Origin of the sequence: Qipengyuania aestuarii (assembly GCF_019711535.1) — a bacterium.
Taxonomy (GTDB): Bacteria; Pseudomonadota; Alphaproteobacteria; order Sphingomonadales; family Sphingomonadaceae; genus Qipengyuania; species Qipengyuania aestuarii.
Genome location: NZ_JAIGNP010000003.1, coordinates 1 through 226,508 on the forward strand (window position 1 = coordinate 1; position 226,508 = coordinate 226,508).

A 226,508-nucleotide genomic window follows, 5' to 3' on the forward strand; every position below is an offset into this window, starting at 1 on the left:
GCGTCCGGTAGAAACCGTCAGCGCCGCGTCGGTGAGGGCCATCTAGGCCCCACCCAAGATTCGGTCAATGGGTTTTTTGCAGGAATATTTCAAAAGCTGGAAATATCCCGGAATTCCGCCATTCCGGATCGGCCGCTGGATGCTCTCACCCGGGAGCCGGCCAGAGCGCTCCTCGTAAAAAGCCTCTTTCAGCTCTTGGCTCCTGTCGAAAAGAGGCGATTCCCATACTGGAATCGTCCCGCAGCGATTCCCTCAGAAGGAATCGATTCCCCTTGTCAGTGATTCTCGGACACCTTCTGCGCCTTGCGCATTATGGTTTCGAAGGAGGCGTCTTTGTCCGACACCATATCAATCAATGGAACTGCCCATCCGACCCCCGATGATCCGAGAACATCGCTGCTGGACTTCCTGCGGCAGGATCTCGGACTGAACGGCACCAAGAAGGGCTGCGACCATGGTCAGTGCGGCGCCTGCACCGTCATGGTCAACGGCGTCAGGATAAACAGCTGCCTCACGCTGGCCGCCATGCATGACGGTGACGAGGTCACCACGATCGAAGGACTGGGTACGCCCGAAGCTCCTTCCCCGCTGCAAAAGGCGTTTCTCGAACACGACGGCTATCAATGCGGCTATTGCACCCCCGGGCAGATCTGTTCCGCGACGGCCATGCTTAAGGAACTGGCAGCCGACTGGCCCAGCGATGCCAGCGAGAGCCTGGAAGGCAAGATCGCGCTGTCGGGCGAGGAAATTCGTGAACGTATGAGCGGCAATCTGTGCCGCTGCGGTGCCTATGCGAATATCGTCGCGGCTATTCGCGAAGTTGCGGAGCAAGGCGCGTGAAGCCCTTTCAATACGCCCGCGCCCGAACACTCGTTGATGCAGCGCAGATCACGGCAAAAGAGGACGCCATTCCGATCGCCGGCGGGACCAATCTGCTCGACCTCATGAAGCTGCAGGTCGAGACGCCCGATGAACTGGCCGATATCAACCGCATCGGCTTTGGCGAAATCGAAGACAGTGATGATGGCGGCCTTTCGATCGGTGCGCTGGCGACGAACACTGCAACCGCCGTCCATTCGCGCGTGCGGTCCGATTATCCCGTGCTGGCCCGCGCCATCCTTGCCGGTGCGACCCAGCAATTGCGCAACAAGGCCACCACGGGCGGCAATCTGTGCCAGCGCACGCGGTGCTATTACTTCACCAATATCGACCAGCCCTGCAACAAGCGCGAACCGGGCAGCGGATGCGGAGCCATCGACGGCATCGCGAAGCTGCACGCCGTGCTTGGAACGAGCAGCCAGTGTATCGCCACCTATCCCGGCGACATGGCAGTAGCGCTGAGCGCGCTCGATGCGCAGGTCAAGATAGCCACACCTCAAGGCGGCGAGCGCACGGTCCCGGTGCAGGACTTCCACTGCCTCCCTGGCGACACGCCCTGGCGCGAGAATGTATTGGAAGCCGGCGAGATCATCACGGCAGTCACCCTTCCCCCTCCTGTCAGCGGCACGCAGATCTATCGCAAGGTTCGCGAACGATCGTCCTATGCCTTTGCCCTGGTGTCGGTGGCGGCGATCATTGAATTGAAGGACGGCAAATTTTCACGCGCCGATCTGGCGTTCGGCGGGCTGGCCCACAAACCCTGGCATGATCCCCGGATTACGGAAGCGCTGGTTGGCCAGGTCCCTTCGTCCGAACTCTTCGACCGCGCTGCAGATATCCTGCTGGAAGACGCCCGCGGGTTCGGCGAGAACGATTTCAAGATTCCCCTGGCCCGGCGTACGCTTCACGCCGTCCTCGAACAAGCAACGGAGGACGCGGCATGACCGTCCATTTCAAACAGGACAAGCCGGACAAGGCCAACCGCCTCGACGATATGAAACAGGGCGTGCTGGGCAAAGCGCTGCCCCGTGTCGAGGGACTGGCCAAAGTGACCGGCACTGCGCCCTATGCGGCGGAATATCCGATCGCCGATTGCGCGGAAGGCGTGCTTGTTACCTCGACCATCACGCGCGGCGAAGTGAGATCGATCGACAAGGATGCCGCGTTCGCGATGCCCGGCGTCATTGCCGTCATCGACGATCCGCTTCTCACCACGCGCGCGGCGCAGGGTACGGCCGATGAAGCTCCGCAGCAGGAGCCGGCCACAGTGTGCTATTGGGGCCAGCCCATCGCTCTCGTGGTGGCCGAGACCTTCGAGCAGGCGCGCCATGCGGCCAAGCATCTCAAGATCGAGTACCGCGAGCAAGAAGGCGCCCCGCTCGACCCGCAGGCCGTAGAGCCCGAGGAACAGGAAGACGAGACGGTGCGCCAGGGCGATCTCGCGCATGCCATGGCGGAGGCCGCCCATGCCGTCGATGTAACCTATACGACAAAAGGCCACGCTTCGGCGGCGATGGAACCCCATGCCGCCATTGCCGAATGGGACGGCAAGACGCTTACGGTCCACGCATCGCTCCAGATGCTGAACTACAATATCAGCGAACTGGCCGATTCCCTGGATATGGATGAAGAGAACATCCGTTTGATCTCGCGCTTCGTTGGCGGCGGCTTCGGATCGAAGCTCGGCGTGAGCGAGGAAACTGTCGCGGCCTCGATCGCGGCCAAGCAACTAGAGCGGCCGGTGCGCGTCGTCATGTCGCGTCAGCAGGTGTTCCAGTGCATCATGCGCCGTTCGGAAACCACCCAGCGGCTTCGCCTGTGCGTGGATAGCGATGGCAAGCTTACCGGCTTCGGTCACCAGGCGCTCGTTTCCAACCTTCCGGGTGAAACCTTTGCGGAACCCGTGCTGCAATCATCCCACTTCCTCTATGGCGGCGAAAACCGCGAACTGCTGCTGGAGGTGGCCCGCATTCATCAGATGACGGCCGGATCGGTGCGCGCGCCGGGTGAAGCGGTAGGCATGCCAGCGCTCGAAGGGGCGATGGATGTGCTGGCGGAAAAAGCGGGCATCGACCCGGTCGAACTGCGCCTGAAGAATATTCCGGAAAAGGATCCCGAAGAAGGCCTGCCCTTCTCGTCGCACAAGCTGGCCGAATGTCTCAAGCAGGGGGCGGAAGCCTTTGGCTGGGACCATGGACCGCGCCAGCCGCGACACACGCAGGAAGGCGAATGGTGGGTCGGCACCGGCATGGCAAGCGCGGCGCGGGTGCACAACATCGCCGAGGCAAAGGCACGCGTCACGCTGAAAGCCGATGGCAGTGCGCTGGTCGAAACGGATATGACCGATATCGGGACCGGCACCTACACCGTCGTGGCGCAGCTGGCCGGCGAAATGCTCGGCCTTCCGCCCGAAAAGGTGCTCGTGGACCTCGGCGATACACGCCATCCCCGCGGCCCAGGCTCAGGCGGTAGCTGGGGTGCATCGTCAATCGGCTCTGCGGTTTACGTCGCCTGTCTCGCTCTACGCGAAGAGCTGGCGGACCGGATCGGCATCGAGGAAAGCGAGCTGGAGCTGTCGGACGGCAAGGCATCTGCGGGCGAAAGCCTGACCGACCTGCTCGATGGCAAGGATCTTGCCCGCGAAGGCCATTACGAACCCGGTGATATCGAGGATGATTTCACCGCATCGGGTTTCGGCGCCTTTTTCGCGCAAGTCCGGGTCAACCGCTTCACCGGCGAAACGCGGGTCGACCGGATGCTGGGCGCATTCGGCTTTGGCCGGGTGCTGAACCACAAGACTGCCCGCTCGCAATGTCTTGGCGGCATTACCTGGAGCATCGGCGTAGCGCTTACCGAAGCGCTCGAATTTGATCCTACCGACGGGCATCTGGTGAATTGCGACCTTGCGGAATATCACGTGCCTGTTCACCGCGACGTGCCCGATCTCGACGTGATCATGGTGGAAGAACGCGATCCCGCAGCAAGCCCGATCCAGGCCAAGGGTATCGGCGAACTGGGTATGTGCGGAGGAGCGGCGGCGATTGCCAATGCGATCTACAATGCCTGCGGCGCGCGCATCTTCGATTATCCGATGACGCCCGATCGCGTGCTGGCAGCCATGCCCGACTGATGCTGAAGGAGCGTACCAAGGCCCTATCCCTGAGCGATGATCACGCCGCGCTGGAGGCGGCGTGCAATCAGGGCGTGGGGCTGTGCACGATTGTCGGAATCGACGGCAGTTTCTCGCGCCGTCTCGGTGCCCAGCTTGCCGTCATGCCCGATGGAAGCACGCTGGGCAGTCTGGCAGACGGCTGCCTCGAAGCGCAACTGACCGCCGACATGCGCGCTCTGCAGCAGCCGGTGGTCACGCGCTATGGCCGCGGGTCTGATGTCATCGATTTCCGCCTGCCCTGCGGCAGCGGGCTCGATATCCTGCTCAACCCGGCACCGGATCGGGGCGCCTGCCAGCGGGCCATCGAACGTCTCGCCGGACGCCAGGCTGCCAGCCTAAAGCTTCCCGGCATTTCTCCGCTTAAGGACAGACGCTACATTCCCGCGCTGCGGATTGCGGCTTTCGGAGAGGGGCCGGAACTCGCCAAGCTGGGAGAACTGGCACAGGCGCTCGAAATCGATCTCGATTGCCGTGATAAAAGCCGGCTCTCGCTCGGACAGAAGGCTGCCGGCTGCGAATTTGATCGCTGGACAGCCGCGCTGCTGCTGTTTCACGATCACGAATGGGAACTTCCCTTGCTGGAGCAGGCGCTCGACAGCGACGCCTTCTATGTCGGCGCGCAAGGGGGCGAAAACGCTCGCATAGCCCGGACCATGGCGCTGACGAAGCGCGGGGTTGCGGAAGAACGGATCGCGCGCATCCACAGCCCGATCGGACTGATCCCCTCCTGCAAGACCCCTGCCTCGCTCGCCCTGTCCGCTCTGGCAGAGATCGTGGCGGAATATGAACGGCTCCATGCCGCCGCCTGACCGGGATACAGCGGTCATTCTCCTCGCCGCCGGCCGCAGCGATCGGTTCGGAGGCGATAAACTCTCGGCACATTTTCGCGGCAAGCCCTTGTGGGAATGGGCCGCATGCTGCGCCGAAGAGGCCGGGTTTGCGCATCTCTATCTGGTTGTCGGCGACCATTCCAAGATCCGTAGCCGCCAGAACTGGCGCACAATCGTCAATCCGGATGCTGCCCGCGGGATGGGGACTTCGATCGCGGCGGGGGTCGCAGCCGCGGCCGAGCATCGACGGATCGTTATCGCGCTGGCGGACATGCCGATGGTCGATCCCGATCATCTTCGTCTGCTTGCAGCCGGAGAAGGCACTGTCTTTACGCGCCAGACAGACGGTTCGGCGGGTTGCCCGGCCGCCTTCGACCGGGCCAGCTTCGGCGCCCTCCGCACTCTCGATGGCGATCGCGGAGCGCGGAGCCTGTCACTGCCGGATGCGCGCATCATCGATCCTGGCGAACATGCGCTGGTAATCGATATCGACACCCCGTCCGAACTAGCCCGCTACCAGGACTAGGTGCGCACAGCATAATCGAGGTTCCCGCGATGAACCGTTTGGTCACCGCTGGTTTCGGGCATGTTTCACTACGGGACATCCCCCACACGCGCCCCCTGCGACTCACTTAATCGCGTATTTTCTAATCAAGAGAAAATGAAATCACCCCCGAACTTCGAGTTTCGGGTCGCGCAGGATCAAACGATGCAAGAACAATCGATCACGACTACGCAAGGGTCGGATAACCACGCATATCGCTATGCGAACACCAAGCCGCTTACCGTCTTCGCTCTGGCCGCAGTAGCCGCGGTAGGCGCTCTGGGTATGGTCTGGGGCGCTCAGTCCGCGCTAGCCAATGCGACGGACGAAGCGGCCATCGCCAGCCCACCGGATCTCAAGGCGTTCATCGGTGCCATCGAAGATCGCGGCGAAGCGATCATCAATCTCACGGCTCTGGATACGTCAGAGACCGACGAAGGTAAGCGCCGCTTTTCCGGCGAAAATACCGATCACGATCAGCCCATCGACCAATCTGTCTAAAATACTGTCCTGCACCGCTACGCTCCTGCTTCGCGAAGCTGCAGGCGGTCGCAGAATATATTGAAGGCACCATTTCGTAACAGGGTTACCGGGGGGTTAACCTTTTGCGCGAACTGATGGCGGCAAACGGCTCATGCGCACTGCGATGACGCCGGCCGCGATTTACTAGCAATCAAGGTTCACCCCAATTGAATTACTTTGAGCCCATCGGGGGCGCACGGTCCCCCGAAAGTCAGGAATTCTGGAACAAGCACCGCAACAAGGTGCGCAGGCGGTATCTCGTCGCCCTTGCGTTCGCGCTGGGGTGGGTGCTGCTGAGCATCTGGATGTCGCTTCCCTGGCTGTCGGACCTCGGCAATCTCGCCACGCCTCTCGTCGCGCTCTTCGTGCTGACCTTCATCGCCTATGTCCCCGGCTTCATGAATGCCTTTCTCCTCGTCAGCCTGGTGCTGCGGCCCCAGTCACGGCGAGAAACCCCGGCCAGCTGGCCGGGCATCACCATTCTGGTCGCCGCCTATCAGGAAGAAGAGCTGATCGGTGCCACGCTGCAAAGCATCGCCCAGCTGGAATATCCGGGCGAGCTGGAAATCCTCGTCATGGACGATGGATCGACCGACCGCACGTCCGATCGCGTGATCGAAAACAAGGCGCTGTTCGACGGTCTCGCCAACATGGACCTGCGGCTGGTCCGCGAAGTGCAGAACCGCGGCAAGGCGCGCGTGCTCAATCACGGCCTCGAACTTGCCAGCCACGAACTCATCGTGACGATCGATGCCGACACGCTGCTGGAAAAAGGCTGCATCGTCAGCCTGATCGAACATCTGGTCGCCAGCCCGCCCGAAACCGCGGCTATCGCGGGGACCGTCTTCGTCGCCAATCACGACGACAGCTGGATCACCCGCGCGCAGCAGTGGGACTATTTCCACGGCATCGCCGCGGTGAAACGCATGCAGGGCATGTATTACGGAACGCTGGTCGCGCAGGGCGCCTTCTCGATCTATCGCAAGCAGGCGGTGCTGGATGTCGGCGGCTGGCCAGATACGGTCGGAGAAGACATCGTTTTGACGTGGTCGCTGCTGCGGCGGGGGCTGGTCGTGCGCCATGCCGAAGACGCGATCGCGTGGACCAATGCGCCCAAGACATTTGGCGAACTGGCCAAGCAGCGTAAACGCTGGGCGCGCGGCATGATCGAAGCCCTGTCGATCCACAAGGCGCTCCTGGCCAAGCGCAACCTGCGCACGATGCTGATCTGGTGGAACCTGCTGTTCGTCAGCATCGATCTCGTATTCACACTCGCTTTCCTGCCGGGACTGATCCTCGCAGTCTTGGGAATTTACTGGCTCGCCGGTCCGATCACCCTTCTGGTGCTTCCGCTGGCGGCGCTCTGGAACGTGGTGATCTTCCGCATTCAGACCCGGATGCTCAAGCGGATGGATGTGAAGATGGAAAAGAGCTTCATCGGCTTCATCCTCTACGCTTTCATCTACCCCCTACTGATGCAGCCCGTGTCCGTCTGGGGCTACTTTGCCGAGCTCTTCGGAGGCAAGAAACAATGGAACTGAAATTCGCCCTGCGCGCAGCAGCGGCGCTGTCCGCGCTGTGCCTGTCGCCCGCGCATCTGTCCGCCCAGGATCTGGAATCTGCCCCGGCGGCAGGCGCCGAGGTCTTTTACTCAAGTGATAGCGACGACACCGAAATCGTCCGCACGGCGATCGATCTCGATATCGCGAACCGCGGCGAGGATAGCCGTTATGGTATCAGGCTGGAAAAGGCCTGGTACGATCCGTCCGGCACAGGCACGCGCGAAAAGGAACGCGTGTTTCTGCGCGCGGCAGACGTATCGGGCGACTGGACCTGGTCGGCGCTGGTAGGCACCGATGGCGATACGGTCATCGGCTCCGTGTCTGTTCACGACGAAGCCCCATGGCGCAAGGAAGCCTTCATCGAGCGCGATATCGTGGCCACTCCGCGCGGGCTGGACGAAGGCATCTATTCGACCTTCGGCGGCGCCGCGATCGACATTCCGGTGGACGACAGGAACATTTTCACCGTTCTCGGCGGCGTCCAGGAATTTACCGGCGATAACGTCAGGCTGCATGCGCGGGCCAATTACGTCCATGTGCTCGATCCGGAACTGGGCCTGAGCGCTCAGCTGCGGACACGCTATTTCCATTCGAGCGAACCGAACGAATTCGATTACTATTCCCCGCGCTATTACGTTCAGGTCCTGCCGGTCGCCCAGCTCCGGCGCTTCGTTTCGCGCTGGGAACTGGTCGGCGCGGTCGGTGTGGGCGTGCAGAAAGATGCCGCGTCCGACTGGCGCAGATCGGACTTTCTCAACCTGCGGGTTCGCAGCCCCAGAAACGATCGCAACTGGCAGGTGCAGGCGGATCTTACCTATACCAGCCAGCCCGGCGACAACGCGGTATCGGGTGGAGACTATAGCTATCTGCAGACCCGAATCGGCGTGCTTCGCCGCTTCTGACAGGATGACAATCCGGCTTGATCGTGCGGTCTAGCTGTCAATTATCCGGCCAATTTGCAGCGGGCGGAACGGACTAAATCCGGACTGCAAGCTGCCGTCTCATAGGTGTTCCATTCTGGGGCATGAGAGACTCCGCCCTAGTCGAAGGTCCGCTTTTGACTACCTCTATTGGGTATCGGCCAACGAGTCGAACAGCCTTGTCAGCCACATGACTTCAAAAGTCAGTGCGCATCATGAATGCTATGCCTGCCAGGCCCATAACAAAAGGGACGCACTACTTAGCCAATTGGGGGGTTAATACCATGCGTACCGCATCTACACGTGTTTCACTTATCTGTTCCAGTTCCATCCTTAGCGAAGGGCTGAAGTCCATTCTCCTTGACGAGGATTTCACCATCGTCGGCCAGCACAAAAGCTGTGCGGCACTCATCAGCGCAGTCCAGCGGGACGCGGCAGAAGTGGGTATGGTCGTCGTGGATTCCGACGCCATGCGCAATGTCGCAAAGGAAATCGTCGCCATCCGGGAAACGCTGCCCCGGGCGCGCATCGTGATCCTGCACGAGGATCTGACCGTTGCTTCGCTGATCGAAGCGTTCGATTCCGGCGCAGACGGGTACATTCTGAAGGAAACCTGCTGCGAATCGCTGGTCAACTGCCTGCAACTCGCCGCGCGCGGGGAAAAGGTCGTACCCGGGGAACTGGTGCACCAACTCCCGCAGCTCGCCGGTGCCACTGCCGATCAGGCACGGGCCGAAGGCGAACTTTCGGATCTCCTCTCCGAACGCGAGATCGCGACCCTGCGGTGTCTGGTCATGGGCCACCCGAACAAGGTCATCGCCCGCCGGCTCGATATTGGCGAAGCCACGGTCAAGGTGCATGTGAAGGCCATCCTGCGGAAGCTGAACGTGCAGAACCGCACGCAGGCAGCGATCTGCGCGGTCAATCATGGTGTGCAGGCAACCTTGCCCGCACCCATCCAGCCTGTCGCTGCGAAAAATGCCGACACCGCCCGTGAACTCGAACAGGTCTGCGAGAGCAATCTCGCCAAGCCATTCATGCTCGCGGACAAGCGCAGCCAGCTCCACGCGCTGAGCGCATAGGCCCGGCCCCGCCGGATCGGCCGCGGATAGCTTTTAGGGGGCCGGCAAAGCCGCAGACTTTTTTCGACCCCGGTGGGGGACGAAGGGTCTGCGGCCTTACCAGTCCAGACAAGCTTCCTGACGCGAAGACCGCCGATCCACTCTTCCGATTAAATTTGGGTCAGCGACACACGGGCCAGCGCCCGGTGTCGGCGCCCATTCCAGCAAGTTGGAAATGCAATGAAGATCACGATGATCGGTGCCGGCTATGTCGGCCTGGTGTCAGGGGCATGCTTTGCCGATTTCGGGCACGAGGTCGTCTGCGTCGATCTCCATCAGGGCAAGGTCGAGGCGCTGCAGAACGGCCAGATCCCGATATTCGAACCGGGCCTCGAGCAATTGATCCGGCGCAACGCCGCGGCAGGGCGGATTTCCTTTACCACCGATCTTGCGCCAGCGGTGGCCCGCGCGGACCTGGTTTTTATCGCGGTCGGCACGCCTTCGCGGCGCGGAGACGGCCACGCGGACCTCAGCTTCGTGCATGCGGCCGCTGCGGATATCGCCCGCGCGATCGAAGGCTTCACCGTGGTGGTCACGAAGTCGACCGTGCCCGTCGGCACGGGCGACGAGGTTGAGCGCATCATCGCGGACACGCGCCCGGATGCGGATTTCGCCGTCGTGTCCAATCCCGAATTCCTGCGCGAAGGCGCCGCGATCGAGGATTTCAAACGCCCGGACCGGATCGTGGTGGGCTCCGAAGACCCGCGCGCACTGGAAGTCATGCGCGAAGCCTACCGCCCGCTGAGCCTGAACAAATCCCCGATCCTGGAGATGAACCGGCGCTCGGCCGAACTCACCAAATATGCCGGCAATGCCTTCCTCGCCACCAAGATCACTTTCATCAACGAGATCGCCGATCTCTGCGAAAAAACCGGGGCGGATGTCCAGCAGGTGGCGCGCGGCATCGGTCTCGACAACCGGATCGGGGGCAAGTTCCTTCACGCAGGCCCCGGTTATGGTGGCAGCTGCTTTCCCAAGGACACGCTCGCCCTGCTCAAGACCGCGCAGGATTTCGAAGCGCCGCAAGCCATCGTGGAAGCGGTGGTGCAGGTCAACGACAAGCGCAAGCGGGCAATGGGGCGCAAGGTTCTCAATGCAATCGGTGACGATGTGCGCGGCAAGGTCGTCACCGTGCTCGGCCTGACATTCAAACCCAACACCGACGATATGCGCGACAGCCCGGCCATCGCGATCGTCCAGACCCTGCAGGATGCTGGCGCAGTGGTGCACGCCTATGATCCCGAAGGCATGGCCAATGCCAGCGAAGTCCTGTCGGACATCCACTATTTCGACGATCCCTACGATGCGATGGAAGGCGCCGAAGCCCTCGCCATCGTGACCGAATGGGACGAATTCCGCGCTCTCGATCTCGCCCGGGTGCAGGCGAGGCTCAAGGGGCTGGTGCTGGTCGACCTGCGGAACATCTACGATCGCGGCGAAGTCGAAATGCTCGGTATAAAATATGTCGGCATAGGCCGTTGACCACGGCGGGCATGGATGGGGCCGCGGCCGTATCCTGCGGATTTCCCGGGATAGCCCGCGCCGGCGTGACCCATCCGGATAGCAGCCTGTTCAATCGTGGTATCTCGCATGCCTAGGCGCTGGGGCCGCCTCCCCTGGTGTACCCTTGGCTGAGCGATTCTTACGGGCGCCAGGCGCCGTGGACACGACAGGGTGCGCAATGCCGAAAGCCATGTTTGTCATTTCGGGCCTTGGCGCGGGCGGCGCGGAGAGGGTGGTCTCGCAGATCGCCTCGCACTGGCAGGCGCGCGGGGTGGAAGTCGCCATCGTCAGCTTCGACCGGGCAGAGGACGCCGAATTCCACCATTTCGATCCCGCCATTACCCGCCACCGGCTGGGGCGCTCCGGCGGGAACCAAGTCTCCGGCAAGCTGGCCAAGCTGCACAATCTGGTCGATCTGCGCCGCCTGCTACGGGAGGATACCCCGGATGTGATCATCCCCTTCCTCACCAAGAACAATCTCATCGCCCTGCTGGCCTCGCGCAGAATGGCGATCCCGGTCATCTGCTGCGAGCGCAACAATCCCGCGCAGCAGCAGAAGCACCCGGCCTGGAACGCCCTGCTCGCCCGGGCCTATCGCCACGCGCGGCTGATCATCTGCCAGACCGAGGCGGTGAAGCAGTGCTTCCCCAGAGAGGTGGGCGACCGCCTGCGGGTCATCCCCAACCCCATCAGCGCGTGGCCCACCGCGCGCCCGGTCGCTCTACCCCGGACCATCGTGGCGGTCGGACGGCTGACCGAGCAGAAGGGCTTTGACGTCCTGATCGATGCCTTCGCCAGCCTTGCCGCCGTTACCGACTGGCAGCTGCAGATCTTCGGCGAGGGGCCGCTGCGCGGTGCACTCGAGGCGCAGATCAAACGGCTGGGGCTGTCGGACAAGGCGGCGCTGATGGGCACCAGCGCGGCCCCCGGCGAATGGGTCGGCAACGCCGGGCTGTTCGTGCTGTCCTCGCGCTATGAAGGCTTTCCCAACGTGCTGGGCGAAGCGATGGCGGCGGGCCTGCCGGTGATCGCCGCCGACTGCGATTTCGGCCCGGCCGAACTGGTCGCGCATGGCCGCACCGGCCTGCTGGTGCCGCCCGGCGACACGGATGCCCTGGCGCGGGCCATGGCGGATTGCATCGCCAGCGAGGATCTGCGCCGCCAGCTGGGTCCCAATGCGGCCAAGGCCATCCGCAAATTCGCGCCCGAATGGGTGATGCAGCAATGGGACGCAGCCCTTGCCGAAGCGCTGTCGACGCACACCCCGCCTTCCCCGGCGGCCTACGCCAATTCAAGGGAGCCTGCCGAATGATCGAGCCGTTCCGGATGCTGCTGACCTCCGCCGGGCGGCGGGCGGGTCTGCTCGACTGCTTCCGTTCTTCCGCCGCCCGCATCGAGACCGCGCTGGAAATCCATGCCTGCGATCTCCATCCCGAGCTCAGCGCGGCCTGCGCGCTGGCGGATGCGCGCTTCGCCGCCCCGCCCTGCACCCATGCCGACTACATTCCCACGCTGCTGGATTATGCGCGCGATCACGGCATTTCGCTGATCGTGCCGACGATCGACACCGAATTGCAGCCGCTTGCCGATGCGCGCGAGGAATTTGCCGCCATCGGCAGCTATGTCCACGTCTCTTCCCCGGAGACGATCGCGATCGTGCGGGACAAGAAGCGGACGATGGACGTGCTGGCCGCGGCGGGCGTGCCAGTGCCGCGCACCGCGACGCTGCAGCAGTTCCGGCTGAACGGCGATGGGTGGGACTGGCCGGTATTCGTCAAACCCGTCTCGGGCAGCGCCAGCCGGGGCATCGCGTGCATCCAATCCAGATCCGAATTGCAGGATAGCTATCCCGAACCCATGCTGGTGCAGCAGGCGCTCAAGGGCGACGAATACACGGTCAATCTGTTCGTCTGCGATGGCGGCTTCATGCACCCTGCCGTGCCGCATCTGAGAATGTCCATCCGCGCCGGCGAGGTCGAGAAGGGCCGCACCGTGCGCCGGGCCGAATTCGAGACCATCGCGCGCAATCTGGCGCGGGCGCTGCCCGGCGCGCGGGGCGTGATGTGCTTCCAGCTGTTCGACGACCCCCGGCTCGGCCCCCGCGTGATCGAGATCAACGCCCGCTTCGGCGGCGGTTACCCGCTGGCCGACCGCGCCGGTGCGCGCTTTGCCGAAAACGTTCTGCGCAGCGCCATGAAGCTGCCGCTGACCACGCGCAATTGCTGGCAGGACGGGGTGACGATGCTGCGGTACGACCATGCCATCTTCGTCTGAGGCTGGGCAGCCGGGCGTCCTCGTCTTCGATCTCGACGACACGCTCTATTGCGAACGCGATTTCGCCTTCAGCGGGTTCGCCGCCGTCGAAGCGCATCTCGCCCGCCTGCACGGCAATGCCGTGGTCCCGGGCACCTGCCGCGCCCTGTTTGAAAGCGGCACGCGCCGCGCCATCTTCGATTCCGCGCTGGAGCGGTTCGGCATCGCGAGCGGCCCGGACAGGATCGCAAAGCTGGTCACGCTCTACCGCCATCACCGCCCGCAGATCGCGCCGTGTCCCGACACGTCTCGCTTTCTGGAAAGGGACCCGCGCCCCCGGGCGATCATCACCGACGGCCCCGCCGCGATGCAGCGGTCCAAAATCGCCGCGCTGGGCATCGGCCCCCTCTTCGGCCTGATCATCCCCACCGGCGACTTGCCGCCGGGCATGGGCAAGCCCCACCCCCGCGCTTTCGAACAGGTCATGGAATGGTCGGGCAAGCCGGGGCCGGACCATGTCTATATTGCGGACAATCCGGCCAAGGATTTCATCGCGCCGAAGAGGCTGGGCTGGCGCACCGTCCAGATCGACCGTGCGTGCAGAGTGCATGCCCCCGAACCGCCATCCCCCGATCACGCGGCAGAGATACGGATCGCCTCGCTCGACGAGCTCGCCGATCCGCTTCGCCTGAAAGACCCAGCCGGTTTCGCCTAGCGCCTGCCGAACCCGTGAACGGCAAAAGCGCGGCGTTCGCCCCCCACCATCACCAGCACGGTGCGCAGGATGATCTGGCTGTCGAGCCACAGGCTGCGATGGTCGATATACCACAGGTCGAGCGCGACCTTCTCGTCCAGCGTGAGCAGCGTGTTGCCGCTGACCTGCGAAAGGCCGGTCAGCCCGGGCCGCACCGCGCCGCGCCGCCTGCCTTCCTCGCCCATGGCGGCCAGCGTCTTGGGCAGCAGCGGGCGCGGCCCGATGAAGGCCAGATCGCCGGAGACCACATTGACCAGGCTGGGCAGTTCGTCGAGCCGCGTGCGCCGCAGGAAATTGCCCAGCCGCGTGGTGCGCAGGGGATCGGGCAACAGCGCGCCGTCCACACCGCGCAAATCCTTCATGGTGCGGAACTTGACCAGCGTGAACCCCGCCCCGCCCCGGCCCGAGCGCACTTGCCGGAAGAGCACTGGCGATCCGAGCGACAGCCACACCAGCACGCCCAGCAATGCGAGCACTGGCAGCGCCAGCACCAGCAGGCCGAGGGCAAGGATGCGCGCAACCACCGGCCCGTTCACCGCCTAATAGGAATAGCCATCGCGCGCCGCCTGCTTGCGGCGGAACAGCCGCATGAACCGCTCGCGCAGCGTGGGCGAAGCCTCGTAATTGTCCGAATAATAATCGGATGCCGCGACATAGAACTGGATCGCATCGCCATATTGGCGCCGTGCATGTTCGGCGTAATCGACATGGTCGAACACCACCCCGTCGGCCCGGCCTGACAGCGTTTCCAGCGTCGCGCTCATCTGTTCGATCGTGGTGCGGCCCCAGCGCGACACGACCAGCGTGTGGTCGGTGAAATCGCACATGGCGCGGGCATCGCGCACGGCCAGCGCGGCAGGCGCGTTGATGATCAGGAGGTCGAAATGCTGCTTGAGCGCGGCGAGCAGGTGCCGCAGCCTTTGCGCGGTCAGGATCGCGGCGGGATTTTCCACGGGCCGCTTGGCGCTCAGGATCACGATGCGGCCGGTATCCTGCGCAAAAGCATTGTCGATATCCTCCGGGCTGAGGCCGTCCGGCGTATCGAGCATGGGCTTGGCCTCCGGGTCCTGAAGCAGATCGTCGAGGCTGGCACGGCCCGACAGCACGTCCACGATATCCGGCGTGTCGAGATTGGCCTGCACATCCTTCAGCAGGCCCTTCATCCTGAGGTCGAGATCGACCAGCACCACGCTCTGCCCCATCACCTTGGCCGCGGCGGCCAGCGTCAGCGACACGGTGGACTTGCCGTCATTGGGCAGCGGGCTGGTGATCAGCACCGATTGCGATCCGGCATGCGTGCGCAGCCCGCGCATTTCCGAATAAATCGATCGCGCGGCCTCCGCGAACAGCGAATGCGGGTCCTGGATCACCGGGCTTTCGGCGATCTTTTCGGACAATCCCGCCTCGATGCGCGGCAGCATGCCCAGCGTAGGCAGGCCGAAATGGCGCGATACATGCGCCGAGGTCCGCAGCCTGCCATCGGCCAGTTCGATCCCCAGCGCCATCATGATCCCCAGCACCGCAGAACCGAGCATGGCCATCACCGTCATCTTCGCAGGCGCGGGGGAAATGCGGTCGTAATCGGCCACTGCAGGGGACACTACAGTGGTGTTCACCCCTTCGAGCTGCATCTGCGCGCGGATCTGTTCGATCCGCTCCACGATCGAGGAGAAGGCCGAATTGGCCAGCGCGTCATCACGCTCCAGCTCCGCCAGGCGGACCGAGTTGGAATTGTTTTCGAAGGCCTTGGACTGGACCGATGCCAGCGCGCCCTGCAGGCGGCCGGCGCGCGCGGCATCCTGCGCCGCCTGGCTGCGGGCCATTTCGCGCATCTGCGCCGCTTCGGCATTGGCCACGGCCTGCGCCGCCGCCCGGGCATCGGCCCGTTGGCTGGCCAGCGCCGATTCCACCGAAGACAATTCGCTGGTTACGCGCGCCATATCCGGATGGCCCGAACCGAAGGTCGCGCCCAGCCGGGCCTTTTCGGCCAGCAGCGTGGCCTGCTGCTTTTCAAGCTGCTGAACCGCGGCGGAGGTGGCCTGCGCGGTGCTGCGCAGCCCCGCGGCACCGGCGATGACCGCGCTGCGCGAAGAGGAACCCGCGCTATTGGCACTGGCCGATGCCGCCTCGGCGGCGATCTGGTTCATGTAGGACAGGTTTTCATTCGTCCCGAGGCCGAACGGCATGCCCGCATCGCGGCGAAATTCGGCCAGCGCGCTCGATGCGCTGCGCGCCGCTTCCTCGCGCTCGTCCCGTTCGGTCAGCAGCGATTGCAGCAATTGCTCGCGCTGCTCCGTCCCCCGGCGGGTGCGCACCTTGGACACCGACAACGGGTATTGGTTGGCGATGCGCGCGGACAGTTCGGGCGAACCCGATGTGATGGTGACCTGGATCAGGTCGGAGGCAGGTTCGCTGGTGACGCTCAGCATGCCCAGCAGCGTGTTGATCGCGCGGTGCATCTTCACGCTGCCATCGGCGGGCGCGCCCATCTCTTTCAGGAAATCCGGATCGTCGAGCAGGTCGAGATCGTTCACCACCGCTTCAGCCGAGGACCGCGACCGATGCAGGCGCACGGCATTGGACACGCGCACTTCGTTGCGGTTGCTGATGTCCGCCTGGTTGGTGCCGACCTCGTCGATCAGCTGGACCTGCACCTGCGAGGTTGAACTGTAGCGATTGGGCGACAGCAGCTGGTACGCCAGCACCGGCAGGGTAATCAGCGCGATGACGATCAGGATCATGCGCTTGTGCCGTTCGACAAGCCGCACGAAGTCACGCATCGACAGCGTGTGATGCGCCACCGTTTCGGGACGATAGTTCCACTCGAGCCGCCGTTCCGCTGACAGAGCGCCGGCCGTGTCGTTGACTTCCACCAGATTTGCCATGCGATTTTCCAGCCCCATTGCGCTTCTGCCGAAGCCTGCACGCGGTGATCTATCCTGCCGGTGACAATGCGCTGTTCGCGGGGTTTTTTCGCCCTATCATCGGTATCGGCGGCGGCTTTTACTGGGTAGCCATTTTGATATGTCGGCGGACTTGTCGGGCGGCCTTTGCAGGCGGGGCGGCGCCGACGGGTTGCGCCCGCGGTCCGGCGCCGGCGTCAGAACCGCAGCCTGACGCCCACCCCGGCCCTGAAGCGGCTGTATTCGTCGAGCGGATCGTCGCTGCTGCGCGATCCATAGGCCGCCTCGCCCACGATCGACATGCGGCGATTGGCAAGATATTCGATTTCTGCTGCGGCCTGCCAGCGCTCCTGGACGGGGGATTGGATGGGCGCCGGGCCGCCGCCGGAAAATTTGTAGCGTTCCCACTTCACCCGCGCCGAGCCGAGCAGATTGTGGCGGATCTCCTGATCCACGCCGAGGCCGATATTGGTTTCGATCCGGGTCGATGCCCCGGTGCGGAAGGAGGTGACATCGCCGTTGAAGAGATCGAGATTGATCGCGGTACGCTGGCGCGGGCGATAGGTCAGTCGCCCCTGCAGCGAAAAGCCGGTGCGGTTGTCGCGCGCCGGATCGTCGGCTTCGACATGGAAGACGCCCGCCCCCACCCTGCCCTCGATCAGGCCGCCATCGGCAAAGCGGATGCCCAGCAGCGCCCCGGTGGTCGCCACGTCGCGGTCGGCATTGGTGACGGGATCGAGCAGGCGGAAATCGCGCCGCGTGTAATAGCCGGTGCCGGTGAAGAACAGCGGGCCGCCGGGCCGATAGCCCAGCGTCACGCGGCCCGAATACAGATCGTGATCGCGGTCGGCATCGCGCAGCGCAAGCGCGTCGACATTCTGGGCATCGCCCACCACTTCCAGCAGGAAGCGCGAGCCGCTGCGGGTGTAGCCCACCGATCCTCCCGCGATGCGGTAAAGGCGCGGGCCGATGCCTTGGATGCGGCGGGATTCGGGATCGCCGCGCACTTCGATCACGCGGTCGACATGGCCGCTGGCATAGAGCGTTTCCCCGCCGCGCGGGCTCCACTCGCTGGCCAGGCGCACGCTGGCGGCATCGGCGTCCTCGCTCTCGAATTCGGCATGGCGGCGCAGGTCCAGCCGGGTGGACAGCACCGTCGTCAGCGCACCGGCCCGGTGCCGGATATTGGCATAGGGGCGGATGATGGCGATCGCATCGCTCGCACCGTCGTCCGGCTCGGCGAAAAGGTTGCTGTCATAGAGCAGCCGGGCCTCGCCGCCCACGTCCAGGGTGATCGGGCCGATCACCGTCCGATCAAGTGGGTGTTCGGTGCCTAATCCGGACACTCCCGGGGCGGTCGAACCGATCTCCTGCGCCGATCCGGAGCCCGGAAAACCGGCCAGGGCACAGCCCGCCGCCGTCGCCAGCAAGCCGCGCCGCAGCGTCATCAGAACCACCTCTCATAGACCCTGATCCGGTCCCCCGGCAGGATTGGTGTATCCTCCCCGGCCCGCATCCTGACCTGCCGATTGTCGACGGAACGGACGATCTCGACCTCGCCTTCCTTGGCGCGGTAGGTATAGCCTCCGGCGGCGGAAATAGCTGAAAGTACAGTCATTCCCTGGCGATAGGTAAACTCGCCCGCCCCCTTCACCTCACCGATGACATAAAAGGGACGAAGCGCTCCGGGCTGGACCGAAATGATCGGATCGGTGAGGACATTCCGCGCCCGGTACCCGTCGGCGATCTTCCGCTCGATCTCGCGCAGACCCAGCCCCGCCACGGCCACTTCCTGCAGCAGCGGGAGCGAGATCATTCCCCCACTATCAATGACATAGGAACGATCATTCTGCTCGACATCCTGAATGGTAACCAGCAGCTCGTCCCCCGGCTGCATCCGGTAATCACCTATCTCCGCGCTGGAGACGGGCGGCAGGTCGGAAAGGGAGCCGGTGCATGCAGCAAGGAATGTCAATCCGGCGAGGCAAAGCAAACCTCGCATCAGGGTCTTGATATTGTTCATGTCTTTGCCTTTCCTAATCTTTGCATCCGCACCCGTTCATCGAGCGCACTCCCACAAGGCATCCGCCATCACCGCCATGTCGCTTTCATCCAGAGTGTGATCGACGAGCAGCATAATTGTCCGCTCACCCAGCGCATGGGCATTGGGCAGACTGGCATCACGCCGGCAATCGAGGCTCTTGAGGGCAAGCTCGAGGCTCATGTCGGGACAGGAGCCGGTGCCGCACGGAATACCTCGCTCCACCAACCGTTCGATCAGGGCCGCGCGCCGTTCCGTCGGGTCTTTCACACAAGGGCGCAGAAGGAGGTAGAACTTGTACCACGCATGGGTGATGCCTTCCGGAGGCACGGGCACTGTCAGCAGAGGATGTTCCGCCAGTGCCTGAGCGAGATATTTCGCATTGGCCGTACGCGCGGCGAGCCAAGACGGCAGCTTGCGCAATTGCGCCCGGCCGATGGCCGCCTGCATCTCCGTCATCCGTGCGTTGCTGCCCAAGCTGTCGTGGATGTAACGGAATTGTCCGATCGCGGATTTGCCATCGGCAAGCTTGCGCGGATTCTTGCCATGATCCTTCAGGGACCACGCCCGCTCGTGTGCCGTCTCATCGCGCATCACCAGCAATCCGCCTTCACCGCCGGTCGACATGATCTTGTCGGTGCAGAAGGAGAAGGAGGCTGCATCGCCAAAAGTCCCGACCTTGCGCCCGCCAATCGCGGCACCGTGAGCCTGCGCGCAATCTTCGATCACAAGCACGCCGTGCCGGTCGCAAATCTCGCCTAGCGCAGCCATGTCACAGGGCCATCCTGCCAGATGCACGCAGATCACGGCCTTGGTCTTGGGAGTGATCAGCCGTTCCACCGACGCCGGATCGATATTCTGCGATGGGGAAAGCACATCGGCGAACACCGGCCTGGCCCCGACGGCGGCCACACAGCTGGCGGTAGCGAAGAAACTGCGCGCCGGTACGATTACTTCATCACCCGGACCAACGCCAAGTGCCCGCAAGGCAATCTCCAGGGTCACCGTGCCATTGGCCATACAGATCGCCTGGCGCGCACCGAGAAACTGGGCGAATTCGCTGGCGAAGCCCGCGCATTCTTCGCCGTGGACCAAGGCATTGACCTTACCGCAGGATAGGACGGCGTCCACCGCCGCGCGTTCATCGGCGTCGAACCTCGGCCAGGCGGAACACACCCCGCGGTGCGATGTTGTCAGAGTTGCTGCATCAACGGTCATTGATCGCCTCCGCCCGATAAGCCCGTTCGAACAATTGCGAGAGATCCGCTGCGGAAGAGTAAGACAGAAGGTCTTCCTCCTTCCCGCTCGCCGGATAGCGGGCAAGGCCGTGAACCAAGCGCACGATGCCTTCGTCATCACCCGATTGGGCGCGCTCGGCGATGAGATTGATGGCCATGGTGATGAAGGGGAGCGCTATGGGCCGGGAGCGCGCTTCGAAAATGCCTTCGATCCCCGATTCCACCTGCTCCTCGCAGATGTCGAACAGTTCCTCATAGAGCTTTTCGCCCGGCCTCAGGCCGACGAACTCGATCGGCACATCTTCCTCGGGCTCCAGCCCGTATAGGTTGATCATGCGCCGGGCGAGGTCGACGATGCGGACCGGCTTGCCCATATCCAGAACGAAGATGGAGCCTCTTTGCATCCTCGATTCCAGCGCGCTTGAACTGCTCAGGAGGATCAGCTGCACCGCCTCTCTGACCGTCATGAAGAACCGTTCGATATCGGGATGCGTGACCGTCAGCGGCCTTCCTTCGCGCAGCTGACGCTCGAACAGGGGAACGATCGATCCACTCGACCCCAGCACATTGCCGAAACGCACCGTCATGAAGCGCGGCGCGCCCTGGTCGTCGACCCCGCACATGTCCAGCGCCTGGCAATACAGTTCGCCGACCCGCTTGGTCGCTCCCATTACCCCGATCGGATTGACCGCCTTGTCGGTCGAAACCTGGACCATGGCTTTGGCGCCGTAGAGGCACACCGCGTTCGAGACGATCCGCGTACCGATGATGTTCGTCATCGCGCCGGCTGACGGATTGGCTTCGACGATTGGCACATGCTTCAGCGCGGCGGCATGAAAGACGATTAGCGGCTGGTTGCTTTCGAACGCGCGGTTGACCGCCGCGGGATCGCAAATGCTGCCGATCTCGGCGACCACCTCGAGATCGGGATGCAACTCCCGCAGGCTCATCTCGATATTATAGAGATTGAATTCGCTGGCATCGAACAGCACCAGCCTTGATGGCTTGATTTGGGCAATTTGTCGGCACAGTTCCGATCCGATCGTCCCTCCTGCGCCCGTTACGAGGATGCTGCGACCGGCAATCTGACGCACGACACTTTTGGCATCCAGTTTGTACTCGCTACGACCCAGCAATTCCTCGATCGGCAGACCTGCGTTGGTGGGATCGGATGAATGCTGGAGCAGCTGGGCCCAAGGGTCGCGCACCCTGCACACCTCCACCTGCCGCTCGCGACAGGTGTGGATGATCCGCGCGACATCGCGATTGCTGAGAAAAGTGCCGTCATCGCAGACAATGACATGATCTGGCAGATTGTCTTCGAATTCGAGCCGCCGAAGAACTGCGCCCAGTTCGTACTGCCCCCCAAGCACCGGGATATCGTCGACCCGTTTCAGGGAATCTTCCTGACGGGGAAGCAGAACACCTTGTATCTCGACCGACGAGCCCTGATCACCCTGCGCAAGGTCGATCGAAACCCGCGCCCATTGCCACGATCCGATCAGTATCGCTTTCTTACGCACCTTGGCCTTCGGCCTTGCGCGATGCGCCGTCCGACGCCTTTCCGTATACTGCCGCTCGACCCGGCGGATCATCCGCACACTCAACATCCCCAGGGTGGCAAAGGCCCACTGGGTCAGTCCTACCGGAAGAAGCGACAAGGCCTCGGCACGCGTTTCGCGGAATGAAAAAACGATGATCCAGGCTAGGAAAAAGCCACCCAGTATGACCAAGCCCAGGAAGCTCGAATGGGTAAAATCCATGAACCGCCAGCTGCGCTTGTAAAGACCGGCGATGGCAAAGGAGGCGGTCGCGATGGACGCAAACACGAGGCTGAAAATGCCGAAGCTCCCCCACGGACCGAATGGCTGGACCGGCAGGAGGTTGAGCGCTGCGTAAAGGGTCAGGAACAGGATCGTAAAATCGATGGAAATGACCACGAGATCCCGCATCAGTCGGCGCAGCTTGCGCCGCCGCATCGGCATCAGCCATCGGGCCTGTTCGGCCTCGAGATATGCATCCCTGCTCTGAATCCTGTTATCAGGCTTGTTCATAAGCTTTGGCTCGTTGCTCTGCTGCCCGCACCTGCCAATTGGTAAGGTGCGGCAGCTCTTCGATGCATCCGAGACTAGAGCAGCCGGCCCAAGTAGGAGCCTGTGCAAGCAGGCAATATCCGGATTAGTCGCAGTCCGTCATTGAGCACCCGGCCAGCGTGCGATGCGATCATTCGGTTAGGTCTTTCTCTCCTTTCAGGAGATCGAGGTCCCTAAAAATCCCGTTTCACATATCGAAAGGATGATAGCCTTCTGCCGCTGTTGTCGAAGCTCGTTTATTGCTCACATATCCGCACCATGATTTGCGGAAATATCCCAGCATCATGGGTCAGCGGCCCTCCGCGCCAGCTTTTTGTCGTGGCTCTTTTAGAAGCGCCGAGGTGGCGGGCGCGATGAAGGTGCTGGTGTTCTCCAGCCTTGCTTACTCGCTCGTCAATTTTCGCGGCGACCTGCTGAAAGCGATGATCGACAACGGTCACGACGTGATCGCCTGCGCGCCAGACCGCGATGTTGCGACCGAACGCAAATTGGCCGAAATGGGTGTCGAGTTTCACCTGACGCCCATGCAGCGCACCGGGACAAGCGTGCTATCCGATCTACGGCTGCTTTCCAGCTACGTTCTGGCGATCTGGCGACACAAGCCCGACATCGTCCTCGCATACACTCAGAAACCAATAATATATGGAGGCATAGCGGCAAGATTCGCCGCGGCGGGAAGCAGACCTCGCTTCTACGCGCTAATGTCAGGTCTGGGCCAGGTATTCAGCACGGACGCTGATTACCCAGGATGGCTGCGGGCTGCGGTAGTCAGGCTCTATCGGACAGCGCTTGCACATGCCCGGACGACCTTCGTTTTTAATGCCGATGATCGCAATGACATGATCGCTCTGGGGATCGTCAACCGCGAGCAGAGGGTAATCAAAGTGCCGGGTTCCGGCGTCTCGCTCGAGCGTTTCCCGCCCTCTCCTCCGGTGACCGATCCAATCCGCTTCCTGCTGATTGCAAGGCTGATGCGCAACAAAGGCATCATGGAATTTCTGGAAGCCTCACGCGTGGTTCGGCAAACCTATCCCGGCTGTCAGTTTCAGGTAGTCGGCCGCTGCGAGGATGAAAATCCTTCCGGTATCTCCCATGAAGAGAGCCAGCGGCTTGCGGCGCAATACGGAGTGGAGCTGGTGCCCGGAACCGACGACGTGAGGCCTTACCTTGCGGCATGCTCGGTCTTCGTGCTTCCATCTTATTACCGGGAGGGTCTGCCGCGCACCATACTCGAGGCGCTGGCCAGCGGTCGGCCGATAATCACGACAGATCTCCCTGGTTGCCGAGATGCCATTCGGCCGGGCCACAACGGCATGCTGGTTCTTCCGCGCAGCGCGGAAAGTCTGGCAGAGGCGATGAAGAAATTTGCGGCAGATCCATCTCTTGTCGAGCGAATGAGCTCGGCCTCTCTCGAAATCGCTCGTGAAATCTACGACGTGCGCAAGGTCAACCACCAGCTCCTCGGCGAAATGGATCTGCTACGATCCTCAAATACGCAAACGCCACAGGGTGTCACGCACTCGGACCGTCATTCGCAAAAGCAGCTCCGCGTGAGAGCGGAGGGCTGAGAGGAATGCCGAAGGCCGCACTCGTTGGATGCGTAGGCAGCACAGAACTTGCTGCTCGAATGTTGGCCCACGATCCTGACTGGTCGCTCGATCTGATCGTGACGCTTGAGCTGGCGGCGGCTTCGCGTCATTCGGACTTCGTCGACCTGGCGGATGCTGCGTCGCAATCTGGTGCGGAACTGCTTCGGACACTCAATTCGAACAACCCGGAAACGCTTCGGGCGATTGCCAGCGCGAATGTCGATTTCATCTTCGTAATCGGCTGGTCCCAGATCTGCCGTGAAGACTTCATGGCGCTCAAGCCCGACAGGATCATCGGCTATCACCCGGCCGCCCTGCCGCGTTTGCGTGGGCGAGCGGCCCTGCCCTGGACCATCTTGCTGCAAGAGCCCATCACGGCGGGGTCGCTGATGTGGCTGGGACAGGGGGTGGACGATGGCGACCTGCTCGACCAGCAGTTCTTCCATGTCGCGCCGGACGAAACGGCTGAAACGCTGTATGAAAAGCATCAGAGCGCATTGGCACAGATGCTTGAAAGATCGCTGGCCAAGATTGCCATAGGAGACATCGCTCGTCAGCCGCAGGATCCCCGCTACGCCACCTATGCCGCAAAGCGGACACGCGAAGATGGGTTGATCGACTGGAATGACAGCGCAAACGCCATCGACCGTCTGATACGTGCCGTGGGCAAACCGTATCCCGGCGCCTTCACGTTCAATAAGGATGACCGCTTCACGATCTGGCGCAGCAGCGTCCTTCCCAGCGATCGAGTCCACCATGCGATTGCAGGGCAGGTGGTAGAACGAAGCGAAGACCATTTCAGCGTGATGACCGGAGGCGGATTGTTGAGAGTTCACGATTGGGAAACGGCATCGGGCAAAGCGCCGAAACAGCACGCCGTACTCGGAGGAACCGGCTCTTGAAGCTGTCAGAGCAGTTCGGGCACGTGCTTGCCATCGCACCGCATCCTGACGACGAGATACTTGGGTGTGGAGGCACACTTGCACGGCTCGTTGCGGAAGGCGGCGAAGTCACGATCGCGATTGCCACCACCGGCAAGCAGCCGACCTTCCCACCCGATCAGGTGGAGCAGGTGCAGGAAGAGATGCGGCGCGCCCATGCCATAATCGGCGTCGGCGACACCCGCCTTCTCGATCTTCCGGCCGCTGCGCTCGACACGATACCAGCCAGCGACTGCAACGCGCCCTTCGCCAATCTCGTCGAAGAGATCAGGCCGGATACCTTGCTGCTACCATTCGTGGGCGATATTCATCTGGATCATCAATTGACTTTCCTCGCATCCATGGTCGCCGCCCGCCCGCGGCACGACCGGGCGCCCCGTCAGATCCTGTGCTACGAAACGGTCAGCGAAACGAACTGGTACGCCGCTCCAACGACCCCTGCTTTCGTACCCAATGTGTTCATCGACATCACCGACACGATTGAGCTCAAACTCGAGGCATTCTCGGCGTTCAAGAGCCAGGTCCGCCGCTTCCCCGACGAACGCAGTCCGGAAGCGCTTCGAGCGCTGGCGGCAGTCCGCGGCTCTACGGTCCATTTACGGGCGGCGGAGGCTTTCATGCATGTGCGCTCGATCCACAGGCTCTAAATTCAGGCACTATCTTGAATTCGCCATTCAGCGATTATCTTTCCGAAAGCTTTGCCCAAACTCGCACTTCGGGAATATAATTGCGCACTTCACCCTCTTTTCTGCACGTGTCGCCAAATTGGCCAATGAAAAGATTCAGCGGCATTTGGTGGATTGCGAAAAGCTACATATCGGCAGTCGGCGTCATTGGACTCCTCAAGGATGTCGTTCGTCACAGGCGGATCGAAGATGCAGCAGATTTCTCGGAAGGATGGGCCAGGTAAAATCAGACCGGAGCGATCCGCTCTTGCTCTATCCACGTTGTTACTTCTTGCAGCTTGTGGTTCGGGCGGGGATTCCCAGCCGCCTCCCACACCGAGCCCGTCTCCTACGCCCACTCCCGCTCCGCCCCCGTCTCCGCCAGATACCGGTGCCGGATCCGCGTTCTCCAACCCCGACGATGGCGAGATACCAGAGGCTGGCCGTCACCCTCTGGCGTTTCCCACCGCAATAGGGTTCGGAGCGCAGGCAAGCGCACGCTCGCCCAATGCCGTTGTCTATCGGATCAACAGTCTGGCGGACACAGCGGACCCGAATGATGGACTGATCACATTGCGTGAATGCGCGCTCGCGCTTCAGGTCACCTCTCCCTATGCAATTCCTTCCGGTCGACCCCGATATTGCGTCTTTGATGTGAGCGGCCAGATAGTCATCCAATCCGAAATGCGTATCACAGTCGGCGGGCTCTACATCGCCGGCCAGACATCGCCCCAGGGCATCGAGGTAGTGCGCGGCACCGGACTGGTCGATGCGCCGCTTTTCTATACCCGGCAGCAAAGCGACGCCATCGTGCGGCACATCCGATTTCGATATGGGAATCACCTTGATGCGCCTAGTAGCAACGGGGACTCCGTTCGCATCGGGGACAGCAGCCGCCAGATCCTCGATCACGTGACTGCCATGTTCGGAACCGACGAGAGCCTTGATGCTGTATGCACCGATTGCACCGTCCAATTCTCGATGATCGGCCCCAATCTTTGCCGCAACGCCGGGCATGATCCGGGCAACTATCACTGCAAGACCTTTTTCATGAAACCTGTCAATCGCGTGACAGTGGCCTACAATCTGTCACAGCACGGCGACGAACGCGGAGCCAATATCGCGGGGGGCGTCCAGAGACCCACTTCCAACAGCACTGGCCAGATCGATTACATCGGCAACACCGTATATAACTTCATCAGTGAGCCGGGGCTGATTTCCAATCAGTTCGGCAGCGTTTACCTCAACTGGGTCAACAACACCCATCTGGAGGGTGTGCTCTCGCAGGACCGGCCCGAGTCCTTCTTCCCCGCCCTGTTCGACCGGGCAACCAATGCTGCCTTCGGATTTTCAATCTACCGAGCAGGAAATGTCAGCCGCCGTGGCTTCGGCCCCTATCCCGGCTCTACCATCGGAGCAGGCGTATACCAGACCGACTGGACTTACGCTCCCGGCATAAGCGAAAATTACCTTCGCCCGTGGATGTTGGCAGACGCAGCCACCTCTCAAAGGACCGTGTTCGATCAGGCCGGCGCAATTCTCTGCCGGGAGGGCTCTTGCCGCGACAATGTCGACGCCCTCTACATCGAAGACGTTCGCACCTGCGACCGTCCGCCCTATCTATTCCAAGGCGGGTTCACGAGTGGAAATCCTGCAGACTACGGCGGGTTTGCCAGAATTACCGCTGGCTTTGACCCGCTGCCAGACAGCGACAATGACGGTATGCCCGACGTTTGGGAAAACCGCTTTGCCAATACCGATGCGGCGCGCTGGGATGCGAATGACGACGCAGACGGTGACGGTTATCCCAATATCGAGGAATATCTGAGCATGCTTGCCGCGGATGACAAACGCTATGGCGCCGGCCTCCTCAGTTCGTCGGGGCCATTGCCAGCAAGCAATTGCGGACGGTGAAAGCGATAACGTACAGCATTCGATCCTTCAGCCAGTTCCGCGGACATTCGCGCATGCCCATCTTTCCGGCCCCACCTATACCAAAGATAGGTTGAGCCTCCCACTCACCTGACCGATCTTCGCTCTTCGACGAGACCCGGTCCAACAGGATCGCAGGAATGATGGGCTATTAGAATGAGCGCAGAGCGAAAGATCACGATCTGCTTCGCTTTCGCGGGCGACAGGCTGGGCGGAAGCCACATTTCCCTGAAAGGTCTGCTCGATGAGCTTCCTCAGAGCCTTTACCGGATTTTGCTGGTCCTCGAGGTTCCGGATGGGAGGATTGCCGAATATTTCAGAGCTTATGAGCAGATTGAAGATCCTTGCGCGCTGCGAAAACCTTTCAAGGTCGGTCGCAGCTTCGGCATCGGCAACGCGCTAAGCACGCTTCCCCGAGCAATCGGTCGGGCAAAGCTGCTGAAAGACCTCGAAGTGGATATCGTTCACACCAATGACGGGCGCACCCATGCCAGTTGGGCGCTCGCCGCAAAGCTCGCGGGAGCACGCATGGTCTGGCATCATCGCGGCGATCCCGATGCCCGCGGCACAGGAATGGTCGCGCCTTTGCTTGCCGACCAGATTGTGTCCGTATCCGATTATGCCCTGCCTACGAACCGCTGGGGGAAATTGAGACAGGCAAAGGTAATTCATAGCCCGTTCGATGTTGAGATATCGGTGGACCGCGACGACATGCGCCAACGATTGGTGGCCGAACTCGGCTGCCCCGAAGATGCGATCATCTGCGGCTATTTCGGTCAGTACATTGTTCGCAAACGTCCTGTAGCATTCATCGATGCCGTAGATGAATTGCGCAAGATGTCGAAGCGCCCCGTCGTCGGTGTGATGTTTGGCGAGGCAAAAGACCGCTCACTGTCCGAGAGGATGCAAGACCGGCTTAGCTGCCAAACCTCCCCACCCCCGGTAACGCTCATGGGCTACCGCGATCCGGGCCACCAATGGATTGCGGCATGCGATGCCTTGTTGGTCACTGCCCTGAATGAACCACTCGGTCGCACGTTGGTCGAAGCTATGCTGGTGCGGACCCCAGTGATCGCCACTAGATCGGGTGGCAATGCAGAGGCGCTGGCACCGGATTGCGGAATTCTCGTCCCCCCCGATGATCCTTCAGCGATGGCCAAGGCGGCACTCCGATTGCTCGGCCATCCCGAATTCGTTCGGGAGGTTACTGACCGGGCGCGGAGGATGGCGGAGAGGCGATTTACGAAAGACCGCCACATCCGGCAGATGGAGCAGGTCTACGCCGATCTCGTCGACAGGCAGTTGCAAGCGGCCCCTGATGGCAAAGACTTGGCGATCGAGACCAGTCTGGCGCCTCCACAGCATCCCGTTCACCACCAATTCGAGGGAAAACGCTGATGATCGCCAGGATCGAGCAACTCGACGGCGCCCTGCGATGCCCGAAAACCTATCGACCTATCCGTTTCGACCGGAAAAGTGGCAGGCTTGCCATGGCCGATACCGGGAAGGACTGCGACTTTCCGCTCGCCGGAGACCTGCCGGTTCTCATCGATTTCGAGCGATCTGTGATCCAGCGCGAGGATGTGATCACGACTAGCGCGGCGAGTGTGATTTCACGGCCCCAACATTCCTCCTTGGCTAAATTGATCAAGGCGGTTCTCTCTCCGGAAAAGAAGGCCACAAAGCGGAACGTTGCGACTTTAATCGAAAAGATCAAATGTGCGTCAGCCGCCCCCCGCATACTGGTTATTGGAGGCGGAAGCGTCGGTCAGGGCATGGATGCAATCTATGACGATCCAGCCATCACGGTCAGCTCATTTGATATCTATGCGACCCCGCTGGTTCAGTTTGTAGCGGACGCGCACGACATCCCGATTATCGATGACTATTACGATGGAGTGGTCATCCAGGCAGTGCTCGAACACGTGCTCGAGCCGCAACGTGTCGTCGACGAGATCTGGCGAGTGCTGAAGCCCGGCGGCCTCGTCTATGCGGAGACCCCCTTCATGCAACAGGTTCATGAAGCTGCGTATGATTTCACGCGTTTCAGCGAAAGGGGCCATCGGTACCTGTTTCGCAAATTCGCTTTGATTGATTCAGGCGCTTCCGCAGGACCCGGGCGCACGTTGATGTGGGCCGTGGATTATTTCGCCCGCAGCGTCTTCCGCTCTCGCACAGCAGGGAAGCTTGCCAAGCTCGCATTCTTCTGGGCGCAGTACTTCGACAGTTTCATTCCGGAGAGCTTTGCTGTTGATGGAGCGAGCGGGGTATATTTTCTGGGCTCGAAATCGAATGAAGTCCTGAGCCCGGAAACTCTCATCGAAAATTACTCAGGCGCCCAGTAACCGGCCCGGTCCGCTTGCTCCGCTGCCAATCCTCAAGGCAGGCCGCATGCAGCGTGTTATAATGGGCCGCGACGTTCCCGATGGCGTAGTCGGAAACGATCCGTTTGCGACCTGCCCGCCCCATGGCGGCACGTTCGCATGCGGGCAGCGCGGCCATGGCAAGCAAGGCCTGAGTTAGGGCGTCAGTATCTTTCCGCGGAACCACCAAACCGTGATGACCGACGATACGGGCGCTGTCTCCGACATCTGTGGCTACCACTGGCACCCCGCAAGCCAGCGCTTCGCCGAGGACGTTGGGGAAACCCTCGCCCCAAGCAGAAGGAAGTACCAGCAGATCTATTCCCGGCAGCCAGTCCGCCACATCGGAGCGAGCTCCGCACATCAATACGCTGTCTGGTGACATATGATCGGCGATTGGAGTTGCAATCTCAGGCGGAGGATTTTCGAATCCGTGACCGACCAGCAGAAGCTGAATGTCGGCGCCTTTTGCTCGCGCGTCCGAAACCGCAGACACCAACCGCATCTGGTCCTTCATGGGGTGAAATCGTGCGACGCATGCTATGCGGAACGTTCCGTCCGAAAACCCGAAGAGAGCCTGAGCCAATTTGCGAGCGCCGGGATCTGGCGCAAAGCGCTCGGTATCGAAGCCATTGGGCAACACCAATCCGTCTCGGGGAGAGTAGCCAAGGGCTTCGTGCTGTACGCGCGAAGCATACGCGTTGTAGACAATGGCCTGGGGACCATTCGAGATCCACGCGCTGACCTTTAGCAATTGACGCGTCTGCCAGCTCTCCATCGCAAGATCCGGAATTGAGTGACGGATGTTCCAGACTAGAGGCAAGGAACGAGTGCAAAGCTTGCGGGCCAAGCTGGCCGCCAGATTTCCGTGATACATCCATCCATGGATCAAATCGGGCGCTATATCCTCGACAAGCTGGCGCAACCGTAAAATAGACCAAGGGCCCGCCATACCGCGTCGCATTCCAAGCGAATGAACCCTGATGCCGCAAGCAGCAATCCTTGAAGCGGCCGGACCGGGAGGCAGCAGCGAGAGGACCTCATGGTCATCGGCACCGCCCTGCTCCATCAGCTTGGCGAGCATGTTCTCGGCACCTCCGAAGTTGAGGGCTGTGATAATGTGAAGGATTTTCATGCCGATCCCATTGTCTACCCTTGCGCAGCGCTAGGCACCGGCCTGCGAGTTCGCAGCACGGGTTAGCTGGCGATGCCGCTCGTCAAGCCAGTCTTCGAGGTTTGCGATGCCATCGCCGTCTGCATCCTCCCAGGCATCGGGAAAGTCGGCATTTGAACCATTGTCCCTTTCCCACCCGTCCGGCATGCCGTCGCGATCGGTGTCGGCTGCCGCGCGGGCCGCTGAGAAAAATGGGATGGCGCCAGGCCTTTTCGCAATCGCACCAGCGCGCCTGCGCACATCGTCCACTACCCGGCGATCAAGCGGATCACGAGGGAAGGCACCCGCGTTATTCAGGACGCTTTCGTAAGCCTGCGCCGCCAAGCTGGGCGAAATCGTCAATGTGCATGCCGGCTGCGCCACTTCGATTTCACTGAGATCTTCGTCACGCTGGCGGAAATTGCCGATGAACTGATTGCCGGTGGCATAAACCTCTGCAGAGCCTTTGCTTGCGATGCGCTGGCGTTTGATACCAATCGCGTTATCGAGCGTGTCCGGACCGGCGACGAAAGAGTTTCCGATGATCGCCACCGGTGTTCCACCATAGCTTTCCCAAACCTCGGCGAACTCGGATCGTGCGTTGTAGAACACATTGTTCACCACCTCGACACAGGACCCGGGCGGAAAATTGATATCCGGGTTTCGATCACCGCTATGCGCGCATAGGTTCCCGACGAAACTGAAATGCTGGGGCATACGCGGATCAGAAGCGAGCAACGCGCACTTGTCATGATCGGGAATCCCCCACGAAAAGACGGAATTGCTGATGGTTATGAAGTTGTTGCGGTCGTAGCCGTTTACCAGCTCGTCGCGCGCCCAACTGGCGCTTACGTGGTCGATGATGACATGCGAGCTCTTCTCCACGGTAATGGAATCCTCGCTGCCCCTCCTATTACCGATACGGTCGTTACGCACACGGATGTGCCGCACAATAACGTCGTGCGTTTCCTTGATCACCAGAGGTGTGCGTCCAACTTCTCCACCCCCATGGGCCAAAGTAATACCCTCGCCGGGAGCCGATTGCCCCGCAATGGTGATGAAGGGGTGCCGGATACGCGGCGGCGGACCGGTAAACCGGATCAGTCCTGACACACGGAAAACGCAGACCCGCGGTCCCATAGCCTCGATACATTCGCGCAAGGTTCCGGGGCCGGAATCCGCAAGAGAAACGACCTGCATGATCCTGCCTCCCCGGCCGCCCTTGCTTCGCGATCCGTAGCCTTCAGCCCCGGGGAAGGCGGGAATGTGCGGAGCTTTCCAAGCCGCTGTCGCCTCGTCTGCCTGCGTGCCGCTCTCTGCAGGCCGGGAACAGGCGACCAGCGCCAACGCCACTGCTAGGCACAACGTGAAAGGCAAAGGGGTCCGTCTGTTTCTCATAGGCAGTATTATTTTCCGGAGACCTGTCGCATAGGACTGAGGCGGATTATGCCAGAAAACTGCATTTCCTGAGATATCTTGTATACGGCTCAGCCGGGTATTGCTGGTGACCCACTTTCGACGCGTGGAATAGGTATCCCTCCGAAAGGCGTAGTTTCGGCCTCATAATTGCCGCGCGCGGCCCGCCATCAGGGGCAGGCGATAGCCAAACCCGCCTTTGGTCGGGCAGCGCAGATACTTTACCAGTTCGGTGCGATGGGCACTCTGCAAAACCATTATGGATTTGATCCGCGCACGCCCCGGCATGACGCATGGAGCGAAATGCCATCCTCCAAAGCGACCGTGTCGCTCGACAAGGTGCTAACTGTATTTCTTCTGATCGGGGTCTTTTCGGTTTCCTGGCATATCGTCAGGCCCGGCAATCTCAACTTCACCATTTCGGATGCTGCGTTTCTCATGGTTGTGCTGGGATTAGTCGGCACGGCGAGACTGAACCTCGCACCCTTCGCGGGCCTGTCTGCAGCCTGGCTGTTCTCTCTTATCCTGATGCTGAGCAGCTTGTTTGTCAGCACGCTGGTGAACGGGGAGATCACCCGCTGGCTCATCGTCGCCCTGCAATACAGCTTTGCCTATTTGCTGCTGCCGATGATGTTCGCCAGCTTCGGTCACAGGACACTGCAGCGCTGCGTGGTATTCTACGTGCTTGGGGTCACATTTTCACAGGCTGTCGGGAATATCGCCAATATCTTTTTTGACTACGCAGACACTGCGCCATACCTGGGCAACAACTTCATCACCGGCATGGGCAGGCTCGGCGCGTTCTCTGGAAACGCCAACAACAACAGCGCCATGGCGGGCTTCGCTCTGGTCCTCCTCTTTTACGTCGTCGACCGCAGACTGATGAACCCACTGCTCAGCGTCATTTGCGCTTTGCTTCTTCTTTGGGGGCTTCTTTCGTCAGCCAGCTTCGGCGGCTTTGTCATTTGCCTGTCAGCGAGTGCCCTCGTGATGCTAGTCCGCTGGCCGCACCGGGCCGTCGTCGCCTTTCTCGCCATTCTGGCAATTGGCGCTGCCTACATGTCGAGCGGCCTCCCACTGCCGGCCCCCTTTGAACAGCGGGTTCTCGGCGCTCTTTCGGGCGGGGGACTCGAAGAAGCAGGGACGTTCACCGGGCGGATGGAACTGGCTGAAGAGGCGTGGCGGATGGCAGGGGACACCTTGGTGGTCGGTCTGGGCACGGATGGATTCCGGGTTGTCAGCATGCATCAGGCGCCGGTCCATGTTTTCCCCCTGCTCCTCCTTACTGAAGCAGGTCTGCTAGGCCTGATCGGTTTTATCGCTCTTCTAGGCCTCATGTGGTTCCGCGGCCTTTCAGGAATTTCCGATAATCCGCAGCGCGGTATCATCTGCATCGGGGTGCTGCTGATTTTCAGCCTCTTCACGCTTACGGTGCCACACATGTATGCGCGGCTCTGGCTTGCACCGATTTTCTTGGCGCTGCTTAGCTGCCTGCAAAAGGAGCCTATTCAGGCGAGATCGCGGTCATCACGCGAGATCGAGAAAAAGCGCGGAGCTGACGTACCCAAATCCGACCAGCTTGGCATCTTCCAATGAAAAGCACGGCGAAAACCCTGCTGCGCTCACGCATCGAAAGCGTGCTGCACCTGATGACCGGAAGTGTCGGCAATGCCATTGTCATGATCGGCAGCTTAGCACTCGCCACCAGAGCACTCGGTCCTGAGGCATTCGGTGTCATGGCCATGACCTTGGCGGTAGGCCGCGTTTGCGAACGCATCGTCCGCTTCGAGTCCTGGCAACCGCTGGTACGCTATGCTGCAACAGAGGAAGCCGCTGCCGACCCTCAGCGCATGTCGCGGCTCTACCTATTCGGTCTCGTCCTAGACGTCGTGGGCGCGATCGTCGCCGCGCTTCTTTCGATAATTGTAGGATTTGTACTTACCCGCTTTTTCGCTTTCCCGCCCGAGATGTTCTCACTTGTCGCGATCTATTCCGTCGCGATTGCCCTTAACCTTCGCGGCATGTCGTCGGCAGTAATGCGAATGGCAGGCATGTTCCGCACGATGGCCTATATCGTTTTTCTCGCGGGCTTCCTGCGCCTGTTCCTTGCCGCGATCTTCTACTGGGCGGGCAGCGGCCTCATGACTTTTGTTTGGGTGTGGACCATATCTCAGGTGATCGATGCCCTGTTTTACAACTTCATCGCTTTCCGACAGCTGAGCCGCCAGCGCACTCCCTCTCCGCTACGCGCTCGCATCGGCAATCTTTTAAAGGACTTTCCTGGTTTCCTGAGTTTCGCCTTTACGACCAACGCTTCCAGCGCACTGCGTACCATCACTCATGAAGCCGACACTTTGATTGTAGGCGCATTGACTGACAGCGCGGAAGCTGCCGGCTTTTATCATCTGGCAAAGCGGATGGCGAAGGTAGCCATGGCCTGCGGCGAGATGATCCAGATGGTGGTCTACCCCGATCTGGCAAGGATTTGGGCAAGTCGGGTAAGGAGCAAGTTCCGCCAGATCATCCTCGGCGTGCAAGGCCTGCTGGCGGTGATAATGGGCGGCATTATCCTCGCTGCTTTTCTGGTGGGGAAGACGCTGGTTCCGCTCGCTTTCGGAACAGGCTTTGCCCCTGCATATCCGATCCTGATGGCGCAATTGACCGCGGTCTTCCTGATCATGCATTCCGCCCCTTCACGCTCGGCGCTGCTTGCCATGAACCGCCCGCTGTATGTCCTCGCAACGGCGGCCTTTTCGACTGCTGTGTTTCTCGGTATCGCGCTCCAAACCATTCCAATCTACGGAGCGATAGGGGCAAGCTACGCGCATATCGGATTCGGGCTGGTCACGGCCGTTCTGCTCGACGTTTGGATGTGGAAGAATTTTCACCGTCGGACGGCGTCGCCCGACGCGATAGAGGCATCCTAGGGTTTACGCGGCGCGCACCTCGTCTGCCAACGGATCTTCCATCCAACGGCGATGCCACATGCTGAAGCAGATGCAGGTCCATAGATGAAAGCCCCAGTTCCTGCGGCCGGATAAATGTTCTTGCCAGCGACGAGCGACTGCCTCGCTGTCGAAGTGTCCCAGCTTTTTCATTCGAGCCGCGCTCAAGTGCTCTTCCGCCAGTTCGCGTAACGGACCGCGCAACCAATGATTAAGGGGCACACCAAACCCGCGCTTTGGGCGATCGATCATGTGGTCGGGCACCCGTCGTGCGAGCAACCTCCGAAGGGCGACCTTGCCAGCCGTACCCTCCGGCATACGCAAGCTGTCGGGCATGCGCCATGCCGTCTCAATCACCTTATGGTCGAGCAGCGGCGAACGTACTTCCAGACTTGCCGCCATTGATGTCCGATCAACCTTAACCAGGACGTCATCGGGCAGGTAGCTCACGGCATCGACGAACATCATCTGTTCGAGCTTGCTGAGCCCCTGTGGAATCTCTGCTGACACGATGGGACTCGGCCCCGGTCCATCAACATTAATCCATTGGGATAAGAAATGCTCGTACCGATGTCGAAAGTCGGGTTCGGCGATAATGCCGAGCAGTTTTTCCGCCCTGTCTCCTCCAAGTGTCCCGGCAACACTCCCCGGCCTCAAAAACGCATTCGCCTTGGTGGCGGCATCGAGAAGCCAGACCGGTGTCCCAGTGGCCAGGCGCCGCACACCGGCGGGTATCTGCTGCGCCAAATGCTCCATAGCGAGCATGCGCGGGTAACGCATGTATCCGCCAAAAAATTCGTCCCCCCCATCGCCGGAAATGGCAACTGTGACTTCCGACCGGATCAGGCGGGAAATAAGCAGCGAGGGCAGCTGAGAAGGATCGGCGAATGGCTCATCGAAGACCTCTTGCATCTCCTCCACGGCGGAAATTGCCGAACGGGGGTCCAGCATCAGCTCGGTGTGCTGTGATCCGATATGAAGTGCGAACTCAGCCGCGTCGGCGGTTTCATCAACTTCCGGTTCCGAGAAACCGACTGTGTAAGTTCTGGCTGCACCGGAAAGCCGCTCCTGCATCAGCGCACAAACAAGGCTTGAATCCACACCACCCGAGAGGAAGGCACCCACCGGCACATCTGCGATGAGCCGCTGTTCGACTGCCTGGCCGAGGCTATTTTCCAGCGCATCGAGCGCCTCGCCTTCGTCATCGAAGCGTGTCGCGCAACCATTGCCGGCCGCCGAATACATGCTCCAATAGTTGCGCGTAAGATTTAGCAGCGTGGCGAGGTCGGTGGGATCATCGTCGACTGCGATGGAAACATAGCTCGCAGGAGCGAGCTTGCCGATATTGCGATAGATCGACAATGGGGCGGGGATATACCCGAGCCGGGCGAAATGCCCCGCAGCGGCTCCATCAATTTCGGGACGGGCGAACGCGGGGTGTTTTCGGATCGCCTTCAGTTCGGATCCGAACGCCAGGGCTCCCTGAACCATGCCGATGTAGAGTGGCTTCTTTCCGAGCCTGTCTCGCGCGAAAGAAATCTCGTTTTTTTTGCGGTCGAATAGGGCGAGCGCGAACATTCCATCGGCCCGCTTAAGTGCACCGGCAAGGCCGAAGCGTTCGATGGCTTCAAGCAGAACCTCGGTGTCAGATGTCCCGCGAAAGCGGACACCCAGGGCGGCGAGTTCAGAACGCATCGCAGGGAAGTTATATATTTCGCCATTGAAGACGAAGACATAACGACCAGAGGCCGATGCCATCGGCTGCGCCCCGGTTTCGGACAGGTCGATGATTGCGAGGCGGCGATGACCGAAGCCGATCCGTCCTCCGGCCTCAAGGACGGATCCGCCCGCATCTGGCCCGCGATGATGCAGAGAATCCCGCATCTGATCGAGCACACGCCGCGGATCGGCCTGAAGCCTGCCGGAGAAGTCAATGAAGCCAGCAATTCCGCACATCGCATGAATGTAGATGGCCCCCGGTCCCATGCGAGGGGGATTTTGGGTATCGGAATAGAACTAAGGGTGAGTAAGCTCCGAGTGGCAGGCGGCGGAGGTAGTCGTTGCGATCACAGCCGCACAGCGGTGCTGGACTTCACGCTGCGGCCGCAGTTTGGCTTTCCCTTTCGAGAGCCGCCAGCGCATCTTCGATTACGGAAGTGGTCTGCATGTTCGCGAGGCATTCACGTATGCGCGTCGCCTCGATCGCATGATTGGCACCCATTTTTTCGATCTGCCTGATGATACGGTCGACACCAGGATCCCTGATATCGAAGACATAGTCCTGCTGCTGGAAGTGAGCCGCGAGATCGAGATATTTGCTAGCCCAGCCAAGAATGATTGCAGGTACGCCTGACCGGTAGGCAAACACTACCGAATGGTAGCGCGAGGCGACCACATATTTGAACTGACCGACGATATCTATGAGTTCAGGGCTCGAATATTCTCCGGAAATGACTCCGATGCGGTCCCTTGCGTCCACTTTGGCGAGAACTCTTTCCACCAACTGGAAATCGGCAGTCGACGTATTCAAAATGTACACCTTCTCCCCATCGTCCAGCAGTTTGCTCAGCAGCTTGGCATAGAGCTCGAGAACTGCGTCAGGATCGCCGATCCGGAAAACGTTCTCATTGATGATGAAGCCGACTGCGCCGGGCTCAGGTTGGTCTATTTTCGGCGGCTCGTAATCGGGATGAATATCACTCGCTTTAGGGAAGATCGCCTCACGTATAACCATATCCGCAGACAGTTCTACATTGCGCAGGCCCAGCGATTTCAGACACTCATATCCCTCGATCTCACGTGCATAGATCTTAGTGCAGTAGCTCAGCTCTTGCTTAACCTCCGCCAGAAATTCTGCATCGTCATCCTCCCCCCAATCGAAGGGACCGAAGCTTTGCGGCATGAGAATGATCTTCTTGCCATAGCGTCTGGCGATCCTGATCGTCTGCAGCAGCAGGCGCCCGCCTCCTTTGCCCCAACCAGAGCCAAGCGTGTACCCGCTGGCATCAAGGATGGCATCTGCGTCGCGCAGTGCCTGCTCCATCTGGCCGACACTCCCATTCCATTTGTCGGTCTTGCGCCAGAAACCGGCGAAGGATGCAATCAGCGGAGTCAGGACCGGCACGCTGCTCAATCGATACCTGTAGAGAAGCCTGGTGAAATAGTCATACGGAAGGAGCTGGAAATCATATTGCTCCGGTTCGTCGTATTTATTGGCGAATCCTATCACCTCGCAATCCGGATATCTCTCCTTCAACCCTGAGTAGAGTGAGAGAAACATCGCCTGAGAGCCCTTGTTTCTCATCTGGATACCGGTGATGATAAACTTCTTCATAGTGGGTCAGACTCTCTCGCTGGAGTGTGCAAGGCCCTTCCGAAGGCCCCCGATGTCGATCTCCTGAGGGGTGATCATGCCATGCATTACCAGCCCCAGTTTCGCGCCGCAGGTGAGCAAAGCGATTAGCTCTTTTGCGCCGCAGAGGAGCCGAGTTGATTAGGGGCCTTCCCGCATTAGTCTTTCTTCCACTCTTCCCTCACGAAAGGCGCTAATGCAGCCTTACATAGTGGCGCCGTTAAGATGCTGCTTCGGTTGGTTGGCATACCAGTGATGGAGCGACTGCCCGCTCAAGCGCTCCAATGCTTCTACCGATGGTTGATAATATTCACCCAAGCGATCCCGCAATTCCTTCGTGAGTTGCGGATATTCGGTCTTGCGCGCTACGAGCCCGCGGGCAGCTTCGAAAGGCGCGGAACCTCTAAGTGGGCGGACAATGGGCTTCAGCCATGCGAGCCTCCGCCGCATCGTGGGTGGCACGAGCGGTGCTGTCTTATCCTTCACCTTTTGGGATCCCACTTGCGCGATTGCGCGCGGCGGCAGCCCGAGGTGCGTGCGAACGCGCAGCATTTGCGCTTCAGGATCGCGGGTAACGCCATCAAAGAAGAGAATGAGAAGCCTGTCGCGACCATAAAGGTCGATGAATGGCTCAAGATGCGAATGGAAATTACCCGATCCCAAGATCTGCATATTCTCGCCGCGAGAGGGGTCGAGGTAGGATTCAATATTCGGCCCCACTTCGCCCCGCCTGAACAGCATGCAGTAGCTGGAGTAGGCGCGCTCAACTGGATTACGGAGCTGCGCAATCAGCCTGATCTGTGGCAAGTCGCGATGGAGGCGGGCAGCGGCCTCGGGCGAATACAGATAGGAATTCGATTTCTCACCGATGAGCCGGCCATTCGAAGCTCCCTTGAACTGCGAAAGATACCAGTCTTTGCCGCGATCGTATTCACGCGAGAAATAATGCAGCTCAGGATCCGGCATGTAGACCGCTGGGTCTGCCTGCAATTGGGTTTGCAGCCAGGTCGTTGCTGACTTCGCCGCGCCGATGATTACGAAATCGATGTCGCTCAATTGCATTGGCTAAGGCACCCCTGAATAATTCATTGCCGGACAAAGCGGATCGCGCCCTTTCACTCGGCGCGATCGAGCCTGACTTGTAGCGCAAGGGCGACCCAGCGCGGGCCGCGGCGGTCTGAGACTTTCCCGCGTGAACCCGACCGCGTCAATTATCCTGATGGGCACCGTAATCCCGACCGTTGCCCGATGCGCCGAACAAACTGCCTTGAAGCATCATTCAAAGCGCGAAAAAAATGTGGACTTTCTGCGGACCGATGGGTCCCACTCGGCGACGCGACTCCGTGATGCAATCGCCCAATGAAGGGACACTTTCCCCAATGGCCCGAAAGGTAGGACCGATCAGTCAGCCTGAAGCCAATGCCCGACAGCACTAACCCCAATGGGATCGGAGATCTCATTACGGCAGTCGGCTTATACCGATGCCCAATTTTTCAGCCCCACCAAATTTGGCACCTCAGGGACATTCGCACCGGCTCGCGCAGACGAGACCAAGACGAGTATCGGCAACCGTCAATCGAGGGGGTGACATGTGATATTTACTGACCCGCTCTTTCTATTCGTGTTTCTCCCCATTGCTCTGCTCGCGTTTTATACGGTCGCGAATTTTCTCGGCAGAAATGCCGCGCTCGCTGTACTATTCGTCGCCTCCATCGCGTTTTACATACCATACGGTCTGTTCTCCGCGATCCTGCTGGTCGCTGCGCTCGTCGTAAATTTCGTCGTGGCACTCGCGGTGACCTTCCTCGACGAAAGCAAAAAGAGCCGTCGGCGCATCTATCTCGCTGGCCAGGCCTACAACATCATCACGCTGTGCTATTTCAAATATAAGATCGCCAGCCTGCTATTCGGTCCGAGTGCCGGCATCATGGTGGATATCGCAGGCATTGCCATCCCAGCGGGCATTTCATTCTACACATTTCAGGGCGCGGCCTTCCTTGCGGATGCTTATTCGCGGGACAAGAACGTGGCTCAATTTCTTGGTCAATTGAGATCGCTGCGGTCGGTCGGTGCAGCCTTCTGCCGCTACGGCGCTTTTGTAAGCTTTTTTCCGCAACTGATCATCGGGCCTATCACCTACCTAAGCGAGTTTAATCCGCAGACCCGGTCCAAGCGATTTCTCCGCTTGGACCCGATCGACCTCGCCGTTGGGCTGACCTTTATCTCGATCGGCATGTTTAAAAAGGTCGTGATTGCAGACAATCTGGCTCCCACTGTCGATATCATTTTCGGAGCCGCTCAAGTTGGTGCGGAAATCCATCCGATGCAGGCATGGATCGGCGCACTGGCCTACATGGCACAGCTCTATTTCGATTTTTCGGGATATTCGGACATGGCTTTGGGCTTGGCTCGGATGTTCGGCCTGAAATTGCCGATCAATTTCTTCTCCCCCTTCAAGGCCAATGGCATCATCGATTACTATCGCCGCTGGCACATGACACTGACCCGGGTCATTGCGCGTTTTCTTTACACGCCCCTGTCAGTAGCCGGGACTCGCTACGCCATGTTCAACCGGCTTGCTCCGGTGCCAGCGCATCTTCTCAGCCTGTGGTTCCCGATGCTGATCAATTTCCAGATCATCGGCCTGTGGCACGGGGCATTATGGACGTTCTGCGTCTTCGGCCTGATGCATGGCCTCTGGTATGCTTTGGAAACCGAAGTCCGGGCATCCAAATGGTATAAGTCGGTAAAGGCGAAGGCCTCCCCGGTTATCCTGGGTTTCCTAGAGCGGGCGGTGTTCTTCTTGCCGCTATTGCTGAGCCTCGCCATGTTCCGCTCCGAAAGCGTTATCGGCGGCTTCCACCTGTTCTCGCAGATGTTCGGAACATCGTTCGACGCGCGTTCACTCTTCAATATGCGCGAACCAGTCATGATGCTGACGATCGCATTTTCGATAATCTATTTCTGTCCAAACAGCGTCGAGCTGATGCGGCGCTATCGTCCCGCCATCATGACTTACGAGAACAAGAGCTACGGCCTAGCAATTATGCGCGGACTGTGGCGGCCGGGCTGGGTACAGGCGAGCTATCTCTCGGTCCTAGTCCTCGCCTCGCTCTATTACGTCTCCCGCCAGCCGCCATTCCTCTATCAGGGGTTCTGACGAAATGACGAAGCCGATCCGTTCATCACATTTCGTCACCGCGCAATCGGCGGCTACCGGACAAAGATCAATTTCCGCCACGCGTTGGCGGGCAGCGCGCCCGATGCTGTTCGCCGCATCGCTGATAACTGCCGTCTACCTGTCTCTGGCGGCCCTCGTCATCGCGGTGGATCCTCACAATGTCTACAGCTGGGGCGCCGATCCGCGCATCGAGGCCGACGATACGCCAAGGGATCTTGTGATCGACTGGATCGACGTGGCCGCCAAGGATCAATCCTACAACACTTTCCTCGTCGGGAGTTCGGTCACTGCCATGTACTCCCCTGCTTATATGCGGAGCGTACTGGGGCAAGATGCGCGGGTCATGAATCTCAGCTACGGCGGCCCCCGCCCCCGCGACCGGGACCTTGTGCTCGGCCAGCTCGCCGACAACCCAAACCTGCGGCATCTCATCCTGACTTTCGACTGGACCTATATACAGAATCCGGAAATCACCAACCGCGGCTTCCCCGCCTTTCTTTACGACGACGATCTGACCAACGATCTCCGCATGGTTAATTTGCCAACTATCCGGAGGACGTTCGATGTCTTGGCGGGCAACCAGACCTACAGCAACACGGACGATACCACTTACAAGTCCTATATCGATACCATGTACGATGGCTTTCAGCAGCCGTCGCAAATGGCAGAAATCGCGCGCGTGGTAGAGCGCGGCCGCAGCCGGATCGGTGCTCTCAGCGGGCGGAATTGCGATAGCTTCCTTGCCATCAATGATCAGCTAATCCCGCGACTGCGATCCTTCGCCAAGCGCGGCGTGCGGGTCGACATACTCGTACCTATTGCATCCTATGCCTTCTACTATGTCCGCCAGAACGACATCAGCCCGACCCTGCTCGACGAACAGCTGGTGGCGCGCCGTTGCCTGGTCAATGCTGCGGCCGATCTTTCGAATGTCAGAATTTTCGCCTTCGACGACGATCCCGCCATTGCCGGCGACCTCGCAAATTTTCGTGAGGTCGGCCATGTCTATGATCCTGCCATCCTCCACCGCTTTGTGAGCGCTCTGTCGACCGACAGCAATCGATTGACCCGTCAAAATTTGGCGGAACACGAGCAGGCCGTTCGTTCGGCAGTCGAAAATTATCGCACCACCAACAGCCAACTCGGCCGAGTGAATGCAGACTCCACGTTCTAGACCAAGCGCTAGCGCGGTCTGAAAGCCGGAAGGATAAGCAATATGTCGGATTACCAAGCCATTCTCGACCAGGTTGCCGAGATAATCAGGGACATTTTCGATGAGTACGAAGGCCCTGTCACCATGGAAACAACCGCCAACGATGTTGCCCAATGGGACAGCCTCTCTCACGTTCGTCTGATGGTGATGATCGAGATGGAGCTCGGCGTCCATTTCAGCACTTCGGAGATGCAGAGCTTCAAGAATCTTGGCGACCTCGTCAGAGCGTCGGCGAAGCAGAAGGCATGATAAAAGAGCGTTTCCTCTGGCGGCCTCCGCTTGCCGAAAACTGGGCTGATCGATTGGCCGCCGTCGAAGCGCTTCTAAGCTCCGGGCAGGAACCGGACTATATTGCCCTGAAAACTCTCGCCAATCAGAGATTAGGCATGCGCGAACATTTGCGGATGGAGCGCCTTGCACAAAAAGTGAAAAAGCAGGCCCTCATGCCTCAAGGGTTCGCTCCGATCACGCTTGGCCTCTTGGGCAGCCGTACCTTGAGCTTCCTTCGAGGCCCGCTGGCCGCCGCTGGCCTGGCGCGCGGTCTGGATATTTCCGCTCTCGAAGCTCCGTATGACAGTGTCGCCAGCTATGCATATTCCCCGGTCGACTGCTTCGGTCAGCCACTCGACGCTCTGCTGGTCATAATCGACGAAACCGCAATTTCCGGGCAGCGTGTCATCCTCGATCACGAAGCCGAGAAAGCCGCGCTGGCCGAAGCGGCGGAGCTCGTGATGGCACTAGCAGCCGCTGCGAGAGAAAAATCTGGGTGCCGGGCCATCTTCGCTACTCTTCCGGGTTCCGACCAGATCTCGTCGTCCGATCTTGCAACACCTGGCTCGATGGCTCGCTTCAGGCAGCGCTTCAATCTCCTGCTGGCGGATGGGGCGCAAGAGGGAAAGTGGCTGCTGTGGGATCAGGCGGCCCTCGCCGACCGAGTGGGTCTTGATGCATGGCTCGATCCGGTCCGCTATCACGCGGCGAAAACACCTTTCAGCGTTGATGCATGCCCACTGGCGGCAGACAATATCGCGGCACTGCTGGCAGCGATGAAGGGCAAGGCTGCGCGCGGCCTCGTGCTCGATCTCGATAACACGCTGTGGGGCGGCGTCATCGGCGACGATGGGCTTGCTGGAATAAGGCTCGGTCAGAATTCTCCTGAAGGGGAAGCCTTTGTGGCGTTTCAGAACTTCGTCCTAAGCCTGCGCAACCGGGGCGTCGTGTTGGCGGTCTGTTCCAAGAACGCCGACGATATAGCGCGCGAACCCTTTCGCGCCCATTCCGAGATGGTCATCAAAGAAAACCATATTGCCGTGTTCCAGGCGAATTGGAGCGACAAGGCGACGAACATCAAGACCATCGCCGAAACGCTGAGCCTCGGCCTCGAATCGCTCGCATTCGTGGACGACAATTCCGCCGAACGTGAAAGGGTGCGGCAAGAACTTCCGCTAGTCTCGACAATCGAGGTGGGCGACGATCCCTCTTTCTTCATCCAGCGAATCTCACATTCAGGATTGTTCGATCACCTCCCGCTCAATCAGGAAGATATCGCACGGGCGGAAAGCTATGGCGGCCGTGCGGCCGCCGCCGAAATCCGTGCGCGGATTGGTAATTACGAAAATTACCTGACCTCGCTCTCCATGCGCATGTCCATTGCCCCCTTCAACGGCGCCGGTCGTAGCCGGATTACGCAGCTGATCAACAAATCCAACCAATTCAACCTCACCACCCGCCGCTATGAAGAAGAGGAAGTGCGTGAATTTGAGGAAAACCCTGAAGTGATAGGCTGGCAGGTTGGGTTGGAGGACAAGTTTGCCCGGCACGGCATGATCGGCGTAGTTATCGTGCGCAAGGAAGATACCGCCTGGACAATCGACAGTTGGCTGCAATCCTGCCGCGTGCTCGAACGCGGAGTGGAGCAATGCGTCATGAACGCGCTGTTCGAATCCGCTGCTGCGGCAGGCATTGAGCAAATTCGCTCAACCTATATACCCACTGACCGCAACGCCATGGTGGCTGATTTTTACCCACGGCTCGGCTTTCCCGCAGGCGACGATCAGACAGATGGCTCAGTGCATTATTCATGCGCAGTGGCGGATTATGTGCCGCACCGTACATTCATCGAAATATACCAAGCAGGATAACGGATGGCAGCGCAGCCTAGCGGGGGTGCCAGAAGAAACCGAAGTGGCGGAGCAGGAGGGATTCGAACCCTCGATACGGGGTTACCGTATACACACTTTCCAGGCGTGCGCCTTCGACCACTCGGCCACTGCTCCGCATCCCGGAACGCGCGCCTCTAGCGGGCAATGACGAGCGGCGCAACTGCTTCCATAGCCACATTTGCATCAGCCAAGAATGCGACGAGCCGTGGGAACCCAGGTAAGCAGGCAATCGTTGCTGCCATACCCCCGAGTCACGGTGTTGCGCGGAATGACATTTCCTTCGAACGCCGTAAAATGCCCCTTCCCGCCCATTTAAACGCGCGGGAAGGGGCTTTTCTTTTGCGCACTTGTTGGCAAGCTGACCTGCGATGAACAAGCACCTGATCTCGCTCGCTGCAACGCTCGTCCTCACCACACCGGTTTTTGCCCAGAATCAAACCGCGCCAAGCCCCGGCGAAATCGTGGATCGAGCCTCTCAAAATGAATGGGTGAAAATCGCGGCAGAAGATCTGGTGATAATGACGCTGGCACCAGATTCCCACGGCCAGCCGCGCGAGGTGATGATCCAACTCATTCCCGAACCTTTCAGCCAAGGCTGGGTCAAGAACATCCGCACCTTGGCCCGCGCGGGCTGGTACGACGACATCACCATCAACCGCGTACAAGACAATTACGTCGTCCAGTGGGGCGACCCTAATTACGACAACCCGGAAGCGGAAGGGGAGGCAAAGCCGCTGCCAGAGGGGCTACGGACGATTGACGAGGAAGATTATACGTCCCCAGTCACGAGCATTCGGATAGGGGAAATGCCGCCCGAAGGTTATGGTTGGACAAGGGGCGATGCCTATGCCGCATGGACCGATTTGTACAAAGGCTGGCCAATTGCGTCAGACGGAAAGCAGGATTGGCCTGTCCACTGCTATGGCATGGTCGGCGTCGGTCGCGGGATGTCTCCCGATACCGGCACCGGGGCTGAGCTTTATACAGTGATCGGTCATGCGCCGCGCCATCTAGACCGTAATATTGCGCTTGTCGGACGGATCGTCGAGGGGATGGAGCACCTCTCCTCCCTGCCACGCGGGTCGGGCGCATTGGGGTTTTATACGGCGGAAGAGAGCAGCAAGAGAACGCCCATCGTGTCGGTCCGTATCGCAAGTGACCTGCCCGCAGATGAGCGCCCATCGTTCGAGTATCTTTCGACAGAAGGCGAAACCTTCGCCGAGTATGCTGATGCCCGCGCCAATCGCCGGGATCCATTCTTTATCACTGCCGCGGGCGGCGCGGATATCTGCAACATCCCGGTACCTGTGCGGCGCACCGATCGCTAAGTTCGTGCCAGACCCATTGGCCACCAATGCCACACTGCGGAAATGGCAGGGAAGTCGCGGAACCTACCATCTCGTTACGCTGGCCGGCTCGGCGGCTGAGGCCATTGAGATGCACGAACGGCTCCACCGACTGGAGTTTGGCGCAAGGCGCGGTTTCGGATCGGTAAAGGTTGTGGCGCAGATTGGCGAAACCGCATGGAAGACCTCCGTCTTTCCCCAGAAGGGCAAGACCGAATGGGTACTTCTCGTCTCGAAAAAAGTCATGCGAGCAGAGGACCTGGCCGAGGGCGACAGGATCGCACTGGAGCTGGAATTGCTGTGAAGCGCCGCGGCCAGCATCATCGCGGGCTAGCCTGGTTGGTGGCCGGCGGGCTCGGGGTAGGAGCAGCAACCGTCCTATCGAGCCTTTTCCTGCCTCATGAAAGCCTATGGCACGCCCTCGCAGCCCCGCAAGAAGATGGCACCTGGCAATTCACCACGATCGACGACCGCGATGTCCGTGCCGATGGATACAGTGTCCGCATTCATTGGGGCGAGGTGATCGCCGGATATGACGGCTGCAACAATTGGGGGACAAGCGACGGCAATATGCTCGACAATGGCGAGCGCATCATCACCATCGATTTGCAGGAGTGCGCGTCACAGCCAACGGATGAAGCGTATTGGCAGCTGACCCGGGCGACCGCCACCATGACCTTGAAAGGCTCCCGCCTGTTGCTGCACGACGAGCTTCATCGCGGCGAATTGCGACGAGTCGAGGCGCGATGATTAGGAAGCCAACCCGTGGCCAGCATCACAAGGGCCTGGCTCGGGTGACACTGGCAGGTCTCGCCGTGGCACTGGTGCTGGCTGTCGGCGGAATGTTCATACCTCATGGCGAAACCGTTTGGCACCTCATCGCGGCACCGGAAAAAGACGGTTCCTGGCATTTCGTCAGCATCGACGGAATCGATGTGCGAGAGGCGAACTATGCCGTGAGCCTGCGCTGGGGCCGGATCCGCGGCTGGAACGACGGCTGCAATGCCTGCGGTTGGAGCGATGAGGGTCAGCGCATCTGCACGCTGGCCCTGTGCATCAAGCAGCCAAATGAACGGCTGTTCCGCCTATGGCCGCAAAGCACTCCTACCATCCAGGTTAAAGGCGACCGGCTCTTTCTGACGATTCCCGGACACACCGCCGAACTGGTCCGCAAGCCCATCCACTGATGCTGCAATACCATGCGACGCGTGAGATGGCACTCAGGTAAGCTTACATGTGCCAGCGCTGGAGTAGGCTGCAGCCGCTTTTGGCCCCAGATAAAGTTCAGAACTTTTCCATCAATTCGATGCGATTGCCAAACGGATCGACAATGTCGCCCCGGCGATAGCCTTCCAGCGGTTTACCCGGTTTGAAAGCTACGCCTGCAGCTTGGAGCTTGGCGACCAGTGCGCCGAGGTTCTCGACCAGTAAGGCGGGATGCGCACGGCGTGCGGGCAGGAAAGCGTCTTCCACGCCGCAGTGAATGGCTACGCCTTCCCCTTCAAACCAGCAGCCGCCATTTATCGCCAGATGTGACGGCTTGGGCACCTCGCTCAAGCCCATCGGGCCGGTCCAGAATTCGCGCGCATGCCGTTCTCCGCCATGTGGCATGGCCAGCTGGACGTGGTCGATGCCGGTAATCAGGCTCATTGATCTTTCCTCACGCCCGCTCCGCCTGCGCGACGGCATCGCTTGCCCTCAGCGCGCTGAGGATACGGCTGAGATGCGCCAGATCCTGCACCTCCAGGTCAACCTCGTAAGTCGTGAACGGGTGATCGAGCTGCGTCTGGTCCAGGCTGGTCACGTTGACCACGTTCTTGGCGAAGATGCCCGCCATCTCGGCCAGCGTGCCAGGCCGGTCGTAAAGCGTCACGCGCAAACGCCCGACGGCCCCCCGCGAACGCCGCCCCCAGCTGAGATCGAGCCAGTCGTTATCGATTCCGGTGGCAAGTTGGTGACAGTCTATCGCATGGACCTCGACCGCCTCGCCTTCCTTGCGCAGTCCCACGATCCGGTCACCCGGAACCGGATGGCAGCAATCCGCCAAGGTATAGCCGACACCCGGGGTCAGGCCGCGTATGGAAAGCGACTTGCCATTGCGCAGCCATTCATCATCTTCCTCGGCCATTCCATCGGTCGAACCAGGGATCAGCGCTTCCATCACCTCGCGATCTTTGATCTTGGCCGAACCGATGGCGTAATAGAGGTCTTCAGCATCGTCCATTTCCAGCCGCTTCAACGCCTCGCGTAGCGCTTTCTTGCCTACTTTGCCGGGCAAGCGGGTGGTGATCTCGTCGTAAAGCTTCTGACCGATATCGGCGACTTCATCGCGTTCCTTCTGACGGACGGCACGCCGGATGGCGGCGCGCGCCTTGCCGGTGACCACGAAGCCCAGCCAGCTCATCTGCGGCTCGGCATTCTTGCCCTTCAGAATCTCGACCACATCGCCATTGTTGAGCTGCGTGCGCAGCGGCATGTGGCGCCCGTTGATCTTCGCCCCCACAGTTTGCGCGCCGAGATCAGTGTGGACGGCGAAAGCGAAATCGACCGCCGTCGATCCCTTGGGCAGCTGGAAGAGTGCCCCCTTGGGAGTGAAGGCGAAAATGCGATCCTGGTAAATCGCCATGCGTGTGTGCTCGAGAAGTTCTTCGGCATCCTGACTGGTGTCGATAATCTCGATAAGGTCGCGCAGCCAGCCAACCGCACCATCCGGCCGATCCCCCTGCTTGTAGGCCCAATGAGCCGCGAGCCCGAATTCGTTGGTCCGGTGCATTTCACGCGTGCGAATCTGCACCTCGACGCGCATCGATTTCCCATAGATCAGCGAAGTATGAAGGCTACGATAGCCATTCGTCTTCGGCGTCGAGATATAGTCCTTGAACTTGCCAGGTAGAAATTGCCACGTCGTGTGCAGAACGCCTAGCGCTCGGTAGCAATCCGCCACGTCATCGCAGATGACGCGGAAAGCCATGATGTCGGTGACCTGGTCGAAAGACACGTGGCGTTCCGCCATCTTTCGCCAGATCGAATAGGGATGCTTTTCCCGCCCCGACACTTCGACTTGCATACCGGCTTCTGCCAGCGCGTGCTTCATGTCGAGAGCGATGGCATCGACCTGTCCGCCATCCTCCTCGCGAATCTGCTTCAGGCGGTTGGTAATAGTGGCATAGGCTTCGGGCTCGATCTGCTCGAACGCGAGCAACTGCATCTCCCGCATGTATTCGTACATGCCCACTCGCTCTGCCAGAGGCGCGTAGATATCCATCGTCTCACGTGCGATGCGGCGGCGCTTTTCCGGTTTCTTGATGAAATGGAGCGTGCGCATATTATGCAGCCGATCGCCCAGCTTCACCAGCAGGACGCGGATATCCTCGCTCATGGCGAGTAGGAACTTGCGCAGGTTCTCCGCTGCCCGTTCGTTCTCGGGCATCTGCTCGATCTTCGAAAGCTTTGTCACCCCGTCGACCAAACGCGCGACCTCGCCCCCGAAATTGGTCTCGATATCGTCGATTGTGGCGAGTGTGTCCTCCACCGTATCGTGCAACAGCGCGGTGACGATGGTTTCCTGATCGAGTTTGAGATCCGTCATCAACCCGGCCACTTCGACCGGGTGGCTGAAATAGGGATCGCCCGATGCGCGTGTCTGTGTGCCGTGTTTCTGAACGGTATAGACATAGGCGCGATTGAGCATCGCCTCGTCGGCATCGGGGTCGTAATCGAGGACCCGCTCTACGAGTTCGTACTGGCGCAGCATGGTCGGATCACGATGTGGGCAAACAGAGTTGCAATGCAACGAAAAAGCGCGGGCGTCGCTTTCAAATATGCTTTTCCAGCTGGAGCAAGAGGCTGGCTGGATTGTCGAGCCTGAAAGCCACTCTTTCGACCATTCGCGCCTTGCCGAAGAGCGGGCGATATTCCAGCGGCCGTGAAAGGCGCAGAACGACGTTGGGGTGAGAGAGGATGGCCGCGTTCAGGACAGTCGCCTGCCGCGTTTCCGCATCGCTGATTGATGGCTCGACAGCAGCAATGGCGTTCAGAGGCACGGTAAAGTCCACGAAGCTCCCGCCGCGCACACGCAGGCCTTCGGCCTCGAGCAGCACTGGATAGAGCCGAAAGGCTTTCATCATCGCGATAATGAAGAGCGCACCCCAGACGCCCAGGCCGAGCAGCAATAGCGCGGCGGTTTCGCTCCAATGGCTGACGAGAAGGTCCACCACCACGATCTCGATCAATTGCAGCACCAGAAAAGTGGCGACCAGCGGGTTGATGACTTTGTGATAAGCGAATGCCTGCGCGCCGGGAGGCACATGAGGTTGCGCCTTCCAGCTGAACAGCGCCAGTCGCATCATTGCGCTTTCATACACGGCGAAGCGCACCAGTTTTTCCGGCAGGACAACGCATGCCGCGGCTTGCATTGAACGTGTGCGGCGAAAGGCTTGGACGGCGAGATGCAGGCTCCAACTCACATAGGCGATGATCGTGAGCCCCATGGTGACAAGCAAAGACTTCATATCGAGCAAGGCTGATCTGACAGGTATAGCTGCCGAAACGGTGGCGATGACGCAGCCAAGCGCAATCGCTCCAAGTAACGCGCGCAGATCGGGGCTTTTGGTCGGTGCCTTGGCTAACAGCGTAAGCGCCAGAGCGTCGGCGGCAATCCAGACAAACAAGAGCGCCGCAGTGCGCGGATAGCGCGCGGCAAGGTCGCTATGGGTCGCAAATCGAGCGGATAGTATGGCGAAAAAGGGGGCGAGAAGCACCAACAGTGGCACCGCCTTGGAGAGAGAACGAGAGGTCACCAATCCGACCCGCGGGGATCGGCAGTAATGGCGGGCCGTTGCCCTTCCGGTGCATGCTGCCACGGCATGCCTTGAGAATAGATCGCTTCAACCGATCTGAAAAGAGCGAACCTCCGAACGCCCCGAGACAGGTGGCAAGGCCTCGCTCTAGTCACTAGCTTGAAGGTCAACCGACAGCATCTAAGCGAGGCCGACCATGAGCGACATGAGAACCGAAACCGATTCCCTCGGGCCCATCAAAGTGCCTGCGGATGCCTTTTGGGGTGCGCAGACGCAGCGCAGCCTGGAGAACTTCCCCTTCCCTCCGCACCAGCGCATGCCGCTTCAGATCGTGCATGCCCAGGCGACCGTCAAACAGGCCGCCGCCCGCGTCAATCGCAGCCACGGGCTGGACACCAAACTGGCACATGCGATCGAGGCAGCGGCTGAAGCAATCCGCCGAGGTGAGCATGACGACCAGTTTCCGCTGACCATTTTCCAGACTGGAAGTGGCACGCAGACGAACATGAACGTCAACGAAGTGATTGCCGGTATTGCCAACGAAGCTCTAAGCCAGACGCGGGGCGGTAAGGAGCCGGTCCATCCCAACGATCACGTCAACAAGTCGCAAAGCTCGAACGACAGTTTTCCGACCGCGCTGCACATCGCCGCCCTCTTGGATGCACGGGAAACTCTGCTGCCCTCGCTGGAAAGGCTCCATCGAGCGCTTGCAGCCAAATCACAAAGCTTTGAGAAGCTTGTAAAGATCGGCCGCACCCATACGCAAGATGCAACGCCGCTGACACTCGGCCAGGAATTTTCAGGCTATGCCGCTCAGATCGACAGCTGCCGCAAGCGGATCGAGGACTCTCTTAGTCGCGATCTCGCGGCACTGGCTATCGGGGGCACCGCTGTCGGAACCGGGCTGAATGCACCCGAGCGCTGGAGCGCGGACATGGTGGAGCAAATCAACGCCATCACGGGCGAAGCCTTCCGACCCGCCGACAACACTTTCGAACAGCTGGCCGCGAAAGACGGGCTCGTGTCGTTTTCCGGCACTCTCAACACGCTAGCCGTCGCACTCAACAAGATTGCTAATGATATCCGGCTTTTGGCATCCGGGCCGAGATCGGGCCTGGGCGAACTGTCGCTGCCGGCGAATGAGCCGGGAAGCTCGATCATGCCGGGCAAGGTCAACCCAACACAGGTGGAAATGCTGACCATGGTGGCCGCGCAAGTCATCGGAAACCATCAGGCGGTGACCGTCGGCGGCATGCAGGGTCAGTTCGAACTCAACACTTTCATGCCGCTGATCGGATCCAATGTCCTGCGTTCGATCGAGCTGCTGGCCATCGGCATGGACAGCTTTTCCAGCCGCTGCGTCGAAGGGATCGCGGCGAACGAGGATCGCATCGCCGAGCTGGTCGACCGCTCGCTCATGCTTGTCACCGCGTTGGCGCCCGAAATCGGATATGACAACGCGGCGAAGATCGCCAAGCATGCGCTAGCCAATGGGCAAACCTTGAAGGAAGCCGGTCTCGAGCTCGACCTTGTCGATGCCGAAACCTTTGACCGGCTCGTCCGCCCTCAGGATATGGTCTGATCTAGCTAGTCATTCCCAGCACACGGTCCACTGCGCCGCGCGTCACGGCGTGGTAGCTCGGGCGAGTCTTGGCATAGATCCGTTTCGCGATCGGGCGCCCCCATTCGCCTTCGCTCCACAGAACCTGGAAGAGCGGGCGCACGAACTTTGCTCGCCCGACGCGGGCGAGGAACTGCTCCGCCTGAGGCACGGCCGGTTCATAGCGATTGGCCAGCGCCAATTCGAGCCACAGGAACAGGATCTCGTTGTTCTGGGTAGTCGAGAGGCCCAACTGCCGATCCAGTTCAGACAACTGCGCCGCGCTGCGCTCCTTCGGGATATTATCGAGGAAACGCATGCGCTCGGCGCTGGTCCATCCGTTGTAAACTACCGGAATCGAGCTGGATGCGGCATAAGCCTGCACTGCGCTGTCGACCTCGGCGAAGGCCGCAGGGTCCGGACGGGCCACATTGGAGGGTAAGCCCGGCTGGAAAATCCATTCCCGCAAAGCCAGCTGCTCGGCTTCGGCATCGTTGCGCACGAGGTTCGCCATCATGTCGTCATAAAAGAGCTGGCTCGTGGCGGGCTGGAAGGCGTGATTGTCGAACCACTGGCGTAGCCACGCATCGAACCGCTCACGTCCGGCGATGCTTTCGACCGTCCGCAGGAAGAAATGTCCTTTGTCGTAAGTGATGGCGCTGCCGATCTCGGCCCCGTCGGTGCTGTGGTGCAGCGCGGTGCCCGGCGCATTCATCCCGACCTCTGCCAGCGTTTCCTCGATATTGGCGAAAGACAGCGCGGCTTCCTGTTCGGCGCGCTTCTTGCCGTATACGGCTTCCACGATCCGGTTCTCGAAATAGGAGGTCACACCTTCGTTCAGCCAGCTGTCTTCCCAGACTGCATTGGTGACCAGATTGCCCGACCAGCTATGCGCCAGCTCGTGCGCCACAAGCCCGTTGTTCGACCGATCGCCCGCGATGAAGGTCGGCGTGAGGAAAGTCATCACCGGGTTTTCCATCCCGCCATAAGGGAAGGACGGTGGCAGCACGATCATGTCATAGCGGCCCCAGCGATAATCGCCGTAGAGTTCTTCCGCTGCCTCGACCATTTCTTCCGTATCGCCCACCTCGGCGCGCGCGCGCGCCAGTGTGGACGGCTCGGCCCAGACACCGGTGCGCGGACCGATCGCGGCGAAGTCGATATCGCCTGCGGCAATCGCTATGAGATACGGCGGGACTGGCTTGTCCATGACGAAGCGGAAAGCGCGGCGGCCGTTGCCCAGATCTTCGGGCTCGCCCTGACGGACGCCGCTCATCACCACATCGAGCGGCTTGGGTGCGGTGATGCGCGCTGCCCATGTCTGACGGATGCCGGGGCTGTCCTGCGTAGGGATCCATGTCCGGTTGAGTATCGCCTGCCCCTGACTGAAGAGATAGGGATATTCACCGCCCGCCGTCTGTTCGGGAGTCAGCCATTGCAGCGCCTCGGCATCGGGGGCGGAGGCGTACTGAATCTGCACTTCGCGGGCGTTGCCCATGGTAATCGTGAGCGGCGCGCCCTTGCCTCCTTCGCTGACGGTATCGCCCAGCTTCCAAGCCAGCGGATTGCCCGCGCCGTCGCGCACCCCCACAATCTCGAGTCCATTGGAATCGAGCACGATCGCACCTGCATCGGGCCGCGCCAGAATATCGAGATTGGCGACGCCGGTCACTCGCTTGCGATCGAAATCGAGTGCCAGGTCAAGATCGACATGTGTCACCCGAGCCACCTGTGGCTGCGCATAGGTCATGCTGTCCACCGCATCGGCACCGGTCAGGATCGGCGAGACCATCGGTTCGCCCGCCCTCATCGATCCGCCTTCCGACGGAACGGTAGTGCAAGCGGTGCTGGCAAGCAGCAGCGAAAGGGCAGTGGCGATGCGACGCATGGAATTCTCCTGAAAAACCTCGGAGCCGGCATTGGCCGGCCTTGTCCAAATGCTGCAAAGCCTATTGCCGATCCCGGCGCGCTTATCCAGCCCGAGCCGTGCAATCGTACCCGAAGGCTGGCATTCCCCCCAAGGATCGGCCATGAGAACGTTCACATAAATCCTGGGAGAGGTTCATGATCCGCACTATCTTCACTGCCCTGCCCTCAGCACTTGCGCTTGCAACCGCAGGGCCGCTTTCCGCGCAATCGACGCAAATGCCGACCTCGCAGCACGGCGAACCTTCGGCGGAGCGAGAGTTGCTCTTCGCAGACGAATTCAACACCGGCACGCTCGACCGGGACAAATGGATTGTCATCGGCACCGACTTCTGGGTCAACAACGAACAGCAGGCCTATGTCGACGACCCAGCGACTATCAATTTTATCGACGGGATCGAAGGAGCCGATGGCGGCGTGCTGATGCTGCGCCCGGTATTCAAGCCGGGCATTGATCCGAACCGGGACCGCAAGGCACCTTTCCTGTCAGGCCGGATCGAGACGCAGGGAAAGTTCGACTTCGAACATGGTCGCGCCGAAGCGCGGATAAAGATGCCTGCCAATGTCGGGGTCTGGCCCGCCTTCTGGCTACTCGGCAACGACAAATGGCCGGGCACGGGCGAGATCGACATCATGGAATATGTCGGCGAAAAGGACTGGGTGGGCGTGGCCTTGCACGGCCCCGGCTACTCGGGCGAGACGCCGCTGGTAAACAAGTTCTTCTTTCCTGAAGGCGTCGATGTCACGAGCTGGCATACCTACGCCGTGGAATGGACCGACCGGCAGATCGACTTCCTGATCGACGGTCATGTCCACTACCGCGTTACCCGCCCGATGGTGGAGAATTATGGCGACTGGCGCTTCGACAATGAGAAATACTTGATTCTCAATTTCGCGATGGGCGGTGCCTATCCGTTCAAGACCAACCGGATCGAAGAGCCTTACAACGGCGTACCGCAGGAGACAGTTGATGCGGTGAAGTCGGGCGAGGTCGCGATGCTGGTCGACTGGGTGAGGGTCTACGCCCCCACAGGCTGAGGTTCCGCAGTAGAGGGCTGCAGCGCGGCGAAGGCCTCAAGGTTTTCCACCTTACCGGATACCACCAGCAGGTCGCCCGGCATGATTAGCGTGTCGGGTACGGCGTGGATGAAATCCTCGCCGCGGCGCTTCACGCCGATCACGGTGACATCGAATTTCTTGCGGCATTCGCTGGTCACCAGCGGCAGGCCAACGATGGTTCCGGGCGCGGCCACGCGAGCAATGGCGAAGTCGTCACCGAAGCTGATGAAATCGAGCAGGCGCTCATTCAGCATCCGCGCCACGCGCTCACCCATGCGCTGTTCGGGAAAAACGACATGATGCGCACCGGTCCGTTCGAGGATGCGGCCGTGGTTCTCGTTGGTCGCCTTGGCCCAGATGTTCTGCACACCGAGATCCGAAAGCGCCAGCACAGCCAGCACGCTCGCCTCGATATCGCTGCCAATGCCGACCACGACGGAGTCGAAACTGTTCGCCCCGAGCTTGTCGAGGCAGCGCGTATCGGTGCAGTCAGCCTCGACGACCTGTGTCAAATGCGGCGCATATTCCTGGACCCGCGTTCCGTCATGATCGACGCCCAGCACTTCGTGCCCCATCCGCTCCAGCGTGCGGGCGACCGAACCGCCGAAACGGCCAAGGCCGATGACTAGTACGGGATTGCGCTTCTTAGCCGACAATGGGATCCTCCTCGGGATAACGGAACGGTCGAGGTTCGCCGCCTAGTGCCAAGGCAGTCGCAACGGTAATGGTTCCCACGCGGCCGACGAACATCAGGAAGGCAAGCACACCCAGCGCCGTGGGCGGCAGCTTGGCAGTGATGCCGGTGGACAGGCCGACGGTCGAGAAGGCGGAGATGGTCTCGAACAGGACGTCCTCCATCGGCAAGCGGGTGATGGCGAGGATATACATCGATGCCAACATAATTAGCACCGATGCAGCGACGGTCACCGTCAAGGCCTGCCGCTCAACACCGTAGCCGAGCCGCCGACCGAATATCTCCGCATCGCGACGCCCGCCGATTTCGGACGCCACAACCGCCAGCAGGACAACGAAGGTGGTGATCTTGATCCCGCCCGCGGTGCCCGCGCTCCCCCCGCCGATGAACATTAGCACATAGTTCATCAGCAAAGTCTCGCCGCGGAAAGCGCCAACATCCAGGCTATTGAAGCCTGCCGTGCGCGGCATGACCGAGTGGAAGGCGGCGTTGAGCAGCTTGGCGCTGGTACCCATGGGGCCAAGAGTAGCGGGGTTCGTCCATTCCTTCGCCGCAATCGCCACGAAGCCGACGAGCAGCAGGGCAACCGTCGTTGTCAGCGTGATCTTAGAATGCAGCGTCCATGCCCGCCACGAGAAGCCGTGGTGGCGCACATCCTGCATGACCGGGAAACCGAGCGCGGTGATGATGACCGAAAGCATGATCGGCACCAGGATCACACTGTCTTTCTGATAGCTCATCACACTGTCGGAAAAGCTCGAAAAGCCCGCATTGTTGAACGCGCTGACTGAATGGAACACCCCGTGCCACAGGGCTTGCTCGAAGGGGAAGTCGTAAGCCAGCATGAAGCGTAGCGTCAGGATCAGTGCGACCACGCCTTCCACTGTAAGGGTGACCTTGAAGACCAGAGCCAAAACGGAACGGGCATCGCCCACCTCCAGCCGGCTGCGCTCCACGCTGGTTGCGATCCTTTCCCGCAGGCCGAAGCCGCGTCCCGCCATCAGGCCGAATAGCGTCGCTGCCGTCATGATGCCGAAGCCGCCAACCTGGAACAGCAGCAGGATCACTCCCTTGCCGAAAGCTGTCCAATAGGTTGCCGTGTCTACCACTATCAGGCCAGTGACAGAAACGGCCGAGGTCGAGGTGAAGAAGGCCGTGACACCCGAAGCGCCCCGCCCGTCGACCGTGGCGAAAGGCAGCATGAGGAGCCCCGCTCCCACGAGTATTGCCGCAGCGAAGAGAAGAGGAATCAGGCGAACCGGGTCGCTAAACGCGCGCATCGGAAGCTCCTACGCCGATGTTGCGGCGCCGAAAAGCGCAATCAGCTCCAGGTCGCCTCAGGCGGCAGGCTCATCAGGATCGCATCGATATTGCCGCCGGTCTTCAGGCCGAACAGCGTTCCCCGATCGTAGACGAGATTGAATTCGGCATAGCGTCCGCGCCATTCGAGTTGCTGGGCCTTGTCGGCAGGCGCGAATTCTTGGTCCATTCGCCGACGGACGAGCTTGGGAAAGATATCCAGGAATGCCTCGCCGACATCCTTCGTGAACGCGAGATTGCGGCCGAAGCCCACTTCATCCTCGCACTCCAGGTGATCGTAGAAGATGCCTCCCACTCCGCGATGAACGCCGCGGTGGGGAATATAAAAATAGTCGTCCGCCCATTTCTTGAAGCGATCATAATAGGTCGGGTTATGGGCCGCGCAGGCCGCCCGGAAGCGGGCGTGGAATTCCTCGGTATCTTCCTCATAGGGCAGCGGCGGATTGAGATCCGCCCCGCCGCCGAACCAGGCCGCCTGGGTGGTGAGGAAGCGGGTGTTCATATGCACGGCTGGCACATGCGGGTTTGCCATATGCGCAACCAGGCTGATGCCGGTCGCCGTGAAACCGGGGTTCTCTTCGCTTGCACCGTTGATCGACGCAGCGAACTCAGGCGCGAAATTTCCGCGCACGGTGGACACGTTAACACCCACCTTCTCGAAAACCTTACCCTTCATGAGGCCACGCGTGCCTCCGCCTGGATCTTCATTGCCCTCTTCCACGCGGTTCCAGCTGTCGTACTGAAACACAGCCGCGCTGCCCGCCTCGCGCTCGATCGCCTCGAACTCGGCGCAGATACGATCGCGCAGGGATTCGAACCATGTGCGCGCGGTTTGGGTTTGCTTGGTCCAGTCGGTCATGCACAAGCCCTTGCCATTGCGGCGCCCACGCGGCAATAGCGGTACATGGTTCCCCTTTCGTTCGCAGGCCAGGAATGGCTCCTGACAGAAGGTCGCGCGCTCTACTGGCCGCGTGAGCGTGCTCTGCTGGTCGCCGACCTGCATCTCGAAAAGGGTAGCTTCTTTGCCGGCCACGGGCAGATGATCCCGCCCTACGACAGCCGCGAGACGCTGGAACGCGTTGCGCTGGCCATTCGCGAAACCGGAGCGCGGCGTGTCATCACGCTGGGTGACAATTTCCACGATTCGAAAGGTTCCGCCCGGCTCGAACCTCACGCCTGCGGTATGCTCGAAGCGCTGACCAAGGCAGTCGACTGGGTGTGGATCACCGGCAATCACGATCCCGACATGGAGGCTCGCTGCGGCGGAACGCTGGTGGAAGAGCTGGAAATCGGCGGCACGATCCTTCGTCACCGCGCGCAAAAGGGTGAAACGCGGCCCGAGCTATCAGGGCATTACCACCCGCGCCTGCAGCTGACCGTCCACCGCCGCCACATCCGCCGTCCCTGCGCCGTCGTAAGCGCGAATGAAGGCGCCGATGGCAAGCCTTCCGGCCGCATGATCCTGCCCGCATTCGGAGCGTACACCGGCGGCATGAACGCTGCCGATCCGGCCATCCTGAGGGCGCTGCAGCCGGCGGACACGATCGACGCAATCGTTCCAGCCAAGGGTCGGCTGGCCCGCTTCAATCTATGGTCGAACGCTGCGTGATAGCCACGCCGCCGCGCAAAACCGGGCCTTAGAATCCGAACCCCTTTGCGAATCTGCGGAACAGTGCCTACATCGGGGCATTCTGAACGAAGATGAACATCCAGAAGTAACCAAGGAGATTACCCCATAGCCCGTCCACCCCGGCGCAGCATGCAAATGCCCGTGAAAAGCGGCCCGCGCTACGACAACATGATCAATGTCCCCAAGGTCCGCGTGATCGATCACGAAGGCGAAAACCTTGGGGTGATGTACACCCGCGAAGCGACCGAGCAGGCCAACGAACTGGGCCTCAACCTCGTCGAAGTGTCTCCCAATGCGGACCCGCCGGTGTGCAAGTTCCTCGATGTCGGTAAATATCGCTTCGAGGCGCAGAAGAAGGCCAACCTGCAGCGTAAAACGCAGAAGACGCAGGAAATCAAAGAGATCAAGATGCGTCCCAACATCGATGATCACGATTACGACGTGAAAATGCGTAATGTGAACAAGTTCATCGAGAACGGCGACAAGGTGAAGTGCACCCTGCGCTTCCGCGGCCGTGAAATGGCTCACCAGCAGTTGGGCATGGATCTATTGAACCGCGTGCGCGACGATATGGAGGAGACTGCAAAGGTCGAAAGCTTCCCACGTCTCGAAGGCCGTCAGATGGTGATGGTGCTCGCGCCGAAATAGGCAAGTAAAGCCTTTCATTGCAGACAATAGTGATCGGGGAACGATTGATATCGTTTCCCGATTGTCTTTTCATGAAAGCAAAAGCACCTATCGTCATCGCACTTGGCTGTTTGAGTCTCGCCGCCTGTGATTCCAGCAGTGTCGATGGGCAGCGGCCAGATCCCCAATCCGATCAGCAATCCAAGCCGGACGAAATACCTGCTGCACCGCCGCCCGCTCCGGTTTCGGACGGTCAGCAGAACAGTCGTGTTAACGACGGCTCCCCCGATCTCACGCCGTCCCCACTTTCTCCCGAAGCCGAAAAAACTGAAAAAGGTGCGCGCAATATCGCGACTTCCTTTGCCCGTGCAATCGAACTGAAGGAATTCGACCAAGCTTGGGCTATGCTGGACGATGCGAGCAAGCAGAAGTGGCCCAAGACGCAATGGGCCGGCCACTTCGCTGACCTTGCGGACATTTCCGTTGCCGTTGACACCGGCCGCATGGAAGGCGCAGCCGGCTCGAGCTATTACACAGCGCCGCTGAACATCACTTCGGCGGATACATCGGGACGGCCGGTCAACTATGACGGCGAGCTAATCCTGAAGAGGGTCAATGATGTTCCAGGGGCCACTGCTGAGCAATTGCGCTGGCACGTCGACAGCCTGTCACTAGACTGGACCCACTAAGGTCCAGCCAATGAGTGGCTGCTTGTTCGCTTTATCCGAGTATCTTCGCCTCACGACCTACGGCAGCTTCCATTTTCTAGCCGGTTTCATCTCAGTTGAAACCAGCGAGGAACCGACATAGAGGCTGGCGCATACCGGCTATGCGGCGGAGATGCGTTCCTGCGGAGGTTAGGAACGGGTGCCCCGCACCGACCATCAGCTCCCGCCTTCCTGGGAGCGAGACATCAGGAAGGATGCTCCAAGCGTATGAGCGACAACGATATCGATCCCACCAGCCCCCGCATGGCTCCAAAGCCCGAAGTCACCAAGATTGCGGGACGCGAACTCAAGCCCAGCACGCTGATGATGGGCCACGGCTTCGACCCCACGCTATCCGAAGGCAGCCTTAAGCCGCCGATCTTTCTGACTTCAACATTCGCATTTCCCAGCGCCGCCGATGGCAAGCGCCATTTCGAAGGGATCACCGGCAAGCGTCCGGGCGGTGCGGACGGCCTCGTCTATTCGCGCTTCAACGCGCCCAACCAGGAAATCCTCGAAGACCGCCTGTCGGTCTGGGACGGGGCGGAAGACGCTCTTTCTTTCTCCAGCGGAATGACCGCGATCTGCGTGCTGATGCTTGCCTATGCCAGCAAGGGCGACGTAATCGTGCATTCTGGACCGCTCTACGCTGCTACCGAAGGCTTCGTGGCGAAGTGGATGTCGCGCTGGGGCATCGACTATGTCGACTTCCCCGCCGGTGCCACGCGCGAGGAAATTGACGGGGTTCTGGCTAAGGCCAAGGACATGGCAGATGAGAACGGCGGCAAGGTCGCGATGGTCTATCTCGAAAGTCCCGGCAATCCGACCAATGCCCTAGTGGATATCGAAGCGGTGCGCGCCTCCGTAGACGCTGCCGGGCTCGAATGCCCGATCTCCATCGACAATACCTTCCTCGGCCCACTGTGGCAGCGCCCGCTTGAACATGGCGCGGACATCGTCTGCTATTCGCTGACCAAATATGTCGGCGGCCATTCGGACCTCGTCGCCGGCTCCATCGCAGGCGCGAAAAAGTGGATGGACCCGGTGCGCATGCTGCGGAACACGATGGGCGGGATCTGCGATCCGAACACCGCCTGGATGCTCTGCCGCAGCCTTGAAACGGTCGAACTGCGCATGAGCCGCGCTGGCGAGAACGCCGCGAAGGTGTGCGATTTCCTGTCGAAGCACGATAAGGTCGAAGGTCTCGGCTATCTCGGCATGATAAAGGACAAGCGCCAGCAGGACATTTATGACCGCCACTGCCTGGGCGCAGGGTCTACCTTCTCACTGCTGCTGAAGGGCGGCGAGGCCGAATGCTTCCGCTTCCTCGACAGCCTCAAGATCGCCAAGCTCGCGGTCAGCCTCGGCGGGACTGAAACGCTGGCAAGCCATCCGGCATCGATGACCCACCTGTCGGTCGCAGAAGGGCGCCGCGCTGAACTGGGCATATCGGACAATCTCGTGCGCATATCGATCGGCATCGAAGATGCGGACGACCTCATCGCCGACTTCGAACAGGCGCTGGAGGCAGTCTGATCCGCATCGGTTTTCTGGCCTGCGCGGATACGCTGCCCGGCGGCGGGCCGCGCAGGGGCGATGCCTTTGAACACGATCTCGAGGTCGGCGCATTGCGTCCGGCCTTCGAGGCGGCAGGGCTGAAGCTGGTCGAAATCGACTGGCGGGCCCCGCTGGAGGACTTTGCCGATATTGCGCTCGTGCTGCTCGGGACGGCTTGGGATTATCAGGATCACTTCGACGACTTCGTTGCGAAACTGGAAGCGCTGGAAGCGCGCGGCATCAGAGTATGCAATCCGTCGCGAGTCGTGCGCTGGAACGGCGACAAGCGGTACCTGAAGCAACTCGGTGATGCCGGGGTGACCACTATCCCGACCTTGTGGTTCGACGAGGTCAAAAGCAGCGATGTCGCTATCGCGCTCGACGCCTTCGAAGCGACCCGCGTGGTCGTGAAGCGCCAGATCGGCGCGGGCGGACTTGGCCAGCACAGCTTCGGCCACGACGCCCTACCCCAGCCCGGATGGCGCATGGGTCAACCGGCGATGATCCAGCCATTCCTGCCCAGCGTGGTCGAGGAAGGGGAATATACCTTCGTTTTCATCGATGGCGAATACAGCCACGGCGTCCTGAAACGCGCTGCCGAGGGTGAGTATCGCATCCAGTCACTATATGGTGGCATCGAACATGCGTTCGAGCCGCAGCCCGAGGATCTGGCCCAGGCCAGCGCCGTATTCGCCGCATTGCCCTTTGAGGATATGCTCTACTGCCGCGTGGACATGGCCCGGCTTCCTTCGGGTGAACTGGCGGTGATGGAAGCGGAAGCTATCGAACCTTACCTTTATCCCGAACAGGCAAGTGACTTGGGAGAAAGGATGGCAGCTTCTGTTACCCGGCGTCTGCAAAGTCTTTGACGAGCGCTAATCTGACTGGCTGTCTTCGGATTGATCCAGCAAGCCCCTTTCGTCGGGAAGAACGTAAGATACCAGCGTCGTACAATTAGTCGCGCCCTTCCCGTCGGCTTCATATTTGGCTCGTTTGATCATCATCTCCGCAGCCGTACCGAAAGCGCTGGCCGGCTGAGCATCGACCACTTCGACGTTTCCGGTTTCTCCCCACGAAGCGACATCGTAACGGACAAGCGCCCAGCCTTCTATCAGCCGCCGTTCGAACGCTTCCGGATAACGCAGGACCGGAGGGAAGTCCCAGTCGGGCAAGCCTTCGCAGGACCCGTCGGACTGGGGTTTCTCTGGCGCAGGCAACCGCACAGGATTGCGCCAATAGGGATAAAGGCAGCCGGATTTGGGCGTGCCACTTGCGAAGCGCGATTCGCTGATCGCTGTGAGACCCGCATCATCCAGCGTCTCATTGCCAGTACTTGCCACCACCTTTACCGCCCGTGTTTCACCATCCTCACCAATGTCGAACCCGATCAGCGTCCAAGCGCGCGCGCCGGGCTTGCCTGGAAGCTTCGCGAACTCCGGCATCACCGTGACCAATTGCTGGGGGCGAGGTGCCTTGGCGCACTCGGTCGAACCATATACGCGGTCCCACACCTCTCTCGGCGGCCTTGGGCCATCTGGCGAGATACTGAGCGAAATCAACTCGGCAAAGGGCGCTTGCTCGACCGTGGCGGTGCTTGCGCGGTAACTTATGCGGCAATCCTCGGCTGGCATGCCAGCCTCAAATCGGCTCCCGGCCAAAGCAGCGGGCGCATCTGCGAAGGTCCGCTCGGATCCGCTGGCCCAGTCGATCGAATGTGGACGCCCCTCTTCGTCGATTGCGAAAGCAAGCGTCAGGAGGTCATCGCCATTCCGCAGATTGCCGACGACCGTATTGAACGGTCGCAAAATATCCCCACCCCGTGGGGCAGCGCCATTCGCACATTCCACTTCGCCAGGAAACCACATGGCGATCTCCGTCGGATTTTTTTGAGAAATTGTAACTACAGGCGGAGGGACCGTTGCAGCAGCGAGCGCGGACTAAAGCGAAGAGATATAAGCTGTAAAAGCCATGCCGATCCCCGATTAGCAGGCTTGAAGCGTAGAATAGTCAGTATTGCCGTCAACTCGATTTTTCGAGCGTCGTAAAACGGATCGGCAAGGCTCAGATTTCCAGCACCTTTCGCGCTGCAGGACTGAGTTTGTGCATGAAACGCACCCCGGCTTCGCCGCCCTGAACCCAAACGATTTGTCCGGCTAGATCGGTTTGTTCGTCGAGCTCGAAGAAGATCGTGGTGCCCTTGTTCACATAGCCGTCGAACAGTTGGATGCGGCAGCCGGTGTCCGAAATGTCGCAAAGAATTGCCTGGGCCCGCTCCACGGGAATTCGGCAATGCAAAACGATATCGGTCCCGCGGCGAACATTTGTGCGTGCCTTCATCAAACCCTCCCAGCTTCGGGTGGCTGATATCGCCGAACCCCCGAAAGAAGGGTTAATGTCGCGTTGATACAAGCTGGGCGCCGGAGGGGCTCAACCCTTCCATTCGCGCCGCTCTTCGGCCGATTTCAGAATTTCGTACGCGAGTTGGTATTTCTGGAAAGCCTCCGCGGCGTCCTTGTCGCCCGGCTTTACATCCGGATGCACGGCTTTTGCCTTGACCCGCCACGCCTTTTTGACTGCCGCGAAATCCGCATCGGATTCCAGTTCGAGCACCTCCAGCGCGCGCATTTCATCGGCCGAACGGCTGCCATCGCCCGCGCCGCCCCAGCCATAATGCTGCGCTTCGGCATAGCCAGCGTTCTCCGCCTGCTCGCTCTTGGTGCGCGCTTCCTTCTCCGCCTTGTCCAGCCCTTCGAAATAATCCCACTTGGAATTGTATTCCGCCGCATGCTTCTGGCAGAAATACCAGCGCTTGGGGCTGTTGGGCGATTTGGGGGCCGGGCAATCGCCGCGCTCTTCGCAGCCGTAGCGATCGCACAGCCGCACCGTGGCGGCTTCGCGGCTTTCTTCGTAACCACGCCAGCGGGGGAAGCCCCAGTCGTTCGAACGCCGTGCTTTCGCCATCAGCGGAGGGGCGCATTTTTATGGGATAAGGCGGGCATGGGCGCCAATTTAGGGATACTGGCGGTATTGGCAAGGAAAGGCGGCCCTTTTCGCGGGAGACGCTCAAACAAAAAGCCCCGGCGCTGGGGCCGGGGCTCGATGTAGGTTAACCGATAAAGATCAGTTGATCGTCACCGTAGCTGCGCGGCGGTTCTGCGCCCATGCAGATTCGTTCGAGCCAAGCGCGACCGGACGCTCCTTGCCGTAGCTGATCGTACGGATGCGGGAGGCCGGGATACCGAGCGATACGAGGTAGTTCTTAGCCGAATTGGCGCGACGTTCGCCAAGGGCGAGGTTGTATTCACGCGTACCGCGCTCGTCGGCATGACCTTCGATGGTGAAGGTGACGCTGGGGTACTGGTTGAAATACTGCGCCTGACGCTGGAGCTTGGCGCTGTCTTCTGCGTCGATGTTGTACTGATCGGTGTCGAAATAGACGATCGAGTTCGCCTGACCGACAGCCTGCAGGAAATGCTCCATGCTGCCCACGCCGGGCGCTGTCGTCGTTGGCGTCGGGGTCGGCGTAGTGTTGTCGACCGGCGGCGGCGGAATTTCTTCCGGAGCTTTCTTCTGGCAGGCTGCCAGCGCAAGCGCCGACGTCATGATCATTGCAGTAGCAAAACGGGTATTCATAAAGCTGTCCCCTTTTAAACAGCGGTGGAACTCTTTTTAGGCCCCGGACTTAACCGTCCCCATGAATAGACCAATGATCTTAAGGCAGGATCGGTCCCCAGGCCGGATCCGAGGCATCGACCGGGGTCGGCAGGCTGCGTTCGTTTTCACCGGTCAGGTCGACCTGCCACAGCGAAGTCTTGCCTGTGTTGCGTTCGGTGCGGAAGAACTGGATGATGCGGCCGTTGGGCGCCCAGGTCGGCGCTTCATCCTGCCAGCCACGCGTCAACGTGCGGACATTGCCGCCTGACGGGGTCATCACCGACACATTGAAGCTGCTGGAATTGGTGAAGGCGATCTGGTCACCGCGGGGACTCCATTCGGGCGTCGCGCAGCGCGAGCCGCCAAAGCTGATCCGGCGCTGGTTCGAGCCGTCGGAATTCATCACGTAGCATTGCTGCGCGCCCGAACGGTCGCTTTCGAAAACGATGCTTCTGCCGTCAGGCGAATAGGACCCGCCGATGTCGATGCCGGGCGCGTCGGTCAGCCGTTCGCTGCGGCCGCCCTGCGCGGAAACACGATAGATATCCGTATTGCCGCCAACGGCCATGGAATAGAGGATCCAGCGACCGTCCGGGCTCCAGCGCGGCGCGAAGGTCGGATTTTCGCTCTGGGTGACCAGCGTCTGTTTTCCGGTGCCGATGTCGTAGACATAAATGCGCGGATTGCCGTCGACATAGCTCAGATAGACCAGCTTCTTGTAATCGGGCGAATAGCGCGGCGTCAGCGCAGTGGAGCGGCCGGTGGTGATGAAGCGGTGGTTCGCACCATCGCTGTCCATGATGGCGAGGCGCTTCGTGCGGTTATCCTTAGGGCCGGTTTCCGCAATATAGGCGATACGGCTGTCGAAGAACGGGCTTTCCCCGGTCAGGCGCGAATAGACGAGATCGGCGCACTTATGCGCAGCGCGGCGCCAGTCAGCGGGAGCAACAACCCAACCTTCGGCGACAAGGCGCTGCTGCAGCGCCATATCGTAGAGATAGCAGCCGACGGTCAGCCGGTCATCGCTCCGCGCGCGGACATAGCCGTGGACCAGCATTTCCGCCCCGCGCACTCCCCAGGTCGACCAGACCGGCGCCGTGATGTTGGCGAAACTCGGCTTAGGCAGGGAATCTGGCCCGGTCGGCTTGAACAGCCCGTTGTTGCGCAGATCGGAGGTGATCACGCGGGCAAGTTCGAGTCCCAGCGCTTCGGTGCCGTTGGCATTGGCAGGCGTGGGCGCATTGCGATCGGTGGCGAAGGCGGGGATGGCGATGCCGAGATCGTCAAGATTGCCTTCGAAGCTGACTGAGCCGGTAAGCCCCTCCTCTTCCTCGATCGTCTCGACCTCCTGGCCTTCGCCGATCGGCTCTCCAAGATCCTGGTTCTGCGCCGCAAGTGGGCTGGCCGCGAACGCGAGGGTGGCGATGATGAGTTTCTTCATTGGGCTAGTCTCCAATCGAAGCTGAAGGGGCCGACGACCTTCCAGGCTTCGTAATATTCTTCGGGAAGATTGAAGGGGGCAGCAAGCTGGACCGCGCGGATCGCCTGCTCGGCATGGCGGCTGGCCTGCGCCCTGTTGGTATCGTTGATCCCGGTCTGCCGCACGACTGTCGGCCTGCCGGAAAGGCTACCGTCGCTGTTCAGGCGAAACCGTAAAAAGGTCGTGATTTGCTCGACTTCCGGCCCGCTGGGCGGTTGCCAATGCGGCTTTATGTCGCGGGCAATCGACTGCACCAGCGAAGCCTTTGTGCTCGCCCCGATTTTGGACGCCGGCGTGCGCGTGTCAGTGGTCGTGGTGCTATCACCCGCTCCGGCGAGGAAATCACTGCCGATCGCAGAGCCGCCGCCCTTCTCCGCGGCCTTGGGCTTGGGCTGCGGCTTCGCCGTTTCGCGCGGTTTTTCACGGCGGGGCTGAGGCTTTTGCGCAGGGGCCGGCACCGGCGACTGGACCTTGGGCCTGGGCCGCTCGACAACCGGCTCGCTCGGCGCTTGGAGTATTTCCGGAGTGGGTGCAGGCACATCGGACAAGGTCGGGGCGATGGCTGCAGCACTTTCGGGTACAGGATCGGGCGCTGTCGATTCCAGCCCGACATCTTCTGCCAGGCTCACCACCATGCGTTCGGGCTTGGTAATCGGGGGCGTCTCCTGCAGCGCCTGAATCACCAGTCCGGCCAGGACCAGCAGATGCAGCGCAACGGCCACGATCAGCCCGGTGCGCTCTTCTCCCCTGATGCCGATTGCTGCCATGGTCGCTGGCTATTCCCCGGTTCCTGAACCGCTGTTGACCGGCGCGCGTTCCTGCCCGCCATTGGTCACCAGCGATATGCGATTGAGCCCGGCACGGTTGAGCTCTCCCATCACAGCCATCACGCGCCCGTAATCGAGCGCACGGTCGGCGCGCAGTGTCACATCCGGTCCGTCGCCGGTCTGCGGAATCGATTCAAGCGCCTGGGGCAATTCGCCGACCGGAACCTGATTGTCGTCGATATAGACATAGCCATCGCTGTCGATGCTGATGGCGACCTGCTGCTGTTCCTGCGGCAGCGCGTCGGCGCGGCTGTCGGGCAGCTGGATGGGAACGCCTGCCGTCAACAACGGCGCCGTCACCATGAAGATGATCAGCAGCACCAGCATGACGTCGACGAACGGCGTGACGTTGATTTCGGCCATGGGCCGCCGCCCGCCGCGTCCGCGCCGGCGACGGGTGCCTTTGCCGGAGGCTAGGCTCATCGCCATGTCAGCGCTGCTCCAGCTGGCGGCTGAAGCTGGCGTGCAGCTTGTCGGAGAAGCGGGTCAGGCGGATTTCAAACCGCTCGACCGAATGGCTGAAGCGGTTGTAGGCAATCACCGCCGGGATGGCGGCGAACAGGCCGATGGCCGTGGCAAAGAGCGCTTCGGAAATACCGGGGGCGACGACTGCCAGTGACGAGCTTTCCTGTGCGCCGATCTGAAAAAAGCTGTTCATGATCCCCCACACCGTGCCGAACAGGCCGACGAAGGGAGCCACCGAACCGACGGTGGCGAGGAAGTTAAGCCGTTCCGCTACCTCGTCAGCTTCCTGTGCGACCTGGCTTTCCATGGCTGCGGCGATCCGGTTGCGCAGCGCCTCGCGATCCCGGATTTCGCCCTTCGTCGAACGGCGCCATTCGGCCACGCCCGCTTGCGCGACGCGGGCGGAAGGAATGTCCTTATTGCCCCGCTCGCTCATGAAGCGGTCGAACTGGTCGGCCTGCCAGAATTCGGTTTCGTAGCGCGTCTGGGCGGATTTCATCCGGCTCATGCGCAGAGTGAAGGAGATGATGATGGTCCAGACCCAGATGCTGGCAAGGATCAGACCCGCCATCACGGCCTGCACCACGATATCGGCATCGAGGAAAAGCTGGACCGGATCGAGCCGGGTCGGCGCGGCAATCGCGATTAGGGATAAAGTCGTCATCAATCCTCAGTCGTATCGACAAAACGCGCGAAAGCTTCGCGCCATGGGGCAGGCTGGCGGATTGGCCGCCCGCCCGGTGAAACGAAGCCGACGCGCAAATGTGCCTCGGCCAGCAATTCGTCGCCGCGCGAAGCTGTCTGGTGCATTCGGCAGGATGCGGCCTTCAATTCCGTGCAGCAGGTCTCGATGACAATGTCGTCGTCGAGCTTTGCAGGACGCAAATATTTGAGGTTAATCTCGGAAACGGCATAAGCGCCGCCGCCTTCCTCGATCGCGGCCCGCTGGTCTATCTCCAGCCGGCGTAGCAGATCGGACCGGGCGCGTTCGAACCAGCGCAGATAGTTGGCGTGATAGACGATGCCGGAAAGGTCGGTGTCCTCATAATAGGCGCGCACCGCATACAAATGCCGGTCGCCGTCGATTACGCCGTCGGGGGTGTTGGGCCTCACGTCCATAGGCGCCCGCATCTAGCGCACCGCCCGAACAGCGTGCAATCGCAAACGACGAAGCGACTCTTGGGCGCGACTAACGACGCGCAATCATCGGGCCGAGTGGTTCACCCCCGAAGAGATGGACATGCAGATGCGGAACTTCCTGTCCGCCATGCGCGCCGACATTGGCCATCATCCGGTATCCCGGCTCGACCAGCCCCTTGTCCCGCGCCACCTTTCCAACGGCGCGCACGAAACCGGCAATTTCCTCCGCCCCGGCCTTGGCACTGAAATCGTCCCAGCTGACATAGCGCCCCTTGGGGATCACCAGCGTGTGCACTTCGGCCTGCGGATTGATGTCCTCGAAGGCGTAGGCCCAATCGTCCTCGTAAACTTTGGTCGAAGGAATTTCGCCGCGCAGGATCTTGGCGAAGATATTCTCGTCGTCATACGGCTTCGTCGCGTCGATCGGCATCAGGCACTCCTGCTCGCTTTTTCGTCAAGGCCCGACACGCCCTCGCGCCGGTCCAGTTCGGCCATGACTTCATCCAGCGCCACGCCCTTTTTCTGCAGCAGCACCAACAGATGCATCAGCAGATCGGCGCTTTCGGATATCAGTTCCTCGCGCGGCCCGCTCATCGCGGCGATCACGGTTTCGACGGCTTCTTCGCCCACTTTCTGGGCGATCTCGGCCAGCCCCTTACTGTTGAGCCTCGCGACATAGCTTTCATCGGGCGAGGCGGTGAGGCGCTTGGCGATAGTGGCTTCGAGGCGGGTCAGCGTGTCCATGTTCGGTATCCTACGGTCTTCAGCCGCGTGCAGGCAAGCCTGCGGCACGCAGAGCGCGATGTGCCTCGCCGATCGAGTGCTGTCCGAAATGGAAGATCGAGGCGGCCAGGACGGCGCTCGCATGCCCCTGAGTGACGCCCTCCACCAGATGATCGAGCGTACCCACACCGCCGCTGGCGATCACTGGAACGGACACACTGTCGGCAATCGCGCGGGTGAGTTCGAGATCATAGCCCTGCTTCGTCCCGTCACCGTCCATGGAGGTAACAAGCAGTTCGCCCGCGCCGAGCTCGGCCAGGCGCTGCGCATGCTCGACCGCATCGATGCCGGTCGGCTTACGGCCCCCATGCGTGTAGATTTCCCAGCCGCGAAAGCCCTCGCCTTCGGTCCGGGCGCGCGCATCGACCGAGGCGACAACACACTGGCTGCCGAATTTCTCGGCGATTTCGCGCACCAGTTCGGGCCGCGAGACGGCGGCGGAATTCACCGCCACCTTGTCCGCCCCTGCCAGCAGCAGCGCGCGCGCATCCTCGACACTGCGCACCCCGCCGCCGACGGTCAGCGGCATGAAGCACACCGCCGCGGTACGCTGCACCATGTCGAGCAGCGTGCCGCGCCCTTCATGGCTCGCGGAAATGTCGAGGAAGCACAGTTCGTCCGCCCCGGCGCGGTCATAGGCCTGCGCCTGCTCCACCGGATCGCCGGCATCCTTGAGATCGACGAAATTGACGCCCTTTACCACGCGCCCATCGCGCACGTCGAGGCAGGGAATGACTCGGATGCGGACGGTCATGCCAACCTCCTCATGATCTGGCCGCCATTGCCAGCGCCGCCGCGAGATCCAGCCGCCCGTCATATAGCGCGCGGCCCGTAATCACGCCCTCGATGCCGTCTTTCGCATGCAGCGAGAGCACGTGGATATCGTCCAGCCCCTTTACCCCGCCACTGGCGATCACGGGAATGTCGACCTGACGCGCCAGTTCGACGGTCGCCTCGAGGTTTACCCCCTTGAGCAATCCATCGCGCCCGATGTCGGTGAACAGCAGCGCGGCAACTCCTGCGTCTTCGAACCGGCGGGCAAGATCGACCACGGGGACATCGGACACCTCTGCCCAGCCCTCGGTCGCGACCATGCCGTCCTTCGCATCCACCGCGACGACGATGCCGTTTTCGAATTCGCGCGCCATGTCCTTAACGAATTCCGGGTCCTTCAAGGCCGCCGAACCCATCACGATGCGCGATACGCCGGCATCGAACCAGCCTTCCACATCCTCGCGCTTGCGAATGCCGCCGCCGAGCTGGACATGGCCCGGGAAGGCGGCGACGATGCTTTCGACAGCCTCGCGGTTCTGGGCCGATCCCGCGAAGGACCCATCCAGATCGACGACATGAAGATGCTCCGCACCGGCATCGGCAAACAGCGTCGCCTGCGCAGCGGGATTATCGCCATAAACGGTGGCGCGGTCCATATCGCCTTCGGCAAGGCGCACGACCTGGCCGCCCTTGAGGTCGATGGCAGGAAAGACGATCATTGTGCTGGTCCGTTGATATGCGTCGGAAAGTGGATGGTCATGGCCGCCATTCGAGGAACCTCTCGACCAGATGCAGCCCGAAGCTCTGGCTCTTTTCCGGATGGAACTGGACACCGAGCATATTGTCCCTGCCCACGGCAGCCACCAGCCCGCCGCCATGGTCGGTCATCGCGAGCACATCGCGTGGCTGGTCGGCGTGGAAGTGATAGGAATGGAGGAAATAGGCTTCGCCTTCCTCCAGCAATTCATGGTCGCGGGCATGCGGCGTCAGCGCCACGTCGTTCCAGCCCATATGGGGCACCTTGACCGTCGGATCGGTCGGCTCGATCAGCCGCACCTCGCCGGAAATCCAGTCAAGCCCCGGCGTTTCGCCATGCTCCAGCCCGCGCGTGGCGAGCAGTTGCATGCCCACGCAGATGCCGAGAAACGGCGCGCCGCCCACCAGAACCCGCTCGCTCATGGCCTCGATCACGCCTTTTTCGGCTCTCAGGCCCGCCGCGCAGGCACTGAAACTGCCGACGCCCGGGAGCACGATGCGGTCGGCAGCGCGCAGGACGTCGGGATCGGCCGTGACGGTGACATCGGCGCCGACGCGCCGCAGGGCGTTTTCTACCGAATGCAGATTGCCCGCACCGTAATCGACCAGTGCAACCACTTCGCCCATCAGCCCTGCAATCCTTCAAGCCCCGGCGCCACGAAGCTCGGGCTGAATTCGATGACTTCCACTTCCGCCGCGCCGCCCTTCACGAAAGGGTCGGACGCCGCCAGTTCCTCGGCCATCTCGCGCGTGGGGGCATGCGCCATGATCAAACCGCCCTCACGCGGGACCTTGCGGCCCCACGCGATGAAGTGGCCCGCCTCGTGCTGGGCTTTGAGCCAGGCGACATGATCGGGCAGCAGCGCGTCCACCTCTTCGAGCGGCGCGACATATTTCAGGGAGAACACGAACATTTCGATCAGCCCCCCAGCTGGCCCTTGGTGCTGGGCACGGCACCGCCCTTGCGCGGATCGATCTCGACAGCGGCGCGCAGGGCGCGGGCGAAGCCCTTGTAGACGGCTTCGCAAATGTGGTGATTGTTCGTGCCGTAGAGCAATTCGATATGCAGCGTCAGCCCGCAGGTCTGCGCCACCGAATGGAACCAGTGTTCGATCAGCTCGGTATCCCATTCGCCCAGCTTTTCCTGGCTGAACCCGGCCCGCCAGACAAAATAGGGGCGTCCGGAAATATCCAGGGCCACGCGCGCCAGGGTTTCGTCCATCGGGGAATAGGCACTGCCGTAACGCGCGATCCCGCCCTTGTCGCCCAGCGCCTGCGCCAGGGCATGCCCCAGAGCCAGCGCGCTGTCTTCGGTGGTATGATGCTGGTCGACATGCAGATCGCCATCGACCTTCATCTTGATGTCGATCAGCGAATGTTTCGCCACTTGTTCGACCATGTGATCGAGAAAGCCGATCCCGGTGGATACCTCGTATGTGCCGGTCCCGTCGAGATTGACCTCGACCAGGATCTTCGTTTCGGCGGTGTTTCGTTCGATACGGCCAGTTCGCATGGGTCTGCCTATAAGCGCGGGCGCGGGCGGCGCAAGGAATAGCGGCTATCGACAGGGTAAAGGTGGGCTTAAACCGCTTGACCCGCGCCCCCGCCCGCTCCACCTAGGCGCACATGAGCGAAGATACGCCCGACAGCCTGATCCCCTACGACTCCATCGTGCAGGAGGCCCTGCGCGCGGTCGTCGGCCGGGTGCTGAACGAAATCGAACAGGGCGGCAGCGAACTGCCCGGCGCGCATCACTTCTATATCACTTTCAAGACGCATGCCCCCGGCGTGTCGATCCCCGTCCATCTGCGCGAGCGTTTCCCCGATGAAATGACCATCGTGCTCCAGAACAAGTTCTGGGATCTCAACGTGCGGGAAGACGGGTTCTCGGTCGGGCTTTCGTTCAACCAGATCCCCGCCGCGCTCGACATTCCCTATGCGGCGATCACCCAGTTCGTCGATCCAGCGGTAGATTTCGGCCTCCAGTTCCAGGCAACCGTCGCCGACATGGCCCCAACTCCGACGGACGAGGCGGGCAATGACGAGGAACAGTCCGAGGCTGCGCCCGTTGAAGGGGCGGAAGACGGCTCGAATGTCGTCACGGTCGATTTCGGCCGAAAGAACTAGTCACGGCGCCTATGGCCCCGTGCAAACGACAGGGGCTCACATGGGATTGTCAAGCAAGGAAAAGCCGAACCACCTCACCGATCGGGTGAGCGATGAGATTGCCGGCACGAAAAGCGATGTGTCGGGCAAGAATACCATTCCCGGCCCCAGCCCGAACCCGTCGACCAATGTCATCATCCATGACATCCTGCTGCGCAGCGCAGGCCGACTGACGCGCCAAACGCTGGAAAAGGCCCTGCTTGGCCGCCAATATGGCAGTAAGTTCGCCAAGGACGTGGTCGAGAATCGCTCGCTTGTCCAGACGCTCGCCGCTTATGGCGTGACCAAGGTAGCGACGAAATCGGTCCCCGGCGCCCTGCTGGTGGGTGCGGGCCTGTTCGCCAAGACGCTTTTCGATCGCAGCCAGTCTCGGCGGGAATCCCGCCGGAGCGGTGAAAAGGCGCTGCGGAAACAGTCCAAGGGCGAAACGGCAGTCTGAAACTGAATTATCCGGGGTTGATTCCGCATAGGGCCATGCGCCACTAGCGGGCATGGCCGATTCCGAAGAGAACCACGACGACGCGCTTGCACGGCGCGGGCTGATGTTCATCCTTTCCTCCCCCAGCGGGGCCGGGAAGACGACCATCAGCCGCATGCTGCTGGAAGCCGATCCGGCCATCAAGCTGTCGGTCAGTGTCACCACGCGTCCGCCGCGCCCCGGCGAGATCGACGGCGTCCATTATTACTTCGTTGGCGACGCCGAATTCGACCGGTTGGTGGAAGAAGACGACTTCTACGAATGGGCCCCCGTCTTCGGCTATCGCTACGGGACCCCCAAGGGGCGGATCCGCAATGCGCTGAAGGAAGGGCAGGATTTCCTGTTCGACATCGACTGGCAGGGCACGCAGCAGCTTTACCAGAAGGACCAGCAGGACGTCGTGCGCGTGTTCATCCTGCCGCCAAGCATCGCCGAACTGGAGCAGCGCCTACGTGGCCGGGGCACCGACACCGACGAGGTGATCGCCGCCCGCATGGAACGCGCCCGCAGCGAGATCAGCCACTGGGACGCCTATGACTATGTGGTGATCAACGAAGACGCCGGCGAATGCTTCGCCAAGGTGCGCGAAATCCTCGATGCCGAAAGGATGAAGCGCCAGCGGCAGACCGGCCTCATTCCCTTCGTCCGCGAATTGATGAGCTGATCCATGGCGGCGGGGGTGGATCAGCTGACCGATCGCGAGCGCGACGTGCTCCGCCTGCTCCTTGCCGGACATACCGCCAAATCGGCCGCTGCAGAGCTCGATCTCTCGGTTCACACCATCAACGACTATCTGCGCGAGGCCCGCAAGAAACTTGGGGTCTCCAGCAGCAGGGAAGCCGCCAGAATCTTGGGGGAGCATGAAACCAGCCCCCCGCAGAATCGCCCGCAGGCAGCCCCCGAAAACCTTGCACCCCAGCAAATGGGGATGGGCGCAGCGTCTATCGCCGCCAATACTCCGATGCCATCAGCAACCCCAGCGGGACGACGCGCTCTCCCCTGGATCATAGGAGGTATCGTCATGCTAACAGCAGCCATCGCCGCAGCCCTTTTCTTCGCCAGTGCCGGAGGGTCCGATACGGGCCAGATGCAGGCGGAACAGCAGCAGCTTGAAAACACCGTGGGCGAGAATGCCGTGGCCGAGGAAGCCGCGCGCGAGTGGCTCGCGCTTATCGATGCGGGCAAATACAGCCAGAGCTGGGCCGAAGCCGGGCCGATGTTCAAATCTGTCGTCACCGCAGACTCTTGGACCGCGCAGGCCGAACCGGTGCGCGCGCCGCTGGGCAAAGTGGTCGACCGCCAGCTAAGCTCCGTAAAATCATCCACCACTCTTCCGGGCATGCCCGAAGGTAACTACCGGATGATCGTCTTCAACACTGACTTCGCTACTGCAGGGAAGGCAAGCGAAACCGTGGTGATGAACAAAGAGCGCGGCCAGTGGGGCGTGATCGGCTACTTCATCCGCTGATCGGCACCACCGAACCATAAGATTCTTGGAAGGGTCGCTGGCGGAGGTCAGCGGCCCTTTTGCGCATACCAGCCGGGGATCCTGAAGGGTTAGAAGAAAGGCGCGGGACAGGAAGGCGCCTTTGGGAGCCAGCCTCTCCCGGTCGCAATTGCGGTGACCAATAAAAAGGCCCCGCCTTGCAGCGGAGCCTTTCACTGTTCGGTCGCTCGCGCGGCGCTGGCGGCCTGCTATTCCCCCGAAGGATCGACGAAGCTGGTCGACATATTCGCATTCACCACGCCGCCGTCGATGGCGAGCGTTGTGCCCACGACATAATCCCCTGCGCGGCTGAGCAGGTAGATGGCCCCGCCTGCCATATCCTCGGTATCCCCGACGCGCTGGCTGGGGATGCCCTTCTTCACCGCTTCCTCGTGATCGCGTGCCGCCCGGTTCATCGCGCTGGGGAAAGCGCCCGGACCGATGCCGTTGACGACGATATTGTCGCGGATCAGCTCGGCCGCCATGCGGCGCGTCAGATGGATCAGCCCGGCCTTCGACGCCTGGTAGGGGTAAGTCGGCCAGGGATTGGTCTTCATCCCGTCGATGCTGGCGATCATCAGGACCTTGGCAGGGCGATCCTTCGTGCCGGCCTTCTTCAGCAGCGGGAACAGCTTCTGCGTTAGGAAGAACGGCGTCTTGACGTTGAGATCCATGGTCCGGTGCCAGCCGGCTTCGCTGAATTCCTCGAACGGCTCGCCCCAGGCAGCACCGGCATTGTTCACCAGGATGTCGAGTTTGTCCTCGCGGGCAGCGATTTCGTCAGCCAGCTGCTTGATACCGTCCATCTGGCTGAGATCGCCCACCAGCCCGACGACCTTGTCGCCCAGCTCATTGGCGGTTTCGTCCACCTGTTCCTGCTTGCGCGCGACGATATATACGCGTTCCGCCCCTGCGGCGAGGAGGCCTTCCACAATCATGCGCCCGATGCCACGGCTGCCGCCGGTGACAAGGGCGACGCGGCCCTGGAGACCGAAGAGATCGTTCAAATTCATCGTGTCTCTCCTGCTCAGTAGCCGCTCATTTCGGCGACCCTGCCCGCGTGATAATACTGGTCGCCGAGGAATTCCTGCAGCGCCCGGTCGCGTTTCATATAGAGGCCGATGTCATATTCGTCGGTCATGCCGATGCCGCCATGCATCTGCACGCCTTCCTTGACCGCGAGCCCTGCCGCCTTGGCGACCTTGGCCTTGGCGACCGATGCCATCAGGTCGGCCTTTTCGCTGCCGCCATCGAGCAGCTGCGCCGCCTTGATCGTGACCGCGCGGGCGATCTCGACTTCGGAGTAGAGATGCGCAGCGCGGTGCTGGAGCGCCTGGAATTCGCCGATCAATTTGCCGAACTGCTTGCGCTGCTTGAGGTAATCGACGGTCATGTCCATCGCCCCCTGCGCCACGCCCACACCTTCGGCAGCAGCGCCCACGCGGCCCGCCATGAGCATGGCATTCAGGACTTCGCGCCCGCCATCGACTTCTCCGATCACGGCATCGCCATCCAGTTCCACCCCTTCGAACGTGACGTGGCTGGCCATCGAACTGTCGACGAGGCGCACGCTGTCATGGCTCATTCCGCTCGCATCCTGCGGCACGGCGAACAGCGTGATGCCATCGGCATCGCTGTCGCTGCCCGACGTGCGCGCGGCCACGACGATCATCTCGCTCGACGCGCCATAGACCACGAAGTCCTTCTTGCCAGAAAGCTTGAACCCATTGCCCGATTTCTCCGCCTTGCAGGCGATGGTCTCGGGGCGATGCTTCGCGCCTTCGTCGATGGCGACGGTATAGACCTTTTCGCCCTCGATCAGGCCCGGAAGCCAGCGGCCGCGCAAATCATCGCTACCGTGCTTCAGCGCAGTCGCGGCCAGCACGGAGGAGGACAGGAAGGGGGACGGGGTCAGGTTGCGCCCGATATTTTCGAGCACGATACCGGCCTCGACATGGCCCATGCCAAGCCCGCCATCGTCTTCGCCCACCAGCATGCCGGTGAAGCCCATTTCGGCAAACTGCTTCCACAGGCCGTGGCCGAAGCCGTCCTTGCAATCGCGGTCACGCCAGTGACGCAGCTGTTTCGCAATCGCGCCTTCTTCGGCCATGAACTGCTGGGCTGTTTCGGCGAGCATCGCCTGGTCGTCGTCGTAATAAAGAGGCATCGATCAGGCTCCCGGCAGGTCGAGGATACGTTTGGAAATGACGTTGAGCATGACTTCGCTCGTGCCGCCTTCGATCGAATTGGCCTTGGTGCGCAGCCAGCTGCGTGCGCCCTTCCCGCCATTCGTTTCCTCGCTCTCCCATTCCAGGGCGCGGCTGCCGCCGGCAGCCATCATCAGCTCGTGACGCCGCTTGTTCAGCTCGGTCCCGACATATTTCATCATGTTGGGCTGGGCGGGATGGCCCTTGCCGACCTTGAGTTCGTCGAGAAACTTCTCGCCCATCGCGGCATAGGACAATGCATCCACGTCGAACTGGGCCAGTTCCGCGCGCAGCACGGGATCGAGTTCGCCTGCATTGCGCTTCATCGCCGCACCGATGGCCGCCGTGCGGTCGCCGCCGCCCGCGCCCGAAATCATCTCGCGTTCGTGGCCGAGCAGGTACTTCGCCACGTCCCAGCCGCGGTTGATCTCGCCGACATAGGCCGGGCAGTCATCGCCATAGGACTTGGGCACCTTCACATCGTCCATGAAGGTTTCGCAGAACGGGCTGTTGCCCGAAATCAGCTTGATCGGCTTGGTGGAGACGCCGTCGCCCGCCATGTCGAACAGCATGAAGGTAATGCCCTGGTACTTGTTCTGCTTGTCGGTGCGGACAAGGCAGAAGATCCAGTCGGCTTCGTCGGCATAGGAGGTCCAGATCTTCTGACCGTTGACGATCCAGTGATCGCCCTTGTCCTCGCCATAGGTCTGCATGGACACGAGGTCAGATCCCGAACCCGGTTCCGAATAACCCTGGCACCAGCGGATCTTGCCGTCGGCGATTTCATTGAGGAAACGCTGCTTCTGGCCTTCGGTACCGAAGTGCAGCAGCGCCGGGCCAAGCATCCAGATGCCGAAGCTGGAAAGCGGCGGGCGCGCATTGATGCGGGCCATTTCCTGCCGCAGCACCTTGCCTTCCGCGGGCGACAGGCCCGCGCCGCCATATTCCTTGGGCCATTCGGGCACGGTGTAACCCTTTTCGCGGCAGGCTTCGAACCATGCCTTCTGGGCATCGTTCTTGAAGCTGGCATTGCGCCCGCCCCAATAGACATCGCCTTCGTCACGGACGGGTTCGCGCATTTCAGGTGGGCAGTTCGCTTCGAGCCATTCGCGCGTTTCGACGCGGAAGCTTTCCAGATCGGACATAACCGACTCCTCTCTCCATTATCCTCAGTTGACGTTTACGTTAGGGTGATTCGCGGCCGTCCTGCAAGGGCATTGACGGTGAAGCGCCATTCCGTAGCGTCAGCCCGAAGCCGGGCCGAGGTAGCGCTTGATGCGGGCGCAAATCGGGGCCAAGGCTGTGAGCCATGGCGTTCGTTCAAGGGCCTCTTTCCCAGCGATTGAAGATCATCCACGGCTTTGGCGCTGTGGCCTTCGGGGTGAAGGACCTCGGCTTCAGCTTTTTCCTGCTGATCTTCTACAACCAGGTGCTGGGCATGGATGCGCGGCTGGTCAGCCTGGCGCTGCTCATCGCGCTGTTCGTCGATGCGGTCATCGATCCCATCATCGGCAACCTGTCCGACCGGACATATACCAAATGGGGGCGGCGCCTGCCCTGGCTCTATATCGCCCCCATACCGCTGGCGGTCTTGTGGGCCCTGCTGTGGCATCCGCCGGGCGGTGAAGCGCCGAGCTTTGCGGGACTGGTGGCGATCGCCATCGGCGTGCGCGTGCTGCTGTCGGCCTGCGAAGTACCCTCCATTAGCCTCGTGCCCGAAATCACGCAGGACTATGACGAGCGCACCACGCTGTTCCGCTATCGCTTCCTGTCGGGCTGGCTGGGCGGCATCGTGATGATGGTGCTGGCCTATACGGTGTTCATGTCCGGCCCCGACGGACTGCTGGAGAAAGAAGGCTATCTCGGCTTCGGTATCTTCGGCGCCGTGCTGATGCTGCTGTCGGTCGGCGGATCGGCGCTCGGCCAGCATCGGCTCGTCGCCCACTGGCCCGATCGGCGCCCGCCGCCGTTTTCATTGAAGGCCGCGTTCTCCGAAATCTTCGACGCCTTCTCGGAGCGCAGCTTCCTGTTCTTCTTCGCCGGGGCGCTGGCTGCCTATGTCAATCAGGGCATGACTTTCTCGATTGCCAATTACCTCAACGTCTTCGTGTGGCGGCTGGACCAGCCGATCCTCGCGGGCGGGCCGGAATGGCTGACCGGCCTTCTGGCCTATGCCGTGACCCTGTTCCTGTCGGTGCTGCTGATGTTCTTCATCGTCGGCAGCATGCACCGCGCCTTCGGCAAGGCGAAGAGTGCCGCGATCGGCGCCTATTGCAGTGTTCTGCTGGGCCTCACCCCCTATCTGCTGTTTGCCCTTGGCATCTGGCCCGAGGCGGGCAGCACGGCCTCGACCCTGGCATTTCTCGGCACCTTGCTGTTCGCCAACATGTTCGGCGTCGTCATGATGATCTCCGCCACGTCCATGCTGGCAGAGATCGTGGAGGCGTTCGAGGAGAGGACCGGGCGCCGCGCGGAAGGCGCATTCTATTCGGGCAACTGGCTGATCCAGAAATGCGCCACCGGCCTCGGCATCTTCCTCACCGGCCAGATCATCGCCGCGGCGCAGCTCCCCGAGGGCGCGCGCGCCGCGCAGATCGAATTCGGCGTGCTGACCGACATGATCGGCTATTACGCCGCCGCGTCGATCCTGCTCGCCATCGTCGCCGCCTTCTGGCTGGGCCGATTCCCGATCAGCCGGGCGGAACATGAAGCACGGCTGGAACGGCTGGCGAAAAAAAGGCTGGATGCGATTGACGCTGCGGCACGGGGGGATGTCGACGCCGGAGCGCTGGCTCCCTGACCGCCGGCTTGGAAAAATGGCTTGGCGCAAGGCGCGCTCCTATGCCAGCCTTGCGGGAAACAGGAACTGAGAGAGAGGATAAACGAGATGGATTTCGAACCCACCGAACGGCAAACCTACTGGCGCGACCGGGTGAAGAACTTCATCGAGGACCATGTCCGCCCCGCCGTCCCCACCTACCGCGAACAGGATGCGCAGGGCGAACGCTGGAAGGTCATCCAGGTGGTCGAGGATCTCAAGGCCAAGGCCAAGGACCAGGGCATCTGGAACCTGTTCATGCCGCCGCGCAACGACAGCCATCACCACGTGGATGAGAGTTTCGAATTCGAAGGCCCGGGCCTCACCAATCTCGAATATGCGCTGTGCGCCGAGGAAATGGGCCGCATCGGCTTTGCATCGGAAGTCTTCAACTGCTCCGCGCCCGACACCGGCAATATGGAAGTCTTCCATCGCTACGGCACGCGCGAACAGAAGGACGAATGGCTCGAACCGCTGATGAATGGCAAGGTGCGGTCGGCCTTCCTCATGACCGAACCCTTCACCGCCAGTTCGGATGCGACCAATATCGAAACCCGCATCGAACGCGATGGCGACGAATATGTGATCAACGGCCGCAAATGGTGGTCCTCGGGCGTGGGCGATCCGCGCTGCAAGGTCGCCATCGTCATGGGCAAGACCGATTTCGAAGCGCAGCGCCATGCGCAGCAATCGATGATCCTGATGCCGATGGACGCGCCGGGCGTGAAGGTTCTGCGCCACCTGCCGGTCTTCGGTTATGACGATGCGCCGCACGGCCACATGGAAGTCGAGCTGACGGACGTGCGCGTGCCGGTCACCAACATGCTGCTGGGCGAAGGCCGCGGCTTCGAGATCGCGCAGGGCCGCCTCGGCCCGGGCCGCATCCACCACTGCATGCGCACCATCGGCGTGGCGGAAGAAGCGCTGGCCAAGATGTGCCGCCGCCTGCAGGAGCGCGAGGCTTTCGGCAAGCCGATCTACAAGCATTCGGTCTGGGAAGAGCGCGTGGCGCGGGCCCGCATCGACATCGACATGACCCGCCTGCTCTGCCTCAAGGCGGCCGACATGATGGACAAGGTCGGCAACAAGAGCGCCAAGCAGGAAATCGCCATGATCAAGGTGCAGGCGCCGAACATGGCGCTCAAAATCATCGACGATGCCATCCAGGCGCATGGCGGCGGCGGCGTGTCGGACGATTACGGCCTCGCCAATGCCTATGCCCACCAGCGTACGCTGCGCCTCGCCGACGGTCCGGACGAAGTGCACGCCCGCTCGATCGCGCGGATGGAATTCGCCAAGCATACGCCGCAGGAAAGCCAGACGGCCAATGCCCTGCGCGGCGGCAATGCGCATTCGGCCAGCGCGGGCAGCGCCTCGGCCGGCATGAGCAGCGGCGACGTGGGGGCGACGCGCTAAGCCCCCGCGCCAGGCGCAACATCACAGGCCGTTCGTGCTGAGCTTGTCGAAGCACTGCCCTTTTCCTCGGGCGCGGCACGGGAAATAAAGGACAGCCCTCGGACAGGCTCGGGGCGAACGGAGATTGGCATATGGCAAAGGCCGCAATTCTGGAGCAGGTGGGAAGCCTCACCATCGGCGAGGTCGAACTGGCCGAACCCGGCCCGCACGAAGTCCTGATCGACACCAAGGCGTGCGGCCTGTGCCATTCCGATCTCCATTTCATCGACGGCGCCTATCCCCACCCCTTGCCCGCCATACCGGGGCACGAGGCGGCGGGCGTGGTCAAGGCCGTCGGCAGCGAGGTGAAGACGGTGAAGCCGGGCGATCACGTGGTCACCTGCCTGTCCGCCTTCTGCGGCCACTGCGAATTCTGCGTCACCGGCCAGATGGCGCTCTGCGTCAGCAAGGAAGTACGCCGCGACCAGACGCAGGCTCCGCGCATCACGCGCAAAGGCAGCGACGAGACGGTGGCGCAGATGCTCAATCTGTCGTCCTTCTGCGAACAGATGCTGATCCACGAACATGCCTGTGTCGCGATCGACAAGGAAATGCCCCTCGACCGCGCCGCTATCATCGGCTGCGCGGTGACGACGGGCGCCGGCGCAGTATTCAACGCCTGCTCGGTCGTGCCGGGCGAAGCGGTCGCCGTGATCGGCTGCGGCGGCGTCGGCCTGGCTGCGATCAACGCCGCCAGGATCACCGGAGCGGGCAAGGTCATCGCCATCGACCCGCTGCCTGAGAAGCGCGAACTGGCAACAGCGCTCGGCGCCACGCACACGGTGGATGCCATGGCGGAAGACGCGGTCGAACAGGTGATGAAGGTCACCGGCGGCGGCGTGCATCACGCGATCGAGGCGGTCGGGCGGCAGGCCAGTGCCGATCTGGCGGTGAAGATCCTGCGCCGCGGCGGCACGGCCACGATCCTCGGCATGATGCCGCTGGATTGCAAGGTCGGCCTCGGCGCGATGGACCTGCTCGCCAGCAAGAAATTGCAGGGCGCGATCATGGGCAACAACCGTTTCCCGGTCGACTTGCCGCGCCTCGTGGATTTCTACATGCGCGGCCTGCTCGATCTCGACACCATCATCGCCGAGCGTATTCCGCTGGAGAAGATCAACGAAGGCTTCGAAAAGATGAAGCAGGGCACTTCGGCCCGCAGCGTCATCGTCTTCGATTGAGGGCGCGAAAACGGGCCTGTCCTACACGGCACGGGCGCGTTAGACCTCCTTCCTCGATGGGTTTTCGAGGGCACAATCGGCGGATTGCGGAAGTTGACAATCGGCCCCGGCATTTGGCCAGATAACCGGCGCAGAACCGGGGCGGGCCGCACCGGGCGGAGTTTTTGAAAAGGGGTGGGTCGGTGTGACACGACTCGCCATAAGAACACGGGACAGGACGGCATGAGCGATATCGATTTCGACAAGGAAATGGTCGGCACGATCGAAGTGCCCGAAAAGGACCAGATGGACCTGGACGCGCTGACCGCGTGGTTCACCGACCATGTGGACGGGTTCGAAGGCCCGATTTCCTACAGCAAGTTCAAGGGCGGCCAGTCTAACCCGACCTACCGGATCGATACGCCGGGCGGCAGCTATGTCCTGCGCCGTCAGCCGTTCGGCAAGCTCTTGCCCAGCGCCCATGCGGTGGACCGCGAATACACCGCCATGCATGCGCTCGGCCCTACTGGCTTCCCCGTGCCCAAGACCTATGGCCTGTGCGAGGATACCGACGTGATCGGGTCCAAATTCTTCGTCATGGGGCTCGCTGACGGGCGCTCCTTATGGAACGGCGCCCTGCCCGGCAGCACGCCGGAAGAACGCCGCGAAATCTACAATGCCATGATCGATACCATGGCCGATCTCCACTTGCGCAATCCCGAGGAAATCGGCCTCGGCGACTATGGCAAATCGACCGACTATTGCGCCCGCCAGATCGCGCGCTGGTCGAAACAGTACAAGCTTTCCGAAACCGAGCATATGGAGAAGATGGAACGGCTGATCGAATGGCTGCCGCAGACCATCCCGCCGCAGCATGAAAGCAGCGTGGTCCACGGCGATTACCGGCTCGACAATCTGATCTTCCACAAGGACGAGAACAAGGTTCTCGCCGTGCTCGACTGGGAATTGTCGACGCTGGGCGATCCCATCGCAGACTTCAGCTATCTCATGCTCAACTGGCACAATCCCGCCGATGGCCGCGCCGGCATCATGGACCTCGATCTCGAGGAACTCGGCATTCCGTCGCAGGACGAAGCCGTGGATCGCTATGTCGCGCGCACCGGCTATCCGGTCCCGCCGATGGACTGGTACTTCTCCTACAACCTCTTCCGGCTGGCCGGCATCATCCAGGGCATCAAGAAACGCGTGATCGACGGCACGGCTTCCAGCGCCCACGCCAAGGCGATGAGCGAACGCGTCGGCCCGCTGGTCGACCGCGCCTACGAATTCGCGGTGGCGGCGGGGATGGACTAGCGCGCGCACGCTGCTAACGCGCTGGACAATTCAAACGGAGATTATGAATGAGCGCCGACCTTGCAAGCCGCATCGAAGCCGCGTGGGAAGACCGCGCCAATGTCACCCCGCAATCGGGCGATGTGCGCGAAGCGGTCGAAGCGGCGCTGGGCATGCTCGACAGCGGTGAAGGCCGCGTGGCCGAACCCGATGGTAAGGGTGGCTGGACGGTCAACCAGTGGCTGAAGAAAGCCGTGCTGCTGTCCTTCCGCCTCAACGATAACCGCGTGATGGAAGGCGGCAGCGCCGGCCATCCCGCCTTCGACAAGGTGCCCAGCAAGTTCTCCGGGTGGGACGATGCGAAATTCCGCGAAGCCGGTTTCCGCGTCGTGCCCGGAGCCGTGGCCCGCGAAGGCGCCTATATCGCGCCGGGCTGCGTGCTGATGCCCAGCTTCGTCAACATCGGCGCCTATGTCGGCAAGGGCACGATGGTGGACACTTTCGCCAGCATCGGCTCCTGCGCCCAGATCGGCGAGAACTGTCATATCTCCGCCGGTGCAGGCATCGGCGGCGTACTCGAACCGATGCAGGCCAATCCGACCATCATCGGCGACAATTGCTTCATCGGTGCGCGCAGCGAAATCGTGGAAGGCGTGATCGTGGGCGAAGGCTGCGTCGTGTCGATGGGTGTCTTCATCACCCAGTCGACCAAGATCGTCTATCGCGACACCGGCGAAGTCATCCGCGGTCACCTGCCCCCGTTCTCGGTGGTGGTGCCCGGCACGCTGCCCGGCAAGGATGGCGGCCCCGGCCTCGCCTGCGCGGTGATCGTCAAGACGGTGGATGCGCAGACCCGCGAAAAGACCGGTATCAACGATCTCCTGCGCGACTGATCCGGTGACCTGAAGGGGGAACATTCCCCGCCAAGGCGCGTAAACCCTGCGATAGACACACGTAGGGAGGTTTCCTTGGATAATAATAACGGTCACGTACACATCGATGAAGAAGACGTCAGCGGCGGCTCGAAGGAAGGCGTGGTCCGCTGGGTCCTGCTCGGCGGCCTCGTGCTTGCAGTGCTCCTGCTGTCGATCGTGTGGATCATCCCGGCGATGATGCAAGGCGACGTCGAGGAAGAAGCCACCGTAAGCGGTGAAATCCGTTCGATGCAGGATGACGGTGAAGGCACCGACAGCATCGTGGGCGTGCCCAGCGAAACCGACAATGATTACGACACGGTCGGCACCACCGAAGACAAGGAAACCACCGAAGACGGTATTCAGGTCATCGAGAACTAAGCTGCGCGATAAGGAGAGTTCGCATGAGCAATTCCAACAGTTTCCAGACCGGCCAATATGTCGAATGGGATTGGGGAAACGGCAAGGGCAAGGGCCAGATCAAGGACCGCTTCGAGCGCGAGGTCACGCGGACTCTCCAGGGCAGCGAAGTCACCAAGGACGGTGACGAGGACAATCCCGCCTATCTGATCAAGCAGGAAGACGGCGACGAAGTTCTCAAGCGCGGTTCCGAACTGTCGGCGCAGAACTGATGGCCAAGGCGAAGAGCAAGGCGCAGCAGCAGGCCGCCGGAGCCGCCCTTTCCGCCAAGCGCGGAGAGACCAAGGTCGGCGATTTGCAGGGTGCATCGAAGCAGATGTATGAAAGCATGAGCGAGGAAGAGCTCGACGAGATGGCCTCGACCGATCGTTCGGACCTTCCCGAAACTGCGGACGACGACTGATGGACGCGGATAAGAAGGACGATATCTATTCCGACTTCTACGACTGCGTGAACATGCAGCCGAAGGAACTCGAGGAATGGCTCGATACCGAGGAATCGAAATCCGTCGGTGACAGCGATTCAGGCGAAAGCACCGGGCACAAGTCGGGCCGCCGGATCGTCGAGATCAAGAACACCAAGAAGGCCGACCTGACAGACAGCCAGTACGAGCATATGCAAAAGGTGGTGGGCTATGTGCACCGCCATCTGGCGCAGGAGCCGTCGGGCGATATTGAGGACAGCGATTGGCGCTACAGCCTCATGAACTGGGGCCATGACCCCTTGAAATAATGGCTGGCTCCGATCCTCTGGCCCACTTCGTCAAGGCGCAGGATGGTGGCACTTACGAGCAGGCGCTCGAGGAGATCGGCGATGGCGAGAAGAAGAGCCATTGGATGTGGTTCATCTTCCCCCAGATCGAAGGCCTGGGCAAAAGCGCCAAGGCACAGAAATACGCCCTCGCCGATCTCGATGAAGCGCGCAGCTATTGCGAACACGAGGAACTCGGCCCGCGCCTGTTCGAAGCCACCGAAGCCATGCTCGAATGGGCCGGCACGATGAGCGCGGAAGACATTCTTGGCGAGGTCGATGCGCTGAAATTCCGCAGTTCCATGACCCTCTTCGAAGCCGCCTGCGACGACGAGGATGCCCAGGTCTTCAGCGACGCGCTGGAGGCCTTCTACGACGGCGAACGCTGCCCCCGCACCATCGACCGGATGTAAGTCGGCGGTAGGCTGCTAGCCAAGAAGCGGCTTAGCCGAAGCCCTAGCCAGTGGTGCCAGCTTATATCCTGAAACTGGCACCGTAATCCCTCATGCCCCCTCGTCGCGCGGCTTTCCGGCCGGATATTCGATCGCTGCCGTGCCTGCCTGGCTCGCCGCATAAGCTTCCGCTTCCCTGAGAACCCGCAGCATATTGCGCATCGAAATCTTCTCCAGATCCGCCTGCGAATACCCCCGCCGTGCCAGTTCCACGAAGAGTTCGGGATAGCCGCTGACGTCTTCCATCCCGACCGGCCCCGTCGGCATCCCATCGTAATCGCCGCCGATGCCGATGTGATCGATGCCCGCGACATCGCGAATGTGATCGATGTGATCGGCCATGTCCGACACGGTCGAAACCGGCGCCCGGTTTTCGGCGTCCCACTTCGCCAGCAGCGCCTCGACCTGATCGGGCTGACCGGGATACAGCGCTTTGAGCCGGGCTTCCTCGCCTGCGCGATTGGCGGAATACTGCCGCAGGTCTTCGGTCACGTAAGATGGCAGGGCAACAACCATGACGATCCCGCCGTTGAGCGGCAGGCGCGCCAGCACATCGTCCGGGACATTGCGCGCGTGTCCGTTGACAGCCTGCGCGCCCGAGTGACTGAAAATCACCGGCGCGCGCGCCACGTCGAGCGCATCGCGCATGGCCGGAGCGCTGACATGGCTCAGATCGACCAGCATCCCGATGCGGTTCATTTCGCGCACCACATCCATGCCGAACGCGTTGAGCCCGTCATGGCGCGGCGCATCGGTGGCGCTGTCCGCCCAGTCCAGCGTCTTGCCATGCGTCAGCGTCATGTAGCGCGCGCCCAGATCGTACATCTGCCGCAGCACGGCCAGGCTGTTGCCGATGGAATGCCCGCCCTCCATGCCGAGCAGCGAGGCGATCCGACCCTCGGCGACCGCGGCCTCGACATCGTCGGCAGTCAGCGCCAGTTCCAGGCCGCGCGGATTGCGATCGATCAGGCGCTTGGTGACGTCGATCTGTTCAAGCGTCATCTGCACCGCCTCTGCTTCGGGCAGGCTCGCGCTGACATAGACCGACCAGAACTGCGCCCCCACCTTGCCGCGGGCAAGCCGGACCAAATCGCTGTGCATCGCTTTGCGATCGCCCTCGGCCGTGTCCAGCGTATCGGCGAAGTCGAAATCGTTGATCAGATTGTCGAAACGGGCGCGCAGCTGGATGGGGACGTCATTATGCCCGTCCCATACCGGCGCCGCATCGAGCGCCGCCGCCGCAGTTTCCTCAGGCGTGTCCTGCGCGATCGCCGGCGCCGCCAGCAAGGACAGCACGGCAATGGCCGCGCTCGTATGGATGGACTTCAAGAATATCTCCTCTGCGGAACTCTATGGCATCTCATGGGCTGTTGTAGCGAACAGATCGCTCTTGGAAAGGATTGCCTGATGACCATGATCGCCCGCTGGAACGGAGAAGAGATCGCTCGCAGCGACGATACCTTGGTTGTCGAGGGCAATCATTACTTCCCGCCTTCCGCTGTCGCCCGCAGCGCGCTCGTCCCAAGCGAGCGGACAAGCGAGTGCCCATGGAAGGGAACCGCTCAATATCATTCGATCAATGCCGGCGGTGCCATCAACAAAGATGCTGCCTGGTACTATCCCCATCCCAAACCCGATGCCGCCGAAATCAAGGACCGGATCGCGTTCTGGAACGGGGTGGAAGTCACGGAGGAATGATCCGCCGCGCACTGCGCTGGCTGCTGGCCGTCTTCTATGCCTTCGCCGGCATCATGCACCTTGTGAAGCCTGGTCCGTTTCTCGGTATCATGCCGGATTTCGTGCCTATGCCCGAAGCGGTGGTGTTCTGGACCGGCGTTGCAGAGCTGCTCGGCGCAGTCGCGCTTGCGCAACCGTGGTCCCAGACAATCAGAAAAGCGGGGGCGATCGGTCTCGCCTTGTACGCGGTCTGCGTCTTTCCCGCCAACATCCAGCACTTCGTGCTCGACATGGCGCGCGAGGATAAGGGCCTTAGCCTCGCTTATCACCTTCCGCGCATGGTGGCACAGCCGGTTCTTGTCTGGCTGGCCCTATGGGTCGGCGGCGTCACGGACTGGCCGCGGCGCCGCCACACCATATAATCAGGACATGTGCTTGGAAACGGCACCGGTCATCTTGAACATGGAGATCTGCTCCTTGCCGATGACTGCACCCAGCTTGTCGTCAGGGTTGATCATGCGCTTGTCCTGCGGATCCTGCAGGTTGTTCGCCTTGATATGGTCCCAGACCTTCGAAGTGACCTGAGCGCGGGTCATCGGACCTTTGCCAACCACATTCTCGAGTTGCGGCGAGAGATTCACCGGCTTCTGGAGTGCGTTATTCTTTCCTGCCATTTCAGCTTCCTTTCACTTAGCTTTTATTATTGATCAATCTTCCAGGTCGAAGTCCTCAGCGTCCAGCTCTTCGATTTCATGTCCTTCGAAGCGCGCGGTAAGGACCGCTGCAGCCATGACATGATTTTTGATGTTCTTGCGAAAATCCTCATATCCAGCCCCCGGCATCAGCGTCAGCGGCAGGTCGAGCGCATAGAGCTGGAATACATAACGGTGCTGCACACCCAGCGGCGGATTGGGAAGCAGCCATTCCGAGTTGCCAGCGGCATTTTTCCCGATCCGTGGCGGCGCCTCGCCTTCGAACAAAGCGCCCTTCTGGGCCTTGAGCCCCCAGACGAGCCAGTGGATCTTGCCGTCCTCCGCATCCTCTACGATGAGCGCGAGCTCCTGCGTGCCCGGAGGCGGCGCAGTCCATTCCAGCGGCGGGGCAACAGCATCCTCTTCAGCCGCCGTGAAGCTTGGATCAAGTTCGCCGCCATGCTTGAACGCCGGGCTGGTAAGAGTGAAGCCCGACTTGCCCAGCAGCTTCTCGTCAGCAACCTCGCTGATGGTAAGAGCGCCCTTGGCGTCTGCGCCGATTGCCTGCTGAACCCATGCTGGGGTACCGGTACTCAAGATAAAAACTCCGTCACTCGCTTGGCGCCAAAGGCGCGTTCGATTGGGAAGACTAGGCGCTTACCCTAGGGAAAGGCCATGCCTGCCCGCAGAAATTATGGCTGTTTTGCCCCGGCCCACCCCGGTTTTCCACCGGAATGAGCAATTCACGAGATTTTCTCGGCCTCTTTCAAGTCGAGCTTGCTGAGTAACGATTAATTAGGCAAGTCTCATGCGAGTGGGAGTTAACGGGTAAGCCACGAGATAATTGGGGAGATTTGCAATGAAAACAGGTCGCACGCCTTGGGGGACTGCTCTGTTAAGCTCCTGCGCGCTCGCTCTTGCCGCGTGTGGGGGAGGCGGAGATTCGAGTTCCTCGGGAGGAGGGTCCGGCCCGATCGCGGGTGGAGGCGGCGGCGGAGGTGGCACCGATGGCTGCTCGCTGTCGTCGCGGCAGGATTGGGCTCTCTCCGTCCTGCAGGAATGGTATCTCTTCCCCGACCTGCTCGACACGTCAGTGAACAAGGCGAATTACAGCGACCTGCAATCCTATCTTGACGCTCTTGTTGCCCCCGCACGGGCGCAGAACAAGGACCGCTTCTTCACCTACATCACCTCGATCGAAGAAGAAAACGAACTGATCAACAGCGGCTCGAATGCAGGGTTCGGCTTCCGATTGATCTACGATGTCTCGAACAATCGCGTTTATCTCGCGGAGGTCTTCGAAAGCGGCCCGGCATTTCCTGCAGGCTTCGATCGCGGCACGGAAATCCTGCAAATCGGATCGAGCAGCGTAGCCTCCCTCATGTCAGCCGGAGGACCGCAAGCGGTGTCCGAGGCCTTGGGGCCGAGCGATCCGGGAGTTGCCCGAAGTTTCCGCATCAGGAATGTCGATGGAACTGAACGCAACGTATCCGTGACCAAGCAGGAATTCGGGCTGGACCCGATTTCCGATCGGTATGGAGTCAAAATCCTTGACGATGGCGCTGGCGGCAAGGCGGGTTATATCAATCTGCGCACCTTCATCGTCCAGAACGCCGGGCCGCAGCTGCGCGATGCCTTTGCGCAATTCCGCCAGCAAGGGGTCACGAATGTCATTCTCGACCTGCGCTATAATGGCGGCGGCCTCGTATCCGTCGCGGAACTGCTGGGCGATCTCATGGCCGATGGGCTGGAAGGGCAGGTGTTTTCCAAGACGCTGCTGCGACCATCTAAGGCATCCGAAAATTCGACCGATGTGTTCAATGACCAGCCCGAACAAATCCGCGCGATGAAGCTGGCCGTCATTGGTCGTGGAGGCACTGCATCGGCGAGCGAGCTCGTCACGAATTCCATGATACCCTATCTGGGAGACAACATCGCGCTTGTGGGGATGAACACCTTCGGCAAACCCGTCGGGCAATTCGCATTCGACCAATCGTCCTGTGACGATCGCTTGCGCGCCGTGACCTTCAAGACCGTTAATGCAAACGACCAGGGCGAATATTTCAGCGGCTTGGCCAGCGTGATGCCGAACACTTGCCGCGCGGGTGACGATATCTTCACCCAGCTTGGCGACCCGGCCGAGGCATCGGTCAAAGTCGCACTGGACTTCTTGGCGGGCCGCACCTGCACACCGATCATGGGCGGGAATGAAGTGACCCGTGCTTCGGTCAGTCAGGGCCAATCCAAGCTGATCCAGCCAGCTCGGCCAAACGCGCTGCAACGCGACAATCCAGGGGTGTTCTAAAAGGGAGGGGCCGCGTCACAGACAGCGGCCCCAAACCAATTGCAAACATGGCGGCATAGCTAGGCGCGGCAAGCGCCACTCACGCAAATGCTATCGCAAGGGTGAGGCCGCCCAAGCCGATCGATAGCGGCGCCCGAAGGTGGAGCCACCAGCGCGGAGTGAGCGCTGCAAGCCGGGCATCCACGCCGAGCGCCATGAGTAAACTTGCGCCGAGCATGACCAGCAGCGCTTCGATCGGGAGCCAGTCGAATGCATGGGCAACCAGTCCCCCGGCGGCGATGAGGCTTGGCACAATCGCGGCGATCCACGCCCAAGCCAGCCCGCCTCTTCGTTCGGCAGCGGGCGCTGCAGCCGCGATCCCCCACCAAGTGCCTCCAAGAAAAGTAAAGATAAGCGCTGCATAGATTACGGCACAGTCTTGCGCCGGTGTCCGCCAGGCTGCAGGCGCGAGAAACGCGATTAGGGTACAGGCGATTTGCGGTACCAGCCCCAGCAACCCAAGCCATCGCGGCCAGCGAGGTACGGATTGCATCACCAGCGTCGCCTCGTGGGAACGGATGGGGACTCAGACATCTTCGGACATCGCGGAGGGTTGCTCGTCGGTCCAGGCACAGCCGTTTCGCTGTTCATCCCCGATCCGGAGCGTCGCCGTGTAGGGATATTGGCGATCGCTCATGCCGTCAGAACAGCGTCCAGGCGTCACCATCAGGTCGAAGGTCCGATCGCTCAAGGTTCCGGTAAACGAAACCCCGTTATTCCCCGCAAACCGCTGAACGCTAAACCGGACCCCGTCCTGATTCTCGGGAGTAAAATAACGGGCCATCCCCGCCGCTACCGCGCCATTCCAGAAAGGTTCGGTTCCCGTGAAATAGACCGTCTCATCCGGGGCGATCGCGTCGAAAGCATGCGTGGGGCCGCTTCCCGGAGTGCCGTCACCCGACTGGCAGGCCGACAATAGCAAGATGGCGATGACAGGTGCGATGGATTTCAATCGAAGTCTCTTAGCTCAGCGGATCTGTGAGCGAATGCGAAAATCAAGGGCAGACGCGGTCATCTGGCCAAAGCCAGATGGTTCGGGCTGCTTAACGCGAAACACGATTGATAAGCAATCGCCTGCCTCAGAAACGAGCGACATGGGCTGTGCGAGTTACCCGCGACCGCATTTGCCAACACGATATTGATGTTCAGTTGCGACCGAACAATCTTGCTACCAAGCCTTTCTTTTCGGGCTCGGGCTCCGGCTCATTCTGCGCGAGCCGCTTACGCAAGTCGGCACCGGACGGCGGCTCTTTCATCTCTTCGACTTCGCGCCGCGTGATCATACTGGCCGGCAGCAATTCGGCCGTTTGCGGTTCTTCTTCAACGACTTGAGGCGCGGGCCGCTGCCCCTCGACGAGACCGTGCACCGATACTGCATCGGGCTTCATATCGACCATGCCGGCCAGCACTGGGACTTGGTTCGGCAGCGGTTTTTCTCGGCATATCTTCTCCACTGCACGATGGAAAAGAAGCGCACGCCACCAGCACGCGAGAACATATTCAACATAGCGGGCGGGTGCTTCCTGCGGAGCATTATCCCGAAAGAAGTGGCGTTCCTTATGGTGCACCAGCGCCGTATTGATGGCGGACAATCCGTCGCATTCGAGAAAAACCTCGATGTCCTCATCAAAGCCCGCCCAGGCAGGCCCGTCTTCGGCGAGGGCCTCTTCGACGAGCTTCGCCTCGTCAGCCTGGCTGAAGGCGAAGGGATCGTCGCTATAAAGTCCCAGCATCATGTAGGGGTGGTGAACCTGCCCCTTTTCGAAGGCCCGATCCGCCTCATTGGCAATCGCCAGGGTGACGCCTGTAATCGCGTCGCCCTCCGCAAGTTCGATCGCTTCCTGTAATTCTTCCCAGCCGCTGATCGAAACGCGGTCGGGATCATCTATCAGACAGCGGGTTGCAAGTTCGGTACCCAGACTCTGCAGTTGCATTTCGAGATACTGCTGTGCGTTTAGCAGTTCACCCCGGTGGAAATACTCGTGCATCACGGCCATCCACTCTTCTTCACCTTCCTGCGTGGCGAATTGCGTCTGTAGTTCATGCATTACATTAGGATCCGTTGGCTCGGGTTCGCCGAAGGGATGCCATCAAATTCTGACCATCCCATTAACTGCCATGCGTAGGCGGAAGCCGCGCGGGAACACCGCACATAGCGTGAGCGTTTGACCAGCAAGACAGAATTCTCGGAGTGTGCAAATGAGGTTTACCCCCCAAATGCTGGGTGCAGTGGCAGTGATCGCAATGGCAGGAGCTGTCAGCGGCGCGACCATCGGCGAAAGTCCGATCCTTACCAGAACCCACGCAGACAGCTTGCCTCAATCGGCCGTAGTTTCAACATCAAACGCGGCCCTCGCCCGAAAAGACAGCCCGCCCAATCATTATCCGCTCGAAACCGAAAATGGCACCATCGAGGTGGCAGAACTCGCCCTCCACGGCAGATTGCGCGATCGCGGGGGCAAGATGTGGTGGCAAGACCGGGATGACCGTGAGCTGGTAGCTACTGACGATGAGTATGACTTCTATCGCACGGCCAGCCCCGAGCGCATTGCTCACGAAGAAAGGTTGCTCGCTTTCACCGGTGCACGGGCCGAACGCAGCGAGTTTGGAGATGAGCATCAAGAAACCGCCCGGATTATGACGCGCGCCGAAGCTCCCATGGCACTTGCCGAACCTGCAGAACTCGATACGCGCAAAGGGTCGAGCACAGCTGGAAACGCGAAAACGATCAATGTGGCTGGAGTACTCGCACTGCGCGATTGATTACCGTAGAGGACTTTTCTGCCCTGTCCGGCACCGTAGGAAAATCCTCCCCTTTTGCTGCCATTCGACCCTTAAAAAGGGGTAGATCCGGAATGCCTCGTTACGCAGTCAACAGGGTCAGCAATTTGGGCACCAGCATGCTGCTGTAGCCGCCACTCAGATTGGCGCGAAAGAAGATCATTTCCCTGAAAACCAGATAAGGCGATCATGTGATAAATGGGCCGCCAGCTAGACCAAGATTGGAAGCTGGCGGCATTCTTCGAAAATTGCGGCGAATGCTTGGAAGCATCCCGCCGGAAGTTGCTTACATCACCTTTTCTGGGCGCGGATCATGACCGTGCCGTTCGCTCTTGCCGAAATGACGCTCGAGGCGTTGAGCTAAAGTCCCCGCTGCACGCCGCGCGGCGTCATCCACACTGGAAGCATGTTCTGTCACTCCGATCGGCTTGCCACCGCTGGGGCGTGCCTCAATCGTGCATGCCTTGTCGTCAGCACCGCCCTTGGGACCGTTTTCATCACGAACGTGAACCTCGAGCCGCGTAAGACGATTTTCGAAGCGCGAAAGTTTTTGCCGCACCGCCGCTTCGATCCGCTCGGCTACATTCTCCGTCCCCATCACCGAACTGTCGGAATTGAACTGGATCTGCATGGCAAATTCTCCTTTATTTTGCTCGTGTATATCCAACGCGCCGGCGTCTGGGCAGTTTCCCTCTCTCCGGCTGATACCAGAGGCGCTTGATCAGCCTGAGCCACCGCGCTTGCCACCGCCCGGATCCTAGGAAAGGGGATATTGGCTTTCAATCGAACGAAGGGGCGACAAAAAGAAAGGGCGCCCCCGCGGGGTCGCCCTTGTCTCAAGAATTTATTGTTAAATTACGAGGGCATAAGCACCGTGTCGATCACATGGATTACGCCATTTGAAGCATCGACATCTGTTGATGTAACCGTCGCGCGATTACCCGCCGCGTCCATCAGTACGACATTGCCGCCGTCCATCATTGCGGTGAGTTCGGCACCGTTGACAGTGGTCAGCTTGTATCCTTCCTCGCCCGCAGCTTCGATAGCCTGCGTGAGAGCCTGCGCGTTCGTTTCACCTTCAATCACGTGATAGGTGAGAATGTTGGTCAGATCTTCTTGGCCGGCTTCGCTCATGAGTTCGTCACGAGTAGCCTGAGGCACCTTGTCGAAGGCGGCATTGGTCGGTGCGAAAACGGTATACGGTCCTTCACCCGAAAGAGTTTCGCCGAGGTTCGCAGAAGTCACCGCGCTTACCAGGGTCGAAAAGTCGGGATTGCCTTGCGCAACCTCGACGATTGTGCCGGTATCTGTAGTATCGTTGGCCATCTGATCGTTCATGGCAACGGTATCATCCGCAGTAGGCTCGGCCGTATCTTCCGCGCAGGCAGCGATTGCGAGCGAAGCGGCGGATGCAAGAGCGATAGTGATCTTGTTCATGAGTGAAATCCCCTTTGATTCGTAAAGCCAGAATAGGCGTTCGGCACGGGTGCGAGCGTTAAGAGTTATCATCCTCGTGCCCCACCCAACCAACCATTAGATTTGGCGCATGTTCCGAAAAAGGCGGGAATATGGCAATCGCAATGACGGCGCTCTCGCGAGCGATGCCCTCTGACAAGGAAGGCGCACTTGCTTGTAGACAGGGCTTCTCTTTTTTCGGTTGCCAGCGAACCGCGTTAACCGTCATGTTGGGCAAGAAACCAACCTCAACGAAGTATAATGGTCCGATATGGAGGATAATGCCTCACAAAATCTGGCACCGCCTGATTTCACTTTAACGCGCCGCCAGATGGACTGCATGAAGCTGGTCAGAAACGGCCTGACTTCGAAGCAGATCGCTCGCGAGCTGGGGATATCGCCCAGAACAGTCGATCAGCATATCGCAGCCGTCATCGACATCCTGCAGGTCAACAATCGAATGGCAGCGGTGACGCGGCTACAGGAGCTAGGACTCGACCATCGGGGTGAAAAACAAGGGGGTGGCTTGGCGCGACCGTCGGCTGAGGCTGACAAAAAGCATGGCAACCTCGCAAATGCGATTGGTGTTGGGATCGTCTCTCAATCGGTCATCCCAATCTCGGCCGCTATTTTCCCTGTGCTTGGCGGTAGAGCCAATTCAGCGTCCGCGCGCCAGCGTTTACGATGGATGATCCGCATCGCGATTATTTCCATCATGGCGAGCTGCATGGTGGTTCTGACCATTTTGGGTGTTTCCGAGCTGGCATCGGGCGGAGTGCCGTGACCTTTTCAGGGCGGCGCGCCCAACAGGGCGCTGTCAGAAAGGAACACTCCATGCACAATATCGAACAATCCGCTGGGCAGGTCGTCGCCGACGACACGCAGAAGTCGCTCGAGGCGGTAGATCGGGCCGTAACGTCTCTTGCCCAGCTTTGCGCCAGCATCGTCGAAGTCAGCCGGGCGGCCAATCTTCCTGCGACGACGGCTCAGGGCGCCCTGACCAATGCAGGCGAGGGGCTGGCCAAGATCATCGCCACGCGGCATGACCTCGGCGGCGCAACGAGGGAGCTGCTCAAGATCCGCAAGGCGTCCAGCCTGCAGACGGTTGGCTTTGGCTGTCCGCCGGAATACAAGCCATCGGCGCAGCATATTGCCGAGCCGAACGGACTGGAAGCCTAAGCCACGATGCCCAGTATCTACCTGCTTGCCTTCTGGCTCCTCCTCATCGGTGCATGGGCTGTCGGATGGCAGGCAGGGGATCGGCACGATCGGCGCGCGATTGCCGCGATTGTCGTGGCAGCGGTGCTTTCGGCAGTCTCCTATAGCTTCCTAGGCACGACAGCTGCGCTTCTGGCGGTGTCGGTGATCGACGTGGCGCTTCTTATCGCCATCGGCCGCTATGCGCTGGTATCGGATCGCTACTGGCCGCTGTGGTTCGCCGGCTTTCACGCGGTGAGCCTGTTCTTCACGCTGTGCGCGCTCGCGATCCAGAACGAGTGGCAGATGATCCCCTGGCGGCTGAGCGGGTTCTGGTCCCTTCCCGCATTGTTCGCGATGACGATCGGCCTGCTGATCGACCGGCGTGCCGGCGTGGTCAACCGGATCGGGGCGAAGAGCTAAGCCCTCCCCACCATCCGGCTCTCAGCGAGAGAGGCGACGGCGGTTGGCCTGGACCGGGCCGCTGTAATGGCGCAGCGTTCTGCTCGAGAGTTCCTGCGCCGACTGGCACGGCCCGCCCTGCAGCAGGAACGGCCATAGCAGCAGGTTGGCCATAACCTTCTCCGTCACCATACGCTCCGCCTCGCGCTCGGCCAGCTTTCCGCCCGCCATCATGCGCAGGCTGCGCAGCCATACGACGGAAGCGGCATCGACCGACAGCGCCCAGCTATCGAAGGCAAGCCGCGTCCATGCGGCGGTATCGTGTCGGGTCATTGGGGAAGCTCCTGAGATATGCAGCGGCACTATGCTGCACTGCACAAACGATCGCAACCGCCTTTCGGCCCCAGCCCGGTCGCAGCACTCGGGGCTTCGCTGCGACCGGACCGGGACAGGTCCCTTATCCTGCCGATTGGGCGAGGACCAAGGTACCCAGATCGATTTCGTCCTGCCCCGCCACCGGGACCACGGCGTGGTTGCTGTCCGTAGTCCACAGCAGGCGGCCATTGCCATCGGCGATGGTGACGCGGGCGTTGGTGCGCGCGGCATCTTCCAGCTTCGCGCGGTAGACATTGACCGTGAACGGCAGCGGTACCTGGCGCCCGCTGGTGGCATAGGTCTGTTCGCCCAGCACCGTGGCGGCGGCATCGGCGCGCGACACATCCTCGATCCGCACTGTGACGACGGCATCTTCAGGCAGCGCGATCCGCTGGCGATAGGTCGCCTCTCCGGTCACACTTACCATTCCGTCCGCGCCGGGGGCGGGAGTGGTGGCGGGGGTGGTGGCGCAGGCGGCCAGGGCGAATGCCGTCATTGCGGCGATAGGTGCGATTTTCTTCATGGCCGGCCCAACGGTGCCTGGGCGGGGCCGTTCCCGATAAACACGAAACGGGCGTGTATTCGTGACGAATAGAGCGCCGCTAAGGGCGAAGCGTTTGGCTGACGATGCACTATAGCCGGGTCCTTTTACGCGCCCGGCACTGTACCGGGCGGCGCCTCTTAGACAGTTCGACTTTGAACGCCAGGTGAAGCGCGGCAGTTTTGGACAGGATGGAGCAGGTGGAGCACACTCCAGGGCGAAAACCGCCATTGTGTCACCCTGCCCCGGCAAAAGCGTAACCTTGCGCGGCCCGGTGTCACCCTTTCACGCCAAAGTGTCATCCTTTCACCCGCACCGTCACCTTTTCCGCCGCAAAACGTCACCTTTGCAACTGCCCGGCTGTCACCTTTTGCGCGCACCACTGTCACTCTCCCGGCGCCGGAATGTCAGCCAGATCCATCTCGGACAGGGGCACGCGAGAGAGCAGCGGGTGGACGCGCGGCTTGCCCTTGCGCGAAGATGCGCGCCGCCGCTTCGCCTCGCCCATGGCGATATCCCAGTAATGCGCGAAATTGGGCGAACGGGCGCGCAGGCGATAGGCGGACTGGCGGCTCATTCCCACCGCCAGCGCGCAGGAGGTCACCTTGCCGCTGCGCGCGAGCATCTTGATGAAAGTGGAGGCTTTGGCCCCGGTCCAGCGAGCATTGTTGGGCCGCGGACGCGGAGAGGGCGTACTGCCCGGTTGCGAGGCTTCGGGAACGGGGCGGTGTGTGTGCGAAGGCGGTCTCTGTGTCATCCGGCAGGATAAGCCACGTCTCGCACCGTGTAGGAAAGCATCTTTTTACGCGGAACCGCTTTCACTGCGGAACGCTGGTCATCTGAACCGAACGCAGGAGTTTATTCGATGGCCGACAAGTCCCCCAAAGAACATCTCGCCCATATCGCCGAAAAGATGAAGGACATCGATTTCGTGATGCTGGCCACGCACACGAAAGACGGCCAGATCGGCCACCGCCCGATGAGCAACAACCGCCAGGTCGATTACGATGGCGACAGCTATTACTTCACTTGGGACGATTGCCTGATGGTGAAGGATATCGAGAAAGACCCCAAGGTCGGCCTGTCGCTGCAGGGCAACCCCGGCCCCAAGGGCGCGCCGGGCATCTTCATCGCGCTGGAAGGCAAGGCGGAGATCGTGAAGGACAAGAGCAAGTTCGAAGAACACTGGACCAAGGATCTCGACCGCTGGTTCAAGGACGGCGCCGACACCGACGGCGTGGCGATGATCCACGTCCACGCCACCCGCTGCGCCTATTGGGACGGCGAGGACGAGGCCGATTTCGATATCAAGTGAGGTTATGGGGGGCGGCGGAGGCTGCCCCCGTTTTTTGGTTTTACCCCCCTCCCTCGTCATGCCCGCCCCCCTCGTCATCCCCGCGCAGGCGGGGATCCAGATCGAGCAAGCGCCAAGGCCAGTTGGATCCCCGCCTTCGCGGGGATGACGGACTTTGGCTGTTGATGCTGAATACTCACGACCTCCACGGGATGGCGGCAGTAGAGGCGAATCCCCCCTCCCCACCGAATTGATGCAGGGTCTTGGCCGAAAGGGTCTAGGCTGCCCGGCGGGGCATTCCGCCCCGATTGGAAAAGACCATGGCCAAAGGCCAGCAGAAGAAGAGCCGCGAAGCCCGCAAGCCGAAGAAGGAAAAGGTAAAAACCAACGCTTCGCAGCCCTCGCAGAAGCCCGGGGCCATCAAGGGCCTGGAGAACATGAAGAACAGCTAGGCCGGAAACCCGGTTACACGTGCGGGGGATCAGGTGCTAAGGCGCTGTCGATGCCCCCGCCCCCATCCGACACCCCGCCCGCAGACAGTGCCCCGACCATCCTGGTGGATGCCGATGCCTGTCCGGTGAAGGAAGAAATCTACCGCGTCGCCGAACGCTACCGGGCGCAGGTCCGCGTGGTCAGCAACAGCGCTTTCCGCGTGCCCGTCAACGCGCGGATAAAGCGCGTGGTGGTGGGCGACGGCTTCGACGCGGCGGACGACTGGATCGCCGAGAACGCAGGGCCACACGCGGTGGTCATCACCGCCGACATATTGCTGGCCGAACGCTGCCTCAAGGCTGGCGCGACGGTGCTGCGCCATGACGGTAAGCCGTTCGACGCCGCCAGCATCGGCAGCGCCATCGCCACCCGCGCGATCATGGAAGATTTGCGCGCGGGGATGGACGGCCCCCTGGGCGCAGCCGGCGGCGGCCCCCCGCCCTTCAGCAAGGCGGACCGGTCGAACTTCCTGCAGGCGCTCGACCGGGTGCTGGTGAAGATGCGGTAGCGCACCGCACGGCCTCTCCAACACAATTCGCCAAATCCGATTAATGTCAGCGCTTTTAATCGCAGGATACGATTGGGTGTCTGATGTATTACCCTGTCATGCACCGCGATTATCTCAAGACCCTCACCTTCCTTGCGCTCCACCTGATCGTGGGCTTCTCGGTCGCTTACGCCTTCACCGGCTCGCTGGCGCTGGCGGGCGGTATCGCTCTGGTAGAGCCGCTGGTGAACGCGGTGGTGTTCTTCTTTCACGAACGCGCCTGGCAGAAGAAGGAACGCCCCGCGCTTCTCGATGTCGTGCTGCACCGGCACGGAGCGGAAGGCCGCTCGCAGCCGGTGTGACGGCGGCGTTCAGCCGGGTTTGGCCGACTTGGCCTTATGCGCGGCGATCGCCTCGTCGATATCGGCGATGCGGCGGCGTTCCGGGGTATCCTTTTTCAGCCCCTTGAGGCGGCAGGTCGCCCACAGCTGGCGGCGTTCGGATTCCAGATTTTTGAGATAGAGATCGGCCATGCGCGCCCTATGGGCGCATCGCGCGCCGCTGGCCAGTAGCGATGCTTGCATCGGCGGCGCGACAGGCGCAGCATGGCGGGCATGACCCAGCCTGCCCGTTATTCCACCTTCGCCGAGTTCTGGCCCTTCTATCTGCGCGAACATTCCAAGCCGCGCACGCGCGCGCTGCATTATGTCGGCACGACGCTGGTGGTGCTGATCGCGGTCTATGCCGTGCTGGCGGGCCATTGGTGGTGGCTGCTGGCGATGCCGGTGGCGGGCTATTTCTTCGCCTGGCTGGCGCATTTCACGGTCGAGAAGAACCGCCCGGCGACCTTCACCTATCCGCTGTGGAGCCTGGGCGCCGATTTCAAGATGTGGTGGCTGTGGCTGACCGGCAGGCTGGGCGAGGAATTGCGCAAGGCCGGGGTGCGCTAGGCTTTTCCCTGCGCTGCGCCCCGCCAGCCTGAGCGAAGGACTTAGTCCTCCTCGCCGTCAACCTCGCTACGCCGCCCGTCGCGCTCCTTGGCGACGCCCTTGAACGGCTCGCCATCCGCTTTGACATCCATGAACTGCCCGGCCTCGGCCGAACCTTCCTCGCGGTTGCGCTTGGTCCATTTGCCCGTCGCCGTGTTCTTCACCTGACTGCGATCCTCGACCGAGCCGATGCGGTGGTCGTCACCTGTATTGCGTGCCATTGTCGGCCTCCTTCGGGAGACTAACGGGCGGGGATTCCGGGGTGTTCCCAGTCTCGCTGCGCGGTGGCCGTGTTCGCCTCTAATCTTGAATGACTTATGACGATTACGGCGCACGCTAAACCAATATCATCCTATTTAGTTTATGGGAAAACTACAATAATCGTCCATGCCATTAAAAACTTCTTTAATTGTTGAGCCATGCTTCAAGTTAATATCGTAAACACTCTTAGCGTTCCAAAAATTAACCGTTGAGTATAGCTCTGTTCGATACCTTTTTGAGCTATTTGTTCCACTATATTCGACATACCCCCAGAGATGAAGAATTTTATCGCCTTCCAATACCTTCTGCATCTGATCTAAATCAATAAGTGCGGTGCTAGAGGTGACCGATTTTGACTTACCAATACTTCCCGCACTGTTATTTTTTTCTCGACCCGGAAAATGGAAGTCTTCTGGTAATTCACCTTCAATTATAGTGAAGTTAACAGTTGCCAGCACATTTATGGCCGGAGTTTCGCCAACATTTTCCCAAACTATTTGCAAGTATCGCGCTTGGACTTCACCACAATCATTTGGGGACCAAACTAGGTTTATGTCATGACCCACGACGTAAGGCCGCAACTGTATTGTTACAATTTCCCGTGAAATTTCAATTGAGCGTTCAGCGCTATCTGCAGCCCTTACTGCGGCTTCCGTCGCTCGCGAAGTGAAGTAAATCGTGACTATAAGGGCAATTGCCGAAACCGAAGATACGGAGATTCCAAACACAGCTGCGAAGAGAGCACCTTGATCTAGTTTATAAGATGCAATCTCATTGCATGTCTCCACCGACACCCCGCTTGCAAGGCTTTGACAATTGCTGAAGAAAAACTCCGAAAGAGCCCACGAGAGGCCCACAATGAGAAGGCCTGCGCTAATTGTAAATATTGCGGCAGAAAGGAGAAGGATTTTTCCTATCTTCATCTATTTCCAAAAACCTCAAACTCGGGAAAATGGCTAATAAATTAATTTGGAATGACTAGCCATATATCGATTCGCCCCTTTCTGGCGCAAGCGAACTGACCAGTACGTAGAAGTAGCCCATCCCAAGAGCGGCGTGACAGCTCACATGCGGTCTTACGCTTGATGTCAGGCCCGGCGATCCAAGGGACGCAACCCTCACTCCCCCTGCTTGCCGCCCGCGATCCGCCGGCGTTCGTCCACGCTGCGGCGCATCTCGCGTGCCTGCAGGTGGAGCGCCTTGTTGCTCAGGCGGATCTCGCGGCTCTGCTGGAAGAAGCCGAGGACCAGCCACAGAAAGGCGAGCGGGCTGGAGACACCGCCCAGGAAGTCGCCCAGCTCGTTCAGCCGCAGGTCCGCCGGGTTCTGGCCCTGCACCGCGAGGTAGATCACCAGTCCGACGACATAGAGCGCGCTGAGCCACAGGCCGATCACCGGCAGGCGGCGGCGCTCGCGGCGGTCCTCTGCCAGCGGATCGTCCAGGATGTCCTCTGTATCCGCGCCCTGCGTCATGTCATCCCCCGTCGGGCGCCGCCGCGACCTGCCCTTGCTCAGTCATGCTCGCGGTCGCCCTGCCCGATGTACAGTTCGCGCCCGGTGGCTTCGTAGACGCGGCTCATTTCCTCCATGCCCTCGCGCGCTTCCTCGGCCTCTTCGGCGGAGGTTTCGCGCTTGATGTTCTCGGTGGCGAGATAGCTGTCCGAGTTTTGCTTGGCGGCGAAGTCGCGCACTTCCTGCGTGATCTTCATCGAGCAGAACTTGGGGCCGCACATGGAGCAGAAATGCGCGGTCTTGGCGCCTTCCGCGGGCAGCGTCTGGTCGTGATACTGCTCGGCCGTGTCGGGGTCGAGGCTGAGGTTGAACTGGTCGCGCCAGCGGAATTCGAAGCGGGCTTTCGACAGCGCATCGTCGCGGACCTTGGCGGCGGGGTGGCCCTTGGCGAGATCGGCGGCGTGGGCGGCGAGCTTGTAGGTCACCACGCCCACTTTCACATCGTCGCGGTCGGGCAGGCCGAGGTGCTCCTTGGGCGTGACGTAGCAGAGCATGGCGGTGCCGTACCAGCCGATCTGCGCCGCGCCGATGCCGCTGGTGATGTGGTCGTAACCCGGCGCGATATCGGTGACGAGCGGGCCGAGCGTGTAAAAGGGCGCTTCGCCGCAGGCTTCCAGCTGCTTGTCCATGTTCTCCTTGATCTTGTGCATCGGCACGTGGCCGGGGCCCTCGATCATCACCTGCACGTCCTGCTCCCAGGCGCGCTTGGTCAGTTCGCCCAGCGTGTAGAGCTCGGCGAACTGGGCTTCGTCATTGGCGTCGGCGATGGAGCCGGGGCGCAGGCCGTCGCCCAGCGAGTAGGCGATGTCATAGGCCTTCATGATCTCGGTGATCTCGTCGAAGCGCTCGTAGAGGAAGCTCTCCTTGTGATGCGCGAGGCACCATTTCGCCATGATCGAGCCGCCGCGGCTGACGATGCCGGTGACGCGCTTGGCGGTCATCGGCACGTAGGGGAGCCGCACGCCGGCGTGGATGGTGAAATAGTCCACGCCCTGCTCGGCCTGTTCGATCAGCGTGTCGCGGAAGATTTCCCACGTCAGGTCCTCGGCAATGCCGCCGACCTTTTCCAGCGCCTGGTAGATCGGCACGGTGCCGATGGGGACGGGCGAATTGCGGATGATCCATTCGCGCGTGTCGTGGATGTTGCGGCCCGTCGATAGGTCCATGACAGTGTCCGCGCCCCAGCGGATCGACCAGACCATCTTGTCGACCTCGTTGGCGACATCGGACGCCACCGCGCTGTTGCCGATATTGGCGTTGATCTTGACGAGGAAATTGCGCCCGATCGCCATGGGCTCGGTTTCGGGGTGGTTGATGTTGTTGGGGATGATTGCCCGGCCGCGGGCCACCTCGTCGCGAACGAATTCCGGGGTTACGTAATCGGGCAAGCTGGCGCCCCAGGGCTGGCCGTCATTGCGAGCCTCCAGCCGCGCGGCTTCCTCGCGCAGCATTTCACGGCCGAGATTTTCCCGCTCGGCGACATATTCCATCTCGGGCGTGATGATGCCCTGGCGCGCATAATGCATCTGGCTGACGTTCTTGCCGGCCTTGGCGCGCAGCGGACGCTGGACGACATTGGGATAGGCCGGGACGCCGCCGCTGCGATCGGGGCCGAGCTGGCCGTTATCCTCGGGCTTCACCTCACGCGCGTCATATTCCTCGACATCGCCGCGCGCCATGATCCATTCGCGGCGCAGCTGGGGCAGGCCCTTGTTGATGTCGATCGTGGCGGCGGGATCGGTATAGGGGCCGCTGGTGTCGTAGACCCGCACTGGCAATTCGCCGCCCTCGAGGTCGATCTCCCGCATGGCGACGCGCACACCGCTGCCCGACTTGGCGCCCACATGGACCTTGCGGCTGCCGCGGATCGGACCGGTGGTGACGCCGATGTCGAATTTGCTGTTGATGTCGGCCATGCGTGCTCTCTCCAAAAGGCGGAGGAAGAGCGGAATTATCGCGCCGCTCCACTCCCTCCGCCGATGCTAATCGGTTCAGGTTCGACGGGTCGGGCGGTGCTACGCGCCCCTCTCAGCGCAAGCGCGCTCCCCGGGGATGCACGATGTGTAGGGCAAGCGCCGGAGCGCGTAAAGCGGAACGAGGGCTAGTCGAGCATATCCTTCGCCTTCTTGCCCGCAAAAATGCCGAGCAAAAGGAAGACGACGAACAGCACCGCCGCAATCACGGCCAAGACAATGGCGACATCGACCATCGTCCCCGCAAGACCGCCAAACCCGAGAATGGCAGCGACGGCAGCAATGACGAGGCACAGAAGAGCAAGCTTGATCATCCGCGCACGGTAAGCGGGCGAAAGCACTGCGTCCAGCAATTGCGGAGAATGGATGCCCGTGAGGATTCGAACCTCAATGAGCACCGCGTCGATTGCTCTTGAAACCTCTGCATCGCTGCCTGCATCGAGACGCCCTAGGAAGGGCTTGTCATATATACAGCACACCGGCGGGACCACACCTCTGGTCCTGCCGGTGGCTCGCTTCTCGACACGCTGCGACAGCGGCTCGATCACCGATGGAAATCAGCCATCGCTCGCATCCCATCCACAGGGTGTCTCCGGGTGCGGTCATGGAGCGAGGCTTACGCTGCCATGGCCGTTACGATTGCAATGCGTCGACTTCGTAATTTTTTGCCCAGGCGTTCAGCTCCCCGGGGAAGATGTCCTGCACCAGAAAGAAGCGATCCCAGAAGGGTGTCTCCCGCAGTTTTTCGCAGAAAAGCTGGTAGCTGTGATGGTCCTTCGATTCGATCATCCAGATGTCGCTGATCTTGGCCGTGTAAAACTCGACATCATACCAGTTCAGCCGCACGCGCCCCCGGAATTCGTCGAGGATCGGCTGAAACGTCTCGCGCGCATGGGACAGGCGCGTCTCGAAAGAGAAACCCAGCCATTCCGGCGAGGTCTTGACCATGAAGAACGTGGTGAGTGCGGGTTCGAACTGGGTGTGCTGAGTATCCATGATGCATCCTTGCGCTGTTGATTGACGTCGCTAAGATGCGAGCATCTGCTCATATATTCTACTCGCATTGGTTTCGATGACAGGACAGACCGCCGATCAGCGTGCGAGCCCCCGCAAACAGCCGAAACAGGCGCGCGCACGGCATACAGTGGACGCGATCGTGGAAGCGTCTGCTCGCATTCTGGAGGAGCAGGGACATGGCGGATTCACCACCAACGCCGTCGCCGACGTGGCCGGGGTGAGTATCGGCACCTTGTACCAGTATTTTCCTGACAAGGATGCGCTGCTCGGCGCTCTGATCGCCCGTGAAACAGGCCGCCTTGTCGAAGACGCCGAAGCCGCCTGTCTCATGGCCGCAGGGCACGAAGCGCTCGATGCCGTGATCCACGCCGCCGTGCGGCACCAGCTCCGACGCCCTCGACTGGGGCGGCTACTCGATTTCGAGGAAGCTCGCCTGCCCTTGGATGCCGGGACCCAACTGGTACGATCAAGGTTCACGACCATCGTTGCTGAAATTCTTGCTCGCCCGGACTTCCCCCAGCAGCCCGACATGGCGACTGCCACGGGCGATGTCGCATCGATCATGCGGGGAATGATCGATGCCGCCGGTGAGCGAGGTGAAAGCAATCAGGAAGCGCTTGCGGCGCGGGTTCGCCGAGCTGTGCTCGGTTACCTCTCGATGTCTGCTTGAAGCTGCTTATGGCTTCCGTCCGGAATCAGCGGGCATACGGAATATCTCCGTTTCCGTCCTTCCTGCTTGAAGCCTGACAGTAATGGATGCCCCGTGAGGATTCGAACCTCAATTGACGGAGTCAGAGTCCGTAGTCTTACCATTAGACGACGGGGCATCAGCCATGCGGTACGACGCTGAGAATCGCGCTGTCTCCGCAAGAGAGGCCGCGCATCTAGTTTCGTGCGCGCACAAGGTCAACCCCATCGCTGAGGACGGTGCTTGCCCCTTGGCGAGGGACCCGCTAGCATCGCTCTCAGGTCCCCGCGCTTAATTCTTCGCGCGGGAGGAATAATGAAAGATACCCCCATGGCGGACACTAATCCGCCGGACATCAAACGGGGCCAAGGAAAGACAAGGGGCGGCACGTCCGGCAAGGTAGCCGATTTCCGCTACAAACGCCCCTCCCGGCCCAACAAGCGCCCGCGCAAGAACGGGCAGGCACCGCGCGAGCCCAAGGCGCGCGGGGAACCTTCCGGCAAGCAGGCTCATGCTCAGGCCCGTAATCAGGGCCCTGCCCAGGCTCAGGCACAATCCGCGCCCATGCCGCGCGGCCGCAACCAGGCCTATGCTGCGCTGGATCTGGGCACCAACAACTGCCGCCTGCTGATCGCCCGCCCCTCGGGCGAGAACTTCACCGTCATCGACGCTTTCAGCCGGGTGGTCCGGCTTGGCGAAGGGCTGGCCGCCAGCGGCCGCTTGTCGGACGAGGCGATGGAACGCACCTTGGCCGCACTGCATGTGTGCGCCGAAAAGCTGCGCCGGCGCCATGTCCATCTTGCCCGCTCGGTCGCCACCGAAGCCTGCCGCCGCGCGTCCAACGGCGCCGAATTTATCGAGCGCGTGCGCGAGGAAACCGGCATCGCGCTCGACATTATCTCCGCCCAGGAAGAAGCGCGCCTCGCGGTGCTGGGCTGCCATATCCTGCTGGAGGACGGCGCCGGGCCCGCCGTGATTTTCGACATCGGCGGCGGCTCCACCGAGCTGGTGCTGGTGGAACCGAGCGGCGCGGTGCCGCGCATTCTCGACTGGATGAGCGTGCCCTGGGGCGTCGTCTCGCTGACCGATACGGTGGACGGATCGGACGACACCACGGACCTCAGGCTCGATCGCTATCGCCGCATGCGGAAGACCGTGCTCGACAGTTTCCGCCCCTTCGCGGAACGGGTCCGTGAATTTGCCAAGGGACAGCATCCGATCCGGCTGCTCGGGACCAGCGGCACGGTCACCACGCTCGCGAGCCTGCACCTGGAATTGCCGCAGTATGACCGGCAGGCGGTGGATGGCCTGATTCTCCCCTCGGTCGCGATGCGGGATATTTCGGTGCGCCTGTCGCATATGAGCGGCGCGGACCGGCGGCAATTGCCCTGCATCGGGGACGACCGGGCGAATCTGGTGGTGGCAGGCTGCGCGATTCTCGAGAGCATTCTCGACATCTGGCCGTCCGAGACGCTGGGCGTGGCCGATCGCGGAATCCGCGAAGGCATCCTGCGCAGCCTTATGGCCGCCGATGCCACGGGCGAAAGCAGCCGCGCGGCACTTCAAAGAATGAGAGAACAGGATGTCTAGATCGGGCAAGGACAAGGATACGCGCGTCCGCACTGCGAAGAAGCGCTCGGAATCCTCGACCCGCTGGCTGCAGCGGCAGCTGAACGATCCCTACGTCAAGCAGGCCAAGGCCGACGGCTATCGCAGCCGCGCGGCTTACAAGCTGATTGAGATGGACGAGAAATTCGGCATCCTGAAGGGCTCGAAGCGGATCGTCGATCTCGGCATTGCGCCGGGCGGCTGGGCGCAGGTGGCGCGCAAGGTCGTGCCCAAGGCGCAAGTGGTGGGCATCGACCTGCTCGAAGTGGAGCCGATCGAGGGCGTCGAGATCTTCCAGATGGACTTCATGGACGAGGACGCGCCGCGTGTTCTGGAAGAAGCGCTGGGCGGAAAGGCCGATCTTGTGATGAGCGACATGGCCGCGAATACGGTCGGCCACAAGCAGACCGATCATTTGCGCACCATGGGGCTCGTCGAGGCGGGCGCCTGGTTCGCCGTGGAGAATCTGGAAAAGGGCGGGACATTCCTGGCCAAGGTGCTGGCGGGCGGGACCGACAAGGACTTGCTCGACCTGCTCAAGAAGCACTTCAAGACAGTGAAGCATGCCAAGCCGCCCGCCAGCCGCAAGGGCTCTAGCGAATGGTATGTCATCGCCCAGGGCTTCAAGGGCGACTGAAAACGCGCGGCCAGCAGGCACAAAAAACCCCGCGCTAGGCGGGGCTTTTCGTTAGAATATCGGCAAGGATCAGTCGACCTTGGTCGCCCCTGCATTGTCGCCGCCGGCATTTTCCGAAGCGACCGGCTGATCGCCCCCCATTGCGCCGGCAGCCTGTGCCGGATCGGCCGGAGTTCCTTCGACCGCACCCGGACCTGCGCCGGGCGCATCTGCCGCTTCGCCTTCTTCAGGCTCGGGAGCAGCAGGTTCCGGCTTGGCCGGAGCGCCGCCCATCGAGGCGAGATATTCCATTACATTGGCGCGGTCTTCCGGCTTGGACAGGCCGGCGAAGCTCATCTTGGTGCCGCTGGCGAAAGCGCGCGGGCTGGTGAGCCATTCGTTCATGTTTTCCCAGGTCCATTCGCCGCCATGTTCGGACAGCGCGCTGGAATAGGCGAAGCCTGCCGCGTGCTTGCCGACCGGCTTGCCCATCACGCCATAGAGGTTGGGACCGATACCGTCGGCGCCGCCCTGGTTGATGGTGTGGCATGCGCTGCACTTGGCGAAGACCTTTTCACCGGCAGCCGTATCGGCGCTGGCAAGCAGCGTACCGAGATCGGGACCGGCATCGGCGCCGCCCTCTTCTTCCGCACCTTCGACGAAGAAGCCCCATTCGCCGTCTTCGAATTCTTCATGCCCGTCGGCGTGGAAATACATGCCCGAAGCGATGGAAGCGCCGAGCGCGACGATGCCTGAGAAGAGAACCCAGCCGGAAGCGGTGTTGAAACGATCGTCCATTGCGTGAAAGCCTGCGAGAATCCGTGTGGTCTGATGGTTGCGCGCCGCTCTAGTGCGACGGGCGCGCTCGCGCAAGTGCCGCGACTGTCTTAGTGGTTGCGCAAGGCGAAATGGGCGCTAACACGCCCCGCCATGCGTACCTTCGCCAAACCCGCCGTCGACATGGTCGACACCATGCGACAGGCCGCCGCCGCCGATCCGCAACGCGCGGTCGCCTTCGGCGGCGCGCCGGGTTCCAACTCGCATCAGGCGACGATGCAGTTCGATCCCGAATGCCTGCCGCTGCCCTATCTGGGGTTCGAGGATGCGCTGGACGCGGTGAAACAGGGCCGCGCGGGCTGCGCGATGATCCCCATCGAAAACAGCCAGCATGGCCGGGTGTCGGATATCCACTTTCTGCTGCCAGAAAGCGGGCTGTCGATCGTGGCCGAACATTTCATGCGCATCACCCACACGCTGATGGCCACGGGGCCGGGCCCGTTCGAAGCCGCTTACAGCCACCCGCAAGCGCTGGGCCAGTCGCGCGAATATCTGCAACGCCACGGTATTGTCGCGCTGGCGCATGCCGATACCGCGGGTGCCGCGGCCTATGTCGCCGAAATGCAGGATCCCCGGTTCTGCGCGCTGGCACCGCCCATGGCGGCCGAGCTTTATGGCCTGCGGATCATCGAGGACGCGGTGGAAGATGCCGCCGACAACACCACGCGCTTCGTGGTGCTGGCGAAGGAGCCGCGCGACCCCGCCGCAATCGAGGCGCAGCAGGCGATGACGACCTTCATCTTCGAAGTGAAGAACGTGCCCGCCGCGCTTTACAAGGCGCTGGGCTGCTTTGCTACCAATGGCGTCAACATGACCAAGCTGGAAAGTTACCAGAAAGGCGCCAGCTTCGCCGCCACGCGCTTCTATGCCGATATCGAGGGTGCCCCCGGAGATCCGCGCGTGGACGCCGCGCTGGAGGAGCTGGAATTCCAGACCAACGGCGTGCGCCTGCTGGGCAGCTATGCGCAGGCAAGGAAGCGCGGCTGACCCCCAGCCCGCGTCAGTTTTGTGACAGTTTTCGGCCCGGCTGACACGAAGTGTCATGCTGCGCTGCCATGTGCTGTCGGTCAAAACAGCAAAAATGGGGAAAACCATGCGCAAACTGGCACTGGGTCTGGCACTGTGCTCGACCGCTCTTTCGTCGGCGGCCCTCGCCCGCGACAACACCGCCTATGTCGAACTGGGCTTCGGGCCGTCGCTCGCCCAGGACTTCTATTTCGAGGACTTCTCCGACGGATCGGCCGATGTCACGCTGGAAGAAGATACCGGCTTCGACGGCGGGATCGTCCTTGGTTACGATTACGGCGCCTTCCGCATCGAGATCGAAGGCAGCTACCGCGAATATGGTCACGACCAGCTGACGGCGCTCGCCAGCGACGTTGCGGTCGAGAACCCGCTCGGCAAATCCTCGGCGGCCAGCGTCATGGGCAATGCACTGCTCGACCTCGGCAGTGACGACGGTATCCAGGCGTTCATCGGCGGCGGTGCAGGGTCGGTCTATGTCGACCAGGCGATTTCGCTGGTCGGCACCGGCAATGACGACAATCTCGTCAATGGCGACGACTGGAAGTTCGCCTGGCAGGCGCTGGCCGGACTGCGCGCGCCGCTGACGGACAGCATCGACGTCGGCCTGCGTTATCGCTTCTTCAACGTGCCGGAATACCGGATCGGCGGATCCTTCGCCACGCAGAGCGCGCAGACCGACTGGTCATCGCACTCGATCCTCGGCACGCTCGCGTTCAACTTCGGGCGGCCTGCAGCGCCGGTCGCCCCGCCGCCCCCGCCAACCCCGGTACCGCCGCCACCGCCACCGCCGGCCACCCCGCCGCCGCCCGCACCGGTATGCCAGCAGGGCCCCTACATCGTGTTCTTCAACTGGGACAAATCGGACATCACGCCCGAAGCGGCGACGATCCTCGACAATGCCGTCTCCGCCTATGCCAATTGCGGCATGGCCTCGGTCATGCTGGCAGGGCATACCGACACGTCCGGCTCGGCGCAGTACAACATCGGCCTGGCCGAACGGCGCAACGCCTCGGTCCGCGAATACCTTACGGGGCGCGGCATTCCCGGTACCCGCATTTCTAGCGAGGCCTTCGGCGAGACGCAGTTGCGCGTCCCCACCGCCGACGGCGTGCGCGAACTGCAGAACCGCCGCGTCGAAGTCACCTACGGCCCGGGTTCGGGCATGTAACCCTCTCTGCGCAAGCGGAGCACCGAGAAGGGGCCGGAGCGATCCGGTCCCTTTTTTGTTGCCCTCCCGCTGCGCTGCTTGAGCGTATCCTGATGCCCTACCGCTGCGCTGCTTGAGGGCGGTTTTGTATGGCGCTTCCCAAGTCTGCCCCGCAAAACGACGCTATTCGTCGCCGTAGATTGCGACTTCGCTCGTTCCGCCGCTGGTCGCGCGGCCGCGGTACATGCCTGCGGTGTTGAAGCTGAAAATGGCATCGCCCGCCGGTGAGACGACGATCACGCCGCCATCGCCGCCCAATGCTTTAACATCGTCCATCACTGCATCGCTGGCCACTTGCGCGCTTTCGCCGCCCATTTGCATGCGCGCACAGATCGTCCGCGCCACGCCGACGCGGATGAAATATTCGCCCCAGCCGGTGGCCGAAACAGCGCAGGCGCGGTTGTCGGCATAGGTGCCCGCGCCAATGACCGGGGCATCGCCGATGCGGCTCCAGCGTTTGCCGGTCATCCCGCCGGTCGAGGTGCCGGCGGCAAGATTGCCCTGCGTATCCAGCGCCACGGCGCCCACGGTCCCGAACTTCACATCGACATCGATGGCAGAGAGTTGTTCCGCCTTCATCCGCTCCAGCGACTGGCGGCGAGCATCGGTGTCGAAGAATTCGGGCGGGACGAATTCGATGCCCTGTTCGGCGGCAAATTCTTCCGCCCCTTCTCCCGCCAGCATCACATGCGGGCTGTCGGTCATCACCTTGCGCGCGAGGAGGATCGGATGACGAATGGTGGTAACTCCCGCCACCGCGCCCGCATCGCGATCGCGCCCGTCCATGATCGAGGCATCGAGCTCATGCCCGCCCTCCCAGGTGTAGACTGCTCCGCGCCCGGCATTGAAGCGCGGGTCTTCCTCCAGCAGCAGGATCACCGCCTCGACGGCGTCCAGCGCCTCGCCCCCTTCGGCAAGCACCCTGGCCCCCGCGTCGAGCGCGGCCTGAAGCGAGGCACGATAGGCAGCGTCTTCTTCAGCCGTCATGTTCTCACGCGCAATGGTGCCCGCCCCGCCGTGGATAGCGAGCGACCAGCGCGGCGCCTCGTCCTGCGCAAAAGAAGGGGCGGCAAATCCGGTAATGGCAAGCGCCATACCGGGGGCGAGCGTGGTCAAAAATCCTCTCATCCCGACGCGATAGCACGCAAGCCTTCCCGCTCAATACGATAAAGGCCTTTGGATAATCGCCGTGCACGTGTTAGCCCTGCGTAATACAGAAACCCAAAGGGGAGAGAGGTTTCATGCGTATCGGAAATTATCGGTTCGACGAACAGATCGCGTTGGAGGTGCTCGAAAAGATCGGGTTGGCCCTGATCGTTCTTGCCATCACCTGGCTGGCCGCCAAGGCCGCGAAATGGGCCTTCGCCAAGCTGGTCGACAATATCTCGTTCTTCCAGCGGGGCACGGGCAATGGCTCGTCGCTGGGGGAATCGCTAGGCAAGATTGTGGGCCTGCTAATCTGGCTCTTCGGCCTTCTGGTCATCCTGCAGGTCCTCGGCCTCGGCGCGGTTGCCGGACCGGTCGACAGCCTGCTGGAGAACTTCGTCGCCTTTATTCCAAACCTTGTCGGTGCGGGCCTTATCTTCTTTATCGGCATGATGGTGGCGCGCATCGTGCGCGATCTGATCATCACCACGCTGCAGACGGTCGACTTCGACAAATGGGCCAATCGCGGCGGGGTCGACAGTGTGACCGGCAATTCCGCCATCAGCAGGACAATCGCCACCATCGTTTACGCGATCATCGTGATTTTCGTGTCGATCATGGCTCTGGAAGCGCTCAATATCGAAAGCATTTCCGGCCCGGCCAGCGGCATGCTGACGCTGATCTTCAATGCCATTCCGAACATTATCGCCGCTGCGATCCTGCTCGGCATCGGCTACCTCATCAGCAAGTTCGTGGTTCAGGTGCTCAAGGAAGTGCTGCCGGGCCTCGGCGTCGACCGGGCGCTGGCGGAAAGCGGGATGATGGCGGAAGGCACACGCGCCTCCAGCATCATCGCCCGCGTGGTGCAGGTGGCGATCATCCTGTTCTTCGCCATCGCTGCAACGCGCTTGCTCGGCTTCCCCGAACTGACACGTATCCTCGACCAGGTACTGGAACTGGGTGGCCGCGTGATCTTCGGCGCGGTGGTTATCGCCTTCGGCTTCTTCATCGCCAACCTTCTCGCCCGGCTCATCTCGGGTGAAGGCGAGGCCGGAACAGCCGCCACCATCGTGCGCTGGGCCACGATCATCCTGTTCGTCTTCATGGGCCTGCAGTTCACCGGCATCGGCGGGATGATCCCCGGCAATGTGCTTACCATCATCATTGCGGGCATTTCGGTGGCCGGCGCGCTGGCCTTCGGCCTGGGCGGCCGTGACTGGGCGGCGCGCAAGCTCGACCAGATGGACAGCGATCTGGGCGGCAGCACACCGAAGCCTGCACCCAAGCCCAAGCGCCGCAAGGCCGCCGCTCCGACGAGCGACGATCCCTTGCCACCGGGCGCGTAACCGAGGCTGACAAGACACCAAGGAGAGAGGGTGTCCCGGGGGCGCGGGAGGAAAACTCTCGCGCCCCCTTTCTCATGTGGTACCGCCCTCCGGGAAAGAGGAGCATACGCAATGAGCAATTTCGGTTTTTCGAGCACGGCAGATGAAGTTCTTGCCGATATCGATCTCAAGGGGCGCACGGCATTCGTCACCGGAGGGTATTCTGGCCTCGGCCGCGAAACCGCCCGCGCCATGGCTGCACGCGGCGCGCACGTGATCCTGTCCGGCCGCGATGCAACCAAGCTGGCCGCTGCCGCCGATGCCATTGCCGAGGAAACAGGCGCCAAGGTGGAGACCCTCGTGTGCGATCTCGCCTCGCTCGACAGCATTCGAAAGGCTGCGGGAGAGGCGAACGATCGCTTTGCGAAGATCGACCTGCTGATCAACAATGCCGGGGTCATGGCCTGCGACGAGGCGGAAACGACCGACGGTTTCGAAATGCAGTTCGGCACCAATCACATCGGCCATTTCCTGCTGACCAATCTGCTGATGCCGCTGGTCGAGGCTGGAGAGCGCCAGCGGATCGTCAACCTTTCCAGCCGCGGCCACCATATCGCGCCGGTCGATTTCGACGATCCCAATTTCGAGAATCGCGAATATGACAAATGGGTAAGCTACGGGCAGTCGAAGACCGCCAATGTGCTGTTTGCCGTGGGGCTCGAGCGGCGGCTCGTAGCCAAGGGCATCCATGCCTATGCGCTTCACCCCGGCGGCATAAACACCAATCTTGGGCGCCATATGAGCGAGGAGGAGATGGCCGACCTGATGGAAAGAATCCGCAAGTCGGCAGAAGCGCGCGGAGAAAAACCCGAACCCTTCAAGTCCATCCCCCAGGGCGCGGCGACGACATGCTGGGTCGCCACTACTCCCGAACTGGAGGGGCGCGGCGGCCTCTATTGCGAAGACTGCCATGTGGCCGAGCAGGACGATCACGACACCGGCGGCGGTGTGCGCAGCTATGCGGTGGACGAGGACAAGGCCGAACGATTGTGGCAGCTGAGCGAAAAGATGGTCGGCCAGACGTTTGACTATTGAGTCCCGCCGCGGCGCCAGCACTCGTCCGGCCTGATCGACCGTTGATCGGGTGGCTGCTTGCCAGCGGCCCCCGGCGGGCGCAAACAGACCACAAAAGACAATAAGACATTTGCATCATTTCCGGGAAACCAGGGGAACCATGCCCATGAAGACCTTCGCCGCTGCCATCGCGCTCGCTACAGCGACCATCCTTCCTGCCGGCGCCGCCATGGCGCAGAACGCCTCCACCGATGCCGCCAGTGCTGACTGGATCGAGACGAGCAACGCCTACACCGAAAAGCTGATCGAATTCCAAGCTGGGTTCTATCCCGAGAGCGCGAGTTCGTCGGGCTATGAACAATATGACGGCATGACCTTCGACTATTCGCCCGACAGCACCGAGCGGTACATTGCGGGTGCCAAGGCGCTGCGCGCGGAATTCGCCGCCGCCATGGCGAGCGAGAGCAACACCTTCGTCAAGCAGGACCTTGCCATCCTGATCGACAGCCTCGACCGGTCGATCCTTTCGTCTGAGCTGAACGAGCGCATGATGCTCGAATGGAACGAGCTGCCGCAAAGCATCTTCTATTCGATCGGCACCATGCTATCGGACCAGACCGCCGAGAACCGCCGGGCGTCGGCCGTGCAATTGCTCAATCGCTATACCGGTGTAGCCGATGGCTACGAGCCCTATACCGAGCTTGCCAAGGCGCGCTTCGAGGCGAGCCGCGGTGACGGCAAGATCGGCCCCTACCGGGTGGAGGTCGAGGAATCGATCGGCAAGATCCCGACCTTTGCCGCCGGCATCCGCGAACTGTTCGAGAAATACGACATCGACGGCGCCGAGGAAGCCCTTGATGCGATGGACCGTCAGTTTGCCGATTATGGCGAATGGACCCGCGACGTGGTGCTGCCCGCCGCGCGTGACGAAGCCCGTTTGCCGGAGGAGCTTTATGCCCTCAACCTGCGCAACGTCGGCATCGACATGGACCCGCGCGAGGCGATGAGCCAGGCCCGCCGGGGCTTCTATGAGGTCCGCGCCCAGATGGAAGCGCTCGCCCCGCAGATCGCGGAAAAGAACGGCTGGCCGGAAACCGACATGGCTTCGGTCATGACGCGGCTGAAGCAGCAGACGATCCCCAACGACGAGATCGAGGAATTCTATCGCGGGGTGAACCGCGAACTGGAGGCCAAGGTGCGCGAGAACGATATCGTCTCGCTGCCCGATAGCGAATTGCAGATGCGCGTCGCCTCGGTCGCCGAAAGCGCTGCCCAGCCGGCCCCGCATATGCGCCCGCCGCGCCTGATCGGGAATACCGGCGAACAGGGCACCTTCGTGCTCACGGTCGGCAATCCGACTGCGAGTGCCGAGGATGCCTATGACGATTTCAACTTCCCTGCCGCCAGCTGGACGCTGAGCGCACATGAGGCGCGTCCCGGCCATGAGATGCAGTTCGCCGCACTGGTCGAAAACGGGGTTTCGCTTGCCCGCATGCTCTACGCCTTCAACAGCGTGAACGTGGAAGGCTGGGCGCTTTATGCGGAAGCGGAAATGATGCCGCACGAACCGATCGAAGGACAGTTCATCGCCCAGCAGTTCCGCCTGCTGCGCGCTGCCCGCGCCTTCCTCGATCCGGCACTGAACCTCGGCCTGATGACGCGTGAGGAAGCCGAACGCGTGCTGCGTGAAGAAGCCCTGTTCTCACCCGGGATGACCAAGCAAGAACTCGACCGTTACCAGTTCCGCATGCCGGGGCAGGCCGGATCCTATTATTACGGCTATCGCAAGCTGATCGACCTGCGGGTAGAAACCGAGCTGGCGCTGGGCGAGGACTTCGACGAGAAGGCGTTCAACGATTTCCTGCTGAGCCAGGGAATCATTCCGCTCGAACTGATTGCCAAGGCGGTGCGCGAAGAGTTCATTCCAGCGCAGCGCAGCGGCAGCTGACGATTACAGCCATCTGAGGCGTCGGAACACCACAATCAGCGCGATGAAGAGAAATCCGCACAGTGCGACGACGCCCCAGAAGGCATCGGGATCGTCCATCCCCGGCATGCCGCCGACATTTATGCCGAGAAGCCCGGTCAGGAAACTGAGCGGCAGGAATATCCCCGCCACAATGGTGAGCATGTAGGTCGCATGCTCGCTGCTGGCGAGGCTGCGGGCGCGCAATTCGTCCTGCAGCACGACGGCGCTTTCCTTGCTGATATCGATGTCGTCGAGGTAGCGGCGCAGCCGCGCAATGCTCTCGGCGATTTCGCGGCGATCGTGGTCCTCGAACCAGTAAGGGGCATCGCGGCTGATCTGCTCCAGCGCCTCGTGCTGGGGGGCCATGTGGCGCTTGAGCCCCAGGCAGTTGCGCCGGATCGTGGAAATGCGTTTCAGCATTTCCTCGGCATGTTCGTCCGGATCGTCATCCTCCAGATCGTCGAGCACTTGGTTCATATCTACGATTGCCTGGCTCATCCGCGTGATCAGCAATTCGGCAAGCAGGGTGATCGTCGCACCGGCATCCGGGGGCCCAATGCCGCGGTCGAGCATGGCGACGATTTCGCGCGGGGTCTGCAGCGGATGGCGGCGCAGCGTCACCAGGCGGTTCCCATCGCACCACAGCTGCATGGAGATCATGTCCTCCGGCTCTGCCCCCGGATTGAAATTGATCCCGCGCAAGGTCCCGACCAGGGTCTCGCCTTCTACAAAAGCACGCGGCCGCGTCTGATCGCTGGTGAGTAGTTCCGCAGTCGGTTCGGGCACATGGAGTTCGTTCTCCAGCCACTGCTGCACCCCCGGGCGATTGCGGCACAGATGCACCCACAGCACCTCTCCCGGTGCGGCAGGCTGCCAGTTCTGTGCTTCTTCCCAGCCGATAGGCCGCGCACCGCCCTGCCCATCGAGCACGCGCCCGAAGAGGAGAGGCGTATGGGTTTCAGTGTCGTCGGTCGGCTCTCTCATGCGCCGGTTGATGCAACAAGGCGCCCGGCTTTGCCAGCGGCTTCGTCCATGCAACTCGACGAAACGCGCTTGCCCTGCCCTTGACCTTGCCCTAACGCGCCGCCCCCCGCGTCGAACGGTTCAAGTATCCGGGCCGACGCTTCCGAAGTCATGTTGGATAATTCGATGAATAACTCGATCAAATTCGCCACGTCCGCTCTCGCCCTCGGCGTCGGACTTGCCCTTTCCGCACCGGCATATGCTGGCGGTTTCTACATTCAGGAACAGTCGACCAAGGAAGCCGGCCGCGCCTATTCGGGCGATGCTGCCGCTGCCGACAGCGCAGCCACCGTATTCTTCAATCCCGCCGGGATGACGGAACTCGAAGGCATCACCGTCGAAGCGAATGCTCAGGCGCTGTTCGTCGATGCGCGCCAGTCCAACACGGGTACCACCCGCACCGTTCCCGGCGTGCCTGTTGCCATTCCTGTCACCGGCAGCGACGGCGGCAATCCTTTTGCACAGCCGCTGGTCATCCCCTCCTTCTACGCCACCGCGCAGGTCACCGACCGCCTCTGGCTCGGCCTTGGCGTGAACAGCCCGTTCGGCGTTGTGGTCGATTACGATGAAGATTTCTTCGGTCGTTACGATTCGCTCAAGTCCGACGTATTCACTGTGAACGTGCAGCCCAGCGCAGCGTTTAAGCTGTCGGACAACATCTCGATCGGCGCCGGTGTCGACGTGCAATATGTCGATGTCGAGCTCGCCAATGCAGTGCCGAACCTTAATCCGGCGGACGCCGATGCTGCGCTCAATATTCAGGGCGATGACATTTCGGTAGGCTGGAACGCCGGCATCACCGCAACTTTCGACCCGGTTCGTCTCGGCGCACACTATCGTTCGTCAGTCGACCACACGCTTGAAGGCGAATTCGACCTGTCCGGTCTCACCGGCCCGCTGGCTGGCAATAACGTCCTGACCGATGCCACGGCGCCGCTTTCGACTCCGGATATCGCCACCGTCAGCGTCATGTTCGGTACCGATACTCCGTATCGCGTTTACGGCACCTGGCGCTGGTACAACTGGAGCAATTTCGACGAGATCCGCGTGGTCCCCGAAGGTGCCCCCACCCAGGTGAGCGAACAGAACTATCGCGACACTTATTCGATGGCCATTGGCGCTGAATATGACTTCACCGAGCGCTTCACCCTGCGCGCCGGCACGATGTTCGACGAATCGCCGATCACCGACCAATTCCGTACCACGCGCGTTCCCGATGGCGACCGCACCTGGCTTTCGGTCGGCGGTACCTACGATCTCAACGAAACGATCTCCGCCAGCCTGGCCTATGCGCACGTCTTCGTGAAGAGCGAGCCGCTCGATCGCACCGACGGCTTCTTCCAGGGCACGCCCGCAGCCGTGGATGCCACGATCCGGTCCGACAGCCGCGGCAATGCCGATGTGCTGGCATTCTCGCTGGCCGCCAACTTCTGATAGCCAACTCTCGTGAAGGGGCGTCATTGCCCCTTCACATTCCCCGCTCTATATCGGGGTCCATGTCTTCCATTCGACCTTGGCGCACGATCGAGCGCCGCCAGTCCCGCCAGATCATGGTCGGCAGCGTGCCTGTCGGCGGCGATGCGCCCATCAGCGTCCAGACCATGACCAATACGCCGACCGAAGATGTCGGCGCGACGATCGACCAGATCCGTCGCTGCGAAGATGTCGGTGCCGACATCATCCGCGTTTCCTGCCCGACCGAGGAATCGACCGCGCATTTCGACCAGATCACGCGGGCGGCCAATGTGCCCATCGTGGCCGACATCCATTTCCATTACAAACGCGCGCTTGAAGCTGCCGACAAGGGCGCGGCATGTCTGCGCATCAACCCGGGCAACATCGGTGATAGCAAACGCGTTGCCGAAGTGGTCCGTGCGGCCAAGGCCAACGGCTGCGCCATCCGCATCGGGGTGAACGCCGGCAGCCTGGAGAAGGATCTGCTTGAGAAATATGGCGAGCCTTGCCCCGAAGCGCTGATCGAAAGCGCGCTCGATCATATAAAACTGCTGCAGGACCACGATTTTCACGAATACAAGGTGGCGGTAAAAGCCAGCGACGTATTCCTCGCCGTTGCCGCCTATCATGGCTTGGCCGAAGCGGTGGATTGTCCCTTGCATCTCGGCATCACCGAAGCAGGCGGCCTGATCGGCGGCACGGTCAAATCCAGCATCGGCATCGGGAGCCTGCTCTGGGCCGGTATCGGCGACACCATTCGGGTCTCGCTTTCCGCCGAGCCGGAGCAGGAAGTGAAGGTCGGCTTCGAAATGCTGAAGGCGCTGGGCCTGAGGACGCGCGGCGTACGCGTCGTGTCCTGCCCCAGCTGTTCGCGTCAGGGCTTCGACGTAATCCGGACTGTGGAAACGCTGGAAAAGCGCCTGGAGCACATCAAGACACCGATGAGCCTTTCGGTCCTGGGCTGCGTGGTCAATGGCCCGGGCGAAGCGCGCGAGACTGATATCGGTCTGACCGGCGGTGGTTCGGGCAAGCACATGGTGTACCTCTCGGGCGTGAAGAACCACCATATCGAGAGCGACGACATGCTCGATCACATCGTGAAGCTGGTCGAAGAAAAAGCCGCCGCGATCGAAGCCGGGGAAGCGGTCGCCTTTGATCCGCATGCCCCCAAAGAGGCCGAGGCAGCCGAATAGGCGGAACGCCTCGGCAGGTGCTCCGTAAGTTGGTTACAGCCATGCGGAGCAGCCTTTCATGATCGATGCCGAACACCTTGCCCGTTTGCCGGCCCGCGCTGAAAACGGTCTGCTCCACGCCTTCATCGAATGTCCCAAGGGCAATACGCATAAGATCGATCTGGACAAGAAACTCGGTATCTTCCGCTGGGCCATCGAATTGCCCCAGGGACTGACCTTTCCGGCCAATTTCGGCTTCATACCTGCAACCATGGCCCCGGACGGTGATGCGCTGGACGTCATGGTGCTTACGGGCGGGCCGCTCCCATCGGGCACGCTCGTCGACATCCGCCCGGTCGCGGTCCTGCGGATGGAGCAGGAGGAAAATGGCGAGATGGTCCGTAACGACCGGTTGGTCGGGGTGCCTCCGCTATCGCAAACATTCGGCGAAATCGAACGGCTCGACCAGCTGCGCCCAACCATGCTGTGGGAACTCGGCGTGTTCTTCGAAGTCTATAACCGCCTGATCAATCGCAAGGTCGAAATACTCGAGCCCGGCAATGAAGAAGACGCTGCCGAGTTGGCCGAAAAGGCTATAGCGTCGAAGCAGGATAAGAACGGCTAGGTTCATCTTGCTCCACGTCGTACACCACGTTGATTACATGGCTCCCGCGCCGACACGGGGGACGTTCCGCTTCGACAAATACATGGCAGTCATGGTCGCCCTGCGCGAGAGCGGTTATCCGATCACCGAACACGCCCCGCCGGCCATGCCGCGCCGCTGGCTCGAGGCTGTGCACTGCCCCGACTATGTGGAGCAGGTGTTCGCTTCTACCGTCCCACGCGAGAAGGAGCGCCGCATCGGCTTTCCCGTCACTCCGCATATTGCGCAGCGCGTCGCCCACACCAATGGCGGGACGTGGCTGGCAGCACAGCTCGCCCGCCGTCACGGCTATGCCGGCAACAGCGCCGCGGGAAGTCATCATGCCCTTTACGATACCGGCGCGGGTTATTGCGTGTTCAACGATCTTGCCGTCGCGTCCAACCGCCTGATCGCGGAAGGGGACGCCAGCCGCATCCTGATCATCGATCTCGACGTCCACCAGGGCGATGGTACCGCCAGCCTTACGGCAGGGCGTGACGACATCTTCACCCTCTCGCTCCATGCTGAGAAGAATTTCCCGGTCCGCAAGGCACGATCCAGCCTCGACGTGCCCTTGCCGGACGGGACCGATGACGATGGTTATCTCGAGGCGCTCGATCGGCACCTTCCCCACACGATCGAGCAATTCGAACCTGACTTCGTGCTCTACCAAGCCGGCGTAGACGTCCATGGCGATGACAAGCTGGGGCGCCTCGCGCTGACCAGCGAAGGGCTGGTTCGCCGCGACAGCTACGTGATCCGTGCCGTACGCTCGCGCGGCGTGCCTGTCGCGAGTTCGCTCGGCGGGGGATATGGCCCCGACCCGCGCGAAGTCGGTGAACGACACGCCAGGTCGATGATCGCCTGCGCCAGGGCGAATGCCGAGTTCGTTCAGCTTCCGATAGTCTGCGCGATGTTATAGGATGACACCATGAACCGCCGCGAACTTCTCAAGGGCTCGCTTGCCGCCAGTGCAGCGCTCACGCTGCCGGGCCGGGTAAGCGCTCAGATCAATCCGACCGCCAGCCGCGATGCGCAGCTTTTCGCCATCGCGCGCGACCAGCTGGCGCGGGTGGGTGATGTGCTCTGGAAGAAGGATATTGTCGGAATTGCCGATTTTGGCCTTCATTCCTCGGAGCGACGCTTCCATTTCGTCGATCTGGAGAACGAGCGGGTACAGAGCTTCCATGTCAGCCATGGCACAGGCTCGGACAGCCAGCATGATGGCTGGCTCAAGCGCTATTCGAACATCGAGGGCAGCGAGGCGACCAGCCGCGGCGCCTATATGACGCGCAGCTGGTACACAGGGCGGTATGGCACCTCGATCAGGCTCGACGGGCTCGATCCGACCAATGACAAGGCGCTGCCACGCGCCATCGTGATGCATCAGGCGGAATATGCCCGTCCGGAGCATGTCGATAGGTGGGGCAGGCTGGGCAGGTCAAATGGGTGCTTTGCGCTGGGACCCGACCAGTTCGATTATGTGCTTCTGAAGCTTAGCGGCGGACGCCTGCTCTATGCCGAAAGCCTGGGCCTGACCGATGACGGTCGCCGCGTACCGCCGCCCGTCACGCAGACCGAATTGCTACGCAGCGACAGCGGCGGTACTTTCGAACGGACGAACCCCGGCGTTTACTAAGGCCGGGGTCGCCGTCTTTCTCAGGTGATCTGCATGTCGTCGACGATCTCGACGGCTTCCTCACTCGTCTCGCGCGCACGATCGGACACGCGAGGCGCGTCGAGCGCTTCGAGCACCGGAACATCGCGGTCGTAAATATCTTTGAACGTCTTCATTTCGCCGTTCACGTCCGTCGCCATGGTGAAGTAGGTGAGATAGACCGGCCACTGCTTTTTCATTTCGTAGCGGGTATATTCACCGCTCGTCGTGATTTCCGAGACTTCCTGCTGAATGGCCGGGATATCTTCACGACTGTTGGCATTGCCGAGCATGGACATGGTCATGGCAAGTTCGCGTGCGCCCTGCACGCGGATACAGCCATGGCTCAGCGCACGGTTCTCATTCGCGAACAGATGGCGGCTCGGAGTGTCATGAAGAAAGATGGCATGCTCGTTCGGCATGTCGAGCTTCATCAGACCAAGCGCATTCTGCGGCCCAGGCTGCTGGACCACGGTGACCCAGCCGTTCTCTCCCTTGGTCGCCTTGTAGCCAGCATTTCGCGCCCAGCCCGGATTGCCGAGTACCTTCGCGCCAAGGCCTTCGCCCTTCACGATGGACTGCGGAACCGTCCAGGTGGGATTGTAGATCACCGCTTCGACCATCTCCGCCAGCTGCGGCGTAGCGGTGCGGCCGGGTTTGCCGACCACGGTGCGGTAGCTTTTGATGATCCGGCCATTGACCGTCAGGCGCAGCATGTATTCCGGCACATTGGTAACAAGATACTGCTTGCCCAGATCCTGCGGCAGCCAGCGCCACCGGTCCATGTTCGCACGGATCAGCTTGACGCGCTTGGCGTCCTTGGTCGCGGCAAGTTCGTCGCGCAGTGCGGCGTAATCGGGATGCAGCGGATTGAGCGAGGCAAGCGTACCGGCGATATCGCCGCTCGCGAGCGCATCTTCCAGCAGCTTCCAGGTCGGCATGCGATCCGCATCCGGATCGACGACGAACCACTGGCGGCGCGCTTCCATGGGCGTACGGCCGTCGCGCAAATCTTCGACAAGCCACACGAAAGTCTCGCTTGCCAGCTTATTGAGCGCTTCACCCTCGCCGGCGGCAATCGCGGTGCGAAGGGCATCGGCGCGATAATCGGACGGGTTGAGTCCTTCGGCAGCAACTGTCGGAATGAAGGCGAGCAGCTTTTGAGCCTGTGCCTTCGTCCACACACCCTCGAGCGAGGGAATTTCCTGCACCACTTCACCGCTGGCCATGCGGATGTCTCCGAAGGCCTCGCTCACAGTCTGTGCGCTATTATCCTGCTGCCGCGGAGTGGCTGCATCGGACTGTGCGGCTTGCAACGCTGTCGGCAGCAAACTTTCCGGCTCTGCCTGCTGAGCCTGTGCGGCGGTTGCGAGGAGAACTGCGGCAATCGCTGTTCCGGTCGAAATTCTAAATCGTGTCATTTGGCCCACCAATTTTGCGCTGTGGCAATATATACTGCTTTTCCACGCGCTATGTACTGCTAACTGCCTGAAACAATCCGCGATCCCGGCTTACCCACCGCTGAACCAAGTTGCACCTGCGGCAGGGCGCACTATGCCAGCGACGATGAGCGTAAATGACGACAGCCTCAAGCCGGTGGTGGCCACTATCGTCGGGATTGCACTGTTTTCGGCCATGGATGCAGTGATGAAAAGCGCGAGCATCGCGATTGGCGCCTACAGCGCCTATCTTCTGCGCTGCATGATCGGCTTCTGCATGATTGCACCGATCTGGTGGTGGCGAACGCGAAAAATGCCGGCGAGATCGGTGATGAAGGTCCACATCAAGCGCGGAATTGTCGTCGCCTTCATGGGCTGGACCTTTTTCGGCGCATTGGTCCGCCTGCCCCTGGCCGAGGCAATTGCAGTCAGCTTTATAGCCCCGCTCATCACGCTGTATCTGGCCGCCCTTATCCTGGGCGAAAAAATAGAACGACGGGCAATCCTTGGCGCCTTATTGGGCTTGGGAGGGGTGATCGTGATTGTAGGAGGGCGCATCGGACGAGAAAGACTGAACGAAGATTCCTTGGTCGGACTTACGCTCGTCACCGTCTCGGCGCTGCTCTTCGCGTGGAACCTCATACTGCAAAGGCAACAGGCTTTGGTGTCGTCGCCAGAGGAAGCCGGTACCTTTCAGAATGGCGTAGCTGCGCTCACATTGCTCGCCGGTGCGCCGTTTCTTCTAGTGATGCCCCCCGCTCCCGTGTGGGGCGAACTCTTCGCGGGTGCTTTCCTGGCGGTAACTGCCCTGCTATTTCTCACATGGGCCTATGCCCGGTCGGAGACCCAGCGCCTGGTACCGATCGAATACACCGGTTTTCTGTGGGCCTCGCTGTTTGGCTGGCTCTATTTCGGCGAACAGGTACGCGGAGCAACAATAGTAGGCGCCGCGCTTATCGTTGCCGGATGCTGGATCGCAGCCCGCCGCAAGCGTCCTGAACAGAGCGCGCTGTGATTAGTTTTTAGCGCTGCTGAGCCAATTCGGTCTGGTCTGCAGGCGCATTATCGGCTGCGAACGTAGCGGCGGCAGTGAACATGCCGGCCACACCCAATGCAGCCGTCATCACGGCAAGGCGAACTGTCTGGCGTGATTTTGCGTTCGTGTGTGTAGCGGTCTTCATAGTTCAAACTCCTCATCGGGCGGCGCTTTTCGCTGTTATTTCTTGCGCTGCGCAGCGGCCCGTCATTGCCCTATCAATGGGTTGCGACAGGTTTGGGTTCCCTGCCGGCCAGATGAGCGCCGGTGATACCCTTGATTTTTTGCCCGCCACAGCGCACAGGCGCGGCACATTCTGCCGCCTTACCCATTGGTGGTGTGACGGCTTCAGAAAGAAAGGAATTTGCCCGCATGACCCAGGTCGGCCAGGACAGTCTCGCAACGCGCTCAACTCTCACCGTGAACGGTAAGGACTATGCTTATTATTCCTTCGACAAGGCTGCCGAAAAGATCGGCGACGTGTCTAAGCTGCCGTTCAGCCTGAAGGTCCTGCTGGAAAACATGCTGCGTTTCGAAGACGGTGGCTTCACCGTTTCCACCGACGATGCGCAGGCGATTGCCGACTGGCAGAAGAACCCGGTCACCGGCAAGGAAATCCAGTATCGCCCCGCCCGCGTGCTGCTTCAGGACTTCACCGGTGTGCCCTGCGTGGTCGATCTTGCCGCCATGCGCGATGCCATCGGGAAGCTCGGCGGCGATACTTCGAAGATCAACCCGCAAGTTCCTGTCAACTTGGTCATCGACCACTCGGTCATGGTCGATGAATTCGGTCACCCGAAGGCCTTCGAGAAGAACGTCGAGCTTGAGTACGCCCGCAATGCGGAGCGTTACGACTTCCTGAAGTGGGGTTCGAAGAGCTTCGAAAACTTCTCCGCCGTGCCCCCGGGCACCGGCATCTGCCATCAGGTCAATCTGGAATACATCGGCAAGGGTGTGTGGAACAGTGAAGATCCCGACGGCAATGCGATCGCCTATCCCGATACCTGCGTCGGCACTGACAGCCACACCACCATGATCAACGGCCTGGGCGTATTGGGTTGGGGCGTCGGCGGGATCGAAGCCGAAGCCGCCATGCTCGGTCAGCCGATCTCCATGCTCATCCCCGAAGTCGTCGGCTTCAAGCTGACCGGCGCGATGGCCGAAGGCGTGACAGCAACCGATTTGGTGCTGACCTGCGTCCAGATGCTGCGCGAAGTCGGCGTGGTCGGACGTTTCGTCGAATTCTACGGCGAAGGTGTGGCCAACCTCACCCTCGCCGACCGTGCGACCATCGCCAACATGGCGCCGGAATACGGCGCGACATGCGGCTTCTTCGGCATTGACGACAAGACGCTCGAATACATGCGCCTCACCGGCCGTGACGAAGAAACCATCGCGCTGGTCGAAGCCTATTCGAAAGAACAGGGTATGTGGTTCACGCCCGAGAACGAGCCGGTCTTCACCAAGACGCTCGACCTCGATCTGTCGAAGGTCGTGCCCAGCCTTGCAGGCCCGAAACGTCCGCAGGACCGCGTCGCGCTGCCGCAGGTGGACGAACTGTTCAACACCGACCTCAAGTCGATCTACGGCAAGGACCAGCCGCTGCGCGTGGACGTCGAGGACACCCATCACGATGTGGGCGATGGCGACGTAGTGATCGCGGCCATCACCAGCTGCACCAACACGTCCAATCCCGATGTGTTGATCGCTGCCGGTCTCGTCGCCAAGAAGGCGCATGAGAAGGGCCTGAAGCCCAAGCCGTGGGTAAAGACCAGCCTCGCGCCCGGATCGCAGGTCGTCACGGACTACCTCGTGAAGTCGGGCCTGCAGGACGATCTCAACGCCATGGGCTTCGACCTCGTCGGTTATGGCTGCACGACCTGCATCGGCAATTCGGGCCCGCTCGCCCCGCCGATCAGCAAGGCCATCAACGGCAATGACATCGTCGCCGCCTCGGTCCTGTCGGGCAACCGCAACTTCGAAGGCCGCGTGTCGCCCGACGTGCGCGCCAACTTCCTCGCCAGCCCGCCGCTCGTGGTCGCCTATTCGATCCTCGGCACGGTGACGAAGGACATCACCGAGACCCCGCTTGGTCAGGACCAGCACGGCAATGACGTGATGCTCGCCGACGTGTGGCCGACGAACGAGGAGATCGCTCAGCATCGTGCCGCCAATATCGACCGGCAGATGTTCGAAAGCCGTTATGGTGACGTCTACAAGGGCGACGAGCATTGGCAGGCGATCAAGGTCGAAGCCTCCGACACCTATCGCTGGAACCCGACCAGCACCTACGTCGCCAGCCCTCCCTTCTTCGAAGGCATGTCGATGGAACCGGCACCGGTCACCGACATCACCGATGCAAAGCCGCTGGCGATCCTCGGCGATTCGACCACGACCGACCACATCAGCCCCGCCGGCTCGATCAAGGAAGACAGCCCGGCAGGCGAATACCTGAAGAACCATCAGGTCTCGAAGGCGGACTTCAACTCCTACGGCTCGCGACGCGGCAACCATGAAGTGATGATGCGCGGCACCTTCGCCAACATCCGCATCAAGAACGAGATGGTCCCGGGCGTCGAAGGCGGCATCACCACCTACAAGGGTGAACAGATGCCGATCTACGACGCGGCGATGAAGCACAAGGAAGACGGCACCCCGCTGGTGGTCGTTGCCGGCAAGGAATACGGCACCGGCTCCAGCCGCGACTGGGCGGCCAAGGGCACGATCCTGCTGGGCGTGCGCGCGGTCATCGTCGAAAGCTACGAGCGTATTCACCGTTCGAACCTCATCGGCATGGGCGTGCTCCCGCTGCAGTTCAAGAATGGCGACACCCGCCAGAGTCTGGGCCTCGGCGCCGATGACACCTTCACGATCAAGGGCCTCGCCGACCTGACCCCGGGCCAGGACGTCGAAGTCGAAGTGACGCATGAAGACGGCAGCAAGGCCACCTTCACCGCGCTGTGCCGCATCGATACGGCGAACGAGATGGAGTATTACCGCAACGGCGGCATACTCCATTACGTGTTGCGCAAGCTCGCAGCGGCCTGAGGCCAGGCGACACCGGATCGAAGGGGGCGGTTCCGCAAGGAGCCGCCCCTTTTCACTGGCGCGCTATTTGTCGAACATGTCGCCCTGCGGCTTGCTGGGCGGTGCGAGGCCGAGGTGATCCCAGCCCCCATCGTTGAGCATACGGCCCCGCGCCGTACGGGCGATGAGGCCGAGCTGGATCAGATAGGGCTCGATCACCTCCTCCACCGTATCGCGCGGCTCGGACAGCCCGGCAGCAAGCGTTTCCACGCCCACCGGCCCGCCCTTGTAGGTCGTCGCGATCATGGTGAGATAGCGCCGGTCCATCGCATCGAGGCCGAGGCTGTCGACTTCGAGCCGGGTCAGCGCCTCGTCGGCGACCCGCGTCGTGACCACCGGCTCGCCCAACACGCTGGCGAAATCGCGCACGCGGCGCATCAGGCGGCCTGCCACGCGGGGCGTGCCGCGCGAGCGGCGGGCAATCTCGCGCGCGCCGCCTTCGTCGATCCCCATGCCCAGCAGGCCGGCCCCGCGGGTGACGACCTTGAGCAGCTCGTCCTCGGTGTAGAAGTTGAGGCGCACGGGAATGCCGAACCGGTCGCGCAGTGGCGTGGTCAGCAGCCCCTGCCGCGTGGTCGCGCCGACCAGCGTGAAGGGCGGCAAATCGATCCGCACGCTGCGCGCCGAGGGCCCTTCGCCGATGATGATGTCGAGCGCGCGGTCCTCCATCGCCGGATAGAGCACTTCTTCGACCACCGGATTGAGCCGGTGGATCTCGTCGATGAAGAGCACGTCGTTGGGTTCGAGATTGGTGAGCAGCGCTGCCAGATCGCCCGCCTTGGCGATCACCGGTCCGCTGGTGGCGCGGAAGCCCACCCCCAGTTCGCGCGAGACGATCTGCGCCAGCGTGGTCTTGCCGAGGCCGGGAGGGCCGAAGAACAGCACGTGATCCATCGCCTCGCCGCGCCCCTTGGCGGCTTCGACGAAGACGCGCAGGTTCTCGCGCGCGGCCTTCTGGCCGACGAACTCCGCCAGGCTTTTGGGCCGCAGCGCCGCATCAGGATCCTCGGGCTGGCGGTCGGGCGAATGGAGGGGGATGTTCACATCGGTCATCAGAACGGGTTCACCGTGTAGCCCTCCTGCTGGAGCCGGGCGTGGGCAGTCATGGCGGAGAGGTCCATCTCAACACCTTCGATCAGCTGGTCGGGAGTGACACCCTGCGCGGCGGCGCTCTGGCCGCAGACGATGAACCGTACCCCGTGATCGAGCATGGCGCGGACCATCGGGCCCGAGGGATTGTCCAGCGATCCCTCCGCAGTCGCCAGCTGGCGCGCCGACCACCCGCCGTCGTTCAACAGGTCGAGTACGGCAGGCCCGTGCACCACCACGGCCACGCGGATGTTCTCTTCCGGCACGCCGGCAGCGACATGCATGTTGATGAACCGCGCCGCGCTTTCGAAGCCGCGGTTGCGCGCGCCGTCTTCGGTAGCCTTCGCGACATCGAAGCTGTGCGCGAATGCCGTGTCGGCAGCGAAGGGTTCCACCCCCGCCACCGAGGCATGCGGGCCGAAACCATCGAACACCGGACCGGTCTCGAACGCGCTCATATCCTGCGCGGCAAGTGGCGCGGCCATCAGGTAGAGCAGTGCAGCGGAGGGTCCTGCGAGCCGGTGAGGCCGGTCAATAGGCATCGTCATTCTCCCATTCGCGCCATTTGAACTGCTGTGCAATCAGCCAATCGCGCGCATTTTCAACAGGCCTGCCAATCACCCACGCACCTTCTGCGGGCAGGTGGGCCCGCGAGCAGCTGGTGAACGGGCCATAGTCGACATACGCCGTGTCCGACGACCAATCCCCGCGCATCACATCGATCACATCCACTACCAGGCCGTTATTCCACGCGGTAACCGATTTCTGTGGTCGGACCCGCAAGACGATCGCGTCATCGTCGACCTGGGGGGGCACTTCCGGCAAGAACACGTAGGTTTCGGAACCGGGACGGCAGGCGATAGCGGGCGAAGCGGTTAGCAGCCCGATCGCCGCAGCGCTCATCAACACTACTTTCGAAACCATCCTTGTCACCCCGCCGCCCTCTTCAGCGCCACGCGGATGAGGTCGCCCTCGGCCGCGCCTTCGCCCAGTTCGCTTTGTGCCGCTGCCACCGCGCGCGCAGCGACGGCGGGTTTGAAGCCCAAGTTTTCAAGCGCGCTTACCGCATCGGCGCTGGCCCCGCCTGCGGGCATGGCGACGCCCGAGCCGCCCGCCATGCCTCCCCCGCCCGGCAGCGCGCCGGCCTTGTCCTTCAGTTCGTTGACGATGCGGCTGGCCAGTTTCGGCCCGACGCCCTGCGCGCGCGCGACGGTGGCGGCATCGCCATTGGAGCAGGCCTGCTGCACCTCCGCGGTCGAAAGCGCCGAGAGGATCGCCAGCGCGACCTTGCTGCCCACGCCCTGAACCTGCGTGAGCAGGCGGAACCAGTCGCGTTCGGCACCGTCGGCAAAGCCGAGCAGGCGCATGTCGTTCTCCGAGACCTGCAGATCGGTATAGACGGTGCAGGCTTCGCCCTTTTCGCCCAACTGGCTGAGCGTGCGGGCCGAGCAATGGACGAGATAGCCGACGCCCGAGACATCGATCACCGCCCAGTCCACGCCGGTTTCGTCAAGCAGGCCTTTGAGCTTCGCAATCATGGTGTTTCTCTCTGCGCTACCGCTACGCTGCTTGAGCGCGGTGTCTCTTTCTGCACTATCGCTACGCTGCTTGAGCGCGGTGTCATTCCTCGCCGCCGCATCGCTGCGTGGGCGCGTTTTGTTCCTGCCGCAGTCCGCGCTGCGGGTCCACCCTCCCGCGCCGTTTCTCCCGCGATTCGCGCGGCAGGATGGAGCAGGTGGAGCACGGTCCAAGGCAAAAAGCCGCGATCCGTCACCCTGGCTGGCGAAACTGTCACCCTTGCGCGCCGATCCGTCACCTTACAGGGCAATCTGTCACCTTCCCGCGCCAAACTGTCACCCTTCCCCCGCCGATCTGTCACTTTCCGCAAGGCGAGCTGTCACCACCGCGCCCCGCATGCTGTCACCCTTTGCGTCTCGAAGTGTCACCCCGCCCGCCCCTTTCAGACTGCCGCCATCCCGCACCAATACCAATTCAGCAGGGCTGTAGGAAAGGCATGCTTGCTCGACAGGCGGCTGATGCGCGATATGACGGCACCATGAGCTGGAACACATTCGGACGGACCCTGCGCTTCACTACCTGGGGCGAAAGCCACGGCCCCGCCATCGGCGCGGTGGTCGACGGGTGCCCGCCGGGCATCGCGCTGACCGAAACCGACATCCAGCCTTTCCTCGATGCGCGCAAACCGGGGCAGAACAAGTTCACCACCCAGCGCAAGGAACCCGATGCGGTCCGCATCCTGTCGGGCGTGTTCGAAGCGCCCGACGGGCAGCAGCGCACCACCGGCACGCCGATCAGCCTGCTGATCGAGAATACCGACCAGCGATCGAAGGATTATTCGGAGATCGCCAACACCTATCGGCCCGGTCATGCCGATTATGCCTATGACGCGAAATACGGTTTTCGCGATTATCGCGGCGGCGGGCGCAGCAGTGCGCGCGAAACCGCGATGCGCGTGGCGGCGGGCGCGGTGGCGCGGCGGATCGTGGGCGAAGTCGACATCCTCGCCTATGTCTCCGAAATCGGCGGCGACCGGATCGATCCGGCCAATTTCGACCGTGACCAGATCTCCGGCAACCCCTTCTGGTGCCCCGATGCCGATGCCGCGAAGCGCTGGGAGGCGCTGGTTGACGATGCGCGCAAGGCGGGATCCTCGCTCGGCGCTGTGGTCGAATGCGTGGCAAGCGGCGTCCCCGCCGGATGGGGCGCTCCGCTCTATGCCAAGCTCGACAGCGATCTGGCGGCCGGCATGATGAGCATCAATGCGGTCAAGGGCGTGGAGATCGGCGACGGTTTCGATGCCGCGCGCCTGACCGGCGAACAGAATGCCGATGCGATGACGCCGGGCGAGAACGGGCCGCACTTCGCCGCCAATCATGCGGGCGGGATCGCGGGCGGCATTTCGACCGGCCAGCCGGTGGTCTGCCGCGTGGCCTTCAAGCCGACCAGTTCGATCCTGACGCCGGTGCCCAGCATCGACCGGCAGGGCGCCGCCACGCAAGTGCGCACCAAGGGCCGCCACGATCCCTGCGTGGGCATTCGCGGCACGCCCGTCGTCGAAGCGATGATGGCGCTGGTGCTGGCCGATCACAAACTGCTGCACCGCGCGCAATGCGGATAGATGGGCGGGTGACGGGCGGGCATTAGCTTACGCTTACCCAACCGCCGCGTTCAGCCAGCGCAAAGCCGGGCGTGGTAGGATGCCTTCCATGAAAATCCTTCCAGCCCTTGCCATCAGCCTTGCCGCCGCAGCCACCGCCATCGGTGCCGGACCGCCTGCCCATCAGTGGGAGATCGGGCCGATCATTCGCGGCAAGAGCTATTCGGTGAACATGCCGCTGCGTCCGCAGCCCACGTCGCAGGGCTGGAGCTTCGAATTCCCGTCGAACAGCAAGCGCGATGGCCATGTCCATTATGTGAGCTTCGATCCCGGATCGCTGGACGGCGCACGCGAGATTAAGGTGCGCTACCGGGTCGATGCCCGGCGCGGCACGCGCTTCGTGCCGCAGCAATTTCCGGACCGGCCAGCGACGGTTTCGCTCTATTTCCAGCGCGCTGGCGACAATTGGAGCGCGAAGGGACGCTATGCGATGTATCGCTGGTACGCACCCTCGCCCACCGTCCAGAACATCGCGCCGGGCGTGCATGAAATGACCGTGAGGCTCGACGATCCTCGTTGGGGCGCGGTGGTTGGCGGGATCAAGGCCAACGACAGGCCCCGCGAATTCCGCGATGCCCTGGCCAATGCCGACAAGGTCGGCCTGGTCTTCGGTTCGACCGGCGGGCGCGGACACGGCGTCTATGCGACGGGCCCGGCGCGCTTCGAACTGCTGGATTTCAGGATCAGGTAGGCGTTAGCCGTCAGACGCCCGTATCGCGCAGCACGGCGGCGCGCAGTTCGGGAATGCCCATGCCCTTTTCCGCCGAGGTCACGTGGATCTCGGGATAGGCGGCGACGTGCTTCTTCGCTTCGGCCTCGACCGCGGCGACGGTCTTGGCGAGTTCGCTCGCCTTGATCTTGTCCGCCTTGGTCAGCACGATCCGGTAACCAACGGCCGCTTCATCGAGCATCTTCATCATGTCGCGATCGACATCCTTCAGCCCGTGGCGACTGTCGACCAGCACAAGATTGCGCACCAGCACCTGCCGCCCGCGCAGATAGGTCTTCACCAGGCTCTTCCATTTCTCGACCACTTTGACCGGCGCCTTGGCAAAGCCATAGCCGGGCATGTCGACGAGGCGGAACAGCGTGGGCGCTCCGACTTCGAAGAAGTTGAGTTCCTGCGTGCGGCCCGGCGTGACCGAAGCGCGCGCGATCGCCTTGCGCCCGGTCAGCGCGTTGAGCAGCGAGCTCTTGCCGACGTTCGACCGGCCCGCGAAGGCAATCTCGGGCACGGTCGGTTCGGGCAGGAACTTGAGCTGCGGCGCCGAGAGGAGAAAGTCCACCCGGCCCGAGAACAGCTTGTTCGCCCGCCGTTCGAGCGCGGCCTGTTCGGCCTGCTCGGCCTTGTCCCGCTCGGCCTGTTGCTGGTCCGGCTGGTTTTCGTGGTCGGTCATCAGCCTTTCGCCTTGGCGGCGGCAGCGGCCTTTTCGGCCTTCTCCTGCTCCGCCGCGGCGCGCAGCTGCGGATGCTTGGAGTAGAGATATTTCTGCTGGGCGAGCGTCAGCACGTTGGAAGTGACCCAGTAAAGCAGCAGGCCGGCGGCGAACGGCGCCATGATGAACATCAGGATCCAGGGCATGATGTTGAAGACCTGCGCCTGGACCGGATCGGTCTGCGGGTTGAGCCTGAAGGTCAGCCACATGGTGAAGCCGAGCAGGACCGCCAGAATGCCGATGGCCAGGAAGCTGGGCGGCGTGAATGGCAGCAGGCCGAACAGGTTGAGGATGGTCGCCGGATCGGGCGCGGAGAGATCCTTGATCCAGAGGAATTCACGGTGGCGCATCTCGATCGCGAGCACCAGCACCTTGTACAGCGCGAAGAAGATCGGGATCTGCAGCAGCATCGGCAGACAGCCGGAAAGCGGATTGACGCCTTCCTGCTTGAACAGTTTCTGCATTTCCTGCTGCTGCTTGACGCGGTCGTCCTTGTGGCGTTCCTGCAGCGCCTTCATCTTGGGCTGGATGGCCTTCATCGAAGCCATCGAGGCGAATCCCTTCTGTGCGACGGGGAACATCAGCCCGCGCACCAGCAGGGTGAGGATCATGATCGCCACGCCGAAATTGCCGACGATTTCGAAGATGTGAGTGAGCAGCCACAGGAACGGCTTTTCGAACCAGCGGAACCAGCCCCAGCTGATCGCCAGGCCGAACTGCGGGATGCCTGCGTCCTGATAAGCATCCAGCACGCCGCTTTCCTTCGCCCCGGCGAACAGGCGCGAGGTGGTGGTATAGGCGCGGCCCGCGGGCACAGTGACCGGATCATAGATCATGTCGGCGCGGTAGGTATTGCCGCCGAGCGAACGGAAGGTGGCTTCGGGCGCGGCACCGGCATCGGGGACCATCGCCGCGAGCCAGTAGATATCGGTGAAGCCGACCCAGTCGGTCGTGCCTTCGGGGCTGACCCGGCCGGCCTCTTCGACGTCGTCGTAATCATAGTCGTAATTGGCGCTGCCGCTGAAGGTGCCGACCGGGCCCGAATGGGCGATCCACAGGCTTTCGCTGGCGGTGTCGCTGGTGCGGCCGACGAGACCATAAGGCTGGACCACGACGGGCGCGCCGCTGCGGTTGGCCACGCGCTGGTCGACGGTGATCATGTAATTGTCGTCGATCGAATAGACGAGCTGCAGTTCCACCCCGTCGCCGGTCTGATGCGTCAGCGTGACCGGATTGTCCTGCGACAGCACGCCGCCATCGGCGGTCCACAGCGCATCGTCGGAGACCTTCTGACCGTTCACGAGGAAGCCGAACTGCGAATATTGCTGCGCCGGGGTGCCGCGCGGCGAGAACAGGCGCACAGGGCCGCTCGCGTCATCGGTGCTGGCGTCGTAATCCTTGAGCACGATGTCGTCGACCATGGCACCCTGCAGCGCGATCGAACCGGCCACGCGGTCCGAATCGATCTTCAGCCGCTCGGGCGTGGCGAGCGCGGTCTCGAGATCGGCCTCTTCCTGCGCGATGGCCGCGGGATCGGTCAGCCCGCCGGTGCGGGTGTGCTTGACCGCCGCCTGCTCTGCCGGAGTATCGACCTTCTCCGCCGTCACCGGAACTTCGTCCGGCTGGGGGTAAAAGTGATCCATCGCCCACTGCCAGCCGATCAGCACGGCCAGCGAAAGAGTGAGCACAAGCACGAAATTGCGTGAATTTTCCAAGGTCGATCCCGTTGGCAGTTGTATTCGTCAGATGGGCAGGGTGTATTGCTACGTCAAGACAGCGGCCCTGGCTTTGTACGTCAGGGCACCGGATCGTGGCCGCAGCCCCCCCAGGGTTGGCAGCGCAATAGCCGCTTGAAGGCCAGCCATCCACCCCTGATTGCCCCGTATTTCTGCAGCGCCTCGATTGCGTACTGGCTGCATGACGGGGAAAAGCGGCAGGTGGGCGGCAAAATCTTGCTCGGCCCCAATTGCCACGCGCGGGCGATCCAGATCAGCGGATACTTCACGCCCGCCGCGACCGCTTATGGCGCGGGCCCCGCCCCCGGTCGCCCTTGCCCTCGGCGGCGCGCGCGAGGGCAGCGTCCAGTTCCTCCGCCAGCCGGGCAAAATCGCGCTCCACCCCGCCTTCGCGGCCGATCAGGACATGATCGTGATCGGGCAGCCCGCCCCCGGGCAGCGCGGCCCACAGCAATTCGCGAAAGCGACGCTTCATCCGGTTGCGCACCACCGCATTGCCGATCTTCTTGGTCACGGTGATCCCGTAGCGCCTGCCCTGCCCGTCGTTCGGGCGGGTGAGCAGGACGAATCCGGGCCGGGCATTCCTCAGGCCGCGATTGGCGGCGAGGAAATCGCTCCGCTTGCGGATGACGGAAAGACTCGGGTGCATGGATGTCAGATACGCGAACGGGCCCCCCGAAGGGAGCCCGCAGGTTCGCTCAGCCTGGCAGGCCACGCACGAGGCGCGGCCGGTCAGTCACTTAGGCGCAGAGGTTCTTGCGGCCGCGCGAACGGCGGGCACGGAGAACCTTGCGGCCGCCCGGAGTAGCCTTGCGGGCGAAGAAACCGTGGCGACGGGCGCGCACGAGGTTCGAGGGCTGGAAAGTCCGCTTCATCGGATGATCCTTCGTTAAATCACATAGACGCCGGGCGAATCGCTCCGACAGAAAAAGGGCCGCCGCAAGGGCGACCGCTCTTGTGGAGGGGCGCTTAAGGAAATGGGGGCCGAAGGTCAAGCCTCTTGCCGCTTTACGCCGCATCGGATGCGCTCGCCACTCGACAAGCTGCCTGCCGCTTGCCAGACACGCACCATACGAGGGGGTATCAGACACGTGGTCGCACTGGTCCGGACGGTGGCCTATCTGGGGCTGGAAGCGCGCGCCGTCGAGGTGCAATGCTCCCTGGCACCCGGCCTGCCCAATTTCAACATCGTCGGCCTGGCCGACAAGGCCGTGGGCGAAAGCAAGGAACGCGTGCGCGCCGCGCTGTCTTCCATGGGGCTGGCGCTGCCGCCCAAGCGAATCACCATCAACCTCTCGCCGGCCGATCTGCCCAAGGAAGGGTCGCATTACGATCTTCCCATCGCGCTGGCCGTGCTGGCCGCGATGGGCATCACCGACGGCGAGCAGCTGGCCGACTGGATCGTGGTGGGCGAACTGGCGCTAGATGCGCGGGTCCAACCCTCGCCCGGGGTCCTGCTCGCAGCGCTCCATGCGAGCGAAGCGGAAAAGGGCCTGATCTGCCCCGCCGCCCAAGGGTCGGAGGCGAAATGGGCGAGCGACGTGCCCGTCCTCGCCGCGCCCGATCTGGCCAGCCTGCTCAACCATCTCAAGGGCACCGCCCAGCTCCCCCAACCCGAGCAGGGCCTGGTCGAGGAACCCGGCAAGGCGCCCGATCTGAAACAGGTGAAGGGGCAGGAAACCGCCAAGCGCGCGCTGGAAATCGCGGCGGCGGGCGGTCACAACCTGTTCAGATAAGATATCCCTACACCTTGATCGATAATATCGATAAACAGGGGTAACGATGGACTGCGTAATCTACATCCGCTGGTCGAGCTCCGAACAGGGCAAAGGATCGAGTCTCGAGCGCCAACAGGACATCTGTCGCCGTCATGCGGCCGAGAACCAATGGACTGTCGTCGACGAGCTGGTGGACGATGGCATCAGCGCTTTCAAGGGGGAGCACGCGTCCTCCGGTTCGCTGGGCCGCTTCGTGAAGGATGTCGAGGAAGGTCTATACCCTGATGGCGTGATCCTGCTCTGCGAGCAGCTCGATCGCCTGTCGCGTCAGGAGCCGGGTCGCGTCTTCATGTGGATGATGAACCTGACGGACGCGGGCGTCGTCGTCGCGACCGTCGACGGTGCCCGGCGCTACAGCAAGGGCAACTTCGACATGGCCTCGATCCTCGAGGTCGTGGTCAAGGCCCAGCTGAGCCACGAGGAGAGCGAGAAGAAGAGTCAGCGCCTCGGTGCGGCCTGGGCTGCGAAGCGACGGCGCCTCAACGCGGGCGAGAAGTTCGTGATAACCCGTCGCGCTCCTGCGTGGCTCGAGGTGATCGGTTCGCCGCCTGTCTTCATTCCGATCCCGGAACGCGCGGCGATCGTTCGCCGAATCTTCGAGGAGACGGTCGCAGGGTTCGGGAAGAACCACATCGTGAAGAACCTCAATCTTGAGGGCGTCCCGCCCTTCGGGAGGGCCGATGCCTGGCACGCAAGCTACGTCCAGAAGATCCTGCACAATCCGGCGGTCGTCGGAGAGCTGCACCTGGCGCGCAAGGCTCGTGGGTCGAAGCGGCAGGTCACGGGCGAGATCATACTCGACTACTATCCGAGCGTCGTCGATGCAGACCTTCACCGACGCGCCATCGCGGCGATGGCCGAACGCTCACGGAAATTCACGGGCCGCGGACGAAAGTTGGTGAACCTGTTCTCTGGCCTCGCCCAGTGCGGAACCTGCGGGTCGAAGATGACATTTCGCGGAAAAGGACGGAAGCAGCGGGCCGATGGCACCTGGGTGAACGAGGATTACCTCGTTTGCGATGGATACCAGCGGGGGAAAGGGTGCTCGAACGGCGTCCACTACAACTACGCGATATGGGAAGAAGGAATACTCGATCCCATCATCCTCGAAGCCCTGCACGAGGACCGGTCCGCAACGCAGGCCGAGGTACGCGAGTTGGAGATCGAGGTCGCACGGCTCGAACGGACATGGGAGATCGCCCAGGCGAAGTCGGATTCCGCCTTGCGGATCGCAGTCGAGACGGGACGTAACGAGGCGCAGACTCTATGGACTGAACTGGCGGCGGCATCAGACGCCGCCGGCGATCAACTCGACGACGCACGCGCGCGCCTCGTCAGTCTGGTCCATGCTCCGAGCGTCGAGGAGCAACAGAAGCGCGTCGGGGCCCTGCGTTCATCGCTTCAGGATGAGGACGAGACGACCCGTTTCGAGGCCAGGTCCAAGGTGATGGCCGCCGTCCATGCGCTGGTGGATCGCCTGACTTTCTTCGGTCCGTATCCGCTGGGTGTTGAAATGGAAGTGGCAGGTGAGCGCTTGATATCCATCCACTATGACGAGCTGAACCGAGGCACGGATTGGTCGATGTGCCGGATCGATGGCGAGCCTTTCGGTGGGACCGCCTCCGCCTAGCTCTTGGCGCCAGAATCAGTGGCACCAATGAATTCGCGCAGTTCCTCCACCCGCTCGTCCAGCCAGGAGAAGATGGACACCGCCCGTGCCGCAGGATCGCCATGGAAGCTGTCGTAGTCCCGAAAGACGAAAAAGTCGCTCACGGGCCTCAGCCACTCTTCCCCCGGCAATCCCTCTTCTGGGAACATGTCGTCTTCTTCGTGAGCGAGCTGCAGGAAGACCTTCGGCGCAGATGTTATGGGATCCGATCCATGTTCGCCCAGTTCCTCGTCCATGACGGTCCGGTATCTCTGGTCGGGACTGTCCGGAAACCACAGGCCCGTGTTGAGGTAGCAGCCCTCGGGCCATCCGTCCGGCAGATGGACCCAGCGATAGGAATTGAAGCGGCCGAACTTGACATCGGCCTCGGCCCACACGGTGTTGCCGTTCCAGTTCCCGATGCCCTGGACACGGACGAACATGTCGTCGACGAGCTTCTTCAACCGGTCGGTCGATCCGATCTGCAGGCCGAGCAGCGCCACGTCCTGACTGGCGGGGTATTCATCTGACATTCCATGCTCCTTCAGGAATTCTGCGAAAGCGTCCACCAGGACACGCGCGTGGACACTGGTCGCGAAATCGGCGGTAACTGCTTCAAATGCCCGAGACAGCGATCCCCAGGTGGCGACATACCTCTTCAGTCCGCGATAGCCCGGTTCGCTCGGATTGATCGTCATGTACCCCGGGGGGACGGGTGTGAAATGGGTCACGAAGACTAGAGCCTTCACAAGACCTGGACTGCCAAACTGCTGGTCTTGCAGCCAGGTTCCGTATCGCTCCAACTGCGAAACACGGCTCGCGTCACTCGCGCGGTCGTGATCCACGGCATGGGCCACCTTATTCTCGAACACCAGCCATGGATGTCCGTCGATGCTGATCACCATGTCGGGTCGCTGGACCTCGCGCTGCGCCGCTTTTCCTTTCTCGGCATCCATCTGATGATCAATTCGTTTCTCGATGACTACCTGCGTCGCAATTCCGATCACGGACCCTGCTTCGAGGAGAGCGGCGCAGTTCTGTCCGGTAACGGACTTTAACGCCTCAGCGAGTTCATGTGGAGGCAGTGCGCGCAGGATCGCCGCCACGCACTCGGTGAGCCAATCCTCCATCGCTTCACGCTTTTCGCGGCTCCGGTACTTGAAGAGATCGACGAGGAGGCTGCTCATGGAAACTCACGGACCGCGCCGAGGAGTCGGATGAATTCCGTGTTATCGCCATCGGACTTCCAACGGTTGATGAAGTTGCAGACGATCTGGAGATTGCCCCTCTCGTAATGGCCGTCGCTGTCGATGCGATCGAGCGAGCAGCACATCTGGGGATCGTCGCCGCCAATCCATTGGAGTGGTAGCCCGGAGAGATTGCACATTCCTTCCTGCGCGTCGAACAGCTCCTCGAGGTACCGCTCGGCCTCGGTTCGCGTGCCGAGACGGAACTCCTTGTTCTTCATGCGCCGCTCCACCGACTGACCATTAGCTGCCCTCGCGGTATCCTCGGCGCGCGTGATCATCTGGAGGAAGGTCTTCGCCCGTGCGTCGCCATAGGTGACGGGCATTGCCTGTGGGCCCGTCTGGGTCTTGGCCCTCCATTCCCGCCGATCGTGCCATTCGGACAGGTCCTCGCCCCGTACGAGCGCTCGGGCGTAGGCTGCGTTATCCGGGCCTAGCCGCTGGAGCGTCGCTTCCGTGGTGAGGAAATCGTGCGCCTTGCGGTGAACCGCTTTCCATCGAAGGGGCCTGCCGAGTTCGTCGCTCGAGGACCAGGGGCGACACGGCTTCCTGTAGAAGTAGACGTCCCGCGAACCCCATGGCGCCGGCTTCGGATCCGGTTCGAGTTCGATCGAACCCTCTTCCTCCAACGTCATTGTCCACCAGATGCGATCCTCGTGCCGATGGATCCACAGATCGCCGCTGCTCTCCATGATGATCGTCCCGAGGTTATACCAGCGGCTGGCGGTGGATTTGACGGGGGTTACACCCTTGGCGGTCTTCAGGTGCGCGAGCGTCTGCTCGATGTAACCTTCGCGGTCGTCGGCCGCCCAGAAGGGGTGGAGGCGTTCGTCCTGCATCGTCGCGACGTAGCCAACGGCGAGACAGCGCGGCCATTCATAGTTCTCGCGCCCGAAATTGGCTATGTAGACGTTCAAGCTGCTGCGACCCCTGTCAATGGGAAGGTTAGTTCGAGAGCCGATGCCTCAAGCCGGACAGCCCGCATCGATGGGTCAGCCACTTGGGGCCGTGCTACCGATCGCGCGACCGTCGCAGATCCCCGCACCGACATAGCCACGATACAGAACAGCGCGTCTATTCTTTTGCAATAGTAAAGTCCTGAAGCTTCAGGCCTCCGAAGAAACTTCGCCGTTGCGTCCTTCCAGGCGCTCGCCGGTCTGAACGTGTCGATCCCCGATCTCGACAGGCTCCCGTTGGTCCGGCAGTGTTGCTGGACGCCGGGACAAGAGTTGCCGCGCCCAGGAACCTGCCGAGGGGTGGTTTACGAGGCGGACAGCCAAGTGCCGCGGCTCAGGAGCGCTCGCGCGGGGAAACCAAAAGTGGCAAGAAGACCCGGCGGTCGTGGGCTTGCTTCTCTTACATCCCCATCAGAAGCACTTGATGCCCACGATGACGTTGCTTTCGGCATCATAGAAGATGTTGAGACTTTCCGGTCGTAGATCCTCCGTGATCGGCTCCCGGGTGCTCGCCAGTCGGTATGCGGAAAGAGCGCCCGGATCCGGCGCTTCCGTCCGAGAAAGACCCAGAAGATGGCGACGGTCGGTTGCGCCGCAGGTATCGGAGTCAGCTTGGAAACCGACACGCTGTGAGTCCACATCCCCTGTAGCCGGAATTGTGGTTTCCGGACCGGTGCAGCCCGAGATGAAACTGCACGCTAGAATCGAAACAATCGCTGCTACCCGCATCTCGCGCTCCTTCTGCTGCGATACTCATGGGTTGAACTTCATATATATGGTGCCTGAGCCAATGCTCCCCGAAAATCTCCGTCGGAAGGACACCGAGGTGGACGGGTATCTTTTCCACTTGCCATTGTGTATACTTTAAAGTATCTCTCGGTTTAGGGGGATTTTTCCGATGCTGGAAAATCACATTGAGAACGCGGCGCTCGAACGGCGCTTCGCTTTGTTCTGCGATCGATTGAGCTTGAGTGAATGCGAAGTGCGCTCACTTACCGGGTCGAAAGCCTCGCTCGCTCGCCGGGATGTCGATCCCGTTCATCGCGAGACCTGCATCCGACTGTTGCTTGAGCTCGAACCCCTGCTCGTGGAACTGAAGGGCGAAGATGAGTTCCACCTCTGGCTCAGACGTGATGGTTTCGGCCAGACGCCTCTCGCCTTTCTCGCAACAGGTCCGGAAAGTATTCGCGGCATGATCTATGCTACGAAATCGCTTCTCTGTCAGAGGAAGGCGTTCTGCGCTTGAGGGCAGTCGGCAACGAGAACCTCGGTCGGCAGAAGGCGGCGCTGCGAAAATCCTCGGCGGCGATGGACAGGCTGCGGGCTCTGGGCCTGCTGGGGGGAACCATCGAGAGGTTGCACCTCGGCCTGAAGCAACCCTACCGATCGCGCAGGGACGGCCTGGAGATCCGAGATGCGCTTTCGTTTCCGCTGCTCTCCCCCATCGGCGAACCGCTCGGGCGGTACGGCTACATCAACTTGCCGGAGGTCACCCAGAACCCTCTGCATCCGAAAGGGTGGGGCCCGGGACCGTGCGCCGAGTATCGGCTCGGGAAAGGGGAACACACCGCCGTGGTCGCTGCGGATATCCTGGACTTATGGTTCGCATGGCAGTGCTATTGCAGGAACGACGAAGACGCCGTCTTCCTTGCCCGCTCCCACTGGGACGGATGGCCGGCCGAATGGCGATCCCCGGCCCATTGGGCGGCATACGATCGCGTCATCCTGCTTGGGGGCGACGGGGCGGCGGACTTCATCGCCGAGATCGCACCGCTCGCCATACGCGAGATCTTGACCTTCATACCGCCTCCGCCCTTCGAGGACTTCGCCGACATGGTCCGTTCGTCTCAGGCGCCGAAGTGGGACTCGTTCCTGGAAGCCGCCGCACCTGTGGTGCTCAGATGCGAGGGCGACGATCGATCCGGTCTACCGATCGAACTCGGCATCTTCGAAGCAGCGCCCATCGACGTGTCCGGCGGCTTCGCCGGCGGCAGCCTTTTCTATCCCGTGGCCGTCGAGCAGCGGGCTGTCGATCGGCACGGGCAGGTCGTGCACCGCTACGAGACCATGGTCGTCAGGTCGGACGGCGCGCTCCTGAGCGCCGACCCCCTTCCCGCGCCCTGCGGGACCGCCTCTTCCTCGCGGGTGCTCGCCCTGTCGGACGGGACCCGCATCCGTGGCCTGCCAGCTGGCAGTCAGGCCGGGACATGGTCCTTCGGTTCGATCCGCGCGTTCGTCGAATGGAGGAAGGGTAGGTCCGCCCGTCCCTTCCGCGACCTTTCCGATCTGCTCGCCGACACCGAGCGGTACGTACGCTCGAGGGTCTGGCTGCCCGACGACGACGCGCATGCGGTCGTGGCGACATTCGTGGCCATGACCCACGTCCATCAGGTTTTTGAAGCCCTGCCGATCCTGCTGGCGGTCGGGCCGCCGGCGAGCGGCAAGTCGGAACTCGGAGAGGCTGTAGCGCGACTGTCTTTCAATGGTACGGTGGCCGGCCAGCTGCGCGCCGCTGGAATGGTGCGCTTTCTGGACGAGACCCATGGTTTGCTGGTCCTTGACGACATGGACGGCATCGGGTCCGCGTCCATCGACGGCGATGGCGAGATCGCGCAGGCGCTCAAGTCGGGGTACAAACGGAGTTCTGCCCGCAAGCCCGTAGCGGATCGCGGCGGTCGCGTCCGCATGGTCGATTTCTTCGGCCCCAAGATGATCTCGCGCACGAGGCTGCCGACCCCGGTGCTTGGTTCGCGCATGATCGCCATCCATACGGGGGGACAGCCATCAGGTACGCGTCTGGCCTCCTCGCGGTACGACGAGGACGCTCTCGATCGGCTTCGCGACGAGTTGCACTGCTGGGCGATGGAAGCCGCCGCCGATACGCGGGAGACCTGGAGCCGGCTTCCGATCGAGTTCGAGGGACGCTGGGAGGAGATCACCCGTCCGCTCCGGGCGATCGCCAAGGGAGGTGGCGATGACTTCCTGGCGAGAGTGGAAACATGTCTGCATGAGACCACCAGCAGATCGCCTTTCTCCCAAAACTCGGACGGGACGGGCGATTGATACGCCGCCGATCAGGTTTTCACGCGGCTTTTCACGAGGCGCGGTGCGTGGCCGTTCTTGGGAATGATTCCATCACCATGATCTAAATGACCTATTTGGCCAGCTTTCAAGAATTCTCTTATCGTTCCAAATGCTTATACCATAGCGAATTGGGCGAAATATCGGTTTAAAGGAGCAGTGGTCATGCGATACGTATCACCCTCGGAGACCTCTCAGATCGCGGCTTAAGCATCTGAAAAACTGTCGTTTTCTAACTTCGCTTTGTCAACGGAGCCCAATGTCAGACCGCGATCGGGTGGAAAAGGGTGCCCAATCGGCGACGGTCTGTTGCGCGTAGATCGTATTCCAGCACCGTGATCCCGGTAATGTCGCAATGGGGAACCTATGGATCCTGATTAGCCTAGGGGGAGAGGAAGGTCTCGGCCGGCCATCCCAGTGGTTTGAATTGCTTCGATTGGATCACACGCAAGGCGATGCTCGCGCGCCGCCTTCCTCCGGCTCTCGTATGGGATGAGCGACACCCGAGCACGACGGGATTGGTCCAACCGTCACGTCCGTTCCGATCCGGCCTCTTCTCTCTATTGCGAGGCCGAATATTAGCGTTTTCCCCGCTCCGTAAGTGATTCGAATCTGGGCATATCCAGTGATTCGATGCCCATGGCGACCGCACATTGCAGCAGGAACTCCGCCTTGAATGCCCCGCGGTGAATTAATTTTCGCAGCTGATCAGCGTGCATTTCGACGCCCAGTTTTGAGGATAGGGCCTCCGACAGCGTCTGATAGGTGAAACCTCGCAGTAGCATGATCGCCTTGAGATAGGCGCGCACGAAGTGCTGCCACTCTCGGCGATCACTCGGCATCTGGTACGAAACAGGCATTTTTCCATTCTCCTTTGATATTCGAAAAACTCTATCTGCCATCCTGAAAACTGACACATCACCCTCAATTATTTTTAGGATGAAAAGTACTCTTTAAGTTTTCAGGATGAGAACTTCTATTTACGTTCTCTACTGTTTCTTTTTCTGTTCGATTTTTCTCTTGACGATATGGGAATCTCCCGACCTTTTCATGTCGCAGACCGGCCATTCGGGTCGGTTGCGCGACGATAGGAAAGGAATTGAGATGAGCAGAACTGCCAAGAAGCAAGCACCGTTGCAGACGGATATCGGCGGCCAGCCGGCCCGGACCCTTCCCAAGGCCAATGATGACATGAGGGGTGGAAGAGTGCCGGCTTCCGCGATGCCGGCCCCCTGCCCCGCGAACGACGATGAGCCGCCCCGCCCCGCGGCCGACCTGAGGCTTGCGAAGCCGCGCAGCGGTTTCACCGGGCGGCAGGAGCACGAGGAGGCGGCGGCAAGGCTTCGCCAGACCGCCGAAGCCGCAGCGAATCCGAAGCTGCGCCGATTCGCGGCGGCGGCGGAACGCAGGCTCGATCTGAACCTGCCCTTCGCCTCCCGTGGCGGCATCATCAGTCCCGAGGAACTGATCGTCGATGCTGACCTCAATATGCGCGACGTCGCGCCGGGCACCGAGCTGCGGAAGTTCACCGACGAGACCGTCCAGGTCTTCGTCACGTTCCCATACCATCTCGCCGAGGGTTTTCGCACCAAGGATCCGGTCGCCGGTGCCTATGCGGCGATCGCTCTCTCGTCGCGGATCGGAAGGTTCCGAGACGGAACCTCGCTGCAGTGGCTGAAGGACACCTACGGCGTACCCGTCTCGGCGTCCAAGCAGAACCCCCTCTCCAAGCAGGTGATGCGCGCCGCGTTCGACGACGGTCGAGCGCGGCTCGCCGACGAACCCTACTCCAGGGTTGCCTCGAGCGAGGACCGGGCGAACCTGATGAAGGCCTACTCCGCTACGATCTCGCTGTTCGACGTACCCGGGGGCAAACTTCCCTCCCGACCCGAGCGCCACGGGGTCGTCGACACCGAACGCCTGGCACTCCTGTCCGGCGTGCCGACCTGGATCGCTGACCTCCCGGAGTGTCGCCACCATGTCTCCAAGGTGATCAGGCGCCGCGGTATCGAAGTGCCCGGGCGCGAATACGGAGTGGACGTGCTCGCGAACCTCGTCGTGGAGGTGACGATGCGTGAGCGGCGCCGGGCTGTGCTGGAAGGTCTCGGCGATCCGGGTCAGCACGCGGCTGCTCTTCGTTCCACCTTGAACAAGGCGATCGGACTGGCCGGCTGCACCACGGAAGATCCGGCCAGCGAGGTCTTCGCCGATGATAGGTATCCGAGGATCCGTGCGGCGGTCCGTGAAAGCTATTCCCAGGCCAGCACCCGACGCAACGTCACGGCACGCCTCGATCGCCTGAAGGCACTCTACGACGAGATCATCGCCGAAACGGATCGCTCGCAGACCTTCGCCGAGAAGCTGTCGACGCTCATCGCGAGCGAAGATCTGTCGTACCAGGATGTGGCGGGGATCGCCGACTGTTCATGGGGTTCCATCCGCAACTGGTGCGCGGGCAAGAACGTGGGCGTCGGCTCGATCGGCGCTGTGGTCCGGTTGGAGGATCATTTCGGACTGGAGAGGGGCGAGCTGTGTTCGTTGGCGCGCAAGCGCTGGCGTGAGGAAAGCTCCGGGGACGTCAATCCTTATTGGAGCGAGGTGCCCTTCTCGCGCAGGACGCTCCTGCCGAGCGAGGTGCGTCTCCTGTCGGAGGACCAGATCAGGGAAGCCGTGAACGCGATCGAGCATCTCGCGCGCGACGGCACCGACTTCGCACGCGTCGGCAACGCCGCTCGATCCTCCGCCTACAGACTGCCCAAGTTGCAGCTCCCCAAGCGGTGGATCCGGCAGAAGACGGCCTACATCAAGTACAAGACCTCGAGCATCGTCGCGCCCATGAACCGGCCGAAGTCCGGCGTGTGGCGCGAAGAATCCACGGTTACCGAGAAGAGCCGCGAACTCGACAAGATGATGAGGTTCCTGCTCGCACCCTGCACCGATGGGGCGAACTCGGGCCTCGGGCTCGATCCGGCGAAGGCAACGTTCGCCTGGCTCGCGGTGCCGGGACTGCTCCTGCGGTATTTCGACTTCGAAGCGCAGCATCTCGCGGATGTCATGCTTGAGGACGGTGAGCGAGGACGCCTGTTCTCATCCCGCCTGAAGCATGCCGCCTACCACCTTCTCTCGCTCACTCATGAGGATACCGGCTACCTCACGCAGAACCCTGCGCTCGCGGAGGAGCTCGAGGTGCTGGCGTCGACCGAAACCTCGGCGCGCTTCGAAGGACTCGTCGTGTTCGGCGATAACTCCGGTGGCCCCCTCCTCTCGCAGGAGGAAATCGATCTGGCGCGATCGGACTGGAAGGCCTTCATGAAAGTCGCCCACGTGGCAGCCCGGCAGCTCGCGGATTTCATCGAGGCGGACACGCCCACCGTCAGGGACGCGATGCGCGGAGCCGTCGGCCTCATCGAGAGCGAGGAACCGGTCGCGAACTATCTCGGCCTGCTGATCGAGGCGGAGACCCGGATTCGGGATCTGCGCAGCGGAATCCACCTCGCCACGGAGTTCCGCAACCTCGTCATGTCGCACCTCTCGATCGTGACCGGCCTCAGGCCGAAGAACCTCACCGGGCTGACCTACGGTGGAGAAAGACCCGAGATCTTCAAGAAAGACGGAGCCTGGAGGATCGTCATCAGCTACCGCAAGTTCAAGAACTGGCAGAATTGCGGCCTGTTCGGTGTCGTGGGCCACCGTCTCGACTACAGCCTCACCATCGATGAGCGCTTCCTGGTCAAGCTCCTCGACGAGTGGTTCTTCACCCACCGGCCCGAGCTCGATCACCATACCTGCGACCACGCCTTCATCACGATGTCGGGCAACGCGATGACCTCGAAGAGCTGGTACGAAGCGTATCACAGGTTCGGTGCACGGCACATCGCGTGGAACCCGCTCACGCAGACCGGCTTCGAAGGGGTCGTCTCGCTCAACCCCTACGTCCACCGCGTCCTGAAAGCATCGGACATCCTCAACAACTCCGCGGCCAACGACCGGGTGCAGGAGGCCGCACACGCCCTCCAGACGAGCGAGGACATGATCCGCCAGCACTACGGCCTGCTCCGCTCCGAGACGGCCCTGCGCTCGAGCTACGACACCTACCGCCGCGCCATCGGGATCGCCCGCGGCAAGACCGCTTGACCCGGACGGCTCGCGATCTCGTCGGGCTCACCTCCCCCCGGCGGCCTCATCCAATATCAATCGAAAGGACCGAACGATGACCAGTAAGAAGACCAAGAAGACCAGGCTCCCTGTGGCGATGCCGGATAGCCTCGAACTCGCCGGTGACCGTGTCGTCCCGTTGCAGTACTTCCACAACGAGGAACGCCACCCGAAGGGTGACGGGCCCTGGAACGACGAGGCCGACAAGATCGGCTGGGTCGACGAGCCGACGGGCATCCACTGCATCATCCTGCGCGAGAGGGATGGCACCCTCTCGGGGTTCGCGGGCGTCGGCCCGGATCATCCCCTCTATGGGTTCGAGGCCGATGCCGTCCCGTCCGGGATCGGCATCTCCGTCCATGGCGGCCTGAACTATGCGAAGCCGTGCGAGGCGAACGTGCCCGAGCAGATCTCGGTCTGTCACGTTCCCTCCAACGCCGAGCTGCGACGCACTCGTGCGAGGATGGGTCGGAACTCGACCAAGGACGAGTTCGGTGATCGGGACCTGTGGTGGTTCGGCTTCACGACCGACCACGAGGGAGACTACGTCCCGATCCATGGATCCGCGAACCGCTTCGATGGGATCGAGATCTATCGCGATCAGGACTTCGTCTATCGCGAAGTGGTCAAGCTGGCTTCCCAGCTCTCGGCCGTGGGCGGGTCCTCAGAGATGGACGATGCACTCCACATCGATGGGCCGATCGCGATGCTCGGACCCGCAAGGGAGGGGAGCGACGACGATGGACAGTGACATCCCCTACGAGGAACTGCGGAACGACCGTCTGCCCTGGGGCTACTGGCTCGTCGCCGATGAGGATGGCGTCTACAACAAGTTCCTCGATGACGAAGGGAAGGCGTGGTCCTCGGTCCGTGAGGCACTCTGGATCGGCCGCCTCGGCATGCCGCGCGTGCACGTCAAGGACATGAACCTGGCGCTCGAGTTCCTGGCCTCCGTCCTCGCCGTAATCGACCGGCGCACGATCGGGGTCGAGGAACGGGTTCACAGCGTGTTCGCGAAGGACTGGGGGATGGACCGCTTCTACGCGATGTGGTTGATCCAGCAGCGACTGATCGCTCCCCAGTCGGTCAGCGGGCTCACGCTGGACTGCCCGCTGACTCCGGAAGGCCTCGCGATCCTCGTCATGCTCGCCTCGACCCGGTCCATCAAGGACTCGCCCCTGCCCCTCGGCATGAGCTGGATCCGGGCGCGCCGCGGCCTCGACCACGGGGTTGACAGAAAGGCGATCCTCGATCTCGTGGAACGCCAGGAGGCTTTCGCCCGCAGGCTCGACTACCGCCTCGTGCGGTGCGAACTGCACAAAAGTCCGGCGGTCAAGATGATCGGCATCGATACCAGACCCAGCGTTCCGCGCAGCCGGACGGTCTGGTCCATGGTGCATACCGATGAGTACGCCCGCGACAGGTTCTATCTGTGGGCTCACGAGCGCATCGACCGGTGGGAGCAGTGGGGCCGCCTCGCGCGCGACGACGGTGCGCACGCGCTGACCTCCCATCTGCTCGGCCTGCGGTTCTGTGACGAACGGATCGCAGCGGGCTGAGGGCCACGGCCTGACTTCCGCCTGCTATTGCAGCGACCAGCCGAGGACCGGAAAGGGCGCTTGAGATGTTTCGGGCAGTCCGAGGAGCGGACGCGGAAGCGCTGTCTCCTCGGGCTGCCACCTCACGACGTCGGCGGCCGTCGTGAGTACGGAGGCGACGACTCTGCCGTTGTCGACGAGTTCGACCACGACGAAGGTCGCGTCGAACTCGGCCAACCGGGCGACCAGTTCGTTGCGCGTCGAAGCAGCGACGCTCGAGACAGCCCGTTCTTCTTCAACCTGTTCGATCCAATGCATCCGGAACGGCTGTTCCCGTAATTCTCCGTTTCCCTGGTCCGCGATAAGACGGTTGTCGATTTCTTCAGTCTGTGCCGGTATCGATCCGACGATGTCGTTGTTGCTCATGTTTCTCTCCGTTTCGGTTGTTCCTTCAGGACAGGCCTTCGCGTGCACCCCGACCGCTGTCTGGGATGGCGATGGTCCGGTATGGTGCGATGAGGGTCCACGCCTCAGGCTCGCGGGGATCGCCGCACGCGAGCTCGACGGATCCTGCTCCCCGGGGCATCCATGCCCCTCTGCCGACCCGCATGCGTCGCGCGACGCACTCGTCGCCTTGTTGGGCACTCCCATCGGTGAGGGAAGGCATGGACATGTGCTGGTCAGGGGCCCCACCATGCGTTGCATCTCGACGGGATCCGCTGGCGGCAACCGAACCGGGGCATGGTGCGTATCGCCGCAGTCCGGGGATGTCTCGTGCGCCATGGTCCGCGGTGGCTGGGCAGCGCGATGGGAGCGCTATTGGGGAGAGCACGAATGCCGATGAGGGAGTGGGCCGACAGGGTCGCGGACAAGCGCGACCGGTGGGTGAAGATCGAGTTCACGGTGATCGGTGCGCTGGTCGTTTTCTCGCTGATCCTGGCAGTGGCCTCCGTGGTCTGGCCGGTCGCTGCAGCCGCGCATCCTGGCGGCCTCGCCGCCGACGGGTGCCACAACGATCGCAAGAACGGCGGACGCCATTGTCACCGCGCGGCCTCTTCCCAGCCGCAACCACGTCAGTCGGCTCGGGGGACCGTCCACTACGCCAACTGCGCAGCGGCACGCGCTGCCGGCGCTGCGCCCGTGCGACGCGGTGATCCAGGGTACGCCTCGCATCTCGACCGCGACGGGGACGGGGTGGGCTGCGAGTAGGCCAATGCCCTTCTACATCCGCAAATCGGTCAGCGCCGGACCGTTCCGTTTCAATCTCTCCAAGGGCGGCCTTGGTCTATCGGCAGGGGTCCGTGGTCTTCGCGTGGGGACTGGACCGAGGGGGCACTATGTCCATGCGGGGCGGGGAGGGCTCTACTATCGCAAGACGCTGAAGGGAAAGCAGCCGAACCGCACGGCTCATGAGCGCAGGTATCCGGCTGCGGACCTCGATCCGGAGAGGGGCCCCGCCCCCGGCTCGGACGTCGAGATGGTCGCGGTCTCTTCCGGTGCGGTGAGCGACATGGAGGACGCCCGCTTCGCCGAGATCCTCGCGGAGATGGACGAGAAGCAGCGATCGACGAAACTCTCCACCGTGCTGCTCTGGGTCGGTGTGGTGCTCACCGTGATCGCGACGGTCATCGCCGGAGTTCCGGGCTTCATCGTCGGGGCGATCCTGACTGCTGGAGCGAGATACCTCGGATCATGGCTGGACGAGTCCAGGCGTTCGGTGGTCATGGTCTACGATCTCGAGGACGATGCCATGAAGGCCTACGAGGCCATGACCGGCGCATTCGACAGGCTCGCGGCCTGTCAGGGCAAATGGCACGTCGATGCTGGCGGCGCGGTCAACGACCTGACGACATGGAAACGCAATGCCGGTGCCAGCCACGTCCTGGACAAGCGGCCGACAGTCCTCGCGTACGGTCTTCCCGACATCCTGAAGAGCAATGTAACTCCACCCTCCATCGCGGTCGGCAAGGAGACGCTCTACCTGCTGCCCGACTTCATGCTGGTCGTACACGAGGGGAACGTCGGAGCTGTCGCCTACGACGGCTTGTCGATCCGCTGGCAGGATTCCAACTTCATCGAGGAGGGTACCGTCCCGGGCGACACCACGGTCCTCTTCCATACATGGAAGCATCCGAACAAGAGCGGTGGACCCGATAGGCGCTTCGCGAACAACTACCAGATCCCCGTATGCTTATACGAGAGCGTCCATCTTACGAGTCCGAACGGTCTCAACGAACTCCTGCAGGTTTCCTGCAGCGGTGTGACCGCGCCATTCGCCGCTGCGATCGAAGAGCTGTCGCTGCGTAACGGCTCGCGGCAGGTGAGTGGTTCCCTTCCCCTGATCCAAGCTGGCTGACCTCTGGAATGGTTGCCTTCGCCCGATCGGACAGGATGTGCATCGAGGAACTGCTCGGAATGGGCAGCGGATACGTCATGGACCTTTCGAACCGCGAATTCTCCGAAGTCCTCCGGGCCGAGGCTGGCATCGACATCGACGACCCGACCTATGCCGACAGGGGCGGGTCGAAGGCCAATCGGTTGCGGTCTTTCTTCGACAAGTCGGATGCGGGGGCGGTGGCCGAAGTCCTTCGCGCCTTGTGGGAACATCGTGAGCTACGCAGCTGGACCCCGGGCGACATCGTCGAACCGCGGCCCGCAGAAGTGCGCGAGCGTTTCATGGCCGTGGTCGCTCGCCTCGAGCGTCAGGCCGGCCGGTCCGATACCGAGGCGCTCGGCTCGTTCGTGGAAGGCGCGACGCTGGAACAGCTCGTCGAGGCGATAAACCGGGACGTCGCGGCCGGTCGCCACGCCGCCTCGCTCGACCGGCTTCACACCTACTGCATGAAGCGCTTCATGCACCTGCTCGACGAGGTGGGAGTGCCCTGCACGCGCGAGGAGCCGCTGCAGAGCAGGGTCGGGAAGTACGTGAGGTGGCTACGCGAAGAGACTGGGCCGAGCGCTATGACGCTCCAGATCCTGAAGAACGCGATGGGCATCCTGCAGCAGTTCAACGACATACGGAACAACCGCTCCTTCGCTCACGACAACGAGGTGGTCGACGCAGACGAGGCGCGCCTGATATTCGAGACGGTGGTCGCGATCCTCAGGTTCGTCGAGAGCAGGTCTCCTCAATCGTCGACCACCGGCTGAGGTCAGGCGGACGGTTCGACGAAGGAGAGCATTCCTCCCTGCTCGACGAGTTCCCCCTTGGCGATCGCCTTGTCGACCCGAGCGAGGATGACGCCTTTCACCTGTTCGCTCGTCGAGCGTATCCCGAGAGCGCGCGAGACGGATTGTACGATCTCGTCCCTCGTCGCCCCGAGATTGTCTCTGATCGTCGTTGCCATCGCCACCGCGATCTCCTGCGGGGGCAGCATGTCGGCACGTCGCAGTGAAGGCGAGTTCGTGTCGGCCCTGTCCCGCACCGTGATCTCCTGGTCGGGCAAAGTCAGAAATCCATCGTCCGCGATGATACGCTGCATCCGGACCGACACGCCGATGGCGCGCTCGACGGCGGACTGGATGCGCGCGCCGGCCCGCTTGAGACCCCAGGCATCGCGGATCCTCGCGACGACCTCGGAGGAATGGACTGGTCCCTCGATCGCCACCACCTGCTCGACCATCTCGGACAGGATCCCGGTGGGCGTCTCATGCAGATCCTCGTGCCGATGGCTCGGCCGCGTGAGGACGGCCTCCTCGTATCGCACCGTCTCGGGTCCGGAGGCTTCGGCACGTCCGATGCCTATCTCGGTCACCTCCTCCCGCTCGATGGCGAAGATCTCTAGCGGTCCGGAGGGAGCGGCACGCCGGCTCTCGTCGGCATCGTGTTCGGCCTTCGCGGCCTCGATGCGCGCCACCACCAGATCGAGCTGTTCCATGGGCCGCTGGAACCAGTCGGTGCTCCAGATCCGGTGTATGGTCCAGCCGTGGCTCTCCAGGACCGACTGCCGCAAGCGATCCCGGTCCCGGGCGGACTTCGCATCGTGATAGGACGCGCCGTCGCACTCGATGCCCAGCAGGTAGCGCCCGGGTCGGTCCTCGTCCGCGACCGCCAGATCGACGAAGAACCCTGCGATCCCCACCTGCCGGTGCACTTGGTATCCCCGCTGCTGGAGGGCTTTGGCGACCTGTTCCTCGAATACGCTGTCGTGGTCGCGTCCCGTGCTTTCGGCGATCGTGAGTCGACCGGTGCGCGCGTAATGAAGGAACATTCGGAATGCGAAGACGCCCTTGCGTGTCGAGGCGAAGTCGGGATCGATGTCCTCGTCGGTCATCGACGAAAATATTTCGCAGCGCTGCTTGGCCCGACTGATGAGCACGTTGAGGCGGCGCTCGCCACCTTCGGTGCCGAGCGGGCCGAAGCGCATGGGGACCCTTCCGCCCGGAACGGTCGGACCGTATCCGACCGAGATGAAGATCACATCGCGCTCGTCGCCCTGGACGTTCTCCAGGTTCTTCACGAAGAACGGTTCGGCCGGATGGGCCTGGAAGAAGTTCTCGACCGTCGGATCGAGATCGCGTCGCAGGAGTTCGAGATGATCTAGGATCGCGCGTCGCTGGGCGGCCGAGAAGGCTGCAACTCCCAGCGAGAGATCGGGGCGCGTACGCGCGTGGGCGACGATCGCTTCCGCGACGGTCCTGGCCTCGACCTGGTTGGTCCGCGTGCCGCCGGCATCGAATATCCCGTCGGCGATGCGGTGGAAGCGCAACCCCATCCCGGCTTCGCTCGTGTAGGGGCTCGGGACGATGAAGAGCTTGCTTTCGTAGAACTGGCGGTTGCTCACCGCGATCAGCGACTGGTGCTTGCTGCGATAGTGCCATCGCAGCATGCGGGTGGGCAGCCCCCGCGCGGTGAAGAGTCCGAGTATGCTCTCGATGTCCGCGACCCGCGCACCGTCGGTGTCGTCCTCGTCGTCGCCGCCACCCGTCATCTTCGCGAAGAAGGCGGTTGGCGGAAGCTGCTTGGGATCGCCGACGACCACGACCTGCTTTGCGCGTGCGACGGACCCCAAGGCGTCGACCGGCTGGATCTGGCTCGCCTCGTCCATCACCAGGAGATCGAACTCCATCACCCCGGGGGTGAGAAACTGTGCGACCGAAAGCGGGCTCATCATCATGACCGGCTTGAGCGCCTGCACAGCGGGGCCGGCACGCTCCATGAGCTTCCGGATCGGCATGTGGCCGCGCTTGCGCTGCATTTCGCCGCGCAGGATGCCGAGGGGACCCACCGCTCCGCCATCCCGGGGCGGGATCTGACGGTGGTGGGTCCGGACCACCTCGATACCGGCCACGGCGATGCGTTCACGGTCCATCTCGGCGAAGTCGCGTGCGAGACGCCCATGGAGCGTACCGTCGAAACGCCCGAGCTCGGGATCCGAGCGCACCATGTCCGCGTAGACCGCCTCGAAATAGGCCATCTCGAACGCCGGAACGACGTCGTCGGACGTAAGTCTCCCGTCCCGCAGACGCTGTACGACGTCCGCACATCCGAGCCGACCTGCCCGCGCCGCGGCATCCCGGTACGACACCCAGCTCGACAGCTTCTCGCCGCTGTCGGCCCACATGGACAGCCGCTCGCGAACATCCACGATCGTGACATCGTCGAGCGACTCCGGCCCGAAGGCTTCTTCCAGATCGAGCCGCAAGTCATCGGTCAGGGAGACAAGACTATCCTGCAGATTCTGGCGCTCCGCTTCCAGCATTTGCGCCTTGGCGGCGGGAGCCGACCGGTCCGCCATGTCCGCAGCCAGGACCCGCACATCCTCGTTTTCCCTCACCCACTCCGCTGCGCCTTCGAGCTTGGTCCAGTCCGATCCTATGCCTTTCCATTCCTCTCCGAACGCTTGACGTCCTAGCCGCTCGCCGGCCTCCACCCGCACCGCTGCTTCCTGCTCTTCTTGCAAGCGCTTCAGGAGCAAGGCTCTGGCACCCGCCGAGTCCGGAGCGGGGGTCATGATGGCAGAGCTGTTGCGCTCGGCGGAATTCACCCTGGTCACGACCTCCAGCAGGCACCCCAGATCCGCCGTCTCGGGGTGTTCGTCGGTCCCGAAGGCCGGTTCTCCTCGGTCGGCCAGTGCGATGCGCAGCTGCTCCAGCAGATCGGCCATGGGTGCCGTCTGCGCTTCGACTGTCTCGGCGAGAACGGCGATGCGCTGCCGGTCGGGGCTGCGCGAGGCGATCATACGGGGCTCCGAGCCCATGCCGCGCAGCGATCGCATCCAATCTACGATCGCTGCGAGCGGAGCAGACGAACTGCGCTCGCCTCTCCAATGGTCGTGGAAGGCGGCCCTGCCGAGCTCCTCTCCCTCCTCGATCCTTCTGCGCGCCGCTTGGCCCGTCGCCAATGCATCGAGCAGAGCGAGGGTTTCGCCCAGCGACTGGTCGGGTCTGGCGAGGAACGATCGCACCAGCCTGTTGGCGCGGCGCCACTCCCCGCTGAGATATCGCAGGATGCCTTCGCCGTGGCTGGCGAGGACGGCCCGCTCGGAGGACAGATCGACATCCCACGCACTGTCCAGTAGTCCGTCCTTCGTATCGGCACGGGCGGTCTCGAACGTTGCGATGTTCTCCACCAAGTCTCCGGCTCGCTCCACTCCGCTATCCCAGAGTGACGCCGCGAAGACCTGCGCGTCCGCGTCGGGAGCGTTGGCAACGCGCTCGGCTATCCTCGCGAGTTCGCGTACGCCCGCAAGCGTAGTTGGCGCCGGACGCCCAAGTGTGCGCGACAACGACCCGGAACTGTCGATCATGCGCGCGAGTGCGACCTCGAGCGAAGCCGCGACCTCGAACACCTCGCCAGAGAAGTCCTCGGGCAGTTCCATGAGTGCGCGCAGGGTTTCGGTCACGTCGGTGGACCACGCCTCTTTCGCGAACGACGGGAGGAGTTCCGATCGAAGCGCCGCATGCTCCTGGCCCGCCCGGATGAGCGCGATGATCGATTCGACGTCTCTCCAGCTTTCGTCACCCAGAGCCGCCCCACCTATGTTCGGTGCGCGGGCCAGCCTGTCGGCGCGTTCCTTGAGCCGTGAAGTCTCCGGAAGGCGCTCTGCGCTTTCCGTCCGCAGGGTTTCTGCGAGCTCCTTCTGGTCATCCTCGAAAGCTTTCAGCCGCTCCTGCAATTCCGCGACACGCACGGCCAGCCGTTCCACGTCCGTGGGCAGCATCGACTCCAGGCCGACCCCCCGCCAGGGATGGGAATTGGGGATCCCGATCATGTCCAGCCTCTCGACCAGCTCTCCGAGCACCTCGCGCCGCTTGATGAAATCGTCGGGTGTCCACTGCAAGGCCCCTTCGAGCACGATCTCGTTGGGCTTCTCCCCGCCCTGCCGGAGACGGACGAGCTGACCGATCACGTCGTACGGACTGAGGTTCGATGGATCGTGCTCCACATGCATCCGCTGCGCATGGGCATTCAGGCGATCACGGGTTTCGGTCAGACGCTCGTAGAGCGTGCCCGGATCCTGCCCGCGCGGCGCGCCCAGCTCCCAGGTGCGTCGCAGTTCGTCGAGCACCGCGCGCTTGTTCGCCTTGTTGCTGTGGAGTTCCAGGCATGCATCGCCCACGCCCGTAGTGTCGAGCCGCCTCTTCACGACTTCGAGTGCCGCCATCTTCTCGGCGACGAAGAGTACGGTCTTGCCGTCCGCGACCGCCGAGGCGATGACGTTCGCGATGGTCTGGCTCTTGCCCGTGCCGGGAGGCCCCTGGACCACCATGTCCCGGCCCTGGCGGACCTCGTGCACCACCAGTGTCTGCGAGCTATCGCAGTCGACGATGTGGAGCATGTCCGACGGAGAGATGTGCGGGTCGGGGCATGTTGAGCAGATGGTTTCGCGCCGAGAGGTCGAGCAGTTCCGTCCTCGCACGCTCGAGCTTTTCGCCGATCGGCAGGGAACCTTCGAAAACCGATTCGTTCTCAGCGCTGCCTTCTTGAACCTGACTTGCCATTTTTCCCCCTTGTTACATCAGGTTCAACACCGCTGCCGGTTTGTCCAGTTCAATCGTCTCGTATACTTTAGTGCGACTTGAGCGGAGAATATGCTCTTCGCAGAGCAAGCCTGGCCCGATTCAGTCCCGCTCGTCGCGGCAGACCATGTCGATGTGCCTGCGGTCGAGCTCGGTCATGCGCTTGTCACGCAACCGCGCGCGCTGCTCGTCGATGCAGCGCTCGCGCGGCGAGCGAGGATCGGTGAGTCCTTCGTTGACCACGCGCCTGAATTCGAGGAGCTCGCGCTGTTCGAGTGGTGTGAGGTGGTGAAACTGCTTCCGCCCTTCGACGAGCGCCACGTAGTTGTCCCGTGCACGCGTCCAGTCGAATCCGTCGATCTGCTGTGCCGCCGCCGGAACTGCGGTGGCGAGCAGCGAGGCCAGGATGAGTATGACACGCATGATTTATCTCCTGTGAGATAACTGCACCAAATCGGTTTCACGTCGATTAACCTGCTCAACCGGGTCGACCCGGTTCCGGCCGGATGAAGTATCGCTACCGTCGAAGCGGGATACGGACCCGAAGAGTGCGGGATTTGCGGCCCCGCGCGAAAGCCAGTCGGCCGTCGAGGCGCGAGACGATCTGTCGCAGCGTGGCGAGAGAAACGCGATCGATGTCGGCCACCTGCTCCTGCGACGTGGAAGCATGCCTTACGATCAGGGTGACGATCCCGTCGGCGACCCTCAGGCGAAGAGCCACGGGAGAGTCGGACTTCGCGATCCCGGTCGCGATCAGGGTCACCGCCTCGAACGAGATCAGCATGAACGCGCGGGAGAGGGCGATCGAAGCCACCGGGCAGGCGTCGGCACGTAGGGTGAACCTCGTCCCCGTGGAACGTGAACGAGCGATCAGTTCGCAGGTGGCGGCCAGCACCATTGAGAGATCGAGGATGGGTGGCGCGAGCAGAAGGCGTTCGAGATGCAGCTGGCATTCGACCCGATCGATGGCGTCCTCGACGAGCGGATGCGGCTCGCGGAGTCCCGCACGGACCAGATGGAGGATTCCCAGGACGTTCGAGAATTCGACCGCGTGGCGCCTGTGCGCGGCTTCGAGCAGCAGTGCCTCGTCGGACACGGTCTCGTATCGGCTTTCCGGTTTGCCCACCTCTACCACTCCTCCTGGGAAAGGTAGATACTTTAAAGTATACAGCCTCGAATGCAAGTCCAGCGGGCGCAGGCGACCATGCTCTTCTGTCGGGACATTGCCGGAACCCGACTTTGCCGATCAGCTCCCGCCATACGGTCGGTTCTTCAGGGCGAGGCCCGAGACATCCACACCTTCGAGCAGCTGCGGCACCGGGACGTTCAGCGCGAGCGAGATCCGTCCTATCGAACGCATGTTGGCGATGGTCTGTCCGTTCTCCACCCGCCATACATAGGCCCTGGCGAGTCCGGCGCGGCGAGCGAGTTCCGACTGGGAAATCCCCTCGGCCTCGCGGTGGCGAGCCACGCAACGTCCCAGGCTCTCGGCAAGCAACCTGTCGCCCGAATCGTCGTTTTCCTCGCGTTCCATCCATCCATGATAGATGAGCCCACATGCGATCGACAGTCGGACCTGATCGCAATCCCCGACCCCGCTGGATCGATGACGAAGGACGCCGGGCGTCAACGATCTGGTGATCACTGGATTCCGGGAGCATCACACGGCGTCTCGGCAAGCCTTCGGCTCCCTTCCGTACTCCGCGCGGGTTACACTCTTCGAAGATTTGTTCGGTCCTCACCTTGACGGTGGCGACCATCATGAGGTCCGGATTTCGACATCTTCGCCTTGAGATCTTCCGCCCTCCCCTCCTGCTCCTGGATTCCTGGTCGGAGATCGTGCTTCCGGATGCTGCCCGACATTCGAGAAGACGATCTCGAAATCGCTACAGACTTGTCTCTCCCTCTTGTTCGGCGGCATGCGACCCGAGGACTCTCGCTTCAGTCATCCGACGACAGTTGGGTAGCTACTGAGAAGCACATGCTTCTCTGTCTTCTGGACGTTCGGCGGCTATTTTTGGACGTTCGCCGCGTGATCCATCCGGAGGTGGAGATGGTAGGCTGCGGCTCTTGCGATTCGATGCCTTTCTAGGCGGCCTGGCCCAGGTCCGACGCTCGGACCTGGTCATCGGGTGCACGGCGCACTTCCTCGGACAGGATGGCTGCGTCCTTCGGCATTCTCAGCGGGTCGCCCGGGAAGATGTCGTCGGGATCATCGATCAGATCGCGGTTCAAGGCGAAGATCTCATCTCGCCGGTCCGCGTCACGAAGCACGTGGCGCGCGATGCGGAAGAGGCTCTCGCCGGGCTTGACGACATAGATCGGCAGTTCCGACTTGTCGGGAGGATCGAAGGTCGAACGCAGCGCCTCGATCTTCGCGTCAAGGTGCATCAAGGGGGCCGGTCGATACTCCTCGCCGCCGAGCGCGGAGGACGGCATGAACCAACGCCGGAGCGCCGAGGGGTGGATGTCGCTGACGTCCGCGGGGCCGCCGCGCCTTGCGGTCAGCAGTCGGGTCTTCAGGTAGGCGATCCCCGAAGCGAGTATCCTGCCGACCGTCTTGCGTCCCTTCTCGGAGATTGGCGTGTTGGAGAGCGGGGCGTCGGCACGATAGCGGATGTCGTCGAGCTGCGAACGACCGGCGAGGTTGACTTCCAAGCCCATGTCGATCGCTCCGCGCAGGATCCATTGCAGCGCTGCGTTGGAAAGCCCCCTCTCCGGTCCGCCGCCGCCGACCGATCCATGGTCGCCGGCGAACCATTTCTGCTGGTACGGGGCGTCCTCGTCGTAGGGATCGTGTCCGGCCTCGATGTTGAGCTCGCGCACGTTGCGCCACAAGGTCGGCATGAAGTGGACGCGCCGTTCGTCGATCGCGACCGCATGCCTTCCGGCCTCGACGAGGCTGGACAGCTGGGTGTCGTGTTGGCCGTACCGCTTGTCGGGAGTGCGATCGAAGGTCGCGGCGACGGCCTTCCAGCCCAGGGAGCCGACCGTGTCCCAGACACCGCAGTATCGTATCTTCACGAGGTCGGCTTCGAAGGTCGGTTCGGCACGACGGCGCCATGCGAGTTCCGACTCGGACACACAGAGGGTCGGACAGTGCCGGCGGCGGAATTCCAGCAATTCCTCGGGTTCGTCCGCATCGCGATCGGCGTGGCAACCGTAGAGCTCCCAGGCCCTGCGTATCTGGTTCGCGTCGTTCACCGAGATGATGCCGGCGCACTTGATGAAGCCGATGAAGGTCCGCGCCGTGAATGCGCCCCGGCTGAACCCGAAGACGAAGATCTCGTCCCCGGGCCGGTAGTTGAAGATCAGGAAGCGGTAGGCCTCCTGCACGTTCGCCACCAGACCCTTTCCGAAGGCGCCTCCGCGGAAGGTCTCGTCCGACGCCGTCCCGACACCCTCGTCGTAGAACACGATCTAGTCACGCCCGTCGTCGGCGACGGGTGGAACGCTCTCCGCGAGCAGCACGACGTTGGTCGGGTGCTGCTTGACGTCGAGCTTGTTCCAGGATCCATCGAAGCAGAAGACGAGCCGCCTGGACTTCGGTGTATCATCCGTCACCTCTTCCACTCCGAGTTCGAGTTCGTCCTGCATCCTGTCCATCCTCATTCAGTAGCGCCGGGGGCGACGCGCAGGCGGTCCGCGAGCGGACCGCCTGCACATCCGATCACTTCTCCCTCGTGGTCGTGCTGGGGCTGCTCTTGCCGTGCTTTGCGGTGACAAACCGGCCGCTGATCGCGCTGCGATAGCTGCCTCCCGTGCTTCCGCTCTTCCCCGCGGCCTCACGGACCGTGGTCCGGGGACTCGCCTTGCCGTGCTTGCTGGTGACGTAGCGCCCGCTCTTGGCGCTCCGGTAGCGGCTGCCTGCCATGTCCGTTCTCCTTCTTCAGTTCCTGGTCGTCCCGGCTCCTCGATTCGCCGGTGACTCCCTCTTACCGATGAAGGGTGTCAGAACTCGTCACCCATGATGCTGGCGGTCTTCAGTTTCCCCGCTCCGCCAGCAGGCAGAGAGTGTTGGCGAGCTTCATCTGCTCCACCGTTCGTACGGGAGCTTCGAGAAGTGCAGGACTCGCTATCACCCGGGCGCGGATCTTGGCCCGCGACACGGCCACGTTGATACGGTTGGTCGAGAGGAGGAATTCCAGCCCTCGCGGGACCTCGTCGCCGTCCGATGTCGTCATCGAGACGATGCATACGGGCGCCTCCTGTCCCTGGAACAGATCGACCGTACCGACCCGGACCTCATCGCCCAGTGCTTCGCGAAGCGCGTTCACCTGGGCGTTGAAGGGAGCTACCACGAGGATGTCGCGTTTCCCGATCGGTCTGGTCCTGCCCTCCCTGTCCGTGAAGGTCGCACCCGAGACCAGCTCGATCTCCTCGCGAACACGCTCGATCTCCTCGGGACTGACCTGGGCGCACCCCGCGTGCTCGACAGGGACGAGCCGTGCGCCGGCGAGATCATCCCCATCCGGGGACGCGATGCTCTGGGCCGAAGCGGCGGCGTCGTTGTCGAGCCGACCCTCGTAGACCGCGGAGGAGATGAAAGCGCAGACGTCGTCGTGGAGCCGCCGTGTGATGGGAAGGAAGATGCCCCGTTCGGGAGGCACGGTCCGTTCCTTGCCGATGAGGTATTCGAGACTGGAGAGGCCGCTCTCACCAGGGTGACTCCCCTGCAGGGGCTGCGGAAGCTGGAGGGGATCGCCCACGAGCACGATGTTCTTCGAGGAGCGAGACATCGCCACCACATTGGCCAGCGAGACCTGGCCAGCCTCGTCGATCACGAGATGATCGAACTGCGCATCGGGATATCGCGCGAAGTGCCAGGAGGTGGCACCGACCACATCGGCGCCGGCGATCTCCGGAGCGTCATTGTCTCGCACGACCACGACACCCGGATGGTCCACCCCGTCGCCTTCCGACGACACCTTCTGGGCGATCGAGCAGACAACGCCCCTTACCTGCGCCTCGTCGGCGATCGCCTTCAGCAGGTTGCCGATCGCACGGTGGCTGTTCGAGGACACGGCCACGCGTCGGCCGGTCTTCACCAGCGCGACGATGGCCTTCGCGCTCACATACGTCTTGCCCGTCCCCGGAGGCCCTTGGATCCCGAGGGCCGTCCCATCCATCCCGGCGATCGCGGCGACCGTCCCCGCGACCAGGTCCTCATCCGCGGTCACTATGGGATGGCCGACATTCCGACCCGCCAGTCTGGGCATCGAACGCGTGAGGAGATCGACGACTGCGGAGGCGCTTGGGTCGTTCTCGATGATCCTGTCCGTGACGGCGGCGATGGCGTCACGCAGCTTGTCGTTGCGCAACGGACGTTCCGGTATCAGATCCAGCCTGTCGGGAAGCGGTCCCTTGGCGGTGGTCCTGCGCAGGATCAGGGTCCGCGCCCTCTCGTCGAGCGATACGAGATTGATGCTTTCCGGCATCAAGGCAGGCTTGACACAAGGGCTCTTTCCAGCGCGCAGCTTCGTTTCCTGCTCGGGGAAGCGGTATTCGCGCTCGTTCGAGCGCGCCGTCGCCTTCCATTTGGGCCCGGTGGCGACGAGGCCCTGGATGCACTCCAGGTCGTCGCGCAGATCCTCGCTCTCCTGCGTCAATCGATCGAAGATGGCCCAGTACGCGGGCTTGTCCTCGCGCTTGTGGAACCGTGACAGGTCGAGCAGGAGATCGGCGACTTCCTCGCCATGCCGTTCGCCAACGGGCCGGAGACGCTCCCGCAGCCTCCGATCCTCTTCCTCCTCCTCGTCGGTCCCGGCATCGGCGGCCGGCCCAGGGGTGTGACCAAGGACCGGGAAGGGACCGTCCGGCCTCACGTTCTCGATCAGCCAGTCCCGCAGCAACTGTGTCGAGATGCAGTCGGTCCTGTTGTAATCGCGGATTTCGTCGAGAATCTGCGCGTCCCCGGTCTTGCGCCATTTCTCGTAAGCCACCACGCTGGCCCCCGCTGTCGCCACGTCCGCATCGCGCTTCGGCATGTAGAACGCTTCCAGATCCTTGATGGAGTAGCCCTTCTCTGACGCGATCAGCGATCCCGATACGACCTTGTGCAGATCGACGAAGCGCCGTTCCCGCTGCAGCTGGTCCATGGCCGCCTCGCGCGTCCGGTGCTGTGCGGTCAGCCTGCGCAGTGCGGCTATTTCGTAGTTCGCATAGTGATAGATGTGCGCCTTTGGATGATCACGCATATGGGACGACAGGAAGTCGAGCAGGTCCGCGGTGAGGCGTGCCTCTTCGTCATGGTCGTGGGCCCAGAAATCGACGAAGTGCCAGCCACCTCCCTTCCGCAACCAGATGCCGTGGAGATATTCCAGTCCGCCGTCCGGGTAGTAGGGATCGCCCTCGATGTCGTAGAACAGATCGCCCTCGTCCGGCTCGGGCAGCAGGTCGAACCCGCGCCCTTCCACTTGATCGCGCAGCACGAACCGGGGTTCGCCGCCCGCCCGGCGTGAGGTCTGGAGACGGGCCTGGGTCCGCAGCCTGTCCAGGGTCTCGGTGGAGATCATCTGGACCTTCGCAGGAGCCTGCGCGAGCGCCGTCATGGTGTCGATGCCCGCGTCGCGGAGCTTGTCGCGCTGGACCCGAGTGATGTTGGCGACAAGGGCAAGACTGTCGGACCGCTCCCATTCCGCTTCGCAATGCGAAGTCCAGCGGCAGAGCGCGCACGCGGAGACCGGCTCGGGGACGGTGTCCGGCCGTTCGTCGACGAACGAGACGAGACTCGAACGCGCGCGGCGAGCGTAGGCCGAGACGTCATCGAGACGGATGGTGAAACGGGTGCCGTCGCCGAGTTCGAGGTGGGCGTTTGCGGGCGGGTTACCCTGCATCTTCGTAAGCATGTCGCTGTAGAGGCACAGCTGAAGAACGTGTTTCGGGTCGGGGCGTCGCTTGAGCTTGGTATCCACCACCTCGTAGGACCACTCGCCCAGCGCAGAAGGGGTCTCCACCTTCTCAAGGAAGTCGGAATAGCCGCCCCATACCCCGTCGAGCATGGCGCCCTGGAAGATGACATCGGCACCCGCTTGCATTGCGAGAAGTGTATCGGCCACGCAGTCGGCGATCGGGCGGCCGTCGGTCTCGATCTCCACGACATCACGCCCGCCCTTCCTGAGGCTGTCGAGGAAGGACAGTTCGTGCGCATCGCCCTGTTCCTGGAGGAGGGCGGCCTCTTCGGCATCTTCGTCGGGCCGAACGTCCCCGACCTCGATCCTGCGCAGGTCCAGGGTCGTGGCATGCCTGCACCCCTTGAAGCGCATCAGGTCGGATGCGGAGAACCGGAACTCGCCGTCTATCATCTGCATGAGGCATTTCTCCTTCGCCTAGCGGATACTAGCAAGGGATGACAGAACGTGTCATGGTCATTCCATGTCCCTCGTAAAGGCCACCCAGCTGCTAAGGATCGCCATGCGCGCGACGGGTCGGAGCGGAGTCACCCTCCAGGATATCCGGGAGGAGATCGGTTGCTCGCACCGGACGGCACAGCGCTGGACCGCGGCACTCGAAGAGGCGTTCCCGCAGACGGTCATGGAGGATGGCGATGATCGCCAGCGGCGATGGAATGTCCCGGCACGATACGTCGCGCCTCTATTGACGCCGAGCGGCGACGAATTCGCGGCGCTGGGAGCGGCGATCGCCGAGCTCGACAACCGCGGCCTCGCCGAGCAGGCGCGGCTCCTCCGGGACCTGCGTGCCAAGATGAGGACGCTCTCGCCGGTGAGCGGCCGGGCGCGCAACGAGGTGGACGAGGAGATCATGCTCCAGGCGCTCGGACACGCCACGCGCCCCGGACCGAAGCCGGCAGTCATCGCGGAGGTCGAGGCCGCGCTGATCGAGGCCTTCAAGGGGCCGTTCCTGATCGAGACGACCTACGAGAAGGTGTCGGGTGACAAGCGGCGCCGCCGACTTGCTCCCCATGGACTTCTGCTGGGAACGCGCAGGTATCTGGTCGCGCGTGACGTAGAGAAGGCGGTCTTCGCTCCGTTGCAGCATTTCCGTCTGGAGGGGCTCACGCAGATACAGGTGCTTTCCGAGACCTTCGAGCCCGACCGGGATTTCGAACTGCGCAAGCACGCCGAGACCGGCTTCGGATCCTATGTCGACGAGCGACAGGTGGTGACCGTGGTCTGTCGTTTCGCTCCTATAGCGGCCGGGCGAGCGAGCGAGTTCCTCTTCCATCCCACCCAGAAGCTCGAACACGAGAAGGACGGTTCGCTACTGGTCCGGTTCAAGGCCTGCGGCCTTCTGGAGATGTGCTGGTTCCTCTATCAGTGGGGCGATTCCGTCGAGGTCCTGCAACCGTCCGAACTGCGGGAGATGGTGCATCCCTATCGGCGACCATTCTCCGCTTTTCCGTGATCGGATGAACGTTATTGAGCGCCCCCGTTATATCGGGTGTCCTAACCTGAGACCTGGTTGGTCGCACAGGCCGGAGGGCAGCTTCGCGCCCTCCTTTCCGCCATTCAACGGGCTGTGCTCTCTCTCCGAGAGCCGTCGTTCGTTAGGCTCACTTTTAATGTTCGGAATTCGCTCCAGCGTCTCTTCTCCCAGCCCGATAGTCTGGGAGAGGAGGATCTGATGTCATTCCCCTGACCTCGACATCTTCGATTTTCTCTCTGACAGGCCCGAGGTCGCGACTGAGTCCGCGAAAGACCGCTTCCCCTTCGATCAGAGAATTTTCGATCGCCGGAATGCCGCTCTTTGCCTGGGAAAGCTTATTCTCAGCGTTCTGTACCCCTTCGCGGAATTGGCGAAGACGTCTTCGCGCGCTGGTGGAAGCGCTTCCGTCGGAAATTCGGCGATCTGCGTCTCGAAGATCATTTCCCCATCCACCGACCCGTTGCCGCAAGTCCGACAGTCTTCCTTTTGTTGAGGCCAAATCTTCGTCCCATCCTTCCGCGTCCGATGCCAGATCGGCCGTCGTGACTCGAAGCCGGGCAAGATCCGAGGTGATCGCCCGCTGCTTTTCTGGTTCCAGTCCTTCGTTCAAAGCGCGGACACTGTTTGCCACGCTCTCGACGGTAGCGGTCGCATTCCCCCCAAAAAGTCCGGTTCCGTCCGAGGCCGGGATGATCTTCCTTCCTGAATTGTCGGCGTATATGCCTTGACGGCCCCTTCGACCCTCGAGCACCAGCGCGGCCTCGCCGGTTATCAGGTTGGTACTGATTGTCGCTTCAAGGCCGTCAACTTTCGCTGCATCAGGATCGAGAGTCAGCACAACGAGAACGTTTCCCGGTCCATTTTCCGCCAGGCGGACCGATGTTACCCGACCCACAGGAACACCCGACAATGTTACGGTCGACCCCGGCTGAAGGCCTTCCACGGAGCGATCAAACCTGACGAGATATGTTTCCTGATTGGGCGTGGGATCGAGAAGCCACACCGCAAAAGCGATGGTGGCAAGCATCAGAATGCCAACGATCCACCCCACTAAGGAAAAGTTTGCGTTAGTTTCCATCTTGCACGCAAACAGGGATTTTTCCGTCCGGCAGAGGTGCCGAAACATTGAAAGTTCGCGCCCCGCGTGCTCCTAGGGTGTCCGCCACAGTACCTGACCGAGGTTGGCCTTGTGGCGCAATCATTAGGGTCACAGTTTTACAGGGTGAGTTTCGACCAGGAAACGCTGTACTGCGTCGCCGAACGCATCGTTCTCGTCGCCCGCGACCATATGCGACGCACCAGCGATATCGCTGAATTTTGCATGGGGAACCAGTTTCCGGAATTCAGCGGCGCCTTCGGGAGAAACAAGGTCGCTAGATCCACCGCGCACGAGATGGACCGGGAGCGACAGCGCCGACGCAGCCTGAACAAGCTCGGTCGACCCGGCGGAAACGTCGTCGGTAATGGTGCGTCGGCGCGTAACGTTCTCGACGAATGCCGGATCCCAGTGCCAATAATACCGCCCGTCCCGTGCCTTTCGAAGGTAACTCTTCAATCCCGAGGAACTTTGCCGTCTCTCGCGGTGCGGCAGATATGCTGCGATTGAAGCGGAAGCGTGCTCGGGCGATTCGAACCCTTCTCGGGCGTGCTGCGCCATGAAGCCGAGGACCCGCGCGACCCCGTTCGCTTCCATTTGCGGCGTAATGTCTACGAGGGTTAGCGAGGCGAACGTGCCGGGCGCGATCGTGCCCTCGGCCACAAGGCCCGCCAATCCTCCCAGCGACGCACCGATCAGCGCCGGATTGCGCTCGAAACTCTGCGCAACTGCAACGAGATCCCGGCCGAAATCGTGCACATCATAAGCGCCGGTCGGGGACCATGGACTTTCGCCATGCCCTCTGAGATCGAGGGCAATCGCTCGGTATCCGGCCCGGCCCAGGCGAGTGCCGACCTTTCTCCAGGCGCGCCGTGTCTGTCCGCCTCCATGAGCCAGAAGCACAGGGAAACCGTCAGCCGGTCCGAATGTACTTGCGACAAGCGTCAGGCCGTCGGCACCAGGAAGCAACAGGCGATCCTCGTTCACGAGCGCGGCCTCCGGGCAAGAAAAAAGAATGTCAGCGCCGCCAAGGCACAGCCAATGGCTGCAATTATCGATAGGTCTGCCAGGATAGCTGCCGATACGATGAGCGCTGCCGCAATCAGGTCGCTGGAACGCATGGGCGCCGCACCTGACGGCCTTTCCAGTCGCGCAAGATCCTGAGGATCCAACCGGATCGGCAGCTGTCCGCGGCGAGCGATCGACGCCAAGTTCTCGACGATCTCCGGGGTGCCGAGAAGCGCGCGTATCAGCGTCGATGCTGTCCGCCGGGCATTTCCGCGCAGGTTTGCCAGGCTGGCGCGCTCCATCAGCAGTTGTTTGCCGATCGGAGCAAGTTCGGACGTTATGTCGAAGCGCGGGTCAAGACGGCGTACGAACCCCTCGGCGGTGAGCAGCGTGCGCAGCATCAAGGCGAGGTCGCCGGGTAGGGCCAGTTGGTAAGTCCGCAGAAGATCGAATACATCGGCGAAAATGCCAGACAGGTCGATCTGGTCGAGAAGCGTGTTGCGAAACTTGCCGACCAATTGATTAAGCGATGCCTTCAGCGCCTCACGATCGACCGCCGGATTGCCTGCCCACTGAAGGAGAACATCGACCAGATCGTCGATATCTTCTCCGGCGATCGCCAGTGACAGGCGCACCAGTTCGTCCCGCCGCTCTGGCAGCAGAGTGCCTACCGCGCCAAAGTCGATGAACACCAAGGTCCCGTCGGGGCGGATCAGCACATTGCCCGGATGCGGATCGGCGTGGAAGCGACCGTTGAAGATTATCATGCTCAGCACCGCGCGTGAATAGCCGCGCGCGACGGACGTAAAATCCACGCCGGCGTCCCTCAGTGTGGCCAAGTCGGTCGCCGGGATCGCGTCGACCCGCTCCTGGACATTGAGACTGCGCCCGCTCACCTCGTTGTCGAAGTGGGCTGTCTCGATCCCGAACCGTGCAAGATAGCTGCCGATCTCCGCACTCGCGCGTGCTTCAGCGCCCAGATCCATCTCACGATCGAGGCTTTCGGCGAAGAACCGCAACAGCTCATCGGGCCTCTGTCTTTCGACAAGGGGACTGGCGCGTTGTGCCAATCGGGCAATGCGCCGCAGTAAACGCATGTCGGCATCCACGACACTTTCGATTCCCGGTCGCCGGATCTTGACGATGACCGGTACGCCGTCGCTCCGTATTCCTGCGTGCACCTGCGCTATAGAGCCCGCCGCGATCGGCTCCCGATCCAGCTCACGAAAATACTGGCCGGAGTCTTCCCCGAGAGCATGGGTGAGCGGAGCCTCGACACGCTCGAACGGTACACCCGGAACGCGATCGTGCAGCTGCGATAGCGCTGCCGTCCAATCCGGCCCCAAGAGATCGCTTCGCATCGCGAGGATCTGGCCAAGCTTGGTCGCGACTGGTCCCAGTTCGCGCAGTGCCTCGACCAGGGCTTCCGGGCGCGTCGGATGTGCATTGGTTTGAGATCGGCCGGATCCCAACGCGGACACGATGCCGCCCAGCCCGTGACGGCCGAGAATTGCTATGACCTGCGCAAGCCGCTTCCGGTCACTCATGCGCGAAGGCGGCATGTCTGCCATCAGAGAGCATCCCGCCGTACGTTTTCGCTGACCATCTCCAAAAGCGAATGCAAAGTACTCTTCTGTTGCGGCGTCATTCCGCTCCATATTCGCAGGTGGGTCGCGTCTGCGGCCCGTCTGAGGTCAGGGAGTATTTCCTCAACCCGTCTCGTCAGGCCGAGACTCCAAGACCGCCCGTCCGCCGGGTCACGGCGGCGCTCGATAAAGCCTTTCTGGGTCAAGGCGGTGACCGCCAAGCCAATGGTGGCGGATTCGAGTTCGAGGCGCCTGGCGATGTCGGTCTGGTTCAGGGCAGGATCTTTGATGAGCTGCGCCAGCACACGCCACTGCGTACGATTGAGGCCAAGCGGCTGTGCCCGGTCATCGAATGCCTTGCGCGCGGCGCGACTGATCTCGTCCATCATGAAGATCGCTCGATCATCGTCGGTGATGACATTGTCGAGTGCGAGAGTGTCCTCGTCTTCCGTCATGAGTGGGTCCTATCGATCAGGAAAAAATAGTAAAGGACTTTCGTATTTTATTTTGACCGCTATATCGCTCGTGCAACGGGCCAAACGATGGCGAGGAGCGAAATTACCATGGCGGACGAGACAGCAGGCGATAGCGATCAAGGCGAACGTCCGAAGGGGTTGTCCAGTCCGCGGGTCCGGCTTGGTCTGCTGATCGCCGTCATTCTGGTCCTGCTCGCCGGGGGCTACTGGTATTACAATCATCAGACGTACGGCCGATTCCAGCAGTCCACCGACAACGCTTATATCGCCGCCGACAGCGTCATCATCTCCCCCAAAATTGCCGGCTATGTCGAGCGCGTACTGGTGACCGAGAATCAAACGGTTGCGTCGGGCGATGCACTTGTGCAGCTGGACGTGCGGGATTATCGCGCCCAGACCAGCCAGGTCGAAGCCCAGATCGCGGCGTCGCTCGCCGGAGCTGATACGGTTCGCGCACAACAGCGAGAGCAGGATGCGGCTATCGAGCAGGCCCGTGCCCAACTTGCCGCGGCATCTGCGCAGGCCGGTCTGGCTGCGGAGCAGGTTGCGCGTTATCGCCCCCTTGCCGCTTCCGGAGCGGAGCCGCGCGAAAGGCTCGACCAGCTGCAGGCCCAGGCCAGAGAAGCGCAAGCCCAGGTCGCGGCGGCGCGCGCCGCGCTCACGGCTGCACAGCGGCGGCAAGGCACGCTGGGCGAACAGATAGACCAGGCCAATTCGCAAGCCAACGCAGCTCGTGCGCAGCTTGAGGCGGCCCGCCTGAACCTGTCGTCGACCACGCTCAGGGCGAGCATTTCCGGGCGGGTGGGTGACCTCACGGTCCGGCCCGGACAATTTGTCCAGCCCGGCCAGCGCCTGATGAGCGTGGTTCCCACCGACCGTCTTTATGTGACGGCGAATTTTAAGGAAACGCAGCTCGGCCTCGTCCGCCCCGGGCAACCCGTCACCCTGGAAATCGACGCGCTGCCCGATCTCGAGTTATCGGGGAGAGTGGAAAGCATCGCCCCCGGGACCGGGGCGGAATTCTCGATCCTACCTCCGCAAAACGCGACGGGTAATTTCACCAAGATCGTTCAGCGCGTGCCGGTCCGCATATCCATCGAGGCTTCGCCCGAGATCCTGCGTCTGCTGGTGCCGGGCATGTCTGTTGTCGCGAGTGTCGATACGCGCGCCGCCAGAGACGAACTCGATTCGATCCGCAACGCGGCCGGAGACTGACCGATGGCAGGCGCCGCTGGAGCGGTTTCGCCGCCGGTCGAAAAGGCCGATGCTACGGCCTGGATCGCCGTAGCCGCCGGTGCGCTGGGGGCGATGCTAGCAACGCTTGACATCTCGATCGTCAATTCGGCGCTGCCGACGATCCAGGGGGAAATCGGCGCGACCGGAACCGAGGGCACCTGGATCGCGACAGCCTTCCTTGTTGCCGAGATCATCGTCATCCCTCTGAGCGCGTGGCTGGAAAGACTGCTCGGCCTTCGCACGCTGCTCATCGTCGCGGTTTCTGCCTTCACGGCCTTTTCGGTGTTGTGCGGCATTGCCACCGATCTGACGACGATGATCATCGGTCGCACCGGTCAAGGGTTCATGGGCGGCGCGCTTATTCCAACCGCCATGACCATCGTCGCAAAGCGACTGCCTCCATCGCAACAGCCGATCGGCATGGCGCTCTTCGGAATGACCGTGGTTCTTGGGCCGGTAATGGGCCCGTTGGTGGGGGGCTGGCTTACCGAGAACCTGAGCTGGCACTACGCCTTCTTCGTCAACGTGCCCGTCTGCGCGTTGCTCCTTGCTTTACTATTCATCGGGCTACCCCATGAAAAGCCCGACTGGGTTTACCTGCGCGAGGCTGATTGGGCGGGAATAGCTGGTATGATCCTTGGGTTGGGTGGGCTGACCATCGTGCTTGAAGAAGGCCACCGTGAGGAGTGGTTCGATTCCACGCTGATCGTCCAGCTCACACTGATGACGGTCGTGGGATTTGCACTTCTGACCTACGGACAGCTTTACGCGCGCAAACCGGTGCTCAAATTGCGCCTGATGCTCAGCAGGCAGTTTGCCAGCGTCGTGGTGATGGCACTGGCGCTCGGCATGGTCATGTATGGCTCGACCTACGTGATCCCGCAATTTCTTGCGATAATCTCCGATTACAACGCCTTGCAGACTGGGTTCGTAATCTTCTGGATGGGTGTTCCGGCCTTCTTGCTGATGCCTGTGCTGCCCTTCATGATACGAAGGATTCACATCCGGATTGCTGTGGGCGCGGGCATGTTCATCATGGCGCTAAGCTGTTTCGTCAGCATAAATCTGACAGCGGAATCGGGAGGTGGAGTGTTCACCGAAAGCCAGTTCCTGCGTGGCATCGGCATGATCCTCACGATGATGTTCCTCAACCAGGCGACGGTAGCTTCGGTTGCCAAGGAGGATGCCGGCGATGCTTCCGGGATCTTCAACGCGGCGCGAAACCTCGGGGGCTCGTTCGCGCTCGCGGGGCTCGCCTCGTTCCAGGATCAGCGCCTGTGGCATCATAGTCGGCGCATGGAAGAAACCCTCAACGCTAACAGCCCCCGACTACAGGAATATCTGGATGGCATGACGGCGTCGCTGGGCAGCCCACAGGCCGCGCTGGAGATGCTTTCCCGCATCATTCAGCGCGATGCGTTCGTGATGACCTACAACGATGTCTTTTTCGCCATGGGCGCGATTACCCTGGTCACGGTGCCGCTGGTACTGTTCCTCAAGCCTCTCCCGAAGAACGTATCCCTTTCGATGCACTGAGAACTCTATGCGCAAGACCCTAACCCTCCTCGCTCCCATGGCGCTCCTCGCGGGTTGCATGTCCGGTCCCGACTATGCCGGTCCCCCGCAACTTGCGACCGCCGCAGGCAATGCGTTCGTACGGGCCGGGCCCGAAATCGATCCGTTAGCGCCGATTGCCGGCGACTGGTGGACGTTGCTCGGCGATCCGGTTCTCAATGAACTGGAGGCGCGCGCGCTGGCCGGCAATCCGGGCGTGGCCGCGGCGCGCGCTCGCATCGAACAGGCAAGGGCTGCTGTCCGCCAGGAACGCGCCAACCGGCTACCCGCCGTGGCTGCGCAGGCGACTGCGGTCCAGGCGAATATCCCAGGGCTAGATATCGGCAGCGGCCCGCCACCGGGATCGCCCGGCGCTCCTGCTGACGACGAAGAGCAGGACAGCCTCAGCGTCTACAACGTCGGGCTCAACGCAAACTGGGAGATCGATTTCGCTGGGGGGCAGGCACGGCGTGTCGAGGCCATTAACGCTCAGGCTGCGGCCTCGGTGGCGAACGCCGAGGATGCGAAAGTCCAGCTCGCCGCCGAAGTCGCGCGGGCGTATGTGAGCCTGCGAGAAGCGCAGGGGCGGCTCGAGCTTGTCGAGCGAGAACGGGAATTGCAGCAGCAGATTCTCGAACTGACCTATCAGCGCTATACACAGGGCACTCTCCCACTGTTTCCGGTCGGTGACGCGAACGCCGAGCTCGAACTGCTCAAGTCGCAGATCGCGGAAGCTCAAGCGGACATCGATGTGTTCAAGGACACGCTCGCAGTGCTGACGGGCGAAGCGCCCGGCGCACTCGACGGGCTCCTGGCGGCTCAGGCCGAAATTCCGCTTCCCCCCGAACGGGTCGCGGTGGGCGATCCCGCAGCGCTGATAGCGCGGCGGCCGGATGTTCGAGCCGCCGAACGCACGCTGGCCGCGGCGAATGCGCGCATTGGCGTGGCAGAGGCTGCTCGTTTCCCTAAGCTTTCCTTCATGGGGATTCTCGGTTTGGGCGGATCAGAGCCGGACGACATCCTGGACCCGGGCAACTTATCGGCAATCGCTTTGCCGCGGCTGCAGTGGAACCTGCTTGACTTCGGCCGCACGGCAGCATCGATCGATCAGGCCGAGAGTGCGCGCGACGAGGCCGAAGCGCGTTATGTTGAAGTGGTCCTTGGCGCACTGCGCGACGCCGAACAATCGCTTGCCCGGTTCGGGCAACAAAGAGCCAACGTAGCCGCGCTGGCGCAGATCAGTCGACAGGCCGACACGGCTGCGGAGCTTAACGAGCAACGCCGCGCCGCGGGGGTAATCTCGCAAGGCGAACTCAACACTTCGATCCGCCAGCGCGAACAGGCCAGAGCAAATCTCGATCGGGCGATCGCCGCCATGACAAATGGCTGGATCGCGATCCAGAAGTCCTTGGGATTGGGATGGAGGGAGCCCTGAACGGTAGGCCCTAGGCTTGGGATCGAAGGGGATCACCTTAGTACGATGAGGGAGTACATTTCGATGCCCTATAGAGAGGGGAATCGCCTTAAAGCGGGCCTTCCGCACTCGGCCCAGAAGCCGCCGACCCTCTGGGTGGAAACGAGATGTTCTACCGAACGGCTCGAACGGGGTGGGAAGCGAAATGTCGGCCTATAATCCAAAAGCCGCAAGAACGGTCGCAATCAGATTAGGCCATGACCCCCTATTGGGCTGGTCTCGGCTATTCGCTCCATTCCCGCGATAAGGGGCCTTCCTCTGCCTATGGCTTCCTGCACCGAATTGAGAGAGAGCGAAGCGGAGTGAGCTTCTGCATCAGTCCAAACTTCCGTTATCCAAAGAGCGTGCGCATCGTCGGTCGTCGCCGCCACGATGTAGGACAGGTTGCCTGGCATATCGCGCAAACCCTCAAGCAGAATCTCAGCCAGCGCATCGCGCTGTCCATCAACTGCGATTATTTTGCCGATCAATCCGTACATAGGCTTACCTTCAGTTGTGCGGCCAAGCATAAGCGGCACGCAGGCGGCCATCGACCCGCTCAAAATTGCCGCGATAAAGCTGCGCTTAGAAAATTCCATGCTGATTTCATAACTATCACAGCGGCCCACTGCTAGTAACGCCCGCTCAGCCGCACGGCCTGTCGCATCCTATCTGTCCACAACGGGGTCGTGAGGAGACTGGCGGCTGCCGAGTGCCCGAGCGGCCAACTTCTGAGGTGCCGCCGCCAGGAGCGGACAGTCGGCAATCGGCCCACCTCCTGCCATTCCCAAGCACTTTCCACAGCAATCTCGCTTGACGGTGTAGCCGTATCGAACCTGCTCAAATTTGCGCGACCGGGTATTGCAAGATGCGCAATCAGATCTGTTCTTTGCGTTTCAACCGAGTTTTTCCAGGAATTCATCGTTGGGCATCTCGATTTCAACTACAATGCAATCCCTTGCCGCGTGTACTTCTTTTATGGTCGCTTCGAATTTCAACCCTTCAATCTGAAGTAGAGTATGTAGTGGCCGTCCGACACAGGACGAAAGGGTTGTCACAGGTAGGTTGGAAGGGTGCGAAAGTACGACCCTTCTGCCATCGATCCAGCTCCGGCCGTTGCGCATTTCGAGCGAGCACTCGAGCGTTCCTCTCGACCAATAGAACCGCCCTGCGGAAAACGGGAGAGAGCCATCGATCGATGTGAAGGGTTGATCACCATTTTCATTGAAAAGCGACGGCAGGTCGTCCGGGCTGATGTCAGCGAGCTCGAGAACGTGGGCGGAAAGACCTGTAATCTTCCGTCGATAAGATCCCAGCTCGTCGACTGTCAGGGCCGCGACGATGCGATCATGTTCGCGAAGGTCGAAATCAATCGCCTCGATCAGCTCTTCGATATCGGAAGCGCTCCGCCTCGATCGGGTTCTCGAGAAATCGTGATCGAGGCGAAGAAACTCGGCATGAAGCATAAGGCCGTCATGAGGCCCTGCCGCGAAATCGACCCGTTCTAAGGAAGCCTCCGGTCTTCTCGCAAACCGTGACTGGAGATCGCTGTAGGTATCGACCCAGATCTGATCGTAAATCTCCGCGTCCGCGAGCATCAGTCCGATGGATCGGACAATCGATGCCTCAATCATGCGCTCGTCCGGATGGGACTGGGGATCTATCGGAATAAGGAGCCGAGGTCCTGATCCAGAAGCCTGCTGGGAGTCGAGCACACTTACGGCGATATTGGCAAACCCGTGACCGCCTGCCAATTCCATAGGGAAGGACTGTTCGAAGCCCATCCGATGCAAGACCTTGCGGAAGGCATGCTCGTGTCGTTGGGCATTTGTCCAAACTGCGCCCCGATCCATCTGATCATTTGCAAACACGATCTTCTGGACACGGCCCGACTGCATCGATGTTGGTGAGTTGGACATAATAGCACCTCTACCGGCAAGAACTGACAACCGGTTATAGGATGCTCGCTTCAAGCAGCCCAAGCATCTTCAAGCTCAGCATTCGTGATGTCCGTTTCGCGTCCTCATTTCGGCCGTTCCACTCCTTCCATGGGTGATCCACAAGCGGACAGCCATTGAGATCTTGCACAACGCTATGGTGCCCGAGGCATCCGATGACCTTGCATTCACCGATCTTGTCCGACTCGCAGGACCGTAACATCTGTCCCAGCTCGTCTCGTAAAGCCATTAGATCGGAGATTTTGCGCTCCACCTCGGCTAGTTGCTGCTGAACCAGTTGATCAACTTCCTATCGCGCGGGTCCGGTTCCCATTCGCCGCGCGAACCACAAAGTCGCTGAAGGGACCACAATCCACATCAGCATGGGGACTAGGCCAATGTCGGTCCCCGGCAGCAGAGGCATGCTCTCGCTGTACGTCCATCCCCAATCGGCGCCGACCGCCAGGATTTCGACGAAAGCCGTTATTACGAGGCCGGTCGCAAGGTAGACGGCGAAGCGCCAAGCCTCAAAACGGGTCAACCACGGACATTGTCGATTGCCGATCGAGGCGACGAGATAAGCCGCAACCATTATGCCAGCGTCGCCGAACGAGGCTAGGCCACAGCGGCGAGCAGCCTCGGCGGGCGACAGACCAGCTGACTGGTAGAAGGGAAGCTGGAGCATCTCCCAGGCGAAAGCGATGAAAATTCCGAACAGGGCGATCCAGAGCGCTGGATGAGCACCGCGCCATTCGCGCGATTTCTCAGAGATTGGGTTTTGATCCTGCATCGTCTTATCCGTTACTCGCGCCATCTCCGTCCCGCCCTCACCGCTCAGGTATCGAATTTGGGAAGAGCGAGGCCGCGCAGGCGCAGGGCGTTGCCGATCACCGATACCGAAGACAGGCTCATCGCTGCGGCCGCGATCATCGGGTTCAAAAGCAACCCGGTCCATGGATAGAGGACACCTGCAGCGACCGGAATTCCGAGCGCATTATAGGCAAAGGCAAAGAACAGGTTCTGCCTGATGTTGCGCATAGTGGCCCGAGACAGGACGAGCGCCTGAACAACGCCGACGAGGTCGCCGCGCACCAATGTCACGCCCGCGCTTTCGATCGCGACATCGGTACCCGTTCCCATCGCGATGCCGACATGCGAAGCGGCAAGCGCGGGTGCGTCGTTTATGCCGTCGCCGGCCATAGCGACCCGGCGACCCTCGCTCTTCAACTGCTCGATCTTGCGATGTTTGTCCTCGGGCGAGACATTCGCTTCGACTTCGTCGATACCGACCTGGCTTGCTACCGCACGCGCGGTGGCTTCGCTGTCGCCGGTAAGCATCACGATCTTGATGCCGCGCTCAATCCGCGTTACGTCGTCGCCTTTCCGGGCAATGGCGTAACCGAACGGCTGGTGATCGATGCCAAGACGCGCCGGATCACCGTGGTCGATCGCAGGACCGTCACGTTCCGATCCAAGATTAAGGGATAATAGTCTGTTGGTCGCCGCAGCATTTCTATGATCGGTTGGCTGCGGCGATCATCACAGACAATCGTCGTCGATTGCCTTTTCGGTTGGAGAGGGGATTTCTTGGAAAGGGCATCTCGGGGTATCAGCCTCGCATGCATCACGCCGACTCCAATCCGCTCGCCCATGATCACAACTTCCTGAGCGCCTCGCACGACGCCCATGAGCGGCGCACGCGTTATGTCGTTGCCTTGACCGCCGCGATGATGGTGGTCGAAATCGTCGCTGGCCTGTGGACCGGATCGATGGCGCTTCTCGCCGATGGTATCCACATGGCGACCCATGCAGGTGCCTTGGGCGTCGCGGCCTTCGCCTACTGGTTTGCCAGGCGCCATGCGAACAACCCGCGTTTCACATTCGGTACCGGCAAGGTAGGCGACCTGGCCGGCTTCGCGAGCGCGCTTGTCCTCGCCATCTTCGCCATCGGGATCGCGGTTGAATCGGCCCAAAGGTTCGTCACTCCGCTCACGATTGCCTATACCGAGGCGATCTGGATCGCCGTGCTCGGCCTCGTGGTGAACCTCGCGAGTGCCTGGCTGCTTGGTGCCGATCATCACCATGGGCATGATCACGACCATCATCATCACCACGACCATGCGCATGCCGATAACAATCTGCGCTCCGCCTATTTCCACGTGCTTGCCGATGCCCTGACCTCCGTCCTGGCTATCGTGGCCCTTCTCGCCGGCATGTACCTCGGCTGGGCATGGATGGACGCGGCAATGGGGCTGGTGGGTGCATTCGTGATCGGGCGCTGGTCATGGTCACTGCTGCGCGATACCGCTGCCGTGCTTGTCGACGCCGAAGCGGCCTCTGAACGGTACACAGAGGTGCGCGAGGCGCTCGAGGACCGGACGCCGCGATCGGCGATCTGCACATCTGGCGGATCGGTCCCGGCAAGTATGCAGTCATCGCCTCGCTCATCGCCGATGATCCGCTCGCGCCCGACAATTATGCCAGCCGACTTTCAGAGCATGCAGAATATGTGCACGTCACGATCGAAGTTCATCGCTGCGAGCATCCGCATCCCGAGCTTCGCGCGGCCTGATCGCGCCGTTCTAAAAGACCGAAACAGTATTCGAGGACTGTTATACTGTAACAAAAGACTTATACTTCATCGTGTTACGGAACTTGCAATCTTGATGCGGTTTGCTAGGAGCCGTTGGAATCCATGACTACAAGCTATCGTCGCCTTGTCCTGCACCCTTTCGTCGTCCTGCTCATGCTGGTCGCGATGGTGTTCGTGACGGCGGCGGATGCTGCTGCTTGCGGTGCCGAAGTGGCGCCCGGAAGCACGCCCGTTCTGGCTTCGCTCGATAGCGCGTCTGCGTCATCCGCAGCCGCCGATGAAGTGCCGGGCGATCCGGATGCGCCGGCCGAGCAACACGGCGTGTGTGGACACGGCCATTGCCATCACGGGGCGAGCTTTGCCGGCACCGTGCAGAAGAATTCGGTCCCTCACTTGGTCGTGGTTCCCGATGCGCCTCCCGCCGAAGCGCTCGCTTCCGAAATTGCCGACCGACTGAAGCGCCCCCCTCGCGCCTGACGACCGTCACCGCGCTGCATGCCGCAGCGCAGTTCGGATCGTCAGCAGAGGAATTTTCGAAAAATGTCAGCCATTCATTGGCGAGGGGTCCTCCTTGGAGGGCTGTTCCTCGCCGCTCAAGCCACGACCGTGGCGGCGCAGGAGCGTGAGCTTCTGACGCTCGAAGCTGCGCTCGCTCGTGCGGGCATCGTCGACAGCGCAGATGAGCCCCCAGAAAATCCGCGCCTGATCGGACCGCGGGCCGAAGCCGACGCGGCGCGGGCCCTGGTCGACCAGGCGCGGCTGCGGCCCAACCCCGAAATTGCTTTCGAAGCCGAAAACATTGCCGGAAGCGGCGCATTTTCGGGATTGCAGGCCACCGAGTACACTTTGTCCCTGAGCCAGCGGCTCGAATTGGGCGGCAAACGAGGAGCGCGCGTCCGCGCCGCCCAGGCGGAGGCGCGCGTCGCGACCCTTTCAGGAGCGCTCTCGGTTGCTCAGCTCGGGCGATCGGTGCGCGAGCGCTATGTGGAAGCCGTCGCTGCGGCAGCCCGATTGGAACTCGCGCGGGACATAGTCGAGCGCAACCGCGAGCTTGCCAGGATCGCAGGGGTACTGGTCGATGTCGGGCGGGAGCCTCCCTTGCGTTCGCTTCGTGCCGAAGCGGCACTTGCGGAGGCGCTCGCGGAGCTTGAAGCGGCCCTGGCTGCCGACAGTGCGGCGAGGAATGCGCTGGCCGCGCTTTGGGGCGAGGCAGCACCTGCTGCGGACGTGCCTTCGGTGTTCCCCGAGATCGAACCTCCGGCAACGCTGCTCGCCTCGCCTTCGGCCTTACGTCTCCAGATCGCCCGTGCCGAACGCGAGGCTGCAGATGCCGCGATCGCCCGGGAACGCTCTTTAGGCATTCCGGATCCGGCGATATCCGCCGGTGTCCGACGGTTCGAGGAAAGCAGAGACCAGGCGTTCCTCGTAGGCGTTTCGATCCCGTTTCCGTTCAGTAATCGCAACCAAGGAAACATCGCTGCTGCCGAGGCGCGGCTTCGCGCCGCGACGGCACGGGAGGCGATTGCCCGCACCGATTTCGAACTCGAAGTCACGCAAGCTCGCGGACAATTTCTGGCAGCCGAAGCGCGGGTCGAGACCCTCGCGGAGACGTCCTTGCCCCAAGCCGAGGAAGCCTTGCGCCTCGTTCGGATTGGCTACCGCAACGGCAGATTTCCGCTGATCGAAGTTCTGGCTGCGGCCGAAGCGCGCGACACCATCCGTGAAGCATTGATTCAAGCCCAGGAAGATCGTGGCCGCCTGGCGGCGACGCTGATCTGGCTCGGCGCACAATGAGGTATTTCCAAATGAACCGTAGACGTCTGGCCGTTTTTATCGGCGTGATCGTTTCAATCGCCGCTGCAGTGTTTATGCTGTGGCCAAGTGGCAGTGCCGACCAGCACATTGAGGAAACGAGCGAGGAGGCCGAGCTTCCCGAAGGGCTTGTCCTGCTTGGCGCCGAACAAATCGAAGCGTCCCAGATAGAGGTCGAAACCGTCGGTCAGGGATCGGCGGTCGAGCTGGTCTTTCCGGCCACCGTCGCGGCAAGCCCGACGGCAAGTGCCCGCATCGATGCCCGCGCAGCGGGCGTAGTCCGCAGTGTCGGCAAAACGCTGGGTGATTACGTGAGGCAGGGAGAGACGATTGCCCGCATCGAGAGCGCCGACGCCGCTGCTCTTGCGGCGCAACTCAGCGCAGCGGGCGCGCGGGTCAACGAATTGTCTGCTGCCTACGATCGAGAGCGCCGCCTTTTCGAAGCCAATGTCACCGCGCGGCAGGATCTCGAGGCCGCCCGAGCCAATCTGCAGGTTGCTCAATCGGAACTTGCGCGTGCCCAAGCGGCAGTCTCGGCGGCGGGTGTTAGCGGCGACGGGCGCTCCCTCGCGGTTACGAGCCCGCTCGCGGGCCGAGTGACCTCGGCGCCTATCGTTCTCGGGTCCTTCGTCGAGGCCGGAGAAGAACTCTACCAGGTCGTGAACCCGAGCGGCATGCAGGTCGAGGTTGCCCTCCCGTCGGCTGAAGCAAGCCGCATCCAGCCTGGCGACGAGGCGACGCTGGAATTCGCGGGCAATCGTGAAGTCGGCGCGCGCGTGCGATCCGTCACTCCCTCGCTCGATCCCGAAAGCCGCAGCGCGACGGCGGTCCTGTCGCTGGCAAGGCCGATCCCCGGCCTGCAACCCGGTGCGTTCTTGCAGGCACGTATCCGCCCCTCGGGTGAGGTCGATACCGGCCGCATGTCGGTGCCGGAAAGTGCCGTCCAGACAATCGATGGCGCAGAGGTGGTCTTCGTTCGCACGCGCCGCGGGTTTCAAGCCCGTCGAGTGGTCACCGGTGCGCGTTCGGGAGGACGGGTGGTCATCGAGTCCGGTCTCGAAGCAAATTGGCGGATAGCCACCGCCAACGCCTTCTTGCTGAAGGCTGAACTCGAGAAGGAGGAGGCCGAGCATGGACACTGATCACATGCAGGACGCGGATCGCCCCCACCGCCATGGCCTGATCGGCATGATCCTCGACGTCGCCGTGCGCTTTCGCTGGGCGATGGTCGTGCTGACCCTCGGTGTGGCAATCTTTGGCGTGGTGAATTTGCTCCGCCTGCCCATCGATGCTGTGCCCGATATCACCAACGTACAGGTGCAGATCAACACCGAGGCACCAGCCCTTTCGCCCTCGCAAGTCGAGACGCAGGTCACCTATCCTGTCGAAACCGGGCTTGCTGGCATCGAGGGTCTGGAAATGACACGCTCGATATCGCGCAACGGGTTCAGCCAGGTGACCGCGATTTTCGAGGAAGGGACCGACATCTATTTCGCGCGTCAGCAGGTCAACGAACGGCTGACGCCCATAAGCGCTTCGCTGCCCGAGGGTGCCGAACCGGTGATGGGACCCATCTCGACCGGCTTGGGCGAAGTGCTCATGTATACCATCGAGTACGAATATCCTGACGGCAAGGAAGCGCCGCGGGGCGAAGCGGTCGGATGGCAGTCCGACGGGAGCTTCGTGACCGAACGTGGCGACCGGCTCGACAGCGATGTTGCCAAGGCTGCCTATCTGCGAACCATTCAGGACTGGGTGGTTGCACCGCTCATGCGGTCGGTCGACGGTGTGGCAGGTGTCGACTCCATCGGCGGCTTCGAAAAGCAATATCTCGTCCAACCCGATCCCGCACGATTGACCGGTTACGGTTTGTCGTTCGACGAGGTGATCGACGCGCTGGAAGCGGCCAATCTCGCCGAAGGGGCCAATTTCGTCGAACGGGCCGGTGAAGCCCTCCTCGCCCGGGTCGATGCGCGCCTCGGCAGCGTCGAGGATATCGAGCAGGCGGTCGTTTCCACCCGCGAGGGAGTGCCTATTCGCGTAGGGGACATCGCCACGGTCAGCATCGGTGGCGACCTGCGAACGGGCGCGGCGTCGCTGAACGGCGATGAAGCGGTCGTGGGCACCGTGCTCATGCGCGCGGGCGAGAACAGCCGCACCGTGTCGGCCGAGGCGGCCGAACGGCTCGAGGAAGTTCGCAGCTCCCTGCCGGAAGGAATTGTCGCGGAGATCGTCTACAACCGGTCTTCCCTGGTCGATGCGACGATCGCGACCGTCGAGAAGAACCTTGTCGAGGGCGCGCTTCTGGTCATTGCGATCCTGTTCTTGCTGCTGGGCAACATCCGGGCAGCGATCATCGCGGCGCTGGTCATCCCCTTTTCCATGCTGATGGCATCGATCGGAATGAACCGGCTCGGCGTTTCGGGCAATCTCATGAGCCTGGGTGCGCTGGACTTCGGCCTGATCGTCGATGGTGCCGTCATCATCGTCGAGAACAGCGTCGCGAGGCTCGCGGCTCGACAGGAACACGAGGGCCGACTTCTTACACTTGGTGAGAGGTTGACGGAAACGCGGCTTGCCGCGCAGGAAATGATCAAGCCAACCGTGTACGGCCAGGCGATCATTCTTCTCGTCTTCGCACCGCTTCTCACCTTTACCGGCGTCGAAGGCAAAACCTTTTCACCCATGGCGATCACGGTCATGCTCGCGCTCGCCTCGGCGTTCGTGTTGTCGCTGACCTTCGTCCCGGCAATGATCGCCATCCTGCTCAACAAGAAGCTGACGGAAAAGGAGGTCAAGCCGATCCGGATCGCCAAGGAGCGATACGGACCGCTGGTCCGCAAGGCGATCACCCGCCCCTGGCCGGTCATCGGCATGGGCGTCGGCATCTTCGCCTTTGCGGCCTTCGTGTTCAGCTTCCTCGGGAGCGAGTTCACACCGCAATTGGACGAGCGCGACATCGCCGTGCAATCGCTGCGTATTCCTTCGACATCGCTCGAACGTTCGCTCGCGATGCAAAGGCGGGTAGAGGACCGGCTCGAGCAATTTCCGCAAGTCGAGCTTGTCTTTTCGCGGACGGGCACGGCGGAAGTGGCCAGTGACCCGATGCCGCCGAACGCTTCCGATGCGTACGTGATCCTCAAACCCCGTGAGGAATGGCCCGATCCCGACCTCGCCAAGGACGAGTTGGTCGCGCAAATGGAGAGCGCCCTCAGCAGTCTCGTCGGCAACCTTTACGAGTTCAGCCAACCGATCGAATTGCGGTTCAACGAATTGATCGCAGGCGTTCGCGGAGATGTTGCCGTCAAGATCTACGGAGACGATCTCAGCGCCATGACCTCGGCGGCGAACGAGGTTGCGGGCGTGCTGCGCAATGTCGACGGCGCCGCGGACGTCAAGGTCCAGCAAGTGACCGGGTTCCCCACCCTCGATATTGCCTTCGATCGGCCAGCGATTGCCCGTTACGGGCTGAAGGTCGAAGACGTTGCGCAATCGGTGGCGATCGCACTGGGCGGTCGGCCTGCGGGCCTCGTTTTCGAAGGCGATCGCCGCTTCGATGTGGTTGTGCGGTTGTCGGACGCGACCCGCGACGATTTCGACCAGTTGGGTGCTTTGCCGGTGCTGCTCCCGAACGGGGCAACCATACCGCTACGCTCGGTTGCCGAGTTCCGTGTGGTGGATGGTCTCGCGGAGGTTCGCCGGGAACAGGGACGCAGACTGGTGATCGTTTCGTCCAACGTGCGAGAACGCGACCTCGGGTCTTTTGTAGAAGAGGCCCAGGAAAGGGTTGCGGCGCAGGTCGAACTGCCCGCTGCCGCGTTTATCGAGTGGGGCGGTCAATACCAGAACCTCCAGGCTGCTCAGGAAAGACTTCAGATAGTCATTCCTATCGCTTTCGCGGTCATTCTCTTGCTGCTTTACATGGCGGTTGGGGGCTGGGTGCCGGCGCTCGCCGTATTCAGCGCGATCCCGTTGGCCCTGGCAGGCGGGATTTTCTCCTTGGCTCTACGCGGGATGCCATTCTCGGTATCTGCGGCGGTAGGCTTTATCGCCCTGTCGGGTGTGGCGACCTTGAATGGCCTCGTGATGGTGACTGCGATCCGTCAGCGGCTCGACAGGGGCATGGCGCTCGATGACGCCATCGTCGATGGTGGATTGGCGCGCCTAAGGCCGGTTCTCATGACCGCGCTCGTTGCATCGCTCGGCTTCGTGCCGATGGCCATTGCGACCGGGACCGGCGCGGAAGTGCAACGTCCCTTGGCGACAGTCGTCATTGGAGGGTTGATCACCGCCACCGCGCTGACCCTTTTCGTCTTGCCCGCAATCTTGAAGCTGGTTTTCGGGACCAGAGAAGATGACCGGACCTGGCGACAGCGTTGGTGGGACAGGCTGCGGCGCAATGTGACAAGCGATGAGCAGCGCGAGCTGAAGGACATCACATGACCGATCGGGAAAGGAGAATACGGTGCTGGCACTGAAGGAAAAGAACGGACTGCTCTGGATACGTGCCGGAGGCAGGCAGGGGGATGAAGCCTATGACCGCTTTGTTCCCCAATTCGAACATATCGCAGAGCGCGAGGCCGGTACCGTCCCGATGGTGATCGAGCTCGCGCCTGACTTTTCGGGTTGGAACTTCGGAGGTCTCTGGCGCGATCTCAAGTTCGACATCCGGCATAAGGATTGTTTCGGCCGGATCGCCATAATCGGCGACAGCGAATGGGAAGAGTGGGGCACGAAATTGTCATCCTCACTCTTCCGCACCGAAATGAAGTTCTTCCGGCCAACACAGCGTAGTCATGCGGAAAGCTGGGTACAAACCGAGGAGGACGCAGCATGAGTGGCGGACATGAGGTCGATGTCGGGTCGCCTGAAAAGCGCAAGACCCTGTGGGTTGTCCTGTGGCTTAACGTGGCCATCGCGATCGGCTTTTTCGCGGTCGGGTATTTTGCCGATTCTAATGCGCTGTTGGCGAACGGCCTCGATAATTCATCCGATGCCATCGTTTATGCGCTCAGCCTGCTCGCGCTGACCCGCTCACGGACCTGGAAACGCGGGGCCGCACGTTTTTCCGGCATCATGCTGCTGATCTTCTCTGCTGGGGTTATCTTCGATGCTTACCGACGGTTTGTGGAAGGGTCCGATCCGGGCGGGATATTGATGATGGCGATGGCGTTCATCGCGGGGATGGTCAATCTCTATTGCCTGCGCCTGCTGCAGAAGATGGAGAACAAGGACGTCAATATGCGGGCGGCGACCACCTTCAGCTTCAACGACTTTATCTCTAATGGCGGGATCATTATCGCCGGCATCATTGTGATGCTGACCGGAACCAACTGGCCCGACCTCGTTGTGGGCATCGCGGTAGCTTGCATCGCTCTCTATGGCGGCATCGAGATTCTGCGCGACGCTCACATGGATAGCCACGACGATGCGGGAACCAAACACGGCGAGAAGAGGAATTGACCCTATTCGATCTTCCTGCACAATGTGTCCGATGCGCTGGCTTCGGCCGGTGTGATCGTGGCTGGCGTGCTCATTCTGCGATACGAACTTTATATCGCCGATCTGACCATCACGGTGGTCATTGGTGACTTTGTGATCTGGCAGGGCGTTACTTTGTTGCCTCGCACGGTGCGTCTCTTGATGGGCGCGGTGCCGGACGAAAGCGAGTTCGATCGCATTGTGAGCGACCTGCGTGACGCAGAAGGCGTGGCCGACGTCCATCACGTCCAAGTCTGGAGCATCAGCGAGCATTATCGCGCGCTTGAGGCGCATGTCGTTCCTGCCGAATCTTCGTTGCAGGCTTTCGAGGATGTGAAGGCGCGGGCTCGCGGTATGCTCGAGACGCGGCACGCCATCACCCATGCAACGTTCGAAGCCTGCCTCGCTGCCAACTGTGATCCGGTTATGGTCCCGGGCCATCAGGTCGAAAAGAACCAATGCCAAGACCATGATCACGACCATTGACAAGCGCGGCGATCAGGTCGGCCGCTGCAAGCAAGCAGTTTGGTAGCGCACGGCATGAACCGCCCTGCAACTCGTAAATGAGGACCGACGAATGAAAGCTTCCGATCTTATGGTCGCCGCGCTCGAGGCAGAGGGTGTCGAGTATGTTTTCGCCGTTCCAGGCGAAGAGAACCTGGATCTTCTGGAATCGCTGCGAACTTCCACCATCACGCTGGTTCTGGCCCGTCACGAACAGGGCGCTGGCTTCATGGCGGCAACTTATGGCCGCCTGACCGGCAAGGCAGGTGTGTGCCTGGCAACACTCGGGCCAGGTGCCACGAACCTGACCACACCGGCGGCCTATGCCGCGCTCGGAGCCTTCCCGCTCGTGATCATTACCGGGCAGAAACCGATCAAGACCTCGAAACAGGCCCAGTTCCAGATTGTCGACGTCGTTTCCCTGTTCACCCCGCTGTGCAAGGCATCGACCCAGATTGTGAACGGCAACCGCATCCCGTCGCTCGTTCGCGAGGGATTTCGCCTGGCGCAGGAAGAAAGGCCGGGCGCTGTGCTGCTCGAGCTGCCCGAAGACATTGCTGAAGAGCAAACGGTCGAACCTGTCATACCGCCGCATGACAGGCGCTATGCCGTAGCGGGTGACGCCGCTCTAGATGAGGCAGCGAGACGTATCCTCGCTGCACAGAGACCTCTGCTACTGATCGGAGCCGGAGCGAACCGCCGCCGCGCTTCGAAGGCGTTGCGCAAATTCGTATCCGATACGGGCTTTCCCTTCTTTGACACCCAGATGGGCAAAGGCGTGGTCGATGAAGATAGCGAGCTCTATCTGGGCACCGCGGCGCTATCGTCGGGCGATTATGTTCACTGCGCAATCGAAAAGGCCGATCTGATCGTCAATATCGGTCACGACGTGGTGGAGAAGCCGCCCTTCTTCATGGAGCCGGGCGGGCAGACCGTCATCCATATCAATTACAAGGCAGCCGAAGTCGATCAGGTCTACTTCCCGCAGCTCGAGGTCATCGGCGACATCGCCGGATCGGTCGAGCGGCTGGGAAACCGTCTGGATGGCAAGCTGCAGTGCGATCGCAGCTATTACACTGTGCTGCACCACGAGATTGCTTCGCACATTTCCGAGACCAGCGATGACGAACGTTTTCCGATGGTCCCCCAGCGCGTGGTTGCCGACGTACGCAGCGTAATGGCGCGCGATGATATCGTTGCGCTCGACAACGGTGTCTACAAGATCTGGTTCGCCAGAAACTACATTGCGAATGAACCGGGTACCATCCTTCTCGACAATGCATTGGCGACGATGGGCGCAGGCCTTCCATCGGCCATGATGGCGGCGATGCTGTCGCCGGGGCGCAGAGTGCTCGCGGTATGCGGCGATGGCGGGTTCATGATGAACTCGCAGGAACTGGAAACGGCCGTCAGGCTGGGCCTGAACCTCGTCGTACTCGTCCTGAACGATGCAGCATACGGCATGATCCGCTGGAAGCAGGACCAGCTCGGCTTTCCGGACTACGGCCTAACCTTTTCCAATCCCGACTTCGTCACCTACGCACAAAGCTATGGAGCGACCGGTCACCGGGTCGAGCGGAGCGCAGATCTTGTGGCGGTCCTGAACGCCGCATTCGAGGCGGGCGGCGTGCACCTTGTCGATCTGCCCGTCGACTACTCCGAAAACAAGAAGGTGCTGATCGACGAACTCGGCGCAAAGGTGTGCGAGCTATGAAGACGATCGTTCACAATCCGTTCGACCGCGAGCCGGTTGCAGAAGTGCCGCTTGTCGACTGGCCTCAAATCGATGAATGGCTGAGTGAAGCGCAGTTGCTCCACCGCGACCGCCATGGCTGGCTTGCCGTGCACGAGCGTGTCGCCATCCTCCGGCGGGCTGCAGATATCATGCGCGAACGAGCCGAGGATCTGGCTCTCCAGATCGTCAGGGAGGGCGGCAAACCGCTGGTCGATGCGCGCGTGGAAGCCGGTCGCGCGATCAACAGCGTCGACTTATGCGTTCAGGCGCTCAGCGATGGCGGCGGTCACGAGATCCCCATGGACCTGACAGAAGCGGGTGCGGGAAGGACGGCATATACCTTCCGCGAGCCGATCGGTCCTGTCGTGGCGATCTCGGCATTCAATCACCCGCTCAACCTGATCGTCCATCAGGTTGGACCGGCGGTAGCAGCCGGGTGCCCCGTTCTCATCAAGCCTGCGCTGGAAACGCCTCTGTCATGCCAGAGCTTCGTGAGCATTCTTCATGAAGCCGGCCTGCCCGAGGCCTGGTGCCGGTTCGCACCTTGCGGCAACGATATTGCCGAAAGAATGGTAACCGATCCGCGCACGGCGTTCTTCTCATTCATCGGTTCTGCGAAGATCGGCTGGATGCTTCGCTCGAAGCTGGCGCCGGGAACCCGCATTGCTCTCGAGCACGGCGGCGCGGCGCCGGTAATCGTGGACAGCGGCGTGGAGCGCGCAGCAGTGATCGCCTCGTTGCTCAAAGGCGGGTTCTATCATTCGGGTCAGGTCTGCGTTTCCGTGCAGCGCGTATTCGTCCCTGCTGCAGAATTGAAAGACTTCGCCAATGACCTAGGGCGAGCTGCCGAAAAGCTGGTCGTGGGCGATCCCGCCGATGCCGAAACCCAATGCGGACCCCTGATCCGAACGGAGGAAGTCGACCGCGTCGAACGCTGGGTCGATGAAGCCATTGCAGCAGGCGGCACCCTGGTCTGCGGGGGAAGCCGACTGGGTGACACTCTTTTCTCCCCGACCGTCATTGTCGATCCTCCCGAAAGTGCCAAGGTATCCCAGGAAGAAATCTTCGGCCCCGTGATCTGCGTGTATGGCTATGACGATATCGACCTGGCTATCGAGCAGGCCAATGCCCTGCCTTACGCCTTTCAGGCCGCTGTATTCAGCGATCGGCTGTCAATCGCCAATCATTGCATACAGTCTCTGGCGGGATCGGCTGTGATGGTGAACGACCATACGGCATTCCGCGTGGACTGGATGCCTTTTGCAGGGCTGCGCCGCTCCGGGCTTGGCGTCGGCGGGATCCCCTACACTATGGCGGATATGAGCATTGAAAAAATGGCCGTCTGGAACTGGCCTGCGGCGGCATCATAGCCCGTTCGACAGACCCGGGATGGCGACACGGGCAGCTTCGCACTCGTCGGCCTTTCCCGAAGTTAAGTCTCTTATGGGCGGCCGACAAAAGCCGTGCATTGGCGAGCCTGACCGAACTGGCGCACGAGGCGCGGACATCAAGGCTCGGCGGTACCCGCAAGTGCATCGATGATGCGGCAATCGCCTACAGTGTCTTGCTCGCAGGCAGCGATCATACGCCCAAGTTCCGTCCGCAACGCCTCCAGGCTCGCGATCTTGCGCTCGACCTCGCCGAGATGGCTTCTGGCCAGAGCGTCGATGCCCGCGCAGGACCGGTCGGCATCATCGGAGAGATCGAGCAATTCCCTGATGCGTGCCATGGAGAAGCCGAGATCACGCGCGCGCCGTATGAAGTTAAGGCGCGCTTCCTCTGCTGGTCCATAATCGCGATAATTGGCCCGCGTGCGTGGAGGGGCAGCGAGGATACCCTCACGCTCGTAGAAGCGGATTGTTTCGGATTTGACGCCGGTTATCCGGGCAAGTTGACCAATTCTCATGACAAAGGCTCCTGCCGCTTGACCTTGTAGTTACTACAAGGTGCATAGGGCGGATCGACGCAAGGAGTCGAGTAAATGGGAAAGACCTGCTGCGGCCCCGATGAGGCCGGTGCAAACAACAACGATCCGACATGGCGGCGCATTCTGTGGATCGCACTGGGCCTTAATGCAATCATGTTCGGCGTGGAGATCGTGGCAGGCATTGCTGCGGATTCGCGCGCCTTGCAGGCCGACGCGCTCGACTTTCTCGGTGATGCGGCAAACTATGCTATCAGTCTCGGTGTAGCGGGGATGGCGCTCGTCTGGCGCGCGCGTGCGGCTCTCGTAAAGGCGGCGACCATGCTGGCTTTCGGCCTGTGGGTGCTCGGCTCGGCCATCTGGGGTTTCTTTGTCGGGGCGTCGCCCGACCCGGGAACGATGGGCGCCATCGGTTCTCTTGCTCTGGCGGTAAATCTCGCCGTCGCCGCGATGCTGTTCCGGTATCGCTCGGGCGATGCGAACATGCGCTCGGTGTGGATCTGTTCGCGCAACGACGCGATCGGTAATATCGCCGTGCTGGCGGCAGCGATTGGCGTTTTCGGCACCGGCCGTGCGTGGCCCGATCTGGTTGTGGCGAGCATCATGGCAGGACTGGCGGTGTGGGGAAGTGCCGAAGTCTCCAAACAGGCCCGTGGCGAACTGCGCTCTACCTAAACTCCAGAATATCCCCGCGATCGGGGGTTGGAGGAAATACATTTCCGTCTACACCCTGCTATTGCGAATTAATTGCAACAGATATAGAGACCCCTCATGCATCGCATCGTCTCCGCCACCGTCCATCCGGCACTGCGGCTCATTCTGCTGGCGCTTGCGCTGTGTCTGTCCGTCACCGCGAACGCGGAAGAACCCGACGTGCGAACCACCTGGCGTCTGCTCGATTATATCGCGGTCGACTACGCCTCCGCCGTTTCCGAGGGACGTGTTGCCGACGAATTCGAATATCGCGAAATGGTGGAGTTTTCCGATGTCGTGGCGCGGCAGATCGCTGCATTGCCGGATACTAAAGACAATCAAGCACTCATCCGCCGATCGGACCAGCTGCGAGCTCTGATCGCCAATAAGGAACCCGCCGAGCGAGTTGGGCGCTTAGCGCGCGCGCTGGCAGCCTCGTTGCTGACAGCCTACCCGGTTCCGCTTGCCCCTTCGCAAGCGCCCGACCTTGACCGCGCCCGCACTCTCTTCGCGCAGAACTGCGCCTCGTGTCACGGCGCCGCCGGAAGTGCGCCACCGGCCGCAATGCAGGCACTTGATCCCCCGCCGATCGACTTCACCGATATCGACCGGGCGCGGCAGCGCAGTGCGTTCGGGCTTTACCAGGTCATCACGCAAGGGCTGGAAGGAACGTCCATGGCCAGCTTCGCATCGCTGTCCGACAAAGATCGCTGGGCGCTTGCATTCCATGCCGGCAGCATTGCTTTTGAAGATGTGGCCAAGGGCGAGCGTATTTGGCGGGAAGATGATGGCATACGCCAGCTTGTCCCCGATCTCGAGACGCTCGCCGCGCTCACACCGGAAAGTCTGGCCGAGCAGATCGGCGAGGACCGTGCGCTCGCCGTCATGGCCTATCTTCGCGCCAATCCCGATGCGGTGGGACAGGCAAATGACGCAGGTTCGCTCGCCTTCGTTCGCGATACGCTCGATCGCAGCCTGTCAGCTTATCGGGCTGGCAACCGAGAGGAAGCGCGGCAGCTTGCCCTGTCTGCCTATCTCGACGGGTTTGAACCCCTGGAGGCCCTCCTGGCAACGCGCGATGGCGGTTTGATGCGGGAGGTAGAACAGGCGCTCGGGCAATTCCGGGCCGGAATAGAGTCCGGTGCGAATCCATCCGAACTACAGCAACTAAGGGCTCGCATCGATAGTCTGCTGGCAAGAGCCGAGGAAGCGTTGGCTCCTGAGGCGGCCAGCGAAATCTCGACCTTTCTCGGGGCGTTCACCATTCTCCTGCGCGAGGGGATCGAAGCAATTCTGGTTGTGATCGCCATGATCGCCTTTGTGAAAAAGTCGCAGCGCTCCGAGGTATTGCCCTATATCCATGGTGGGTGGATCGCTGCTCTTTTCGCAGGTGTCGCCACCTGGGTCGTAGCAACCTACTTCGTAAGCATCAGCGGGGCGAGCCGCGAGATGACCGAAGGGATCGGCGCGCTGCTTGCGGCTGTCATTCTCGTATCGGTCGGGATCTGGATGCACGGCAAATCCCAGGCCGAGGAGTGGCGGCGCTATATCCAGGAAAAAATGGGCAAGGCGCTTTCGCGCGGATCGGCATGGTTTCTCTTTGGTCTTGCATTCGTGGTCGTCTACCGGGAAGCGTTCGAGACTATTCTGTTCTACGCTGCCCTGTGGAACCCGCAGAGCAGCGGCATCATATTGGCAGGTGCCTTGTCCGCAGTCGCGCTGCTAGCGTTCATCGCATGGGTTATGCTGCGCTACAGCCGCAAACTGCCGATCACCCAGTTCTTCCGCTATAGTGCTATCCTGATTGCGATCCTTGCGGTCATTCTCGCGGGCAAGGGCGTGGGCGCTTTCCAGGAGGCCGGAGTTCTTTCCGCCACTTTCATTGCCGGCTTGCCGCGCCTCGCCGAACTCGGCTTCTTCCCGACTGTCGAGACGATCGGCGCGCAATTGCTCACGCTGCTCGCTCTGATTGCCGGATTTCGGATAAGTCGATCACCATCGGGACCGCAGCCGGCAGCTGTCGAGGGATAGGTGATCCCGGTTTGCGATCAGCGGGGTCCGGTGCCGAGACGGCGCGCGAGCCACAAGGAGGCTGTGGGAACCGCGACCCACATCGCGATCGGTATGAGACCGATTTTGGTTCCGGGCACAAGCGGCATGATTGCACTATAGGACCACCCCCAGTCGGCACCGACAGCCAGCACTTCGACCATGGCAGTAATGGCCAGGCCGATTCCCAGGAACACGACAAAACGCGAGATCGGCCAGTCTACGAGCCACGGCGTTTTACCACTGCCGACAGAGGCGCCGAGATAAGCGGCCACCATGATCCCGGCATCGCCGAACGAGGCCAGGCCGCAGCGACGTGCTGCCTCGGCAGGCGACAGACCTCCCGACTGGTAGAAAGGAAGCTGGAGCATCTCCCAGGCGAAAGCGATGAGAATTCCGAATATCGCGATCCAGAGGGCTGGATGAGCACCGCGCCATTCGCGCGATTCCTCAGAGATTTGGTCCTGATCCTGCATCGTCTGATTCGTCACTCCTGCGATCTCCGTCCCGTCCCCATCGCTCAGGTATCGAATTTGGGAAGAGCGAGGCCGCGCAGGCGCAGGGCGTTGCCGATCACCGATACCGAAGACAGGCTCATCGCTGCGGCCGCGATCATCGGGTTCAAAAGCAACCCGGTCCATGGATAGAGGACACCTGCAGCGACCGGAATTCCGAGCGCATTATAGGCAAAGGCAAAGAACAGGTTCTGCCTGATGTTGCGCATAGTGGCCCGAGACAGGACGAGCGCCTGAACAACGCCGACGAGGTCGCCGCGCACCAATGTCACGCCCGCGCTTTCGATCGCGACATCGGTACCCGTTCCCATCGCGATGCCGACATGCGAAGCGGCAAGCGCGGGTGCGTCGTTTATGCCGTCGCCGGCCATAGCGACCCGGCGACCCTCGCTCTTCAACTGCTCGATCTTGCGATGTTTGTCCTCGGGCGAGACATTCGCTTCGACTTCGTCGATACCGACCTGGCTTGCTACCGCACGCGCGGTGGCTTCGCTGTCGCCGGTAAGCATCACGATCTTGATGCCGCGCTCATGCAGCGCGGCAATAGCGGTGCGGCTGGTTTCCTTGATCGGATCGGCGACAGCGATAAGGCCTGCCGGTGCCCCGTCCACGGCCACGAACATCACCGTCTGTCCGAGGCTTCGGCCTTCGTCCGCCGTTGACCGCCAGCCTTCTTCGAGCGCCCCTATACGCTCCATCATCTTTTCATTCCCGATCGCGACCCTGCGCTTGTCGACATTTGCCTGGATGCCTTCGCCGGTCACGGACTCGATATCGGAAGCGTCGAGAATGGCAGCGCCCCTGTTTTGAGCCCCTTCCACGATCGCGTGGGCGAGCGGATGCTCGCTTCCTCTCTCAACGGCAGCGACAAGGCTCAGCAACTCCTGCTCGTCGAAATCTGACTGCGGTTTTACGTCGACAAGATCGGGCTTGCCCCGGGTCAGTGTGCCGGTCTTGTCGACAACCAGCGTATCGATCTTTTCCAGCGTTTCGAGCGCTTCGGCGTTCTTGATCAGGATGCCGTGCTGGGCTCCCTTGCCGGTGCCGGTCATGATCGACATTGGCGTCGCCAGTCCGAGCGCGCAGGGACAGGCGATGATCAGAACGGCGACCGCGTTGACGAGCGCGTAGGCAAGGGCCGGTGCCGGTCCCCAGATGGCCCAGACGACAAAACTCACGATAGCGACAAGGACGACGATGGGCACGAACCATCCGGTGACTTGGTCGGCGAGCCGCTGGATCGGTGCCCGGCTGCGCTGCGCCTCCGCCACCATCTGCACGATCTTCGAGAGCATGGTGTCCGCGCCGACCTGCGTCGCGCGCATGGTGAAGCTGCCGGTCTGGTTGACAGTGCCTCCGATCACGGGATCGCCAGCGCTTTTCTTGACGGGAATGGGCTCGCCGCTGATCATGGACTCGTCGATGGCGCTGCTTCCATCTTCGAGCGTGCCATCGACGGGGACCTTGTCGCCCGGACGCACGCGCAGCAGGTCCCCCGACGTCAATTCATCGAGCGGTACTTCGCGCTCATCGCCGCGACCGAAGATCTTCATCGCGGTCGGGGGCGCGAGTTCGAGAAGCGCTCGCAAGGCGCTCGATGTCGATCCGCGCGCCTTGAGCTCGAGCACCTGCCCGAGCAGCACGAGGGTCGTGATAACCGCTGCGGCCTCGTAATAGACGCCGACCCGGCCCGCATGATCGCGGAAAGCCTCGGGGAAGATGTCCGGGGCGAGGGTTGCCAAAAGGCTGAACAGATAAGCGATGGCAACGCCGAAGCCGATCAGGGTGAACATGTTGAGGTTCATGGTTCGGACTGATTGCAGCGCGCGGGTGAAGAAGGGCCAGCCGCCCCAAAGCACCACCGGAGTGGCCAGCAGAAGCTGCAGCCACTGCGCGAAAGCGGGTTCGATGACCTGATCGAACGGTCGCGACGGGATCATGTCGCCCATCGCATAGGCGAAGAGCGGCAGGGTGAAGAGCGCGCTCCACCAGAACCTTCGCCGCATGTCGACGAGTTCGGGATCGGGGCCCTCGTTCAAGGTGACCGTTTCGGGTTCGAGGGCCATCCCGCATATCGGGCAGGAGCCCGGCCCCGGCTGCCGGATCTCCGGATGCATCGGACAGGTGTATATCGTACCTTCCGGGACATCCTCGACAGCATCGAGGTGCGCCTTCGAAAGATACATCTCCGGATCCGCGCGGAACTTGTCGAGGCAGCGCGAGGAGCAGAAGTAATGGTCGCCACCCTCGTGTCGATCGATGAAGCGGGCGCCGTCCATCTTCACGCTCATTCCGCAAACGGGGTCGGTCGCCGTACCCTCGATTGCATTGTGCCCATCGCTCATCTGTCGTTCTCCCCTAATTGGCCGTGACCACGAATTGCCCCATCATGCCTGCGTCCTCGTGCTCGAGGATATGACAGTGATACATGTAGGGATTGTCGGGATCGGTATTCTCTTCGAACCGCAACAGCAGCCTGACCTGTTCACGTGGCTTGACGATAACGGTGTCCTTGAAGCCCGCCTCTTCCGCCTGCGGAGGCCGACCGTCCCGGTCGAGCAAGCGGAACTGCACATTATGAATATGAAAGGGATGGGCCATCATCGATGCGTTGGCGATTTCCCATATTTCCCACTGACCCACCGGTACGCGCTGATTGATGACATCCATGTCCATGGTCTCGCCGTTGATCGCCATGCCCCGACCCATCATGCCCATATCGAGTACGAAACGGCGGCTGCGAACGGCGAGCGAGGGGTCTGGCGCGGCTAGCGCGGCCAGGGTGGGCGGGAGCATCACTGGAGTCGATGATCCGGAGGGACGCATATCGAGGATCGAAAAGGTGCGGCCCTGCCTCTCGCGACCGGTCCGGTTTCCCATCATTCCGCCGTCCATCATACCCCCGCCTTCTCCGGCCATCATGCCCATGGCGTTATCAGGACTGCTGGCATTCAGGCGCAGCGGGCGCCCTTCGGAAAGGTCGACAATCACTTGTGCGCGTTCGCCTGGGGCAAGGGTAAGACTGCGAATCTCGCGGGGTGCGGCAAGCAGGCCGCCATCGCTTGCGATGAGTTGCATCGGACGATCACCTTCGAGCGAGAAGGTGTAGAACCGCGCATTCGATCCATTGAGAAGCCGCAGGCGCAGCGGACCGGCGGTGGCGTCGAAAACGGCATTGGCCGTTCCGTTCACATAGATGCGCTCACCTATCACCCCCATCATCCGCGAGTGCATGTTGAGCGGGTAAACGAGGCGGCCTGAGCTGTCGATCACGCGATCCTGCACGACGAGCGGGATATCATCTACACCGTACCGGCTCGGCAGATCGAGGCGATCCTCTTCCTCGTCGCGCACGTAGATCGGGGCAGCAAGTCCGGCATAGACCTGTGGTCCGGCCCGGCGATGCGTATGAGAATGATACCAGTATAGCGAAGCGCGCTGGCGTATTTCGAAGGACGGGCTCCAGCGTTCGCCGGGCCGCACGAGTTGGTGCGGTCCGCCATCCGCGGTGGCGGGAAGTTCGAAACCATGCCAGTGGACGGTCGCATCCTCGGCAAGCTTGTTGTCGATATGAAAGCGAACCTGTTCGCCGCGGCGCATTTCGAGGGTCGGACCGAGATAGGATGCGTCGATACCGGTCGTCGGTGACGGCGTGCCGGGCACGAATTCTTTCTCGCCCGGTGTCAGGGACAGGCGAAAGACACGCTCGCCCCGTTCGATCGTTCCGGCCTGTAGCCGAGGTATGGCAAGAGGATTGCTTGCTCCTCGCTGATCGAGCGACACCCTGCTTTGCGTGTCGCAACCCACCAGCGGCAGCGCCGCGAAACCCGTCGCCGCGAGGCCGGCGCTTCTCATGAAGTCGCGGCGATCCTTAAAGTCGGGCCTGTCGATACCGGGCATATTCACCTGTTTTTGCGTGGGAGGCACCGGCGCAACCGCGCGCCTCCCACCCATCATGCTATCGCGGCGTTACCGAGGTAACGACGCTGCCTTCGGTTCCAGTACGAAATTCAAAGGCTATTCCCTCACCGACACTGACCTGTTCGAGGATTTGCGCGTCGGCTTCGAAGGTCATGGTCATCGCGGGCCATCCGATACTTTCGACCGGACCGTGCTCGATGGTCACGGTGCCCGCCCCGGGATCGATGTCTGTTACCGTTCCCTCCGCGCTGGCGCTCTGCTCGCCGCCGGTCTCCTCCGTCATCGGCATTTCGCCTGACATGGGCATACTGTCCGAGTTCGCCATCTCGTCAGACATCATGGTCCCGGTGCTGTCGTCTGCAGCGTCGCAAGCTGCAAGCGCCAGCGGTGCCGCGAGCAGGATCATGTAGGTTGGGGTACGCATTCTTCTTCTCCTTGAGGGTTCGCCGGTTTTTCCGGACGGGGACGCCGCAACAACAGATAAGCGGCGGGAAGCAGGAACATGGACAGGAGCGGGGCGGTGATCATGCCGCCGACCATCGGCGCGGCGATGCGGCTCATGACTTCCGAGCCCGCGCCGGTGCCGATCAGGATCGGAAAGAGACCCGCAAGGATGACTGCGACGGTCATCGCCTTGGGCCGCACGCGCAGGAGCGCGCCTTCCCGGATGGCCTCGTCCACTTCTTCGGCGCCCAGGTCAGCTTGCCGTCGCTCCAGTGCGGCTTTCAGGTAAATCAGCATCACCACGCCGAATTCGGCGGAGACACCGGCAAGCGCGATGAAGCCGACCGCAGTCGCCACCGACTGGTTGTAGCCCATCAGATAGAGCAACCAGTATCCGCCCGTCAGCGCGAAGGGCAGCGTGCCCATGATCAGCAAGGCTTCGTCCCAGCGCCGGAAAATGAGATAGAGCAGCAGGAAGATGATCGCGAGCGTCGCGGGAACCACGATCTTCAGTCGCTCATAGGCGCGCGTCAGATATTCGAACTGGCCCGCATAGGACAGGCTGACGCCGGGAGGCAGATCGACGCCCGTGGCGACGGCCTCCTGCAGATCGGCGACCACCGAGGTAAGATCGCGGCCACGGACATCGACATAGATGTAGCTGGTCAGACGACCCTGCTCGCTCTTGAGCATCGGCGGACCGTCGCTGACGGCGATACGGGCGACAGTGCCGAGCGTAATCTGTTGGCCGGACGGCGTCAGAACCGGCAGGGCCCTGAGTTCATCGACGCTGTCCCTGATTTCGCGGGGATAGCGCACATTGATCGGATAGCGCGCCAGCCCCTCGACGGTCCGTGCGACATTGGCGCCGCCTATTGCACCAGAGACGATCTGCTGGATGTCGGCAATGTTGAGTCCGTATCGCGCGGCCGCCATCCGGTCGATATCGACATCGACATAGCGACCGCCCGACAGCCGCTCGGCCAGCGCGGAACTCACGCCAGGCACGGTCTTGGCGATACGCTCCACATCGAGTGCAACGCGTTCCAGTTGATCGAGATCGTCGCCTGACACCTTGACCCCGATCGGGCTCTTGATTCCGGTCGCGAGCATGTCGATCCGGTTGCGGATCGGCGGCACCCAGACATTGGCGAGGCCCGGCACCTGGACGACCCGGTCGAGTTCCTCGACCAGCAGATCGGGCGTCATTCCCTCGCGCCATTCTTCGCGGGGCTTGAAGCGGATCGTCGTTTCGAACATCGTCAGGGGAGCCGGATCCGTCGCCGTATCGGCGCGCCCCGCTTTACCGAACACCGTTTCCACTTCCGGGACCGACTTGATCAGGCGATCGGTGCGCTGCAGCAGCGCCGACGCCTCGCCGGGGGAAAGGCCGGGCAATGCACTCGGCATATAAAGCAAATCGCCTTCATCGAGCGGCGGGAGGAACTCGCCGCCAAGCCGGGTGAAGGGGATCGCGGTGGTCAGAAAGATCAGCGCCGCGATCGCCAGCGTTGCCTTGGGGCGCCGCATGACCCAGTCGAGCCCCGGACGATAGATTTTCGTCAGCCAGCGGTTTAGAAAATTGGAATCTTCCGAAGGGATCTTCCCACGGATCAGCCAACCCATCATCACCGGCACCAGCGTTACCGAAAGAATGGCCGCGGCAGCCATCGCATAGGTCTTGGTGAAAGCAAGCGGTGCAAATAACCGCCCTTCCTGCGCCTGCAGGGTAAACACCGGTAGGAACGACAGCGTAATGATCAGCAGGCTGAAGAACAGCGCCGGTCCCACTTCCTTCGATGCATCGGCGATGATCCGCCAGCGTTCCTTCACCGCGAGCACGGTATCGGGATTCTCGTGTTCCCATCGCTCGAGATGCTTGTGCGCGTTCTCAATCATGACGACGGCGGCATCGACCATCGCACCGACCGCAATGGCTATTCCACCCAGCGACATGATGTTGGCATTGACGCCCTGAAAGCGCATCACGATGAAGGCCGCGAGCACGCCCAAAGGCAGGGTGATGATGGCGACAAGTGCCGAACGCGCGTGCCAGAGGAACAGCGCGCATACGAGCGCCACGACGATAAACTCTTCGATGAGCTTCGTGGTGAGGTTTTCTATAGACGCATCAATGAGCTGAGAGCGATCGTAGGTCGTGACGATCTCGACGCCTTCGGGAAGGCTTGCCTGCAAGTCGTCGAGTTTCTGTTCGACGGCCTGTATGGCGCTTCTTGCATCCGCACCCTGACGCAGAACGATGATGCCGCCGGCAACCTCGCCTTCGCCATTGAGCTCGGCGATGCCTCGGCGCAGTTCGGGTCCGACCTGGATCGTCGCTACGTCGCCCAGCGTGACCGGGACACCGCCACTCGCAGTGCGTAGTGGAATTTGCCGAAAATCATCGAGGTCGCCGAGATAGCCAGAAGCGCGGACCATATATTCGGCTTCGCCCATCTCGACGATCGAGCCGCCCGCTTCCTGGTTGGCGGACTGGATTGCGCTCACGATCTCGGCGTGAGTCACGCCGAGCGATGCCATCCGGTAAGGCTCGAGAACGACTTGGTATTGCTTGACCATGCCGCCGACGCTGGCGACCTCGGCAATGCCGGGGATCGTCTTGAGCTCATAGCGCAGGAACCAGTCCTGCAGGCTGCGCAGTCCTGCAAGGTCGTGCCCGCCGCTGCGATCGACCAGCGCATATTCGTAGATCCACCCCACACCGGTTGCATCGGGGCCAAGCGTGCTCGTGACGCCATCGGGCAGGCGGTTCTGCACTTGGTTGAGATATTCGAGCACGCGCGAGCGCGCCCAGTAGAGGTCGGTTCCGTCCTCGAAGATGATATAGACATAGCTGTCACCGAACATCGAATAGCCACGGACGGTTTTCGCCCCCGGCACCGAGAGCATGGTCGTTGCCAGGGGATAGGTGACCTGGTCCTCGACGATCCGGGGGGCCTGACCCGGATAGTTTGACCGGACCACAACCTGCACATCGGACAGATCGGGCAACGCGTCGACCGGCGTCGTGCGCACCGCCCAGAAACCGGCCAGCGTTACCGCGACGGCGGCGAGAACGATAAACAGGCGGTTGGCGATCGAGGCATCGATTATCCGAGCAATCATTGTCCGGCCCTCGTGATAGACTCGATCCGGGGGCCGGCATCCTCCTGGGTGAAGGTGAAGCGCACCCTGTCTCCCGTCTCGAGCCCGCGCATTTGCGCCGCGCTCTTCGTGCGGAAGGTCATGGTCATCGCGGGCCAATCGAGCCGGGGCACAGGACCATGCCGCAGCGTCACCGAACCATTGGCGATCGACTGGATCGTGCCGGTGGCACCGAAGGTCGCTGGTTCGTCCTCGCCGCCGGTGGAAGCGTCATCTGCCTGATCGACCGGACGGACGTCCAGTCCGGTGAGGCTTGCTTCGGAATCGAGCAGGAACTGACCCGATGTTACGACCTGCTCGCCTGCCGACAGACCGGCCAACACTTCGCTCCTTCCACCCGCTTCGCGGCCGATCCGGACCTCGGCGGGCATGAAACCGCCCTCGTCCTGCTTCACCATCACGATGGTTCGACGTCCGGTCCTGATAACCGCTTCGGAGGGGACCAGCAGCGCGCGGCGTGTGTCCGGGGTCAGCGAGACCTGTGCGAACATGCCCGGCTTGAGGCGCCCGGATGCATTGGGCAGTTGCGCACGAACGGTGATCGTACGGCTTGCATCCTGCGCGCTCGGCAGGATAGCGATGATGGGCCCGGAGAAGCGTTCCTCGGGGAATGCGGTCAGCGTCGCGCTGACAGGTTGCCCGACGCGGACAGTCGCCGCCTGCCTTTCAGGCACCGCGGCTTCGAGCCAGATCGGTGAGAAACCGGTTATCTCGGCGAGCGTCTGTCCGGCCATGACTGTCATTCCCGGACGCACGCCGAGCGATGTGATGGCACCTCCAATCGGCGCGGTAACGGTGATCGTGGACTGCGGACGTCCATTGCGCCCTACCGATGAGATCAGGCCTGGAGGCATGCCCAAAAGGCGCATGCGTTCGCGCATGGCCTGCGCAAGTTCTTCATCACCGCTGTTCAGGACGGCCAGATACTCCTGCTGCGCTCCGCCCCATTCGGGAACCAGGATATCCGCGAGCGGCGCGCCCCGTCCAACGACATCGTCGGGCGCGCGGCCGTAGGTTCTTTGTACATAGCCTCCGGCACGTGGCTGGACGATCGCGACGTCGCGTTCATTGTAGGCCAGAACGCCTGTGACGGTTATTTCCGGCTCGAGGACGCCGTACTCGGCTTCAGTGGTGCGGATGCCGAAATTCTGCACCAGGCCGGGATCTATCCTGACGCCTGCAGTGGCCTCCTCGCCCGCGCACTTGGGCACCAGCTGCATATCCATGAAGGGCGACTTGCCCGGCTCGTCGAAGTGCTGCCCCGGCACCATCGGGTCGTACCAGTAAAGGACCTCCTCGCATTCGGTCGCACTGCCGCCCGCGTCGCTTGCACCACCCTGGCCTTCGCCGAGCTGCGAGAGACCATAGCCGGCGGCAAGACTGATGAGCGCGACCGTGCCTGCCATCATCCAGGATTTCTGGCGCGGCGACAGCCTGTCCCACGCGGCTCCCATTGCGGGTCTCATCGGCCATACTCCCCATAAGTCAGTCGCAGGTTCGCGGCGGCCTCGACGGAAGCCTCTTCGCGTTGCAGAGTTTCCACCCGCAGCATGGCGAGCGTTTTGATGGCGTCGATGATGTCGAGCAGATCCGCGCGGCCTGCGGCAAAGCTCGCGCGTTCGAGGTCCACGCGGCTTTCGGCAAGAGGGAGCAGTTCGTCCGTCGCGCGCTGCCATTGTCGATAAGCGCTGTGCCATGCGGCGAGATCGGTCTCGAACTGGGCTTCGAGTTCACGGAGCCGGTCTGCTCTGGCCGACTGCGCCGCCGCCGCCTCGGCGTCGGCGGCGGCTACACGCGGGTTTTGGCGCCGGTCGGCGAAAATCGGGAGCGTGATCGAACCCATCACCGAGACGACATCGCCAAAGTCGGGATCGCGCCTTCCATAGCTCACATTGACGCCGAAATCCGGACGCCTTTCCGATCGGGCAAGATCACTTCGCGCTTCCGCTTGACGAACCTGCGCAAGCGCCACGACAAGCTCCGGATTGCTTTGGAGCATGGCCCGCAAACCTTCGGGATCGAGATCGGCCGAAGGGATGGTTCCGGTCGCGGTAGCGTTCGGCAGAGCCGTATAGCGCGACAGCATGGCCTGAGCGGTCTCTCGGTCGGCTTCGATCCTGGTCCGCATGTCTTCGACTTCGAGCACGGCACGGCGTACTTCCAGACTTTCGGCGGGTCTGGCCGAACCGGCGGCGACAGAACTGCGCGCGAGTGGTACGAGCCTCTCGATTTCAGCAAGTGCATCGTCGGCGACGGTCAGAGCCCGTTGGGCATAAGCCAACGAAATCCATGCCATTCCTGCTCCCACGCGCACCCTGTAACTTGTTTGACGCAACTGTGCTGCGGCAAGGTCGATGTCGGCCTCCGCCATTCCGAACCGGGCCCGACGTTTCGCGAGATTGGGGATCTCCTGTTCGATACCGACTTGGATCTGCGTTGGGAGCTGGCGATTCAGCTCGAACGCAGCCGGCCCGCTTACCGGCAGGTTCTGGATGCTCGCGCGAAGCCGCGGATCGGGCAATTCATCGGCAGCGTCGGCGATCTCGCGCCGGGCGTCCAGTCTTAGCTCGCTTGTTCGAACCTGGGGCTGGTCGCTCGTTGCTGCTCGCAAAGCTTCCTCATAGCCCACCGACTGGGCATTACTCGCCGGCGCGAGGGCCAGCAGGACCGGAAGCGCGGTCCAGCTTATTCGTTTCATGATCGTTCATCCGCAAAAGGAGCGCGTCAGACACGCGTTCCGGATCACCGGCCCGCGTCGAGCGCAGGCCGTTCATCCAGAGGCAGGAGCGCGCAGGCTTGAGCCTGCACACGGGTCATGCCGGAAGTTGCGGAGGTGGCGGCTCTGGCCCTAGTCCTGTGGCTGCGAGCGAATTGGAGACTAATCTGCTGAACTGAGAAGCCTGCGCCGGTATTTCACCGACCAGGGTCGCATCACCCCCTGGAACGAGGGGCGGGATGCAGCCGAATGCCACGAGACAATCCAGCCGAAGGTTCTTGCAAGGCACGCCGTCATGATCGTCCATGGAAGCTGCGCCCGCCATCATCTCCATCTCGGCGCAGGCCGGTTTGCCTGCATCGACCGCCTGAGGCAGGGCAGATGCATGCGCTGCCGACTGGACGAACAGCCCGCAGGCGATCAGTAGCAGTCCAAGGGTGCGCAAGACTCGCATAAAAAAGGCGTAAAGCTTTGAAGAGCGCAAGACAAGGACCTCGCATCGGGTGCGATGGTTCATCACGACGCGTGCTGCCAGGCACCCATCGAGCCCAGATATATATCGAGCTTTTCGAATCCTTTGCTTTGCAGCCAGCCCGCCGCCACACTCGCACGCATGCCACTGGCACACATGACGGAATAGGCGCGTTCGCGATCGAGCTCGGCGAAGCGGGAATTGAGTTCGCCCACGTAGATGTGTTCCGATCCCTCGATCGCGCTGCTGCGCCGCTCATCGAGGTCACGCACGTCAAGCAAGGTCCAGTTGTCGCGCTTGCGCTCGAGACGATCCTGAACCTCGCTCGTCCCGATCATCGGAAGGTTCGCCATGTCCATTCCTTGCGCTGCAGCCGGGACGATACCGACATAGCCGCCGTCGATCGAGTCGAGCCCGATCCTCACAAGGTGTGTCATGGCCGAAGCCAGCTGGTCTTCCGCCGATCCGACGAGGGCGATTGTTTCACCCTCCCTGATGAACCAGCCCGCAAACGCCGAGATCATGCCGACCGGAAGGCATATCGAACCAGGCAGATGCCCGCTTGCGTATGCAAGCGGATCCCGTACGTCGACGACATGATCGGGGTCGATTTCGCGAATGTCCGAGAGCATGAGACATTTTGGTCGCAAAATCCGTGGCGCAGGAGATGTTCCCTCGACATTCAGGCGCTCCATCAGCCTGAAATAGGGCGGTTGGTAATGATGCTCGGCGAGCTTGGCCTCGATAAATTCCTCGCGATGGGCGATCTGGAGCCGGGGATTGTTGCGACGTTCGTGGCCTATGGTCGAGAATTCCCGGTCCGCCATTCCCGAACCGCAGACCGAGCCTGCTCCATGCGCGGGGTAAATGATCGTCTGGTCACCCAGACCGCAAATCTTCTGCAGTGAATCGTACAGGAGGCCCGCGACCTCCCGCGCGCGCTCGGGATAGAAATCGGTGCGTCCGACGTCGCCAACGAAGAGCGCATCGCCGGTGAACACGCCGATCGGTCCTTCGGGAAAATCGTCGTCATGGAGGACGAAGGCGAGATGATCGTCGGTGTGACCGGGAGTTTCGAGCACCGAAATCCGCAACTTCCCGATCTCGAAAACGTCGCCCTCTCGCGCGGTGTCGGCGAAAACAATCTCGTCCGCAGGGTTTGGACCGTGCAGAACGCGGGCACCGGTCATTTTGGCCAATACCGGCGATCCCGTGATGAGATCCTCATTCCTGTGCGTTTCGAAGATATGCGTGATCTCGAGCCCTTCGGCGCGGGCACGCTCGACATAAATCTCGCAGTCCCGGCGCGGATCGATGACCGCTGCCTTGCCCTGCGAACCAATCAGATAGGAAAGGTGGGAGAGGCCGGGGGTCTTTATCTTCTCGAGCAGCATGTTTTGCCTCGTTGTTGGAGTGTTTCCGTGAGACCGCGTCGATCTAGTCGATCCCGAGTTCGGCTTTGAGTGCCGAGACATTCTCGAAGCGGTCTGCTTCTGGCCGGGCGATAGCGGGCTTGGCGTTGACCCAGGTGTTCTCACAGACGAATTCGAGCATGGCTGCCGCGAGGTCGGCGTGCCGGCAACGAAAGCAACCCTCGGCAAGACGCTCGTCGGTAATGACGGCTTCACCCGTATAGGGTTCGTCGAGGAGCCAGCCCGGTCGCGCAGACGTCCAATTCAGGCCTTTCGCGCGCTCCAGAAGATCTTCCATGGCGCGCATCTGTTCGAGAATATTGTGCAAGGCTGGTCTTGCCGTGAGCTCGAACCATGCAGGAACGCTGGGCTGCGGCTCTACAAACGCCGCCGATATCACGACGATCCGGGAAATGCCGGTCGTCGACATCGCTTCCACCAGCTTGCGGGTTCCCTCCGTATAAAGCGGAGGCGGATCGATCGCCGTAGATGGACTAAACCCTATACCGAGTGCGGAAATAACAGCACGGCAACCTTCGAGCTCGCTGCGGAAGTCGTCACTGAGTACATCGCACTGGAGGTACTCGACATTGTCGGCCCGGTCCGATGGTTCGGGCAAGGTGTGCTCGAACGCTCGTACCGCGATGCCCTTGCGGACCGCATGGCGCAATATTTCCGTGCCGGTCTTTCCTCCGGCACCGAAGACCGCAAGGGGGGCTGCATCGCTCACAGGCTCAGCTTCCACTGTAGCACCTCATTATAAATTCGGCCGCGCGTGCCGGGCCGATCATGATCATGGAGCAGGCACCGACGGAAGCCGGCGCCCGCTCGCTCGTGTTCACGCTTCGCTGTTGCCGCAGGTCGTGTACCCCCAGAACCCGAACTCGTCCTTCATCCGGGGGCCGGCGACGATGAGCTCCTGCATTTGCAGGCCCGCGTCTCCTTCGTCATCGAGAAGGCGCGTACGGATACGAAGCTCACCATTCGCATACTCACCCGAGGCGCTTGCCGTGACGGGGATCAGTTTGCCATTGATCTTGATCGCCCCGCGACCGCTGTTGTCGTAGACGAATGACGGGAACGCGACCTCGGTCAGGCGGAACTGGCACGTGTTTTCGGCTCCCAGCGCGGCGAGGTCCGCGTCGCTCATGGTCTCGGGCAGCATGAGGCCGGGGCTGAGATTGGCAAGAGCGCTCGCAGCGCTCTCTATCGGAGCTGCCGTTGCCGGAGGATCGAGCTGTGCTTCGCGGTCATTACCGATCGCGGTGTTGGTATTGCAGGCCGCCAGCGGAAGGGCTGCAAGAGTCAGAAGTGCGATCTTGTTCATTGCTGCATCTCCTCGGGCAGGCGTTCTTCGGTGCGCGGGCCGTTCTCCTCGATGTCCTGGATGAGGTATTTCATCTCGGCGATCTCACGCCGCTGCGCGACGATGATGGCCTGAGCAAGTTCGCGGACACGCGGATCCTTCAGGCTCGCCCTTTCGCTGGTCATGATCGCGATCGAGTGGTGCGGAATCATTGCGGCCATGTATTCGGTGTCGTCGACCGTGGTCTGGCTGCGTACGAGCCATAGCGCGAGTGCGAAGACGACGGCTCCGACACCCAGGATGATGAAATTCTTGGTCCGGTCCTTGTACATGCCCCACATGAAGAGCAGCATGACCACCATCATCATCGCGCCCATGACGAACATCATCCAGAAGCGCGTCTCGCTCCAGAACACGTCGTCCATGTCGAAGCTGTTGGCATACATCAGGAAGAACATGATCACGGTCGAGGTCGATACCATGGCCATGAATCGCCAGTAGTTGCCGCCCCCTCCCTTATCCGAGTGGGATGTGCTTTCAGTCATGCGTTTTCTCCTTCCTTCATTATGGTCCAGAACAATTGTGCCGAGCAGCTGATGAGCGCGAAGCCGGTCAAAGCTTCGACGCCGGCAATGACGCGCAGGTGCTCGGTCGGGTAGATGTCGCCGAGCCCCAGCGTGGTCACGTTGATCAGCGAGAAATAGAAATAGTCCATCGCACTCATCGCCGGCGTCTTGTCGAACCCGCCGAGACCCAGCTCCGCGCCCAGCCAGAAACCGCCAGCGAAGAGCGTCGCGACAAGCAGGTGCGATGCCAGGACGAGAAGCGCGACCCCAAGTTTGGCGGAGAAATTTCCGGGTGCGTCGAGCATGCGATGCCCTGCGCCGAGGATCGACAGATGCACGCCGACCGAGGCCAGGAAAAGTGCAATGGCGAGAATTAGTGCGGCGATCATCGATGATCTCCATCGTGTGTGGCGGGCATTTCACGCAGCGCAGGATTCCGACGGAGATAGAACCATTCGGCTCCGAACACTGCGGCAATACCTGCGACCGCATAGGCGACGACCGCAGGGTCGGTTTTGAGCTTGGCGAGGGCAAAAGCTGTCAGGACTACGCCGTCCGCCATGAGCGCCGACCAGAGGATCCAGGCACGCGCGCCTATTTCTTCCCGCAAACCGCGCAGCACGCCCCAATGCACGAGCATGTCCATTACGAGATAGAAGAACGCTCCGAGCGAGGCGATCCGCGAAAGATCGAACAGGACCGCGAGCGTGCCGGCGACCACGACGGTATAGACCAGCATGTGACTGCGGATCGGTCCCTTCATCCCAAAATGGCTATGCGGGATCATCTTCATTTCGGTCAGCATCGTCAGCATTCGCGAAACGGCGAAAACGCTGGCGATGACACCCGAGGTCGTGGCTGCGATCGCGATTGCGACTGTGAAATAGAACCCAAGCTCTCCGAGCGCGGGGCGCGCAGCTGCCGCAAGCGAGTAATCGCGCGCTTGCGCTATTTCCGAAGTGCTGAGGCTGGCTCCGACCGCCACCGCGACCAGAAGGTAGACGACCACGCATACTGTGATCGAAATGATAATGGTTCTGCCAACATTTCGGTGCGGATCGATGATTTCGCCGCCGCTGTTGGTGATGGTGGTGAAACCCTTGAACGCGAGGATCGAGAAGGCGACCGACGCGAGCAACGCGTCGAGACCCGAAAGCGCGACTGGCTCTGAGAAGGCGCCGCCCGAAAAGCCGCTGGCCCAGATCGCCGCAATCGCGAACAGGGCGATGCCGCCGATCTTGATCGCCGACATGACGAGAGAGAAACCGCTGACCGATTTGTTGCCTGCCGCATTCACGAAATAGGCGAAGACGATGAGCGCCAGTGCCGCGACGGAAACCAGAATGCCGCTGCTCTCGAGCCCAAAGGGCCGCAAGGCATAGGTCGCGAAGGTCCGAGCGACCAGGCTTTCGTTGATGACCATCGACAGCGCCATCAGGAGCGATGCCGATGCTGCAACAACACCCGGTCCGTAGGCCTTCTGAAGAATCATCGCGATGCCGCCAGAGGAGGGCCAGCGGTTCGACATCTTGATGTAGCTGTAGGCGGCTAGGGAAGTGACCAGGGCGCCGACTATGAAAGAAAGCGGAAATAGCGGTCCAGCCAGTTCGGCAATCTGGCCGGTCAGTGCGAAAATACCAGCGCCGATCATGACGCCGGTTCCCATTGCGACACCGCCAAGCAGCGTTATCGATCCAGCACTCTTCCCATGTTGATCGTCGCCATCTGTCTGCAAGTCTTTCCCCTGTCGATGTCCTCCCGTCCGAGAAACATCACGACAAGCAGTACGTTGCGAAGCGGCTCACCCCTCAAAAAATTTTCTGGCGGGGCATGAGCCATCCTTGGGCTGGCCCCGGAATCGCGTTGAGCTATCGATTTCCGGCGGCGCGCTCTTTCTTCCTGCAGCGATGCCGATGGCGGCGCGTCAAGGCACGGCAGTCCACGCTGAGTGCGCCTAATATTCAGCGCGTCAAATCAGGAAAACCGGGCCTGGAAAAACCGGTGCAGCGGGACCGCGATGAGTGCGATGTACTAGCCGTAGAGAAAACTGCCCACCGCTCCTGCGAGAAATCCCGACAGGGTCAGCCATTCGAACCATGGCAGCAACGGAACCCAGGCTTGGTGCATGTGAAACCGCTCGGGTGCGAGGCCTCCGAAGGCAATGCATAGGAGGTAGCTGACAAGCAGGAACACGCTGAGCGTCCAGCCCCATGCGAATATCGAGTTCTTGATTGATCCTTTTACCATCGCATTTCTCCCACTTCGTGCGTCCTAAAATTATGCAAACGGAAGGGTCCGGGACCGTCGGGGCAGCCGGCCCCGGACCCAGCGGGATGATCGACAGGCATCTTAGCGCCCGTCCCGGTGTCCCGGGCTTCTGTGTTATTCCCGCGCGATTGTTCTTCAACGAGACATCGCCCTTATTTCTCGCGCGGCCACTGGCGTCAGTTCCTTACAATCACCGATAAGATGCGAAGACGCTCTGTCCGGTCGGACCAAAGGCGATGACCTCATAGGGCTGGATCCGGTCTCCTGCCTCCATGCCGGGAGATCCCAGCGGCATTCCCGGAACCGCAAGGCCGGCAACGCCGGCGGGCCGCTCGCGCAAAAGCTGGTCTACTGCCTCGGCGGGCACGTGACCTTCGATGATGTATCCATCGACCTCCATCGTGTGGCACGACCACAATTCTTCCGGTACGCCGCGCGCGGTCTTGATCGCCGCCATGTCCTTGCTGTCGACCGATGCCACCTTCGTATTCATCCCGTCTTCGACATGGCCTGCCCAATTCAGACAGCACCCACATCCTGGATCCCGGAACATCGTGTAAGTCGCTGCCTGCGCCACGTTTGAACAGGCTGCCAGCACGAGCAGGGCCGCGCCGCTAATCGATCGCCGGAGTAGCGAAGGCTTTTTCAAATTCATTGTGCAATTCCTTTCTTGTATCCGCGCCATAGCGAGATCGTCCCGGTTACCGTCGGGAACCGGTGGAGCAGGCATGGCTCGGTGAAGATTTCGGCGAACAGTTTTTCGACTTCGCCGTCGGCGCTGGGCTGCGTGTCGCTTATGCCGTCAAGCGACTGGACGGTCGCCCGGAAGAGGCTCCGCATGAGTGGGCTATCAAGCTTCATATAATCGGAGATCAACACGGTTCCGCCTGGCACGAGCAAGCTTTCGATGGTTTCCAGGATTGCCTGCTTCTTGCGCAAGGGAACTTGGTGAAGGACGAGGCTGCTGACGATCTTGTTCGGCTGCCACCCTGCGGGCAGCTCGAGGCTTTCGAGAAAGCCTTTATGCCACCTGATCAAATTTGCGATCGCTCCCAGTTTGCGTCGAGAGATCCGCAGGGCTGAAGCATCGGGGTCGACGCCGACGAAATGAGCCTGTGGGCAGTCGCTGAACATGGCTTGCAATAGGCTGCCGGTTCCGCAGCCGACGTCTATGACCCGGTCGCCAGGCGCGAGATGCAAATGCTCGACAATTTGTCGACGCCAGCGCTTTTCGCGTGTTACAAGAGTGATGATCGGGTCGTAGATCGGCGTAAGAAAGCTTTTGCCGAGCAAAGGCGTGAACTCGCTGCTATCCTCTGGCTTAGTGGCGTTGTTCACGACAGATGCCCTTTTTCCTCGTCGTATGTCCCGTTTCTGATTTCCTCACTCTCGATTACGTTCGACTGCTGCCAATCCCTCAAAAAAGAAGTTTAAGGGATTGTGCAGGTGAGCGCGTATAGAACACGTGCAACCCACAGGAGTTTTTCGGATGCGTGACAATCACTCTCTTGATGCGGTGCTCGGAACCCTTTCCGCCACCACCACCAGCGAGGTCCCCGCCGACTTCATGGATGGCGTCTGGCAGCGCGCCGGACAGCTTGGCGAAATCGCCGACCGACGCCGCAGGACGGCTCTGTTCGTCGGTCTGTTCGTCGTCGGGCTTGGAGCTGGCGCCGGAACGAACGGTTGGCCCGGCGGCTATGGCACGTCTTCCGCGTCATTTGGCGAGAGTCTTATCCTCGGCGAACAGCTGTCCCCATCGGCGCTCCTCCATGTGGAGCAATAAGGTTTGAAGACGACGCATATCGTTCTCGCGGTGCTTCTCGCAGCACTTGCAGGATGCCTCGGCGCGATTGCCGCGGATCGCTGGGCCAATCACGAGGCTGGCTCCGGCCTCCACGATTTCGTGCACGACGAGCTCACCCTGACGGCCGACCAGGAGCAGCGTCTCGATGCGCTCGAGGCCCGTTTCGCGGTCGAAAGGGCACGGCTCGAAGGATCGGCGCGCGCAGCCAATGCCCGGCTCGCCCAGGCGATGGAAAGCGAGCACGAATACGGCCCCGAGGTCTCGGCCGCGATCGACGAGGTGCATGCACGCATGGGCGATCTGCAGAAGGCAACGGTGCGCCATGTCTTCGACATGCGCGAAATTCTCGAACCCGAGCAGCAACGCCAGTTCGACCGCAAGGTCTCCGACGCCCTGACCCGCGACCCGCGCGACTGAAGCGCCATGTCGGGGGCGGGCGACAATCCAGATGAGGCCCTTGTTTCGCAGGCGAGGGCTGGAAACAAGCGGGCTTTCAGCCAACTCGTCGAGCATGAAACGGGTCGGCTTCTCGCGCTCGCGACACGCATGCTTTCCTCTCCTTCTCAGGCAGAGGACGTTGTTCAGGACAGCCTCGCTTCGGTGTGGCTGACGCGCCATCGGCTCGATCCGAACAAGCCGATCGGACCCTATCTGACAACCGTCGTCCTCAACCGCTGCCGGGACCGTTTGCGCAGGCGCAAGGTCGCGGGCTTTTTCGGACTGTCGGGTGATGACGAACTCCATTCCATCGCCGACGATTTGCCGGGTCCTGAAGCGTTGGCCGTTTCCAGGGAAGAGCTCAATCTCGTTCAGGCCGAGATCGCGCGAATGCCTGTAAGGCTGCGCGAAGCGCTTGTGCTCGTGACCATCGAGGGGCGTAACCAGGCCGAGGCGGCCGATCTTCTCGGAACGACCGAAAAGGCGATCGAAACCCGCGTATACCGCGCGCGCAACAGACTAAAGGAGCGCTTCGAAAAACTTTGAGGGGTTGGATGGGCGCGCGCGTAAGTAACGGTGAACGCCAAGTCAGGAGCCCTTTATGATCGCCGTCAATCGACGCAAGTTTCTCGGAGCCGGAGCAGGAGGAATGGGTCTGCTCGGCCTTGCCGGGGCGATGCCTGCCTGGGCACGCGGCGCGGACATCCTCGCAGGTAACGCCCGCAAGAGGCTGGACGAGATATCCGGCCCCAATATCGACCTCACCGTTGCCCGATCGGCCTTCGCGACCGGCAACAGGCGCGGCGGCGCGATCGCCGTCAATGGCACTATTCCTGGTCCGCTGTTGCGATTGCAGGAAGGCACGACCGTCCGGCTCAATGTCCATAACCAGCTCGAGGAAGATACCTCGATCCACTGGCACGGTCTGCTCGTGCCGTTTCAGCTCGATGGAGTGCCCGGCGTGAGCTTTCCCGGCGTCAAACCGGGAGAGACCTTCACCGCCGAATTTCCGGTTCGCCAGTCGGGTACCTACTGGTGGCACTCGCATAGCGGCCTGCAGGAACAGGCCGGGCATTACGGCGCGATCGTGGTCGACCCCGCCGGACCCGATCCGGTCCAGGCCGACCGCGAATATATCGTGGTGCTGAGCGAATTCAGCGAAATGTCGCCCCACACGATTTTCGACAAGCTCAAGAAGGGCGAAGGCTACTTCAACTACAACCAGAACACCTGGACCGACGATTACCCGCTTTCGGGCGAGGATCGCCGGATGTGGGCGAAAATGCGCATGATGCCGACGGACATCCTCGACGTGTCGAGCGCGGCTTATACCTATCTTCTGAACGGCCATGGCCCGCTCGACAATCTGGAATACCTCTTCCGCCCGGGCGAGCGCGTGCGGCTGCGCCTCATCAATGCCGGCGCCATGACCTTCTTCAATATTCGCATTCCCGGCCTGCCGATGACCATCGTTCAAGCGGACGGGCAGAACGTCGAGCCAGTTGAAGTCGACGAGTTCCAGATCGGTGTGGCCGAGACCTATGACGTCGTCGTGACGCCGGGCGCGCAACAAGCCTACACGCTGGTCGCGGAGTCGATGGACCGCTCGGGCATGGGTATTGCCACACTCGCGAGCGCACCCGGCGCTCGCGCCGCCATTCCGCCGCTGCGCGATCCGCCGCTTCTGACCATGGCGGACATGGGCATGAGCGGCATGGACCACGGCGCGTCTGGCGATGCCGGCATGTCGGGCATGGATCACGGAAGTGGCGGCGACATGGCGGGGATGGATCATGGTTCGTCCGGCCAATCCGAGATGGCAGGCATGGCCGGCATGTCGGGCATGCAGATGCGCGACACCTCGCTTCTGCCGCCCGATGTGAAGGTCGGGCCCGGTCTCGACATGGTCTCGATGAACCCGGTCGACCGCATGGGCGATCCAGGCATCGGTCTCGCCGATGTGCCGCATCGTACGCTCGACTATCGCAAGCTGCGCGCTCTGACGCCGCACCGCGAGGGCCGCACGCCGTCCCGGCGAATGGAAATCCATCTGACCGGCAATATGGAGCGCTACATGTGGTCGTTCGACGGCAAGAAGTTCTCCGCCGTCTCAGACGAGCCGATCCGTTTCGCCTATAACGAGCGCGTGCGCGTGAAGCTCGTCAACGACACGATGATGGCGCACCCCATTCACTTGCACGGTCATTTCTTCGAGCTGGTCAATGGCGCGCCGGCCGATCGTCAACCGCTCAAGCACACGGTCATCCTGCAGCCGGGTGGCAGCGCGCAGTTCGACCTGACGGCGGACGAGCCCGGCGACTGGGCCTTCCACTGTCACCTTCTCTACCACATGCATGCCGGGATGTTTCAGATCGTCACGGTCGCCAATCCCGACGGGAGCGAAGCATGAAAATTCGTATTGTCAGCCTGCTCGCATCGGTTGCAGCCGGCTCAGTTCTCGCCTTCCCCGCGGCGGCGCAGCATGCCGGTCATTCGCCGGCGGAGCCGCAGCAAAGCGCCGAGGCGCAGGCTGACGCGAAGACGAAGTGCGAGGAAGAAGCCGAGCGCCATCGCGCGATGGGGCATCCGGTTGCAGATGGAGCATGCGAACCGGCTGCTCAACCTGAAGCCGCCATGGACCGCTCGCAGATGGATCACTCAACCATGGATCATGGTGCGATGACCGCTCAGGATGGCCATTCTGGCATGACAATGCCTGTGGACGCTGCCCGTCCACAGGCATCGCCCGAAAGTCATGAAGGAATGGATCACGGCTCGATGCCGCAGGGCAAGCCCGCCGAAGGCGCGATGGATCATTCCCAGATGAATCACGGCGAGATGGGTCAGGCGGAGGCCAGTTCGTCGATGGACCATGGGCAGATGGATCACAGCCAGATGAACCATGGGGAGACGCCTTCGCAGGACAGGCAGGGCATGGACCATTCGGCGATGCAGATGGGCTCGGACGATGATATCCCGCTGCTGCCGCCTCCTCCAGAAGCAGGGAGCGGCCCAGCGCGCGCGGCGGTCGCCATCTGGGGCGAGGAGGCCATGAACGAAGCGCGCCGCGAGCTTGTCCGCGAGACCGACGGAGGAATGCGCTTCTGGTTTCAGGGCGACCGGCTCGAGTACCGCGCCCGCGAGGGGAAGGATGGATATCTGTGGGACATCCAGGGATATTATGGCGGCGACATCGACAAATTCTGGTTCAAGTCCGAGGGTGAGGGCAGCTTCGGCGAACCCATAGAAGGCGCCGAGGTCCAGGCGCTCTGGAGCCGCGCCATTGCGCCCTTCTTCGATTTCCAGGCGGGTGTTCGCCAGGACCTGACCGGTCCGGAACGCACGCACGCGGTTATCGGTATCCAAGGGATCGCGCCTTACCAGTTCGAGGTCGATGCCGCGGCCTTCGTCTCCACCAAGGGCGATGTGACGGCGCGTTTTGAGGGCGAACTTGATCAGCGCATCACGCAGCGGCTGATCCTTCAACCGCGTGGTGAAATCGCACTTTCCGCTCAGGATATTCCCGAACTCGGCATTGGCGCTGGCCTCGACCGGATCGAGGCAGGTCTGCGTCTTCGCTACGAGTTCGCACGCGAATTCGCGCCCTATGTCGGCGTTTCCCAGGAATGGCGCATCGGCGACAGCGCGGATTTTGCGCGGGCCGCCGGAGAGGATCCGAGCGTCACCAATTATGTCGTCGGTGTGCGATTCTGGTTCTGAAATCTCAAAAAGGATAGAACTTCCATGACCAAGACTTTGACACGCATCGCGGCGACTGCGCTTGTTGCCACGCTGATACCGCTGCCAGCCTTCGCGCAGCAGATGGACCACTCTTCCCATGCGAACCATCAGATGCACGCGATGGACGCTTCGGCGGACGATGTCGCGGGCGCTGAAGAAACCCTCAAGGCCTATCGCACCGCTCTTGAAGCGCGCGACGCGCAGGCAATGCGCGCGCTCTTCGCCGAGGACTCGGCGATCTTCGAGAATGGCAAGGCCGAAGGAAGCTTTGCCAATTACATGGAGCACCATTTGGGCCCCGAGCTCGACGCGATTGTGAGCTTCACCTTTACCGACCCCATGCTGACCGTCACCCGGATGGGGCACATGGCCCATGCCTATGAGACGTATGGCTATCGCATCGAACTTAGCGATGGCCGGGTGATCGAGCGCGACGGCGTGGCGACATCGGTGCTTGCTCACGATGCGGACGGGTGGAGAATCGTCCAGTACCATTCCTCGTCGCGCGCGCCGCGCAACTGATTACGGCTTTCGAAGAGGTAGCACCGGTTGGCAACGCCGTCGCTGAAGCTGCGCCTGCATGTGCTCGGCAGCAAGATCCACAAATGGCTGGCGATTTTCGTCGGTGTCCAGGTTCTCTTGTGGATGGGAACCGGCGCCCTCATGTCGTTTCTCGACCTGGAAGAAGTTCGCTCCGAACATGTCGTTTCGCGTGAACAAGAGGCGCTGCCCGCCGATGCCCCGCTCCCGGCCTGGGTCGCAAACGACGGTACTCTTGCAGCGGTAACGACACGTTCGCTCGACGGCGATGCCGTGACCGAGGTCCGCAAGGTTGACGGTAGCGTGAGCCTCCACGATCCGGTGACTGGGCGTAAACTCTCCCCCATCTCGGCGGCAACGGCAAAATCCATCGCCTTGCGCGCATGGACCGGGCCGCGCACGATCATCGAGGCCGCACGGATCGTCGATGACCCCATCGGAACCGAGTTTCGCGGCCCTTTTCCGGCCTGGCAGGTCACCTATGCTGACGAGGCTTCGACGCGCATCTACATCGATGCCGCCAGCGGCACGCTCGGGGCGGCGCGCAGCGATACATGGCGCCTGTTCGATTTCATCTGGGGCCTCCACATCATGGACTGGACCGAGCGCGACCGCATCAACAGTTGGTGGCTGCTGCTGTTCGGCATTGGCGGCACGATCATAGCCCTGTCGGGTTTCGTCCTGCTGGCGAACCGGATGCCGAGGCTGCGCCGCCGCGCAAAGAAGAGCAAGCTCGCCTGAGCCCATGGGGCTTATTCGCGTGGGCGAACGCCTTACCCTCGTTCGCCAGGCCGAACGCGGCCAGGAGCCGAATGCGTTCGACGATCGCGATGATGCCGCCAGCAAGCGTGACCACCCGGGCGCACTTCAGTCGCGCTGAACTATCAAATTAATGCGAGGGGCACGCGGCTGCCGTGCGTATCAGGCACATAGGTCGCACTTTAAATGCAGGGTCGGGAGACATACGAGACATGAGAGCCCCCTCATTTCTGGCGCTGCTCGCCGCAAGCCTGCTCTTCGTCGGACCCGTTCAGGCTCATGGCGACGAAAAGCACGGCGAAGAGGCGAGCGCCGCGCCTGCTGCCACCAATGGCGATGTGCACGACCAGGCGGCCATGGCGCAGATGGGCGAGACTGCGGATGCTGGCGAGTCCTCCGGCGCGCACGATGAAGCGGGCGCAGCCCATGACGAGGCCGGTGGCCATGCGGATGAGAGCGAAACCGGCGTCATGGCCGTACTGAAAAAGCTGCATCCGGCAACGATCCACTTCCCGATCGCCTTGTTTTTCATGGCTGCGGCCACCGAATTGTTCGTGATGCGCCGGAAAGGAGCAGGCCTGGAAAGTGCGGTGCGCGTACTCGTCTACGGCGGAGCAATCGGCGCAGTCGTCGCAGTTCTGTTCGGATGGATTCACACCGGTCTGTGGTTCGGCGGCGATACTGTCATGCAAGTCCATCGATGGACCGGTATGCTGATTGCGGTTCTCGGTATTGCGATGGCATACCTCGCGAGCAGGCCGAGCCAGAGCCGCGCATGGTTGCGCGCGTCGATCTTCTCCATGGCGGCACTCGTTCTCATCCAGGGGTTCCTTGGCGGCGAGCTCGCGCACGGACCGGACCATCTTGGCGTTTCGTGGCTCTGAAGGAGTTGAATAACATGCGAATTCTGAAATCGAACACCGCGATAGCATTTCTCACGACCGCGCCATTGACGTTCGCTCTCGCCGCTTGTGACCAAGCGCAGGAGAGCACACCGGCTGCTGAGGTTTCGCCTATGGGCGGAACTGCGGTGATGCCTGGCACGGCACCCGAGGCGGGTCTTGCAGACCCGGCAACCTCTCCCTCCGAAAATGAGGCAGCGGCCGCACGTCAGGACGCTCTTTCGACAATTGGCGCCGCCACGCCTGCGTCACGGCGCGCTGTCCCGCCCGCATCACGCGCAACTGCCACACCCGCAGCGCCAGCAACGCGCACGCAACCCGCGAGCGAGGCGACCCCGCCCGCCGATCCCCATGCGGGCCATGACATGTCCTCGATGGCCGATCACGACATGGACAGCATGTGATCGGGCGCGTTCCCCGGTGACACGGCTATTCAGGAGATACCCTGGGCAGGAAACCGCAACGAACATCGCAAGATCAGGAAAGGACGGCCCCGCCTCCCCCCGAAGCCCTGCAGGTCGCAGGTGCCCCCAAGGGGCCGTCCAGGAACCCCGCGTGAAGCCCAACCCGACTCGCGGGGTTCCGCTTGCCCGGCTTTGCTGTCCCCGTGCCAGGCGCTTGCCGGCATGGCATTGTGCTATGTGAGCAGCGCGCAGAAAATCGCCTCGATGATTATGAAAGCAACCGCATCTGTCGGAATCGGGAAAAGGCGGAGCGTTGTCGGCTTGGGAGGACGAAGGTAAGCGGTTCACTTAGCGTCTATGGATTGAGCCCGAAGTAGAACGGCCGCATTCGTCCAATCGACGAGCAGAGTATTTCATTCGATCTCAGACGCAAAACCAGCGCGGAAATAGACGGATATCCGCCAAAAAGGGCTGCTAGTCGCTGCCAATCGCAGATCCGTAGGCGGAGACCTAAACTGCTAGCGATTGGTGATTGATCGCTTTTTGCCGTGGATTGAGAGTTTGGCCGAACAGCTTGTCTGCTTGAGAACAACACTAATAGCCGACTGACCGCTAGCGGCCCCGTTCCGGCCATTCCGGTACCTATCCACAGCTGATATCAGCGCGAGTGTAGGCATATCTAACCTGCTGATGATCGGCCCGCCGGGCGCGGGCAAGTCGCTGCTCGCCAGCTGCCTTCCCGGCATCCTGCCGCCGCTGTCCCCGCCGGAGGCACTGGAGGTGAGCATGGTGCAATCGGTCGCCGGCCTGCTCGAAGACGGGCGGATCAGCCGCGCTCGCCCATTTCGCGCGCCGCATCATTCGGCCAGCATGGCGGCGCTGACCGGCGGCGGGCTGAAGGTGAAGCCGGGCGAGGTCAGCCTGGCGCACCTGGGCGTCCTGTTCCTCGACGAACTGCCCGAATTCCAGCGCGCCGTGCTCGATTCGCTACGCCAGCCGCTGGAGACGAACACGGTCGATGTGGCGCGCGCCAATGCGCATGTGACCTTCCCCGCCAATGTCCAGCTCGTCGCGGCGATGAACCCGTGCCGCTGCGGCCATCTGGGCGATCCCGCGCTGGCCTGCAGCCGCGCGCCCCGATGCGCTGCCGATTACCAGAGCAAGGTGTCCGGCCCGCTGCTCGACCGGATCGATCTGCATGTCGATGTCGATGCGGTGAGCGCTGCAGACCTTGCCCTGCCCCCGCCCGCCGAAGGCAGCGCCGAAGTCGCCGCCCGCGTCGCCCGCGCCCGTGCGGTCCAGACCGCCCGCGCCCAGACCAGCGGCGCGCGCACCAATGCCGAATTGCAGGGCGACGCGCTGGAGGAATTCGCCGGGCCGGACGACAAGGGCCGCGAACTGCTCATGCAGGCAGCCACCGCCATGCGACTATCGGCGCGCGGCTATACCCGCATGCTGAGAGTGGCCCGCACGATCGCCGATCTGGCAGGCGCAGAAACGGTAGGCCGCATCCATGTGGCCGAAGCGCTGAGTTATCGCAGGCAACCGCCACGGGCGTGAGGCGCGGCGGTTGCCTGGAGATCCCTCGGCCACGTAATTGCCGGCTCTAATCGCGCTCGACTGCGCAATTCTCTTCTCGGTTCAGGTATTCTGTGTTCTAATATTTCGCGAACGGCCTGTTGGAGACAATATGCGTAAAGCAGCTGGTGCATTGATGAACTGCGTTGTCAGCATTGCTCTTCTGAGTGGCTGTGCAGCCATGGATGCCGCCTCGACTCCCGTCGTAGGACAGCAGAAGGCTGCATTCGCTGCGCCGGAGCATGTCATGTTGCCGGCCGCTAGTCGCACGATCGACCTTTCTATCTATCGCCCGGTGACCGCGCCGCGTGGGGCGATCTTCCTGTCGCACGGGGCCGGCGGTTCGCCCGCCCGCCTCGAATTGCTGATAGACCGGCTAAGGGGTGCGGGTTTCGTGGTTCTGGCGCCGCTTCATGGCGATTCCATCCTTATTCCCGAAGATCGGCGGGAGGATTTGCGAACCGCCTTGATGACCCGGATCGGCGACCTGCAGGCGGTGAGCGCTTATTCTGCCGAGGCGTTTCCCGATTTGCCCTATGGCGCTGTGGGGCACAGCTACGGCTCGCTCATCGGCCTCATCGGCGGCGGTGCCTTGCAAACCATGTTCGATGCGCGCGTACCGCGGATCGAGGCCGTGGCGAGCTTTTCGTCTCCCGGCGTCATTCCAGGATTGACCGAGCCGGAAGGCCGGCTGGAGACGGTGACGGTTCCCACCCTGATGATTACGGGCACTGCGGATACGGTGGAACCGTTCGCCCTCGACCCGCAAAGCCACGCGACCTATTTCGAGCGTCAGCCGGCGGGCGAGCGCACGCTTCTCGTCGTCGACGGCGCGTCGCATAATTTCGTCTATGGCGGACAGCCCCATTACGATGAGGCGGTGGACCTTCTCATCGCCTTCCTGCGCGCCGAGCTACTTGACGATGCAGCCGCGGCAAAACGGTTTGGCAGTGCGCAAACGGGCAGCGGAATAACGGTCCGCCGTTGACCAGCGCAGAACACCGCCCGGGGTAGCACCTCCTGCGGCGCGGGCCGCCCTCAAGGTTGCGCGCTTCGAGGACGAACCCTCAGCCTGCCAGTCATTCTCAGCCCGTCTCGCATGTTGAGGCCAAGAAGCACCAGGTTTGCCGCGCCCGCTACCAGTTCAATCGCCTGCACGGCGTAAAACGCAGCATCGAACTCCCCGGCAGTAGCCTTCCATGCGAGGAATAAGGCTGAGGGGACCAGAATGAGTAATCCGTTGGCTGCGATCACAGGCATACGCTTCAGCTTGGTAGCGGCCAGCCCTTTCGCCCGCCCTCCGGTCAGTGAAAACCCGGTTCCGCCTACAACTGCAAGAGCGGGTATCAATAGCAGGAAACCCCACGGAATTGCTGTTTTGACGGCCACCACCGCCTCCGTCGAGCCGGACAGTTCGCTGATGAGTGTCGAGAGCCAGAAGCTTGCGATCGTCAGCAGCGCGATTGCGCCCGCGATGCGATGAACCAGCTTTTTCATGTCCACATGTCCTTTATTGCGGTAGTGTCGCTATGAAGCATCTTTGACATGATGGTGTCAATATAAATGGAAGGTGTCATATGCCCGCTGAAGATCCGCGATCGAAAGCAGAAACGTTGACTGACGTTATCCTTGCCATGTTTCGGGCCAACAACGCGACGCTCGCCTGGGGCGACCGGATCGTTTCGCCGCTCGGCCTGACCAGTGCGCGGTGGCAGATTCTCGGGGCGATCGTACAGGCCGACCGGGCGCAGCCCGTGGCATGGCTGGCCCGGGATCTGGGGGCGAACCGCCAGAATGTGCAGCGGATCGTGAACGACTTGGAGAAGGACGGACTGGTTTCGTTCGAGCCAAACCCGCATCACAAGCGGGCTCAACTCGTTGTTCTGACGCCGAAGGGGCAGGAAACATACGATGCCGCAATCGGTCTCTATGGTCCGCGCGTGGAAGCGTTGGCGCAGGATCTGACCGTCGAGGACCTTCAGGCGACACGACGAGTGCTGACAGCGTTACGAACGAAACTCGAAACTTCGGCGGCAGACTGACGCTGTTTTACGCCCCAGTCCTCGTGGTGGCCTTCGAATTTGGCGAGGACGTCGGCGATTGGCATGCCATGGTTGGGCATTCGACCCGACCACGACTTCTCCACGGTTACGCTCTGTGTGGATTGATCTTCGGCGCGCGGCTATACCCGCATGCTGAGAGTGGCCCGCACGATCGCCGATCTGGCAGGCGCAGAAACGGTCGGCCGAATCCATGTGGCCGAAGCGCTGAGTTATCGCAGGCAACCGCCGCGGGCGTGAAACAGCGAGGGGCGGCTATCAAGTGTGAAGCGGAAAGTCTGCCTCCGCGGACTGGATCCTCTATCGGCTTTCGAGCCCCTGAAGGTAATGATGTGAAGGCGAGGCTACCGCGTCTGATTCTGCTCGAGAAAATCGGCGGTTCGGGCCGATATCGATCTCCTGTCCAGCGCTTTTTCAAGCCGGGCGATTGCCGTGATTGCGTTGCCAGCTTCCTTGTTCAATTCTGCCGCCGCAAGGTCGAGCGCTGAGAACAGCGGTCCGAGCTCTTCCGAAAGCGCTTTTCCCTTGGCGGTCAGCGTCAGGACAGAGCGCCTGCCATCATTCTCATCAACTTTCGAAGTCACCAATTCCGCATTCTCGAGCGACTTGCGAATGACGCTGACCGAGACGTGAGAAAGGCCAAGGCGATCCGCGATCTCCGTCACATTCAAAGCCTCCCCTGCGCGCAGACAGTTGAATACCGGAAACCAGCGCTGTTCGAACTGCACGCCGATCTTCTCGTAGATCGACTTCGCATCGCGATCGATCCTGTCGCTCAGTCGTCGCAGGCGCCCACCGATGGCGAATGCTCCGTATGCCTCGATGCTGCCCTCGCGGGCTTCGTCCGTCTTCATATCCGGCCCAATTGACAATTACGTAACCTGTTACATATAATTCTGTAATAGGTTACGTAATGCCGAAAGTCCGACAATTGCAAGAGCGAGAGAAAACAGATGCATTTCCAGAAAACGTCGCGGCGCGGAGTCCTTGCAATCGGCGGTGGAGCGGCTGCGACCCTCGCCTTAGCCAGCTGCGCGACGCGTAGCGCACAAAGCGGCAGGTTATCCGGGCGTTCACGAAACCTCGTTCGCACCATGGATCTGAGCGGAGCGGTCCTGCTTGCCCGCGGCGACCAGATCGAATTTGCCGAAAGCTACGGTTTGGCGGACAGGGCCAGCGGCAGGCGCAACACTGTCGACACGAAGTTCAATCTCGCATCCGTATCCAAAATGTTCACGGCCATTTGCATCATGCAACTGGTCGAAGCCGGAGCGCTCTCGCTCGGCGATACCATAGCCAGACACCTTCCAGGCTACCCCAACTATGCTGCGGCGAAAAATGTAACGATCGCGCATTTGCTGATGCACAGATCCGGCATCGGTAATTACTGGCAGGGTATGGCAGACCTGAAAGGCCCCTACCCCGAAAACCACAGCGACTATCTGCCGCTATTTGCCCACATCCCTCTCGAACATGAACCGGGCAGCGCTTTCTCTTATTCGAACGGGGGCTACATTGTTCTCGGCCTCGTCATCGAAGCAGTGACAGGCAGAAGTTATTACGACCATGTCCGGCACGCGGTCTTCGAGAGGGCAGGCATGGCAGACACCGACAATTGGCGCGTGGATGAAGAAGTCTCGAATCGTGCGATCGCCTACATGCGATCCGAGGAGAAGCCGGGA

At 61.8% G+C, this 226,508-nt stretch carries 227 protein-coding genes, 2 tRNA genes, 5 pseudogenes and 1 riboswitch (1 of these 235 running past the window's edge); of the genes and pseudogenes, 122 read left to right on the forward strand and 112 right to left on the reverse strand.

Annotated features, from left to right (window positions below; genetic code table 11):
- The 14 genes from K3175_RS09665 to K3175_RS09730 all read left to right on the forward strand — a co-directional run.
- Positions 1-282 (forward strand): hypothetical protein (locus tag K3175_RS09665; protein WP_221543215.1); only part of this gene is annotated, 282 nt, incomplete at its 5' end.
- Between the two features lie 30 nt (positions 283-312).
- Positions 313-840: a 2Fe-2S iron-sulfur cluster-binding protein gene (locus K3175_RS09670; RefSeq protein WP_221544096.1), complete on the forward strand. Its 528-nt coding sequence runs from the start codon at positions 313-315 to the stop codon at positions 838-840.
- A complete protein-coding gene (locus tag K3175_RS09675; protein WP_221543216.1) occupies positions 837-1,823 on the forward strand; it encodes an FAD binding domain-containing protein in 987 nt (328 codons plus the stop codon). Before K3175_RS09670 ends, K3175_RS09675 begins: the two co-directional genes overlap by 4 nt.
- The gene (locus K3175_RS09680; RefSeq protein ID WP_221543217.1) at positions 1,820-4,009 is read left to right on the forward strand and encodes a xanthine dehydrogenase family protein molybdopterin-binding subunit; all 2,190 of its coding nucleotides are present in this window, start codon (positions 1,820-1,822) and stop codon (positions 4,007-4,009) included. The genes K3175_RS09675 and K3175_RS09680 overlap by 4 nt, the downstream gene beginning before the upstream one ends.
- Complete coding sequence (locus K3175_RS09685; protein ID WP_221543218.1) at positions 4,009-4,860, forward strand: XdhC family protein; 852 nt, start codon at positions 4,009-4,011, stop codon at positions 4,858-4,860. The genes K3175_RS09680 and K3175_RS09685 overlap by 1 nt, the downstream gene beginning before the upstream one ends.
- Positions 4,835-5,407 (forward strand): nucleotidyltransferase family protein, encoded by a 573-nt coding sequence (locus K3175_RS09690; protein WP_221543219.1) that lies wholly within the window; start codon positions 4,835-4,837, stop codon positions 5,405-5,407. The genes K3175_RS09685 and K3175_RS09690 overlap by 26 nt, the downstream gene beginning before the upstream one ends.
- Positions 5,408-5,590: 183 nt before the next feature.
- Positions 5,591-5,926 carry a hypothetical protein gene (locus K3175_RS09695; protein WP_221543220.1) on the forward strand — a complete coding sequence of 112 codons (336 nt, stop codon included), beginning with the start codon at positions 5,591-5,593 and terminating at the stop codon, positions 5,924-5,926.
- 188 nt (positions 5,927-6,114) lie between these two features.
- Positions 6,115-7,488, forward strand: coding sequence for a glycosyltransferase family 2 protein (locus tag K3175_RS09700; RefSeq protein ID WP_221543221.1), 1,374 nt, complete (start codon positions 6,115-6,117; stop codon positions 7,486-7,488).
- Positions 7,479-8,411 (forward strand): hypothetical protein, encoded by a 933-nt coding sequence (locus tag K3175_RS09705; protein WP_221543222.1) that lies wholly within the window; start codon positions 7,479-7,481, stop codon positions 8,409-8,411. The genes K3175_RS09700 and K3175_RS09705 overlap by 10 nt, the downstream gene beginning before the upstream one ends.
- Before the next feature lie 302 nt (positions 8,412-8,713).
- Positions 8,714-9,511, forward strand: a complete 798-nt coding sequence (locus tag K3175_RS09710; RefSeq protein ID WP_221543223.1) for a LuxR C-terminal-related transcriptional regulator — start codon at positions 8,714-8,716, stop codon at positions 9,509-9,511.
- A 219-nt stretch (positions 9,512-9,730) separates the two neighbouring features.
- Positions 9,731-11,032 (forward strand): UDP-glucose dehydrogenase family protein, encoded by a 1,302-nt coding sequence (locus K3175_RS09715; protein WP_221543224.1) that lies wholly within the window; start codon positions 9,731-9,733, stop codon positions 11,030-11,032.
- Positions 11,033-11,231: 199 nt separating this feature from the next.
- On the forward strand, positions 11,232-12,365 hold the full coding sequence (locus K3175_RS09720; protein WP_221543225.1) for a glycosyltransferase family 4 protein: 1,134 nt from the start codon (positions 11,232-11,234) through the stop codon (positions 12,363-12,365).
- The gene (locus K3175_RS09725; RefSeq protein ID WP_221543226.1) at positions 12,362-13,327 is read left to right on the forward strand and encodes an ATP-grasp domain-containing protein; all 966 of its coding nucleotides are present in this window, start codon (positions 12,362-12,364) and stop codon (positions 13,325-13,327) included. Before K3175_RS09720 ends, K3175_RS09725 begins: the two co-directional genes overlap by 4 nt.
- Complete coding sequence (locus K3175_RS09730; protein WP_221543227.1) at positions 13,311-14,021, forward strand: HAD family hydrolase; 711 nt, start codon at positions 13,311-13,313, stop codon at positions 14,019-14,021. Before K3175_RS09725 ends, K3175_RS09730 begins: the two co-directional genes overlap by 17 nt.
- Here K3175_RS09730 and K3175_RS09735 read toward each other — a convergent pair.
- The 6 genes from K3175_RS09735 to K3175_RS09760 form a co-directional block, all read right to left on the reverse strand.
- Positions 14,018-14,584, reverse strand: a complete 567-nt coding sequence (locus tag K3175_RS09735) for a sugar transferase (RefSeq protein WP_221543228.1) — start codon at positions 14,582-14,584, stop codon at positions 14,018-14,020. The two genes, K3175_RS09730 and K3175_RS09735, sit on opposite strands and share 4 nt — an antisense overlap.
- 15 nt (positions 14,585-14,599) lie before the next feature.
- Complete coding sequence (locus K3175_RS09740) at positions 14,600-16,945, reverse strand: GumC family protein (RefSeq protein ID WP_221543229.1); 2,346 nt, start codon at positions 16,943-16,945, stop codon at positions 14,600-14,602.
- Positions 16,946-17,160: 215 nt separating this feature from the next.
- The gene (locus K3175_RS09745) at positions 17,161-18,411 is read right to left on the reverse strand and encodes an outer membrane beta-barrel protein (protein ID WP_221543230.1); all 1,251 of its coding nucleotides are present in this window, start codon (positions 18,409-18,411) and stop codon (positions 17,161-17,163) included.
- A complete protein-coding gene (locus K3175_RS09750; RefSeq protein ID WP_221543231.1) occupies positions 18,411-18,986 on the reverse strand; it encodes a polysaccharide biosynthesis/export family protein in 576 nt (191 codons plus the stop codon). Before K3175_RS09750 ends, K3175_RS09745 begins: the two co-directional genes overlap by 1 nt.
- 36 nt (positions 18,987-19,022) lie before the next feature.
- Positions 19,023-20,222: a DegT/DnrJ/EryC1/StrS family aminotransferase gene (locus tag K3175_RS09755; protein ID WP_221543232.1), complete on the reverse strand. Its 1,200-nt coding sequence runs from the start codon at positions 20,220-20,222 to the stop codon at positions 19,023-19,025.
- Entirely contained in the window at positions 20,212-22,296 is a 2,085-nt protein-coding gene (locus K3175_RS09760; RefSeq protein ID WP_247710849.1) for a polysaccharide biosynthesis protein, read from the reverse strand. The genes K3175_RS09755 and K3175_RS09760 overlap by 11 nt, the downstream gene beginning before the upstream one ends.
- A gap of 392 nt (positions 22,297-22,688) precedes the next feature.
- On the opposite strand from K3175_RS09760, the gene K3175_RS09765 reads away from it, so the two are divergent.
- From K3175_RS09765 to K3175_RS09790, 6 genes are all read left to right on the forward strand, one after another.
- A complete protein-coding gene (locus K3175_RS09765) occupies positions 22,689-23,903 on the forward strand; it encodes a glycosyltransferase family 4 protein (protein ID WP_221543233.1) in 1,215 nt (404 codons plus the stop codon).
- A 59-nt stretch (positions 23,904-23,962) separates the two neighbouring features.
- A complete protein-coding gene (locus K3175_RS09770) occupies positions 23,963-24,826 on the forward strand; it encodes a methionyl-tRNA formyltransferase (RefSeq protein ID WP_247710850.1) in 864 nt (287 codons plus the stop codon).
- Complete coding sequence (locus tag K3175_RS09775; protein ID WP_221543235.1) at positions 24,823-25,512, forward strand: PIG-L deacetylase family protein; 690 nt, start codon at positions 24,823-24,825, stop codon at positions 25,510-25,512. Before K3175_RS09770 ends, K3175_RS09775 begins: the two co-directional genes overlap by 4 nt.
- A gap of 702 nt (positions 25,513-26,214) precedes the next feature.
- Positions 26,215-27,444 (forward strand): hypothetical protein, encoded by a 1,230-nt coding sequence (locus tag K3175_RS09780; protein ID WP_221543236.1) that lies wholly within the window; start codon positions 26,215-26,217, stop codon positions 27,442-27,444.
- Positions 27,445-27,618: 174 nt separating this feature from the next.
- Complete coding sequence (locus K3175_RS09785) at positions 27,619-28,860, forward strand: glycosyltransferase family 4 protein (RefSeq protein ID WP_221543237.1); 1,242 nt, start codon at positions 27,619-27,621, stop codon at positions 28,858-28,860.
- Positions 28,860-29,807: a class I SAM-dependent methyltransferase gene (locus tag K3175_RS09790; RefSeq protein ID WP_221543238.1), complete on the forward strand. Its 948-nt coding sequence runs from the start codon at positions 28,860-28,862 to the stop codon at positions 29,805-29,807. Before K3175_RS09785 ends, K3175_RS09790 begins: the two co-directional genes overlap by 1 nt.
- Here the strand turns inward: K3175_RS09790 and K3175_RS09795 are convergent.
- Together K3175_RS09795 and K3175_RS09800 are read right to left on the reverse strand one after the other, a co-directional pair.
- On the reverse strand, positions 29,779-30,960 hold the full coding sequence (locus tag K3175_RS09795) for a glycosyltransferase (RefSeq protein ID WP_221543239.1): 1,182 nt from the start codon (positions 30,958-30,960) through the stop codon (positions 29,779-29,781). The genes K3175_RS09790 and K3175_RS09795 overlap by 29 nt on opposite strands.
- Positions 30,961-30,990: 30 nt before the next feature.
- Positions 30,991-32,331 carry a pectate lyase family protein gene (locus K3175_RS09800; protein WP_221543240.1) on the reverse strand — a complete coding sequence of 447 codons (1,341 nt, stop codon included), beginning with the start codon at positions 32,329-32,331 and terminating at the stop codon, positions 30,991-30,993.
- Positions 32,332-32,544: 213 nt separating this feature from the next.
- Between K3175_RS09800 and K3175_RS09805 the strand changes: the two genes are divergently transcribed.
- Positions 32,545-33,990, forward strand: coding sequence for a hypothetical protein (locus K3175_RS09805; protein WP_221543241.1), 1,446 nt, complete (start codon positions 32,545-32,547; stop codon positions 33,988-33,990).
- Positions 33,987-35,321: a lipopolysaccharide biosynthesis protein gene (locus K3175_RS09810; protein WP_221543242.1), complete on the forward strand. Its 1,335-nt coding sequence runs from the start codon at positions 33,987-33,989 to the stop codon at positions 35,319-35,321. Before K3175_RS09805 ends, K3175_RS09810 begins: the two co-directional genes overlap by 4 nt.
- 3 nt (positions 35,322-35,324) lie before the next feature.
- On the opposite strand, the gene asnB is transcribed toward K3175_RS09810, so the two are convergent.
- The 3 genes from asnB to K3175_RS09825 form a co-directional block, all read right to left on the reverse strand.
- Positions 35,325-37,325, reverse strand: a complete 2,001-nt coding sequence (gene asnB, locus K3175_RS09815; protein ID WP_221543243.1) for an asparagine synthase (glutamine-hydrolyzing) — start codon at positions 37,323-37,325, stop codon at positions 35,325-35,327.
- A gap of 106 nt (positions 37,326-37,431) precedes the next feature.
- Complete coding sequence (locus K3175_RS09820; RefSeq protein WP_221543244.1) at positions 37,432-38,673, reverse strand: polysaccharide pyruvyl transferase family protein; 1,242 nt, start codon at positions 38,671-38,673, stop codon at positions 37,432-37,434.
- A 222-nt stretch (positions 38,674-38,895) separates the two neighbouring features.
- The gene (locus K3175_RS09825) at positions 38,896-39,753 is read right to left on the reverse strand and encodes a sulfotransferase family protein (protein ID WP_221543245.1); all 858 of its coding nucleotides are present in this window, start codon (positions 39,751-39,753) and stop codon (positions 38,896-38,898) included.
- A gap of 529 nt (positions 39,754-40,282) precedes the next feature.
- On the opposite strand from K3175_RS09825, the gene K3175_RS09830 reads away from it, so the two are divergent.
- The 4 genes from K3175_RS09830 to K3175_RS09845 are packed head-to-tail and all read left to right on the forward strand — an operon-like array spanning position 40,283 to position 45,226.
- The gene (locus tag K3175_RS09830; RefSeq protein ID WP_221543246.1) at positions 40,283-41,851 is read left to right on the forward strand and encodes an MBOAT family O-acyltransferase; all 1,569 of its coding nucleotides are present in this window, start codon (positions 40,283-40,285) and stop codon (positions 41,849-41,851) included.
- A 4-nt stretch (positions 41,852-41,855) separates the two neighbouring features.
- Positions 41,856-43,046: a hypothetical protein gene (locus K3175_RS09835; RefSeq protein WP_221543247.1), complete on the forward strand. Its 1,191-nt coding sequence runs from the start codon at positions 41,856-41,858 to the stop codon at positions 43,044-43,046.
- A gap of 42 nt (positions 43,047-43,088) precedes the next feature.
- Positions 43,089-43,334, forward strand: a complete 246-nt coding sequence (locus K3175_RS09840; RefSeq protein WP_224813229.1) for an acyl carrier protein — start codon at positions 43,089-43,091, stop codon at positions 43,332-43,334.
- Entirely contained in the window at positions 43,331-45,226 is a 1,896-nt protein-coding gene (locus K3175_RS09845) for an HAD-IIIC family phosphatase (protein ID WP_221543248.1), read from the forward strand. The genes K3175_RS09840 and K3175_RS09845 overlap by 4 nt, the downstream gene beginning before the upstream one ends.
- A gap of 44 nt (positions 45,227-45,270) precedes the next feature.
- On the opposite strand, the gene K3175_RS09850 is transcribed toward K3175_RS09845, so the two are convergent.
- Positions 45,271-45,361 (reverse strand) — tRNA-Ser (locus tag K3175_RS09850).
- A gap of 254 nt (positions 45,362-45,615) precedes the next feature.
- Between K3175_RS09850 and K3175_RS09855 the strand changes: the two genes are divergently transcribed.
- From K3175_RS09855 to K3175_RS09870, 4 genes are read left to right on the forward strand one after another with little or no spacing between them, the layout of a single operon-like run.
- Positions 45,616-46,575, forward strand: coding sequence for a peptidylprolyl isomerase (locus K3175_RS09855; protein WP_221543249.1), 960 nt, complete (start codon positions 45,616-45,618; stop codon positions 46,573-46,575).
- Positions 46,576-46,591: 16 nt separating this feature from the next.
- Positions 46,592-46,897, forward strand: coding sequence for a DUF1905 domain-containing protein (locus tag K3175_RS09860; RefSeq protein WP_247710851.1), 306 nt, complete (start codon positions 46,592-46,594; stop codon positions 46,895-46,897).
- Complete coding sequence (locus tag K3175_RS09865) at positions 46,894-47,343, forward strand: META domain-containing protein (RefSeq protein ID WP_221543251.1); 450 nt, start codon at positions 46,894-46,896, stop codon at positions 47,341-47,343. Before K3175_RS09860 ends, K3175_RS09865 begins: the two co-directional genes overlap by 4 nt.
- Positions 47,340-47,780 carry an META domain-containing protein gene (locus K3175_RS09870; RefSeq protein WP_221543252.1) on the forward strand — a complete coding sequence of 147 codons (441 nt, stop codon included), beginning with the start codon at positions 47,340-47,342 and terminating at the stop codon, positions 47,778-47,780. Before K3175_RS09865 ends, K3175_RS09870 begins: the two co-directional genes overlap by 4 nt.
- Positions 47,781-47,877: 97 nt before the next feature.
- On the opposite strand, the gene K3175_RS09875 is transcribed toward K3175_RS09870, so the two are convergent.
- From K3175_RS09875 to K3175_RS09885, 3 genes are all read right to left on the reverse strand, one after another.
- Entirely contained in the window at positions 47,878-48,243 is a 366-nt protein-coding gene (locus K3175_RS09875) for a VOC family protein (RefSeq protein ID WP_221543253.1), read from the reverse strand.
- Positions 48,244-48,253: 10 nt separating this feature from the next.
- Positions 48,254-50,347 carry a RelA/SpoT family protein gene (locus K3175_RS09880; RefSeq protein ID WP_221543254.1) on the reverse strand — a complete coding sequence of 698 codons (2,094 nt, stop codon included), beginning with the start codon at positions 50,345-50,347 and terminating at the stop codon, positions 48,254-48,256.
- A 61-nt stretch (positions 50,348-50,408) separates the two neighbouring features.
- Positions 50,409-51,356 carry a hypothetical protein gene (locus tag K3175_RS09885; protein ID WP_221543255.1) on the reverse strand — a complete coding sequence of 316 codons (948 nt, stop codon included), beginning with the start codon at positions 51,354-51,356 and terminating at the stop codon, positions 50,409-50,411.
- 232 nt (positions 51,357-51,588) lie between these two features.
- Here K3175_RS09885 and fumC point away from each other — a divergent pair, with 232 nt between their 5' ends.
- Entirely contained in the window at positions 51,589-52,974 is a 1,386-nt protein-coding gene (gene fumC, locus K3175_RS09890) for a class II fumarate hydratase (RefSeq protein ID WP_221543256.1), read from the forward strand.
- Position 52,975: 1 nt separating this feature from the next.
- Here fumC and K3175_RS09895 read toward each other — a convergent pair whose 3' ends face one another.
- Positions 52,976-54,880, reverse strand: a complete 1,905-nt coding sequence (locus K3175_RS09895; protein WP_221543257.1) for a M1 family metallopeptidase — start codon at positions 54,878-54,880, stop codon at positions 52,976-52,978.
- Between the two features lie 176 nt (positions 54,881-55,056).
- Here K3175_RS09895 and K3175_RS09900 point away from each other — a divergent pair, with 176 nt between their 5' ends.
- On the forward strand, positions 55,057-55,956 hold the full coding sequence (locus K3175_RS09900) for a glycoside hydrolase family 16 protein (protein ID WP_221543258.1): 900 nt from the start codon (positions 55,057-55,059) through the stop codon (positions 55,954-55,956).
- Here the strand turns inward: K3175_RS09900 and K3175_RS09905 are convergent.
- From K3175_RS09905 to hemF, 3 genes are read right to left on the reverse strand one after another with little or no spacing between them, the layout of a single operon-like run.
- On the reverse strand, positions 55,938-56,633 hold the full coding sequence (locus tag K3175_RS09905) for a potassium channel family protein (RefSeq protein ID WP_221543259.1): 696 nt from the start codon (positions 56,631-56,633) through the stop codon (positions 55,938-55,940). The two genes, K3175_RS09900 and K3175_RS09905, sit on opposite strands and share 19 nt — an antisense overlap.
- On the reverse strand, positions 56,623-57,951 hold the full coding sequence (locus tag K3175_RS09910) for a TrkH family potassium uptake protein (protein ID WP_221543260.1): 1,329 nt from the start codon (positions 57,949-57,951) through the stop codon (positions 56,623-56,625). The genes K3175_RS09905 and K3175_RS09910 overlap by 11 nt, the downstream gene beginning before the upstream one ends.
- A gap of 41 nt (positions 57,952-57,992) precedes the next feature.
- Positions 57,993-58,850, reverse strand: coding sequence for an oxygen-dependent coproporphyrinogen oxidase (gene hemF / locus K3175_RS09915; protein WP_221543261.1), 858 nt, complete (start codon positions 58,848-58,850; stop codon positions 57,993-57,995).
- 45 nt (positions 58,851-58,895) lie between these two features.
- Here hemF and pdeM point away from each other — a divergent pair, with 45 nt between their 5' ends.
- The 5 genes from pdeM to K3175_RS09940 all read left to right on the forward strand — a co-directional run bounded on the left by pdeM (position 58,896) and on the right by K3175_RS09940 (position 63,381).
- Positions 58,896-59,600, forward strand: coding sequence for a ligase-associated DNA damage response endonuclease PdeM (gene pdeM, locus K3175_RS09920; RefSeq protein ID WP_221543262.1), 705 nt, complete (start codon positions 58,896-58,898; stop codon positions 59,598-59,600).
- A gap of 150 nt (positions 59,601-59,750) precedes the next feature.
- Positions 59,751-60,269, forward strand: coding sequence for a translation initiation factor IF-3 (infC, locus tag K3175_RS09925; protein ID WP_221543263.1), 519 nt, complete (start codon positions 59,751-59,753; stop codon positions 60,267-60,269).
- Between the two features lie 71 nt (positions 60,270-60,340).
- Positions 60,341-60,937: a hypothetical protein gene (locus K3175_RS09930; protein ID WP_221543264.1), complete on the forward strand. Its 597-nt coding sequence runs from the start codon at positions 60,341-60,343 to the stop codon at positions 60,935-60,937.
- A gap of 246 nt (positions 60,938-61,183) precedes the next feature.
- The gene (locus K3175_RS09935; protein WP_221543265.1) at positions 61,184-62,491 is read left to right on the forward strand and encodes a cystathionine gamma-synthase family protein; all 1,308 of its coding nucleotides are present in this window, start codon (positions 61,184-61,186) and stop codon (positions 62,489-62,491) included.
- Positions 62,492-62,583: 92 nt separating this feature from the next.
- On the forward strand, positions 62,584-63,381 hold the full coding sequence (locus K3175_RS09940) for an ATP-grasp domain-containing protein (RefSeq protein WP_247710852.1): 798 nt from the start codon (positions 62,584-62,586) through the stop codon (positions 63,379-63,381).
- A 6-nt stretch (positions 63,382-63,387) separates the two neighbouring features.
- Here the strand turns inward: K3175_RS09940 and K3175_RS09945 are convergent, their stop codons facing one another.
- The 16 genes from K3175_RS09945 to hisB all read right to left on the reverse strand — a co-directional run bounded on the left by K3175_RS09945 (position 63,388) and on the right by hisB (position 73,904).
- Entirely contained in the window at positions 63,388-64,377 is a 990-nt protein-coding gene (locus K3175_RS09945; protein ID WP_221543266.1) for an energy transducer TonB, read from the reverse strand.
- A gap of 196 nt (positions 64,378-64,573) precedes the next feature.
- Positions 64,574-64,849: a PilZ domain-containing protein gene (locus K3175_RS09950; RefSeq protein ID WP_221543267.1), complete on the reverse strand. Its 276-nt coding sequence runs from the start codon at positions 64,847-64,849 to the stop codon at positions 64,574-64,576.
- 90 nt (positions 64,850-64,939) lie between these two features.
- On the reverse strand, positions 64,940-65,473 hold the full coding sequence (locus K3175_RS09955) for a J domain-containing protein (protein WP_221543268.1): 534 nt from the start codon (positions 65,471-65,473) through the stop codon (positions 64,940-64,942).
- Positions 65,474-65,632: 159 nt separating this feature from the next.
- On the reverse strand, positions 65,633-66,145 hold the full coding sequence (pal, locus tag K3175_RS09960) for a peptidoglycan-associated lipoprotein Pal (RefSeq protein ID WP_221543269.1): 513 nt from the start codon (positions 66,143-66,145) through the stop codon (positions 65,633-65,635).
- A gap of 79 nt (positions 66,146-66,224) precedes the next feature.
- On the reverse strand, positions 66,225-67,607 hold the full coding sequence (gene tolB, locus K3175_RS09965) for a Tol-Pal system beta propeller repeat protein TolB (protein WP_221543270.1): 1,383 nt from the start codon (positions 67,605-67,607) through the stop codon (positions 66,225-66,227).
- Positions 67,604-68,413 carry an energy transducer TonB gene (locus K3175_RS09970; protein WP_221543271.1) on the reverse strand — a complete coding sequence of 270 codons (810 nt, stop codon included), beginning with the start codon at positions 68,411-68,413 and terminating at the stop codon, positions 67,604-67,606. The genes tolB and K3175_RS09970 overlap by 4 nt, the downstream gene beginning before the upstream one ends.
- A gap of 9 nt (positions 68,414-68,422) precedes the next feature.
- A complete protein-coding gene (locus K3175_RS09975; protein WP_221543272.1) occupies positions 68,423-68,902 on the reverse strand; it encodes an ExbD/TolR family protein in 480 nt (159 codons plus the stop codon).
- Position 68,903: 1 nt separating this feature from the next.
- A complete protein-coding gene (gene tolQ / locus K3175_RS09980) occupies positions 68,904-69,602 on the reverse strand; it encodes a protein TolQ (protein WP_221543273.1) in 699 nt (232 codons plus the stop codon).
- Positions 69,602-70,057, reverse strand: coding sequence for a YbgC/FadM family acyl-CoA thioesterase (locus tag K3175_RS09985; RefSeq protein WP_247710853.1), 456 nt, complete (start codon positions 70,055-70,057; stop codon positions 69,602-69,604). The genes tolQ and K3175_RS09985 overlap by 1 nt, the downstream gene beginning before the upstream one ends.
- A gap of 70 nt (positions 70,058-70,127) precedes the next feature.
- Positions 70,128-70,508 carry a histidine triad nucleotide-binding protein gene (locus K3175_RS09990; protein ID WP_221543275.1) on the reverse strand — a complete coding sequence of 127 codons (381 nt, stop codon included), beginning with the start codon at positions 70,506-70,508 and terminating at the stop codon, positions 70,128-70,130.
- Positions 70,508-70,822, reverse strand: a complete 315-nt coding sequence (locus K3175_RS09995; RefSeq protein WP_221543276.1) for a phosphoribosyl-ATP diphosphatase — start codon at positions 70,820-70,822, stop codon at positions 70,508-70,510. The genes K3175_RS09990 and K3175_RS09995 overlap by 1 nt, the downstream gene beginning before the upstream one ends.
- 19 nt (positions 70,823-70,841) lie before the next feature.
- Positions 70,842-71,615, reverse strand: a complete 774-nt coding sequence (hisF, locus tag K3175_RS10000; protein WP_221543277.1) for an imidazole glycerol phosphate synthase subunit HisF — start codon at positions 71,613-71,615, stop codon at positions 70,842-70,844.
- A 10-nt stretch (positions 71,616-71,625) separates the two neighbouring features.
- Positions 71,626-72,354: a 1-(5-phosphoribosyl)-5-[(5-phosphoribosylamino)methylideneamino]imidazole-4-carboxamide isomerase gene (gene hisA, locus K3175_RS10005; protein WP_221543278.1), complete on the reverse strand. Its 729-nt coding sequence runs from the start codon at positions 72,352-72,354 to the stop codon at positions 71,626-71,628.
- A gap of 37 nt (positions 72,355-72,391) precedes the next feature.
- A complete protein-coding gene (hisH, locus tag K3175_RS10010) occupies positions 72,392-73,018 on the reverse strand; it encodes an imidazole glycerol phosphate synthase subunit HisH (protein WP_221543279.1) in 627 nt (208 codons plus the stop codon).
- On the reverse strand, positions 73,018-73,305 hold the full coding sequence (locus tag K3175_RS10015) for a YciI family protein (RefSeq protein WP_247710854.1): 288 nt from the start codon (positions 73,303-73,305) through the stop codon (positions 73,018-73,020). Before K3175_RS10015 ends, hisH begins: the two co-directional genes overlap by 1 nt.
- Positions 73,306-73,310: 5 nt before the next feature.
- Positions 73,311-73,904 carry an imidazoleglycerol-phosphate dehydratase HisB gene (gene hisB / locus K3175_RS10020; RefSeq protein ID WP_221543280.1) on the reverse strand — a complete coding sequence of 198 codons (594 nt, stop codon included), beginning with the start codon at positions 73,902-73,904 and terminating at the stop codon, positions 73,311-73,313.
- Between the two features lie 113 nt (positions 73,905-74,017).
- On the opposite strand from hisB, the gene K3175_RS10025 reads away from it, so the two are divergent.
- The 4 genes from K3175_RS10025 to K3175_RS10040 are packed head-to-tail and all read left to right on the forward strand — an operon-like array spanning position 74,018 to position 76,503.
- The gene (locus tag K3175_RS10025; RefSeq protein WP_221543281.1) at positions 74,018-74,518 is read left to right on the forward strand and encodes an SspB family protein; all 501 of its coding nucleotides are present in this window, start codon (positions 74,018-74,020) and stop codon (positions 74,516-74,518) included.
- Between the two features lie 40 nt (positions 74,519-74,558).
- Positions 74,559-74,996: a hypothetical protein gene (locus K3175_RS10030; protein ID WP_221543282.1), complete on the forward strand. Its 438-nt coding sequence runs from the start codon at positions 74,559-74,561 to the stop codon at positions 74,994-74,996.
- 52 nt (positions 74,997-75,048) lie between these two features.
- Positions 75,049-75,699, forward strand: coding sequence for a guanylate kinase (gene gmk, locus K3175_RS10035; protein WP_221543283.1), 651 nt, complete (start codon positions 75,049-75,051; stop codon positions 75,697-75,699).
- A gap of 3 nt (positions 75,700-75,702) precedes the next feature.
- A complete protein-coding gene (locus tag K3175_RS10040; RefSeq protein ID WP_221543284.1) occupies positions 75,703-76,503 on the forward strand; it encodes a helix-turn-helix domain-containing protein in 801 nt (266 codons plus the stop codon).
- Positions 76,504-76,730: 227 nt separating this feature from the next.
- Here the strand turns inward: K3175_RS10040 and K3175_RS10045 are convergent, their stop codons facing one another.
- The 3 genes from K3175_RS10045 to K3175_RS10055 are packed head-to-tail and all read right to left on the reverse strand — an operon-like array spanning position 76,731 to position 79,873.
- Entirely contained in the window at positions 76,731-77,534 is an 804-nt protein-coding gene (locus K3175_RS10045; RefSeq protein WP_221543285.1) for an SDR family NAD(P)-dependent oxidoreductase, read from the reverse strand.
- A 14-nt stretch (positions 77,535-77,548) separates the two neighbouring features.
- The gene (locus tag K3175_RS10050) at positions 77,549-78,688 is read right to left on the reverse strand and encodes an acyl-CoA dehydrogenase family protein (RefSeq protein WP_221543286.1); all 1,140 of its coding nucleotides are present in this window, start codon (positions 78,686-78,688) and stop codon (positions 77,549-77,551) included.
- A 3-nt stretch (positions 78,689-78,691) separates the two neighbouring features.
- On the reverse strand, positions 78,692-79,873 hold the full coding sequence (locus tag K3175_RS10055) for an acyl-CoA dehydrogenase family protein (RefSeq protein ID WP_221543287.1): 1,182 nt from the start codon (positions 79,871-79,873) through the stop codon (positions 78,692-78,694).
- Between the two features lie 164 nt (positions 79,874-80,037).
- On the opposite strand from K3175_RS10055, the gene K3175_RS10060 reads away from it, so the two are divergent.
- The 10 genes from K3175_RS10060 (at position 80,038) to K3175_RS10105 (ending at position 87,951) form a co-directional block, all read left to right on the forward strand.
- Positions 80,038-81,528: an MFS transporter gene (locus K3175_RS10060; protein ID WP_221543288.1), complete on the forward strand. Its 1,491-nt coding sequence runs from the start codon at positions 80,038-80,040 to the stop codon at positions 81,526-81,528.
- 87 nt (positions 81,529-81,615) lie between these two features.
- Complete coding sequence (locus K3175_RS10065) at positions 81,616-82,962, forward strand: acyl-CoA dehydrogenase family protein (RefSeq protein WP_221543289.1); 1,347 nt, start codon at positions 81,616-81,618, stop codon at positions 82,960-82,962.
- Positions 82,963-83,093: 131 nt separating this feature from the next.
- Positions 83,094-84,182 (forward strand): Zn-dependent alcohol dehydrogenase, encoded by a 1,089-nt coding sequence (locus tag K3175_RS10070; protein WP_221543290.1) that lies wholly within the window; start codon positions 83,094-83,096, stop codon positions 84,180-84,182.
- A gap of 222 nt (positions 84,183-84,404) precedes the next feature.
- Positions 84,405-85,475: a phosphotransferase family protein gene (locus tag K3175_RS10075; protein ID WP_221543291.1), complete on the forward strand. Its 1,071-nt coding sequence runs from the start codon at positions 84,405-84,407 to the stop codon at positions 85,473-85,475.
- A gap of 47 nt (positions 85,476-85,522) precedes the next feature.
- Positions 85,523-86,347, forward strand: coding sequence for a 2,3,4,5-tetrahydropyridine-2,6-dicarboxylate N-succinyltransferase (dapD, locus tag K3175_RS10080; protein WP_221543292.1), 825 nt, complete (start codon positions 85,523-85,525; stop codon positions 86,345-86,347).
- Between the two features lie 75 nt (positions 86,348-86,422).
- Complete coding sequence (locus tag K3175_RS14190) at positions 86,423-86,749, forward strand: hypothetical protein (RefSeq protein ID WP_247710855.1); 327 nt, start codon at positions 86,423-86,425, stop codon at positions 86,747-86,749.
- Between the two features lie 23 nt (positions 86,750-86,772).
- Entirely contained in the window at positions 86,773-87,000 is a 228-nt protein-coding gene (locus tag K3175_RS10090) for a hypervirulence associated TUDOR domain-containing protein (protein ID WP_221543293.1), read from the forward strand.
- Positions 87,000-87,191, forward strand: a complete 192-nt coding sequence (locus K3175_RS10095) for a DUF3008 family protein (protein ID WP_221543294.1) — start codon at positions 87,000-87,002, stop codon at positions 87,189-87,191. Before K3175_RS10090 ends, K3175_RS10095 begins: the two co-directional genes overlap by 1 nt.
- On the forward strand, positions 87,191-87,520 hold the full coding sequence (locus K3175_RS10100) for a DUF3140 domain-containing protein (RefSeq protein WP_221543295.1): 330 nt from the start codon (positions 87,191-87,193) through the stop codon (positions 87,518-87,520). The genes K3175_RS10095 and K3175_RS10100 overlap by 1 nt, the downstream gene beginning before the upstream one ends.
- Positions 87,520-87,951, forward strand: a complete 432-nt coding sequence (locus K3175_RS10105) for a DUF1810 domain-containing protein (RefSeq protein WP_221543296.1) — start codon at positions 87,520-87,522, stop codon at positions 87,949-87,951. Before K3175_RS10100 ends, K3175_RS10105 begins: the two co-directional genes overlap by 1 nt.
- A gap of 90 nt (positions 87,952-88,041) precedes the next feature.
- On the opposite strand, the gene K3175_RS10110 is transcribed toward K3175_RS10105, so the two are convergent.
- Positions 88,042-89,325, reverse strand: a complete 1,284-nt coding sequence (locus K3175_RS10110; RefSeq protein ID WP_221544101.1) for a dipeptidase — start codon at positions 89,323-89,325, stop codon at positions 88,042-88,044.
- 72 nt (positions 89,326-89,397) lie between these two features.
- On the opposite strand from K3175_RS10110, the gene K3175_RS10115 reads away from it, so the two are divergent.
- Positions 89,398-89,688, forward strand: a complete 291-nt coding sequence (locus K3175_RS10115; RefSeq protein ID WP_221543297.1) for a DUF427 domain-containing protein — start codon at positions 89,398-89,400, stop codon at positions 89,686-89,688.
- The gene (locus K3175_RS10120) at positions 89,685-90,089 is read left to right on the forward strand and encodes a DoxX family protein (RefSeq protein WP_221543298.1); all 405 of its coding nucleotides are present in this window, start codon (positions 89,685-89,687) and stop codon (positions 90,087-90,089) included. The genes K3175_RS10115 and K3175_RS10120 overlap by 4 nt, the downstream gene beginning before the upstream one ends.
- Here K3175_RS10120 and K3175_RS10125 read toward each other — a convergent pair whose 3' ends face one another.
- Both K3175_RS10125 and K3175_RS10130 read right to left on the reverse strand, forming a co-directional pair.
- The gene (locus K3175_RS10125) at positions 90,090-90,341 is read right to left on the reverse strand and encodes an SWIB/MDM2 domain-containing protein (protein ID WP_221543299.1); all 252 of its coding nucleotides are present in this window, start codon (positions 90,339-90,341) and stop codon (positions 90,090-90,092) included.
- 33 nt (positions 90,342-90,374) lie between these two features.
- Positions 90,375-90,956, reverse strand: a complete 582-nt coding sequence (locus tag K3175_RS10130; RefSeq protein ID WP_221543300.1) for a YbhB/YbcL family Raf kinase inhibitor-like protein — start codon at positions 90,954-90,956, stop codon at positions 90,375-90,377.
- A 262-nt stretch (positions 90,957-91,218) separates the two neighbouring features.
- Between K3175_RS10130 and K3175_RS10135 the strand changes: the two genes are divergently transcribed.
- Positions 91,219-92,664 carry a S41 family peptidase gene (locus K3175_RS10135; protein ID WP_221543301.1) on the forward strand — a complete coding sequence of 482 codons (1,446 nt, stop codon included), beginning with the start codon at positions 91,219-91,221 and terminating at the stop codon, positions 92,662-92,664.
- Between the two features lie 79 nt (positions 92,665-92,743).
- Here K3175_RS10135 and K3175_RS10140 read toward each other — a convergent pair whose 3' ends face one another.
- The 3 genes from K3175_RS10140 to K3175_RS10150 all read right to left on the reverse strand — a co-directional run bounded on the left by K3175_RS10140 (position 92,744) and on the right by K3175_RS10150 (position 94,751).
- Entirely contained in the window at positions 92,744-93,196 is a 453-nt protein-coding gene (locus K3175_RS10140; protein WP_221543302.1) for a DUF3429 domain-containing protein, read from the reverse strand.
- Positions 93,197-93,229: 33 nt separating this feature from the next.
- The gene (locus K3175_RS10145) at positions 93,230-93,655 is read right to left on the reverse strand and encodes a COG3650 family protein (protein WP_247710857.1); all 426 of its coding nucleotides are present in this window, start codon (positions 93,653-93,655) and stop codon (positions 93,230-93,232) included.
- 193 nt (positions 93,656-93,848) lie between these two features.
- A complete protein-coding gene (locus K3175_RS10150; RefSeq protein ID WP_221543303.1) occupies positions 93,849-94,751 on the reverse strand; it encodes a hypothetical protein in 903 nt (300 codons plus the stop codon).
- A gap of 151 nt (positions 94,752-94,902) precedes the next feature.
- On the opposite strand from K3175_RS10150, the gene K3175_RS10155 reads away from it, so the two are divergent.
- Complete coding sequence (locus K3175_RS10155) at positions 94,903-95,466, forward strand: hypothetical protein (RefSeq protein ID WP_221543304.1); 564 nt, start codon at positions 94,903-94,905, stop codon at positions 95,464-95,466.
- Between the two features lie 304 nt (positions 95,467-95,770).
- Here the strand turns inward: K3175_RS10155 and K3175_RS10160 are convergent, their stop codons facing one another.
- Positions 95,771-96,115 carry an HPF/RaiA family ribosome-associated protein gene (locus K3175_RS10160; protein WP_221543305.1) on the reverse strand — a complete coding sequence of 115 codons (345 nt, stop codon included), beginning with the start codon at positions 96,113-96,115 and terminating at the stop codon, positions 95,771-95,773.
- Between the two features lie 224 nt (positions 96,116-96,339).
- Positions 96,340-96,921, reverse strand: a complete 582-nt coding sequence (locus K3175_RS10165) for a fasciclin domain-containing protein (RefSeq protein ID WP_221543306.1) — start codon at positions 96,919-96,921, stop codon at positions 96,340-96,342.
- A 289-nt stretch (positions 96,922-97,210) separates the two neighbouring features.
- Here K3175_RS10165 and K3175_RS10170 point away from each other — a divergent pair, with 289 nt between their 5' ends.
- The 3 genes from K3175_RS10170 to K3175_RS10180 are packed head-to-tail and all read left to right on the forward strand — an operon-like array spanning position 97,211 to position 98,559.
- Entirely contained in the window at positions 97,211-97,723 is a 513-nt protein-coding gene (locus K3175_RS10170) for a helix-turn-helix domain-containing protein (RefSeq protein WP_221543307.1), read from the forward strand.
- Between the two features lie 50 nt (positions 97,724-97,773).
- A complete protein-coding gene (locus K3175_RS10175; protein ID WP_221543308.1) occupies positions 97,774-98,118 on the forward strand; it encodes a hypothetical protein in 345 nt (114 codons plus the stop codon).
- Positions 98,119-98,124: 6 nt separating this feature from the next.
- Positions 98,125-98,559 carry a hypothetical protein gene (locus tag K3175_RS10180; RefSeq protein ID WP_221543309.1) on the forward strand — a complete coding sequence of 145 codons (435 nt, stop codon included), beginning with the start codon at positions 98,125-98,127 and terminating at the stop codon, positions 98,557-98,559.
- A gap of 21 nt (positions 98,560-98,580) precedes the next feature.
- Here K3175_RS10180 and K3175_RS10185 read toward each other — a convergent pair whose 3' ends face one another.
- The 3 genes from K3175_RS10185 to K3175_RS10195 form a co-directional block, all read right to left on the reverse strand.
- Positions 98,581-98,871, reverse strand: a complete 291-nt coding sequence (locus K3175_RS10185; protein WP_221543310.1) for a hypothetical protein — start codon at positions 98,869-98,871, stop codon at positions 98,581-98,583.
- Between the two features lie 124 nt (positions 98,872-98,995).
- Positions 98,996-99,409, reverse strand: coding sequence for a YbaY family lipoprotein (locus K3175_RS10190; RefSeq protein WP_221543311.1), 414 nt, complete (start codon positions 99,407-99,409; stop codon positions 98,996-98,998).
- 430 nt (positions 99,410-99,839) lie between these two features.
- Positions 99,840-100,211 carry a hypothetical protein gene (locus tag K3175_RS10195; RefSeq protein WP_221543312.1) on the reverse strand — a complete coding sequence of 124 codons (372 nt, stop codon included), beginning with the start codon at positions 100,209-100,211 and terminating at the stop codon, positions 99,840-99,842.
- 108 nt (positions 100,212-100,319) lie between these two features.
- Between K3175_RS10195 and K3175_RS10200 the strand changes: the two genes are divergently transcribed.
- From K3175_RS10200 to K3175_RS10210, 4 genes are all read left to right on the forward strand, one after another.
- On the forward strand, positions 100,320-100,769 hold the full coding sequence (locus K3175_RS10200) for a pyridoxamine 5'-phosphate oxidase family protein (protein WP_221543313.1): 450 nt from the start codon (positions 100,320-100,322) through the stop codon (positions 100,767-100,769).
- 299 nt (positions 100,770-101,068) lie between these two features.
- Positions 101,069-101,200, forward strand: coding sequence for a hypothetical protein (locus tag K3175_RS14280; protein WP_263621188.1), 132 nt, complete (start codon positions 101,069-101,071; stop codon positions 101,198-101,200).
- A 50-nt stretch (positions 101,201-101,250) separates the two neighbouring features.
- Entirely contained in the window at positions 101,251-101,748 is a 498-nt protein-coding gene (locus tag K3175_RS10205; RefSeq protein ID WP_221543314.1) for a YaiI/YqxD family protein, read from the forward strand.
- Between the two features lie 98 nt (positions 101,749-101,846).
- Entirely contained in the window at positions 101,847-102,089 is a 243-nt protein-coding gene (locus K3175_RS10210) for a DUF2061 domain-containing protein (protein WP_221544103.1), read from the forward strand.
- A 9-nt stretch (positions 102,090-102,098) separates the two neighbouring features.
- Here K3175_RS10210 and K3175_RS10215 read toward each other — a convergent pair whose 3' ends face one another.
- Complete coding sequence (locus tag K3175_RS10215) at positions 102,099-102,260, reverse strand: hypothetical protein (protein ID WP_221543315.1); 162 nt, start codon at positions 102,258-102,260, stop codon at positions 102,099-102,101.
- 81 nt (positions 102,261-102,341) lie between these two features.
- Between K3175_RS10215 and K3175_RS10220 the strand changes: the two genes are divergently transcribed.
- Positions 102,342-102,677, forward strand: a complete 336-nt coding sequence (locus K3175_RS10220) for an Mpo1-like protein (protein WP_221543316.1) — start codon at positions 102,342-102,344, stop codon at positions 102,675-102,677.
- A 41-nt stretch (positions 102,678-102,718) separates the two neighbouring features.
- Here the strand turns inward: K3175_RS10220 and K3175_RS10225 are convergent, their stop codons facing one another.
- The 6 genes from K3175_RS10225 to K3175_RS10250 all read right to left on the reverse strand — a co-directional run bounded on the left by K3175_RS10225 (position 102,719) and on the right by K3175_RS10250 (position 107,457).
- Positions 102,719-102,937: a hypothetical protein gene (locus tag K3175_RS10225; protein ID WP_221543317.1), complete on the reverse strand. Its 219-nt coding sequence runs from the start codon at positions 102,935-102,937 to the stop codon at positions 102,719-102,721.
- 135 nt (positions 102,938-103,072) lie between these two features.
- On the reverse strand, positions 103,073-103,900 hold the full coding sequence (locus tag K3175_RS10230; RefSeq protein ID WP_221543318.1) for a hypothetical protein: 828 nt from the start codon (positions 103,898-103,900) through the stop codon (positions 103,073-103,075).
- A 195-nt stretch (positions 103,901-104,095) separates the two neighbouring features.
- The gene (locus K3175_RS10235) at positions 104,096-104,449 is read right to left on the reverse strand and encodes a hypothetical protein (RefSeq protein WP_221543319.1); all 354 of its coding nucleotides are present in this window, start codon (positions 104,447-104,449) and stop codon (positions 104,096-104,098) included.
- Positions 104,450-104,487: 38 nt separating this feature from the next.
- Positions 104,488-106,404 carry a phosphomethylpyrimidine synthase ThiC gene (gene thiC, locus K3175_RS10240; RefSeq protein WP_221543320.1) on the reverse strand — a complete coding sequence of 639 codons (1,917 nt, stop codon included), beginning with the start codon at positions 106,402-106,404 and terminating at the stop codon, positions 104,488-104,490.
- A gap of 34 nt (positions 106,405-106,438) precedes the next feature.
- Positions 106,439-106,547: riboswitch (TPP riboswitch) on the reverse strand.
- A gap of 42 nt (positions 106,548-106,589) precedes the next feature.
- Positions 106,590-107,009: a DUF1328 domain-containing protein gene (locus K3175_RS14390; protein ID WP_425594838.1), complete on the reverse strand. Its 420-nt coding sequence runs from the start codon at positions 107,007-107,009 to the stop codon at positions 106,590-106,592.
- 85 nt (positions 107,010-107,094) lie between these two features.
- Positions 107,095-107,457 (reverse strand): darcynin family protein, encoded by a 363-nt coding sequence (locus tag K3175_RS10250; protein WP_221543321.1) that lies wholly within the window; start codon positions 107,455-107,457, stop codon positions 107,095-107,097.
- A 76-nt stretch (positions 107,458-107,533) separates the two neighbouring features.
- Between K3175_RS10250 and K3175_RS10255 the strand changes: the two genes are divergently transcribed.
- Entirely contained in the window at positions 107,534-108,148 is a 615-nt protein-coding gene (locus tag K3175_RS10255; RefSeq protein WP_221543322.1) for a TetR/AcrR family transcriptional regulator, read from the forward strand.
- Between the two features lie 83 nt (positions 108,149-108,231).
- On the opposite strand, the gene K3175_RS10260 is transcribed toward K3175_RS10255, so the two are convergent.
- Positions 108,232-108,305, reverse strand: a tRNA-Gln gene (locus K3175_RS10260).
- Between the two features lie 191 nt (positions 108,306-108,496).
- Between K3175_RS10260 and K3175_RS10265 the strand changes: the two genes are divergently transcribed.
- Together K3175_RS10265 and K3175_RS10270 are read left to right on the forward strand one after the other, a co-directional pair.
- Positions 108,497-109,756, forward strand: a complete 1,260-nt coding sequence (locus K3175_RS10265) for a Ppx/GppA phosphatase family protein (RefSeq protein ID WP_221544105.1) — start codon at positions 108,497-108,499, stop codon at positions 109,754-109,756.
- A complete protein-coding gene (locus K3175_RS10270; RefSeq protein WP_221543323.1) occupies positions 109,749-110,411 on the forward strand; it encodes an RlmE family RNA methyltransferase in 663 nt (220 codons plus the stop codon). Before K3175_RS10265 ends, K3175_RS10270 begins: the two co-directional genes overlap by 8 nt.
- A 69-nt stretch (positions 110,412-110,480) precedes the next feature.
- On the opposite strand, the gene K3175_RS10275 is transcribed toward K3175_RS10270, so the two are convergent.
- Positions 110,481-111,188 carry a c-type cytochrome gene (locus tag K3175_RS10275; protein ID WP_221543324.1) on the reverse strand — a complete coding sequence of 236 codons (708 nt, stop codon included), beginning with the start codon at positions 111,186-111,188 and terminating at the stop codon, positions 110,481-110,483.
- 132 nt (positions 111,189-111,320) lie between these two features.
- Between K3175_RS10275 and K3175_RS10280 the strand changes: the two genes are divergently transcribed.
- Entirely contained in the window at positions 111,321-112,214 is an 894-nt protein-coding gene (locus K3175_RS10280) for a prephenate dehydratase (protein WP_221543325.1), read from the forward strand.
- A 106-nt stretch (positions 112,215-112,320) separates the two neighbouring features.
- Positions 112,321-113,421 (forward strand): OmpA family protein, encoded by a 1,101-nt coding sequence (locus K3175_RS10285; RefSeq protein WP_221544106.1) that lies wholly within the window; start codon positions 112,321-112,323, stop codon positions 113,419-113,421.
- Between the two features lie 162 nt (positions 113,422-113,583).
- Here the strand turns inward: K3175_RS10285 and K3175_RS10290 are convergent, their stop codons facing one another.
- Positions 113,584-114,588, reverse strand: coding sequence for an isoaspartyl peptidase/L-asparaginase family protein (locus tag K3175_RS10290; RefSeq protein ID WP_221543326.1), 1,005 nt, complete (start codon positions 114,586-114,588; stop codon positions 113,584-113,586).
- Positions 114,589-114,701: 113 nt separating this feature from the next.
- Here K3175_RS10290 and K3175_RS10295 point away from each other — a divergent pair, with 113 nt between their 5' ends.
- The 3 genes from K3175_RS10295 to K3175_RS10305 all read left to right on the forward strand — a co-directional run bounded on the left by K3175_RS10295 (position 114,702) and on the right by K3175_RS10305 (position 118,953).
- The gene (locus K3175_RS10295) at positions 114,702-115,952 is read left to right on the forward strand and encodes a mechanosensitive ion channel (protein ID WP_221543327.1); all 1,251 of its coding nucleotides are present in this window, start codon (positions 114,702-114,704) and stop codon (positions 115,950-115,952) included.
- A gap of 111 nt (positions 115,953-116,063) precedes the next feature.
- Positions 116,064-117,026, forward strand: a complete 963-nt coding sequence (locus K3175_RS10300; RefSeq protein WP_221543328.1) for an SDR family NAD(P)-dependent oxidoreductase — start codon at positions 116,064-116,066, stop codon at positions 117,024-117,026.
- A gap of 145 nt (positions 117,027-117,171) precedes the next feature.
- The gene (locus tag K3175_RS10305) at positions 117,172-118,953 is read left to right on the forward strand and encodes a DUF885 domain-containing protein (RefSeq protein ID WP_221543329.1); all 1,782 of its coding nucleotides are present in this window, start codon (positions 117,172-117,174) and stop codon (positions 118,951-118,953) included.
- A 3-nt stretch (positions 118,954-118,956) separates the two neighbouring features.
- On the opposite strand, the gene K3175_RS10310 is transcribed toward K3175_RS10305, so the two are convergent.
- Positions 118,957-119,958 (reverse strand): zinc transporter ZntB, encoded by a 1,002-nt coding sequence (locus tag K3175_RS10310; RefSeq protein WP_221543330.1) that lies wholly within the window; start codon positions 119,956-119,958, stop codon positions 118,957-118,959.
- Positions 119,959-120,123: 165 nt separating this feature from the next.
- On the opposite strand from K3175_RS10310, the gene K3175_RS10315 reads away from it, so the two are divergent.
- The 5 genes from K3175_RS10315 to K3175_RS10335 all read left to right on the forward strand — a co-directional run bounded on the left by K3175_RS10315 (position 120,124) and on the right by K3175_RS10335 (position 124,906).
- A complete protein-coding gene (locus tag K3175_RS10315; RefSeq protein ID WP_221543331.1) occupies positions 120,124-121,431 on the forward strand; it encodes an OmpP1/FadL family transporter in 1,308 nt (435 codons plus the stop codon).
- A gap of 62 nt (positions 121,432-121,493) precedes the next feature.
- Positions 121,494-122,645: a flavodoxin-dependent (E)-4-hydroxy-3-methylbut-2-enyl-diphosphate synthase gene (gene ispG / locus K3175_RS10320; protein WP_221543332.1), complete on the forward strand. Its 1,152-nt coding sequence runs from the start codon at positions 121,494-121,496 to the stop codon at positions 122,643-122,645.
- A 58-nt stretch (positions 122,646-122,703) separates the two neighbouring features.
- Positions 122,704-123,249, forward strand: coding sequence for an inorganic diphosphatase (locus K3175_RS10325; RefSeq protein WP_221543333.1), 546 nt, complete (start codon positions 122,704-122,706; stop codon positions 123,247-123,249).
- 37 nt (positions 123,250-123,286) lie between these two features.
- Positions 123,287-124,189, forward strand: coding sequence for a histone deacetylase family protein (locus K3175_RS10330; protein WP_221543334.1), 903 nt, complete (start codon positions 123,287-123,289; stop codon positions 124,187-124,189).
- Between the two features lie 9 nt (positions 124,190-124,198).
- Positions 124,199-124,906 carry a murein L,D-transpeptidase catalytic domain-containing protein gene (locus K3175_RS10335; RefSeq protein ID WP_221543335.1) on the forward strand — a complete coding sequence of 236 codons (708 nt, stop codon included), beginning with the start codon at positions 124,199-124,201 and terminating at the stop codon, positions 124,904-124,906.
- A 20-nt stretch (positions 124,907-124,926) separates the two neighbouring features.
- On the opposite strand, the gene K3175_RS10340 is transcribed toward K3175_RS10335, so the two are convergent.
- A complete protein-coding gene (locus K3175_RS10340) occupies positions 124,927-126,345 on the reverse strand; it encodes a L,D-transpeptidase family protein (protein WP_221543336.1) in 1,419 nt (472 codons plus the stop codon).
- Positions 126,346-126,490: 145 nt separating this feature from the next.
- Here K3175_RS10340 and K3175_RS10345 point away from each other — a divergent pair, with 145 nt between their 5' ends.
- Entirely contained in the window at positions 126,491-127,378 is an 888-nt protein-coding gene (locus K3175_RS10345) for a DMT family transporter (protein WP_221543337.1), read from the forward strand.
- A 7-nt stretch (positions 127,379-127,385) separates the two neighbouring features.
- Here K3175_RS10345 and K3175_RS10350 read toward each other — a convergent pair whose 3' ends face one another.
- Positions 127,386-127,544, reverse strand: coding sequence for a hypothetical protein (locus K3175_RS10350; protein ID WP_221543338.1), 159 nt, complete (start codon positions 127,542-127,544; stop codon positions 127,386-127,388).
- A 227-nt stretch (positions 127,545-127,771) separates the two neighbouring features.
- Here K3175_RS10350 and acnA point away from each other — a divergent pair, with 227 nt between their 5' ends.
- Positions 127,772-130,447, forward strand: coding sequence for an aconitate hydratase AcnA (gene acnA, locus K3175_RS10355; RefSeq protein WP_221543339.1), 2,676 nt, complete (start codon positions 127,772-127,774; stop codon positions 130,445-130,447).
- A 63-nt stretch (positions 130,448-130,510) separates the two neighbouring features.
- On the opposite strand, the gene ruvB is transcribed toward acnA, so the two are convergent.
- The 4 genes from ruvB to ruvA are packed head-to-tail and all read right to left on the reverse strand — an operon-like array spanning position 130,511 to position 133,113.
- Positions 130,511-131,539 (reverse strand): Holliday junction branch migration DNA helicase RuvB, encoded by a 1,029-nt coding sequence (gene ruvB, locus K3175_RS10360; RefSeq protein ID WP_221543340.1) that lies wholly within the window; start codon positions 131,537-131,539, stop codon positions 130,511-130,513.
- The gene (locus K3175_RS10365) at positions 131,539-132,123 is read right to left on the reverse strand and encodes a DsrE family protein (RefSeq protein WP_247710858.1); all 585 of its coding nucleotides are present in this window, start codon (positions 132,121-132,123) and stop codon (positions 131,539-131,541) included. The genes ruvB and K3175_RS10365 overlap by 1 nt, the downstream gene beginning before the upstream one ends.
- Entirely contained in the window at positions 132,107-132,499 is a 393-nt protein-coding gene (locus K3175_RS10370; protein WP_221543341.1) for a hypothetical protein, read from the reverse strand. Before K3175_RS10370 ends, K3175_RS10365 begins: the two co-directional genes overlap by 17 nt.
- Before the next feature lie 5 nt (positions 132,500-132,504).
- Positions 132,505-133,113, reverse strand: coding sequence for a Holliday junction branch migration protein RuvA (gene ruvA / locus K3175_RS10375; protein WP_221543342.1), 609 nt, complete (start codon positions 133,111-133,113; stop codon positions 132,505-132,507).
- A gap of 518 nt (positions 133,114-133,631) precedes the next feature.
- Between ruvA and aroC the strand changes: the two genes are divergently transcribed.
- Complete coding sequence (gene aroC / locus K3175_RS10380) at positions 133,632-134,714, forward strand: chorismate synthase (RefSeq protein ID WP_221544108.1); 1,083 nt, start codon at positions 133,632-133,634, stop codon at positions 134,712-134,714.
- A gap of 88 nt (positions 134,715-134,802) precedes the next feature.
- A complete protein-coding gene (locus tag K3175_RS10385) occupies positions 134,803-135,444 on the forward strand; it encodes a hypothetical protein (protein ID WP_221543343.1) in 642 nt (213 codons plus the stop codon).
- 10 nt (positions 135,445-135,454) lie between these two features.
- Here the strand turns inward: K3175_RS10385 and yihA are convergent, their stop codons facing one another.
- From yihA to rpmH, 5 genes are all read right to left on the reverse strand, one after another.
- The gene (gene yihA, locus K3175_RS10390) at positions 135,455-136,150 is read right to left on the reverse strand and encodes a ribosome biogenesis GTP-binding protein YihA/YsxC (RefSeq protein WP_247710859.1); all 696 of its coding nucleotides are present in this window, start codon (positions 136,148-136,150) and stop codon (positions 135,455-135,457) included.
- Complete coding sequence (yidC, locus tag K3175_RS10395; protein WP_221543344.1) at positions 136,150-137,904, reverse strand: membrane protein insertase YidC; 1,755 nt, start codon at positions 137,902-137,904, stop codon at positions 136,150-136,152. Before yidC ends, yihA begins: the two co-directional genes overlap by 1 nt.
- Before the next feature lie 80 nt (positions 137,905-137,984).
- Positions 137,985-138,194, reverse strand: coding sequence for a membrane protein insertion efficiency factor YidD (yidD, locus tag K3175_RS10400; RefSeq protein ID WP_221543345.1), 210 nt, complete (start codon positions 138,192-138,194; stop codon positions 137,985-137,987).
- Positions 138,191-138,574 carry a ribonuclease P protein component gene (gene rnpA / locus K3175_RS10405; RefSeq protein WP_221543346.1) on the reverse strand — a complete coding sequence of 128 codons (384 nt, stop codon included), beginning with the start codon at positions 138,572-138,574 and terminating at the stop codon, positions 138,191-138,193. The genes yidD and rnpA overlap by 4 nt, the downstream gene beginning before the upstream one ends.
- A gap of 91 nt (positions 138,575-138,665) precedes the next feature.
- Positions 138,666-138,800, reverse strand: a complete 135-nt coding sequence (rpmH, locus tag K3175_RS10410) for a 50S ribosomal protein L34 (protein WP_067468613.1) — start codon at positions 138,798-138,800, stop codon at positions 138,666-138,668.
- Between the two features lie 216 nt (positions 138,801-139,016).
- Here rpmH and K3175_RS10415 point away from each other — a divergent pair.
- Positions 139,017-139,652 (forward strand): annotated as a pseudogene (locus K3175_RS10415) (magnesium chelatase domain-containing protein); the annotation flags it as partial.
- A gap of 55 nt (positions 139,653-139,707) precedes the next feature.
- Entirely contained in the window at positions 139,708-141,333 is a 1,626-nt protein-coding gene (locus K3175_RS10420) for a recombinase family protein (RefSeq protein ID WP_221543347.1), read from the forward strand.
- Here the strand turns inward: K3175_RS10420 and K3175_RS10425 are convergent.
- The 3 genes from K3175_RS10425 to K3175_RS10435 all read right to left on the reverse strand — a co-directional run bounded on the left by K3175_RS10425 (position 141,330) and on the right by K3175_RS10435 (position 144,283).
- A complete protein-coding gene (locus K3175_RS10425) occupies positions 141,330-142,538 on the reverse strand; it encodes a hypothetical protein (protein ID WP_221543348.1) in 1,209 nt (402 codons plus the stop codon). The genes K3175_RS10420 and K3175_RS10425 overlap by 4 nt on opposite strands.
- Positions 142,535-143,515: a hypothetical protein gene (locus K3175_RS10430; RefSeq protein WP_221543349.1), complete on the reverse strand. Its 981-nt coding sequence runs from the start codon at positions 143,513-143,515 to the stop codon at positions 142,535-142,537. The genes K3175_RS10425 and K3175_RS10430 overlap by 4 nt, the downstream gene beginning before the upstream one ends.
- Positions 143,516-143,965: 450 nt before the next feature.
- Positions 143,966-144,283 carry a hypothetical protein gene (locus tag K3175_RS10435; protein ID WP_221543350.1) on the reverse strand — a complete coding sequence of 106 codons (318 nt, stop codon included), beginning with the start codon at positions 144,281-144,283 and terminating at the stop codon, positions 143,966-143,968.
- Between the two features lie 169 nt (positions 144,284-144,452).
- Between K3175_RS10435 and K3175_RS10440 the strand changes: the two genes are divergently transcribed.
- The gene (locus K3175_RS10440; protein ID WP_221543351.1) at positions 144,453-144,800 is read left to right on the forward strand and encodes a hypothetical protein; all 348 of its coding nucleotides are present in this window, start codon (positions 144,453-144,455) and stop codon (positions 144,798-144,800) included.
- Positions 144,797-146,617 (forward strand): hypothetical protein, encoded by a 1,821-nt coding sequence (locus K3175_RS10445; protein ID WP_221543352.1) that lies wholly within the window; start codon positions 144,797-144,799, stop codon positions 146,615-146,617. The genes K3175_RS10440 and K3175_RS10445 overlap by 4 nt, the downstream gene beginning before the upstream one ends.
- 596 nt (positions 146,618-147,213) lie before the next feature.
- Here K3175_RS10445 and K3175_RS10450 read toward each other — a convergent pair.
- Entirely contained in the window at positions 147,214-147,495 is a 282-nt protein-coding gene (locus K3175_RS10450) for a DUF6471 domain-containing protein (protein ID WP_221543353.1), read from the reverse strand.
- Between the two features lie 244 nt (positions 147,496-147,739).
- Here K3175_RS10450 and K3175_RS10455 point away from each other — a divergent pair, with 244 nt between their 5' ends.
- The 3 genes from K3175_RS10455 to K3175_RS10465 all read left to right on the forward strand — a co-directional run bounded on the left by K3175_RS10455 (position 147,740) and on the right by K3175_RS10465 (position 152,349).
- Positions 147,740-150,769 (forward strand): hypothetical protein, encoded by a 3,030-nt coding sequence (locus K3175_RS10455; RefSeq protein ID WP_221543354.1) that lies wholly within the window; start codon positions 147,740-147,742, stop codon positions 150,767-150,769.
- 76 nt (positions 150,770-150,845) lie between these two features.
- Positions 150,846-151,541 carry a hypothetical protein gene (locus tag K3175_RS10460; protein ID WP_221543355.1) on the forward strand — a complete coding sequence of 232 codons (696 nt, stop codon included), beginning with the start codon at positions 150,846-150,848 and terminating at the stop codon, positions 151,539-151,541.
- Positions 151,531-152,349, forward strand: a complete 819-nt coding sequence (locus K3175_RS10465; protein WP_221543356.1) for a hypothetical protein — start codon at positions 151,531-151,533, stop codon at positions 152,347-152,349. The genes K3175_RS10460 and K3175_RS10465 overlap by 11 nt, the downstream gene beginning before the upstream one ends.
- 24 nt (positions 152,350-152,373) lie before the next feature.
- Here the strand turns inward: K3175_RS10465 and K3175_RS10470 are convergent, their stop codons facing one another.
- Complete coding sequence (locus K3175_RS10470; RefSeq protein WP_221543357.1) at positions 152,374-152,754, reverse strand: hypothetical protein; 381 nt, start codon at positions 152,752-152,754, stop codon at positions 152,374-152,376.
- Here K3175_RS10470 and K3175_RS14195 point away from each other — a divergent pair.
- Genes K3175_RS14195 through K3175_RS10485 form a run of 4 tightly spaced genes read left to right on the forward strand, consistent with a single transcriptional unit; the run spans position 152,738 to position 155,478 of the window.
- Positions 152,738-153,172, forward strand: a complete 435-nt coding sequence (locus K3175_RS14195; RefSeq protein WP_247710860.1) for a thermonuclease family protein — start codon at positions 152,738-152,740, stop codon at positions 153,170-153,172. The two genes, K3175_RS10470 and K3175_RS14195, sit on opposite strands and share 17 nt — an antisense overlap.
- Complete coding sequence (locus K3175_RS10475) at positions 153,163-153,537, forward strand: excalibur calcium-binding domain-containing protein (protein ID WP_247710861.1); 375 nt, start codon at positions 153,163-153,165, stop codon at positions 153,535-153,537. The genes K3175_RS14195 and K3175_RS10475 overlap by 10 nt, the downstream gene beginning before the upstream one ends.
- Before the next feature lie 4 nt (positions 153,538-153,541).
- Positions 153,542-154,684 carry a DUF4236 domain-containing protein gene (locus K3175_RS10480; protein ID WP_221543359.1) on the forward strand — a complete coding sequence of 381 codons (1,143 nt, stop codon included), beginning with the start codon at positions 153,542-153,544 and terminating at the stop codon, positions 154,682-154,684.
- Positions 154,685-154,692: 8 nt separating this feature from the next.
- The gene (locus tag K3175_RS10485; protein WP_221543360.1) at positions 154,693-155,478 is read left to right on the forward strand and encodes an abortive infection family protein; all 786 of its coding nucleotides are present in this window, start codon (positions 154,693-154,695) and stop codon (positions 155,476-155,478) included.
- A 2-nt stretch (positions 155,479-155,480) separates the two neighbouring features.
- On the opposite strand, the gene K3175_RS10490 is transcribed toward K3175_RS10485, so the two are convergent.
- The 8 genes from K3175_RS10490 to K3175_RS10525 form a co-directional block, all read right to left on the reverse strand.
- A complete protein-coding gene (locus K3175_RS10490; RefSeq protein ID WP_221543361.1) occupies positions 155,481-160,109 on the reverse strand; it encodes a DUF3320 domain-containing protein in 4,629 nt (1,542 codons plus the stop codon).
- 283 nt (positions 160,110-160,392) lie between these two features.
- The gene (locus tag K3175_RS10495) at positions 160,393-160,713 is read right to left on the reverse strand and encodes a hypothetical protein (RefSeq protein WP_221543362.1); all 321 of its coding nucleotides are present in this window, start codon (positions 160,711-160,713) and stop codon (positions 160,393-160,395) included.
- A 94-nt stretch (positions 160,714-160,807) separates the two neighbouring features.
- The gene (locus K3175_RS10500) at positions 160,808-161,416 is read right to left on the reverse strand and encodes a hypothetical protein (RefSeq protein ID WP_221543363.1); all 609 of its coding nucleotides are present in this window, start codon (positions 161,414-161,416) and stop codon (positions 160,808-160,810) included.
- A 120-nt stretch (positions 161,417-161,536) separates the two neighbouring features.
- Positions 161,537-161,935 (reverse strand): helix-turn-helix domain-containing protein, encoded by a 399-nt coding sequence (locus tag K3175_RS10505; protein WP_221543364.1) that lies wholly within the window; start codon positions 161,933-161,935, stop codon positions 161,537-161,539.
- Positions 161,936-162,378: 443 nt separating this feature from the next.
- Positions 162,379-163,707, reverse strand: coding sequence for a phospholipase effector Tle1 domain-containing protein (locus K3175_RS14355; RefSeq protein ID WP_221543365.1), 1,329 nt, complete (start codon positions 163,705-163,707; stop codon positions 162,379-162,381).
- 3 nt (positions 163,708-163,710) lie between these two features.
- Positions 163,711-163,902 carry a DUF2235 domain-containing protein gene (locus tag K3175_RS14360; protein ID WP_221543366.1) on the reverse strand — a complete coding sequence of 64 codons (192 nt, stop codon included), beginning with the start codon at positions 163,900-163,902 and terminating at the stop codon, positions 163,711-163,713.
- A 58-nt stretch (positions 163,903-163,960) separates the two neighbouring features.
- Positions 163,961-164,164, reverse strand: coding sequence for a hypothetical protein (locus K3175_RS10520; RefSeq protein ID WP_221543367.1), 204 nt, complete (start codon positions 164,162-164,164; stop codon positions 163,961-163,963).
- A 109-nt stretch (positions 164,165-164,273) separates the two neighbouring features.
- A complete protein-coding gene (locus K3175_RS10525) occupies positions 164,274-167,600 on the reverse strand; it encodes a TM0106 family RecB-like putative nuclease (RefSeq protein WP_221543368.1) in 3,327 nt (1,108 codons plus the stop codon).
- 64 nt (positions 167,601-167,664) lie between these two features.
- Between K3175_RS10525 and K3175_RS10530 the strand changes: the two genes are divergently transcribed.
- Positions 167,665-168,654: a helix-turn-helix transcriptional regulator gene (locus K3175_RS10530; protein WP_221543369.1), complete on the forward strand. Its 990-nt coding sequence runs from the start codon at positions 167,665-167,667 to the stop codon at positions 168,652-168,654.
- A 154-nt stretch (positions 168,655-168,808) separates the two neighbouring features.
- Here K3175_RS10530 and K3175_RS10535 read toward each other — a convergent pair whose 3' ends face one another.
- From K3175_RS10535 to K3175_RS10550, 4 genes are all read right to left on the reverse strand, one after another.
- The gene (locus tag K3175_RS10535) at positions 168,809-169,753 is read right to left on the reverse strand and encodes an MlaD family protein (RefSeq protein ID WP_187335530.1); all 945 of its coding nucleotides are present in this window, start codon (positions 169,751-169,753) and stop codon (positions 168,809-168,811) included.
- A gap of 129 nt (positions 169,754-169,882) precedes the next feature.
- Positions 169,883-170,758 carry an alpha/beta fold hydrolase gene (locus K3175_RS10540; RefSeq protein WP_187335529.1) on the reverse strand — a complete coding sequence of 292 codons (876 nt, stop codon included), beginning with the start codon at positions 170,756-170,758 and terminating at the stop codon, positions 169,883-169,885.
- Complete coding sequence (locus K3175_RS10545) at positions 170,755-172,350, reverse strand: ABC1 kinase family protein (RefSeq protein ID WP_187337189.1); 1,596 nt, start codon at positions 172,348-172,350, stop codon at positions 170,755-170,757. Before K3175_RS10545 ends, K3175_RS10540 begins: the two co-directional genes overlap by 4 nt.
- Positions 172,350-172,820 (reverse strand): MarR family winged helix-turn-helix transcriptional regulator, encoded by a 471-nt coding sequence (locus tag K3175_RS10550; protein WP_215227341.1) that lies wholly within the window; start codon positions 172,818-172,820, stop codon positions 172,350-172,352. Before K3175_RS10550 ends, K3175_RS10545 begins: the two co-directional genes overlap by 1 nt.
- Positions 172,821-172,907: 87 nt before the next feature.
- On the opposite strand from K3175_RS10550, the gene K3175_RS10555 reads away from it, so the two are divergent.
- From K3175_RS10555 to K3175_RS10565, 3 genes are read left to right on the forward strand one after another with little or no spacing between them, the layout of a single operon-like run.
- A complete protein-coding gene (locus tag K3175_RS10555) occupies positions 172,908-174,056 on the forward strand; it encodes an HlyD family secretion protein (protein ID WP_221543370.1) in 1,149 nt (382 codons plus the stop codon).
- Between the two features lie 3 nt (positions 174,057-174,059).
- A complete protein-coding gene (locus tag K3175_RS10560) occupies positions 174,060-175,613 on the forward strand; it encodes a DHA2 family efflux MFS transporter permease subunit (protein ID WP_221543371.1) in 1,554 nt (517 codons plus the stop codon).
- 37 nt (positions 175,614-175,650) lie between these two features.
- Positions 175,651-177,066, forward strand: a complete 1,416-nt coding sequence (locus tag K3175_RS10565; protein WP_221544110.1) for an efflux transporter outer membrane subunit — start codon at positions 175,651-175,653, stop codon at positions 177,064-177,066.
- A gap of 224 nt (positions 177,067-177,290) precedes the next feature.
- On the opposite strand, the gene K3175_RS10570 is transcribed toward K3175_RS10565, so the two are convergent.
- The 4 genes and pseudogenes from K3175_RS10570 to K3175_RS10585 all read right to left on the reverse strand — a co-directional run.
- On the reverse strand, positions 177,291-177,683 hold the full coding sequence (locus tag K3175_RS10570; RefSeq protein ID WP_241555175.1) for a putative quinol monooxygenase: 393 nt from the start codon (positions 177,681-177,683) through the stop codon (positions 177,291-177,293).
- 297 nt (positions 177,684-177,980) lie between these two features.
- Complete coding sequence (locus K3175_RS10575; RefSeq protein ID WP_156320097.1) at positions 177,981-179,003, reverse strand: hypothetical protein; 1,023 nt, start codon at positions 179,001-179,003, stop codon at positions 177,981-177,983.
- A gap of 328 nt (positions 179,004-179,331) precedes the next feature.
- Positions 179,332-179,811 (reverse strand): hypothetical protein, encoded by a 480-nt coding sequence (locus K3175_RS10580; RefSeq protein WP_086491662.1) that lies wholly within the window; start codon positions 179,809-179,811, stop codon positions 179,332-179,334.
- A gap of 44 nt (positions 179,812-179,855) precedes the next feature.
- Positions 179,856-180,380: pseudogene (locus K3175_RS10585) on the reverse strand (HAD-IC family P-type ATPase); the annotation flags it as partial.
- Between the two features lie 260 nt (positions 180,381-180,640).
- Here K3175_RS10585 and dmeF point away from each other — a divergent pair.
- The 10 genes and pseudogenes from dmeF (at position 180,641) to K3175_RS10635 (ending at position 192,516) form a co-directional block, all read left to right on the forward strand.
- Positions 180,641-181,593: pseudogene (dmeF, locus tag K3175_RS10590) on the forward strand (CDF family Co(II)/Ni(II) efflux transporter DmeF).
- A gap of 123 nt (positions 181,594-181,716) precedes the next feature.
- Positions 181,717-182,091: a hypothetical protein gene (locus tag K3175_RS10595; RefSeq protein ID WP_123880465.1), complete on the forward strand. Its 375-nt coding sequence runs from the start codon at positions 181,717-181,719 to the stop codon at positions 182,089-182,091.
- 63 nt (positions 182,092-182,154) lie between these two features.
- A complete protein-coding gene (locus K3175_RS10600) occupies positions 182,155-183,408 on the forward strand; it encodes a TolC family protein (RefSeq protein WP_119595029.1) in 1,254 nt (417 codons plus the stop codon).
- 11 nt (positions 183,409-183,419) lie between these two features.
- Positions 183,420-184,568 carry an efflux RND transporter periplasmic adaptor subunit gene (locus tag K3175_RS10605; protein ID WP_221543372.1) on the forward strand — a complete coding sequence of 383 codons (1,149 nt, stop codon included), beginning with the start codon at positions 183,420-183,422 and terminating at the stop codon, positions 184,566-184,568.
- A gap of 37 nt (positions 184,569-184,605) precedes the next feature.
- Complete coding sequence (locus K3175_RS10610; protein ID WP_221544112.1) at positions 184,606-187,869, forward strand: efflux RND transporter permease subunit; 3,264 nt, start codon at positions 184,606-184,608, stop codon at positions 187,867-187,869.
- A gap of 22 nt (positions 187,870-187,891) precedes the next feature.
- Positions 187,892-188,263 (forward strand): SpoIIAA family protein, encoded by a 372-nt coding sequence (locus K3175_RS10615; protein WP_046904065.1) that lies wholly within the window; start codon positions 187,892-187,894, stop codon positions 188,261-188,263.
- Positions 188,260-188,889 carry a cation diffusion facilitator family transporter gene (locus K3175_RS10620; protein ID WP_008603820.1) on the forward strand — a complete coding sequence of 210 codons (630 nt, stop codon included), beginning with the start codon at positions 188,260-188,262 and terminating at the stop codon, positions 188,887-188,889. Before K3175_RS10615 ends, K3175_RS10620 begins: the two co-directional genes overlap by 4 nt.
- A 15-nt stretch (positions 188,890-188,904) precedes the next feature.
- On the forward strand, positions 188,905-189,393 hold the full coding sequence (locus tag K3175_RS10625; protein ID WP_263435099.1) for a cation diffusion facilitator family transporter: 489 nt from the start codon (positions 188,905-188,907) through the stop codon (positions 189,391-189,393).
- A 91-nt stretch (positions 189,394-189,484) separates the two neighbouring features.
- Complete coding sequence (locus K3175_RS10630; RefSeq protein WP_221543373.1) at positions 189,485-191,125, forward strand: acetolactate synthase large subunit; 1,641 nt, start codon at positions 189,485-189,487, stop codon at positions 191,123-191,125.
- Positions 191,122-192,516 carry an aldehyde dehydrogenase family protein gene (locus tag K3175_RS10635; protein ID WP_221543374.1) on the forward strand — a complete coding sequence of 465 codons (1,395 nt, stop codon included), beginning with the start codon at positions 191,122-191,124 and terminating at the stop codon, positions 192,514-192,516. Before K3175_RS10630 ends, K3175_RS10635 begins: the two co-directional genes overlap by 4 nt.
- Before the next feature lie 137 nt (positions 192,517-192,653).
- Here K3175_RS10635 and K3175_RS10640 read toward each other — a convergent pair whose 3' ends face one another.
- The gene (locus K3175_RS10640) at positions 192,654-193,052 is read right to left on the reverse strand and encodes a MerR family transcriptional regulator (RefSeq protein WP_060703638.1); all 399 of its coding nucleotides are present in this window, start codon (positions 193,050-193,052) and stop codon (positions 192,654-192,656) included.
- A 75-nt stretch (positions 193,053-193,127) separates the two neighbouring features.
- Between K3175_RS10640 and K3175_RS10645 the strand changes: the two genes are divergently transcribed.
- Both K3175_RS10645 and K3175_RS10650 read left to right on the forward strand, forming a co-directional pair.
- Positions 193,128-193,745 carry a cation efflux transmembrane domain-containing protein gene (locus K3175_RS10645; RefSeq protein ID WP_010240550.1) on the forward strand — a complete coding sequence of 206 codons (618 nt, stop codon included), beginning with the start codon at positions 193,128-193,130 and terminating at the stop codon, positions 193,743-193,745.
- 96 nt (positions 193,746-193,841) lie between these two features.
- A complete protein-coding gene (locus K3175_RS10650; protein WP_221543375.1) occupies positions 193,842-195,794 on the forward strand; it encodes a cytochrome c/FTR1 family iron permease in 1,953 nt (650 codons plus the stop codon).
- Positions 195,795-195,811: 17 nt separating this feature from the next.
- Here the strand turns inward: K3175_RS10650 and K3175_RS10655 are convergent, their stop codons facing one another.
- From K3175_RS10655 to K3175_RS10735, 17 genes are all read right to left on the reverse strand, one after another.
- Positions 195,812-196,303 (reverse strand): hypothetical protein, encoded by a 492-nt coding sequence (locus K3175_RS10655; protein WP_230782967.1) that lies wholly within the window; start codon positions 196,301-196,303, stop codon positions 195,812-195,814.
- A 29-nt stretch (positions 196,304-196,332) separates the two neighbouring features.
- Positions 196,333-198,672 carry a heavy metal translocating P-type ATPase gene (locus K3175_RS10660; RefSeq protein WP_221543376.1) on the reverse strand — a complete coding sequence of 780 codons (2,340 nt, stop codon included), beginning with the start codon at positions 198,670-198,672 and terminating at the stop codon, positions 196,333-196,335.
- Positions 198,673-198,685: 13 nt separating this feature from the next.
- Positions 198,686-200,182 carry a multicopper oxidase family protein gene (locus tag K3175_RS10665; RefSeq protein WP_247710862.1) on the reverse strand — a complete coding sequence of 499 codons (1,497 nt, stop codon included), beginning with the start codon at positions 200,180-200,182 and terminating at the stop codon, positions 198,686-198,688.
- Between the two features lie 103 nt (positions 200,183-200,285).
- The gene (locus tag K3175_RS10670; protein ID WP_247710863.1) at positions 200,286-200,672 is read right to left on the reverse strand and encodes a copper-binding protein; all 387 of its coding nucleotides are present in this window, start codon (positions 200,670-200,672) and stop codon (positions 200,286-200,288) included.
- The gene (locus tag K3175_RS10675) at positions 200,651-203,818 is read right to left on the reverse strand and encodes an efflux RND transporter permease subunit (RefSeq protein WP_160673276.1); all 3,168 of its coding nucleotides are present in this window, start codon (positions 203,816-203,818) and stop codon (positions 200,651-200,653) included. Before K3175_RS10675 ends, K3175_RS10670 begins: the two co-directional genes overlap by 22 nt.
- A complete protein-coding gene (locus tag K3175_RS10680; protein ID WP_123882996.1) occupies positions 203,815-205,311 on the reverse strand; it encodes an efflux RND transporter periplasmic adaptor subunit in 1,497 nt (498 codons plus the stop codon). Before K3175_RS10680 ends, K3175_RS10675 begins: the two co-directional genes overlap by 4 nt.
- A gap of 8 nt (positions 205,312-205,319) precedes the next feature.
- A complete protein-coding gene (locus tag K3175_RS10685; RefSeq protein WP_221543378.1) occupies positions 205,320-206,555 on the reverse strand; it encodes a TolC family protein in 1,236 nt (411 codons plus the stop codon).
- Positions 206,556-206,670: 115 nt separating this feature from the next.
- Positions 206,671-207,018 carry a hypothetical protein gene (locus K3175_RS10690; protein ID WP_221543379.1) on the reverse strand — a complete coding sequence of 116 codons (348 nt, stop codon included), beginning with the start codon at positions 207,016-207,018 and terminating at the stop codon, positions 206,671-206,673.
- Between the two features lie 71 nt (positions 207,019-207,089).
- The gene (locus tag K3175_RS10695; RefSeq protein ID WP_221543380.1) at positions 207,090-208,439 is read right to left on the reverse strand and encodes an MBL fold metallo-hydrolase; all 1,350 of its coding nucleotides are present in this window, start codon (positions 208,437-208,439) and stop codon (positions 207,090-207,092) included.
- Between the two features lie 43 nt (positions 208,440-208,482).
- Positions 208,483-209,187 carry an NAD(P)-dependent oxidoreductase gene (locus tag K3175_RS10700; RefSeq protein ID WP_221543381.1) on the reverse strand — a complete coding sequence of 235 codons (705 nt, stop codon included), beginning with the start codon at positions 209,185-209,187 and terminating at the stop codon, positions 208,483-208,485.
- A gap of 108 nt (positions 209,188-209,295) precedes the next feature.
- The gene (locus tag K3175_RS10705) at positions 209,296-209,784 is read right to left on the reverse strand and encodes a DUF6692 family protein (protein WP_221543382.1); all 489 of its coding nucleotides are present in this window, start codon (positions 209,782-209,784) and stop codon (positions 209,296-209,298) included.
- Complete coding sequence (locus K3175_RS10710) at positions 209,781-210,308, reverse strand: DUF305 domain-containing protein (protein ID WP_181950889.1); 528 nt, start codon at positions 210,306-210,308, stop codon at positions 209,781-209,783. Before K3175_RS10710 ends, K3175_RS10705 begins: the two co-directional genes overlap by 4 nt.
- Positions 210,305-210,718 (reverse strand): potassium channel family protein, encoded by a 414-nt coding sequence (locus tag K3175_RS10715; RefSeq protein ID WP_221543383.1) that lies wholly within the window; start codon positions 210,716-210,718, stop codon positions 210,305-210,307. The genes K3175_RS10710 and K3175_RS10715 overlap by 4 nt, the downstream gene beginning before the upstream one ends.
- Complete coding sequence (locus tag K3175_RS10720) at positions 210,715-212,064, reverse strand: APC family permease (RefSeq protein WP_221543384.1); 1,350 nt, start codon at positions 212,062-212,064, stop codon at positions 210,715-210,717. The genes K3175_RS10715 and K3175_RS10720 overlap by 4 nt, the downstream gene beginning before the upstream one ends.
- 296 nt (positions 212,065-212,360) lie before the next feature.
- The gene (locus tag K3175_RS10725; protein ID WP_221543385.1) at positions 212,361-212,576 is read right to left on the reverse strand and encodes a hypothetical protein; all 216 of its coding nucleotides are present in this window, start codon (positions 212,574-212,576) and stop codon (positions 212,361-212,363) included.
- Positions 212,577-212,787: 211 nt separating this feature from the next.
- Positions 212,788-213,252, reverse strand: a complete 465-nt coding sequence (locus K3175_RS10730) for a DUF411 domain-containing protein (RefSeq protein ID WP_221543386.1) — start codon at positions 213,250-213,252, stop codon at positions 212,788-212,790.
- Positions 213,249-213,935: a class I SAM-dependent methyltransferase gene (locus K3175_RS10735; RefSeq protein WP_221543387.1), complete on the reverse strand. Its 687-nt coding sequence runs from the start codon at positions 213,933-213,935 to the stop codon at positions 213,249-213,251. The genes K3175_RS10730 and K3175_RS10735 overlap by 4 nt, the downstream gene beginning before the upstream one ends.
- A gap of 151 nt (positions 213,936-214,086) precedes the next feature.
- Here K3175_RS10735 and K3175_RS10740 point away from each other — a divergent pair, with 151 nt between their 5' ends.
- The 12 genes and pseudogenes from K3175_RS10740 to K3175_RS10790 all read left to right on the forward strand — a co-directional run bounded on the left by K3175_RS10740 (position 214,087) and on the right by K3175_RS10790 (position 223,754).
- Positions 214,087-214,383, forward strand: a complete 297-nt coding sequence (locus K3175_RS10740) for a hypothetical protein (RefSeq protein ID WP_221543388.1) — start codon at positions 214,087-214,089, stop codon at positions 214,381-214,383.
- 3 nt (positions 214,384-214,386) lie between these two features.
- The gene (locus tag K3175_RS10745; RefSeq protein ID WP_221543389.1) at positions 214,387-214,821 is read left to right on the forward strand and encodes a Spy/CpxP family protein refolding chaperone; all 435 of its coding nucleotides are present in this window, start codon (positions 214,387-214,389) and stop codon (positions 214,819-214,821) included.
- 6 nt (positions 214,822-214,827) lie between these two features.
- Positions 214,828-215,388 carry an RNA polymerase sigma factor gene (locus tag K3175_RS10750; RefSeq protein WP_221543390.1) on the forward strand — a complete coding sequence of 187 codons (561 nt, stop codon included), beginning with the start codon at positions 214,828-214,830 and terminating at the stop codon, positions 215,386-215,388.
- A gap of 55 nt (positions 215,389-215,443) precedes the next feature.
- The gene (locus K3175_RS10755) at positions 215,444-217,252 is read left to right on the forward strand and encodes a copper resistance system multicopper oxidase (RefSeq protein ID WP_221543391.1); all 1,809 of its coding nucleotides are present in this window, start codon (positions 215,444-215,446) and stop codon (positions 217,250-217,252) included.
- Entirely contained in the window at positions 217,249-218,562 is a 1,314-nt protein-coding gene (locus K3175_RS10760) for a copper resistance protein B (protein WP_221543392.1), read from the forward strand. The genes K3175_RS10755 and K3175_RS10760 overlap by 4 nt, the downstream gene beginning before the upstream one ends.
- A gap of 24 nt (positions 218,563-218,586) precedes the next feature.
- Positions 218,587-219,105 (forward strand): YybH family protein, encoded by a 519-nt coding sequence (locus K3175_RS10765; RefSeq protein WP_221543393.1) that lies wholly within the window; start codon positions 218,587-218,589, stop codon positions 219,103-219,105.
- Between the two features lie 27 nt (positions 219,106-219,132).
- On the forward strand, positions 219,133-219,864 hold the full coding sequence (locus K3175_RS10770) for a PepSY domain-containing protein (protein ID WP_221543394.1): 732 nt from the start codon (positions 219,133-219,135) through the stop codon (positions 219,862-219,864).
- A gap of 4 nt (positions 219,865-219,868) precedes the next feature.
- Complete coding sequence (locus K3175_RS14285) at positions 219,869-220,003, forward strand: hypothetical protein (RefSeq protein ID WP_267900630.1); 135 nt, start codon at positions 219,869-219,871, stop codon at positions 220,001-220,003.
- A gap of 91 nt (positions 220,004-220,094) precedes the next feature.
- On the forward strand, positions 220,095-220,766 hold the full coding sequence (locus tag K3175_RS10775; RefSeq protein ID WP_221543395.1) for a DUF2231 domain-containing protein: 672 nt from the start codon (positions 220,095-220,097) through the stop codon (positions 220,764-220,766).
- Positions 220,767-220,780: 14 nt separating this feature from the next.
- Positions 220,781-221,188 (forward strand): hypothetical protein, encoded by a 408-nt coding sequence (locus tag K3175_RS10780; RefSeq protein ID WP_221543396.1) that lies wholly within the window; start codon positions 220,781-220,783, stop codon positions 221,186-221,188.
- 663 nt (positions 221,189-221,851) lie between these two features.
- Positions 221,852-222,748 (forward strand): annotated as a pseudogene (locus tag K3175_RS10785) (YifB family Mg chelatase-like AAA ATPase); the annotation flags it as partial.
- Between the two features lie 199 nt (positions 222,749-222,947).
- Entirely contained in the window at positions 222,948-223,754 is an 807-nt protein-coding gene (locus K3175_RS10790; RefSeq protein ID WP_221543397.1) for an alpha/beta hydrolase, read from the forward strand.
- Positions 223,755-223,804: 50 nt separating this feature from the next.
- Here the strand turns inward: K3175_RS10790 and K3175_RS10795 are convergent, their stop codons facing one another.
- Entirely contained in the window at positions 223,805-224,263 is a 459-nt protein-coding gene (locus K3175_RS10795; protein WP_247710865.1) for a hypothetical protein, read from the reverse strand.
- 116 nt (positions 224,264-224,379) lie between these two features.
- On the opposite strand from K3175_RS10795, the gene K3175_RS10800 reads away from it, so the two are divergent.
- Both K3175_RS10800 and K3175_RS10805 read left to right on the forward strand, forming a co-directional pair.
- Positions 224,380-224,808, forward strand: coding sequence for a MarR family winged helix-turn-helix transcriptional regulator (locus K3175_RS10800; RefSeq protein ID WP_221543398.1), 429 nt, complete (start codon positions 224,380-224,382; stop codon positions 224,806-224,808).
- 129 nt (positions 224,809-224,937) lie between these two features.
- Positions 224,938-225,066 (forward strand): annotated as a pseudogene (locus K3175_RS10805) (magnesium chelatase subunit ChlI family protein); the annotation flags it as partial.
- A gap of 104 nt (positions 225,067-225,170) precedes the next feature.
- Here the strand turns inward: K3175_RS10805 and K3175_RS10810 are convergent.
- Positions 225,171-225,680, reverse strand: a complete 510-nt coding sequence (locus K3175_RS10810) for a MarR family winged helix-turn-helix transcriptional regulator (RefSeq protein WP_221543399.1) — start codon at positions 225,678-225,680, stop codon at positions 225,171-225,173.
- 240 nt (positions 225,681-225,920) lie between these two features.
- On the opposite strand from K3175_RS10810, the gene K3175_RS10815 reads away from it, so the two are divergent.
- A protein-coding gene (locus K3175_RS10815; RefSeq protein ID WP_221543400.1) for a serine hydrolase domain-containing protein crosses the window boundary here: on the forward strand, positions 225,921-226,508 show its 5' end (the start). It continues 729 nt past the right edge of the window; 588 of the gene's 1,317 nt are visible here — the first part of the coding sequence; its start codon is at positions 225,921-225,923; the stop codon falls past the right edge of the window.

Bases quoted from the DNA above. Each gene is read 5' to 3' on its own strand.
- K3175_RS09670 (WP_221544096.1), top strand. From the start codon at position 313: ATGGTTTCGAAGGAGGCGTCTTTGTCCGACACCATATCAATCAATGGA.
- K3175_RS09680 (WP_221543217.1), top strand. From the start codon at position 1,820: ATGACCGTCCATTTCAAACAGGACAAGCCGGACAAGGCCAACCGCCTC.
- K3175_RS09685 (WP_221543218.1), top strand. From the start codon at position 4,009: ATGCTGAAGGAGCGTACCAAGGCCCTATCCCTGAGCGATGATCACGCC.
- K3175_RS09690 (WP_221543219.1), top strand. From the start codon at position 4,835: ATGAACGGCTCCATGCCGCCGCCTGACCGGGATACAGCGGTCATTCTC.
- K3175_RS09695 (WP_221543220.1), top strand. From the start codon at position 5,591: ATGCAAGAACAATCGATCACGACTACGCAAGGGTCGGATAACCACGCA.
- K3175_RS09705 (WP_221543222.1), top strand. From the start codon at position 7,479: ATGGAACTGAAATTCGCCCTGCGCGCAGCAGCGGCGCTGTCCGCGCTG.
- K3175_RS09710 (WP_221543223.1), top strand. From the start codon at position 8,714: ATGCGTACCGCATCTACACGTGTTTCACTTATCTGTTCCAGTTCCATC.
- K3175_RS09715 (WP_221543224.1), top strand. From the start codon at position 9,731: ATGAAGATCACGATGATCGGTGCCGGCTATGTCGGCCTGGTGTCAGGG.
- K3175_RS09720 (WP_221543225.1), top strand. From the start codon at position 11,232: ATGCCGAAAGCCATGTTTGTCATTTCGGGCCTTGGCGCGGGCGGCGCG.
- K3175_RS09725 (WP_221543226.1), top strand. From the start codon at position 12,362: ATGATCGAGCCGTTCCGGATGCTGCTGACCTCCGCCGGGCGGCGGGCG.
- K3175_RS09730 (WP_221543227.1), top strand. From the start codon at position 13,311: ATGCCATCTTCGTCTGAGGCTGGGCAGCCGGGCGTCCTCGTCTTCGAT.
- K3175_RS09740 (WP_221543229.1), bottom strand. From the start codon at position 16,945: ATGGCAAATCTGGTGGAAGTCAACGACACGGCCGGCGCTCTGTCAGCG.
- K3175_RS09745 (WP_221543230.1), bottom strand. From the start codon at position 18,411: ATGACGCTGCGGCGCGGCTTGCTGGCGACGGCGGCGGGCTGTGCCCTG.
- K3175_RS09750 (WP_221543231.1), bottom strand. From the start codon at position 18,986: ATGAACAATATCAAGACCCTGATGCGAGGTTTGCTTTGCCTCGCCGGA.
- K3175_RS09755 (WP_221543232.1), bottom strand. From the start codon at position 20,222: ATGACCGTTGATGCAGCAACTCTGACAACATCGCACCGCGGGGTGTGT.
- K3175_RS09760 (WP_247710849.1), bottom strand. From the start codon at position 22,296: ATGAACAAGCCTGATAACAGGATTCAGAGCAGGGATGCATATCTCGAG.
- K3175_RS09765 (WP_221543233.1), top strand. From the start codon at position 22,689: ATGAAGGTGCTGGTGTTCTCCAGCCTTGCTTACTCGCTCGTCAATTTT.
- K3175_RS09770 (WP_247710850.1), top strand. From the start codon at position 23,963: ATGTTGGCCCACGATCCTGACTGGTCGCTCGATCTGATCGTGACGCTT.
- K3175_RS09780 (WP_221543236.1), top strand. From the start codon at position 26,215: ATGCGTATCACAGTCGGCGGGCTCTACATCGCCGGCCAGACATCGCCC.
- K3175_RS09785 (WP_221543237.1), top strand. From the start codon at position 27,619: ATGAGCGCAGAGCGAAAGATCACGATCTGCTTCGCTTTCGCGGGCGAC.
- K3175_RS09790 (WP_221543238.1), top strand. From the start codon at position 28,860: ATGATCGCCAGGATCGAGCAACTCGACGGCGCCCTGCGATGCCCGAAA.
- K3175_RS09795 (WP_221543239.1), bottom strand. From the start codon at position 30,960: ATGAAAATCCTTCACATTATCACAGCCCTCAACTTCGGAGGTGCCGAG.
- K3175_RS09810 (WP_221543242.1), top strand. From the start codon at position 33,987: ATGAAAAGCACGGCGAAAACCCTGCTGCGCTCACGCATCGAAAGCGTG.
- asnB (WP_221543243.1), bottom strand. From the start codon at position 37,325: ATGGGACCGGGGGCCATCTACATTCATGCGATGTGCGGAATTGCTGGC.
- K3175_RS09820 (WP_221543244.1), bottom strand. From the start codon at position 38,673: ATGAAGAAGTTTATCATCACCGGTATCCAGATGAGAAACAAGGGCTCT.
- K3175_RS09825 (WP_221543245.1), bottom strand. From the start codon at position 39,753: ATGCAATTGAGCGACATCGATTTCGTAATCATCGGCGCGGCGAAGTCA.
- K3175_RS09835 (WP_221543247.1), top strand. From the start codon at position 41,856: ATGACGAAGCCGATCCGTTCATCACATTTCGTCACCGCGCAATCGGCG.
- K3175_RS09840 (WP_224813229.1), top strand. From the start codon at position 43,089: ATGTCGGATTACCAAGCCATTCTCGACCAGGTTGCCGAGATAATCAGG.
- K3175_RS09845 (WP_221543248.1), top strand. From the start codon at position 43,331: ATGATAAAAGAGCGTTTCCTCTGGCGGCCTCCGCTTGCCGAAAACTGG.
- K3175_RS09855 (WP_221543249.1), top strand. From the start codon at position 45,616: ATGAACAAGCACCTGATCTCGCTCGCTGCAACGCTCGTCCTCACCACA.
- K3175_RS09870 (WP_221543252.1), top strand. From the start codon at position 47,340: ATGATTAGGAAGCCAACCCGTGGCCAGCATCACAAGGGCCTGGCTCGG.
- K3175_RS09875 (WP_221543253.1), bottom strand. From the start codon at position 48,243: ATGAGCCTGATTACCGGCATCGACCACGTCCAGCTGGCCATGCCACAT.
- K3175_RS09880 (WP_221543254.1), bottom strand. From the start codon at position 50,347: ATGCTGCGCCAGTACGAACTCGTAGAGCGGGTCCTCGATTACGACCCC.
- fumC (WP_221543256.1), top strand. From the start codon at position 51,589: ATGAGCGACATGAGAACCGAAACCGATTCCCTCGGGCCCATCAAAGTG.
- K3175_RS09895 (WP_221543257.1), bottom strand. From the start codon at position 54,880: ATGCGTCGCATCGCCACTGCCCTTTCGCTGCTGCTTGCCAGCACCGCT.
- K3175_RS09900 (WP_221543258.1), top strand. From the start codon at position 55,057: ATGATCCGCACTATCTTCACTGCCCTGCCCTCAGCACTTGCGCTTGCA.
- K3175_RS09910 (WP_221543260.1), bottom strand. From the start codon at position 57,951: ATGCGCGCGTTTAGCGACCCGGTTCGCCTGATTCCTCTTCTCTTCGCT.
- hemF (WP_221543261.1), bottom strand. From the start codon at position 58,850: ATGACCGACTGGACCAAGCAAACCCAAACCGCGCGCACATGGTTCGAA.
- pdeM (WP_221543262.1), top strand. From the start codon at position 58,896: ATGGTTCCCCTTTCGTTCGCAGGCCAGGAATGGCTCCTGACAGAAGGT.
- infC (WP_221543263.1), top strand. From the start codon at position 59,751: ATGCAAATGCCCGTGAAAAGCGGCCCGCGCTACGACAACATGATCAAT.
- K3175_RS09930 (WP_221543264.1), top strand. From the start codon at position 60,341: ATGAAAGCAAAAGCACCTATCGTCATCGCACTTGGCTGTTTGAGTCTC.
- K3175_RS09935 (WP_221543265.1), top strand. From the start codon at position 61,184: ATGAGCGACAACGATATCGATCCCACCAGCCCCCGCATGGCTCCAAAG.
- K3175_RS09945 (WP_221543266.1), bottom strand. From the start codon at position 64,377: ATGTGGTTTCCTGGCGAAGTGGAATGTGCGAATGGCGCTGCCCCACGG.
- K3175_RS09950 (WP_221543267.1), bottom strand. From the start codon at position 64,849: ATGAAGGCACGCACAAATGTTCGCCGCGGGACCGATATCGTTTTGCAT.
- K3175_RS09955 (WP_221543268.1), bottom strand. From the start codon at position 65,473: ATGGCGAAAGCACGGCGTTCGAACGACTGGGGCTTCCCCCGCTGGCGT.
- pal (WP_221543269.1), bottom strand. From the start codon at position 66,145: ATGAATACCCGTTTTGCTACTGCAATGATCATGACGTCGGCGCTTGCG.
- tolB (WP_221543270.1), bottom strand. From the start codon at position 67,607: ATGAAGAAACTCATCATCGCCACCCTCGCGTTCGCGGCCAGCCCACTT.
- K3175_RS09970 (WP_221543271.1), bottom strand. From the start codon at position 68,413: ATGGCAGCAATCGGCATCAGGGGAGAAGAGCGCACCGGGCTGATCGTG.
- K3175_RS09975 (WP_221543272.1), bottom strand. From the start codon at position 68,902: ATGGCGATGAGCCTAGCCTCCGGCAAAGGCACCCGTCGCCGGCGCGGA.
- tolQ (WP_221543273.1), bottom strand. From the start codon at position 69,602: ATGACGACTTTATCCCTAATCGCGATTGCCGCGCCGACCCGGCTCGAT.
- K3175_RS09985 (WP_247710853.1), bottom strand. From the start codon at position 70,057: ATGGACGTGAGGCCCAACACCCCCGACGGCGTAATCGACGGCGACCGG.
- K3175_RS09990 (WP_221543275.1), bottom strand. From the start codon at position 70,508: ATGCCGATCGACGCGACGAAGCCGTATGACGACGAGAATATCTTCGCC.
- K3175_RS09995 (WP_221543276.1), bottom strand. From the start codon at position 70,822: ATGGACACGCTGACCCGCCTCGAAGCCACTATCGCCAAGCGCCTCACC.
- hisF (WP_221543277.1), bottom strand. From the start codon at position 71,615: ATGACCGTCCGCATCCGAGTCATTCCCTGCCTCGACGTGCGCGATGGG.
- hisA (WP_221543278.1), bottom strand. From the start codon at position 72,354: ATGATCGTCTTTCCTGCCATCGACCTCAAGGGCGGCCAGGTCGTGCGC.
- hisH (WP_221543279.1), bottom strand. From the start codon at position 73,018: ATGGGCGAAGTGGTTGCACTGGTCGATTACGGTGCGGGCAATCTGCAT.
- K3175_RS10015 (WP_247710854.1), bottom strand. From the start codon at position 73,305: ATGTTCGTGTTCTCCCTGAAATATGTCGCGCCGCTCGAAGAGGTGGAC.
- hisB (WP_221543280.1), bottom strand. From the start codon at position 73,904: ATGCGAACTGGCCGTATCGAACGAAACACCGCCGAAACGAAGATCCTG.
- K3175_RS10025 (WP_221543281.1), top strand. From the start codon at position 74,018: ATGAGCGAAGATACGCCCGACAGCCTGATCCCCTACGACTCCATCGTG.
- K3175_RS10030 (WP_221543282.1), top strand. From the start codon at position 74,559: ATGGGATTGTCAAGCAAGGAAAAGCCGAACCACCTCACCGATCGGGTG.
- gmk (WP_221543283.1), top strand. From the start codon at position 75,049: ATGGCCGATTCCGAAGAGAACCACGACGACGCGCTTGCACGGCGCGGG.
- K3175_RS10040 (WP_221543284.1), top strand. From the start codon at position 75,703: ATGGCGGCGGGGGTGGATCAGCTGACCGATCGCGAGCGCGACGTGCTC.
- K3175_RS10045 (WP_221543285.1), bottom strand. From the start codon at position 77,534: ATGAATTTGAACGATCTCTTCGGTCTCCAGGGCCGCGTCGCCCTTGTC.
- K3175_RS10050 (WP_221543286.1), bottom strand. From the start codon at position 78,688: ATGCCTCTTTATTACGACGACGACCAGGCGATGCTCGCCGAAACAGCC.
- K3175_RS10055 (WP_221543287.1), bottom strand. From the start codon at position 79,873: ATGTCCGATCTGGAAAGCTTCCGCGTCGAAACGCGCGAATGGCTCGAA.
- K3175_RS10060 (WP_221543288.1), top strand. From the start codon at position 80,038: ATGGCGTTCGTTCAAGGGCCTCTTTCCCAGCGATTGAAGATCATCCAC.
- K3175_RS10065 (WP_221543289.1), top strand. From the start codon at position 81,616: ATGGATTTCGAACCCACCGAACGGCAAACCTACTGGCGCGACCGGGTG.
- K3175_RS10070 (WP_221543290.1), top strand. From the start codon at position 83,094: ATGGCAAAGGCCGCAATTCTGGAGCAGGTGGGAAGCCTCACCATCGGC.
- K3175_RS10075 (WP_221543291.1), top strand. From the start codon at position 84,405: ATGAGCGATATCGATTTCGACAAGGAAATGGTCGGCACGATCGAAGTG.
- dapD (WP_221543292.1), top strand. From the start codon at position 85,523: ATGAGCGCCGACCTTGCAAGCCGCATCGAAGCCGCGTGGGAAGACCGC.
- K3175_RS10090 (WP_221543293.1), top strand. From the start codon at position 86,773: ATGAGCAATTCCAACAGTTTCCAGACCGGCCAATATGTCGAATGGGAT.
- K3175_RS10095 (WP_221543294.1), top strand. From the start codon at position 87,000: ATGGCCAAGGCGAAGAGCAAGGCGCAGCAGCAGGCCGCCGGAGCCGCC.
- K3175_RS10100 (WP_221543295.1), top strand. From the start codon at position 87,191: ATGGACGCGGATAAGAAGGACGATATCTATTCCGACTTCTACGACTGC.
- K3175_RS10105 (WP_221543296.1), top strand. From the start codon at position 87,520: ATGGCTGGCTCCGATCCTCTGGCCCACTTCGTCAAGGCGCAGGATGGT.
- K3175_RS10115 (WP_221543297.1), top strand. From the start codon at position 89,398: ATGACCATGATCGCCCGCTGGAACGGAGAAGAGATCGCTCGCAGCGAC.
- K3175_RS10120 (WP_221543298.1), top strand. From the start codon at position 89,685: ATGATCCGCCGCGCACTGCGCTGGCTGCTGGCCGTCTTCTATGCCTTC.
- K3175_RS10125 (WP_221543299.1), bottom strand. From the start codon at position 90,341: ATGGCAGGAAAGAATAACGCACTCCAGAAGCCGGTGAATCTCTCGCCG.
- K3175_RS10135 (WP_221543301.1), top strand. From the start codon at position 91,219: ATGAAAACAGGTCGCACGCCTTGGGGGACTGCTCTGTTAAGCTCCTGC.
- K3175_RS10140 (WP_221543302.1), bottom strand. From the start codon at position 93,196: ATGCAATCCGTACCTCGCTGGCCGCGATGGCTTGGGTTGCTGGGGCTG.
- K3175_RS10150 (WP_221543303.1), bottom strand. From the start codon at position 94,751: ATGCATGAACTACAGACGCAATTCGCCACGCAGGAAGGTGAAGAAGAG.
- K3175_RS10155 (WP_221543304.1), top strand. From the start codon at position 94,903: ATGAGGTTTACCCCCCAAATGCTGGGTGCAGTGGCAGTGATCGCAATG.
- K3175_RS10160 (WP_221543305.1), bottom strand. From the start codon at position 96,115: ATGCAGATCCAGTTCAATTCCGACAGTTCGGTGATGGGGACGGAGAAT.
- K3175_RS10165 (WP_221543306.1), bottom strand. From the start codon at position 96,921: ATGAACAAGATCACTATCGCTCTTGCATCCGCCGCTTCGCTCGCAATC.
- K3175_RS10170 (WP_221543307.1), top strand. From the start codon at position 97,211: ATGGAGGATAATGCCTCACAAAATCTGGCACCGCCTGATTTCACTTTA.
- K3175_RS10175 (WP_221543308.1), top strand. From the start codon at position 97,774: ATGCACAATATCGAACAATCCGCTGGGCAGGTCGTCGCCGACGACACG.
- K3175_RS10180 (WP_221543309.1), top strand. From the start codon at position 98,125: ATGCCCAGTATCTACCTGCTTGCCTTCTGGCTCCTCCTCATCGGTGCA.
- K3175_RS10185 (WP_221543310.1), bottom strand. From the start codon at position 98,871: ATGACCCGACACGATACCGCCGCATGGACGCGGCTTGCCTTCGATAGC.
- K3175_RS10190 (WP_221543311.1), bottom strand. From the start codon at position 99,409: ATGACGGCATTCGCCCTGGCCGCCTGCGCCACCACCCCCGCCACCACT.
- K3175_RS10195 (WP_221543312.1), bottom strand. From the start codon at position 100,211: ATGACACAGAGACCGCCTTCGCACACACACCGCCCCGTTCCCGAAGCC.
- K3175_RS10200 (WP_221543313.1), top strand. From the start codon at position 100,320: ATGGCCGACAAGTCCCCCAAAGAACATCTCGCCCATATCGCCGAAAAG.
- K3175_RS14280 (WP_263621188.1), top strand. From the start codon at position 101,069: ATGGCCAAAGGCCAGCAGAAGAAGAGCCGCGAAGCCCGCAAGCCGAAG.
- K3175_RS10205 (WP_221543314.1), top strand. From the start codon at position 101,251: ATGCCCCCGCCCCCATCCGACACCCCGCCCGCAGACAGTGCCCCGACC.
- K3175_RS10210 (WP_221544103.1), top strand. From the start codon at position 101,847: ATGCACCGCGATTATCTCAAGACCCTCACCTTCCTTGCGCTCCACCTG.
- K3175_RS10215 (WP_221543315.1), bottom strand. From the start codon at position 102,260: ATGGCCGATCTCTATCTCAAAAATCTGGAATCCGAACGCCGCCAGCTG.
- K3175_RS10220 (WP_221543316.1), top strand. From the start codon at position 102,342: ATGACCCAGCCTGCCCGTTATTCCACCTTCGCCGAGTTCTGGCCCTTC.
- K3175_RS10225 (WP_221543317.1), bottom strand. From the start codon at position 102,937: ATGGCACGCAATACAGGTGACGACCACCGCATCGGCTCGGTCGAGGAT.
- K3175_RS10230 (WP_221543318.1), bottom strand. From the start codon at position 103,900: ATGAAGATAGGAAAAATCCTTCTCCTTTCTGCCGCAATATTTACAATT.
- K3175_RS10235 (WP_221543319.1), bottom strand. From the start codon at position 104,449: ATGACGCAGGGCGCGGATACAGAGGACATCCTGGACGATCCGCTGGCA.
- thiC (WP_221543320.1), bottom strand. From the start codon at position 106,404: ATGGCCGACATCAACAGCAAATTCGACATCGGCGTCACCACCGGTCCG.
- K3175_RS10250 (WP_221543321.1), bottom strand. From the start codon at position 107,457: ATGGATACTCAGCACACCCAGTTCGAACCCGCACTCACCACGTTCTTC.
- K3175_RS10255 (WP_221543322.1), top strand. From the start codon at position 107,534: ATGACAGGACAGACCGCCGATCAGCGTGCGAGCCCCCGCAAACAGCCG.
- K3175_RS10265 (WP_221544105.1), top strand. From the start codon at position 108,497: ATGGCGGACACTAATCCGCCGGACATCAAACGGGGCCAAGGAAAGACA.
- K3175_RS10270 (WP_221543323.1), top strand. From the start codon at position 109,749: ATGTCTAGATCGGGCAAGGACAAGGATACGCGCGTCCGCACTGCGAAG.
- K3175_RS10275 (WP_221543324.1), bottom strand. From the start codon at position 111,188: ATGGACGATCGTTTCAACACCGCTTCCGGCTGGGTTCTCTTCTCAGGC.
- K3175_RS10280 (WP_221543325.1), top strand. From the start codon at position 111,321: ATGCGTACCTTCGCCAAACCCGCCGTCGACATGGTCGACACCATGCGA.
- K3175_RS10285 (WP_221544106.1), top strand. From the start codon at position 112,321: ATGCGCAAACTGGCACTGGGTCTGGCACTGTGCTCGACCGCTCTTTCG.
- K3175_RS10290 (WP_221543326.1), bottom strand. From the start codon at position 114,588: ATGAGAGGATTTTTGACCACGCTCGCCCCCGGTATGGCGCTTGCCATT.
- K3175_RS10295 (WP_221543327.1), top strand. From the start codon at position 114,702: ATGCGTATCGGAAATTATCGGTTCGACGAACAGATCGCGTTGGAGGTG.
- K3175_RS10300 (WP_221543328.1), top strand. From the start codon at position 116,064: ATGAGCAATTTCGGTTTTTCGAGCACGGCAGATGAAGTTCTTGCCGAT.
- K3175_RS10305 (WP_221543329.1), top strand. From the start codon at position 117,172: ATGAAGACCTTCGCCGCTGCCATCGCGCTCGCTACAGCGACCATCCTT.
- K3175_RS10310 (WP_221543330.1), bottom strand. From the start codon at position 119,958: ATGAGAGAGCCGACCGACGACACTGAAACCCATACGCCTCTCCTCTTC.
- K3175_RS10315 (WP_221543331.1), top strand. From the start codon at position 120,124: ATGAATAACTCGATCAAATTCGCCACGTCCGCTCTCGCCCTCGGCGTC.
- ispG (WP_221543332.1), top strand. From the start codon at position 121,494: ATGTCTTCCATTCGACCTTGGCGCACGATCGAGCGCCGCCAGTCCCGC.
- K3175_RS10325 (WP_221543333.1), top strand. From the start codon at position 122,704: ATGATCGATGCCGAACACCTTGCCCGTTTGCCGGCCCGCGCTGAAAAC.
- K3175_RS10330 (WP_221543334.1), top strand. From the start codon at position 123,287: ATGGCTCCCGCGCCGACACGGGGGACGTTCCGCTTCGACAAATACATG.
- K3175_RS10335 (WP_221543335.1), top strand. From the start codon at position 124,199: ATGAACCGCCGCGAACTTCTCAAGGGCTCGCTTGCCGCCAGTGCAGCG.
- K3175_RS10340 (WP_221543336.1), bottom strand. From the start codon at position 126,345: ATGACACGATTTAGAATTTCGACCGGAACAGCGATTGCCGCAGTTCTC.
- K3175_RS10345 (WP_221543337.1), top strand. From the start codon at position 126,491: ATGAGCGTAAATGACGACAGCCTCAAGCCGGTGGTGGCCACTATCGTC.
- K3175_RS10350 (WP_221543338.1), bottom strand. From the start codon at position 127,544: ATGAAGACCGCTACACACACGAACGCAAAATCACGCCAGACAGTTCGC.
- acnA (WP_221543339.1), top strand. From the start codon at position 127,772: ATGACCCAGGTCGGCCAGGACAGTCTCGCAACGCGCTCAACTCTCACC.
- ruvB (WP_221543340.1), bottom strand. From the start codon at position 131,539: ATGACCGATGTGAACATCCCCCTCCATTCGCCCGACCGCCAGCCCGAG.
- K3175_RS10365 (WP_247710858.1), bottom strand. From the start codon at position 132,123: ATGACGATGCCTATTGACCGGCCTCACCGGCTCGCAGGACCCTCCGCT.
- K3175_RS10370 (WP_221543341.1), bottom strand. From the start codon at position 132,499: ATGGTTTCGAAAGTAGTGTTGATGAGCGCTGCGGCGATCGGGCTGCTA.
- ruvA (WP_221543342.1), bottom strand. From the start codon at position 133,113: ATGATTGCGAAGCTCAAAGGCCTGCTTGACGAAACCGGCGTGGACTGG.
- aroC (WP_221544108.1), top strand. From the start codon at position 133,632: ATGAGCTGGAACACATTCGGACGGACCCTGCGCTTCACTACCTGGGGC.
- K3175_RS10385 (WP_221543343.1), top strand. From the start codon at position 134,803: ATGAAAATCCTTCCAGCCCTTGCCATCAGCCTTGCCGCCGCAGCCACC.
- yihA (WP_247710859.1), bottom strand. From the start codon at position 136,150: ATGACCGACCACGAAAACCAGCCGGACCAGCAACAGGCCGAGCGGGAC.
- rnpA (WP_221543346.1), bottom strand. From the start codon at position 138,574: ATGCACCCGAGTCTTTCCGTCATCCGCAAGCGGAGCGATTTCCTCGCC.
- rpmH (WP_067468613.1), bottom strand. From the start codon at position 138,800: ATGAAGCGGACTTTCCAGCCCTCGAACCTCGTGCGCGCCCGTCGCCAC.
- K3175_RS10420 (WP_221543347.1), top strand. From the start codon at position 139,708: ATGGACTGCGTAATCTACATCCGCTGGTCGAGCTCCGAACAGGGCAAA.
- K3175_RS10425 (WP_221543348.1), bottom strand. From the start codon at position 142,538: ATGAGCAGCCTCCTCGTCGATCTCTTCAAGTACCGGAGCCGCGAAAAG.
- K3175_RS10435 (WP_221543350.1), bottom strand. From the start codon at position 144,283: ATGCGGGTAGCAGCGATTGTTTCGATTCTAGCGTGCAGTTTCATCTCG.
- K3175_RS10440 (WP_221543351.1), top strand. From the start codon at position 144,453: ATGCTGGAAAATCACATTGAGAACGCGGCGCTCGAACGGCGCTTCGCT.
- K3175_RS10450 (WP_221543353.1), bottom strand. From the start codon at position 147,495: ATGCCTGTTTCGTACCAGATGCCGAGTGATCGCCGAGAGTGGCAGCAC.
- K3175_RS10455 (WP_221543354.1), top strand. From the start codon at position 147,740: ATGAGCAGAACTGCCAAGAAGCAAGCACCGTTGCAGACGGATATCGGC.
- K3175_RS10460 (WP_221543355.1), top strand. From the start codon at position 150,846: ATGACCAGTAAGAAGACCAAGAAGACCAGGCTCCCTGTGGCGATGCCG.
- K3175_RS10465 (WP_221543356.1), top strand. From the start codon at position 151,531: ATGGACAGTGACATCCCCTACGAGGAACTGCGGAACGACCGTCTGCCC.
- K3175_RS14195 (WP_247710860.1), top strand. From the start codon at position 152,738: ATGTCGTTGTTGCTCATGTTTCTCTCCGTTTCGGTTGTTCCTTCAGGA.
- K3175_RS10470 (WP_221543357.1), bottom strand. From the start codon at position 152,754: ATGAGCAACAACGACATCGTCGGATCGATACCGGCACAGACTGAAGAA.
- K3175_RS10475 (WP_247710861.1), top strand. From the start codon at position 153,163: ATGCCGATGAGGGAGTGGGCCGACAGGGTCGCGGACAAGCGCGACCGG.
- K3175_RS10480 (WP_221543359.1), top strand. From the start codon at position 153,542: ATGCCCTTCTACATCCGCAAATCGGTCAGCGCCGGACCGTTCCGTTTC.
- K3175_RS10485 (WP_221543360.1), top strand. From the start codon at position 154,693: ATGGTTGCCTTCGCCCGATCGGACAGGATGTGCATCGAGGAACTGCTC.
- K3175_RS10490 (WP_221543361.1), bottom strand. From the start codon at position 160,109: ATGCTCCACATCGTCGACTGCGATAGCTCGCAGACACTGGTGGTGCAC.
- K3175_RS10495 (WP_221543362.1), bottom strand. From the start codon at position 160,713: ATGCGTGTCATACTCATCCTGGCCTCGCTGCTCGCCACCGCAGTTCCG.
- K3175_RS14360 (WP_221543366.1), bottom strand. From the start codon at position 163,902: ATGAGGATGGACAGGATGCAGGACGAACTCGAACTCGGAGTGGAAGAG.
- K3175_RS10520 (WP_221543367.1), bottom strand. From the start codon at position 164,164: ATGGCAGGCAGCCGCTACCGGAGCGCCAAGAGCGGGCGCTACGTCACC.
- K3175_RS10525 (WP_221543368.1), bottom strand. From the start codon at position 167,600: ATGCAGATGATAGACGGCGAGTTCCGGTTCTCCGCATCCGACCTGATG.
- K3175_RS10530 (WP_221543369.1), top strand. From the start codon at position 167,665: ATGTCCCTCGTAAAGGCCACCCAGCTGCTAAGGATCGCCATGCGCGCG.
- K3175_RS10535 (WP_187335530.1), bottom strand. From the start codon at position 169,753: ATGGAAACTAACGCAAACTTTTCCTTAGTGGGGTGGATCGTTGGCATT.
- K3175_RS10545 (WP_187337189.1), bottom strand. From the start codon at position 172,350: ATGGCAGACATGCCGCCTTCGCGCATGAGTGACCGGAAGCGGCTTGCG.
- K3175_RS10550 (WP_215227341.1), bottom strand. From the start codon at position 172,820: ATGACGGAAGACGAGGACACTCTCGCACTCGACAATGTCATCACCGAC.
- K3175_RS10555 (WP_221543370.1), top strand. From the start codon at position 172,908: ATGGCGAGGAGCGAAATTACCATGGCGGACGAGACAGCAGGCGATAGC.
- K3175_RS10560 (WP_221543371.1), top strand. From the start codon at position 174,060: ATGGCAGGCGCCGCTGGAGCGGTTTCGCCGCCGGTCGAAAAGGCCGAT.
- K3175_RS10565 (WP_221544110.1), top strand. From the start codon at position 175,651: ATGGCGCTCCTCGCGGGTTGCATGTCCGGTCCCGACTATGCCGGTCCC.
- K3175_RS10570 (WP_241555175.1), bottom strand. From the start codon at position 177,683: ATGGAATTTTCTAAGCGCAGCTTTATCGCGGCAATTTTGAGCGGGTCG.
- K3175_RS10575 (WP_156320097.1), bottom strand. From the start codon at position 179,003: ATGTCCAACTCACCAACATCGATGCAGTCGGGCCGTGTCCAGAAGATC.
- K3175_RS10580 (WP_086491662.1), bottom strand. From the start codon at position 179,811: ATGCAGGATCAAAACCCAATCTCTGAGAAATCGCGCGAATGGCGCGGT.
- K3175_RS10595 (WP_123880465.1), top strand. From the start codon at position 181,717: ATGACTACAAGCTATCGTCGCCTTGTCCTGCACCCTTTCGTCGTCCTG.
- K3175_RS10600 (WP_119595029.1), top strand. From the start codon at position 182,155: ATGTCAGCCATTCATTGGCGAGGGGTCCTCCTTGGAGGGCTGTTCCTC.
- K3175_RS10605 (WP_221543372.1), top strand. From the start codon at position 183,420: ATGAACCGTAGACGTCTGGCCGTTTTTATCGGCGTGATCGTTTCAATC.
- K3175_RS10620 (WP_008603820.1), top strand. From the start codon at position 188,260: ATGAGTGGCGGACATGAGGTCGATGTCGGGTCGCCTGAAAAGCGCAAG.
- K3175_RS10630 (WP_221543373.1), top strand. From the start codon at position 189,485: ATGAAAGCTTCCGATCTTATGGTCGCCGCGCTCGAGGCAGAGGGTGTC.
- K3175_RS10635 (WP_221543374.1), top strand. From the start codon at position 191,122: ATGAAGACGATCGTTCACAATCCGTTCGACCGCGAGCCGGTTGCAGAA.
- K3175_RS10640 (WP_060703638.1), bottom strand. From the start codon at position 193,052: ATGAGAATTGGTCAACTTGCCCGGATAACCGGCGTCAAATCCGAAACA.
- K3175_RS10645 (WP_010240550.1), top strand. From the start codon at position 193,128: ATGGGAAAGACCTGCTGCGGCCCCGATGAGGCCGGTGCAAACAACAAC.
- K3175_RS10650 (WP_221543375.1), top strand. From the start codon at position 193,842: ATGCATCGCATCGTCTCCGCCACCGTCCATCCGGCACTGCGGCTCATT.
- K3175_RS10660 (WP_221543376.1), bottom strand. From the start codon at position 198,672: ATGAGCGATGGGCACAATGCAATCGAGGGTACGGCGACCGACCCCGTT.
- K3175_RS10665 (WP_247710862.1), bottom strand. From the start codon at position 200,182: ATGAGAAGCGCCGGCCTCGCGGCGACGGGTTTCGCGGCGCTGCCGCTG.
- K3175_RS10670 (WP_247710863.1), bottom strand. From the start codon at position 200,672: ATGCGTACCCCAACCTACATGATCCTGCTCGCGGCACCGCTGGCGCTT.
- K3175_RS10675 (WP_160673276.1), bottom strand. From the start codon at position 203,818: ATGATTGCTCGGATAATCGATGCCTCGATCGCCAACCGCCTGTTTATC.
- K3175_RS10680 (WP_123882996.1), bottom strand. From the start codon at position 205,311: ATGGGAGCCGCGTGGGACAGGCTGTCGCCGCGCCAGAAATCCTGGATG.
- K3175_RS10685 (WP_221543378.1), bottom strand. From the start codon at position 206,555: ATGAAACGAATAAGCTGGACCGCGCTTCCGGTCCTGCTGGCCCTCGCG.
- K3175_RS10695 (WP_221543380.1), bottom strand. From the start codon at position 208,439: ATGCTGCTCGAGAAGATAAAGACCCCCGGCCTCTCCCACCTTTCCTAT.
- K3175_RS10705 (WP_221543382.1), bottom strand. From the start codon at position 209,784: ATGAACAAGATCGCACTTCTGACTCTTGCAGCCCTTCCGCTGGCGGCC.
- K3175_RS10710 (WP_181950889.1), bottom strand. From the start codon at position 210,308: ATGACTGAAAGCACATCCCACTCGGATAAGGGAGGGGGCGGCAACTAC.
- K3175_RS10715 (WP_221543383.1), bottom strand. From the start codon at position 210,718: ATGATCGCCGCACTAATTCTCGCCATTGCACTTTTCCTGGCCTCGGTC.
- K3175_RS10725 (WP_221543385.1), bottom strand. From the start codon at position 212,576: ATGGTAAAAGGATCAATCAAGAACTCGATATTCGCATGGGGCTGGACG.
- K3175_RS10730 (WP_221543386.1), bottom strand. From the start codon at position 213,252: ATGAATTTGAAAAAGCCTTCGCTACTCCGGCGATCGATTAGCGGCGCG.
- K3175_RS10740 (WP_221543388.1), top strand. From the start codon at position 214,087: ATGCGTGACAATCACTCTCTTGATGCGGTGCTCGGAACCCTTTCCGCC.
- K3175_RS10750 (WP_221543390.1), top strand. From the start codon at position 214,828: ATGTCGGGGGCGGGCGACAATCCAGATGAGGCCCTTGTTTCGCAGGCG.
- K3175_RS10755 (WP_221543391.1), top strand. From the start codon at position 215,444: ATGATCGCCGTCAATCGACGCAAGTTTCTCGGAGCCGGAGCAGGAGGA.
- K3175_RS10760 (WP_221543392.1), top strand. From the start codon at position 217,249: ATGAAAATTCGTATTGTCAGCCTGCTCGCATCGGTTGCAGCCGGCTCA.
- K3175_RS10765 (WP_221543393.1), top strand. From the start codon at position 218,587: ATGACCAAGACTTTGACACGCATCGCGGCGACTGCGCTTGTTGCCACG.
- K3175_RS14285 (WP_267900630.1), top strand. From the start codon at position 219,869: ATGGGGCTTATTCGCGTGGGCGAACGCCTTACCCTCGTTCGCCAGGCC.
- K3175_RS10775 (WP_221543395.1), top strand. From the start codon at position 220,095: ATGAGAGCCCCCTCATTTCTGGCGCTGCTCGCCGCAAGCCTGCTCTTC.
- K3175_RS10780 (WP_221543396.1), top strand. From the start codon at position 220,781: ATGCGAATTCTGAAATCGAACACCGCGATAGCATTTCTCACGACCGCG.
- K3175_RS10790 (WP_221543397.1), top strand. From the start codon at position 222,948: ATGGATGCCGCCTCGACTCCCGTCGTAGGACAGCAGAAGGCTGCATTC.
- K3175_RS10795 (WP_247710865.1), bottom strand. From the start codon at position 224,263: ATGAAAAAGCTGGTTCATCGCATCGCGGGCGCAATCGCGCTGCTGACG.
- K3175_RS10810 (WP_221543399.1), bottom strand. From the start codon at position 225,680: ATGAAGACGGACGAAGCCCGCGAGGGCAGCATCGAGGCATACGGAGCA.